Origin of the sequence: Vibrio sp. NH-UV-68 (genome assembly GCF_042940635.1) — a bacterium.
GTDB lineage: Bacteria > Pseudomonadota > Gammaproteobacteria > Enterobacterales > Vibrionaceae > Vibrio > Vibrio pacinii.
The window spans coordinates 2,249,190-2,479,875 of the sequence record NZ_CP134975.1 but is presented as its reverse complement, the minus strand read 5'-3'; the positions used below and the strand labels follow the sequence as shown (position 1 = coordinate 2,479,875).

The following is a 230,686-nucleotide window of genomic DNA, read 5'->3' as shown; positions in this document are numbered from 1 at the left end:
TCGAATTTTTAAAACGAACATTGAATAATACTCAGGTTCAGTGATCGGTTAGTGCTCAGCATCGTATACAATGGATAGAGGGCTCCCATTAAGGATATCGAGATGGCCGAAATAGACACCCAAGCTTTTAAAAAAGCAGACTGGGCTTCGTGTATGGAAAAAGTGAAACACAAAGACAAACAGGCGTTTGCGTTGGTTTTTACTCACTTTTCTCCCCGATTAAAACAGTTCGCTTACCGTCACATGGGCAATGAACAAGTGGCGTTGGAGATAGTCCAAGACGCACTGGCGACAGTGTGGCAAAAGAGTACGTTATTTGACGGCAGTAAAAGTTCGTTATCGACTTGGATCTACACGATTGCGCGAAACCTCTGTTTTGACACTTTGAGAAAGCAGAAGGGCAGAGAAATGCACATCCACTCTGAAGATATTTGGCCAAACGATTATTGTCCGCCAGACATGGTTGAACATTATTCTCCTGAAACAGAGATGCTTAAACAGCAGATCGTTAGATATCTCGATTTGCTGCCTGATGCGCAAAGGAAAGTCGTTCAAGCTGTTTACCTAGAAGAGCTCCCTCATCAACAGGTAGCGGACATGTTCGATATTCCGCTCGGCACTGTCAAATCACGTTTGCGTTTGGCCGTGGAAAAGTTACGCAATACCATAGAGGTAGATAAATTATGAGTTTTCATCCACAAGCCGAACTTCTTCAAGCTTATGCGCAAGGTACCCTGGATGACGTGAGTGCCTTTGCGGTTGCAACGCATATTGAAGGTTGTCCACAATGCCAGCGAGAAGTAGCGCTGTTTGAAGCAGAGTGTGGCGAGGCCCTTTTTGCAGCTCCAGTGCCTTCTCAAGACAATTTTGATGATATGTTTAACCAAATTGTATCACTGGAACAAAACGATAAGCCGTTTCGTCCACAAAGACAGCCAACTTATATTGAAGTAAATGGTAAGTCGTTCCGTTTGCCGCTTTCTTTGTCGCGCTTTCGTGACCAAGTGGGAGAGTGGAAAAGTTACGGCGGTAAGGTGTTCAGTGCGTCAGTCGATATTTCAAATGATGCTCGTGTCAGTTTGATGTACATTACTGAAAATGTGTCGATCCCTCAGCACACCCATAAAGGTTTAGAATCAACTTTGGTGCTGCACGGCGGCTTTAGTGACGAAGATGGTCACTACGAAGTGGGTGACTTCCTATTAAAAGACGCATCGATCAAACATAGCCCAAGCACCAAAGTCGGCGAAGATTGTCTATGCTTAACCGTTCTCACCGAACCGATGATTTTCACCCAAGGCGTTGCCAGAGTGTTTAATCTGTTTGGCAAGGGATTGTACCCTTAATCGCTAGGTCTTATTTAAACCTGCAACGAAGATAGAATAAAGGCTTGGTAATTGACCAAGCCTTTGTTGTTTATCCTTCCGTCTGTGACTCTTTCTCGTCCCTTTTCCTGGCATTATTAAGAATGTCTGCAAAGTAATGGCGCAGTGAGTAGAGCATGATCAAGCTTGGAATAACCATCACCGCTGTGACAATAAAGAAGGTCGACCAATCATTGAGGTAGTCGACTAATTCTCCGGAAAAAGAGGCTAAGGTAGTCCGGCCGAAGTTTCCGAGTGAGGCGAGTAAAGCGTACTGGGTGGCAGAGAAAGCTTGCCCGGTGACGACCGTTAAGAACGAAACAAACGCCACGGTTGAAAACGCCGAGGTGAAGTTGTCCACGGCCAGAGTAGCCAAGAATAAGTATTCATTTGGCCCGACGTTGGCTATCCAAGCGAACATTAAGTTACTTGAAGCCATTGCGATACCGCCAATCATTAGGCCGCGAATGATTCCAAATTTCACATTGACCATACTGCCAACTAAGGTAAACAAAATAGTCAGGCCCCAGCCAATCAATTTAGAGTAGTAGCCGATTTGTTCGTTGGAGAAACCGATATCTTTATAGAAAGCGATAGACATTCGCCCTAAGAAGGCTTCGCCAATTTTAAACAAGAACACGAATAACAGCAGTGTTAAAGCAACGCGCACGCCATTTTGTTTAAAGAAGTCTAAAAAGGGTTCGACCACGGTAACCGTTAGCCAAGCAATTGCCTTATTACCCACCACTTGGGTATGACGTTGTTCTGCGGCAGCTTGGAGTGAGTCGCGCTTGGTGACGGGTTCTCCAACTAACAGAGTAAACAGCATCAGCAGAGCGACGATCGCGGCCATGCCGTAATAAACACCATTCCACCCAATCGCATCCGCATTAATAAACGCCAGATAACCTGGCACAGAGTAACCTGTCCACCAACCGATCACGGCCATTGCAGAAGCTTGCGGCAGCTTCGAAGATTCTGACTTAGGGAAAGTGTCGATACGATAAGCGTCAATGGCAATGTCTTGCGTCGCTGATGCGGTGGCGATGCCCAGTGCAAAAATCGAGGTCAGCATCAGATTCTCTGCCGGGTTGACCCCTGCAATAAAGAGTGTGCAGACCAGTACCAGTGACTGACAGAGGAAAATCCAGCTTCTACGTTGACCAAGTAAGCGGTGTAAAACAGGGAGCTTGACACGGTCAACTAATGGCGCCCAAAGAAAGTTAATCGCATAAACAGCAAATACACTGCCGAAATAGCCAATCGCCGCGCGAGTTAACCCCGCGTCTTTCAGCCAGCCTGACATATTGGATCCGATCAACACCCACGGAAAACCACTGGAGCAGCCGAGCATAAACACCCACATGAGGCGTCTATCCATGTAACTGCGAATAGTCTCTAGCCAAGACATCGATGTAGAGTCAGAGGACATACTCTATTCCTTGTTTGAAATTGGGGCAGCAAGAAAATTAAGGCTCTAACCAATGTGGGTAGAGCCTTAGCCGTTATTTTAGAAGTGTCGCTTTGGTTATAATGATGGGGGTGACAGGGACGTCACGATAGCGTCCAACGGACTGAGTGGGTTGTTGTCCCATATTTTGAATGACATCAAATCCTTGAGTGACCTTGCCAAAAACCGCATAACCAGGTGGACGTTGATCGTAGTCCAAGAAGCTGTTGTCAGCGAAGTTGATGAAGAACTGTCGAGTTGCTGAATCTGGGTTATTGGTTCTCGCCATGGCAACGGTTGCTGTAGCGTTTTTTAGTCCATTCGCTGCTTCGTTCTTGATTGGCGAATATGTCGGTAGTGACTGCATGTTTTTATCAAAACCACCACCTTGAGCCATAAAGCCAGGAATAACACGATGGAACTGAGAACCGACATAGCTGCCATCTTCAACATATTTAATGAAGTTGGCGACCGTTACAGGTGCTTTCTCTTGGTTAAGTTCAACCGTAAACGAACCAAGATTGGTTTCAAAAGCGACTTTCGGTCCTGCAAACGCAACGCTAGTGACGAGCGCAAGTGAGGCGATGGCCGTTTTCCACATTAGAAACGCTCCTGCATGTAGTTTTGTAGCTCGCGGTCATTGGCAATTTCTTGCATGACTAAGTTAATGACGTCATTGAGCACGGTCTCAATCTCTTCATTAGAGGCACTAAGTGCACCAGTACGCTTTGCTGTGCCAGTGTAAGTCTTGGTCAATTTCCCCTGCGGAGTTTCAGCGGTGATCTCGAGTACGACTTTACCGTCCATCTCGTTTTCCATGACCGTATGCTTAACAGAAACCAGTGCTTCTTGAACCTCAACTTGCAGTGAGTTTTCACTGTTAACTGTGCTGCGGAAACCTTGGGATTGGAATTGTTCCAACAGTGCGTTTTCAATCGAAATTCGAACATTTTGCTTGGAGTGAATCGGCTCGATATTAGAGCGACCACTGTCGACTAGAGCAACATATTGTGCGGAACGAACATCTTTACTTGTTAGGGTAAAGGCCGCATCTTGAACTAAATCGCTATTGCTCAGTACAGCCTTTGGCATAAAGCTAATTTGCTCATGTTGCGGCGCTGAACACGCTGCGAGTAATGCCATTGAAGCGGCTAGAACCAGTTTTCTCATTACAATTTCCTTTCTTTGGTATCTCTGAGAGCTTTCAAATGTTCAGACAGATAATAGTGGACTATTTAGTCGCTTGTAAAATAACAAATTTATTGTTCGACGCAGCAACCTTGATCTTCGACTTACCAAACAGTCTTGCTAACTTTCCATCGTAGCCGAGGTGGCGGTTACCGATAACTAATAATTGCCCACCAGAGGTAAGAATTTGCTTTGCATCACAGAACATCTGCCAAGCGATGTGATCAGTAATGGCTTGCTGCTGGTGGAAGGGTGGATTACAGACAATTAAGTCGATGTCTTGTGCCACCATACCGTCTAAGCAATTATTGGCGATGCAGGTGATATCGCGCTCATCACCAAGGTTTGACTTTAGGTTTTGGCGAGCCGACTCGACCGCCATAAAACTCTCATCAACACAGGTGATTTTGATCTGTGGGTTGAGTTTTCCTAGCTTAACCGACAATACGCCATTGCCACAGCCCAAATCTAACACATGTTGTAAATGAGGGCTTTGCGGCAGGTGCTGGAGCATAAAACGTGCGCCTAAATCTAAGCTCTCTCCCGAGTAGACATTGGGTAAGTTGTTGAGTTCGATATTTTCGTTATCGACTTGCCAACGGGTATCGGCACTGACAGGCGTCGGTTGCTCATGAGTGGCATAGCTAAAGACTAGGCGGTGTTTTTTCCACGCCAATGACGTTTTGGTTTCACCAAGGTGTTTTTCAAACAGTTTAAGGGTAGAACTATGAATTTCCTTGGCTTTATTGACCGCGATAATCGGGACTGACGCTTTCAATCCAGAGTGTAGCTGACTAAGTTGCCACACTAAATGACGATTGTTTTTGGGTAATTGCATCAATACTAAGTCAGCATCATGAGGGATAGGATCCATGGTCGTTGCCAATGTGATCTCTGGGCCATCATTCAGTGCTAAATTTGCTTTGGCTGCTTGATGAGCAATATAAGAGTCGCTCATCATGGTAATGCGGTGTTGGTGACTAAACCAGCAGCTCAGAGCACCGAAGTTGTCATTAAGAATAACAATGTGCTTTGGCGTGTCGAGGTTCATTGCCTCGACGTGATTGATAAGGTACTCATCGCCCGCGTCCCAAGCCTGAAGCGTTTCATTATTTCGCTTGGGGTATCGATGTAGCGAGAGGGTACGCTCGTGGAGCGCTAACTCAGTTTTCATAATACGAACTCAGTTTTCGTTATAATAGTGGGATTCAAGTGATCCGTAATGGCGCGATTGTCGCAAAAGCAACTGCATGTGAAAACTAAAACCTTTAGCTTTGTGCTTATCGAGATTATTATCGAGTTTACTCTATTGTTTATATCTGATGGTGAAGCAAGATGCTGCAAGAAGTAATAGAAAGCAAACTCCAACATAGCTTTGAACCTGCGCATTTGAATGTGGTTAATGAAAGCTACATGCACAATGTGCCCGCGGGGTCTGAAAGCCATTTTAAAGTTGTGGTGGTCAGTGACAATTTTGAAGGGATGCGTTTAATCGCACGTCACCGTCAAATTAATCAGACGCTTGCAGATGAATTGTCGAATCATATCCATGCACTTTCGATTCACGCTTATACGGTAAAAGAGTGGCAAGAGCAGCAGGGCATTGCGCCGGACAGTCCGATGTGTTTGGGTGGATCTAAGTGATCATCGCGTTATAAAGGGCAATATTGCCCTTTATCCTTACTATCAGTAAGTATTAACAAGCTAGAAACAAATTGGCACAGTAATTGTTTTTAAAACAAAATATTTCAGTGTGTGAATGAATGTTTTTTCTGCCCAATTTCGCCAATATCTCGGTTTGTGCGGTGGCTCAAAGTTATGACTATTCCTTAGCCTTTTAAACTCAATTACTTCCAAATATCACGCTTTACTCTGTCATTCATCATGGCATCCAAATCTAAAAAGATGATAGACTATCGCACCTGATAAATCTCGCTGACTTCCTGTAGCGAGGTTTTTAATAGGATGTTGCGATTTTGGTGTTTTAAACATCACCAAAACCGGACACTAGTGTCGTGTCTAAAAGTTACGCAATTAAAGAATCTTTTTCCCGATAAAAGTAGTGCAAGTGCGTATGATTACAATAAAGAAAGGGTTGGATCTGCCAGTGGCAGGAACTCCATCCCAGGTGATTAATGATGGTAAAACCATCAAAAAAGTCGCCTTGCTTGGCGAAGAGTACGTCGGCATGCGTCCAACCATGCATGTCCGCGTAGGCGATGAAGTGAAAAAAGCTCAGATTCTTTTTGAAGACAAGAAGAACCCTGGGGTGAAATTTACTTCACCGGCAGCTGGTAAAGTGATCGAAGTTAACCGTGGCGCTAAGCGTGTCCTTCAATCTGTTGTGATTGAAGTGTCAGGCGAAGAGCAGGTAACGTTTGATAAGTTCGAAGCTGGCCAACTAGCAAGTCTAGACCGTAACACGGTAACGACTCAGCTGGTTGATTCTGGCCTTTGGACCGCTTTACGTACTCGTCCGTTCAGCAAGGTTCCAGCAATCGAGTCTTCTACTAAGGCAATTTTTGTCACTGCGATGGATACCAATCCGTTAGCAGCACAGCCTGAGTTGATCATTAATGAGCAACAAGAAGCGTTTGTCGCTGGTTTGGATGTACTTTCAACTTTGACTGATGGCAAGGTTTACGTTTGTAAATCTGGTACAAGTCTTCCTCGTTCTTCTCAACCTAATGTTGAAGAGCACGTTTTTGATGGCCCTCACCCAGCAGGCCTTGCTGGTACCCACATGCATTTCCTGTATCCAGTGAATATAGAGAATGTGGCGTGGAGCATTAACTACCAAGACGTGATTGCGTTTGGTCAGTTATTCCTAACTGGTGAGCTATACACTGATCGTGTTATCTCTCTGGCAGGCCCTGTTGTGAATAACCCTCGTTTAGTTCGTACGACACTAGGTGCTAGCCTAGATGACATTACGGACAACGAGCTAATGCCAGGTGAAGTTCGTGTGATTTCCGGTTCGGTACTATCAGGTACTCATGCAACGGGTCCTCACGCATACCTAGGTCGTTACCACGTGCAGATCTCTGTATTACGTGAAGGCCGTGAGAAAGAGCTGTTTGGCTGGGCGATGCCTGGTAAGAACAAGTTCTCTGTCACTCGCTCATTCCTTGGTCATGTCTTCAAAGGTCAGCTGTTTAACATGACAACCACGACCAATGGTAGTGACCGTTCGATGGTTCCAATTGGCAACTACGAGCGCGTAATGCCTTTAGATATGGAGCCAACATTGCTGCTTCGCGATCTATGTGCAGGTGACACCGACAGTGCGCAAACACTGGGTGCCCTAGAGCTAGATGAAGACGACGTAGCGTTGTGCACCTTTGTTTGTCCAGGTAAATACGAGTACGGTGAACTCCTTCGTGAATGCCTAGATAAAATCGAGAAGGAAGGGTAATTTTCATGGCGCTTAAAAAGTTTCTTGAAGACATCGAGCATCACTTTGAACCTGGTGGCAAACACGAAAAGTGGTTTGCCCTGTACGAAGCAGCAGCAACGCTGTTCTACACGCCAGGTCTAGTGACAAAGAAAAGCTCACACGTTCGTGATAGTGTTGATTTAAAACGCATCATGATCATGGTTTGGTTCGCAGTATTCCCAGCAATGTTCTGGGGTATGTACAACGCGGGTGGCCAAGCTATCGCAGCACTCACCCACATGCATTCAGCTGACCAATTAGCAACGGTTGTTGCAGGTAATTGGCACTACTGGCTGACTGAAATGTTCGGCGGTACGATTGCTGCAGATGCGGGGGTCGGCAGTAAGCTATTACTTGGTGCGACTTACTTCCTGCCAATTTATGCAACGGTATTTATCGTTGGTGGCTTCTGGGAAGTACTGTTCTGTATGGTGCGTAAGCATGAAGTAAACGAAGGTTTCTTCGTTACTTCCATTCTGTTTGCACTGATTGTTCCACCGACTCTTCCTCTATGGCAAGCAGCACTAGGTATTACCTTTGGTGTGGTTGTTGCCAAAGAAATCTTTGGTGGTACTGGTCGTAACTTCCTTAACCCAGCTTTGGCTGGCCGTGCATTCCTATTCTTCGCATACCCAGCGCAAATCTCGGGTGATGTTGTTTGGACTGCAGCAGATGGCTTCTCTGGTGCAACTGCACTTAGTCAATGGGCTCAAGGTGGTAACGGCGCGCTAATGAACATGGTTTCTGGTGCTCCTATTACTTGGATGGACGCATTCATCGGTAATATCCCAGGTTCTATCGGTGAAGTATCAACGCTTGCTCTGATGATTGGCGCTGCGATGATCGTCTACATGAGAATCGCATCATGGCGCATCATTACTGGTGTAATGATCGGTATGATCGTGACAGCAACGCTGTTCAATGTGGTCGGTTCAGATACCAACCCAATGTTCAACATGCCATGGCATTGGCACCTTGTTCTTGGTGGCTTTGCATTCGGTATGTTCTTTATGGCGACAGACCCTGTATCGGCTTCATTTACCAATAAAGGTAAGTGGTGGTACGGCGCGCTAATCGGCGCAATGTGTGTCTTGATTCGTGTAGTTAACCCAGCCTACCCAGAAGGTATGATGCTGGCGATTCTATTTGCGAACCTGTTTGCACCTCTGTTCGACCACATCGTCATCGAGAAGAACATCAAGCGGAGACTAGCACGCTATGGCAAGTAATAACGACAGCATTAAAAAGACGCTGGGTGTTGTTATCGGATTGAGCCTAGTATGTTCAATCATCGTATCAACAGCAGCAGTCGGTCTACGCGATAAGCAAAAAGCTAACGCGGTACTAGATAAACAATCTAAGATCGTCGAAGTGGCAGGCATTGAAGTGAAAGGTCAAAAAGTACCTGAGCTATTTGCACAATACATCGAACCTCGACTGGTCGATCTCGAAACGGGTAGCTTTGTTGAAACAGCTGCCAATGGTTCGAGTGCGTCTGAGTTTGATCAGCGCGATGCGGCTAAAAAGGATAACCTTTCTATCGCTCTGCCTGCAGATGAAGACAAGGCTGACATTCGTCGCCGTGCAAACACTGCCGTTGTTTACCTAGTTAAAGATCAAGATGACGTTCAGAAAGTTATCTTACCTGTACATGGTAAAGGGCTTTGGTCAATGATGTACGCGTTTGTCGCGGTTGAAACCGACGGTAATACAGTGTCAGCGATCACTTACTACGAGCAAGGTGAAACACCAGGATTGGGTGGTGAAGTTGAAAACCCATCTTGGCGTGATCAGTTCGTGGGTAAAAAACTGTTTGATGACAACCATAAACCAGCAATCAAAGTGGTTAAAGGTGGTGCTCCAGCAGGCTCTGAACACGGTGTTGACGGCCTTTCAGGTGCGACACTAACTAGTAACGGTGTTCAAAACACATTTGACTTCTGGTTAGGTGACATGGGCTTTGGTCCATTCCTAGCAAAAGTTCGTGACGGAGGTCTGAACTAATGTCTAGTGCACAAAATGTTAAAAAGAGCATTCTAGCGCCAGTATTGGACAACAACCCAATCGCGCTACAAGTTCTTGGTGTATGTTCTGCGTTGGCAGTGACCACCAAACTAGAGACTGCGTTTGTTATGACGCTGGCAGTAACCTTTGTAACTGCTCTGTCTAACTTCTCGGTATCATTAATCCGTAACCACATTCCTAACAGCGTGCGTATCATCGTTCAAATGGCAATTATCGCATCACTAGTAATCGTGGTAGACCAAGTGCTAAAAGCCTACCTATACGATATCTCTAAGCAGCTATCGGTATTCGTCGGCCTAATCATCACTAACTGTATCGTTATGGGCCGCGCTGAAGCTTTCGCGATGAAGTCGGCACCAGTGCCTTCGTTAATTGATGGTATTGGTAACGGTCTTGGTTACGGTTTCGTTCTTATCACTGTTGGTTTCTTCCGTGAACTATTTGGTTCGGGCAAATTATTTGGCCTAGAAGTATTACCTCTAGTGAGCAATGGTGGTTGGTATCAGCCAAACGGCTTGATGCTACTTGCGCCATCTGCATTCTTCCTAATCGGCTTCTTAATCTGGGTAATCCGTATTCTGAAACCAGAACAAGTAGAAGCGAAGGAGTAAGGACGTCATGGAACATTACATTAGTCTGTTAGTTAAATCGATTTTCATCGAAAACATGGCTTTGTCTTTCTTCTTGGGTATGTGTACGTTTCTTGCCGTATCTAAGAAAGTAAAGACCTCTTTTGGTCTAGGTGTTGCAGTTGTGGTTGTTCTAACCATCGCCGTTCCAGTAAACAATTTAGTTTACAACCTAGTACTACGAGAAAATGCTTTAGTTGAAGGTGTCGATCTTAGCTTCCTAAACTTCATCACCTTCATCGGTGTAATCGCAGCACTTGTACAGATTCTAGAGATGGTTCTTGACCGTTTCTTCCCACCTCTGTACAACGCGCTAGGCATCTTCCTTCCGTTGATCACGGTAAACTGTGCAATCTTCGGTGGTGTATCTTTCATGGTACAGCGTGACTACAACTTTGCTGAATCGGTTGTTTACGGTTTCGGCTCAGGTGTGGGCTGGATGTTAGCAATCGTTGCTCTTGCAGGTATCCGTGAGAAGATGAAGTACTCTGACGTACCTCCGGGTCTACGTGGTCTAGGTATTACGTTTATCACGGTAGGTTTAATGGCGTTAGGCTTTATGTCTTTCTCTGGTGTTCAACTGTAAGTCGGGTAAACCGCAACAATAAAGGAATAGTCAATGGACATTATTCTTGGTGTCGTGATGTTTACTCTGATCGTACTGGCGCTAGTACTAGTGATTCTTTTCGCTAAGTCTAAGCTTGTACCAACAGGTGACATTACAATTTCTGTGAACGGTGACCCTGAACTGGCGATCGTTACACAACCAGGTGGTAAACTACTTAGCGCACTTGCTGGCGCGGGTGTATTTGTTTCTTCTGCCTGTGGTGGCGGTGGCTCTTGTGGTCAGTGTCGCGTAAAAATTAAATCAGGTGGTGGTGACATTCTACCGACCGAGCTTGACCATATTACTAAAGGTGAAGCGCGTGAAGGTGAGCGTCTAGCGTGTCAGGTTGCAATGAAAACTGACATGGATATCGAGCTTCCTGAAGAGATCTTTGGCGTTAAAAAGTGGGAATGTACCGTTATCTCTAACGATAACCAAGCGACATTCATCAAAGAGCTTAAGCTACAAATTCCTGATGGCGAAACCGTACCTTTCCGTGCCGGTGGTTACATCCAGATTGAAGCACCTGCTCACCATGTTAAATACGCTGACTTCGATGTACCTGAGGAGTACCGTGGAGATTGGGATAAATTCAATCTTTTCCGTTACGAGTCTAAGGTCAACGAAGAGACGATCCGTGCTTACTCTATGGCGAACTACCCAGAAGAAGAAGGCATTATTATGCTAAACGTGCGTATTGCTACGCCGCCGCCTAATAATCCTGACGTACCACCTGGTATCATGTCTTCATACATCTGGTCGCTGAAAGAAGGCGATAAGTGTACGATTTCTGGTCCATTTGGTGAGTTCTTCGCTAAAGATACAGACAACGAAATGGTCTTTGTTGGTGGTGGTGCTGGTATGGCGCCGATGCGTTCACACATCTTCGACCAACTAAAGCGTCTTAAGTCTCAACGTAAGATGTCTTTCTGGTACGGTGCACGTTCTAAGCGTGAAATGTTCTATGTAGAAGATTTCGACGGCCTACAAGCAGAAAACGACAACTTCGTTTGGCACTGTGCTCTGTCTGATCCAATGCCAGAAGATAACTGGGATGGTTACACCGGTTTCATCCACAACGTATTGTACGAAAACTACCTGAAGGACCATGAAGCGCCTGAAGATTGTGAATACTACATGTGTGGTCCACCGATGATGAATGCTGCCGTTATTGGTATGCTCAAAGATCTTGGTGTAGAAGACGAAAACATCCTACTGGATGACTTCGGCGGCTAAACTTCAGTGTATTTGAAGCTGTAGCGTCGTTGGCTTCATAAACCCAACCTAATTGCATAGAAGATCTATGCTCATAGGCTTGGGTTTATTTGTCGCCTTGCTACAACTCCAACTACTTGAAATTGCATATATAAGATGGCTGACTGCTTATTAGTCAGCCATTGTTTTTTCTAAGAATGGTAATAGTCGATGCGTTCGATACAGACGTATGCGCTATTCCCGTTCCTCAAATTACAGGAGTCTAACAAGTGAAAAAGTGGCTTGTTGCATTTGCTTCTTTATTGGTTCTAGCCGGTTGTGAAAAACCGATTGAACAAATCCACCTAAGCGGCCCAACGATGGGCACGACTTACAACATCAAATATATTACCGCACAGGGACAGCCCTCTGCGGAGCTGCTGCAAGAAGAGATCGATCGTCTTCTCGAACAAGTGAACGATCAGATGTCGACTTATCGTAAAGATTCAGAACTGAGCCTGTTTAATCAAAGTGATGCTTCGGCTGCGTTTGAAGTGTCGCCGCAAACCGCCACCGTCGTGAAAGAAGCGCTGCGTTTAAACGGTCTGACTTTAGGTGCTTTAGATGTGACGGTAGGCCCACTAGTTAACTTGTGGGGCTTTGGACCCGAAGGGCGTCCAGAGATCGTTCCAACTGACGCCGAACTAAGTGAGCGTCGAGCGATAACGGGTATTCATCACCTAACGGTTGAAGGCAACACGTTACGTAAAGACATTCCAAATCTTTACGTCGATCTTTCAACGATCGCCAAAGGCTGGGGTGTTGATGTAGTCGCTGATTACATTCAGTCGCAAGGTATCCTAAACTATATGGTAGAGGTTGGAGGCGAGATGCGCCTCAAAGGCGTCAATCGTGAGGGTGTTGCTTGGCGTATAGCGATTGAAAAGCCTTCGGTTGAAGAACGAGCGATTCAAGAAATTATTGAGCCTGGCGACATGGCCATTGCGACTTCTGGTGACTACCGTAACTATTTCGAGCATGATGGTGTGCGTTATTCTCACATCATTGACCCTAAAACAGGCAAGCCAATTAACAACAAAGTGGTGTCTGTGACCGTTTTGGATAAGTCTTCAATGACAGCGGATGGGCTTGCAACCGGTTTGATGGTGTTGGGTGACGTTCAAGGAATGAAGGTAGCCGAAGAGAACAATATCCCAGTGTTGATGATCGTCAAAACCGACGATGGATATCAAGAGCTTGCGTCGTCGGCGTATCAGCGATACATGAATTAATTAAATCTGAGTGAGCCTATTATGAGTACATTTCTGATTACGTTTGGTGTATTTATGGCAGTGATTGCAGCAATGTCAATCGGCTATATCATCCAGAAAAAAGTAGTAAAAGGCAGTTGTGGCGGCTTAGGTGCCGTTGGCATCGAAAAGGTCTGTAACTGCCCAGAACCTTGTGACGCGCGTAAAAAGCGTGAAGCACGCGAAGCTGCGCGAGCAGAAAAGCTCGCAGCTTGGGAAAAAGACAGAATTGCTTAATAGTCTGTTTTTGTTAAGTTGATTTTCTATAACCCGGCAGTGTCCGGGTTATTTTTTAACGGTAGTTTATAAAGGAATCCTGAAACAACACGATGGCTTTAATGATAATGAGTTGAGGTCAGCTATACTCATCATCATAAGTACATTCTTGGAGGTAGCATGGAGTTATATCAACACGATATGTCTCAGTTGTTTAAACAACTTGGACTGGGAAGTTCAGACAAAGAGATTAAGCAGTTTGTTGCGCAAAACCGACAGCGTCGAGATACTGAATTACTGCATGAGGCAAGCTTCTGGAGCGAGTCTCAAGCGGCATTTCTTAAGCAGGCGATAGAGGAAGATGCCGATTGGGCAGAAACTGTCGATCAGTTGGATGTGATGCTGCGAGACTAAAAAGCAAAGCGGCTCGATAGCCGCTTGGTAATTTTTTGATGGTTTATATCGGTTTCCAGAGGCCGATATATTATTTATACTGTATTTTTAACCAGTACCCTGGTAATTAAATGCATGTCAGAGCGTATAAATAAAATCATTCACGTTGATATGGACTGCTTTTACGCTGCGGTTGAAATGCGTGATAACCCAAACTACCGCGATCGACCACTGGCTGTCGGTGGGCACGAAAAGCAACGTGGGGTACTGAGTACCTGCAACTATCAAGCACGTCAGTATGGAATTCGTAGTGCGATGCCAACCGCTCGGGCGCTGCAACTTTGCCCCCAGTTACTTGTTGTCCCCGGACGTATGCAGGTTTATCAGCAGGTGTCTAAACAGATTCGTGAGATATTTTCACGTTACACTGAGCTGATTGAGCCGCTGTCGCTTGATGAAGCATATCTTGATGTCACCGATGCAACTCAATGCCAAGGGTCGGCAACCTTGATTGCTGAAGCCATTCGGCGTGACATATTTAATGAGTTGCAATTGACCGCCTCAGCGGGTGTTGCACCCGTCAAGTTTCTCGCCAAAGTGGCGTCAGATATGAACAAGCCCAATGGTCAGTATGTGATCCCACCAGAGCGTGTTCAGCAAGAGGTCGATAAGCTAGCGTTAGAAAAAATACCCGGTGTAGGTAAAGTCAGTTTAGAGAAGCTTCATCAAGCTGGGTTTTATGTCTGCGCCGATATCAAGCGGAGTGATTACCGTGACCTTTTACTCCAGTTTGGCCGTTTGGGCGCCTCGCTGTGGAACAAAAGTCATGGCATTGATCATCGACCAGTAGTGGTTGAAAGAGAGCGTAAGTCCGTCGGCGTTGAGCGTACATTCAGTCACAACATTTTCACGTACGATCAATGTTGGCAAGTGATCGAGAGTAAGCTTTACCCTGAACTGGAACGACGCTTGAGCAAATCTTCACCCGATAAAGCAATCATTAAGCAGGGAATTAAGGTCAAATTTGCTGACTTCCAACAGACCACGATTGAGCATATCCATCCTTGTCTTGAGTTGGAAGATTTCAAACAGCTACTGCGTGATGTATTAAAGCGTCAGCAAGGACGTGAGATTCGATTACTTGGCTTGAGTGTGATGCTCAAGCCAGAAGAACTCGCCAAACAGCTTAGTTTCTTTTAACTAGCTTGGTGTTGTTCAAGCCAATCTGTGACCTGAGCAAAAGGTGTTCTTTCAAGTTTGCCAAAGCCGCTCAAACTGCGCGCTTTGAGTTTGCCAAGTATCGGCGTCGCAATGCCACACAAAAATTTAGCTTGTAAAGCTCTAGAAAGCGGCTGCTGAGCCCGTTGTTGTAACTCATTAAGCCAAGTCTGTATTTGCGCGTCAGTCGCATCTGGTGCAGCGGATTGAGGCAGGGTGGCGACCTCACCACGACAGACACTGCAATGGCCGCATAGTTTTGGTGCTTGTGTATCACCAAAGTAACTCGCCAACTTAAAACTCAGACACTGGTCAGATTCAAACAGCGCTAATAGGTTGTCGATACGTTCAATATCGCTGCGTTCTTTCTCATCAAACAGAGCCCATAACTGTTGGGTTAACTGCTCGACAGACTGATCACTTGGATTAACTTGATACACTTCAGTCATGAGCTTACTTTCGAGCTCTATCCAACCCTTTTCATTGAAATAATCGAGTGCGGCGATGGCGCGTTGCCTTTCACCAGAAAAATGTTGCCAAAGCGCATCAAAATCGACCTGACACCAGACTTTAGCTTGAGTTGAGCAATCAAAAAGAGCGCGCACAAAATCACTACGTTGAGGATCAAACTGTTCGATAATGAATGATTTATTTTGAATAAACTTAAATCGATAGTCGGCAAAGTAGCTGTACTTGGCGGCAATCAAAGCGAACATTTCCATATAAACCAACAGAGTTTTCAGTGGCAGTTGGCGGATATTGGTTTCGCTTGAAAGACGAGATATCACCACTTCCCATTGGGGAGCATTAGACTGCGCTTGCTCGATGACCGCTGCAATTTCATTGGGTTCTGGTGTGTCGCCATAAACAAAGTTTTGCAACGTGCAGATGCCACTTTTGTTACCGAGCAAGATGCATTGCGAAGGTTGGCCATCACGACCAGCGCGACCAATCTCTTGAGCATAGTTTTCAATAGATTTGGGTAAGTCGTAATGAATGACACGACGAATATCGGCTTTATCCACCCCCATACCAAATGCAATGGTAGCGACGATAGTATCAATGTCGCCACGCATGAACTGCTCTTGGATGCGTTGGCGAATATCAGAATCAAGCCCCGCATGGTAAGCCTGAGCGTTAATTCCCGCTTCGCGTAGCATGTTTGCCAATGACTCGGCACTGTTTTGCAAAGTGACGTAGACGATAGAGGGCTGAGTTGCGCCGGGAGATAAGGCATTCAGTAAAGCCTCATTCTTCTCCTCGTCGCGACAGGGAATAACACTCAAATCTAAATTGGCACGATAAAAACCAGTTGTGACGACATCTTGATCGGCGATGGAGAATTTGTTGCGCATATCATCGATCACGGCATTGGTCGCGGTCGCCGTCAGCAACAAACATTGAGGGATTGCGAATTCTTGTTGATAGTGAGGAAGTTTAAGGTAGTCAGGGCGAAAGTTGTGTCCCCACTCTGAAATACAGTGCGCTTCATCGACCACTAACAATGAAATCGGAATTTGCTTAATAAATTGACGAAATCGCTCATTCTTAAGCCGTTCGACCGAGATCATTAAGATCTTCAATTCACCGTTACGGGCTTGATTCATCACCGATTGGGTTTGTTCTCGAGTTTGGCTCGAATCAATCGAGGCAGCGCATATATTATGGCGTTGAAGAAAAGCCAATTGATCTTTCATCAAGGCCAATAAGGGTGAAATCACTAACGTAAGATGGGGAAGCATCAGTGCAGGTAATTGATAGCAGAGTGATTTCCCAGAACCGGTAGGAAAAATTGCTGCACTTGATCGACCCGCTAAAATGGTTTCAATCGCTTGTTGCTGGCCAGGACGAAGGTGGTCAAAACCAAAGGTGTGCTTAAGCGTGTGTTCGATCTGTTGTGTGATAGATACGTCACCCATAGCTATTTATTCCTACTGTTTTTATTCACTATTGGCAGGTATTCTAAAGACAATTTCTGCGTTGGAATATGATTTTAGTATGAATAAGTTGGAACTGCGTCAGACAATCTTAACCTTGTTACAGCAGAAGTTGCATGTTGCTCAGCGTTCTGCCCAACGCGCTTTAGAATCGGCAACGGATGAAGAGACGGTCCCAGAGCATAAATACGATACGTTAGCGCTTGAGGCATCTTATCTCGCCCATGGACAAGCGATGCGAGTCCAAGAGTGCGAGCAGGAGATTGCACTTATCACTCAATTACCACTGTGTGACTCACCACAACAAGTAACATTAGGTTGTGCGGTATTGCTGTTAGATAGTCAAGACCATCGCCGCTGGTTTTTTACCTCGCCTTGTTCGGGTGGGATGAAAGTGTGGTTCGACAATCAAGATGTTAGGTTAGTTACCTTTGAGTCACCACTCGGAAAGGCATTAAAATCGAAACAGATTGGTGATGAAATTCACTATCACATTGCTGGCAGTGATTATTGCTATGAAATTGAAACCATTTTCTGACAATGGCTAATGTGCAGCTGATAAGCTATGGGTTGCAAAAAAAGGGTAGGATGATGAAAAAGAAATTAGTGACGTTACCACTACTATTGGTGTCCAGTCAGGTGTTTGCCGCTCAATGCAACATTGATTTGAAAAATGAAATTCACCTTAATGAACAACGGTTGGAAATCCAGCAGGCTGGAGGAGAAACGGCCGTTGTTGATAGTGATAACACTTTAACTATCCATGGTGAGCGCATTGAGCTTAATAGCGATCAGCAACAAGCGATCGCCCAGTATCGTGACAGTCTCAACGAGTATCTGCCTCGAGCGAAACAGATGGCACAAGAGGGCTTAGCGCTTGCGAATGATATCGTTGACGATGTAGCGCAAAGCTTTGATGCGCCAGAGGCCTTTGAAAGCGTCAAGCAATCTATGCAACAGTTTTATGCTGAGATTGAGTCGCGCTATTACAAAGAAGGCGATCTTATCCTTCCGGCCGATAGCTTTGATACATTAACCGATAGCTGGGCTCAAGATTTCGATAAAGCTAAAGCGTTATTTAACGAAGAGTTTATTAGTAGTGCGTTTGATGCAATGTCTGACAAGATGAAAGCAGAAGGCGGTTTGAACTTGACTGAAATGGCCAATGCGATGAGTGAGTTGAAGCAACGAATATCCGAGCGCTTGGCGGAGCACGTCCAGCAAGTAGAAGAGCAAAGCGCAGAGTTTTGTGATTCATTGGATCAATTAGCGGATCAAGAGCAGCAACTGCATCAAAAAGTGCCTCAGTTGAAGGATTATCAGATTTTTACAATCTAAGATTACCGCTGCTGAGACCCGCTTGATTGTTGAGATTTTCGAACTAAAGGGCGCATAACGCGCTCTTTATCTAGACAACTAATTCTTGATTGTGTTTAATTCGTGCTCAATTAGATGGCTACCTTGTTAAATGCATATATCTCACCTCTCCCTAAAACACCTTAGCATTCTAGCCTCACTATTCATGGCCAGTGTGTTTGTCTGTGGTTACCTGTTATTTCATTACTTTTGGTTACACGATGCCGAGGTCGATAAGGCGCTCGCGCACCAACAAGAAGAAGTGCAACGGGTTAAAACGGTGCTTGATCTAGAAAAGTCTGAACTGGCGAGTGTCTTGATGGATTATGCCGCCTGGGATGACGTCGGTGATTTTATTCGCGACCAAAACGAATCGTTTTTGCAAGATAGCCTTAATGCACACACCTTTGTTTCCAACCAACTCAGTGGGGTGTTTATTTTTGATCCCCAAGCATCATTAGTCTGGGGGCAGTTGTACGACTACACAACCCGTAAAACTCTCCCATATGATGATATACGTTATAAGTTTGGCCCACTGTTAGTTGACAGTTTACGTGCTCGGACTGATTTCATTACCCCTCATGTCAAGTTTATGGTGATCAACGGTCAACCTGCTTTAGTCGCGACCAGTCGAGTCTGTAATAGCGAAGGATACAACTGTACCCAAGGTTACATGATGTTCATCAAAACTATAGGCACTGATGTGATTGCTACTTTGCAACAGGCAACTGGCCTTAACGTCGACGTGATCGCGAAGCCGAGCAACCTCACCTCAAATCGCGCTTTGCAACCTAATGTCAGCGTATTGGAAAAACTCGATTTTCAGAATAAACCGACGGTTTGTATCATTATTCAACATGCGATAAAACTGCCCCCTTTTATCACCTGGAGTGAGTTTTCTGCGGTACTTGCTTTTGCAGTGTTCATGTTTGTGTTTAATTTGGCGGTGGCGCATTTAATGATTCAACCCTTAAAGCGGGCACGCAAAGCACTTGAGTCTACTCATCAGTATGGTGCCTCAGTCGGGGCTGAGCAGCATTTTATCTCGTTTGAGGTCCGTGACTTTGTTATGCGTATCAATGATGTTCTGCGCCAGCTAGAGAGCAATCAGCGTGAACTAGAGTGGCTAGCTGAGCATGATTCCCTGACTTCTGTTGGCAACCGTCGTAGTTTGCACAAGCATTGGCAAAAGCTACTTGAACAGGCGGATCACGGTTATGCTTGCGTGATATTGGTCGATATTGATTCCTTTAAACCCTATAACGATCACTATGGTCATATTGAAGGGGATGAGGTGTTGCGCAAGGTGGCGAAGCAACTAAAACAAGCCCCCAGTGAATGCGATAAGTTTGTCGCTCGCTTTGGCGGTGAGGAATTCTGTGTGGTGTTGCGTTCTAACAAGCCGATTGACGTATATCATGAAGGTGAGCAACTGCGCCACGCCATAGTGAAAATGCAGTTAGCCCACGAGCATTCGCCCATTAGCGACTACATTACTATCTCGGTTGGTGTTGCTGATATGGGGGACGAAACCCTTGTCGCGCAGCAAGATATTCTGCTAGTGGCCGATAGAGCACTGTATCGAGCGAAATCGCTTGGCCGCAACCGAGTTGAGGTTAGCGATGAGCAGTAGTGTCATAAAATATTTACAAGTCATTTAAGCTAAACTTTAGCCAACTAGGCTGCAGAATTCACTAGGTTTATTGTTATCGACAACATTTTACTTTAATGTACTAGTTAACTAGTTTGTAAGTGCGATTGAAGTAATATGACACAGAGTGACAATGCTCAAACACGTGAACATTTTGGCTCACGTCTTGGATTTATATTAGCGGCAGCGGGAGCTGCGGTTGGCTTAGGCAATATTTGGGGCTTTCCAACTCAGGCGGCGAGCAATGGTGGTGGGGCATTTTTGCTTGTCTACCTACTGATGATTCTCATTGTCGCCTTTCCAATGCTGGTGGTGGAAATGGCCATCGGTCGTCATGGGCAGGCAAACCCAGTTGATAGTATGCGCTCACTTACCAACAACCCTATTGGCAAAAAATTAGGTGCAGCGGTGGGTTGGGTTGGTCTCAGTGTGCCCAGTGCGGTTCTGGCATTTTATAGCATTGTCGGTGGCTGGCTAATATGCTTCTTGTTTGGCGCTGTGACTGATGTATTGGGAATGGAAGCGGCCACTGTTTGGTTTAAAGGCTTTAGCGTTGAGCGCAACTTATTTGGTACGGTAATCTTTTATGTGCTCACGATCTTAATTGTTCAAGGTGGGGTTAAACAAGGGATCGAGAAATGGTCGACACGTTTGATGCCAGCTCTGTTTGTATTGTTTGCGCTATTGTTTGTTTACATCATGACGCAGAATGGTGCGATGGAGGGGCTAAAGCATTATTTGATCCCCGACTTTACGAAAGTCATGGATCGTAAGCTAATCTTAGCAGCCATGGGCCAAGGCTTTTTCTCGTTGACGATCGGCGGTTGTTCGATGCTGATCTACGGCTCTTATCTCAGTAAAAAAGAGAATTTGCCAAAAATGGCGATGAATGTCACCTTGGTGGATACCGCGGTGGCCTTTATTGCCGGCTTAGTGGTGATGCCAGCGATGTTTGTGGCAATGCAAAGTGGCGTCGAGATCTATGCGCAAGACGGCTCACTTTTGAGCTCAGATACGTTAGTGTTTACCGTTCTACCTTTGATGTTTGATAGCTTAGGCTTATTAGGGCAGTTGTTTGCGATCGTGTTCTTCTTGTTGTTAACGATTGCTGCATTGACCTCTTCTATCTCGATGTTGGAGTGTCCAGTGGCATTAGTCAGTGAACGCTTTGAGACCAAACGTGGCATCACAAGCTGGGTGCTTGGCGCTATCATTGCCTTGTTTAGCATCGTCATTGTTTATAATTTTGCGGCGCTGTTTGGCTTAGTGGCGATGGTCGCTACTCAGTATTTACAACCGCTCGCGGCGCTACTGTTTTGTCTGTTTGGTGGTTGGGTGTGGAGCCGTCAAGCCAAAGTCAAAGAACTTGAGCAAGGCTGCCCGGAATTTTCTCAGGGCTGGTTTGGCAAGCTATGGCCTGTTTATGTCAAGTTTGTCTGCCCGATGTTGGTGGCAACCGTCATTTGGGCCTCATTTGGTTAATTAAGCGCCCCATTAACGATTAAGCCCGCGATAAGCGGGCTTAATATGATTTATGACGGGGTATTAATTTGGCCGGTTGTGAGTGGCTCAAGATCGGCATCAGAAACTTCACCGATAAAATCTTCTACTACTTGTTCTACCTCTTGGTCGTCTTGTTCAAAATACGCCAAGTGGAAAATGGCGTCTCCTTCGTTGACCAAGGGGAGTGTCTGTTGCCCGATGACAATCCCGCCCTTACGTGCTTTAAGCTCAATTTCACTGTGTCCTAATGGGGCGCTAATATAGGCCAACACCTGACCGCGTGTTACTTTTTCGCCAAGGGTAACGACGGTACGCAAAATGCCGTTACTTTCGGCACGTAACCAACTGGTTGATTTGGCTATCACCGAAGTGGGCAGACGCTTACGGCTTTTGCGTAACATGCCAATCGCCTGCATAACGCGTTTGACACCTAAATAGCCAGCATTGATACAGATGGGCTCAAAGCGTAATGCTTCGCCTGCTTCATACGTCAGCACCGGTATATTGAGACGTTCAGCTTCGCTACGTAGTGAGCCCTCTCTTAATGGCGAGTCAATCACCACGGGCGTTGCGAAAGCCTGAGCAATTCGCAGCGTTTCTGGATTACTTAAATCGGCACGGACTTGAGGCAAGTTGGTGCGATGAATCGCTCCCGTATGCAGGTCGATAATGTAATCACACCGTTTAGCAACCTGAGAGAAAAAAGTGTGCGCCATGCGTGAAGCAAGCGATCCTTTGTCACTGCCAGGGAAACAACGATTGAGATCTCGTCTGTCTGGGAGATAGCGAGATTTGTGAATAAAGCCAAATACGTTGACGATTGGCACGGCGATCAAGGTGCCTTTGAGCTTGCTGGGGTCAATGGTGTCGATCATTTGGCGTACGATTTCTACCCCGTTGAGTTCGTCACCATGGATGGCCGCGTTGATCATAAGGACCGGACCCGCTTGGTGACCATTAATGATTTCGACAGGGATAGAGAGCGGTGAGTGCGTATAGAGCCTAGCCGCCTCTAACTCAATGACCTTTCTTTCTCCCGGCGAGACAAACTCGCCGAGAAATTCAAATGCGCTATTTTTCTTAGCCTTTGCCACGAGTTTTGGTCCTTTTGCTTGCCGCATTCTTCTCGATGAACTCAATAATCATTCCCGCGATATTTTTACCAGTAGCAGCCTCGATACCTTCAAGACCAGGAGATGAGTTCACTTCCATGACTAATGGGCCGCGCGCAGAACGCAGTAGATCGACACCTGCGACGTTCAAGCCCATAATTTTGGCTGCCGCTGCCGCAGTGCGACGTTCTTCTGGGGTGATTTTTACCAAAGAGGCGCTACCACCACGGTGCAAGTTTGAGCGGAATTCACCTTCTGCCCCTTGACGTTTCATTGCCGCTATCACCTTGTCGCCAATGACAAAGCAACGAATATCCGCACCGCCAGCTTCCTTGATGTATTCCTGAACCATAATGTTAGCTTTAAGACCCATAAAGGCCTCGACAACACTTTCAGCGGCTTTGCGTGTTTCTGCAAGGACAACACCAATACCTTGAGTACCTTCAAGAAGTTTGATTACCACAGGCGCGCCACCAACCATATCGAGCAGGTCTTTGACGTCATCGGGCTTGCTGGCAAAACCGGTGATCGGCATACCGACCCCTTTTCGTGATAGCAACTGCATTGAACGTAACTTGTCACGTGAGCGTGTAATTGCCACCGACTCATTGACTGGGTAAACGCCCATCATTTCAAACTGGCGTAATACAGCCGTGCCGTAAAAGGTAACGGAAGCCCCGATACGAGGAATGACTGCATCAAAGCCAGATAGCTCTTCACCTTTAAAGTGAATCTCAGGTTTATCTGAGTTGATGTTCATGTAGCATCGTAGTGCGTCGATTACTTTCACTTCATGACCGCGTTCTTTCGCCGCTTCAATCAAGCGCTTGGTTGAGTAGAGCTTGGAGTTGCGTGACAGAATACCAATTTTCATGACTTGTTTTCCTCGAAAGGGATTAAAAATGATTCAACAGGATCGACCATGATGCGGTGATGCATCGAAGTGCGTCCTAACAGCATACGAAAGGCCATATTTTCGCGGTTTGTCAGCGTGATCTCAATTGGCCAACTTTGACCTCCGATCGAAAACATCGATGTGATCACATAACGTGATTCTTCGTGACCACCAGAGTCGCGAACAATACGCTCGTCAATCACTGCAGCCTCACATACCACTTCTACTTCGGTGTCGTGCTGATTTGGGTGGAGCCAAAAGCGTACCCACAAGGCATGGTCTTTATCAAATGTTTCTACCTTGAAAGCATGCAAACATGAAGTTCTGGCCCCAGTATCAATTTTTGCATTAATTTTATGAATGCCAAGTTCTGGCAAGCTAACGGTTTCACGCCAGCCAACGACGATTTTTTCTTTCATCACAGTAACAATTTCAGTTTGGGAAGTTGGAAGAAGTACTAAGAGACTATAGCACTCTTTACAGTAAGCAATTGGAATACACCGCACACTAGTCTTGAAGAGGAGAAGATGGTTTCCCCTGAGAAGCTCCAAGGTCGGCGAATGTATCAGCCTTATTTATCAGTGACTAACGAAAATAAATCACCGTTACGACAAATAAAATTTATCCTTAGAAGGGGCGATAACGATAAAGCCAGCGAGATTCGCTGGCTTTATTGATAAGATTTTCTAAGTCAAAGTTAACGGTGAATTAAGCTTTTTCAGGGATGGCTTCAAGCAGGGCAACCATCTGATCCCAGAAAAGAGACACAGTATCAATTTTTACTTTTTCATCCGGAGAATGAGGAAACTTGATGGTTGGGCCAAACGACACCATATCCATCATTGGGTAGGGCTCTTTAAATAGGCCACATTCAAGACCAGCATGGATGACCATGATGTTAGGTTTGTGTCCATAGATGCCTTGATACATATCACGGAAAATGGCCATGATTTCCGAGTCAGCATCAGGCTTCCAACCAGGGTATGCGCCCGAGAACTCAATTTGTGCGCCAGCAAGTTCAGCCACTGAAGTCAGCATTCCTTCGACTTGTTGGCGACCAGAGTCAATCAATGAGCGAACAAGGCAAAGTACGTTGATCGTATCCTTGTCTGTAGTGATCACACCAACATTCAAAGACGTTTCTACGACACCTTCGATTTCATCACTCATGCGAATGACGCCGTTAGGGCAGGCATTCATTGCGGCGATAAAGCGTTGCTGATCCGCAATAGAAATCACCTGATCATCGCTCTCAATCGCTTGGTTGAAAGAGACAATGTCCGTCTCTACCTTGCCAAGCTCCGATTTGAGTAGCGAAGTATAGAACTCAAAGAGTTCTGCCAGCTTAGTTTCGTTTTGTGCAGGGACGGCAACCGTCACAAAGGCTTCTCGTGGGATGGCGTTGCGTAGACTGCCACCTCGGAATTCGATCAAGCGCAGATCGAGCTCTTGAGCATGGCCTGCTAAAAATCGTGCGACTAATTTGTTGGCATTACCGCGACCAGTATGGATATCACAACCTGAGTGGCCGCCTTTCAAACCTTTAAGGATCAGCTGACGAGTCACAAAGCCCGCAGGTAATGGCTCACGTGTGATTGTAAAGGACATTTTCCCATCAATACCACCAGCACAGCCCATGTAGACTTCGCCTTCTTGCTCTGAGTCAGTGTTAAGCAGAATATCACCGTCTAGCCAACCGGCCTCAAGACCAAAAGCGCCAGTCATGCCAGCTTCTTCATCAATGGTCAACAACACTTCGATAGGGCCATGTTTGATCTCTTTCGATGCCAGAACTGCAAGACAAGATGCCATGCCAATGCCGTTATCTGCCCCAAGTGTGGTGCCTTTTGCCGTTACCCATTCACCATCAATATAGGGTTGGATTGGGTCTTTAACGAAGTCATGGTCGGTGTCTTCGTTCTTCTGTGGCACCATATCGATATGGGCTTGAAGTACGACAGCTTTCTTATTTTCCATTCCTGGCGTGGCTGGCTTTTTGATAAACACGTTGCCAGTGGGATCTCGACGAACGTCAAGATTTTGCTCAGTTGCCCAGTTGACGATGTATTGCGCTAACGCTTCTTCATGCTTTGAAGGGTGTGGAATAGAACAGATCTTATCGAAAAACTGCCATAATGAAGCGGGTGATAAGTTGCTAATTTCAGAATGGAATTCAGACACGGATGACTCCTTAAAAATAATAATGCCAGATCATGACGAGGTAATGTTGTCTATAAATAGAACAAAAACCCGCAGATGGCCTATTGATGAGAGAAGAGCAGAATAGCATTCACCGCGAGTTGGGTGTAGTAAAAGCACTGAGTAAATCTCGAGTCATTATCACAGAACCGATAATCACATCATGAGCCAATCCGGTTAATAGGCGTAAGTCGTGTCGAAACGGTCAATGGATAATTGATATTCTTGTAATTAAATTACATAAAAGGTCTATTTTGAGTCTGTTTATGAACTTTCTGTGACCTTTGTCACTTTAATGGTTGTAATAAAATTTCTATGAGGTATATTAGTAACCAACTTCGATAGCGAAGAAAAAATGCTCAAAGGATGAGTCCGATTTGTCGCCTCCAGGGAACCGAGAAATCAATGTATTTAATCTGTTTTAATTGATTTAGAAGGTGATAGTTATGAAAGGTTTACCAAGTGCAGCATTTTGGTTAAACAGCTCTGTTTATACCAGCAGCTTTACTTACCCAACAAGCTTCGGTTACTAACCCATAAGCTTGTCTCGAACAGTTTTGTTCAACCCCTATTATTGGAATTTATTTACAGCGTTTATTTGCTGACATGATTCAACCGCCACTCAAATTGAGTGGCGTTTTTTTATCTCGATATAACCCCCCTCAGTTTACTGCTAGTTTCTCCAAACTGGCTTTATTGTGCGAATAATATTCGTATAAGCACCTATCAGCCTTGATTGAACGAGCGTTAACAGCGCTGAAAGTTTAAAACATAGTGCAAAAAAACATCATTTGAATAGTTACTTCAATTACACCTTTACTTGCTGAAACATAAACAAAAATGAGATTTATATCACGCCGTTCTGTGTTTGAAAGGTTCATTTATAAATAGAAATATTGATTAGAGTCATAATTCTATCTGGAATTTACTATTTGATGACTTTATAATTCGTGCCAATCGATTACGCAACCGTTTACTTTTTACCCTTTAGGATTTGATCATGTTCGAAAAACTGTTCAAGCTCAGTGAACACGGCACCAACGTCAAAACTGAGATCATCGCAGGTATTACCACCTTCCTGACGATGGCTTATATCATCTTTGTTAACCCTGCGATGCTGGCAGACGCTGGAATGGACAAAGGTTCGGTATTTGTCGCCACCTGTCTTGCTGCAGCGATTGGCTGTTTCATCATGGGATTTGTTGCTAACTACCCAATTGCACTGGCACCAGGTATGGGGCTAAATGCCTTCTTCACCTACGGAGTGGTGCTAGGAATGGGACACACTTGGCAAGTCGCACTGGGTGCGGTGTTTGTCTCAGGCCTGATCTTTATGGCGTTGAGTGTCTTTAAGGTTCGCGAATGGATCATTAACTCAATCCCTATGTCATTACGTACGGGGATCTCGGCCGGTATTGGTCTTTTCCTTGCGTTTATCGGCTTGCAAAACTCAGGTATTGTGGTGGATAACCCAGCAACATTGGTTGGCCTTGGGCATATTACAGGTCTTCAACCAGCCTTGGCGGCATTGGGCTTTTTCCTTACCATTGGTCTAGTATACCGAGGCGTACGTGGTGGCGTGATGATTGCTATTTTGATCATCACAGCGCTAGGTTTGATGCTGGGTGATGTTCAATGGGGTGGTGTGATGTCGACGCCACCAAGTATTGCTCCAACCTTGATGCAAATGAACATCGCAGATGTGTTTGAAGTGGGTATGATTTCTGTCGTATTTGCTTTCCTATTTGTCGACCTGTTTGATACGGCTGGCACTTTAGTTGGTGTTGCAACAAAAGCAGATTTGATTAAAGAAGACGGCAAATTACCTCGTTTGAGTAAAGCGCTGCTGGCTGACTCTACCGCCACATCTGTCGGAGCTATGTTAGGTACTTCAAGTACGACTTCATATGTAGAATCTACTGCCGGTGTTGCTGCTGGAGGGCGCACAGGCCTGACTGCGGTTGTGGTGGGTGTGCTATTCCTATTGGCACTATTCTTCTCGCCATTGGCAGGAATGATTCCAGCTTATGCTACTGCTGGTGCACTGTTCTACGTCGCCATTTTGATGATGTCAGGCCTAGTGAGTATTGATTGGCGCGACTTAACAGAAGCGGCTCCTGTCGTGGTCACTTGTTTACTGATGCCACTGACTTACTCGATTGCGGAAGGTATTGCGCTTGGCTTTATCTCTTACGCAGCAATCAAACTGCTAAGCGGTAAAGGTCGTCAGGTGTCGATCAGTGTTTGGGTACTCTCGGCAGTATTCATCATTAAATACTTGGTGGCGTAACGCCGCTGTGTAGTGACGCCGAATCTTATTCGCGAGCACTATCGCCATAATCATGTGATGGTTATGGCGATATTTTTTATCCCAAATAAATTCGCCATTGGTATTGTAGAGCGGCTGCGTTAAAATAATCGTTTGCGTAGCTTTTCCCCTCACTTGCTTTAGGCAATCGTCAGTGTGTATTGGCGTTATTTTGGGGTTGCAGACTTTATCAATTATTAGGTTATTACAATGGCTAAGAAATTCATTATCACTTGGGATCAAATGCACGCATTTTGTCGTGAATTGGCAGAGAAACAGATGCCAGCAGAACAATGGAAAGGTATTTGGGCTGTGAGCCGTGGCGGTCTCGTTCCTGGTGCCATTCTTGCGCGTGAACTCGGCATTCGTCATGTCGATACGATTTGTATCTCAAGCTACGATCATGATCATCAGCGTGATATGACGGTAGTGAAAGCACCAGAGGGCGATGGTGAAGGTTTTCTTATCGTTGAAGACCTAGTCGACAGCGGTGACACAGCACGAAAATTGCGCGAAATGTACCCTAAAGCGAAACTGATTGCCGTTTGTGCTAAGCCTGCAGGTATGGAGTTACTCGATGATTATGTTGTCGATATCGCACAAGATACGTGGATTGAGCAGCCGTGGGATATGTCAATTCAGTACGTTGAGCCAATTAATCGCAAACAAAAGTAATTGATTGAGCAACAAAGCAACGATTTCTTGATAAATGACCCTTTATTGGGTCATTTTTTTTATTACTATTTATCAAACCCCATTATTTAGGTCGTATCCATGTCCGAGGAAGTAAGCAAAAATCTCTCTGAAACTCTGTTTGTTAAACATAAGCAGGCGAAAGAGACCTCTGCTTTGACTCAATATATGCCCACTAGTCAGACGTTTTTAGAGCAAAAACAGCAGCAAGATGGCTACCGATGGTATCGCAACTTGCGTCGTATGCAGTGGGCATGGCAGGGGCTTGATCCGATAGAGATTGAATCAGTATTGGCAAAGATTGCTGCCTCAAAACACTCTCGCACCAATGAGCAGTGGCTCGATACAGTGATGGGCTATCACAGTGGAAACTGGACCTATGAATGGACCAAGCTGGGTATGTTACATCAAAAGCGTTCGAATGAATTTAAAGGCGAACAGGCCGCTGATGAAATGTTCAACGCATCACTTTGTTTTAGTATCGCGGGCTATCCACATTTAAAAAATGATAACTTGGCTACTCAAGCGCAAGTATTGGCCAGTAGCGCTTATAGTGAAGCGGCAAAAAAAACCAAGTACACCATTAAACGTCTAGAGATCCCTTACCAGAAAAAGCACATTGTGGCGCACTTGCATCTGACCAAAACCGATAAACCTCAACCTGTGGTGATCGTAACGGCGGGGCTAGATAGTTTGCAAACTGATTTGTGGAGTCTGTTTCGCGACCATTTGGCGAAAAAAGATATCGCGATGCTGACCGTCGACATGCCATCAATCGGGCATAATGTTCATTGGAATCTAACGGAAGATACGTCGCGTTTGCACCAAGCTGTGCTAAATGAACTGTATAACATTCCTTGGGTTGACCACCATAAAGTCGGCCTGATTGGCTTTCGTTTTGGCGGCAATGCCATGGTGCGCCTCTCATTTATGGATCCGGACAAAATCAAAGCATGTGTGTCATTAGGTGCGCCTATCCATGATGTGTTGTCGTCGCCAGAAAAGCTCAAACAAATGCCCAAAATGTATCTTGATGTCTTAGCATCTCGGTTGGGAAAATCGGTGGTTGATATTCATAGCTTGGCTGGTCAATTGATGGCTTGGTCATTAAAAGTTCAGGGGATTTTATCCAATCGTAAAACTCGTGTGCCGATTCTGGCCATGAGTTTAGAGAATGATCCCATCTCGCCATTTAGTGATAACCAAATGGTCGCGTTGTTTAGTGATTATGGTAAAGCGAAGAAAATCAGTGCAAAAACAATTACACAAGGGTATGAGCAATCCCTCGATTTAGCGATAAAGTGGTTGGAAGATGAGCTAATGAGATGACATTTCTGCTAATTTAGATGACACTTATTTAAACATACTACCCAAACTATCAGGTCCTGGGTTACGTATAACAATAAGTCAATGAATACGGAGATTCATTATGTCTGAGCAGATCAAAAGTCCTACCCATTACCGTTTGTTATCAACATTAAGGGCCATTGGTCCTTATTTACGCGAATCACAAAGCCAAGAAGGCGACTACCTTTTCGATTGTTTATCGGTGTGCGTTAATGATAAAAAATCACCCGAACAACGTGAATTTTGGGGCTGGTGGTTAGAATTAACCGCTAACGAGCAAGGCTTTGAAGCTCGTTACCGTTCTGGTCTGTATGATGTGACGGGAGACTGGAAAGACAAAGCCTTACCCAAAAAAGCACTCGCCGATGTGACTCGTACTCAAGAAGTGTTCCACCAAAAGCTGATAGATACCTTGAAAAAAGAATTTGATATTGCGGTGGTCATGCATCAAGAATCGGTTGAATTCGTCTAGATTTTTCAGCTTATAGTTGTAATTCCCCAAAAAGGCGCTTTTTAGCGCCTTTTCTACTTGTGAATTTGTCAGTTGATTGCTAAAACATCAGGTCTAATCAATCTTTGGCGCCAATGTGTGGCAAATAAGATCGTGACGATTTTTAATTTTTCATAGTAGAAAGGCAATGAATCAAAAAAGCGGAAAAGCACCACAGTTACAGACCGTGGTCGTTAAACTCGGTACGAGTGTTTTAACTGGTGGCACTTTAGCATTAGACCGAGCTCACATGGTTGAGTTGGTTCGCCAGTGTGCAGAACTGAAAAAGCAAGGTCACTCTGTGGTGATGGTTTCGTCTGGCGCAATTGCGGCAGGCCGAGAGCACCTCGACTACCCCGCATTGCCCAACTCTATGGCAAGCAAACAGTTATTGGCGGCCGTTGGCCAAAGCCAGTTGATTCAAGCATGGGAATCCTTGTTTGCGATTTATGGACTCAAAATTGGCCAAATGTTGCTAACGCGTGCTGATCTTGAAGATCGTGAACGTTTCCTTAATGCGCGAGATACCATTAATGCTTTGGTTGGCAACGGCATCATCCCGATCGTCAATGAAAACGATGCGGTGGCAACCAGTGAAATCAAAGTGGGTGACAACGATAACTTATCCGCATTAGTCGGTATTTTGTGTGGTGCAGACAAACTGCTGCTGCTGACCGATCAAAAAGGCTTATTTACCGCCGACCCACGTAAAGACCCTAATGCTGAGCTGATCAAAGAAGTCAAAACCATTGACGACACTCTGCGTAAAATTGCTGGTGGCAGTGGTACTACGCTGGGTACGGGCGGAATGGCGACTAAGTTGCAAGCGGCAGACATCGCACGTCGTGCGGGGATCGAAGTGATTATTGCCGCAGGCAGCGCGCCGAATGTGGTGTTTGATTCTCTTAGCGACAGTCCACAAGGCACTCGTTTTCTACCGTGCGAAGAAGCGCTTGAAAATCGTAAGCGCTGGATTCTTGCGGGGCCAGCGGCATCGGGAGACATCATGATCGACGATGGTGCGGTCAATGCCGTTGTCGCTAAAGGCAGTAGCTTGCTAGCAAAAGGCGTTATTCACGTTGGTGGTCAATTCGCCCGCGGGGATGTGGTGCGAGTCACTAATCGCCACGGCAAGCTGATCGCTCGTGGTATTGCGAGCTATTCAAGTCATGACATGGCCAGAATCGTCGGTAAACACAGTAAAGATATTATTGGAATATTAGGTTATGACTACGGCAATCAAGTGCTGCATCGTGATGATATGGTCGTAATTCAGGAATAAAGGACAATATACATGCAATTGATTTCTATGGGTAAAGCAGCGAAAGAAGCGGCTTTCCAACTAGCAACGGCATCAACGGCGCAAAAGAACCAAGCACTGGCCATTATTGCCGATGAACTTGAAGCTAATGCCGAGACAATTTTGGCGGCTAACGCCAAAGACATTGAGAATGGTCGCAAAGCAGGTTTAACTGATGCCCTGTTAGATCGACTGCTGCTTAATAAATCGCGCTTAACGGGCATTGCCAATGATGTGCGTAATGTTATTAGCCTTAATGACCCGGTGGGCAGTGAGCTTGACAGCAAAGTGCTTGAAAATGGTATGTCGCTTTCACGTCGCCGAGTGCCGCTTGGCGTGGTTGGGGTGATTTATGAAGCGCGGCCAAATGTCACCATTGATATTGCTGCTTTGTGTCTAAAAACCGGTAACGCGAGTATTCTCCGTGGTGGTAAAGAGACCTTTTTCTCCAATATGGAATTGGTCAAAGTGATTCAATCCGCGTTGGCAAAAGCGGAGTTACCTGCCGCGTCGGTGCAATACATTGAAAAGCCAGATCGTGAACTGGTTTCTCAACTGCTTAAGTTGGACGATTATGTTGACATGATCATTCCACGAGGTGGCGCAGGCCTGCACAAAATGTGCAAAGAAAACAGTACTATTCCTGTGATTATTGGTGGGTTTGGTATCAGCCACATCTTTGTCGATGACAGCGCAAATCTAGAGAAATCACTCGATGTGGTAGAAAACGCCAAAGTGCAGCGTCCTTCGGCATGTAACTCGCTAGATACACTGCTAGTGCATGAGAAAGTGGCCGCCGAGTTTTTATCGCTTATCGTTGAGCGTATGAATGATAAAGTTAGCTTCGTGGCTGAACCAAAAGCGCAAGCGCTGATGTCAGCAGCAACACAACTTCGTCAAGCGGGAGACGGTGACTTTGATACCGAATGGCTCGCTTACACTTTAGGCGTCAAGGTGGTTGCGGATGTGAAAGAAGCCATTGACCACATGCGCGTACACAACGCCAGTCACTCAGATGCGATCATGACCGATAGCTTAGAAAATGCCGAGTTATTTATTAACTCAGCGGGTTCTGCCGCGGTGTATGTCAATGCATCAACCCGTTTTACCGACGGTGCTCAGTTTGGCCTCGGCGCTGAAGTTGCGGTATCAACCCAGAAACTGCATGCACGTGGACCAATGGGGCTTGAAGAGCTCACTAGCTACAAATGGGTCGGTAAAGCAAACTACTTGCCGCGTAGTTAACAGATCTGGTTAAACATTGATTGAAAAGGGGGCTATCTAGCCCCTTTTGCTTTTCTTAGCTTTAGTTAATCCGGTAAACTATCCGACATAGTTTTGGAGGTGATATGCATTGTCCTTTTTGTTCTGAAAACGACACCAAAGTGATCGACTCGCGTTTGGTTGCCGACGGCCATCAGGTCCGCCGTCGTCGGCAATGTTTAGCGTGCAGCGAGCGCTTTACGACATTTGAAACCGCTGAATTGGTAATGCCAAGAGTGATTAAATCCAATGGCAACCGAGAGCCTTTCAATGAAGATAAAATGGTTGGTGGTCTGCAGCGAGCGTTAGAGAAACGCCCGGTCAGCGCCGATGCGGTTGATGTGGCGATCAGCATGATCAAATCACAGCTTCGTGCGACGGGTGAACGTGAAGTGTCGAGCGAAATGATTGGTAACTTAGTTATGGATCAACTCAAAGAGCTCGATAAAGTGGCGTACATTCGTTTTGCTTCGGTTTACCGTAGTTTTGAAGATATTCGTGAATTTGGCGAAGAAATCGCAAGACTAGAAGATTAATTGGACAGCGTAATGGCAACCTTTACTGCTACAGATTATCAGATGATGTCGCGGGCTATTGAGCTGGCGAAAGGCGGCATCTACACCACGGCGCCAAACCCTAATGTAGGGTGTGTGATTGCCAAAAACAGTGACATTGTCGGTGAAGGCTGCCACTTTCGTGCGGGTGAACCTCATGCTGAAGTGCATGCATTGCGCATGGCGGCGGATCAATCGATCGGCGCAACGGCGTACGTAACATTAGAACCTTGTTCTCACTATGGACGAACCCCACCTTGTGCCGAAGGGTTGATCAAAGCCCGCGTGGCGAAAGTGGTATGTGCGATGCAAGATCCCAACCCCCAAGTTGCTGGGCGCGGCATTCAGATGTTGCGTGATGCCGGAATTGAGGTTGAAGTTGGGCTACTTGAAGATCAGGCTCGGGCACTGAATCCTGCGTTTATCAAACGTATGCAAACCGAGATGCCGTTTGTACAACTAAAAATGGCGGCAAGTCTTGATGGGCAGACCGCACTAGCCAACGGTCAAAGCCAATGGATAACGGGGGCTGAAGCGCGCAAAGATGTCCAAGCTTTTCGTGCGCGCAGCGGCGCCATTTTATCAACGAGCCAAACGGTCATTGACGATGACGCCTCGCTTAACGTGCGTTGGAGTGAACTGCCCAAATATGTGCAAGCACAATATAATCCTACCGATGTGCGTCAACCTAAGCGTGTGATCTTAGATCGTCAAAATAGACTGACATCCGCGCTAAAACTGTTTCACACTCCAGGTGAGCGCGTGATTGTTGCTCCACAAGGTGACATTTTTGCGCCATTGAATAACGATCAACGTATTGATCTTAACGCTCTGTTTTCCACGCTTGCTACTCAACACAACATCAATCACCTTTGGGTTGAGGCTGGTGCAACTCTGGCAAGTAGCTTAATTACTGCTGATTTAGTCGATGAACTGGTGCTTTACTTGGCACCCAAAATCATGGGCAGTGATGGCCGAGGCTTACTCGGTGCACTTGGTTTAGAGGCGATGGAGCAAGTGATTGATCTCGATATTAAAGATATTCGACAAGTGGGTAAAGATATCCGCATTATCGCCACTATTAGCCAAAAAGAATCGTAACTATGTTTACAGGTATTATTGAAGCTGTTGGTACGCTGACAGCCATTACGCCAAAAGGCGAAGATATAAGTGTCACGGTTGAGGTCGGTAAGCTGGATATGTCCGACGTAAAACTGGGAGACAGCATTGCCACTAATGGTGTCTGCTTGACCGTGGTTGACTATAGCGACAGCCATTACAGTGCAGATTTGTCGTTAGAAACGTTGCAAAAAACGGGCTTTGCTCACTATCAAGTGGGGGATAGCGTCAACTTAGAAAAAGCCATGTTGCCAACCACTCGATTTGGCGGACATATCGTGTCTGGTCATGTCGATGGTGTGGGTGAAATCGTTGAGCGCAATAGCGTTGGCCGAGCGATAGAATTTTGGGTCGCGATGCCCGCCGAAATCAGTAAATATGTCGCGGAAAAAGGATCAATAACGGTGGACGGTATTAGCCTGACGGTTAATGCACTGCGTAAAAACGCGTTAAAATTGACGATTGTTCCGCACACCGGAGACGAAACAACCATCGCTGATTTTCATGTTGGCCGTAAGGTCAATCTAGAGGTCGATGTGTTGGCGCGTTATATGGAACGCCTACTGACCAGCCAGTCAGAGCAGCCACAATCAAACATTACCATGGAATTCTTACAACAAAATGGATTTGCTTAGGTTAGCGATTATCTAACCGACTCGATTCGCCGCAGACGCCAAGAATAGGAAGACAATTATGCCAATTAGTACGCCACAAGAAATTATTGAAGATATTCGTTTGGGTAAAATGGTTATCTTAATGGATGACGAAGACCGAGAGAACGAAGGCGATTTGATCATGGCTGCCGAGCACGTTACACCGGAAGCGATCAACTTTATGGCGATGCATGGTCGTGGCTTGATCTGTCTGACAATGACTAAAGAGCGTTGTGAGCGCCTTGGTTTGCCGCCAATGGTGCAAGATAACAATGCGCAGTACACCACTAATTTTACCGTTTCAATTGAAGCGGCCGAAGGCGTTACTACCGGGATTTCAGCGGCCGATCGTGCACGCACTGTTCAGGCGGCCGTCGCCAAAGATGCCAAGGCTGCCGATCTTGTGCAGCCAGGTCACATCTTTCCTTTAGCGGCGCAAGAGGGTGGCGTATTAACCCGTGCTGGTCATACCGAAGCCGGCTGTGATTTGGCGCGTTTGGCTGGTTTTGAACCGGCCGGCGTTATTGTCGAAATACTTAACGATGATGGCACCATGGCGCGTCGTCCAGATCTCGAAATCTTTGCTGAAAAGCACAGTATTAAGCTCGGTACGATTGCTGATCTTATCGAGTACCGCAATAATACCGAAACCACGATTGAGCGCGTTGCTGAGTGTCATTTACCGACCGAGTTTGGTGACTTCAACTTAGTGACTTATCGCGACATCATCGATAACCAAATTCACTATGCACTGTGTAAAGGCGAGCTGAGTAAAGAAGCGCCATTGGTACGCGTTCACTTGCAAGATACGTTTACCGATCTACTCCATAGCGATCGCAACGCAGAGCGCAGTTGGACACTGGACAAAGCAATGCAACGTATTGGCAGTGAAGGGGGGGTCTTGGTGATTTTGGGCAATGAAGAGTCAAGCGAACTGTTGATTCACCGCGTGAAAATGTTTGAAGCGCAAGATAAAGGTCAAGCGCCGACGTTAGCCAAGAAGCAGGGAACATCACGCCGCGTTGGTGTTGGCTCGCAGATTCTGGCCGATCTTGGTGTCCACGATATGCGCTTACTCTCGTCAGCGAGCAAAAAATATCATGCGTTGGGCGGTTTTGGCCTCAATGTGGTGGAATATGTGAGCGACTGATCGTTTCGGCTTAATCGTATCTGAGGGCAAAGGTCACCATCATTTGCCCTTTCGGTTTTCGCTCTGTTGTTAACACGGTGAGTAATGCTAAATTTCCATTAGATATTGCTCACAGAATTGTGCTAGAATCCGGCGATTCTCACTTGATGAATATAGTTAAAGGAAGGCTTATGAAAGTGATCGAGGGTGGCTTCCCAGCGCCAAACGCAAAAATTGCTATCGTTATTTCTCGTTTCAACAGTTTTATTAACGAAAGTCTATTGTCTGGTGCAATCGATACTTTAAAACGCCATGGTCAAGTTAGCGAAGACAACATTACCGTAGTTCGCTGCCCAGGCGCAGTTGAGTTACCTCTTGTTGCTCAACGTGTCGCGAAAACCGCTAAATACGATGCGATTGTTTCGCTTGGTACGGTAATTCGTGGCGGAACACCACACTTTGACTATGTTTGTAGTGAATGTAATAAAGGTCTTGCACAAGTGTCTCTGGAATACAGCCTTCCAGTTGCGTTCGGTGTACTGACTGTTGATACTATTGATCAAGCTATTGAGCGCGCGGGAACCAAGGCTGGTAATAAAGGTGCAGAGGCTGCACTAAGCGCACTTGAGATGATTAACGTTCTTTCAGAAATCGATTCCTAATGGGGGCCAGTGTGAAACCAGCCGCACGTCGTAATGCACGTCGATTCGCTTTGCAAGCGATCTACTCTTGGCAAATTACTAAAGAAAATGTTGCTACGATTGAAGAGCAATTTTTGTCAGGTGGTAAGTATGATGAAGAAGAACATCATGCTCAAGAACCTGCACTTTCTGCTCCAGACACAGATGTTGCATACTTCCGTGACCTACTAACAGGTGTTGTGCTAAGTCACACAGAGCTAGATTGTAAAATTCGTCCATACACTGCGCGTCCAATGCAAGATTTGGACATGATGGAGCTTGCTCTGTTGCGTCTTGCTATGTATGAAATGACACGTCGCGAAGATGTCCCTTATAAAGTGGTCATCAACGAAGCGATTGAACTTGCTAAAGTCTTCGCTGCAGAAGATAGCCACAAGTTTATCAACGGTGTGCTAGATAAAGCCGCACCGCACGTACGTAAAAAATAATCGTCCAAGATTATAAAAGGTCAGCAATCGCTGACCTTTTTTATGTCTAGTGTATTTTAATACCAACCTCGACAGACAAGTTGGTACAAGTTGTAAATGGTCACGCTATGCCTGGTGAATTTAATCTGATAGAAAAATACTTTGTGGGTCGGCAAAAACAGCGCAAAGATGTCTTGCTTGCCGCCGGTGATGATTGCGCCTTAGTTAAGGTGCCTGACAATCTCTCTGTCGCCATTAGTACCGACACTTTGGTCGCTGGTACTCATTTTCTTAGTGAAGCGAATCCGGCTTGGGTCGCGCACAAAGCCCTATGCTCCAACATCAGTGATCTTGCTGCGATGGGCGCAACGCCAGCTTGGGTATCGCTTGCCTTAACAATGCCGACACCCGATGAAACTTGGCTAGCACCATTTTGCGAGGCGTTCTTTGAATTGGCGGACTATTACGGTATTCAGCTGATTGGGGGAGACACCACCAAAGGGCCGCTGAGCGTGACGCTAACCGTACAAGGTTTGGTTGATGCGGACAAAGCGCTGCGTCGAGATGGTGCTCGCGTTGGCGATTGGGTCTATGTCACGGGCAACCTCGGTGACAGTAAAGCGGGGTTAGATGTCATCTTGGACCCCCAACGCCGCAGTACACCGTTTGCCGCAGAGCTTGAACAACGTCATTATTTATCAACCCCAAGAGTATTGGCCGGACAAGCATTGCTTAATCTGGCTAGTTCAGCGATTGATATCTCGGACGGTTTGATTTCCGACATTAAGCATATCGCTAAGCGCTCTGAGGTTGGAGTAAGCCTTGACGTTAGCACACTTCCTGTTTCTAATGAGTTGGTTCAGTTTTTAGGTTGCATGACCAAAGCGCAACAATACGCATTAACCAGCGGGGAAGAGTATGAGCTTTGCTTTACACTCCCAGAGCAGAACAAAGGCTCCATCGAAAGTGCGTTGGCGCACTGTGGCGTCAAGGCGACTTGCATTGGACAAATTCGCCCATCAGGTACTTTTGAACTGCATAATAAAGGTCAAGCGATAGATTGGTCTTTAAGCGGTTATGATCACTTTACTCAGCAGTAGCTCATTATGACAAATCCATTATCACTCATCTCATTAAAAAATCCCTGGCATTTACTCGCGACTGGCTTTGGTAGTGGATTGTCACCGATTATTCCGGGCACGATGGGCACGTTAGCCGCAATCCCTTTCTATTTACTGTTAGTTCAACTGCCGCTCTCTTGGTATCTGGTGGCTGTGGTGGTGGCATCACTGTTCGGCATTAAGATATGTCAGGTTACCTCGGATGATATGGGCGTACACGATCACGGTAGCATCGTGTGGGACGAATTTGCTGGTTTTTGGATTACGATGCTAGTGGTGCCATTATTCAATTTGAATCCGATCGATTGGAAGTGGTTAGTGACGGGATTTGTCTTGTTCCGTTTTTTCGATATGGTGAAACCGTGGCCGATTGGTTGGCTTGATAAGCGCGTCCACGGTGGCCTAGGTATTATGATCGATGATATTGTTGCTGGCGTGATGGCGGGCATAGTGCTTTATTTCGTCGGACAATACGCAGGTTGGCTTTAACCTTTAATGACCAACGTAATTGACGCAAATAAAAAGGGTTGACGCTATTACGTCAACCCTTAATCGTTGTTTCGCTTCTATTTAAGTTTTGCTAAATCTGATTCAATTTCAGCAATTTTGCTCGAGACCACTTTTTCTAAATGACGTAAATCAGAGAGGATTTTCTGTTTGACGTCTGTTTCTGTTGGTTTTTCTGGTTTAGTGAGCTTGTTCAGTTCGTCGATCACTAGGGTAAGATTGCGGTTTATTTCCGTGATCTCTTTGTATTGATGACTACCGCTATCGACGAGAACATTCTTAATCTGGCGGGGATATTTGAATTTGACGCTTTTCGCAAACAACTCACCTTTTTGTTTGTGAAAATAAATCTTTAACACATCCTTGTGCGCTTCTTGACGAAGGGAATAGCGCTCAATTTGTTTAGGATCGTGAATACCTAAACCTGTGAGGTGTGGATACATAGGCTACCTCTATTGTGTTGTAGTAATATTCTCTGGCCAAACCGACCAGAGAATGACCAATCAATTATTAATGTAGCAGTCTATGATCGTGGTAGACAGTGCTTTTTCAAGCAAGTTAATAACTTGTGCTCTTGATCGCCTAAGGTGCTAGTTCCGCAACGTTTTTTATCAGTTTTTCGCACAGCTCGAGCTGTTCCTCTTCCGTTAGCTTGCCGCCATTTTGACTGGTGATAATGAACAAATCTTCGGCACGTTCACCAATGGTAGTAATCTTTGCTGCATGCAAGTGGATATTGAGCTGAGCAAAGGTGGCGCCAACCGTTGCCAGTAAACCGGGTGTATCAAGGGCGACGAACTCAAGTAAGGTACGTTTCTTACTCTTAGTCGGCAGGAAGTCGACTTTGGTCTTTACCTTGAAATGTTGCAAATTTCGCGGAATACGGCGCGTTTTAATTTTGGTTGGTCGGCCATCTTCTAATACATGAGTGAGATGTTTGATCACGGCTTTGTGGCGACTTTCATCAATGACTTCACCATGTTGATCGAGCACCATAAAGGTATCGAGTACATAACCGTCTTTGCTAGTCATGACCTGTGCATCGTGAACGTTTAAGTTACGGCGGTCGAGCTCGGCAACCACAGACGCAAACAGCGCGGGTTGATCTTTGCTGTAGACAAACACTTCCGTGCCGCCACGGGTCGCTTTCTTGGAAATGAGTACCAATGGTTGCGCGTGATCTTGATGGCGCAGTAAATTGCTACAGTGCCAGGCGATCTGTTTGTGGGTATGTCGCAAGAAGTAGTCGGCTTTAAAACGTTGCCACAACACCTCAATCTCGCGGGCATTAAAGCCTTCTTTACGCAGTTGGGCTGAAGCCAGTTGCTGGTTATGACGAATGCGATCGCGCACATCGACCGGGTTCTCTAATCCTCGACGCAGTGCCCGCTGGGTTGAATAAAACAACTCGGCGAGCAGGGTGCGCTTCCAACTGTTCCATAGCTCTGGGTTGGTGGCACAAATATCCGCCACGGTTAGGCAGACCAAGTATTCAAGATACTCTTCATCGCGAACTTGTTTGGCAAATTCGGTGATCACTTCAGGATCATAGATATCGCGTCGCTGGGCGGTCACGGACATCAAAAGGTGATGGCGCACTAGCCAAGAGACCAATTTCGCCTCAGGTTTTGATAATCCGTGCTCAAGACAAAAGTCATACGCTTCACTTTCGCCAATGACGGAGTGATCGCCGCCGCGCCCTTTGCCGATATCGTGGAAGATTGCCGCGATGATCAATAACTCTTTTTTCTGTAAGCGCGGGTAGATTTCGCAGCAAATTGGGTGTTTATCGTGATTGCTGGCGTAGCCGAATGTATTGATGTGTTTCAGTAAACGGACACTGTGTTCGTCAACGGTATAAACATGAAATAAGTCGAACTGCATTTGGCCAACAATTTGGCTCCATTGAGGCAAGTAAGCAGCTAATACGCCGAGTTTGTGCATCAAACCAAACGCTTTATGCAGCGCATTTGGGTGACGACAAAGGTCGAGAAACTTCTCCCGCGCTGCTGGAATGGTGTGTAAGAACTTGTTTAAACGTCGTCGAGCGGTGCGCAGTTGGCGCATGGTCGGTGGCGCAACCCCTTCAATACTTGAGTCATTGGCAATGTGCAAAAACATATCCAAGATGGTTTCTGGACGAGCCTGAAACAGTGCTGGCTTACGCGCTTCAATCAGATGACCGCGACGAAGGAAATCATCACTGAGAATTTCAGGCTTCGCTTCCACGCCATTATCTAATATTGCTTGGTCAAACAACTTGAGCAGCATTTTATTGAGCTCAGCCACGCGGCGCAGCGTGCGGTAGAACTCCTTCATCATCATCTCAACGGCGCGGTTGCCTTCGCCGACATAGCCTAGGCTCTCTGCCACTTGCGCTTGATGGGCAAACGTCAGGCGGTTGTCGTAGCGTTTAAGTTCGATATGCAGTGCGAAACGCACCCGCCATAAGAAGTCTTGGCATTCGACCAATTCACGGTATTCGGCATCGGTTAAAAAACCATAATGGCTCATTTCGAATAGAGAGGTCGCACCAAAGTGGCGTCGAGCCACCCAACTTAAGGTATGGATGTCACGCAGACCTCCTGGCGTCGATTTGATGTCGGGCTCAAGGTTATAAGTGGTGTCGTGATAGCGCGCATGACGGTTGCGTTGCTCTTGGACTTTGGCTTTGTAGAACACTTCACTTGGCCAAAAGGATTCGGAATGAATCACCATTTGGAGCTGATGAAAGGTCTCTTCACAACCGCAGAGTAAGCGCGATTCTTGCAAGTTGGTTGCGACGGTTAAATCGTCTCTGCCAATCGCAGCACACTCTTCAACGCTGCGCACTGCATGACCGACTTCAAGTCGCAGATCCCACAGTAGGGTGATGAATTCACTGACTTTACTGGCTAATGACTCTGGCAGACCTTGGCGTGAGACGATTAAAATGTCGATATCCGAAAGAGGGTGCAACTCTCCTCGGCCATAACCACCCACGGCGACCAAACTGAGGTTAGGCTGTGAGGAAAAACCAAAATGTTGCCATAGGCGATTGAGGAGTAAATCGATATATTCAGCGCGTCCGAGTACCAAATCGGTGACGGGATGGTGAGCGAGAAACTCTTGCTTTTGAACGTCAGCAAACTTTTCCAATTGTTGTTTCAGTTCACTAATAACGATTTGTTGATCTGAGAGTGTCAGTGGTGATTGTAAAGGCATACAGCGAATCCATGCAAAATAGTCCTGTTGCGAACTAATCTATCAAAGTGCGTTACCAAGCTAAATAGCTAAACCCATTTTGTGGTTGTTTTACTGTCGTGCACTTGGTCGACCGATAAAAAATATCCCCGCCAGAGCGAGGATATGGAATGTTTAGATGATTAGGCGTTATTCATTAGGCGTGGAATGGTGTCATCGCTGCGTAGCGTCAGCACCTCACAGCCATCACGAGTCACAACGATAGTGTGCTCGTATTGCGCAGATTTTTTACCGTCACCGGTGTAGACCGTCCAGTCATCTTCTGCATCGACCGTAACCCCAAACTTACCCGCGTTGATCATTGGCTCAATGGTGAAACACATGCCTTCTTTCAATACACGGCGATCGCTGTTTTTGTAGTGAACGATTTGCGGTTCTTCATGGAATTCATTGCCAATACCATGGCCACAGAAATCTTTTACAATCGAGAACTTGTTACGTGGGTTCTTTTTGTTGTTCTCTTTGATGTATTTTTCAATCGCACTGCCAATGTCGCCAACGGTTGCCCCAGGTTTGACTTTACGCATTCCTACGTAAAGCGCCTCTTGAGTCACCATGCACAGACGTTTATCTGCAGCTGAAACATCACCGACCAAGAACATCTTAGACGTGTCGCCGTGGTAGCCTTCTGGACGTACGCTTAGGTCGACCCCTTCTTCATTGGGGATAATAACCGTAATGTCGACATTGATGATGTCGCCACTTTTCAATACGGCAGGTTTGAGTTGACCATTACTTCCCACTTCGTCTTGCTGGGCTGGAATGCCGTGACAGACAATATGGTTAATCGACGTACAGATAGATTTAGGAAATCCATGATAATCAAGCGGAGCCGAATAGGCGCCTTTTTCGATCCCGTAATCGTGACAGATTTGGTTTAGCTCATCTGTCGTCACACCCTCTTTGATGTGTGGTTCGATCATTTCTAGGATTTCAGCGGCCAACGCGCCCGCGGTTCGCATACGTTCGATTTCTTCAGCTGTTTTAATCTTGATTGACATTGGCTTTCTCTACTTAGCTCTTTATACCTCTTGGTACGAATGGCCGCATTCTAACAGGAAGAGGACATAATGAGAATTATTCTTCATCGACACCTAGTACGTAAAAGGGGCAAAAGCGTTCAGTTGCGGTTTTTTTTCTAGCCATAGTGGGTCAAAATATGGTATAAAGCGCGCCGGAAATGTGGTCTGTTGTCTCTAGTGAAATTCTATTTTATTGGCGAAGCCGATTACTTCCAACTAACTTATATCTTTAAATCACACACATTCCGTCACATATTCCGGGGTGCTAGGCAGAAGCCTAGTCGGAGTTATGGGGGATGTGGAGGCCTAACCCCAATAGAGGATTTTAAAATGGCAACTGTATCAATGCGCGATATGCTTAAAGCTGGTGTTCACTTCGGTCACCAGACTCGTTACTGGAACCCAAAAATGAAGCCATTCATCTTTGGCGCTCGTAACAAAGTTCATATCATCAACCTAGAAAAAACTGTACCAATGTTCAACGACTCTCTAGCTGAACTAGCTAAAGTAGGCGAGAAGAAAGGTAAGGTTCTATTCGTAGGTACTAAACGCGCTGCATCTGAAGCTGTTAAAGAAGCTGCTATCGCAAGCAACCAGTACTATGTTAACAACCGCTGGTTGGGCGGCATGCTAACAAACTACAAAACAGTTCGTCAGTCAATCAAGCGTCTAAAAGAACTTGAAGCTCAAGCTCAAGACGGTACTTTTGATAAACTAACTAAGAAAGAAGCTCTAATGCGTACTCGCGAAATGGAGAAGCTAGAGAAATCTCTTGGTGGTATCAAAGATATGAGCGGCCTACCAGACGCTCTATTCGTAATCGATGCTGATCACGAACATATTGCGATTAAAGAAGCGAACAACCTAGGTATCCCAGTATACGCTGTGGTAGATACTAACTCTAACCCAGACGGCGTTGACTACATCATCCCAGGTAACGACGACGCGATCCGTGCGGTACAGCTATACCTTAACGCTGCTGCTCAAGCGGTAACTGAAGGTCGTAATAAAGACGTTGCTGTAGCGGCTGAAAAAGACGGTTTCGTAGAAGCTGAATAATAGCTGGCTCCAAGTCACACTTAGTTTATGTGCCATCTAGTTGTCGCATTAACTAAGTTATAGTTATCAACAGGGGCCGACATTATTGGCCCCTGTTTTTTACCAAATTCTGAATCAACTGAGGAATAGAGAATGGCTGTTACTGCTGCTCTAGTTAAAGAACTGCGCGACCGCACTGGCGCAGGCATGATGGAATGTAAGAAAGCGCTAGTTGAAACTAACGGCGACGTTGAACTAGCAATCGAAAACATGCGTAAATCAGGCGCTGCTAAAGCTGCTAAGAAAGCAGGTAACGTTGCTGCTGAAGGCGCAATCATCATCAAAGAAGAGAACGGCGTTGCTGTACTTCTTGAAGTGAACTGTCAAACAGACTTCGTTGCTAAAGACGCAAACTTCACTGCATTCGCAGACAAAGTTGCTGCTGAAGCACTAGCAACTAAAGCGACTTCTGAAGAGCTACAAGCTAAATTCGAAGACGAGCGTGTTGCTCTTGTGACTAAGATTGGTGAAAACATCAACATCCGTCGCGTACAGTACGTTGAAGGCGCAGCGATTGCATCTTACCGTCACGGTGAGAAAATCGGTGTTGTTGTTGCTGGTGAAGGTGATGCTGAAACGCTTAAGCACGTTGCTATGCACGTTGCTGCTTCTCGTCCAGATTACGTAAACCCAGAAGATGTACCAGCTGACGTTGTCGAAAAAGAGAAAGCGGTTCAAGTTGAAATCGCAATGAACGAAGGCAAGCCTGCAGAAATCGCTGAGAAGATGGTTGTTGGCCGCATGAAGAAGTTCACTGGCGAAGTTTCTCTAACAGGTCAAGCGTTCGTTATGGAACCTAAGAAGACTGTTGGTGAAATTCTAAAAGAACGCGGTGCTTCAGTTGCTACATTCGTTCGCCTAGAAGTAGGTGAAGGCATTGAAAAAGCGGAAGGCATGAGTTTCGCTGAAGAAGTAGCAGCAGCTCAAAAAGGTTAATCCTGAGCAAACGCACAAAGTTTAGACCGTAGCCAAGGCTGCGGTCTTTTTATGACTAACGATGAAGTGTCTAGCGGTGATGGATGCAGACTGTAAGAGTCTTTATCCATGACTGTTAATCAACAACTCTCTTTTGGAAGGTAAACTCCATGACTACGAACCCTAAACCAGCATATCAACGTATTCTGTTAAAACTGAGTGGTGAAGCTCTCCAAGGTGAGGAAGGTTTTGGTATCGATCCAGCGGTCCTTGACCGAATGGGCCAAGAAATAAAAGAACTGGTTGAACTGGGTGTTCAGGTCGGTGTTGTTATCGGCGGCGGTAACTTGTTCCGTGGTGCAGGTCTGGCAGAAGCGGGCATGAACCGCGTTGTTGGTGACCACATGGGGATGCTGGCGACAGTAATGAATGGCCTAGCAATGCGCGATACACTGCACCGTGCTTATGTCAATGCGCGAGTAATGTCTGCCATCCCATTAAAAGGTGTGTGTGACGATTACAATTGGGCCGATGCGATTCGTGAACTTCGTCAAGGCCGCGTGGTGATCTTCTCTGCAGGTACTGGTAACCCATTTTTCACGACCGATTCTGCTGCTTGTTTGCGCGGTATCGAAATTGAAGCTGACGTAGTTCTAAAAGCGACAAAAGTAGATGGCGTATTTAGCGCAGACCCTGTAGCAAACCCAGACGCAGAACTGTATGATAAGCTTTCATACGAAACAGTGCTTGAAAAAGAACTGAAAGTAATGGATTTGGCTGCATTTACATTGGCTCGTGACCACAAAATGCCAATTCGTGTATTCAATATGAATAAACCAGGCGCACTACGTCGCGTGGTAATGGGTGAAGCAGAAGGCACGCTAATCAGCGACGCAGAGTAATTCCAATCGCCGCAGCATGGGATAGATTTTTGCTGCGGTATTGCCTTTTGAAGACTCCAAGTTAGGCTTTCTTCAAGAAAGATTTACACATTAAGGTGATATTGTGATTAACGAAATCAAAAAAGACGCTCAAGAGCGCATGGATAAAAGCGTTGAAGCGCTAAAAAACAACCTTTCTAAAATTCGTACTGGCCGTGCGCATCCAAGCCTACTTGCTGGTATCAACGTAGAGTACTACGGCGCAGCGACACCGCTAAACCAAATTGCGAACGTTGTTGCTGAAGATGCACGTACTCTTGCTATCACCGTATTCGATAAAGAGCTGACGCAAAAAGTTGAAAAAGCGATCATGATGTCAGATCTTGGTCTAAACCCAATGTCAGCAGGCACGGTTATTCGCGTACCACTGCCACCACTAACGGAAGAGCGTCGTAAAGACCTAGTTAAAATTGTCCGTGGTGAAGCAGAGGGTGGTCGTGTTGCGATTCGTAACATCCGTCGTGATGCGAACGGTGAACTTAAAGCACTACTAAAAGACAAAGAAATCTCTGAAGATGAGGATCGTAAAGGTCAAGAAGAGATTCAAAAACTAACGGACGCTGCGGTTAAACATGTCGATGACGTTCTCGCTGCGAAAGAAAAAGAGTTGATGGAAGTCTGATTTATCCACAAACTTTTCGCTTTAAAAGCGCTGTGCTCGCAGTACAGCGCTTTTTTATGCTACTCTCTGTCCCCTGCTGATTACCAATCAACGTCTTATGCAAAATTCACAACTCTCCCCTGAATTACTTCCACAACATATTGCAATCATTATGGATGGCAACGGCCGTTGGGCAAAAGCACAAGGTAAACCCCGTGTTTTTGGTCATAAAAATGGTGTTGCTGCGGTGCGCAAAACCATTTCAACTTCAGCGAAGCTGGGTGTTAAAGCGGTGACTCTGTTTGCTTTTAGCAGCGAGAATTGGCGCCGACCAGAAGAAGAAGTTGGGGTGTTGATGGAGCTGTTTATCAGCGTACTATCAACCGAAGTCAAGAAACTGCATAAGAATAACTTACGTCTGCGAGTTATTGGTGAAACGTCACGATTTAGTCAACGCCTACAAAAGAAAATTGCTCAAGCGGAGGCTTTGACCGAAACCAACAGTGGTATGGTCATTAATATTGCGGCGAATTACGGTGGTAAGTGGGATATCATGCAAGCAACAAAAGCTATTTCAGCTAAGGTTGCCGCCGGTGAATTGCAGCCTGATGAGATCACTGAAGATCTGATTAGCCAACACCTGACGATGGCAGATTTACCTGAAGTTGATTTAATGATTCGAACCAGCGGCGAATGTCGCATTAGCAATTTTATGCTTTGGCAAATGGCGTACGCAGAAATGTACTTTACGCCTATCTATTGGCCTGAGTTCGATGAAAACAGCTTAATCGAAGCAGTGACTTGGTTTGTTAATCGAGAGCGACGTTTTGGTTGCACCGGTGAACAAGTTAAGGCATTGATGGAAAGCGAATAAAGGATCAAAGTTTGAAACAACGAATTATAACGGCGCTTATCCTTGCTCCTCTGGTGATTTTAGGAATTTTCAAGCTCTCTTTACCCCTCTTTATCCTTGCCGTTGCGGCGGTAACGTTAATTGGCTTTTGGGAGTGGACACAGTTTGTCAATGCCTCTTCACGTACGATAGCGCTTATACCAGCGGTGGTCGTAGGAGCCGCGAGTCTGTGGTTTGTTCCTTTTGATGCCATCAGTTTAAACCTACTCAGTGGCAGTCATTATGCCATCTTAACGCTTGGCTGCGTCTGGTGGTTAGTCGCCAGTGGGCTTGCTATCACTTATCCTAAATCCTCATCGCTTTGGCAACACTCGAATTTACTGCGCCACATTTTTGGTCTTCTGACCTTATTGCCTTTTTTCTGGAGTGTTCTTTTGTTGCGCGCTGAAGGCATTGATCTTGAACCTTATCATGGCGCTAAGCTGGTGCTGTATGTGTGCCTGATTGTTTGGGCTGCAGATAGTGGTGCTTATTTTGCTGGAAAGAGCTTGGGTAAACACAAAATGGCGCCTCACGTCAGCCCAAATAAGACCATTGAAGGGTTAATCGGCGGAATTATCACCGCGATTATTGTCGGCTGGGCGACGGCAGAATGGTTTGAAATTCAATTTTCAAGCGTATGGGCTATGGTGCTGATCACCTTAGTCACCGTGGTGATCTCAGTGTTGGGTGATTTGGTTGAAAGCATGTTTAAACGCGTATCAGGCATCAAAGATAGTAGCAATATTATCCCAGGGCATGGTGGTGTGTTGGATCGCATCGACAGTTTAACCGCTGCCTTCCCGGTTTTTGCGTTCTTGTACTTTATCTCTTAAGGTGAGTTTAGGCTTGTCCTGCTCATACATTGGTTCTTGCTATGCGTAAGTTAACGATTCTTGGTGCAACGGGTTCTATCGGAGCTAGCACGCTTAAAGTCATCGAACAGAATCCTGCTACATTCTCTATTTTTGCGCTCGTTGCAGGGCAAAATGTCGACAAAATGCGTGAACTTTGCCAAAAGTGGCAGCCTGAATATGCGGTCATGGCCAGTGATATCGCGGCGCAGCGTCTTAAAGCACAGTTGATTGAGCTTAAAATCAACACCCAGGTGATGTCGGGTGTTGAGGCGATGTGTCAGGTATCATCAATGGATGAGGTAGACACTGTGATGGCGGCGATTGTCGGCGCCGCAGGGCTGTTACCGACTATGGCGGCGGTAACATCTGGTAAACGGGTGCTATTAGCGAATAAAGAAGCATTAGTCATGTCTGGCCAGCTGTTTATCGATGCAGTGGAACACTATGGCGCTGAGCTATTGCCAGTTGACAGTGAACACAACGCGATTTTTCAGTGTCTACCGAATGAGATTCAAACCAATTTGGGTCGCTGCTCTTTAACTGAGCATGGTATCTCGCATATTCTCCTCACCGGTTCAGGTGGCCCATTTCGTTATAGCGATATTGAGTCGCTCAGCAGTGTGACACCAGAGCAAGCGATTGCACATCCCAATTGGTCGATGGGGCCTAAAATCTCGGTTGATTCCGCGACCATGATGAACAAAGGTCTTGAGTATATTGAGGCTAAGTGGCTTTTTAATACCGAACGAGAGCAGCTCAAGGTCTTGATTCATCCCCAATCTGTGATTCATTCGATGGTTCAGTATCGAGATGGCTCTGTGCTGGCGCAAATGGGTGAGCCTGATATGGCGACGCCGATCGCGTTAACACTTTCCTATCCGCAACGAGTTGACGCAGGCGTTGCACCTCTCGACTTTACCAAAGTCGGTGAACTGAGCTTTTTAGAGCCCGATTTTCAGCGTTATCCTTGTCTGAAGCTGGCGATAGATGCCTGTTACGAAGGTCAGCATGCCACTACGGCACTCAATGCAGCTAACGAGATAGCGGTCGACGCGTTCTTAAATCGAAGACTGCGTTTTACCGATATCGCATTGGTGAATCAACAAGTGGCGGATAAAGTCTGCGCGACTTACACCCCATCATCATGTCGTGACTTGGAAAGCATACTCGAGCTCGATAGAATGGCGAGAGAACTAGCCAGCAACTTCGTAAGTGAGCGTCAGTTATGAGCGGTATTATTTGGAACTTTGCTTCATTCGTTGTCGCCTTGGGTATTTTGGTCGCGGTGCATGAATTTGGTCATTTTTGGGTCGCCCGTCGTTGTGGTGTCAAAGTTGAGAAATTTTCGATTGGCTTTGGTAAGTCGATTTGGAGCCGAGTCGCAAAAGACGGCACCGAATACAGCTTGTCTGTCATCCCTTTAGGTGGCTATGTCAAAATGCTCGATAGTCGAGTTGATGACGTGGCGGAGCAAGATAAACACACCACCTTCGATGCTAAACCGTTATGGAAGCGTACGTCGATCGTCGCAGCTGGTCCGTTGTTCAACTTCCTATTTGCAATTTTTGCTTATTGGTTAGTTTTTTTGATAGGCGTGCCTGCGGTAAAACCGGTGGTAGGACAGATCACACCGGCTTCGATAGCGGCTGAATCTGGCCTGCAATCTGGAATGGAACTAAAAGCGGTTTCCGGCGTCCAAACTGCGGATTGGGAATCGGTGAATATGGGGCTTATCTCCCACATCGGCGATAGGGAACTGACATTAACAGTGGTTCCGGTTGATGGCATCGGTATTGAAGAAACCATGCGTTTGGACTTAACCAACTGGAACTTTGATCCCGAAAAAGAGTCTGCAATGTCAGCGCTCGGCTTCATGCCTTATACGCCAGAGATCACGGCGAAGCTTACCAACGTGTCACAAGATAGTGCTGGCGCTAAAGCCGGCCTGCAGGTTGGTGACTTACTGGTTAAGCTAGATGGGGTAGACGTAACGTCTTGGCAGCAGGTGGTTGAAAAAATTCAACAAAGCCCGAATACGCCGGTTGACATAACGGTTGAACGAGCAAGCCAAACGCTGTCATTAACGCTGATTCCCGATAGTCGAGATTTATCGGATGGTCGTGTGATCGGTTTTGCAGGAATCGCTCCTGATATCGCAGAATGGCCAGAAAATTATCGCTTCGAATTGCAATATGGTGTAATTGAATCAGTCGGAAAAGCGGTTGAGAAAACGGGTCAGGTGATCAACCTTACCGTCAGTATGTTGAAGAAACTCATTGTTGGGGATGTAGGGCTAAATAACCTGAGTGGTCCTATTTCCATCGCGAAAGGAGCGGGTACAACTGCCGATTATGGCTTAGTTTACTTCTTAGGCTTCTTAGCTCTGATAAGTGTTAACTTAGGGATTATTAACCTTGTACCGTTGCCAATGTTGGACGGTGGGCATCTATTGTTTTTTGCCATTGAGGCTGTAATAAAGCGTCCTGTACCCGAAAAGTTTCAGGAAATGGGCTACCGCGTGGGCGGGGCAATTATCTTCTCACTCATGATTGTGGCAATTTTCAATGACTTTGCTCGCTTGTAACAGAGCAATAGGTTGAAGTAAGGAATAACTAAAACAAATATGGCGATGAAAAATATTCTGTTTGCATCCTTGTTAGCAACAAGTGTCAGCGCAAACGGTGCCGAGAACTTTGTAGTTCAAGATATCCAAGTTGAAGGTTTACAGCGTGTTGCACTGGGTGCAGCGTTGCTGAAAATGCCAGTACGAATTGGTGACTCTGTCGATGGCCAAGATGTTTCAGAGATGATCCGTGCGCTTTACGCAACGGGCAACTTTGAAGATATCAAGGTACTGCGTGACAACGACGTGCTTGTCGTTCAGGTTAAAGAGCGTCCAACCATCGCCAGTATCTCTTTCTCTGGTAACAAAGCTATCAAGGAAGAGCAACTGCAGCAGAACCTAGATGCATCTGGTGTTCGCGTCGGTGAAGCGTTAGATCGTACGACCTTGTCAACCATTGAAAAAGGTCTGGAAGATTTTTACTACAGTGTTGGTAAATACAACGCTGGAGTGAAAGCGGTGGTGACGCCATTGCCGCGTAACCGTTCTGACCTGAAATTCGTGTTCACTGAAGGTGTATCGGCCAAGATTAAACAGATTAACTTTATTGGTAATCAACAGTTTTCCGACAAAGAACTACTCGGCCGATTTAACTTGAACGTTGATGTCGCGTGGTGGAACTTCTTAGCCGATGATAAATATCAGAAGCAAGTGTTGGCGGGTGATATTGAAGCGCTCAAGTCTTACTACTTGGATCGCGGCTATCTTAAATTCCGTATCGACTCTACTCACGTTGCGATCTCTCCGGATAAAAAAGGGGTGTACATCACTCTGGGATTAGACGAAGGGCTGCCATACACAGTGAAAGAGGTCAAATTCCGCGGTGAGCTGTTAGGTAAAGAAGACGAGTTTGAAGCGCTTGTTCCGTTCGAGGACGGTGAAACTTATAACGGCTCAGCGGTGACCAGTTTAGAAGAGCGTGTTAAGCGTTTGTTGGGCGAAGCAGGCTATGCGTACCCTCAAGTACGCACAATTCCTGAATTTGATGATGAAAACCAATCTGTTTCTTTAATTGTCAATGTCGAAGCGGGTAATCGAATTTATGTGCGTGATATTCGTTTTATCGGCAATAATGCGACTAAAGATGAAGTTTTACGCCGTGAAATGCGTCAAATGGAAGGCAGTTGGCTGAACTCAAAATCGATTCAAACCGGTAAAGATCGTCTTAACCGTTTAGGTTTCTTTGAAACTGTCGATGTGCAGACAGTGCGCGTGCCGGGCAGTGAAGATCAAGTTGATTTGGTTTACAACGTTAAAGAAGCCAACTCTGGTAGCGTCAACTTCGGTGTTGGTTACGGTACCGAATCTGGTATTAGCTTCCAAATCGGCTTGCAGCAAGATAACTTTGTGGGTAGTGGTAATCGCGTCGGTATCAATGCGATGATGAACGACTATCAGAAGAATATCAGCCTAGATTACCGTGATCCGTACTGGAACCTAGATGGTGTCAGTATGGGAGGCAAAATTTTCTACAATGAGTTTGAAGCGTCTGAAGCTGGTATTGTTGACTATACCAACGAAAGCTATGGTGCGAGTTTAACGTGGGGCTTCCCGTTTGATGAGCTTAACCGTTTTGAATTCGGCGTGGGTTATACTCACAACAACATTGGTAATGTTCCGACTTACGATCAAGCACAGCGCTTTGCGCAGAGCATCGGTCAAGAAAACAGTGACATTTTGACCAATGACTTCGATATTAATGTCTCGTGGACGCGTAATAATCTTAACCGAGGTTACTTCCCGACCGCCGGTAACTATCAGCGCGCCTTTGCCAAAGCAACGGTACCAAGTTCTGATGCTCAGTACTTCAAATTGCAGTACGATGTCCGTCAATACATCCCGCTAACAAAGAAACACGAGTTTACCTTGTTGATGCGTGGTCGTTTGGGCTACGGTAACGGTTATGGTCAAACGGATGGCAACGATAACTTGTTCCCATTCTACGAAAACTATTACGCAGGTGGCTTTACGACGTTGCGTGGTTTTGGTTCAAATACAGCGGGCCCGAAAGCGGTGTACAGCACTAATGGTAATCCCGATACTTGTAATAGCGCCAGTTGTGTTTCTGCCACTGATGACTCAGTGGGTGGTAACGCTGTCGCGCTAGCAAGTCTTGAGGTTATCGTGCCAACGCCGTTTGCATCGGAGGAAACTCGAAGCCAGATCCGTACCAGTGTGTTTGTTGATGCCGCTAGCGTATGGGATACAGAATTTGTCTTCGATCCACGGTATGAGAGCGATCCTTATTACTACGATTATTCGGATCCAATGAACTTCCGTGCATCTTACGGTGTCGCACTGCAATGGATGTCGCCAATGGGACCATTGGTATTCTCAGTAGCGAAACCAATAGAAATTTACGAAGGTGATGATGAAGAATTCTTCACTTTCACCATCGGAAGAACCTTCTAATTTAGAGGAAATAACAGTGAATAAAACAATCAAAGCGGCTGGTTTAGGCCTAGTAGTCATGACGTCTTCATTTTTTGCAAACGCAGCAGAAGCGGCGCAAAAAATCGGCTATGTAAATACCGCACAAGTGTTCCAAATGCTTCCTCAACGTGAAGTGGTTTTGCAGAAAATGCAAGAGCAGTTCAAAGACAAAGCGGATGAGCTAAAAGCGATTCAAGCTGAAGCTAAGACTAAAATTGAGAAACTTCAACGTGACGGCGAGCTGCTTGGTCAAGACGAAGTTGAAAAATTACGAATCGAAATTGGTCAACTTGATAGCAAGTACAAGATCAAAGCTCAAGCGTTAGAAAAAGCCTCGGCACGTCGTGAAGCGGAAGAGAAGCAAAAACTATTTAAAGTGATTCAGGATGCAGTGCAAAAAGTGGCTGAAAAAGAAGGCTACGACATCATTGTTGATATTCAAACCATGCAGTACGGTAAACCTGAATTCAATATCTCTGAACAAGTTATTAAACAACTAAAATAGTACATTATGGTTACTCTCTCTTTAGCCGATTTGGCAACAATTACCGGGGGGACGCTTTATGGTGACGGCAATGCAACTGTCACCATGGTAGCGCCGATGGATAAAGCACAACAAGGGCATGTTACCTTCTTGTCTAATCCAAAATATGCGAAACATTTAGCTGAGTGTCAGGCGACACTTGTTATGGTTAAAGAAGCTCAACGTGAGCATGCTAAGGGTAATGTCTTAGTGGTTGAAGACCCGTATGTCGCGTTTGCTAGGGTCGCTCAAGCGCTTGACACCACACCGTCACCTGCCAGTGAAATAGCGGCTTCAGCCGTTGTTGCGGCGGATGTAACATTGGGCAGTAATGTCTCGATTGGTGCAAACGCTGTTATAGAATCGGGTGTTGAGCTGGGTGACAATGCTGTGATTGGTGCTGGCTGCTTTATTGGCAAAAATGCCAAAATTGGTGCCAATACAAAACTGTGGTCAAATGTCAGTATCTATCACGATGTCGAGCTTGGCAGTGATTGCTTACTGCAAGCAAACTCAGTCATTGGCTCCGACGGCTTTGGTTATGCCAATGAAAAAGGGGAGTGGATTAAAATTCCACAGCTCGGTTCGGTTCGAATTGGTAATCGGGTTGAAATCGGTTCTTGTACCACCGTTGACCGCGGCGCCTTAGACGATACGATTATTGAAGATAATGTTATTCTCGATAATCAATTGCAAATCGCGCACAACGTACACATCGGATATGGTACTGCCATCGCTGGTGGTACGATTATTGCCGGCAGTACTAAGATTGGTAAGTACTGTATCATTGGCGGTGGTACGGTCATCAATGGTCACATCGAGATCGCTGATGGCGTGACGATTACCGGAATGGGTATGGTCATGCGTGGTATTGAAGAGAAAGGTATGTACTCTTCGGGCATCCCACTTCAGCCCAATAAAGAGTGGCGCAAAACTGCCGCTCGTGTGCATCGAATTGATGAGATGAATAAGCGTTTGAAAGCGGTTGAAAAACAGCTTGAGAATTCATCCGACGCTTAATGCCTTATCCTCGACTCAAAAGGCTCGCGTATCGCGAGTCTTTTTCATCTATAATGCCCTGACAGATAAAAATTGCATCAACATAGGAATATGACTTTGACTACTGAAAATAAAACGATGAACATCACTGAAATTCAGGAATTGTTGCCTCATCGCTACCCGTTTTTGCTTATTGATCGTGTTATCGACTTTCAAGAAGAGAAATACCTAACGGCGATTAAGAATGTTTCAGTGAATGAACCTCAGTTCACCGGTCATTTCCCTCAACTGCCTGTATTTCCTGGTGTGTTGATCCTTGAAGCCATGGCTCAAGCAACCGGCTTATTGGCATTTAGATCTTTTGGTGCGCCGTCTGGCAACGAACTTTACTACTTTGCAAGTGTTGATAAAGCCAAGTTTCGTAAGCCAGTCGTTCCTGGTGACCAATTGATTATCGAAGTCGAATTTATTAAAGAGCGTCGTGGTATTGCTGCGTTTAATGGCGTAGCAAAAGTCGACGGCGATGTTGTGTGTTCAGCCGAGCTTAAGTGTGCTCGTCGAGAGTTTTAATATGATTGATGAAAAGGCTCAAATTCATCCTTCAGCGGTGATTGAAGGTAACGTAACCCTTGCGGCTAACGTGACGGTTGGACCTTTTACTTATATCTCAGGAAACATTGAGATTGGTGAAGGGACAGAAATTATGTCGCATGTTGTGATAAAAGGTCACACAACGATTGGTAAAGACAACCGTATTTTCCCGCATGCTGTAATTGGTGAAGAGAACCAAGATAAGAAATATGGCGGTGAAGAGACAACGGTAGTGATTGGCGATCGTAACGTGATTCGTGAAGCGGTTCAGATTCACCGCGGTACGACTCAAGATAAAGCAACCACAGTCATCGGTAATGACAATCTACTGTGTGTTAATGCGCATATTGCTCATGACGTGATCGTTGGTAACCACACTCACGTTGGTAACAACGCTATTCTAGGCGGTCATGTGACGGTAGAAGATCATGCCGGTGTTATGGCGCTCTCTGCTATTCATCCGTTTTGTAAAGTGGGTGCCTACAGCTACATTGGTGGCTGTTCTGCCGTGGTGAAAGACGTGCCTCCTTATGTGTTAGCACAGGGAAACCATGCCACACCATTTGGTCTCAACCTCGTTGGCTTGCAACGCAATGGCTTCGAGAAAGCTGAGCTTCGAGCGCTACGCAATGCGTACAAGGAGTTCTACCGTGCAGGTAAGACTCAAGCTGAAGCCAAGCAAGTGCTGGTCGAAATGGCGCAAGAGTGGCCGTCAATTAAGCACTTTATTGATTTTGTGGAAACTTCTGAGCGTGGCGTTATTCGCTAACACTGATGGCAAAGCAATAACAGAAGATCGCGACTGACAAGGTTGCGGTCTTTTTTGCGTTTTATAGCAATCCATGAATAGGTGATTGGACAATGGATAAACCATTACGAATTGGTATCGTTGCGGGTGAATTATCGGGCGATACCTTAGGCGAAGGATTTATTAAAGCGCTGAAGGCGCAATATCCTAATGCTGAGTTTGTCGGCATTGGCGGACCAAAAATGATCGCTCAAGGCTGCGAGTCTCTTTTTGATATGGAAGAGCTGGCCGTAATGGGGCTGGTTGAAGTGCTAGGCCGTTTACCGCGATTGCTAAAAGTCAAAGCGCAGTTGGTCAAGTATTTTACTGATAATCCGCCTGATGTATTTGTCGGTATTGATGCGCCCGATTTTAACTTGCGACTTGAGCTGAGTCTTAAGCAAGCGGGCATTAAAACCGTCCACTACGTGAGTCCTTCGGTTTGGGCTTGGCGACCTAAACGTATCTTTAAAATCGATGCAGCGACCGATCTCGTGTTGGCCTTTTTGCCATTCGAAAAAGCATTTTACGATAAGTATAACGTCGCTTGTGAATTTATTGGTCACAGTTTAGCGGATGCTATTCCTCTCCATCCAGATCAGCAACAGGCGAGAGAACTGCTCGAACTCGATCCAAACCGACAGTGGTTAGCTGTACTGCCGGGCAGTCGTGGTGGTGAAATGGGGTTAATCGCTGAACCTTTTATTCAAACTTGTCGTCAAATTAAGATTAAGTATCCTGAGATGGGTTTCGTTGTTGCGGCCGTCAATGATAAACGCCGTCAACAGTTTGAACAAATTTGGCAAGCGGTGGCCCCAGAACTCGATTTTGTTATCGTTCAAGACACTGCGCGTAACGTCATTACAGCCTCTGATGCGGTACTTCTTGCCTCTGGGACAGTCGCATTGGAATGTATGTTACTTAAACGCCCAATGGTCGTCGGTTACAAAGTGAATCGACTCACTGGCTGGTTAGTGAAGAAGTTGGCGATTACCGAATATGTGTCATTGCCTAATATTCTCGCCGGTGAAGAGTTGGTGAAAGAATTGATTCTCGAACAGTGTGCCCCTGAATACTTAGTCCCAGCAGTAGAGACAATGTTAAGCAGCAATAATGATGCTTTAATTGAGCGCTTTACTCAAATGCATCAGATGATACGTAAAAATGCTGACGTCCAAGCTGCTAGAGCAGTACTTAAACTGATCGGTAAAGAGTGCAACAATGACTAAACAAACCAAAGAGCTGCCAGCTTTTGAGTACCCGCAAGGATACCTATATATCGCCGGAGTCGATGAAGTCGGCCGCGGCCCACTGGTTGGGGATGTGGTAACGGCGGCAGTTATTCTTGATCCGAATAACCCGATTGTCGGCCTGAATGATTCGAAAAAGCTATCGGAGAAAAAGCGTTTGGCGCTGTTTCCTGAAATTAAGCATAAGGCGCTGGCTTGGTCAGTTGGTCGTTGCTCGCCGGAAGAGATTGATCAGCTTAATATTCTTCAGGCGACTATGGTTGCGATGCAACGAGCGATTGCGGGGCTCAAGATTCAGCCTGATCTGGCGTTGATTGATGGTAATCGTTGTCCTCAATTGCCGATGGACTCGCTAGCGGTGGTGAAAGGCGATTTACGGGTTGCACAAATCAGCGCGGCCTCGATAATCGCGAAAGTGGTGCGCGATCAAGAGATGGAAGCGCTCGATGCCCTTTATCCGCAATTTGGTTTTGCCAAGCATAAAGGTTACCCGACGAAAGCGCACTTTGAAGCGATCGAGCAACATGGTGTGATTGCTCAGCACCGCAAGAGTTTTAAGCCAGTTAAGCGCGCTCTTGGTCTTGAATAAGCTCAGCGGAGAAATAGCCTACCGAATTAGGGTATATCTCCGATCTTATATCACGTAAAATACCCAGACTATCTTTCCGATTAAGCCCTATTTGCGAAACCATAATGTCAGATCCTAAGTTTATCCACCTTCGAGTACATAGTGACTATTCCATGGTTGACGGCTTATCCAAAGTGCCACCACTGGTTAAGAAAGTGGCCGAGTTGGGTATGCCGGCGGTCGCCTTGACCGACTTTACTAACTTGTGTGGTTTGGTCAAATTCTATGGCACGGCGCATGGTTGTGGTGTTAAACCGATCATTGGCGCCGATTTCATGATGCAGTCACCTGAATTTGGCGATGAGCTGACCAAGTTAACTGTACTTGCGGCAGACAATATCGGTTACAAAAATCTTACCCTATTGATTTCCAAAGCTTATTTGCGAGGTCATGTTCAACACAAGCCTGTGATTGATAAAGAGTGGCTGGTGGAGCTATCAGAGGGGGTCATTATTCTTTCTGGTGGCAAAGGTGGTGAGATAGGTCGCGCTCTGCTCAAAGGCAATCAGAAGATTGTTGATGATAACGTCGCGTTCTATAAAACCCATTTTGCCGATCGCTTTTATCTTGAGTTGACTCGTACCGGCCGCGCCGATGAGGAAAACTATCTTCATTTCGCTTTAGAGCTTGCCGAGCAAGCTGAACTGCCTGTGGTTGCCACCAATGACGTGGTGATTTTGGATGAGACACTGTTTGATGCCCATGAGATTCGTGTTGCGATTCATGATGGTTACACCTTAGTCGATCCTCGCCGACCAAAAAATTACAGTCCTCAGCAATATCTGCGCACGGAAGAAGAGATGTGTGAGCTGTTTGCCGACATCCCTGAAGCATTAGAAAATAGTGTCGAAATTGCTAAGCGCTGTAACGTAACAGTTCGCTTAGGTGAGTACTTCTTGCCAGCTTTCCCAACAGAAGGCATGGAAGAGACCGAATACCTAGTCATGAAATCCAAACAGGGGCTGGAAGAGCGTTTAGAGTTTCTGTTCCCTGATCCACAAGTGCGTGCTGAGCGTCGCCCCGAGTATGACGAACGTCTAGACATCGAACTCGAAGTAATCAATAACATGGGTTTCCCTGGTTATTTCTTGATCGTTATGGAGTTTATCCAGTGGTCGAAAGATAACGATATTCCTGTTGGTCCGGGGCGTGGTTCTGGTGCTGGTTCACTGGTGGCCTATGCGTTAAAGATCACCGATCTTGACCCACTTGAATACGATCTGCTTTTCGAACGTTTCTTGAACCCAGAACGGGTTTCGATGCCTGACTTTGACGTCGATTTCTGCATGGATAAGCGCGATAAAGTTATTGACCACGTGGCGGAAATGTACGGTCGTGACGCCGTATCTCAGATCATTACTTTCGGCACCATGGCGGCTAAAGCGGTCATTCGAGATGTCGGTCGTGTGCTGGGGCACGGTTTTGGTTTTGTCGACCGCATTTCGAAATTAGTGCCGCCGGATCCAGGTATGACGCTCGAGAAAGCGTTCAACGTCGAGCCAGCGCTGCCTGAGTTGTATAAAAACGACGAAGATGTCAAAGCGCTGATCGACATGTGTCGCATCCTTGAAGGCTGTACCCGAAATGCGGGTAAGCACGCCGGTGGTGTGGTTATCTCTCCGACGACGATTACCGATTTTGCGCCAATTTATGCCGACGCAGAAGGGCATTTTCCGGTCACGCAGTTTGATAAAAATGACGTCGAAACCGCAGGTCTGGTCAAGTTCGACTTCTTAGGTCTTCGAACTCTGACGATCATCGACTGGGCGTTAGGTTTGATCAACCCGCGCCTAGAGAAAGAGGGCAAAGAGCCGATTCGGATAGAGTCGATCCCTTTGGTCGATGAAGCGTCTTTCCGTTTACTACAAAATTCAGAAACGACCGCGGTTTTCCAGCTCGAATCTCGTGGTATGAAAGAGCTGATTAAGCGTCTTCAACCAGACTGCTTTGAAGACATCATCGCATTGGTGGCGCTGTTCCGACCTGGTCCATTGCAATCTGGCATGGTTGATAACTTTATCGATCGTAAGCATGGTCGAGAAGCGGTTTCTTACCCAGATGAACAGTGGCAACACGACTCGCTAAAAGAGATTCTTGAACCAACCTACGGCATTATCCTCTATCAAGAGCAGGTAATGCAGATTGCTCAGGTGCTTTCCGGCTACACCCTTGGTGGCGCAGATATGCTACGTCGTGCTATGGGTAAGAAAAAGCCAGAAGAGATGGCCAAACAGCGAGCGACCTTTGAAGAAGGTGCGATAGCAAACGGCGTTGATGGCGAGTTGGCGATGAAGATCTTCGACTTGGTAGAGAAGTTTGCCGGTTACGGATTTAACAAATCGCACTCGGCCGCTTATGCATTGGTTTCTTATCAAACCTTGTGGCTTAAAACCCATTATCCTGCGGAGTTTATGGCGGCGGTGATGACCGCTGATATGGACAATACAGAGAAGGTGGTTGGCTTAGTCGACGAGTGCTTACGCATGAAGCTCAAAGTGTTGCCGCCAGACATTAACGCTGGCCTATACCGCTTCAATGTCAACGAAGAAGGGGCCATCGTCTACGGTATCGGTGCGATTAAAGGGGTCGGAGAAGGCCCGATTGAAGCGATTTTAGAAGCGCGCAATAAAGGTGGCTATTTTAAAGATCTGTTCGACTTCTGTGCGCGTCTTGACTTGAAAAAGGTTAACAAGCGCGTGATAGAAAAATTGATCTATGCCGGAGCACTTGATAGGTTGGGGCCACACCGCGCGGCAATGATGGCCTCGTTAAATGATGCGGTAAAGGCGGCCAGTCAACATCACCAAGCAGAAGCGTTCGGCCAGACCGACCTATTTGGTGTATTAACCGAAGCACCCGAAGAAGTTGAGCATAAATACACGAAAGTGGATCCTTGGCCAGAAAAAGTCTGGTTAGAGGGAGAACGTGATACGCTCGGCCTTTATTTAACCGGGCACCCAATAAATGCCTATTTAAAGGAACTGAGTAAGTACACCAGTTGTCGATTAAAAGATGCCACGCCGACTCGTCGCGATCAAAGTGTCACGATAGCAGGCTTGGTGATTGCGGCGCGAGTCATGACTACTAAGCGTGGAACACGTATTGGTTTAATGACGATCGATGACCGAAGTGGCCGCATGGAGGTGATGTTATTCTCCGATGCGCTGGATCGGTACGCAGAATTGTTAGAAAAAGATAAAATTTTGGTTATTTCCGGACAGGTCAGCTTTGATGATTTCAATGGTGGTCTTAAAATGTCGGCGCGCGAGGTTATGGATCTTGGCACCGCTCGTGAAAAATACGCTCGCGGCCTGTCGATATCCATTGAACAATCTCAAATCAATGACCGATTTTTTGAGCGCTTTAGCCAAATCCTAGAGCCTCATCGGGCGGGGAGCGTCCCTGTCCATGTATACTACCAACGCTCAGATGCACGGGCGCGTTTAACGTTAGGTACAGAATGGCGAGTAACGCCAAGCGACGCATTATTAGATGATTTAAAACAACTGCTTGGGAAAGGCCAGGTAGAACTCGAATTTAACTAAGTTTGGCGCGTGGCTGCCAAATAAGAAAGGATCTATAGATGAGCCTGAATTTTTTAGAATTTGAAAAACCAATCGCAGAGCTTGAAGCAAAAATTGAAGCACTTCGTGACGTGTCGCGTCATGGTGGTGACTCTGGTGTCGATCTTGACAAAGAGATTGAACAGTTAGAGAAGAAAAGCCTAGAGCTTAAGAAGAAAACCTTCAGCGATCTTGGTGCTTGGGAAACGGCCCAGCTTGCTCGTCATCCACTGCGTCCTTACACTTTGGACTATCTAGAGCATGCTTTTACTGAATTCGACGAGTTAGCGGGTGACCGCCACTATGCGGATGACAAAGCGATCGTCGGTGGTATGGCGCGTTTAGATGGCCGACCAGTGATGGTTATCGGTCATCAAAAAGGTCGTGAAACCAAAGAGAAAGTCAAACGTAACTTTGGTATGCCAAAGCCTGAAGGCTATCGTAAGGCGCTGCGTCTGATGCAAATGGCTGAGCGTTTCAACATGCCTATCATTACTTTCATCGATACTGCAGGTGCTTACCCAGGTGTTGGCGCAGAAGAGCGTGGACAGTCAGAAGCAATTGCAACCAACCTTAAAGCCATGGCCGGTCTGACTGTGCCTGTTATTTGTAACGTTGTTGGTGAAGGCGGTTCGGGTGGCGCTCTGGCAATCGGCGTTGGTGATTATGTCAACATGCTGCAATACTCGACTTACTCCGTTATTTCACCAGAAGGGTGTGCGTCAATCTTGTGGCGTGACTCAGATAAAGCGCCGCAAGCCGCTGAAGCGATGGGCTTGATTGCTCCTCGACTAAAAGAGCTTGAGCTTATCGATGAAATTATCGAAGAGCCACTAGGCGGTGCGCACCGCAACCATCAGCAGATGGCGAAAAACATGAAGGCAACCTTGGTTCGCCAGTTAGAAGAGCTTGAGCAATTTGACACTGAAGCATTGCTTGAACGTCGTTACCAACGTTTGATGAACTACGGTTACTGCTGATAACGCGATTTTTGTCTTTAAAGGCTGAACTTAGGTTCAGCCTTTTTTATTGCCAGTGATAAACTAATGCTATTCCGTTATACAACCAAAGCCACTATGACACTACAAACCACCTTTAATGCCGCGATTGAACCTCATCTTCAAGCCCATGGCCGTTTGGTCCTTGGACTCAGTGGCGGAATGGACTCACGCGTATTGCTAGAATTGATGGCAAGCTACGCACACAGTCAGTCGATCGACTGTTTGGCAGTCCATGTCGATCATGGTTTAAGCGTGAATGCGAAAACGTGGGCTGAGTGTTGTCGGCAGTGGTGTAAGTCGCTCGGTGTGCCTTTCTTGTTAGAGTCTGTCAGCGTTGAGCGCCAGGGAAAAAGTCTTGAAGAGAGTGCTCGAGAGGCGCGCTACGCGGCATTAGCCAAACACATTCATCACAATGATCTGTTGCTAACAGGGCAGCATGCTGATGATCAATTAGAAACGCTCTTATTGGCTCTCAAGCGTGGTAGTGGACCAAAAGGCTTGGCGGCGATGGCACCTATGATGACATTTGCTGCTGGTAAGATCGTTCGACCACTGTTGTCGGTTACCCGTGCCGATATTGCCCGTTATGCCAAGCACCAGCAATTAGAGTGGGTAGACGACGAGAGCAATCAAGATACACGCTTTGACCGCAACTTTATTCGCCATCGTATTACACCTGAGCTAACTCAGCGCTGGCCGCATATCCAGCAAACGGCACTAAGAACGGCCGAACTTTGCTCCGAACAAGAGCAGTTGTTAGACGAACTGTTAGCTGAGCCCTTGCGTAAGGCGCTGCACAGTGATGGCAGTCTGAACGTCGACGCTGTGATGAATGTCAGTGACAAAGTACGTACGCGTTTACTCAGAATGTGGTTAGCGTCGAGCGGGCTAAAAATGCCTTCGCGTGATCAACTGACGCTGATTTGGCAACAAGTCGCTCTTGCCCAACAAGACGCCAATCCTCAGTTGCAGCTTGAACAAGCTCAGGTTCGTCGTTTCCAGCAGCGTTTGTACGTGGTGCGCGAATGGCAATCACTTGAGCAGTGGCAGCAATCCATCAGGGTCAATCGGCCGATTCAACTTCCCGATCGCTTAGGGGTATTGAATATGCGTCAAGCTCAAGCGGGCAATTTGTCATTGGCAGCGCTGAATCAGGCCGAACTGCGCGTGGTGTTTAATCCACAAGGACTGAGTGCCCATCCAAGCGAGCGTGGTCATAGCCGCAAGTTAAAAAAATTATTTCAAGAGTATGATGTCCCTAGCTGGTTGAGACGTAGAATCCCTATAATCCTCTGCGGTGAGCGCGTGGTTGCCGTTGGTGATTTGTTCATTGATCGTCACTTTATAGGTCAAGATTGTGAACTAGTCTGGGACAAGTCCGCAGGGTTTGTGTAAAACTATATAGATAAAAACATCCAACTATCATGGAATTATAAGGAAGAGCAATGAAGAACATCGCTATTGGAATGATAATCGGTTTAGGTTTACTCAGTGGTCAAGCTCTGGCTGCTGGCGATATTGAAGCAGGGAAAGCCAAAGCTGCGGTATGTGCAGCGTGTCATGGCGCGGATGGTATGGCGGTTATTCCTGGTTACCCACACCTTAAAGGTCAAAACGAGCAATACCTCGTTTCTTCACTCAATGCTTATAAAGCAAAGCAGCGTAACGGCGGTTTAGCCGCGGTAATGCAAGCGCAAGCATCGATGCTGAGTGATGCCGATATTGCTAACTTAGCGGCATACTACGCCAGCTTAAAATGAGTCTACTTAGATAATTAGGCCCGAGCCGCAGTGCTCGGGCTTTTTATTAGCAGATGATCATGGGATAATAGCAACATTGACTACAGTTTAAGGGAATAACATGAAAAAAATCGAAGCCATTATTAAACCGTTTAAATTAGACGATGTCCGTGAAGCCTTAGCTGAAGTTGGGATTACTGGTATGACGGTATCCGAAGTTAAAGGGTTTGGTCGTCAAAAAGGTCATACCGAACTTTACCGTGGTGCAGAGTACATGGTCGACTTTCTGCCTAAAGTAAAACTAGAAATAGTCGTCACAGACGAAGTGGCCGATCAGTGTGTTGATACCATTATTGAAACCGCGCAAACGGGCAAGATTGGCGATGGTAAGATTTTTATCACTGATGTCGAGCGCATCGTTCGCATCCGTACTGGCGAAGAAGACGAAGACGCCATCTAAACATGTTGATTAAGAAGGGCCGCTAGGCTCTTTTTTACTTTTTGTAGACTGTAATGAAAAAAACTCGATTACTCGTTGTTCCAGTGGTGATTGCTCTGGTCGCCTTTTCTGCTTATCAGGGCATTTTTACCTTGCCTAAGCAGTCCCACATATCTTCTATCTCTGCGCAGGGTGTCCAGCTTTCGTTGCAATGTTACCACAACGAAAACACCAGCGTGCTAGACAGCCAGGGCCAGCTTAATTTATTGGTCTGGAATATCTACAAGCAGAGCAACGCCAATTGGCAACAAAGCCTCACTCGGTTATCGCAGGATAAACAATTAGTGCTGTTGCAAGAGGCGAGTATGACGCCTGAGTTTGTTAGTTGGATCGAGCGTAATCAGTGGTTTGGTAGCCAAGTCGATGCATTCAAAGCCTTCAAAACCACCGCGGGGGTGTTAAACCTCTCTTATGCGCCACCAAGTCTTGCCTGCGCGTATACTGAATTAGAACCTTGGTTAAGGCTGCCCAAGTCTGCCTTGTATGCAACTTACCCATTATCGAATGGTGAAGAGCTCGCGGTTGTCAATATTCATGCGGTTAACTTTACTTACGGCACGATTGAATATCGACGTCAAATAGAGGAATTAGCCAAAGAACTTGAACAGCACCAAGGGCCGATCATTGTCGCGGGGGATTTTAACAGTTGGAGCCGTGAGCGATTAAGTGTGATGGCGCAAGCGCTGGCAGGGTTAGCGTTGCAAGAGGTGAACTATAACCCAGATCATCGAACTCAGTTTGTCACCGGGTTGCCTCTGGATCATGTTTTCTTTCGTGGTTTAACCCTAGAGACAGCAGAGGCGCCGATTTCCGACGCCTCTGATCATAATCCGATAGTGGTTCACTTTCGGTTAAAAAAGCCGATTAAGCAATGATGATGTACAGCGCCCAACTCAGATAGTAACCGAGCCATGGTAGAGCAGAAATAACCAATGCTTGACCACGTTCAAACTCCGTCCAAGTGCCAACAGCGGCATAGCCAAGAGCGATATACCAAGGGAGCAGTAGCGGGAACGAGCTTGCAAACTGCGACCACGGATTGGTCAGCGGAAGTTTGAGTAAGCCGTTGAGACTATTTAAGTCTGCCGCGTAGACCATCACTTGTCCATGCTTGAGCAGTACGCTGACGTAGCTTGCCAGATCGCCAATGATTGCTGGAAAGGTGATAACCGCGCCAGCGGCAAACCATTTCCAAAAACCGTGCTGATGTTGGCTTGGCTTAGTCGCTAAGTTGAACCAGAAGGCCAACATTAAAATGGTCAGAGTTCGGCCTGCAATATCGCTAATGATTTCACTCGCCATCAGCGTGTTAGCATCAAGTAATTGCAACTGTTGTGGATTGGTAACGGCCAACTGAGCACTCAAGGCTTGTTTGAGCCACTCAAAGTTGACCATGTCAAAGTAGGCGCCCCAAAATAGAAACGGCGACAGAATCAAAAAGATATAAGGCTGCCAACCCCAAGCCCCTCGTTGATACAAGGCTAAGAAACAGGCGCTAGGCGAGCGAAAAATATCCACTAGCATGATTAAAGGGTTACTTGACGGGTTCATACACTTACCTTAGTGACATCAACATACAGCTTGAGCTTTTGACCGGGTTTAAGGTACTTCTGGGCACTCAGATCATTCCACTTCACGATGTCTCTCGATTTAACTTTAAATTTATTAGCGATACCGCTGATGGTGTCACCGCTACGCACGTTATAGAACACAGTGCGAATAATGGCGCCATCAGAGCTGTTTTTCCAAATGACCAGTTTCTGGCCGATGCGCAGTGTATCGCGTGGGCCCATACCGTTCCATTTGGCTAAAGATTGATGTGAAACCTTATTGGCTTTGGCAATCGACCATAAGCTGTCGCCAGAGCGGACCGTATGGGTAAGTTTGTACTTACCGCGTGCCGTTGCTTGGGTTTTTGCTAGGCGGTTGGTTGCGCTCAGCGCATAAGCATTATCACCCTTGGTTGAGGTGGGGATCATCAGGTGTTGGCCAACACGAATAGTGTTGCCACTAAGATTATTGGCGGTGCGAATAACGCCAGTGGTGGTGTTATATTTATTGGCTAACACGCCAAGACTGTCGCCTGATTTAACTTTGTAGCGTACAACCTTCATCCCTTTACCACGATTAGCCGCCGCCGCTTGGTTAAATTTCGCCACGCTCTCGCTTGGTAATAGCAGCTTTTGAGCACCTTCCGGCGCAGTGGCCCATTGGTTGTAGGCAGGGTTTAAACTTTGCAACTGCTTGACCGAAATTCCGGCGTACTCTGCTGCGATGGCTAAGTCGAGCTGCTCTTTCGGGTCAACCAACTCAACCACAGGATGATTGGCGATCGCTGGTATTTCAATACCATACTTGTCTTGATTAGCGACAATGTCTGCTAAAGCAAGCAGCTTAGGCACATAGCCACTGGTCTCTTTAGGTAGGTCAAGTGAGAAGAAGTCAGTCGGTTTACCTAATCGTGTATTTTTTCGAATCGCACTCGACACTCGGCCGCCGCCACTGTTATAGGCGGCAATCGCGTGTGTCCAATCACCATCAAAACGCTTATTTAAATAGGTCAGGTAATCTAGGGCGGCATCGGTTGCGGCCGCGACGTCACGACGGCCGTCATACCAGAAATTTTGTTCTAAACCGTACATCTTTCCGGTGCCAGGCACAAATTGCCATAATCCGGCCGCGCTGCCATGCGAGTATGCAAAAGCGTCAAAAGAGCTCTCGACAACAGGCAACAAGGCTAATTCAAGCGGCAAACCACGTTGTTCAATTTTTTCTGTGATCAGGTAGAGGAAAGGTTGGGCACGTTTAGAGACGGTTTTAAGATGATTAGGATGCTTTAGATACCAAGTTCGATAGTAATCAACACTTTTGTGCTCGGGAACAGGCAGTCGCATCTGCATGGCGATACGTTGCCACACATCTTGCTGTGTTTGCGGGGTCACCTTTGGCATAGGTTTAACCGCAGGTTTGGCCGTTTGAGTACTCGACTCAGACGGCTTGATGGTCGTTGGTTGGTTGGTGTCTGGAGTAACGGCTTCTCCAGTGTCGGTCGGCTGGGTAAGCTGACAACCGGTCAACAGAAGCGCTAATACCCAACTGTGTTTTACTCGCATTTCACAGCCCTTTTTCTTTTTGGCTGCTGATAATACTTGTCACAATCCCACAGTGACAAGCAGCAAATCGTTAAAATTCGTTCTTCCACTCACGTAATGCAGTAAAAATGGCGAGTGAGTCGGTTTGAGAGGTACGGTTTGCTACTGAACGCATAATACTTGGTTGGTCAGTACGCAAAAATGGATTAATGCTTTTTTCACGACCAATGGTGGTAGGCAGTGTGGGTTGATTTTGTGCGCGCAAGCGGTTTACTTGATCGCGATACTGTTGCAGTTGCTGATTATCGGGCTCGACAGCGAGTGCGAAAGCGAGGTTACTGGCGGTGTATTCATGGGCACAAAACACTTGAGTCTCTTGAGGAAGCGCCACTAATTTGCTCAATGAGGTATGCATCTGTTCCATGGTGCCTTCAAACACTCGGCCACAGCCGGCTGAAAAGAGCACATCGCCACAAAACAGTTTACCGTCTCCAACGTAACCAATATGACCTAATGTATGCCCTTCAAGGCCGAGGACGAGGAAAATTTCATCAAACAGCTCGATTTGATCTCCTGCGTCAACCGCATGAGTTAACGTTGGGATCGGCTCGTTGGTAGGGCCAACCACATTGACCTGAGGAAATTGGCGCACTAGCTCAGCCACACCGCCGATATGGTCGTTATGATGGTGGGTGATCAAAATCGCTTCTAGGCTGAGTTGATGTTGCTCTAAATAGGCTAAAACTGGCGCCGCATCACCTGGGTCGACTACAGCACAACGCTGATCGCTATTTTCAATCAGCCAGATGTAATTATCATTAAATGCAGGTATGCTTTTGATATTCAACATGGTGGTGCCTCCAGTTACCAAGAGTGAGCAGGTTATATATGAAACCAGCCCGTAGCAAGAAAAAGCTTGAGCAGCCACATTCATGGTCTCAGCTTAAAAATGGTCAATGGGTGAGTGACTCAATTCAGACCCGCATCGACGAGTGGTGCCCAAAGCTATTTGGTTACCATCTGCTTAAGCTTGGCGGCCTAAGTTGTGAGTTAACCAGCTTCAATTGTAACATTCAACATCAAGTTAATTTAGATATTCACAATCCATTGCACAATGTGATTGCTGATAGCTTTGAACTGCCTTTCTTAGAGAAAAGCTTTGATGCCGTGTTGATGGCGCATCAACTGGATTATTGCCGTGATCCGCATCGGCTATTGCGAGAAGTCGACCGGGTAATGATGGATGATGGCTACTTGGTCATCACCGGGTTTAATCCGTTAAGTTTAACTGGCCTTGCCAGTTTGATGCCGTGGCGAAAAAACAACTTACCTTGGAGTGGGCGGATGTATACGCCTGGCCGGATCAAGGATTGGCTCGGGCTACTCAATTATCAAGTGATTGAATGTGACAGCTATGCTTTATTCCCGATGCAACGCTATCGAACCATGTGGACGTGGTTGGAAAACAGTCTCGGAGAGTGGTCGTCACCGATGGGTAGTTTGTACTTTATTGTTGCACGGAAGCGTACTTACCCACTTAAATTACTTAAGCCACATTGGAAGCTGAAACGAAAATTGACGCCGCTTGGCGTCAATTATAATGTAAAAAATCGTCACCAAAACAGCGATTAGTTGGGGATGTAGCCGGTGTCTTCTTCGGTTGGATTTTCAGCGGCGGTACGTGCAAGCTCATCACACATTTCGTTTTCGCGATGACCAGCATGGCCTTTGACCCAACGCCAGTCGATGTTATGACGTTCTGCCTCGGCATCGAGGGCTTTCCATAAATCGGCATTTTTGACTGGTTTTTTGTCGGCGGTTTTCCAACCGCGTTTTTTCCAGTTATGGATCCACTGAGTGATACCTTGACGAACGTATTGACTATCGGTAGTTAAAATAACGTCACACGGTTCTTTAAGGGTTTTCAGCGCAACGATGGTCGCCAACATTTCCATACGGTTATTGGTCGTCAGGGTATAACCCTTGGCTAAGGTTTTTTCCTTCTGCTTGTAACGTAATACAATCCCGTAACCGCCAGGGCCTGGATTACCTAAGCAAGAACCATCAGTGAAAATTTCCACCTGTTTCGTCATGATTTGATACTATTGGGTTAAGCACATTATTGGCATAGTCTGACACACATATTGTTATGAATACTAGCAGCAATTCAAACCAGCACCGCATCATCGTTCTCGATACTGAAACCACAGGTATGAACCTGGATGGCGGGCCTCATTATCAAGGTCACCGAATTATTGAAATCGGTGCGGTTGAGATCATTAACCGTAAACTGACTGGGCGTCATTTTCACGTTTATATCAAACCTGATCGTCAAATTCAGTCTGAAGCGGTGGAAGTTCACGGTATTACCGATGAGTTCTTGGTCGATAAGCCAGAGTATCGAGAGGTTCACGCTGAGTTCTTAGACTTTATTAAAGGCGCCGAACTGGTCGCACACAATGCGTCCTTTGACGTCGGCTTTATGGATTCTGAGTTTGCGATGCTCGATCCTAGCATCGGGAAAACGGTGGATTACTGCAAGGTAACCGATACCCTTGCGATGGCGAAAAAGATTTTCCCTGGTAAGCGAAATAACCTTGATGTGCTTTGTGATCGTTACGGAATTGATAACTCGCATCGTACTTTGCACGGCGCTTTGCTCGATGCTGAAATTCTAGCGGATGTCTACCTGCTAATGACAGGTGGGCAAACATCGCTGCAGTTTAACGCAGGTAATGCTAATGACAGCGGTGGTGAAGAGATAAAACGTGTCGCGAGCGGACGAAAAGCGCTAAAGGTTTTACGTGCATCCGCCGATGAATTAGAAGCCCATAAGAATAGATTAGATATCGTCGAGAAGAGCGGAAGCTGCCTCTGGCGTCAGTAGGAGAAAGGATGTTGAGGTTCTGGATTACCATAATTGGTCTGTTATTGAGTGCGCTCTGTTACAGCGCCCAAAGCTCCTCAATGTCTCTGCTCGACAATCGCTTTCGAGTCGATCCGTCGATCAAACAGATTACCTTTGTTATCTATCGAGCGCAAAGCTCACAGCCAGTTGTGTTGGTTAGGCCGGATGGCAAGAAGTACTACGCTTGGCGCAGTCCTGATAATGTCCGTTGGTATCAAGAGTCTTCAATGGACATCATCTCGATAGACAATCCAATGCCAGGGCCTTGGCAAGCGATTGGTAAGGTCACGCCTAAAAATAAAATCAAGCTAATATCCCATCTCGAATTATCAAGCGATGTACTGCCTAAGCGGTTGTTCCAAGGTGAGTCACTTAAATTTGAAGCGCGTCTGACGTCAGATGATAAACCTTTAGTATTGAGAGACTTCCTCGACCGGGTCAAACTTAAAGTCACGTTTACTAAGTTTCTTGAGAACGAGGAGACCTTAGTCAAAGAAGCTCGACCTATTCCAGAAGTGATCGGTGAGTTTGCCGATGATGGTCAAGATCTTGATGAAGTCGCTGGCGATGGTATTTTTACCGTGGCTTTGCCAATTGTTAGTGAGCCGGGTAAATATCGTGTGCGTATCACCTCTGGCAATGGCGTATTCTTGCGTGCTCAAGAGCAAGAAGTGCTGGTTTATCCAACGCCAATTATCTCGACTTTTGTTCAGTCACGAGAAGAGGGGGTTACCAATAAGTTGGTTTTCTCCGGTGAGCAGGGAATGATTAAACCTGGCTCTATTGTTGGTCATGTTGAACATATCGCTCCTGATGACAACGCCATTACTGTTCAAGGCTCAGCGCAACAAGAAAGCAGTAAGCTCGAACTTGAAATTCCATATAGCGATAATATTGGTTTGTATTCGTGGACGGGGAAAGTGTTTGCCAGTGAAATGGGCTCAGATAGACCGCTTATTTTCCCGCTGACGGAACACACCTATAGTGTGGTTGAAGAGGTCGATATCGCCGCCACTCGTCGTCTGCAGGAACAAGAGCGTCTCAAGCAGCAGAAATTGATGGAGGAGATGCAACTGATCAAAATGCGCGAAGAAAAACGTACTCGCAGCTATATTATCATCGCAGTGGGCAACTTAATTGCTCTGATCCTTGGCATCCTTATCTGGTTTGTGCGCAGCAAGCTACGGGCAAGCAAACAGGCGATTCCAGAGATGCAGCTAGAGATGCCGAAAAAGTAGACACTCAGAGGTGACTAAGATAAAAAAGGGCTGCAATCGCAGCCCTAATTGTTTTATTCCAGCTTACGCAACTTCAACCATGTTGGGTGCATGCACCGGCATTGGCTTTGCGGCGAGGTCCTCAGGACTAAAGTCATCAACATTAATCACATACAGACGCTGCTGTTCTGCTTGCTTAAGTAATTCGGCTTGCGCTTTATCTAAGATATCTTTCTCTAGCCCCAGATCAGCGACTTCATCTAAGCGCAAGAATGGACGTCGTTGGCCAGTTTCTTTACATACCTTATCGAACAGTGGTTCCGCTTGCAAAATAACCCCAAGCGCGTGCTCGATTTTACCCGCAGGATTGAATTCACTGGCTTCAAGGTATTGATTGCGGCCGATGCGTGAACGTGTCTCACTTGGTGTTTGCAGGATTTGAGCAACCTTGCTATCGAGTTTGTCACTCGGTGCCGTGCGTATGCGGCCAAACGGCATGATCACCAGACGCAGAGCTTTGCCCAGCAGTTTGTTGGGGAAGTTAGCTAAGAACTCATCAATGGCATGCTCAGCTTGTTGCAAGCTGTCTTGAAGGCCCCAGTGTACCAATGGTAAATCTTCTTGCTGACGACCTTCTGACTCAAAGCGTTTAAGCGTTGCTGAGCTGAGGTAAAGCTGACTTAGGATATCGCCTAAGCGCGCAGACAAGCGCTCTTTGCGTTTCAGTGACCCACCTAAGACTGCCATTGCAATATCCGACAAAAACGCAATATTAGCACTGTAGCGGTTTAGCTGTTGATAGTAGCGCTTAGTGGCATCATTGGTTGGCGCGGCAGATAAGCGGCCATCGGTAATACCTAACCAGAAACTGCGTACTAGGTTACTTAGCGTAAAGCTCACGTGACCGGCGAGCGCCGCATCAAATTTATCTAAAGCGTCAGAACTTTGCGAGTAAGCGGCGTTCATTTCGTCAAGCACATAAGGATGACAACGAATAGCACCTTGGCCAAAGATGATCATCGAGCGGGTGAGGATGTTTGCCCCTTCAACAGTGACAGCAATAGGCGCGCCTTGATAACCTCGGGCGAGGAAGTTTGACGGGCCCAAACAGATCCCTTTACCGCCGACGATATCCATCGCATCGATGATGCTTTGTTGACCGCGGTGAGTACAGTGGTACTTAACGATGGCCGAGATCACCGATGGCTTTTCACCTAAATCGATACCTGCAACCGTGAGTGCACTGGCGGCATCCATCACATAGGCGTTACCACCTAAGCGTGCTAACGGCTCTTCAACGCCTTCCATGTGGCCAATCGGTTGTTTAAATTGACGACGGATTCGGGCATAAGCGCCAGTCGCCAACGCCGCCGTTTTAATGCCGCCGGTTGAGTTGGATGGCAAGGTAATGCCACGACCTACCGACAGACACTCAACCAACATACGCCAGCCTTGACCAGCCATCTTAGGTCCGCCGATGATGAAATCAAGTGGTACAAAAAGGTCTTCGGCACGCGTTGGGCCATTTTGGAACGGCACGTTAAGCGGGAAGTGACGGTTGCCAATCTCGACTCCTTCAAGGTCCGTTGGAATCAGTGCACAAGTAATCCCAAGGTCAGTATTGTCACCCAGTAGGCCATCTGGGTCACGCAGCTTGAACGCCAGACCAAGTACTGTCGCGACAGGTGCCAGAGTAATGTAGCGTTTATTCCAGGTTAGGCGCATACCAAGCACCTCTTTGCCTTGCCATTCGCCCTTACACACCACACCGAAATCAGGGATTGATCCTGCATCTGAACCTGCTTCTGGGCTAGTGAGAGCAAAACATGGAATTTCTTTGCCTTGAGCTAGGCGAGGTAAGTAGTAATCTTTTTGATCAGTGGTTCCGTAGTGCTGCAATAGCTCACCAGGACCGAGAGAATTCGGTACGCCAACGGTGGATGACAGGACACCCGATACACCGGTCAGTTTTTGCAAGACTAACGATTGTGCGTAAGCAGAAAATTCCAAGCCGCCATATTTCTTCTTGATGATCATGGCAAAGAACTTGTTATCTTTTAGGTATTGCCAAACATGGGGTGGCAGATCGGCCAATTCATGAGTCACTTGATAGTCATTCACCATGGCACACACTTGGTTGACCGGACCATCGAGAAACGCTTGTTCTTCAGCGCTTAACTTAGGGTCTTGAATCTGATGGAGTTTTTTCCAGTCAGGTTTGCCTTTGAATAGTTCTGCTTCCCACCAAACCGTGCCGGCATCGAGTGCTTCTTTCTCGGTTTTCGACATCGCTGGCAGCACTTTTTTGAACAACAATAGCGCTTTTTTACTGATCAGCGATTGTCTTATTGATGGCACGGCTAAAACTGCGATGGCGGCGATATAGAGTAACCAGCTTAGTGAACCGACACGGCCAAACACTGAAAGCACCACCATAGTGATGGTCAGTGCAGCAATCGAAGTCAATAGTGAGCTACGGTGGTAGAGGCAGGTGGCGAGCACCACGATAAAGCCAAGTATAGAGAGCAAGATGTCCATATATGTTTTCCTTTTACGACGATTATTGGTTTGTTTTACGTCGATGAGTAGTAAGAGGTCTAACCAGTCAAGTGTAATCAAAATATTAATGAAATGTAAAATGGATAATTGCTTAAAAAGTGATCTAAGTAGAGTGGTTAGTCTAAAAATGCCAACTGGTGCCAGTTTTATGAGCGAAGAGTGACGACAAAAGTGGAATTGTTCTCAACTCACTATCGACAGTGACAAATGTTTGGGTAAACTCTGTTAGTAACGCTTTCTGTATTTATTGCAGAATCATCTATGACAACGATTAGAGATAAACCTATGTACCAGGATTTAATTAAAAGTGAATTGACGGAAGCGGCGGATGTACTGAATAAGTTTTTGAGTGATGACCACAATATCGCTCAGATCGAAGCGGCGGCAAAAATGCTTGCCGATTCGTTTAAGCAAGGCGGCAAAGTGCTTTCTTGTGGTAACGGTGGTTCTCACTGTGATTCGATGCATTTTGCTGAAGAGTTAACTGGACGTTATCGTGAAAATCGACCTGGCTTGCCTGGTATTGCTATCTCTGATCCAAGCCATCTGTCTTGTGTGAGTAACGACTTTGGTTACGAGCACGTATTTTCGCGTTATGTTGAAGCGGTTGGATCGAAAGGCGATGTGTTATTTGGGCTGTCGACGTCAGGTAACTCGGGCAATATTCTAAAAGCGATTGAAGCGGCGCAAGCAAAAGGCATGAAGACCATTGCTTTAACAGGTAAAGATGGTGGCAAAATGGCAGGTCTTGCGGATATCGAAATCCGTGTACCGCACTTTGGTTATGCCGACCGTATTCAAGAGATCCACATTAAGATCATCCATATCATCATTCAGTTAATTGAAAAAGAGATGGAAAAATAAGCACGACAATATTGGTTTAAACAGTATCGGCAACGATGTCGATACTGTGGTTTGCATAGGAGAGTCGTAAACCATGTGTGAATTGCTCGGAATGAGTGCCAATGTACCAACGGATATCTGTTTTAGTTTTACTGGGTTGATGCAGCGAGGGGGTAATACCGGACCGCACCGAGACGGTTGGGGGATTACTTTTTATGAAGGCAAAGGCTTTCGTAATTTTAAAGACCCAAAGCCGGGTTGCGACTCTAAAATTGCTGAGTTGGTGCAAAACTATCCGATCAAAAGCCGCGCAGTGCTCAGCCACATTCGGCAAGCCAATCGTGGGGCGGTCAATCTAGAAAATACTCATCCATTTACCCGTGAGTTATGGGGACGTTATTGGACTTTCGCTCATAATGGCCAGCTTAGCGATTATGCTGATTTAGTGACGGGACGTCATCGTCCGGTTGGCCAAACTGACAGTGAATTGGCATTTTGCTGGTTATTGAAACAGATGGAAGATCGTTACCCAGAGCCGCCGCAAGACATGCTCGGCGTGTTTCGTTTTATTGCTCAATGTTGTGACATTCTCAAGCAGAAAGGGGTGTTTAATATGCTTCTTTCCGATGGTGAATATGTGATGACCTTTTGCACCAATCACCTGTATTGGATCACGCGTCGTGCGCCGTTTGGTAAAGCGTCGTTGATTGACGAAGACGTAGAGATTAATTTTCAGGAAGAGACCACACCTAATGACATCGTGTCGGTAATTGCCACGCAACCACTGACCGACAATGAAGCGTGGCACCGAATGAAGCCCGGTGAGTTCGGGATATTCCACTTTGGTGAGATTGTTGATGGCAATGCTGATGAACTGACCGATGTTGCTTTTGCGCCGAAGAAGGTGACCAGTCAGGCTCCGACTCAGCCGCTCGAGTAGAACCGCTTCAGTATCGATCGTTTCTACCTGACCGTTACCCACAAAAAAGGCCGATGTTTATACATCAGCCTTTTTTTGTTTATTGGCGTGCCTAATTAATTAAGCAAGCTGAGCTTTAATATGCTCAACAATATCCGTCATTGGGACGGCAGATTTCTCGCCATTGCGACGGTTCTTGTACTCGAAGTTGCCTTCTTTCATGCTACGGTCGCCGATAATGACAGTGTGTGGTACACCCAGCAGCTCCATATCAGAGAACATCACACCAGGGCGTTCTTTACGATCATCAAATAGGACCTCAATCCCCATGGCCGTCAGTTCGTCGTACAGCTTGCTTGCGGCTTGCTGCACTTCTTCTGATTTGTGCATGTTCATCGGTACAATCGCAACTTGGAATGGTGCTAGTGCGTCAGGCCAGATGATGCCGTATTTGTCGTGGTTCTGCTCGATAGCTGCGGCAACTACACGGGTAATACCAATACCGTAACAACCCATCTCAAGAATGGCGTTCTTACCGTCAGGGCCAAGCACGCCACAGTTCATTTTTTCAGAGTAAGTGTTACCTAGCTGGAAAATGTGACCGACTTCGATACCACGCTTAAGTTGAATCGTACCTTGACCACATGGGCTAAGATCACCTTCGACTACGTTACGTAAGTCTTCAATTTGGCTCAGTTCAACATCACGGCCCCAGTTAATACCGAAGTAGTGTTTGTCGTCGATATTGGCACCCGCGCCGAAGTCACTCATTGCTGCCACGGTGCGATCAACGATAAAGGGCAGTTTAAGACCCACTGGGCCAAGAGAGCCAGGACCTGCACCGATAAGCGCACGAATTTCTTGCTCTGAAGCCATTTCAAGTGGCGCTGCAACTTGTTTTAAGTTTTCAGCTTTGACTTCGTTGAGTTCATGATCGCCACGAATAATAAGCGCGATAATTGGTGCTTCAATCTCGTCAGAGGCTTTAACAAACAGTGTCTTAACGGTTTTCTCGATAGGTAGATCGAACTGTTCGACAAGTTCTGCGATGGTTTTCGCATTTGGCGTATCAACCAGCGTCATTGCTTGAGTTGGCTGTGCACGTTCGCCAGCAGGTGCTAGCGCTTCTGCTTTTTCAATGTTCGCGGCATAATCCGACTCTGTTGAGAAGGCAATCAAGTCTTCACCGCTTTCTGCAAGCACGTGAAACTCTTGCGAGCCACTACCACCAATTGCACCACTGTCGGCCAGTACAGGACGGTAATCTAGGCCCATGCGATCAAATGCTCGGCAGTAGGCATCGTGCATTGCGTCGTAAGATTTTTGCAGACCTGCTTTATCAATGTCGAAGCTGTAGGCATCCATCATCGAGAATTCACGCGAACGCATTACGCCAAAACGTGGGCGGCGTTCATCACGGAACTTAGTCTGAATTTGGTACAGGTTTAGTGGCAACTGTTTGTATGAACTGACTTCATTACGCACTAGGCTAGTGATCACTTCTTCAGCTGTCGGGCTAAGAACAAACGGACGCATATGGCGGTCAGTAAAGCGAAGTAGCTCAGGGCCCATCTTTTCACTGCGGCCTGTCTCTTCCCATAGTTCAAACGGTTGTACAACGGGCATCAAGGTTTCAACAGCATCGGCATTATTGATTTCTTGACGAACGATGTTTTCGACTTTACGCAGCACACGTAGACCGGTAGGCAGCCAAGTATAGAGACCTGAAGCCAGCTTACGGATCATACCTGCACGTAGCATGAGCTGGTGGCTCACTACTTCTGCGTCGTTTGGAGTCTCCTTCAAAGTAGAAAGAAGATATTTACTGGTACGCATTCTATGGTATCCGTTTATTAATGTTTGACAGACATTCCCTTATTGAAAGGGGAATAAAGTTAAGCCGTTTATAATATCAGCCTATTGGCTTTGTCAAAAGCGTTCAATTGCAGTAACCATTACTAAGTTATCGCTTACGCTGAATCTTATGTTCAAATCGAACAAATTTACCGCGTATTGCTTATCATCTGGCTTACCTTTCTTATAGGCAGGACGTGGGTCTTGCGCCAGTACTTGGGCGATGACTTGAGTTTCCATTGCTTGATCGCGCCGTTTTGCCAGTGTCATTTTGGCTTGAGTTGAAAACTCAACCGTTAGCGTCTCGGGCTCTTGTTCGGCATAACCGCCACAGGCATTGCTGATGTTATCGCTGTAGGGAATATAAGGTTTGATATCAATAATCGGCGTACCATCGACAAGATCAACGTTGCCTAAATCGAGATAGATTTGCTCTGCTTGCTGAGTCACTCCGTGCAATGGAATGGCAGACATACCGATGCCATTGGGCCTAAATGTCGCACGGGAAGCAAACACACCAACGCGTTCGTTACCCCCAAGACGCGGAGGGCGCACCGTTGGTTTCCATCCTGCTTGCAAATTTTGGTCAAACATAAACAGTAGCCAGATATGGCTAAATTGCTCGATTCCTCGAACTGACTCAAGACAGTTTGCTGCTCCTAGCAAGCGTACCCTTGAGGTCGCCGCAGTGACCAATTTTGGTTGGCGAGGAACTGCGAATTTCTCTTTATATGGGCTTTCAATAATGCCGATAGGTTCGACCGAGTACATGGTGGCTACTTTATGCAAAAAATGGTGGTGGAGAAAATATCATAAAATCACTTTCGTTTCTCTTTGATAATGATTGCTAAATGAAATGTTATAACATAACATTTATTCCTGCAGTGGCATCAATATTGAACTGAGTCATTGCATAGAGAAAGTCATTGGGCTTCAAGCACAATGACGGTGAATCGGTTGGATAAAAGAATCAAGAGGAAAGGTTATGAAAGTCGTTAAGTCGCTAAAAAGTGCTAAGCGTCGCCATCCAGATTGTCAAATAGTCAAAAGAAAAGGCCGTTTATACGTGATATGCAAAGCGAACCCAAGATTTAAGGCGGTTCAAAAATAACCGACTTGGGCTGTAATATAATTGTTAATTATCTTTTCTATAGGACCAAAACTTGATGCTGTTTTGTTCGATAAGCGAGGCGGGGTAAATCAATCCTTTGCCAAGTAAATGGCTGTTGTCGCGATATTATGGATCAACGGCTTAGTGCGTTCGATATAAGCAGCATTGATGGTTTGTCGTGAATCATAATGCTGGTAATTGAGTTTAAGTTAGTATTATTTGCTAATAAAATGTACAAATGACGTTAAAAAGCATGATTTGTTACACAGTTTGTAACATTTTAGATTTCTAGTTGAGCGTTTTGTCGAGTAACCTTCCGCCCGCATTTGGAACATTTGTGTCACATTTGCTCAGGGAAAACTACAAGGAGGGAACAGATGAGTTCATCTGCTTCAATTAAACAAAACACTCCCCAAAAGCCATGGTTCACGCGCTTTTTGGACACTGTCGAATATTTGGGGAATCTTTTACCCCACCCAATTACTCTTTTTGCCATCTTCTGCCTTGCTATTCTGGTGTTTTCCGGGATTGCCGGTTACTTTGAAGTCTCGGTTATGGATCCTCGCCCAGAGGGTGCCAAGGGTCGCGCTGCCGATGGTATGATTCATGTCGTTAGCTTACTGAATGCAGACGGCTTAGCGTTGATCGTGACTAACTTGGTGAAAAACTTTGTTGGTTTTGCACCACTAGGTACTGTACTGGTCGCGATGCTTGGTGTGGCGATTGCAGAACACTCAGGTCTATTGTCGGCAGCCATGCGTGGCATGGTGATGGGCGCATCTAAGCGCATGGTTACAGTGACCGTCGTTTTTGCAGGTATCATTTCTAATACAGCATCAGAGCTTGGCTACGTGGTTCTTATCCCACTGGCAGCGATGCTATTCCACTCTTTAGGCCGTCACCCACTTGCTGGTCTCGCTGCCGCGTTTGCTGGCGTATCTGGCGGTTACTCTGCAAATCTACTGATCGGTACTGTTGATCCGCTTCTGTCAGGTATTACTGAAACGGCAGCGCAGATGATTGATCCGTCTTACACGGTCGGTCCTGAAGTTAACTGGTACTTCATGTTCGTCTCAACCTTCTTTATTGCAGGGATGGGCGCGTTCGTCACAGAGAAAATTGTTGAGCCAAAACTTGGCAAGTACAACGATGAAGATGCGGCGGAAGATCTGTCTCAAGATAAGATGGGCAAACTGTCTGGAGTTGAGAAAAAAGGTCTAAAACTGGCGGGCATTGCGATCGTGGTTGTTTCTGCGCTACTGGCGTGGACGATTGTTCCTGCTGACGGAATTTTACGTTCTGACGCAGGTACGGTTGCAGGCTCTCCATTCCTTAAGAGTATCGTGGCGTTCATTTTCGTCTTCTTTGCGATTCCTGGTTTTGTCTACGGCAAAGTGGTTGGCACGATGAAGACAGACCGCGATGTTATTGATGCTATGGCTAAGTCTATGTCGTCAATGGGTATGTACATCGTATTGGTGTTCTTTGCGGCGCAATTCGTTGCTTTCTTTAAGTGGACCAACTTTGGTCAAGTGTTTGCCGTTGCTGGCGCTGACTTCCTGCAAAGTATTGGCTTAACCGGACCTATGTTGTTCTTCGCCTTCATCCTGATGTGTGGCTTCATCAACTTGATGATCGGCTCTGCGTCGGCTCAGTGGGCAGTAACTGCGCCTATTTTCGTGCCGATGTTGATGCTGGTGGGTTACGCGCCAGAAACGATTCAGGCGGCTTACCGTATCGGTGATTCAACGACCAACATTATCACTCCGATGATGAGCTACTTTGGTCTGATTCTAGCCGTTGCCACGCGCTACATGAAGAACCTAGGGATCGGTACACTAATCGCGACCATGCTACCTTACTCGCTGTGCTTCCTCGTCGGTTGGAGTGTGCTGTTCTATCTATGGGTATTTGTGTTTGGTCTGCCAGTTGGTCCTGGTGCGGCTACCTACTACACACCTTAGTCAGTCTGTTACTTTTGTTAATCGAACCGGAGCCTTTGCTCCGGTTTTTTTATTGCGCTCGAATGGCGGCTATCTGTTTGACAATCCTTATTGGTGAACTTTACTTATTGGTAGAGTCCTAAGATTGTGAGGTTAATAACAATGCCAATAATGCCTGTACAGACTCACTCAGTCCTTACTTTAAGATAACGCGGTTATGCGACGATACCATTTGGTCATTTTCTGCTGTTTACTCTTGTCTGCGCCACTTTTCGCGAAGGTTTCGGTGCAGCTCGTAACCCTTGATTACCCACCTTACATTGAACACCGCGAAGACCAATTGCGTGGCGTGGCTGTCGAATTGGTTGAGGCGATATTTGCCGAGCTTGAGCAGCCTATTACTATTGAGGTGATGCCATGGGCGAGAGCGCTTAACTCGATTGAGTATGGACGAGCGGATGCCATTTTCACGGTGTTCAAAAACCCCACTCGAGAGCGTTTCGCTGATTATAGCCAGCAGGTTCTGTTTACCCAGAATATCAGTTTGGTTGCTCGGGCTGACGCTGAAATATATAGCGATGACTTTATTACCAGCGATGTCTCAATGTTGGCCATTTGTGTGGTCAATCAAGTCAGCTATGGCGTGCGTTTTGACAAGCTATTAATGGATGAGTCGTTTAGGCAGGTGTTTAAGCGTAATGGGGCCGAAGAGTGCGCGCACTTAGTACGAGCTGGTCGGGCTGATTTATGGGTCAATAATGATTTTGGCGCGCGTAGTATTATGGTAACTGAACATTTAGAGAAAGTGCTTAAAGTGTTGTCTCCTCCGATTGAAGCAACGTCAAGCTATATTGCGTTTTCTAAACGCCGCCAGCAACAAAAGCTCAGAGACCAATTTGATCAGGTTCTGCGTCAGATGAAGCAAGATGGTCGATATGAAGCCTTAATCGACAACTACTTTGAATCATTGCGTCAGCAGCCGGCGAGCAATAAAAAAGGCTGACGAAAACGTCAGCCTTGAAAGAAAAAGTTAGAGGTAGGAATTACCAGCCTTTAACAACCCCACCTTGGAAGATGTCTGATGCCGCAGCATACACTTCGTCAGTTTGGTAAGCTTTAACGAAGTTCTGTACGTTTTCAGCTTGGACATTGTCTTCACGCGCAACAATCAGGTTTACGTATGGCGACTCTTTATCTTCAACGAAAATGCCGTCTTTTTGTGGTGTTAGGTTGATAGAGCTTGCGTAAGTGGTGTTGATCACAGACAGCGCTACGTCGTCGAGTGAACGTGGAAGCTGAGCAGCGTCAAGTTCAACAATGGTGATGTTCTTAGGGTTTTCTGCAATATCACGTACCGTCGCAAGTAGGCCAATGTCTTCACGTAGTTTCAACAGACCTTGCTGCTCAAGTAATAGTAGTGAACGACCTAGGTTAGTTGGATCGTTAGGAACCGCAATACGCGCGCCATCTTGGATCTCATCAACCGACGTTACTTGCTTTGAATAACCGGCAATAGGGTAAACAAAAGTGTTGCCTGCGATAGTCAGTTTGTAATCACGGTCAGTCACTTGCTGATCTAGGTATGGCTTGTGTTGGAATGCGTTGATGTCGATTGAGCCATCATCAAGCGCGGCGTTTGGTGTAACGTAGTCAGTAAAAGTGACCAGCTCGACATCCAAGCCATACTTTTCCTTAGCCACTTTTGCTGCGACTTCCGCAACCTGAGCTTCCGCACCAGCCATTACGCCAACTTTGATTTTGCTGGTATCAGCTTGCTTTTCGCCACAACCAGTTAGAATCAGTGCAGACGCTGCTGCTGCGATAGCCAAAAGACCTTTAAGACTGAATTTCATCACTATCTCCTTATGAATAAATCTGTGAAGTATTGTAGAACTTATTATTGATTAACGGTGGTCGACACGACGGACAATCGCATCACCAATAGATTGAATAATTTGTACCAGCACGATGAGCATTACTACCGTCACGGCCATGATCACCACATCGTAGCGATGGAAACCATAACGAATTGCAACGTCACCTAGGCCACCACCACCGACAGTACCGGCCATGGCAGAGTAGCTGACTAGCGTTACTAGCGTGATGGTTACCGAGTTTACGATAGTTGGCATTGCCTCTGGCAGCAGCACCTTAGAGATGATCTGCATTGGCGTGGCTCCCATTGATTGCGCGGCTTCAACCAAACCAGTTGGTACTTCTAATAGTGCGCCTTCAATCAGACGGGCAACAAATGGAATCGCGCCAATCGTCAGTGGCACAATTGCAGCGGTCGTACCAATAAAAGTGCCGACCAATAGTTTGGTCACAGGAATAATCGCCACCATCAACACTAAAAAAGGAACCGAACGACCGATATTGACGATAGCGCCCAGGATGCGATTGAGTTTGGTGTTCTCAAGCAATCCGCCTTTTTTACTGGTATGCAAGATCACGCCAAGAGGGATACCGACAGCAAAGCCAACAATACCGGCCACGGCGACCATGTAGAGTGTTTCCCAAGTTGCGCCTAGGAGAAGTTTGCTGTTTAAGCTCAGCCACTGTGAAATTTCGTTAAAGGACATAACCCAGCACCTCTACTTTTACGTTATGGTCACGCAGGAAAGCTATCGCTGCGTTGTCATCTTGTTCATTACCAAATAGCTCTGCGACCATCATGCCGAATTTAACGCCGCCAGCGTAGTCAAGGTCTGAACTCAAAATCGAAACATCGATGTTGAATTTACGGGCAATTTGGCTCATCAATGGTGCATCAACGGTTGCTCCGGTAAACTCTAAACGCACTAATGGGTAGCTATTCTCGACACGTGTTGGTTGCAAACGTGCTTGATAATCTTCTGGAATCGACAAGTCTAAAGTTGAGCGGATAAACTGATGCGCCAGTTCCGTTTTTGGGTGGGCAAAAATTTCGCCGACCGTGCCTTTCTCAACCAACTCACCATCGCCAATGATCGCAACTTGATGACAGATGCTTTTGACCACGTCCATTTCATGGGTGATCAATAGTATGGTGATGTTGAGTTTACGGTTGATCTCTTTAAGCAGCTCCAATATTGATTGGGTGGTTGCAGGATCAAGCGCGCTGGTGGCTTCATCACATAGCAGAACTTTCGGGTCGGATGCCAAAGCACGGGCAATCGCGACACGCTGCTTTTGGCCGCCACTCAAATTGGCCGGGTAGCTTTCATGCTTATCGGCCAGACCGACTAACTTTAACAGGCCCGTGACCTTGTTTTTGATGTGCGCCTGATCTTTTCCTGCTAATTCTAGTGGTAGCGCAGTGTTTTCGAACACGGTACGTGAAGAGAGCAAATTAAAATGCTGAAAGATCATACCGATGTTACGACGTGCTTCGCACAGCTGTGGTTTGCTTAGCTTGGTTAGGTCAACCCCATCAACAACGATTGAGCCTGAGCTTGGAGCTTCCAGCATGTTAACACATCGAATTAAAGTACTTTTCCCTGCTCCAGATGAGCCAATAACACCAAAGATTGTTCCCTGAGGGACATTTAGGTTGATCGCTTTCAAGGCATGTATTTCCTTACTGCCTTGATAGAAAACCTTATTTACTTGATTAATTTCAATCATTGAGAAACCCGTTATCAGTTTGGATGAGCAGTAGACGATTATTTTGAGCTACATCTCATTTACCAGAGAATGCTATGGGTTTGAGTGTTTAGTGTCAATAGATATTTTTACGTCTAGACGTCTAAACGTATCTTTCGCTAAAACCAATCGGAATGAGTTAGTGGTGAATGACATAAGAGGTAATTGCACAATCCATCGAGATGGCATAAAAAGGTGACTCAGGTATAATCTGGATACTAAAGCAAGCAAAATGAGAAACATATTTTGGCGAAACCAGCAGTCTTTCTAGACCGCGATGGCGTAATCAACGTCGATCACGGCTACGTGCATGACGAGCACGAGTTTGAATTCATCGAAGGGGTATTTGAAGCGGCTAAACAGCTGAAACAGATGGGCTATCAACTTGTTCTAGTGACCAACCAATCTGGTATTGCACGTGGTAAATTCAGTGAAGACCGTTTTCTCTCGCTGACTCAATGGATGGATTGGAACTTTGTCGACAACGGCGTTGAATTTGATGGTATCTACTATTGCCCGCACCATCCAGAACAAGGTTTAGGTAAATATAAGCAAGAGTGTGATTGTCGTAAACCTAAGCCGGGTATGTTTATTTCTGCGCGTGACTTTTTGCATATCGACATGGCTAACTCGGTCATGGTTGGTGATAAAGCCGAAGACTTGATGGCTGCGGAAGCGGCGGGTGTCGGCTGCAAAATTTTAGTGCGAACGGGTAAGCCGATCACCGAAAAAGGCCAGGCCATAGCCTCGGTGGTGCTAGACAGCATTAAAGATGTCCCTGCTTATCTAACAAAATAATCAATCAAAAGTCGCTCTGGGCGGCTTTTATTTTGTCTGGAGGTCATCATGACTATACGTTTATTAATAAGCACTGTGCTAGCTGCATTGATCGTTGGCTGCGTGAGCGATCGCGTTGTCAGAGAAAGCACATTTCAGGGTGACTTTACCCGTTATCACTGTGAGTCACAGTACGCCTTTCAAGTTGCCTATATGCCCAATACGCCAGCTGCGTTGCTAAGGCTAGTTGATGGTGATTATCGCTTAATTCAAGTTCCTTCAGGATCTGGGGTTAAGTACACGCTTGATGACATGACCAATCAAGCGCCGAATCCGATCACGCTACATGCTAAAGGCAATCAAGCCCGTTTGGAGATTGGCCGAATGGTTTACAGTGATTGCCTTACGCAATAATTACTTTACTATTGCGGCGGTGGGGCCGCGTTAGCCGTGAGTGTTCGATAACAGAATCAGAGAGTTATGAGTAAAAAACTAACCATTCTTGATATTGCCAAGTTATCTGGGGTCGGTAAGTCAACCGTTTCCCGAGTGTTGACCAATGATCCTAAAGTCAAACCTGAAACACGGGCGAAAGTGGAGCATGTGATCCGAGAGTCTGGTTATGTACCCTCGAAATCAGCTCAAGCGATGCGCGGCGGCAGTCAAAAAGTGGTGGGGGTGATTATCTCTCGTCTTGATTCCCCTTCAGAAAACAAAGCGGTCAGCAGCATGCTGGCGACCTTATACGCCGCCAGTTACGATGTGGTGATTATGGAGAGTCAGTTTGATCGCGTGAAAACCAATGAGCACCTTGACGTATTGAAAAAACGTAACGTTGATGGTGTGATCATTTTCGGTTTTAACGATCTCGATGTCACGACACTCGCAAGCTGGCAAGGGCGGTCAGTGGTCATTGCAATGGATACCGATGTCGTGTCATCAATTAACTACGATAATCGTGGTGTCATCGTGTGTGCATTGGAACACCTCAAGGCGCAGAGCATCGACAACATCGCCTTTATCGGTGTTGACCCGAGCGATAAAACCACCGGCTTGCTGCGTCTTAACGCGTATTTAGACTGGTGTCAGCAACAGCAAATAACACCTTGTTATCAAACCGGGCACTTAAACCGCGAGAGTGGCTACCAGTTGGTGGATCAAGTCTTAACCGACCAAACACAGGCGATAGTTTGTGCCAGTGATACGTTAGCGCTTGGTGTGATTAAACGCTTGCAAGAACTCGAGCGTGAAGATGTTGCTGTCACGGGCGTTGGTGGTAATGAGTTGCTCTCTTTTCTCTTTCCCAATATTTACAGCATTGACCCTGGCTACTCTCAAGCCGGTGAACGTTCTGCTAACCTTCTTATTTCACATATCAATGGTGAACCAGGCGCCACGCACATTACTCAGCAGCCAATTGAGTTCTAAGTCATTATTTTCAGACTGATTTAAAATTATACTGTGATCGCATTCAATTAATGGGATTGTTCCCATTTTTATCTTTAGATAGATCTGACACTATAATGCCCACAAATGGGAATGTTCCCATAAATGATAAAAATAATAACAACAGCCAAAGTCAGTGTGAAAAACACGAGAATGAGAATCCAATTAGTAGGGGACATGGATATGAGTAAGATTGCGAAACAAGAGGTGGAGCGTCTGATTGAATTTGTCGGCGGTCGCGACAATATAGCCAGCGTAAGTCACTGTTTAACAAGGCTTCGGTTTGTCTTGAATGATACTGATAAAGCGGACGTTGCAGCGCTAGAAGCCTTGTCGTTGGTGAAAGGTTGTTTCACCAACGCGGGGCAATTTCAGGTTGTAATAGGGACTGAAGTTGATGACGTATACAAGGTATTAATTGAGCTGTCAGGAAAAAGTGAAGCGTCTAAAGACGAATCAAAACAAGCGGCGCGTCAAAACATGAACCTGCTTGAGCGTGGGATTTCCCATCTTGCTGAAATCTTTGTCCCTCTGCTACCTGCCATCATCACTGGTGGTTTAATTCTAGGTTTTCGTAATGTGATTGGCGACATCAAGATGTTTGATGGGCAGTCGTTAACGGAAATCAGCCAGTTTTGGGCGACAGTGCATAGCTTCTTGTGGCTGATTGGTGAAGCCATCTTCTTCTTCCTTCCGGTCGGTGTGTGTTGGTCGACCGTGAAAAAGCTTGGCGGAACCCCAATTCTGGGTATTACGCTTGGTGTGACTTTAGTTTCCCCTCAACTGATGAACGCTTATTTAATCGGTAAGCAAGTACCTGAAGTCTGGGATTTTGGCCTCTTTGTGATTGAAAAAGTCGGCTATCAAGCTCAAGTGATTCCAGCCATGTTAGCGGGTATTGCCTTGGCGTTTATCGAAACGAACCTTAAACGTCTTGTTCCTTCTTACCTTTATTTAGTTGTGGTGCCGTTTGTTTCTATCATTGTGTCCGTGGTTCTTGCGCACTCAATAATTGGTCCGTTTGGTCGCGTTCTAGGTGACGGTGTTGCCTTCGCAGCAAAAGCGGCCATGACTGGTGACTTCGCAGTAATCGGTTCAATGGTCTTTGGTTTCCTTTATGCGCCACTAGTCATTACGGGTATCCACCACACGACGAATGCGGTTGACCTACAACTAATGCAAGATTTGGGTGGCACGCCAATCTGGCCTTTGATTGCACTATCAAATATTGCTCAAGCGTCAGCGGTTGTCGGCATCATCATCATTAGTAAGAAACACGGTGAACGTGATATCTCTGTTCCAGCAGCGATTTCAGCCTACTTAGGTGTCACAGAACCGGCGATGTACGGTATTAACTTGAAGTACAAGTTCCCGATGCTGAGCGCGATGATCGGTAGTGCGATAGCGGCTGCGATTTGTGGCAGTGCGGGTGTGATGGCTAATGGTATCGGTGTCGGTGGCTTGCCGGGTATCTTATCTATCCAGCCGCAATACTGGGGCATCTTTGCGATTGCAATGCTTGTCGCTATTGCTGTGCCAGCAACATTGACCCTGTTCTTCTACAAGCGCGCGCAAATCAAAGGTGAGCTTGATCCCGTTAGCAATTAATCGTTCCATCAAAGACATTTTCAGGAGCGACGTCTGTCGCTCCTTTTTAATCACTATTTTTCGGTAAGTGGGTTTAGCAATGACAACAATCACTCAGGATCCTAATTGGTGGAAAACCGCCTCGATTTATCAAATCTACCCCAAGAGTTTTTGTGACAGTGGCGACAAAGGCACGGGAGACATTCAAGGCATTATTTCTAAGTTGGATTACTTACAACGTCTTGGCATTGATGCCATCTGGCTTACCCCAGTTTATCAATCACCCATGATCGACAATGGTTATGACATTTCAGACTATTATGCGATTAATCCAGATTTTGGCACCATGGCCGACTTCGACCAATTGCTCGAGGAAGCGCATCAGCGTGGTATCCGCTTGATCATGGATATTGTGGTTAATCACACCTCGACTGAACATCAGTGGTTCCAATCTGCGTTGGGTGATAAGAACAGCCCGTATCGTGATTACTATATTTGGCGTGATCCGGTTGAAGGGCAAGCGCCAAATAACTGGTTATCTAAGTTTGGTGGCAGTGCGTGGGAGCGAGATGAAGCAACGGATCAGTACTATTTACACTTGTTCGCCAAACAGCAGGCGGATCTTAATTGGGAAAACCCAAAAGTAAGAGCCGAAGTCAAAGAAGTGATCAGCTACTGGGCAGAAAAAGGTGTCGATGGTTTTCGTCTCGATGTGATTAACCTAATTTCAAAACAGCAAGATTTTCCCAATGATGAACGAGGTGATGGTCGCCGTTTCTATACCGATGGACCGCGCGTTCATCAGTACTTGCAAGAGATCAGCCAAGCGGTATTTCAAAAATATCGCAGTGTGACCGTTGGAGAGATGTCTTCCACCACATTGGAGCATTGCCAGCAATACTCGTCACTGGATGGTAAAGAATTGTCCATGGTGTTTAACTTTCATCATTTGAAAGTGGATTATGCAAACGGCGATAAGTGGACCAAAGCTCCGTTTGATTTTCTTCAACTAAAACAGATCTTTAATCATTGGCAAACGGGATTAAATGGCAAAGGCTGGGGGGCACTGTTTTGGTGTAATCACGATCAGCCGCGCATCGTTAGTCGTTTGGGTAATGACAAACAGTATCGCGTTGAGTCAGCGAAAATGCTCGCAGCTTCAATACACATGATGCAAGGTACGCCATATATTTATCAGGGTGAAGAGTTTGCTATGACCAACCCTGGCTATACATCCATTGATCAGTACCGTGATGTCGAAAGTACCAATATGTACGACATCATGGTCCACCAGCAAGGTGTCAAACATGATGAGATGATGGCCATCTTGGCGCAGAAGTCACGAGATAACTCTCGCACACCGATGCAGTGGAACTGCGAGCGTTATGCGGGCTTTTCTAAGGCGCAACCTTGGCTAGATATTGCTGATAACTATCAAGAGATCAATGCAGAACAAGCTGAACAAAATTACGATTCGGTGTTTTATTTCTATCAACAACTGATTCAATTGCGAAAGCAAATAGAGGTAATTACAACCGGGGATTACCTCGACCTCTACCCAGATCACGACGCGGTGTTTGGCTATCAACGCCGTTCACAACAGCAAACCTTGATCTGTTTGAATAACTATTATGCTCAAGAAACAGAATGCGTTCTGCCGAGTGATTTTGAGTCTAGTCAGGCGAGTTACGTATTGGGCAACTACCAGGATTTACCTCAACAAGTAAGTCGGCATCAGGTATTACGTCCTTACGAAACGCGGATTATTGTTTTGCAAAACTAACCCCCAATGTTGTTTGCTTACTGCCCCGTTCTGCGGGGCTTTTTTATGGCGATGATAAAATTCATACGCAAAAAAGCCAGCTCATTGAGCTGGCTTTTTTAAAGGTGGTGGAGGGGGACGGATTCGAACCATCGAAGGCAGTGCCAGCAGATTTACAGTCTGATCCCTTTGGCCACTCGGGAACCCCTCCAGGGTATTTTCCTATTCCTAACAGAATAAGCTTAATTAATGTTTTCCCAACACGTTAATCAAGGGTTTCTCACAATTTATCCTAATGGTTATGCACCGTAAAGATAATCACAAGAGAAAATGGTGGAGGGGGACGGATTCGAACCATCGAAGGCAGTGCCAGCAGATTTACAGTCTGATCCCTTTGGCCACTCGGGAACCCCTCCAGGGTATTTTCCTATTCCTAACAGGAATAAGCTTAATTAATGTTTTCCCAACACGTTAATCAAGGGTTTCTCACAATTTATCCTAATGGTTATGCACCATAAAGATAATCACAAGAGAAAATGGTGGAGGGGGACGGATTCGAACCATCGAAGGCAGTGCCAGCAGATTTACAGTCTGATCCCTTTGGCCACTCGGGAACCCCTCCAGGGTATTTTCCTATTCCTAACAAGGAATAAGCTTAATTAGTGTTTTCCCAACACGCTAATCAAGGGTTTCTCACAATTTATCCAGAGGTTTATGCACCACAAGAATAATCACAAGAAAAAATATGGTGGAGGGGGACGGATTCGAACCATCGAAGGCAGTGCCAGCAGATTTACAGTCTGATCCCTTTGGCCACTCGGGAACCCCTCCAGGGTGTTTTCTTACTCCTAAAAGGAATAAGCTTAAGAAATGTTTTCCCAACACATTGCTCAAGTGCGGAGCGCATAATAGCAAACTCGTAAAAGCTGTAAAGCGTTTTTCCTATAATTTTACGCTGAATGATGTCTTTTTGGGCAAAGATGGTGAAAATCAACCACAAAGGCTAAACAATCAACGACTTTGCTTACATATTATTTCTCGTTCTTTACATTCCTTGACGTTTTTAATCCGTATAACTCGCTACAATATATCGAGTTTATTTATGCAGAATCTAAATCATGAAAAATAAAATCATTCTGAGTTTACTCTCCGTGTCTATGCTTGTTGCAGCGCCGAGTTCTTTTGCTAACCGAGCAAAATCGTCAGCAGTGACGGTGGTGACTGAACCGGTGCAAATCCATCAAGTATCTCAGTCGTTGGCTTTAGTGGGAAAAATGGATGCCGAGCAAGCGGTGATGATCTCATCGGAAGTGACAGGCAAGATTGACGTTATAGCGGTCAATGCCAACCAAAAGGTCAATAAAGGACAGTTATTGATAAAGCTTGATGACGATAAATCACGGGCGGCATTGGCTGAAGCCAAAGCGTATTTGAAAGATCAGCAGCGTATTTTGCAAGAGTATGAACGACTGGTAAAAAGTAGCGCAATTACACAGACCGCGATCAATGCGCAGAAAACCAACGTGGACATTGCTCAAGCTCGTCTTGATGCCGCCAACGCTAATTTAAAAGATTTGCATATTACCGCTCCCTTTGCAGGCACGGTCGGCTTGATTGACTTTAGCCGCGGCAAAATGGTGACAGCGGGCAGTGAACTCATCACGCTCGACAACCTTTCGGTGATGCAACTTGATTTGCAAGTACCGGAGCGTTACCTCTCTCAACTGGCTAAAGGAATGAAAGTCAGTGCCACTACCGCAGCTTGGCCTGGTCAAGTGTTTGTCGGTGAATTGGTCGCGATTGACTCTCGTATTAATCAACAGACGTTAAACTTGCGAGTTCGTGTCCATTTTCCTAACCCAGACTTAGAGCTTAAACCGGGGATGCTAGTGTCGGCAGATATGGACTTCCCTGCGATTGAAGCGCCGATTATCCCCGTACAAGCGCTAGAGTACTCAGGCACTAAACGTTACGTCTATGTGGTAGGTGAAGACAATAAAGCGACGCGAACCGAAGTGACCTTAGGCGCTCGGGTTGAAAACCAAGTGGTGATTGAACAGGGCATCGCGATTGGCGATAAAATCGTCGTTCAAGGTATCGTCAATATGCGCGATGGCGTTGAAGTCAAAGAGCTTGGCCAAAGCGCTAAAATCAGTCAGCAAGGAGCGAACTAATGCTGCTGTCTGATATTTCTGTCAAACGCCCGGTTGCCGCTGTGGTGTTGAGTTTGCTGCTGTGTGTCTTTGGTATTGTTTCTTTTAGTAAGCTCGCGGTGCGTGAGATGCCAGATATCGAAAATCCGGTGGTGTCGATCAGTACGCGTTATGAAGGTGCATCAGCGACCATAATTGAGAGTCAGATTACGTCGGTTCTGGAAGATCAGTTGTCTGGCATTAGTGGCATTGATGAGATTGAATCGACGACGCGCAATAGCATGTCGCGCATCACCATCACCTTTGAGTTGGGTTATGACCTTAATACTGGCGTAAGTGATGTTCGTGATGCGGTTGCGCGCGCGCAGCGTTCACTTCCTGATGAAGCTGACGATCCTGTGGTGTATAAGAACAATGGTTCAGGACAAGCCTCACTGTATATCAATTTGAGCTCGTCTGAGATGGATCGAACGCAATTGACTGATTATGTAGAGCGGGTCTTGCTCGATCGTTTCAGTTTGATCTCGGGGGTGAGTTCCGTCGACGTTTCTGGCGGTTTGTACAAAGTTATGTACGTCAAACTTAAGCCTGATCAAATGGCTGGGCGGGGCGTGACCACTTCAGACATTACCTCTGCACTGCGCAATGAAAACCTTGAGAGCCCTGGTGGAGAAGTGCGTAACGATCAGATTGTAATGTCGGTCAGAACGGCGCGCAGCTATAAGCAAGCGCAAGATTTTGAGTACCTAGTGGTCAAGCGCGCCAGCGACAATACCCCCATTTACCTGCGTGATGTTGCCGATGTTTACATTGGCGCAGAAAACGAAAACTCAACCTTTAAAAGCGATGGTGTGGTCAATGTCAGCATGGGGATAGTGCCTCAGTCGGATGCCAACCCGCTCGATGTGGCTGAGTTAGTCCACAAACAAGTTGATGATATTCAGCAGTTTTTACCTGAAGGCACCCGTTTGGCGATTGATTATGACTCGACGGTGTTTATCGAGCGTTCAATCTCGGAGGTGTACAACACGCTATTTATTACTGGGGGATTGGTGATTCTGGTGTTGTATATCTTTATCGGCCAAGTCAGAGCAACTCTGATTCCTGCGGTAACGGTGCCAGTGTCGTTGATTTCCTCTTTTATTGCCGCTTACTACTTCGGTTTTTCGATTAACCTGATCACCTTAATGGCGCTGATTTTGTCGATAGGTTTGGTGGTCGATGATGCCATTGTGGTGGTCGAAAACATTTTCCATCATATCGAAAGAGGTGAGAAACCACTGCTGGCGGCTTATAAAGGCACGCGTGAGGTCGGCTTTGCTGTTGTTGCCACGACACTGGTGCTCGTCATGGTCTTTCTGCCGATCTCTTTCATGGATGGTATGGTTGGTCTGCTGTTTACCGAATTTTCGGTGCTGTTGGCGATGTCAGTGATTTTTTCTTCGTTAATCGCGTTAACGTTAACGCCTGTTCTGGGCAGTAAATTACTCAAAGCCAATGTCAAACCGAGTCGTTTTAATCTGTTTATTGATCGTCTGTTCGGTCATTTAGAATCAGCTTATCGCCGTTCATTAACACTCGCCCTGCGTTGGAAGTGGGTGGCACCGATTGTGATTGCGGCCTGTATGGGCGGAAGTTGGGGACTAATGCAGCAAGTACCTTCTCAGCTGACTCCTTCTGAAGACCGTGGCGTGATCTTTGCGTTTGTACGCGGCGCGGACGCGACCAGTTATAACCGCATGGCAGAGAATATGGACGTGATTGAGCAGCGCTTGTTACCCTTATTAGGTCAAGGATTCCTCAAGTCATTCAGTATTCAGTCACCAGCCTTTGGTGGTAATGCCGGCGATCAGACGGGCTTTGTGATTATGATCCTAGACGATTGGAACGAGCGAGAGCTGAACGCGCAACAAGCCTTGGGCGAAGTGCGTAAAGCGCTGTCTGGGATTGCCGATGTGCGGGTGTTCCCATTTACGCCGGGCTTTAGAGGTGGTTCTAGTGAGCCTGTACAGTTTGTATTGGGCGGCTCTGACTTTCCAGAACTTCGTATGTGGGCTGAAAAACTTGAGCAGTTAGCGGAAGCATCGCCTTATATGGAAGGGGCCGATATTAACTACTCAGAGAAAACCCCGGAATTGGTCGTCACCATCGACAAGCAACGCGCTGCAGAACTTGGCATCAGCGTTAAGGATATTTCAGATACCTTAGAGATTATGTTAGGCGGTAAAAGTGAAACCACTTTTGTCGAGCGCGGCGAAGAGTACGATGTTTATCTGCGTGGTGATGAAAACAGCTTTAACAATGCTGACGATTTGAGCCAAATCTATATGCGTACCTCTTCAGGTGAGTTGGTGACATTAGATGCCGTAACCAAGATTGAAGAGGTTGCGTCGTCGATTCGCTTATCGCACTACAATAAGCAAAAGTCGATAACCATTACGGCTAACTTATCAGAAGGTTACACCTTGGGTGAAGCGTTGGATTATCTTGATCAGCAAGCGATTGAGATGCTGCCAGGCGATCTTTCGGTAAGCTATTCAGGCGAATCAAAAGATTATAAAGAGAATCAATCGAGTGTGCTGGTGGTGTTTGGTCTCGCTTTATTGGTGGCTTATCTGGTATTGGCTGCCCAGTTTGAAAGCTTTATCAATCCTTTGGTGGTGATGTTGACGGTACCTATGGGCGTTTTTGGTGGTTTCTTGGGTCTGTTTGTGATGGGAGAAGGGCTAAACATCTATAGTCAAATCGGCATGATTATGTTGATTGGTATGGTGACTAAAAACGGTATTCTGATCGTTGAGTTTGCCAATCAGTTGCGTGATCGTGGCATTGAATTTGAAAAAGCGATCATTGATGCGTCAGCGCGTCGTTTACGTCCGATCATGATGACTGCCTTTACGACGCTTGCAGGAGCGATTCCATTGATACTCTCTTCGGGGGCTGGTTATGAGAGCCGTGTGTCGGTCGGTACGGTGATTTTCTTTGGTATGGCTTTTGCCACTTTGGTTACCTTGTTCGTCATTCCGGCGATGTATCGTCTAGTGTCTGCTCGAACTCAGTCACCTGGTCATGTTGAGGCCGAACTGAATAAAGAACTGGATCTTGATGTAAAAGCGCGAGCATCACATGGTGAGCTCAGTTAACCCAGAAGACAAGATAGATAGAACCAAGCCCGCGATAAATGCGGGCTTTTTTATAACTTGGATTTGAGGGGGTAAGTTATTAGCCGTAATTGACTGAATAGCGAGTCGGTTTATGATTCATCGCGAGTACGAGGTTGAGCGCGACAGCACCGATAATCGATAACAAGATAGTTTGAGGTGAGACAAATAGCAGTGAGCCGAGCAAGATCGAAAAATCAATCGCGAGTTGAGTTTTTCCTACCGAGATACCGAATTTATCTTGAATATACAGACACAACACATTGAAACCACCCAAACTCGAGCGATGACGAAACAGAATTAGCATGCCCAAACCCATCAGCAAACCACCCGCCACAGAGCAGTAAACCGGATTGATGGCTTCGAGACTGATCACAAGGTAGAGATGATCAGTAAAAACAGAGACCAGTGCACCTGAAATCGCGCTATTGACTGCAAAACGGGCACCAAAGCGTCGCCAAGCCAGTAGATAGAAAGGGCTGTTGGCTACAAAATAGAGCGTTCCCAACGATAAAGTGGTGATTTGGCTTGCAAGAAGCGCCAGCCCTGCGGTCCCTCCGGTAAGGAGTGAGGCGGACTGGAGGAAGAAGAAGCCTTGGGCGACGAGAAAAGTGCCAGTTAGAATTGCGATCCAATCTTCTTTACGTGAGTGTTTTTCCATCAATTTTAAATTTATCGAGCAAATAATGGCGTGCATACTATGTAAAAAATAAGGATTTCGGTAGCTTGGGGGTGAAATTTAAGGTAAACCTATGTAATCATGGTTTTACGGAGTGTAAAGGACAAAATTGACACTTCTCTTGATTTAAGGCGAGAGAAATGCTCAACATGATATTCTTCGTAAAGCATTATGAAAAAACTGCATGAGAAAAAGTGAATTTTTCTCTTTATGACCCAGATCAAATTATGTAGAATGCGCGTCATTAGCTTGATGCAAACGTTTGCGCGGCAATAAATGCGCAAATTATAAGGATCAAATGTCAGTTTTTTTGCCACATTAAGTCTTAATCTGAGTCAGGAGATACAGATGCTAAAGCGTGATATGAACATCGCGGATTACGATGCGGAACTGTTCGCAGCTATCCAAGAAGAAACTCTTCGCCAGGAAGAACACATTGAACTTATCGCTTCTGAAAACTACACCAGCCCACGTGTAATGGAAGCGCAAGGCTCCCAGCTCACCAACAAGTACGCTGAAGGTTACCCAGGCAAGCGTTACTACGGCGGCTGTGAGTATGTTGATAAGGCGGAAACATTAGCGATTGATCGTGCCTGTCAGCTGTTTGGCTGTGAATATGCCAACGTTCAGCCACACTCTGGCTCTCAAGCTAACAGTGCAGTGTACATGGCGCTGCTTAATCCTGGCGATACGGTTCTTGGTATGAGCTTGGCACACGGCGGTCACCTGACTCATGGTTCACCGGTTAACTTTTCGGGTAAACACTACAACGTTATCCCTTACGGTATCGACGAAGCGGGTCAAATCAACTACGACGAAATGGAAGCACTGGCACTAGAGCATAAGCCGAAGATGATCATCGGTGGTTTCTCTGCGTATTCTCAAATCGTTGATTGGAAGCGCATGCGTGAAATCGCTGACAAGGCAGACGCTTACTTGTTTGTCGATATGGCGCACGTTGCGGGTCTTATTGCTGCTGGTGAATACCCAACACCAGTTCCTCATGCCCATGTTGTTACGACAACAACACATAAAACGTTAGCAGGCCCTCGTGGCGGTTTGATTTTGTCAAATGCTGGCGAAGAGATGTACAAGAAGCTCAACTCAGCCGTCTTCCCTGGTGGTCAAGGTGGCCCTCTAATGCATGTTATTGCTGGTAAAGCGGTGGCATTCAAAGAAGCGATGGAGCCTGAGTTTAAAGCCTATCAAGCACGTGTTGTTAAAAATGCGAAAGCAATGGTCGGCCAGTTCCAAGAGCGTGGTTACAAGATTGTTTCTAACAGTACTGAAAATCACCTGTTCCTCGTTGACCTAATCGACAAAGACATCACAGGTAAAGATGCTGACGCGGCACTTGGCTCTGCGAACATCACTGTTAACAAGAACTCAGTACCAAATGATCCACGTAGCCCATTCGTGACCTCAGGTATCCGTGTTGGTACACCGGCGATCACTCGTCGTGGTTTCACTGAGGAAGACGCGAAAGAGCTTGCGAATTGGATGTGTGATGTTCTAGATAACATCGGTCAACAAGATGTAGTTGAAGCGACCAAACAAAAAGTTCTGGCGATCTGTAAGCGCCTACCTGTTTACGCTTAATTACTCTGCACAAGATCATAATAGCCTCCACGATGGAGGCTATTTTTTTGTCGCTGACTTTGGGTTGCCCGTTACTTTGGCAGGCTCAGCAAAGTGCCTGACTTACATCTAAACGAGTAGTACTTGCTACTTTCATTAAACTTACCTAACCCTTCACCATCACAATAGTCGATATTGATATCTCGCATTGTGCTGAGCGTTTCTTCACTGGTCAGGGCAAATTTAGAACCATCCGAACAGACGATACGTACCCGGCCATCATCACTGACTGAGTAAATATCCACTTCGGTGTTGCACAATTCGAATGACGCTTCACGGAAGTTATCTTGATCGGTGTTTGAAGCACACCCCGCTGTCACTGCCACTAATGCCGTTAACGCAATCAGTCCAAATGTTTTCATAGGAGATCCTTGGATGGTCTGTTTAATTATTGTACGAATAGATATCGGTTAGTGGTTAGACTATATAAGAGTGCAGTTTCATTCAATAAGCGATATAAAAAAAGCCGACTTATTAGTCAGCTTATTTATTAGAGTTGAATATCGTTTAGCTAATTTCAACGCCTTGTGCTTGAAGGTCGGCGTGGTACGAAGAACGTACAAAGGGGCCACAAGCTGCGTGGGTAAAGCCTAGTTCAAGCGCGATTTCTTTGAGTTCATCAAACTCTGATGGTGGCACATAACGCTCGACTGGTAAGTGGTGACGGCTCGGAGCAAGGTACTGACCGAGAGTCAGCATTGTTACGCCATGTGCACGTAAATCTTTCAGAACTTCTACGATCTCTTGTTTGGTTTCACCCAAGCCCATCATCAAGCCTGATTTAGTCGGAATATTAGGGTGTTGCTGTTTGAATTTTTGTAACAGCTCTAACGACCACTTGTAGTTAGCTCCCGGACGAGCTTTGCGGTACAGGCGAGGAGCCGTTTCTAAATTGTGGTTAAACACATCTGGCGGATTGTCTTTCATCAGCTCAAGCGCTACGTCCATGCGGCCGCGGAAGTCGGGAACCAAAGTTTCAATCTTAATGTTTGGGTTCAACATACGGATCTCGCGATTACAATCAGCGAAATGTTGCGCACCACCATCACGGAGATCATCGCGGTCAACAGAGGTGATGACTACGTACTTGAGCTTCATGTCTTGAATGGTTTTCGCCAGTTTTTTAGGCTCATCGTTTTCAGGAGCCAGTGGACGACCATGGGCAACATCACAGAATGGACAGCGACGAGTACAAATGGCGCCAAGAATCATGAAGGTCGCCGTGCCGTGATTGAAACATTCAGCAAGGTTTGGGCATGATGCTTCTTCACAAACAGAGTGCAGGTTATTTTTACGCATCGCTGACTTAATGTCTTGGATACGTTGGCTATCTGCTGGCAGTTTGATCTTCATCCAGTCAGGTTTACGAAGAACTTGTTTCTGCTCGGTTGGCATGTTCTTTACAGGGATCAATGCCATCTTATCAGCGTCACGATATTTAACGCCTTTTTCCATTTGGATTGGTTTACTCATGCTTCTCTTACTTCTCGTTGCTGATGGTCTATTGATTGGTTAGTGAGACAGTGTTCACTTGCTCATAACCAAGCAGTGCGACTAGCTCTTCGACTAGCTTGTTTTCAACCTGAGCGATATTATCAGGTCCACCCAATTGGCTGACCTGAGCCATCTCCATACCGGCATACCCACAGGGATTAATGCGCTGAAAAGGAGCAAGGTCCATGTTGACATTCAGAGCTAAGCCGTGAAATGAACAACCTTTGCGAATTCTTAGTCCTAAAGAGCAGATCTTTTTACCGTCGACATAAACGCCGGGAGCATCTGGGCGTGCTGCGGCGTCGATATTGTATGCTTTTAGGGTATTAATTACGAGGTTCTCTATATGCGTGACGAGATCTCGTACACCGAGTTTTTTGCGACGAAGGTTAATTAGGAAGTAGGCGACCAGTTGTCCTGGGCCGTGATAAGTCACTTGACCGCCACGATCACTTTGAACGACAGGAATGTCACCGGTATTCAGTAGGTGTTCCGCTTTACCGGCTTGTCCTTGAGTAAATACAGGGTTATGTTCGACCAGCCATACTTCATCGGGCGTGTTGTCCGTTCGATTGTCGGTAAAGTTATGCATTGCTTGCCAAATTGGCTCGTAATCCTGTCTTCCTAGATGTTTTATTACAAGCTGGTTGTGCATTGCGTACTTCCATCGTCGATTAATAAAGTGAAAGGATTATAAACTGCTTCTGGATAAGGCTCTATATCTCAGCAACACATTTTTAACCTTAGAGTCTTTGTCGTCTTTTTATCTATTTGATCTATAAAAAGAAAGCAGCTCGCGCTGCTTTCAAAAAATTTTGATTAAATCAAATTAAATTATAGAACCATGCGCACAATGTCGATTTCACCCAGTTCTTTATACAGAATTTCTACCTGTTCAATCGATATCGCTGTGATGTTGATTGAGACTGAGTGATAGTTACCTTTCGCACTTGGTTTGACTGAAGGACTGTAATCACCTGGAGCATGGCGTTGAATCACTGCTAGAACCTTTTCTGGCAGTTCTGGCTTCGCGTGGCCCATGACCTTGTATGTGAAAGAACAAGGGAACTCAAGCAGGTCTTTCAGTTTTGCATCTGAGTTAATGTTCAGCATTTTGGAACTCCAAGTTTAGAAAATCGTCGTTATCAGCGCGAAATAGTACTGCCAATTGACAAGGATCTCAAGCTACCACGATAGGGGGTTAAATGAAAAAAGCCGCACTAGGCGGCTCTTTATAAACTAACTGTATGAATTACAAGAAGCTCTTAACTAGCATTACAATGTAATCCCACAGGCGGCTAAATAGGCTACCTTGCTCGACATCTTCAAGAGCAAGAAGAGGGTACTCAGCAATGTCATCACCTTCTAGTTGGTAGTATAGCTTACCAACTACGTCACCTTTCATTATTGGGGCTTCAAGCTCTTTTTCAAGGATAAAGCTCGCTTGCAAGCTTTTCGCCTGGCCGCGTGGAAGGGTTACGTATGTGTCTTGATCTAAACCAAGCGCGACGGTGTCTTTATTGCCCATCCAGATTTTTTCTTCAACAAAGGTTTCGCCTGCTTTGTGTGGCGCAACAGTTTCGAAGAAGCGAAAGCCATAGCTAAGCAGCTTTTTACTTTCCGATTTACGCGCGTTGGCATCGCGTGTACCCATCACAACCGCAACTAAGCGCATTTTACCTTCGGTCGCTGAGCTGACTAAACTATAGCCGGCGTTGCTGGTATGGCCCGTTTTGATGCCGTCAACGTTCATGCTCTTATCCCAAAGCAAGCCGTTACGGTTATATTGGGTGATGCCGTTGTAAGTGTATTTCTTTTCAGAGTAGATGCGATACTCATCGGGTACATCACGAATCAACGCGCTACCAAGCAGTGCCATATCATAAGGGGTCGAGTACAGGTTTGGATTGTCTAAACCGTGGACGTTGGCAAAATTAGTATCTTTCATGCCGATGGTGTCGGCCCAAGCATTCATCAGATCGACAAAGGCATCTTCTGAACCGGCAATGTGCTCTGCCATCGCAACACAAGCATCGTTACCTGATTGAATGATAATGCCGCGGTTGAGCTCGTCCACTTTTACGGTGGTACCCACTTCGATGAACATTTTCGACGAGTCAGGGAAGTTTTTCGCCCAGGCATTTTTACTGATGGTCACATCGTCTTGCAGTGAAATATTACCGCGCTCAAGTTCTTGGCCAATGACGTAGCTAGTCATCATCTTGGTCAAACTCGCTGGTGAGAGCTTAGTATTCATCTCTTTTTCTGCGAGCACTTTGCCTGAATGGAAGTCCATCAGTACATAGCCTTTTGCCGCGATTTGAGGAGCATCAGGAACCACAATAGGTGATGCGAAAGCACTCGATGCGAACGTTGCAGAAAGTGCAATAGAAGATGCAAAGGCGGTTTTAATTAGCGTTGTTTTTTTCATAGTCACTACAGAATTATCTTTAACTGTCCATATCTTAACAGAATCAATCACTCAAATCAGTGTTGCTCAAGGGAAACACTGGATTGAAGACTAACGAGATTTAACAAAAGCACTGGTATAACCGAGCGCTTTCACTTGTTCAAGCGCTTTTTGAGTCAACATATAGTCGCTGAAAGGGCCTAAAAAAACGCGATGTAAGTTGTCTGAAGAACCAACATAGCTTTTGACTGCAAGCTTTTGACTCAGATCTTGCGCTAAAGTTTCAACGCGGTCTTTATGCTGTGATGAAGCAACTTGTACCACGTATTGATGGTGTGATTTATTGCTGCGAGGTTGAGAGGGTTTATCAACGCTAATCACTTCAATACTCACATTGGCGGTACCAGTGCGGATGACATCTAGCTTAATGGCCGCCGCATAACTCAGATCAATGATGCGCCCTTGGTGGAACGGACCACGGTCATTGACCCTTACGATGGCGGTTTTTCCATTATCTTGGTTCGTCACTTTTACATAGCTTGGAATCGGCAGTTCTTTATGCGCGGCTGTCATCGAATACATATCATAAATTTCACCATTGGAGGTCAGGTGGCCGTGAAACTTTTTACCGTACCAAGAGGCCGTGCCCTGTTGTTTAAACCCTTTGGGCTGCTTGATGATCTTATAGCGCTGACCACGTAGGGTATAATCACTATTGCCCCCTAAACTGTACGACTCATATTGTGGTGTGGCATCTTCGATATGGTCGACATTGATCGGCGCATCGGGAGCGACATCGTTATCAATGCTGTAGCGACTCGATGATGAACAACCCGCGAGCGCGGTCAATAGAACAATCGCCGCGGCGATAAGGGGCTTATGAGTCATTTAAATTGCCTTTGAGAACGCTTTTCTATGAGTGTGGATGGACATTAAGATGCCAAAACCAGCCATCAAGGTCACCATCGAGGTGCCACCATAACTGATCAGCGGTAGCGGTACACCTACCACGGGCAAGATGCCACTGACCATGCCAATATTGACGAATACGTAAACGAAGAAGCTCAGTACGATGCTGCCTGCCATCATGCGCCCAAATGCGGTTTGTGCTTTACTGGCCAGCATCAAACCACGACCAATAATAAAGAGGTAAAGACTGAGCAGCAGTAAGATACCTATCATGCCCCATTCCTCGGCAATCACAGCAAAAATGAAATCGGTATGGCGCTCAGGAAGAAATTCGAGCTGAGACTGAGTCCCTTGTAACCAACCTTTGCCTGATACGCCTCCGGAACCAATCGCAATCTTACTTTGAATGATGTGATAACCTGCGCCGAGTGGATCGGATTCGGGGTTGAACAGCGTTCGTACCCTTACTTTCTGGTACTCACGCATTAAGAAAAACCACAACACAGGCAAGAAAGCCCCGACACCGCACACCGCAGCGAAGATGATCTTCCAACTTATCCCTGCTAAGAAGATAACAAAGATACCTGAAGCTGCAATTAAGATAGAGGTGCCCAAATCGGGTTGTTTGGCAATTAAAATCGTTGGTACAAACACCATCACTAATGACATCACTAGCGTTTGTAGTGAGGGGGGGAGTGGACGCTTACCGATATATCGAGCAACCATTAAGGGCACCGCCAGTTTAAGCAGTTCTGATGGTTGAAAGCGGACAAAACCCAAGTTGAGCCAGCGCTGCGCACCTTTTGACGCTTCACCAAAGAACAGCACCCCGAGCAGTAATACCACGCCACCGACAAACATTAAGGGGGCGAGGGCTTCGTAAGTACGGGGTGGAATTTGTGCAAGCAGCAGCATAATGCCGAGAGAGAGAGCCATGCGCATTGCTTGTCTGTCCATCATGACTAAGCTTTGGCCGCTGGCGCTGTACATCACCACAAGGCCGAACCCCATCAAAACCAAAATACCGAGTAGCAATGGCAGATCAATATGAAAACGCTCAAACATGGCGCGGTTTTGACCAGTTGCTGGGTTTAAATCCATGGTTAGTTTGCCTCGTCTTGTTCGACTAACACGTGATCAAAAATTTGTCGTGCCACAGGAGCACCGTTGACTGAGCCGCCACCAGCATTTTCAAGTACGATGGTGACGATAAGTTTAGGATCGTCAAATGGCGCAAAACCAGTAAAGAGGGCATGATCGCGTAAGTGTTCGGCGATTTCGTCAGCATTATATTCTTCGTCTTCAGCGAGGCCGAAAACTTGCGCCGTTCCTGATTTACCACCACTCATGTACGGTGTTTTATAAAACGCTCGTCGCGCGGTGCCTTTCTTACCGTGGTTAACCAAACGCATGCCTTCGAGTGCCATATCCCAATAGCGCTCTTTAACGCCAGTAATTGGCGGGTAGCTTACCACCTCAGACAGTTGTTGATTGTCAAATTGGTCGCCATTATTGATGGTTGCGCGCAATAAATGCGGAGCGACCACTTCACCACGTTTGACCAGTACTGATGTTGCTTTGGCTATTTGCATCGGGGTTGCGGTCCAATAACCTTGGCCAATACCGACAGGAATCGTGTCGCCTTGGTACCACGGAGTCCGGTGACGTGACATTTTCCAGTCACGAGTTGGCATATTCGCTTTACTCTCTTCGTAGATGTCGATGCCAGTGTAGTCGCCAAATCCGAACAGCATCATCCAACTTGAAATTCGATCGATGCCCATATCATAAGCGATTTGATAGAAGAAGGTGTCGACTGACTCTTCAATCGACTGCACGATGTTGACTCTACCGTGTCCCCAACGTCGCCAATCTCGGAAAGGTTTGGTTTTTGAATTCGGGATCTTCCAGTAGCCAGGGTCGTTGCGAGTGGTATACGGTGTCACCACACCTTCTTGCAGTGCGGAGACGGCGATAAAAGGTTTAATGGTCGAAGCGGGTGGGTAGATCCCCAGAGTCGCGCGGTTAACCAAAGGGCGGTTTTTATCATTCAGTAGCGCGTTGTAAGCTTTACTTGAGATACCATGAACAAAAGAGTTCGGATCGTAGCTTGGACTAGAGACCATGGCTAAGACACCGTTATCATGAGGATCGAGCACAACCGCGCCACCGCGGCGTCCGTCTAGCATTTTATGCACGTAAAGTTGTAAATCAATATCGAGATTTAGCACGATATCTTTACCCGGCACGGGAGGAACATACTTTAGCGTGCGGATAATACGGCCACGACTGTTCACCTCGACTTCTTGATAGCCTGCAGTGCCATGCAACATATCTTCGTAATAGCGCTCAATGCCGAGTTTGCCGATATCGCGCGTGGCTTGATAGTTCGCGTCTTTCTCTTCACGGACCAGTCGCTCAATATCACGGTCATTAATGCGTGATACGTAGCCAATAACATGGGTAAGGACTTCATTGTATGGGTAATGGCGTTTTAAGGCCGCGTTAATCGCAACGCCCGGAAAATTGTGTTGCTGAACAGAAAACTTAGCCGCTTGCTCTTGAGTTAACTGAGTGAGGATCGGCACCGATTTAAAACGACGTGTCTGGTGACGTTCTTTATTGAAACGCTCAACTTGTTCTGGAGTAATGGTGAGAAATTGTTGCAAACGCTGGATGGTGTCATCCATGTCTTTAACTTTTTCTGGAATAATATCTAGGCTAAAAACCGGTCGGTTCTCGGCGAGTAGTTTGCCATTTCGGTCATAGATCAGGCCGCGGTTTGGCGCAATGGGCACCACTTTAATTCGATTGTCGTTCGAGCGGGTTTTATAGTCTTGGTATTGATTGATCTGAATGTTGTAGAGGTTAGTGATCAGTACACCAACCATGGCGACAATACCGATGAAAGCAAAAACAGCCCGATTTTTAAATAATCGCGCTTCTTCATGGTAATCCCTAAATTGGGTACGCTTCCTTAACATCTACGTTTATTCTCGATGGTATGGGTGGTTGGCAGTAATGCTCCACGCTCGATAAAGACTCTCTGCCATGACAATACGCACCAAAGGATGAGGCAGTGTTAGCGCAGATAAAGACCAGCTTTGATCAGCCGCGGCTTTACAAGCTGGTGACAATCCTTCTGGCCCGCCAATCAAAATAGAGACATCTCTGGCGTCGAGTTTCCAGCTTTCTAATTGCTCTGCCAGTTGTGGGGTATCCCACTTTTTCCCCGGGATGTCGAGAGTAACAATTCGGTTGCCTTTTGGCACGGCAGCCAGCATCGCTTCGCCTTCTTTTTGCAGAATTCTTGCAATGTCGGCATTTTTGCCACGTTTCCCAGCGCTTATTTCCACCAGCTCAAGTGGCATATCATGTGGAAAACGGCGACGATACTCTTGGAATCCTTCTTCAACCCATTTCGGCATCTTGGTTCCGACTGCGATAAGCTGGATCTTCATGATTAGCCCCAAAGCTTCTCAAGTTGATAGAGCTCGCGTTGCTCTTCTTGCATTACGTGGACAATGGTTGATGCCATGTCGAGTACAACCCATTCGCCTTGCTCTTGACCATCAATAGCAAGAGGTTCGATGCCGATCAATTTTGACTCTTTGGCCACATGCTCGGCGATTGACGCGACATGACGTTTAGAGGTTCCGGTACAGACAATCATGAAGTCAGTAATGCTTGATTTACCTCGCACATCGATGGTTTTGATATCTTGCGCTTTCATATCATCCATTTTGTCGATTAAGAATTCGTTTAACTGTTCAAGTTGCAAGGTGTTGTCCTCGTTATTTTGAGTGATTGACTGTTTTTTACGGCGGCGAAGTATAGCACGCTTTTCATATCCGCACTGACGGCAAGCATAGCTCGCAGCTTAACTGGTGCAATAATGGCCAGCATGAGCGCTCATATTGCGTTTTTACCGTCACTTCAGCTTGCGCTAACAACTGCAGTTGCTTTGTGAGGTTGGATAAATTCAGTCTTTGCAAAGCGGCAGAGTAAAGTGGGCGTTTAGATTGCCAAATTCGATAGTGTTCGAAAATCTGCCCCATTGGCTGACTTTGCATTAAGCTCGCCATACTCATCAGCTGGGTGAGCTCTTTTTGTAAGGTTCGAATGAGAATTACCGCTTCGACGCCTTCTACTTCAAGCTGTCTTAATATCCGCTGTGAGCGTTTGGCTTTTCCGGCCAATAGCGCATCGACCCAATGAAATGCGGTGAAATGGTTATGGCGACTTAGTGCGTGCTCCAAGCGAACTAAGTTCAACTCACCGTCAGGGTAGAGCAGAACCAGTTTTTCTAAGCTTTGAGTCAGAGCAAACAGGTTACCTTCATGCCACTGCGCCAACATTTGTATCGCTTCAGGGTCGGGCTTTAGGCCCAGCTTACGGCAGCGCGCTTGGACGAATTGTGGTAATCGCTGAATGTCGGGTGTTAGGCAACTGACCCAGCAACCATGTTGGTTTAACGTTTTGAACCACTTTGCGTTTTCTTGCGCTTTGGTCAGCTTAGTACCAATTACCAACAAGAGAATGTCTGGGTGCAACACAGAGGCGATGGCGAGCAACTCTTTACCAATCGCGGCATTAACGCCGCTTTCTGGCAATTCAAGCTCAATCACTTGGCGCGCGGAAAATAGACTCATCGCCTGGCAACAGTCATAGACTTGATTCCAGTCGAGAGAGCTATCGACGGCGAAGCGATGGCGCTCTTCAAACCCTTGCGCCAATGCCGCTTGTTGTATCGCTTGACGAGACTCTTGCACCAACAAGGGCTCGTTACCAAAGATCAGGTAAATAGGGTCGAGTCGCTTATTGAGCTGCTCTGTCAATCGATCAGCGAAAATTCGCATAACAGTTATTGATTCATATTGGTGTGAGTAGACGTTGAGTTCTGACCCTCATCAGAGTAGAGCGTCTTGATCTGGTATTGCTCTTCTTCTGCGCCAAGTTGAACTTCTTGTTCTGACTCTAGGATTTCGTTGGCTTCAATGTCGGCTTTTAAACGCGCCATTTGGCGAATAATTTGCGCTGAGGCCAATTTACGCATTTCATCTTCGATCATGTCACGTTCGACGGATTTCGCCAGTGCGGTGAGCGGGTTATCGAGATAGCTGCGCGTCACGCTGGTTGAGAATGTTCTTGCGCCGAGCTCAGGCAGCGTCACGCGGTAAGAGGCTCTAAAGGTCAACTCTTTCTCAGCGGCACGGGTATTTTGATATAAAGACAGGGTGCGCTCGCCAACGCCTTCGCTAATCAAGTGCAAGTTAGGCACATTGGCCGCGGGTGGCACAACCTCAATCTCACTCATACGTAATTGGCCTTTCATCATGCGGGTAAAGCTACTGTATTGGTCATAGCTGGTCAGTGACATCGTCTCAAGTTCATCAGGAACCGAGTAATCACCACGCAGATGAAAGCCACAAGCCGACAACAAAGAGGCTGCGAGAACGAGGGTGGTCATTTTGATTAAATGTGTAGTAAATAGTGCTCTTACTCGTAGAGGGAACATAGTTTGATGGCTCTCGATGATTATTGGAATACTTATCTTAAAACTCTACCTCAAGCAGAGCAGGACAGCTAAAGTGTTAAGATAAGTAAAGCAGGGCAGTGCGCCCTGCTTTAACGTTAGTGAGCGATGATTAGTTCGCCACGATGTTCAGAAGCTTGCCAGGTACGAAGATAACTTTACGGATAGTTAAGCCATCTAGGAACTTCTTAGCATTCTCGTCGTTCAGGCCAAGCTCACGAACTTGCTCTTCTGTCGCGTCAGCAGCAACGGTTAGTTTCGCACGTAGCTTACCGTTGATCATGACAACAATAGTCTTTTCGTCTTCAATTAGGGCTTTCTCGTCAAACGTTGGCCATGTTGCTGAGTCAACGTTTGATTCACCAAGAGCAATCCACATTTCGTAACAGATGTGCGGAGTCATTGGGTAAAGCATGCGAACTACAGCTTTTATCGCTTCATCAAGGATTGCACGATCTTGTACAGATTCTTGAGGTGCTTTCGCCAGTTTGTTCATCAGTTCCATGATTGCAGCGATGGCGGTGTTGAACGTTTGGCGACGGCCGATATCATCCGTTACTTTGGCGATAGTCTTGTGGATATCACGACGAAGTGCTTTTTGATCGCCAGATAGAGAAGAAGCATCAACCGATTCAGCAGCTCCTTTAGACGAGTGAGCGTGAACCAGTTTCCAAACACGCTTAAGGAAGCGGTTTGCACCTTCAACACCAGACTCTTGCCACTCAAGTGTCATGTCTGCAGGTGAGGCAAACATCATAAATAGACGAACGGTATCTGCACCGTACTTGTCTACCATCTCTTGTGGGTCGATACCGTTGTTCTTAGACTTAGACATTTTGATCATGCCTGAGTGCTCAACTTCGCGACCTTGGTTGTCGACAGCTTTTTCGATACGACCTTTACCATCACGTTCAATCGTCACATCAGTTGGAGCAACCCACTCTTTGGTGCCCTTCTCATTGGTGTGATAAAACGCATCAGCTAGAACCATGCCTTGACATAGTAGCTGCTTGAATGGTTCGTCAGAGGTGACATAACCTGCATCACGTAGAAGCTTGTGGAAGAAACGCGAGTAAAGCAGGTGCATACAAGCGTGCTCGATACCACCAACGTATTGGTCAACCGGTAGCCAGTAGTTGGCTTTTTCTGGGTCTAGAATGTCGTCAGCTTGTGGTGAACAGTAACGAGCGTAGTACCAAGATGATTCCATAAAGGTATCGAACGTATCCGTTTCACGCAGAGCTGGCTCACCGTTAAAGGTGGTCTTTGCCCACTCTTTGTCCGCTTTGATCGGGCTGGTTACGCCGTCCATGACCACGTCTTCAGGAAGAATTACGGGGAGTTGGTCTGCTGGTACTGGGTGAACTTCACCGTCTTCAGTCGTGACCATTGGGATTGGGGCACCCCAGTAACGTTGACGAGAAACACCCCAGTCACGAAGACGGAAGTTTACTGTCTTCTTACCTTTGCCTTCAGCTTCAAGCTTTGCTGCAATTGCGTTGAACGCTTCTTGGAACGCAAGGCCATCGAATTCACCAGAATCGAACAATACGCCTTTCTCAGTGTATGCCGCTTCAGAAACATCTAGCTCAGAACCGTCTTCAGGTTTGATGACTGGGATGATATCGATGCCGTACTTAGTCGCAAACTCGTAATCACGTTGATCGTGAGCTGGGACCGCCATGACTGCGCCTGTGCCATAATCCATCAGAACAAAGTTGGCTACGTAAATAGGAACCTCACGGCCGTTCAATGGGTGAATAGCAGTAAGGCCAGTCGCCATACCTTTCTTCTCCATTGTTGCCAGTTCAGCTTCAGCGACTTTGCTGTTCTTACACTCATCGATGAATGTGGCAAGCTCAGGGTTATTTTCAGCAGCAATGGCAGCAAGTGGGTGACCTGCGGCGATACCTACGTAAGTCACTCCCATAAGAGTGTCTGGACGCGTGGTGTACACTTCTAGATCTGCTTCACCGTCCTTCAAGGCAAATCGCAGCTCGACCCCTTCAGAGCGGCCAATCCAGTTGCGCTGCATGGTTTTAACCATTTCTGGCCAACCATCAAGATTATCAAGATCATCAAGCAATTCTTGTGCGTATTCAGTGATCTTAATAAACCACTGTGGGATCTCTTTCTGTTCGACTTTAGTGTCACAACGCCAGCAACAACCATCTTCTACTTGTTCATTGGCCAATACCGTTTGGTCATTTGGACACCAGTTTACCGATGAGGTCTTTTTATACACTAGGCCTTTGTTGTAAAGCTTAGTGAAAAATTCTTGTTCCCAACGGTAGTACTCAGGCGTACAGGTCGCAAACTCACGATTCCAGTCGTAGCCAAAACCGAGCAGTTTAAGCTGGTTTTTCATGTACTCAATATTTTCGTAAGTCCATGGCGCAGGAGCGGTATTATTTTTTACTGCTGCATTTTCTGCTGGTAGACCAAATGCGTCCCAACCGATAGGCTGCATGACATTTTTACCTTGCAGACGCTGAAAACGAGATACCACATCACCGATAGTATAGTTACGCACGTGACCCATGTGCAGTCGGCCACTTGGGTATGGGAACATAGACAGACAGTAGAATTTTTCTTTGTTTGGGTCTTCACTGACAACAAACGTTTTGTTGTTATCCCAGTGCTGTTGAACTTTCTGTTCAATATCTTGCGGGTTATATTGTTCTTGCATCGATGATATCCGGTTATCTTGGAATTTGTGAGTTCGGTTAGAACAGACATTAATAGATCGTCATAGAATACCTAAAGGAAAGGTGCACAACAATAGTCAATCCATAGTCACATCGTCTTAACTCTGCCTTGAGTGAGCACCTGAGGTGTGATTATGAACAGGTTGGTGTCATTCATCATGGAGGTCCGCTATGCCAAAACGAAAAGCAGGTTATGAAGAGATGCTTGAGGATGTGGTTGAAACATTGAAACACAGTCCCGAAGAAATCAATCATGTGCTCGAGAAATCGGGGCAAGTGGCAAAGGCGGCCAATGATTTATCTAAAGATGAGCTTTCACTGGTGTCGGCGTACGTTAAATCCGATTTAAAAGAGTTTGCCGACAACTATCAACAATCTAAAAGCGGGCCATTTTATCTGATGATCGCTGACTCTATCTGGCAAGGGCTACTTGAAATTACCGATAGAACGAAAGTCGAGTGGGTCGAGTTATTTGAAGATTTAGAGCATCAAGGGCTCTACCAAGTTGGTGAAGTGATTGGTCTTGGTGTGTTAGTTTGTGACGATTGTGGTCATAAAACCCAGTATAACCATCCGACAGTGATCATTCCCTGCATTAAATGCGGTTGTAAGGGCTTTAGCCGCCAGCCACTCAAGCCGTAACAGCACGCTCTAGCTGTAAGATAAAAACCAAGGGTTGATGTTATCCATCAACCCTTAATCTTTTACTGGTTAGTCTTTCAAGCGCCATCCGGCGATCAAGCTCAATACGACCCACAGATAAATAGGCCAGGTGCCCAAATGTCGATAAGGTGTGTCGCCTTGCATTGACGGTATTTCTGCGCGCAGTACCGCAGTCTCAAATTGAGGCACCTTGGCAATGATATGACCTTTGTAGTCTGTGACAGCGGTAATACCATTATTGGTTGCGCGTATTACCGGTTTACCCAATTCTAGCGCTCGCATTCGCGCGATTTCCATATGTTGCAACGGCCCGATAGAGCGGCCAAACCACGCGTCATTCGATAGGGTAAGGATAAAGTCAGTCTCATCAGTAATATTTTGTCTTACCTGTTCATTAAAAATGATTTCGTAACATAAAGCCGGTGCAAGCTGTTTGCCGTTGGCATCTATATTAGGCTGAATGAAGTCACCTGGCGTAAAAGAGGACATGGGTAAGTTGAAAAAGGGCGCGATAGGGCGCAGTACACTTTCAAATGGGACAAACTCACCAAATGGCAATAGGTGGTGCTTGTGGTAGCGCTGTTCCATATCATACTGGTAACCTAACTGCGGCTTTTTCCCTAAGGTCAAGATGCTGTTATAGAACTTTTTATTGTCACCTTGATTGACGATACCAGTGATAATCGTGCTGTGATTCATTGCTGCCGCGGAATCTAGGTTGTTGAGATACGACGATATCTCAAACTCAAACGCTGGAATGGCCGCTTCAGGCCAGATGATAATATCCGCGTCCCAGTTGTCTCGGGTCAGATCGGTATATTTCATTATGGTTGGCCAGCGTTGGCTAGGCTGCCACTTGAGCTCTTGCGCGATATTGCCTTGGATAAGGGCGACTTTGGTTGGTTCGCTGTCTCGTGGGCTTACCCATTGGGCCGATTGGAGTGCAAAGCCAGACAATAAGATGACCGCAGGAACAACCAGTGTTGACCACTTTCGGTGCAGTACGGCGTAGCTGATAGCGCCACTGCAGATGATCAATAACAGCGTGATTAACTCAACACCGGCAAGCGGTGCAAAGTGAGCGAGTGGGCTATCAATCTGGCTGTAGCCGAGCCATAGCCAAGGGAACCCAGTCATTACCCAGCCGCGTAGCCAATCAAAAATAAGCCACAATGCAGGTGCAGCAAGCAGTAAACGTGAACGTCTAGATTGCGGGAAAAAACGGTTTAAACTCCAGCTAAACAATGCGCTGTAGATGGCTAAATAACCGACCAGTAGCGCCATAAGTAGCGCACTGGCAATCTTGGGCATGCCGCCAAAGCTATCTATGCTAACGTGGACCCAGCTAATGCCAGTCGCGAACTGACCTATCCCCCAAGCGTAACCAATCGCCAGTGACTGCTTTGGGCTTTGCTTGTGGATCAGTAGCAGCAAAAGTGTCGGAGAGACTATTGCCAGCGGCCAAATTTGATAGGGCGCGAAGGCAAGGGTGGTTAAAGCGCCAACAAAAACGGCCGCGAGCGGCCGTTTTAGGCGATGAAATAGTGTACTTATCATCGGACTTATCTTGATTCTCCACAAGGAGCGTTGCGTTACTCGCCAACTGCGTTTAAAGCTGACTCTTCGTCTGGTATGGTAACTTGCAATTGAACCACGCGGCGGTTATCGGCGGCAGTTACTTTGAAGTTGTAGCCGTCAATGCCGACCACTTCACCACGCGATGGCAAGTGACCCAGAGCGGTCATGACCATGCCGCCGATGGTATCGACTTCTTCATCACTAAAAGAGGTACCAAAGGTATCGTTAAACTCTTCGATCGTGGTTAGCGCTTTCACCGCAAAGGTGTGTTTGCTTAACTTACGGATGTCGAGTTCTTCCTCGTCATCGAACTCATCTTCAATTTCCCCAACAATTTCTTCGAGGATATCTTCAATGGTCACCAGCCCTGATACGCCACCAAACTCATCGACCACAATAGCCATGTGGTAACGCTCTTGGCGGAATTCTTTAAGCAGACGATCGACGCGTTTGCTCTCAGGAACAACGACGGCAGGACGTATGACCTGCTCAATATTGAAAGGTTCACTGTCTGAGCCTAAGTATTTAAGTAAGTCCTTCGCAAGCAGAATGCCTTCTACATGGTCTTTGTCTTCGCTGATCACTGGGTAGCGTGAGTGCTGAGCCCCTGTGATAAGGTTAATCAAAGTGTCTAAATCGTCACTTCGATCGACGGTAACCATTTGCGAACGCGGCAACATAATGTCGCGCACACGCATTTCAGAAATCTCCATCACACCTTCAAGCATATCTCGAGTGTCATGGTCGATTAGGTCATTTTCTTCCGAGTCGCGAATGGCATCGACGAGCTCTTGGCGATCTTTAGGTTCACCTTGGAATAATTGACCCAGGCGTCCGAAGAAGGACTTTCTACTCGGACCTTCAGATTTTTCTTTCTTACCTTCTAGAGAAGAGGGCGAATTGTCTTCGTTCATTGTTTCTCAAACTAGTAACGCTATCAGAAGTGTGATAGCACACATTAGTGACGTTAATGGTGAGGGCAAACTGCGAAAACGCGTTTTACCCTGGCGATCAACGTTACTCTTTTTCTGCAATGTATGGGTCATTGAACCCCATGCTTTGCATAATTTCTGTTTCGAGTGACTCCATCTCTTCGGCTTCGTCATCGTCGATATGATCATAACCTAGCAGATGCAAGCTACCATGTACAACCATATGCGCCCAGTGCGCCATAAGAGGTTTATTTTGTTCGATAGCTTCACGTTCAACCACTTGACGACAAACAATCAAGTCACCCAACAAATCAAGCTCGATACCCGGAGGGGCTTCGAAGGGAAAAGACAGCACGTTAGTTGACTTATCTTTACCACGATAGTCATGATTTAGCTGATGGCTCTCTTGCTCATCGACAATACGAATGGTCAGTTCCGCTTGCTGCTGGAACGGAATGATCGTTTTATCGAGCCAAGTTTGAAAATCGTGCTCAGTCGGAAGCCCGTTTTCATTTTCAACCGCAAACTGTAGATCGAGTTGAATGCTCATTATTTACCTTCAGTCACTTCTGCTTGAACTTGTTTGGTCAGTTCCGCTTTAGCTGTTTCAATCAGTTGAACTTCGCGCTCTTCGCGACGTTTCTTCTCAAACTCTTTACGCTCTTTTTGATCTTGCGCTTCCCATTTTTCATAAGCGTTGACGATGCGCGCGACCACTGGGTGACGAACAACGTCGTCGGCTTGGAAGAAGTTAAAGCTAATATCATCGACTTCGCTTAGTACTTCAATAGCATGGCGAAGGCCCGATTTTGCGCCGCGTGGTAAGTCAATCTGAGTAATGTCACCGGTGATTACTGCGCGCGAGTTAAAACCAATACGGGTCAGGAACATCTTCATTTGTTCCACCGTGGTATTTTGGCTCTCATCGAGAATAATGAACGCATCATTGAGCGTCCGGCCGCGCATGTAGGCCAAAGGTGCAACTTCAATCACGTTGCGCTCAATCAACTTCTCGACCTTTTCGAAGCCGAGCATTTCAAACAGAGCGTCGTAAAGTGGGCGCAGATATGGGTCCACTTTTTGGCTCAAATCGCCGGGTAAAAAACCGAGTTTTTCGCCAGCTTCAACCGCAGGTCGGGTTAGCAAAATACGACGAATTTCTTGGCGCTCCAGTGCATCTACCGCCGCTGCAACGGCTAAGTAAGTCTTACCTGTCCCTGCTGGGCCAATACCAAACGAAATGTCATGAGTTACCATGTTGACCAAGTATTGAGCTTGATTTGGTGTGCGGGGTTTGATCACGCCCTTTTTGGTCTTAATGAAGACTTCTTTACCATGCTCGATATTGGACTCAAGGTTTTGCTCAAGTACACCGGTCTGTTTAATCGCTAGGTGGATCTCATCGGGTTCAATATCTGGGATATTGCCACGAACAGGCGAGGTATTAACGTAAAGCGTTTGGATAATTTCCAATGCAGCAGCACTGGTATGAGGCTTTCCTACAATAGTAAAAAAGTTGCCTCGGTAGCTGATTTCAACACCGAGCCTGCGCTCAAGGTGTTTAATATTGTCGTCGAAAGGACCGCACAAGCTGGCAAGACGGCGGTTATCTGAAGGTTCTAGATTAATCTCTAGCGTAATAATTTTAGTGCTCAAAGTTGCCTCTCATTTGTGGCAGTCCGATTGAGACCGGACTGCCAATGGCTTATCTACCTCTCTAAGATGGTTACTTACAGAGATAATTTCAAGCTTACGGCGTAAAAGTCGCCACACCGAGCTCATCTTGACGTTTCGTTTTCGCGATCATTTGCGTTGGGGAAATGATGCTGCGTAGATCCATATCTTTTTCAGTACGAATCAGTTCACCACGCAACGAGTTAGCAAAAACATCGGTGACCTTAACATCGACAAACTGGCCGATGAGATCAGCACTGCCTTCAAAGTTCACCACGCGGTTATTCTCTGTACGTGCGCGAAGCTCCATTAGATTCTTTTTCGATGGACCTTCGACCAGTACACGCTGCTCGGTACCCAACATCAGGCGTGAGTAACGCATCGCTTGGCTGTTGACGGTTTGTTGCAGTTCGTACAAGCGCTGTTTCTTCACTTCTTCGGACAGATCACACGGGTAATCAGCAGCCGGCGTACCTGGGCGTGGTGAGAAGATAAAGCTAAAGCTCATATCGAAATCAACGTCTTTAATCAGCTTCATTGTGTCTTGGAAGTCTTTATCTGTTTCACCAGGGAAGGCAACGATAAAGTCTGAGCTGATTTGAATGTCAGGACGCGCTTTACGTAGCTTACGAATAATCGACTTGTACTCAATCGCGGTATGTGGACGCTTCATCATGGTTAAAATACGGTCACTGCCACTTTGTACGGGTAAGTGGAGGAAGCTAACCAGTTCAGGCGTGTCTTCGTAAACGGCAATGATGTCGTCAGTAAATTCGAGCGGGTGGCTGGTGGTGAAACGAATACGGTCGATACCATCGATAGACGCCACCAAACGAAGTAGCTCAGCAAAAGAGCAGATCTCGCCATCGTGAGTTGGACCACGGAAAGCGTTAACGTTTTGACCCAACAGGTTAACTTCACGCACACCTTGTTCAGCCAGTTGGGCGATTTCAAACAGGACATCATCCATTGGACGGCTGACTTCTTCACCACGTGTATATGGAACCACACAGTAAGTACAGTACTTAGAGCAGCCTTCCATAATCGACACAAATGCGGTTGCGCCTTCGGCGCGTGGTTCGGGCAAACTGTCGAATTTTTCGATCTCAGGGAAAGAAATATCCATTACAGGCGCATGATTGCTTTGCGACTGCTTAATCATTTCTGGTAGACGGTGCAGGGTTTGTGGACCAAAAATAACATCAACAAAGGGCGCGCGTTCACGTATATGGTCGCCTTCTTGAGTGGCAACACAACCGCCAACACCGATAACAACGCCTTCTTTTTTGTCTTTGAGTGTTTTCCAACGACCAAGTTGGTGAAACACCTTTTCTTGCGCTTTTTCACGAATAGAACAGGTGTTGAGCAGGAGTACATCTGCCTCTTCTGGTTTTTCTGTCAGCTCATAGCCGTTAGCCGCGTTCAGTAGATCCGCCATTTTTGATGAATCGTATTCGTTCATCTGGCAGCCCCAGGTTTTAATTAGCAGTTTCTTACTCATGTTTTCGCTCGATCGTTAGTTTAAATTAAGGGAGCAAATTGCCCAGTGTGACAATTATCCATCTATCAATGTTTTTCTGATGGTTTTTTCTTCTCGCATATTAGCGAGCCGCGTATTGTACTGCTTTAAAAACCGACTGACTAGTGCCGTGGTTGAATCAATTGCAAGCGTTATTGTACAAGGGATTAGACCACCTCTAACATGAGGTTTTAGGTTACATTTTTAGCAATGAAATCGTACAATAAAAAACAGTTAAAGAATCAACATGATGAAATACAAAATATGAGCAGATTTGATGTTGCCGTAATTGGTGGGGGTATGGTCGGAGCCGCTGTTGCGATCGGTTTTGCCAAGCAGGGAAGACGAGTAGCGGTTGTAGAAGGCTTGGCGCCTCGTCCTTTTTCCGCTGAGCAAGCGATGGACATTCGTGTTTCCGCCATTTCCGAACATTCAGTTTCTGTTTTAGAAAGCCTAGGAGCGTGGCAGAACATTGCCCAAATGCGTGTGTGCCCTTATCGCCGCCTAGAAACTTGGGAGCACCCAGAGTGCCGTACCCGTTTTCATTCTGATGCGCTTAATTTGGAGCGTTTAGGCTACATTGTCGAAAATCAAGTGATTCAGTTGGGACTATGGCAACAATTTGAATCCTGGCCTGAGATTGAACGGTTCTGCCCTGATACGTTGGATGATATTGAGTTTGGTGTAATAAACCAATTGACTCTCTCTTCTGGCGCAACGTTAGAGGCTGATTTAGTCGTTGGTGCGGATGGCGCCAACTCTAAAGTGAGAACACTCGCGGGAATTGGCGTAACGGCCTGGGACTATCGTCAACATTGCATGTTGATCAATGTGGAAACAGAGCTCGCTCAGCAAGATATTACTTGGCAACAGTTTACCCCATCAGGACCACGCTCTTTTCTGCCATTAAGCTCTTTAGAGAGAAATGGTCAAACGGTAGGTCAAGGCTCTTTGGTTTGGTATGACTCGCCGAAACGAATTAAGCAGTTGTCGGCCATGACCCCTGAACAATTACGCCAAGAAGTGTTAACGCATTTTCCTCGCGAGCTTGGCGACATTCATGTACTGCAACACGGCTCGTTTCCTCTTACTCGCCGACATGCACAAACATACGCCAAGCAGCGCTGTGTTTTAGTTGGCGATGCTGCGCACACAATTAATCCGCTAGCAGGTCAAGGTGTGAACCTAGGCTTTAAAGATGTGGAGGCTCTATTGGCCGTGTGTGAGGGTAAGGGTGTGATTAGCCAACCAATGTTAGCCAAATACCAACGCCAAAGGCGACCAGATAACTTGCTGATGCAGACGGGGATGGACGTGTTCTATAAAGGTTTCAGTAACGATATTGCGCCGTTAAAACTTGCACGTAACGCGGCGTTAAAGTTGGCAGAGCATAGCCCATTAAAAACGCAGGTTCTTAAATATGCTTTGGGGTTGTGATATCAATCTGACCAGATAGAAGTTGATATTATTGAACAAAAAAACGCAGCCAAATGGCTGCGTTTTTTTGTGTTTGGCTAAGTAGTGATTACTTAGTGACACGTAGTACTGGTGTTTCACCAACAGTCACAGAACCAGAAAGCTTGTTCAGCTCTTTGATTTCGTCCATGTTAGAGATAACAACAGGAGTCAGTGTAGACTTCGCTTTCTCTTCAAGTAGAGCGAGATCGAATTCGATGACAGTGTCACCTGCTTTCACAGATTGGCCTTCTTCAGCGATGCGCGTGAAGCCTTCACCTTTAAGCTCAACAGTGTCAATACCGAAGTGAACAAATAGCTCAACGCCATCGTCAGATTCAATAGAGAACGCATGGTTAGTTTCGAAGATCTTACCGATAGTGCCGTTTACAGGAGCTACCATCTTGTTGCCTGCTGGCTTGATAGCAATACCATCACCAACAATTTTCTCAGCGAAAACAACATCTGGCACATCTTCAATGTTGACGATTTCACCAGATAGAGGTGCGATGATTTCGATTGCACCAGCGTCAGCGCTGTCGTCAGATACTAGCTTCTTAAGTTTGTCAAACAGACCCATTGTGTCATGCTCCTAACGTTTTTATTTAATTCTGTCGAATAATAGTATACCAATCTCACAAGATAGACGACAAATTTCGCCGCCTATCTTATTGGTATTACCTGATTATTGCGTTTTCTCTGCGATAAATTTTTCTACTACGGCTTCAATTTCTGCCGCCGTTGGAAGAGACAGGGCTTGTTCCGCCATCGCTTTCACTTCAGCGAAGTTAGAGTTACGGATAACTTTCTTCACTTTAGGGATAGAGATACCACTCATCGAGAATTCATCAAGGCCCATACCAAGTAGGAGCAGAGTTGCACGTTCATCACCTGCAAGCTCGCCACACATACCTGTCCATTTACCTTCAGCGTGAGAAGCGTCAATGACTTGCTTAATCACGGTCAGTACTGCTGGTGACATTGGGTTGTAAAGATGAGAAATCATCTCGTTACCACGGTCAACCGCTAGGGTGTACTGTGTTAGGTCGTTGGTACCAATAGAGAAGAAGGCAACTTCTTTCGCTAAGTGGTGGGCGATCGCAGCAGCTGCTGGTGTCTCAACCATTACACCAACTTCGATGCTTTCATCGAAGGCATGGCCTTCTTCACGCAGTTCAGCTTTGTACTCTTCGATGGCTTTTTTCAGCTCACGAATTTCCTCAACAGAAATAATCATTGGGAACATGATACGCAGTTTACCATGTGCAGACGCACGTAGGATGCCACGTAACTGGTCACGAAGGATTTCACGACGGTCTAAGCTGATACGCACGGCGCGCCAGCCAAGGAACGGGTTCATCTCTTGTGGCAGATCCATATATGGAAGATCTTTGTCACCGCCGATGTCCATGGTACGGATGATTACCGACTCACCATGCATGGCTTCAGCCACTTCTTTGTAAGCTTGGTATTGCTCTTCCTCAGTTGGAAGTGCATCACGATCCATAAATAGGAATTCAGTACGGTACAGACCAACGCCTTCACCACCGTTACGAATGATGCCATCACAGTCTTTTACAGTACCGATATTACCGCACACTTCTACGCGATGACCGTCAGTGGTCTCAGCGTGTAGATCTTTCAGTTTGGCAAGTTCTTCTTTTTCAGCAATGAAAGCCGCTTTCACTGCTTTTGCTTCTGCAAGTTCAGCGTCTGATGGGTTGATAACGATCTTGTTGTTCATCGCATCAAGAATCAGCATGTCGCCGTTCTTCACTTTCTTAGTGATGTCGTTAGTACCGACAATCGCAGGAAGTTCAAGAGAACGAGCCATGATTGAAGTATGTGAAGTACGACCACCGATGTCACACGCAAAACCAAGTACGTAGTCTAGGTTGATTTGTGCTGTTTCAGATGGTGTTAAGTCGTAAGCAACTAGGATTACTTCTTGATCGATATCGCTTAGCGATACGATGTTGATGCCAAGGGCATTTTTTACGAAACGTGTCCCGATATCACGGATGTCAGTGGCACGTTCCTTTAGGTATTCGTCGTCTAGAGATTCTAGAGCTGATGCTTGCTCTTCAATAACGGTGTAGATAGCGTTATCAGCGTGCATCTTGTCATTTTTGATCAGTGCTAGGATTTCTTCCTCTAGCTCTTCGTCTTCAAGAAGCATGATATGACCTTCAAAGATCGCTTCTTTCTCTTCACCAAAGGTTTCAAGTGCTTTTTGTTTTACCATTTCTAACTGGGCTGAAGACTTGTTACGAGCGTCAAAAAAACGCTGAACTTCAGCTTCAACTTGATCATCAGAGATAGTGTGTGTGTTTAGGACAATTTCATCTTCTTGAAGTAGTAGTGCTTTACCGATAGCAATACCAGGAGATGCTAGGATGCCTGAAATCATAGCCTTACCTTAAATTGGTCAACTTTAAAACGGGAGAATAATGGATGCGCTAACGAATAGTTTTAGCTTATATTTTAGTTTATTTCCAACAAAGCCATTTTGTTATGCAAAATGGCTTTGAGAAACTAAAAACTGAATTAGTGCAGTTGGTCCATTAGAGCAACTAGGTGGTCAACAGCTTGTTGAGCCTGTGGGCCCTCAGCTGAGATAGAAACTACTGTACCTTTAACTAGGCCAAGAGTTTGTAATTTGAAAAGGCTTTTAGCGCTAGCGCTTTTACCGTTAGAAGTCACTGTGATGTCCGCATCGAATGATTTAGCTTCTTTAACGAACTGTGCTGCAGGACGAGTGTGAAGGCCATTTTCTGCAGTGATTTCTACTTGCTTCTCGTACATGTTATATACCCCAATTAATTTATATTTTGATAGTTTCTTAACCAGTTTTAGCTTAACCATAAAAAAGCATTTCTGCTAGTAGGCTAACCTAGATTGCGTGTTAGAACCGCGACTGGTGATTAATTTCTCAATCACGATTTCAGTCTGTGCTGTCTTTCGTCATTGATAGTAATTCTTACCTGCTTTTATTTTGTAGCTAGAAATAAAACAATCCTGATATTACCAAAGGTAGGGCAGGGATCAACAAAAAAGCCCCTGTACGGGGCTTTTTTAAACGAAAAATTGATTTGACACAGTTTACTGTTGGTTCTCTTTCTCGGTAAATATACCAGCAAATAGCGCGGTACTTAGGTAACGTTCACCCGAGCTAGGAAGTACGGTGACAATGGTTTTTCCTGCAAATTCAGGTAGTTCTGCGATACGGTTCGCTGCGACAACAGCCGCGCCTGAAGAGATACCCGCCAAGATACCTTCCTCTTCCATTAAGCGTCGTGCCATTGCGATAGCTTCGTCAGAGGTTACGGCCTCAACGCGGTCAATCAGCTCCAAATCGAGGTTGCCAGGAATAAAACCAGCACCAATACCTTGGATTTTGTGCGGCGCAGGTTGAATTTCTTCTCCCGCTAGCGCTTGTGCAATGACTGGCGACTCAGCAGGTTCAACTGCAACAGAGACAATATTTTTGCCTTTTTCGCCTTTCAAGTAACGACTTGTACCAGTAATGGTACCGCCAGTTCCGACACCTGCCACGAACACATCGACTTCGCCATCTGTTGCATCCCAGATTTCAGGACCAGTGGTTTTTTCGTGAATTTGTGGGTTTGCTGGGTTGTTGAATTGTTGAAGAAGTAGAAATTTTTCTGGGTTGCTCGCTACGATCTCTTCTGCTTTAGCAATCGCCCCTTTCATGCCTTTTGCCGCTTCTGTTAACTCAAGGTTTGCACCCAGTGCTTTAAGCAATTTACGACGCTCAAGGCTCATCGACTCTGGCATGGTGAGGGTAAGCTTGTAACCACGAGCGGCAGCAACGAAGGCAAGAGCCACGCCAGTATTACCACTGGTAGGTTCAACAAGCTCAACGCCAGGCTTAAGTGTACCGGCTTGCTCTGCTTCCCAAATCATGTTGGCACCAATACGACATTTTACGCTGAAGCTTGGGTTGCGGGCTTCAATCTTAGCCAGAACTTTACCATTACTGACTTTGTTTAGGCGCACAAGAGGGGTGTTACCAATGGTTTGGGAATTGTCTTCGTAAATCTTGCTCATGGTGTGATCCTTCATCTTTATTTCACTTCGGTTTGATTGAACTACCAGACCGAGTGGTATTAAGAAATAGTTGTTGATGTAGAGAGTAGGGCAGGTTCAAAAGCGAGAAAAGGATTAAATAGTTATATGATATGAAAGAGCAGCAAGCATACATCGATTTGTGAGCTTGCTGCTCTTAATCCGTTATCGCTATCTATTTATGATGATGTTTAAATTCGGCCACCCACATCGAGGTGGCGCCGCAGACGGCGACAGGCATAACAATAAGGTTCAGGATCGGAATGGTGGTAAATACCGATACCAACGCGCCAAAGCTGTACGCTTTGCCCTGTTTTTGTTTCAAATTGTAACGCATATCATTGAACGGGATTTTATGGTTATCGAACGGATAATCACAATACTGAACGGCCAAGATCCACGCGGTAAAGATAAACCACAAGAAGGGACCTAAGGTCTGGCCAAGTGCCGGGATAAGCAGCAGTAAAAATAGACCAATAGCTTTGGGTAATACATAAACCAGCTTGCGCCATTCGCGAGCCAAAATACGAGGTGTATCTTTGATAATGGCCAACATCCCATCATCATTCACCTTTTGCTTGGTTAAATGCTCCTCGACCTTTTCCGCTAATAACCCATTCAGTGGCGCCGCTATAAAATTGGCTAGCGTACTGAAAAAATAGGAAAAAGTAGCAAGGATGGTCAATGCTAGTAGTGGCCAGAGTAGGTAACTGAGCCACGATAAAAAGTCAGGCAGTTGACCTATCAGTTGCTCAATCCAAGTATCTAAATGAGAAAACAGGTAAAATAGTGCACCACCGACTAACAGTACATTAGCGAGTAGTGGCAAAATAACGAAACGGCGTATCCCTGGAGTGAGCGCAAGCGCTAATCCATGAAAGAAATAACCAAATCCAGAACGTTGTTGTATATAAGTATTCATAATGAGTCGATTGCTGTAAAAACGAACGCTTTGTATCTTAGCAAGAAAAAAGCGTGTTCAAAATCACAACATTAGTGGAACTTCTCACATTAAGTTGTTCTAAAACAGGGTCGAGTTTTGGTAGAGTAACTCACAGTTAAGGTTTAATCGTTTCTTTACGGCCAACTTTACATCGTGCTGTAACGAACAAATGAGAGCTAAAAATGCAGGAACTGCGATTTGTACTCATAATTGTCGGAGCCATAGCGATTGCCGCTTTGCTGTTCCACGGTTTATGGACGAGTAAGAAAGAAGGCAAAGCGAAGTTTAGTAGTAAGCCGCTTGGTAAGCTAGACGTTGATAGTAAATCGTCTGACTTGACCTCTGAACGCGCGTTTGCCCCAGAAGATGATTTTGAAATTATCAAGAAACAGCGTAAAGAGCCGGGTTTTGTCGCGCAAGATGAGATCATCGCTGACCCGCTTATCGATAGTTATCAACAACCCACAGACTCAGATCTTTTGGATAGTAAAGAGGAAGAGCTAGACGTTCCTTCATTTTCTACTCGGTCTATCGACGATGTTGTGGTCCCTGAGCCTGATGTTGAGAGCCAAATTGACGAGGTGCCGATTGCTGAGATTGAAGATGAGCAAGAGCCTGCGTTAGAAGTGATTGTGCTTAATGTGCATTGTGCAGGTAATGAACCTTTTATCGGCACTAAGCTGTTTGACAGCATGCAGCAAAACGGTTTGATCTATGGTGAAATGGATATTTTTCATCGCCATGCAGATTTATCTGGAACAGGGAAAGTGCTGTTCAGCGTGGCGAATATGATGAATCCTGGAACGTTAAAACATGACGATCCTGCGGCGTTTACCACCAAAGGCATCTCATTCTTCATGACCGTCCCCTGTTTTGGCGATCCAGAGCAGAACTTTAAATTGATGCTAAAAACGGCGCAGCAAATTGCAGATGACTTAGGTGCCAATGTTCTTGATGATGCAAGAAACCTGATTTCGCCTAATCGTATTGATGCGTATAAAGCGCAAATACAACAGTTTAAAGCGGCGCAGAAAGCCTAAGTTATTGATAAATAGTAGAGAGGCTCCGTATGGAGCCTTTTTTGATTAAGGCGGTGTTGCGCAAAGTGGAGTGGGTGTTTATAAACCATCGATTGCCACAAAGCTCTTCAAGACACCGTTTTTTAAAGTAGCAGAGTTCCCCTATGTCAACAGAGATCCAACAACAGCTAAACCAACTGCGAGAGACACTCCATCGCCACGGAGTGAAATATTACGTTGAAGACAGCCCGGAAATTCCAGACGCGGAATATGACCGTCTGATGCGCGAGCTTCTTGAACTCGAGTCTCAATACCCTGAACTGGCAACTTCAGACTCGCCAAGTCAACGTGTTGGCGGTATGCCGTTGAGTGGTTTCGAACCTGTTACTCATGAAATTCCAATGTTGTCGCTGGATAACGCCTTTGATGATGGTGAGTTAGATAGCTTCTATAAACGTATGTGTGACCGACTGTCCACTCAAACCATCGCCAGTTTTTGCTGCGAACCGAAGCTAGATGGTTTAGCGGTAAGCTTACTTTACGAACAGGGTGTATTGGTGCAAGCCGCAACACGAGGAGATGGCGCGGTTGGTGAGAACATTACCGAAAATGTACGCACCATCAAATCGATTCCTTTAAAACTGTACGGCTCGGGCTGGCCTGAACGGCTTGAAGTACGTGGCGAAGTTTTTATGCCGAAGGCTGGCTTTGAACAGCTTAACCAACAAGCCCTTAAAAAAGGCGACAAAGTGTTTGTTAACCCGCGCAATGCCGCAGCAGGAAGCTTACGTCAGTTAGATTCACGGATTACTGCGACAAGGCCCTTGAGTTTTTATGCTTACAGCGTTGGCGTTGTTGAAGGTGCCACTCTCTCGCAAAGCCACTATGAACGTTTCTTACAACTCAAAGGTTGGGGCTTGCCTATGTGCCCAGAGACAAAGCGAGTTTCGGATATGCAGCAAGTAAAAGCTTATTATCAAGACATATTGTCTCGCCGTGACGAACTGGCTTACGAAATCGATGGTGTGGTGATTAAAGTCGATGCGATTGCACAGCAAGAGCAACTTGGTTTTGTTGCCAGAGCGCCACGCTGGGCGATTGCCTATAAATTCCCGGCTCAAGAAGAGATGACCACTCTTAATGATGTTGAGTTTCAGGTCGGACGTACTGGGGCAATCACCCCCGTGGCTAAGCTTGAACCTATTTTCGTTGGCGGGGTAACTGTCAGTAATGCCACCTTACACAATGCGGATGAAATTGAACGTTTGGGTGTGATGATTGGCGACTGTGTCGTGATTCGTCGCGCAGGTGATGTTATTCCCCAGGTCGTTTCTGTGGTTAAACAGCGTCGCCCTGACAATGCCCGAGCCATAGAATTTCCGGCAAGCTGCCCTGTTTGTCACTCAGATGTTGAGCGTGTTGAAGGGGAAGCGGTTGCACGCTGTACTGGCGGATTGGTATGTCAAGCCCAACGCAAACAGGCGTTGAAGCATTTTGTGTCACGAAAGGCTCTCGACGTTGACGGTCTTGGCGATAAAGTGATTGAGCAATTGGTCGATCGTGAAATGGTTGAAACACCGGCGGACTTATTTAAGCTGTCGGCCGGAGTATTGACTGTTCTGGATCGTATGGGGCCTAAGTCTGCGCAAAATGTGGTCGATGCTCTGAATAAGTCAAAACAGACAACATTAGCGCGGTTCTTGTATTCACTTGGTATTCGTGAAGTTGGTGAGGCTACTGCAGCAAACTTGGCCCATCATTTTAAAACCCTTGATAAGGTGATGGCTGCCAGTCATGAACAGCTTGTCGAAGTACAGGATATTGGTGCGATTGTCGCAAGTCACATTACCGCCTTTTTTGCTGAGGATAAGAATCGCAGCGTTATCGAAGCGTTATTAGTTCAAGGTGTGCACTGGCCGAATATTGAAGAGATAACCGTTGATGTTCCCCAGCCTTTAGCAGGGAAAACAGTCGTGCTAACAGGGTCGTTATCGCAATTGACTCGAAGTGATGCCAAAGCTGCCCTTGAAAGTTTAGGCGCTAAGGTAACCGGCAGTGTATCGAAAAAAACCGATATATTGTTCGCGGGTGAAAATGCCGGTTCTAAGTTAACTAAAGCTCAAGAACTAGGTATTGAGATAAAAACAGAAGCCGACATCGTGGAACTTATCAAGAAATAACCTAATATCCTTATAATACAAGCTACCTAAAACCTCAAAATTACTAATCTTGAGGTTTTATTTTTTCTGTAAATTAAGTTGTCGTAATAATCGTTAACCGATCCAATTAGTTTCCGTGACAACGATCTCCAATCTAAGAATTGTCGCAGATTAATCAGAACCTATGCGACACACTTCAATAATTCAAAATTTCATATCGATATAAGTCATTGAAATATAACAAGTAGTGTTGTTTTTATTTAATTCCTGACAAAAAGTAGATCTTGGTCACTCACTTGACAAAAATTTGTAGTGGCTCATATTTTTTTACTTAGAAATTAAGTTCTCATTGATGTTTTTTGATGCGAAGTTAGTCTTACACACATGGATACACAAGGTGTATGCAGGAAATAGAAAATCAACGGTTAATGATTAATTGACGGTTTTCAACATAGGAAATGATTTCTCCCTTCGGCGGCCAACTTAAGGTGAGAAAAACAAAAAACAGCTATATCCATTTTTAGGAGTTTTCCATGGACAAAATGTTTAAACGTACGCTTCTAGGTGCGGCAGTTGCTCTCGCATCAACTAGTGCTTTTGCAAATACTGAATCATCTCAAGTCGGTATTATTTCAGACTTCAACGTACAAGCTTACGGTGTGGCAGCAATCAGTGCGTTCACTGAAAAAGATCAGAAAGGCTACCAGTGGGACAACGAGTCGCGCATCGGTTTCCGTGCAGATAAAGATTTCTCAGACAATGTGAATATCTTTATGCAAATCGAATCTGGTTGGGTTGGTACTGATGGTACTGGTGCAACACTAGGTAACCGTGACACCTACTTGGGCCTACGTGGTGATTGGGGTACACTTCGAGCGGGTCGTATGTTAACACCTATGTACGAACTGGTTGACTGGCCATACTCTAACCCGGGTCTAGGACGTGTTTGGGATTCAGCATGGGCTGCGGATGTTGCTTACCACCGTGACCGTCATGGTAACCAACTACGTTACGACTCTGCCCAACTTGGTAACTTTAACTACAGCCTCTCTACTGGTGTGGGTGACACGGGTGTTGACAACAACTATTTCTATGGCGCAAAAGCATCTGTGAAAGCTGGTGATATGATCACTTTCCACGCGGCTTTCGAAACTGAGCAAAACCGCCAGAAGAAAGAGGCAGTAGCTGCAGCATGGGAAATTTGTACTGATGCCTCTGGTTGTGGCACTGGCATCTTGCAGGGTGATAATTATGAAAAAGCCGGCACTGCAGCTGAAATGGTTGACACACTAGGTTACTTGATTGGTTTTGAAGCATCTCTTCCGGGTGGTTTCGGACTTTCCGCAGCGTATAAAGCAGGTTCAAGTGATGTTCAAGGTGGAGCGAAATCTGAGCAAGGTTCATACTCTGTAATCGGCCAATACTGGAATGGACCTTGGGGCTTCAAACTCGGCTATGCAGCTAACCTCGATTATGAATTGGATGGCGCCGAGCAAGAAAATACAGCAGATAACGTAGTATCTGGTCAGTTAATGTATGTTAAGAATGGTTTTGTTCCTTACTTCCGAGTAGGTTCTTACACTAAGAATGATGGTGACTCAACGCCGTTTGTTCGTTTAGGCCTAGAATACGGGTTCTAAAATAAATTTATATCTTACTCTAAAGTTACGCCGGTCTTTTTGGCCGGCGTTTGCTATATAATCGTTACATCCCTCTATGTTGAGTGATTCGAATTAATAATGGTTTTTACCCAGGTAGTTTGTATGAAAAAAATAATGTTAATGAGTATTTCCCTCGTTATTACGGGCTGCTCTACGTTGGATGTGGATGATGACTTTTCTGATTCTGTCAGTAAGATCGAAAGTAAGCAAAACTACCAAATCGTGATGGGAAAAACACTGTCACCTGAGGTAATCAATATTAAAGGAGGTCAACTTGTTAAATCTACATTGGAGTTTAATTATGTGGCGTCCAATTTAGAACAAGTCGTACCTGATTCTTTCATTACAATGGAGCTACAGTACTTCAAGAACTACAACCAATTTCATTCAGTAGTTTTTAGTCAGGATGGCTCAACTGAGAAGATAAATGCCTACGCAGCAGCAACAGAAACCTGTGGTGATATCTGCACTACCACTCAATATATTAAGTTTCCAGTTGATGAGGCGTTGTTTTTAGATTCGCTGGATCAAGACCTTTACTTTGATGTTGCTGCATCGAAAAACTCGTTATTTAGCTTCTCTGTACCAGCGGGATATATTAAGGCGCTTGTTGAAAGCGGTAATAACAGTGTTACTGGGCAAAAGCAGTCAGCTTATATAGCGCCAGCAGTAATAGTGAAAGAAACGCCTATAAACCAGCAATCAAAAGTATTGGAAATGTCACAATACTGGTATGAACAATTAGCAAAGTCTGAGCAAGACAACGCAATTAATTGGGCTATTACGAATCGTAATCAATGGTTAGACAAGCCACTTAGTGCGTCAAAAGAAGCGGAAATGTTTAGTTATTGGTATGAAAAAGCCAATGTCGATGAGAGAAAAGAGATCATTAAACAACTATTAGAGTTATAGAATAACAAAGGAGCCAAGGGCTCCTTTGTTATTAATGGATAAAGAGAAACTGAGGTTTCTAGCAAGCTTTAGCTCTGATGGTTAAGATGATTCCATCTACGTCGATGATTTCCACCATAGTGTTTGCTGCAATAGCCTTATCTGAGCGCGCTGTCCAAGTCGAATCAGCAAACTTTATTCGTCCTTTACCTGCGGGGAAGTCTTCATCTAAACGAATGGTCTGTCCGATTAGCTGTTGCTGCTTTTGATTGAGCGTTCTTGCTGCATCATCTTGTGTGTCTGACTTCAGTTGTCTGCGCCACCACAACCAAGTGGTGGCAAGAGAGAACACCCCAAAAGCGACCCACTGAAGCTGCCAGCTGATGGGTAAAATGCTTAGCAAAGCACCCACCACGAGCGCGGATAGCCCTAGCCAAAGAAAATAGCCTGCGGTGCCGAGTAGCTCACAAGCCAGTAAAGCTAAGCCGAAAGCAAGCCAATGCCAGTAATTAATACTTTCCATCAACTCAATCATGAACGCCTCTACTTATTTTGTTGTGAATGTTTAAACATTTCAGCCACGCCTGCGATCGATCCCATTAGGCCTGTCGCTTCCAGTGGTAACATAATGATCTTGCTATTTTCTGCCTGACCAATACTTTTTAGTGCATCAGTATAGCCTTGAGCGATAAAGTAATTGACCGCCTGCATATCTCCTTTAGCGATCGCTTCAGATACCATCGTCGTTGCTCGTGCCTCTGCTTCTGCGGCGCGCTCACGTGCTTCTGCTTGAAGTATAGCGGCTTGTTTATCCCCCTCCGCTTTTAAAATCTCCGATTGCTTATGCCCTTCAGCACGTAAGATTTCAGCTTGTCTAACTCCTTCGGCTTCAAGAACTTCTGCACGTTTATTTCGCTCTGCCTTCATTTGAGCGTTCATCGCTGCGGTAAGATCCGCTGGTGGCTGAACATCTTTAATCTCAATACGGGTGACTTTAACGCCCCAAGGGTTCGTCGCTTCATCAACGATAGACAGCAGTTTGACGTTGATCATATCGCGCTGACTGAGCATCTCATCGAGTTCCATTGAGCCGAGGACAGTACGAATGTTGGTCAGAGTAAGATTGCGAATCGCGTGCTCTAGATCGTTTACTTCATAGGCGGCTTTGGCAGCATTAACCACTTGAACAAAACACACCGCATCAATGGTTACATTAGCATTGTCTTTGCTGATCACTTCTTGGGCAGGGATATCCAGAACACGTTCCATCATGCTGATTTTATGACCAATACGATCAATGAACGGAATAATTAGGTTAAGTCCCGGCTGAAGGGTATGAGTATAACGGCCAAAACGCTCGACAGTCCAAGTACTGCCTTGTGGGACGGTTTTTACCGCAGCAATAATCACTGCCACAATAGCAACAATAAAAACGCCAATAGTAATCAATGAATCAATAGCCATCTGTGAGTTCCTTATAATGATAATGATTCGATTGTTGCTTAATTTATCCTCACAAACAATGGCAGAAATGAGACTCCGGCTCTGTTTTAGATATAAATAAAGCCGGCACTGCCGGCTTTAAGTAATTGATTTAGAATGGTCTAATATAAAATTGAGTAAAGTTGACGGCGATACTTACCCGCAGTTGGGTTGCCTTGTCCTAGCGCAGCTAAGATATCCATAAACAACTTTTTGATCTCACCATCTAGAGCATTTAAGTCACTGCGTAGTGAACGCCATAGTAGCTCAAGAGCATCTTCATCACGATTGACTTGGTGATAGCTCAGCGCCAATTCATGCACTAGTTTTAAGTTGGTTGGCTGTTGCTGTAATGCCTGTTCTAGCGATTGAATTTCAGGGCTGTTAGCTGCTTGATCGTGGAGTTCGAGTTTAGCAACTAACCCTTTGTAATAATTGTCCTGATACTCCAAAGGAATATGAGTGAGCAATGCTCTTGCTTGGTCAAAGTCTTGTGTCTCGAGATAACAATCGGCCAGTGCAAGCTTTACTTCCGCTTTCTGGTGCCATTCAGGATCCAAGCTTTCGAGTAACGTCAGTGCTTGGGTATGCTGCCCTGTTTGAATCAATTCAAGCGCTTGCTTAACGTGTTGTTCATCTTGACTTGGTAGATGCTTATTTAACATCTCTTGGATTGCGCCGAGAGTTTGTGGGCCACCTAAACCATCAACTGGTTGACCATTAACAAATAATGCAATCGTCGGTAAAGCTTGCACACCAAACTGGCTAGCAATCACTTGTTCTTGCTCGCAATTTAACAAGGCCAGAGTGAAGGTGCCGTTGTATTGCTGGGCTAGCATTTGCAGTTCAGGAATCACCTGAGCACTCTCTTCACTCATTGGTGCCCAAAAGTGAATCAGTACCGGGGTTTGCATCGAGCCTTCAAGGACTTGACGGAAGTTTTGTTCGTTTAGTTCAACGATGTATGGTGATTGCATGTAGCCTTTCCTCGTGACGCGGTATTTGGTATTTGCTTTAGAGATATGGGCGAAAGGGGGCAAGTTCAAGTTAGTGGTTTGAATTAACAGACATGAAACGCCCTTATCGATGCTTCAACGATAAGGGCGTTTCATGTTGCAATAAGCGAAGGTGTTTATAGAACGATAAACAAGGTTAGCGCAACACCCACACTCAGCCAGTTTAACTGGTTTAGGGTCATATTATTATTCCGAATGTAGCGCATTAATTGTTAGAGCTTGGCTCTCATTGTTAATTTAGCGTCTCATTGTTACGAAATAATGACATGCCTATCTGTTTTTATGCGGCTCTGCTCAATATTTTATCGAGTACGGAGGTTGGTAAAAGACGCTTGAGTAATGCGAAAACCTTAGTTGGTGTCGTCACTCGATAGCGGGCTTTGGGTTTGCTTGACTCAAGGGCATCAATTAAAGGGGCGATACAGGATTCAGGCGGTAAAACAAATGCGTTATTGGAAGTGTCGCTCTTTAAGCGAGCCATTTGTTGTCGATAGAGCGTTTCATGAACGCTGCCTTCAATTGGTATCCAACGCTCAAAGGCTTGTAAAGCATTGGCGCGGAATTGAGTCTCTATTGGCCCCGGCTCAATCAAACTAATGTGGATATTACTGCCAATAAGTTCGAGGCGCAGTGTGTCACTCCAGCCTTCTAAGGCAAATTTAGAGGCGTTGTAGGCGCCACGGTATTTCATTGCAGCGAAACCCAACACCGAGCTGTTTTGTATGATTCGACCAAATCCTTGTTTACGCATAGTCGGTAACAGTGCTTGAGTCAGTTGGTGCCAACCAAAAAAATTGCTTTCAAATTGGGCTCTTAACGCATCGGTTGGCAGATCTTCAAGGGCTCCAGGTTGACCGTAGGCGCCATTATTAAAAATGGCATACAGCTGGCCATTAGTTAGTCGCAGTGTTTCTTGTACCGCTTGAATAATGCTCTCGCTATCACTTAAGTCGAGTTTAATGGCGGTTAAACCTTCCGCGATGAGACGCTCGACATCGTGTTGTTGTCGGCAAGATGCAATAACGTGGTAGCCGCGCTGTTGGAGTGCATGGGCGCAGGTGTAGCCGATGCCTGTCGAACAGCCAGTGATCAGTATCTGTTTTTTCATATCTATTTAATCAGTCGGCGCGTGGCCTACCTTAGGTTATTAGTCGTGATGTTGTAATAAATTTTTCAACGCAGGTTCAATACGTGAATAGCTAAAGCGAAAACCTAACTCTGTCAATTTCTTCGGTTTGGCTCGTATGCTGTCAAATAACAAAACTGAGCTTTCACCCATCAATAATTGCATTACCCACTTGGGCGTGAAAAGTAAATGTGGCCGTTTAAGCGCTTTAGCTAACGTCTGACTAAATTCTTTATTGGTGACTGGGTGTGGGGCGCACAAATTAAACTCACCAAGGGCATGCTGAGTCTCAAGCAAATAGACAATCGCTCTGACCATATCCAGCATATGAATCCAAGGCATATATTGGCGTCCACTGCCTAATGGGCCACCAACCCCTAATTTATAAGGGGGGAGCATTTTTTTCAGAGCGCCGCCTTCAGGATCCAGTACAACACCAGTGCGCAATAGGCACACGCGAGTCATATCGGAGCGAGCACGGCTAGCGATGTGTTCCCATGTTGCACAAACTTGATGGGGGAATCCGTTGTTCTCAGTGACACGTAGTGTCTCATCAAAAGGGTGTTGTTGTTGATCGCCGTAAAAACCAACAGCGGAGCCACTGATAAAGACATTAGGTGGGTTGGTGCTAGCGTGAATGAGTTCGACTAATTTTTCAGTTAATAACCACCGACTGTCACAGATGATCTTTTTCTGTTTTTTTGTCCAACGCTTATCGGCGATCGGCTCGCCAGCTAAGTTAATCACACCATCAAAGTCATTGAGGTGCTGCAGGCTATCTAAATCATTAATATAGGTAACATTACCCATATCGGTATGATTGAGTGCCTGTTGTGCTGCTTTTGTGTTACGTGTGAGCAGAACGATCTCGTGTGTTGTTAAATGCTTTAACAGTTCGCGCCCAATAAATCCCGAACCACCAGTCAGCAATAGCTTCATTTTACATCCTTAATCTTGGCCACGTTTTTGTAAGCGAGAGTCTAACCATAGTCAACTATTGTTACTAATTATAGCGACTTAGAATAAAAAGTGATCATATGTGGCAATATCACAAAATTAACATTTTGTTACGTTTATCTTCATCTACGCTGCTGAAATCACATCGGAAAACGAGTTTGTTTGTCATGCTTGCATAAAGCGTAAATCGCGTACAGCACACAAGGAGGTTGAGTGGGAGCCGTTATCGCGTTACTCAGAGCGCTTTTAGGCAGTTTGAGGGATTTAACTCCCATTATTGTCGTTATCGCATTCTTTCAATTGGTTGTGCTGCAAGAGCCACTGCCTCACTTGCTATCGATTTTGTTCGGCTTGGTACTGGTTATTTTCGGTCTGACATTCTTTATTTTTGGTCTGGAAATGGGGCTGTTCCCGATTGGAGAGAGCATGGCTCAGGCTTTTGCTCGCAAAGGGAGCGTGTTTTGGTTGCTTATCTTTGCTTTCTGTCTTGGCTTTGGTACGACGATTGCTGAGCCTGCCTTGACGGCCGTTGCCAATGAAGCCGCTGAGGTTGCCGCCGAAGGAGGCATGATTCTTCATCATCCACAAGCAATGGAAGAGTATGCCAATGGGCTCAGGTATACCGTTGCTTTATCTGTCGGGATCGCGATTTTACTTGGCGTATTGCGCATTCTTAAGGGCTGGCCGATTCAGTATATGATTATTGGCGGCTATATTGGTGTGGTGATCCTGACCATGTTTGCTCCACAAAGTATTATCGGCGTGGCCTATGACTCTGGTGGTGTAACAACGTCGACAATTACTGTCCCGCTCGTTACCGCTTTAGGGGTTGGGCTCGCTTCAGCAATTAAAGGGCGAAATCCTATGATCGATGGCTTTGGCTTGATCGCGTTTGCTTCCCTGTTACCTATGATGTTTGTCATGGTTTACGGCATGGTGGTGGCATGATCGATTGGTCGCACTTTGGCGCTATTGTGATTGGCACTATTACCGACGTATTACCGATCGCGACGATTATTTTTGGTTTTCAGTTCGCGGTACTCCGGCGACCAGTGACGAATTTACCTAAAGTGATATTGGGCTTTTTCTATGTCATTTTAGGATTGTCGTTATTTCTTATCGGCCTAGATCTGGCCTTGTTTCCTCTTGGTGAAACGATGGCTGCTCAGTTAACCGCGCCAGATTTTATTACTCAGTTTCGTTTGTCATCAGTGGGAGAGTTCACGTGGATTGATTACTACTGGGTCTACTTGTTTGCCTTTTTTATCGGCTTTAGCACGACGATTGCTGAGCCATCTTTGATCGCTGTGGCGATCAAAGCTAATCAGGTTTCTGGTGGGAGTATCAGTGTCAATGGGTTACGTATTGCGGTGGCCTTAGGGGTGGCAATTGGTATCTCTCTTGGCAGTTATCGAATTGTGGTTGGTGACCCGATCCACTACTACATTATTGTTGGCTACGTCATTGTAGTGGTTCAAACCTTTTATGCACCTAAATTGATTATCCCATTAGCTTATGATTCGGGCGGGGTAACGACGTCAACTGTGACGGTGCCTTTGGTGGCTGCCTTGGGCCTTGGACTGGCATCAACAGTACCAGGAAGAAATCCGATGATTGATGGATTTGGGTTGATCGCGTTTGCAAGTTTGTTCCCCATAATTTCCGTTATGGGTTATGCACAAATCACTCAGTGGTTAAATAGTAAAGCAACTGAGCGGGAGGATAAAAACAATGCGCTTTAAATTGTTATTAGCTTTTGTCGAAGACAGTAAAACCGATGTGGTTTTAGATGCGGCAAGGAAAGCCGGGGCAACAGGAGCCACGGTTATCAATAACGCACGAGGAGAAGGGTTGAATCAAAAGCGTACCTTTTTTGGCTTGACCTTAGATGTACAAAAAGATGTGCTGCTGTTTGTGGTTGAAGAACACTTATCAAGGCATATTCTCGAAACAATCAATGATGTTGGCGAGTTTGACCAAGAGTCCGGCCAAGGTATCGCAATACAGATCGATATAGAAGATGCCGTCGGTGTTGCTCATCAAGTTGAGAAGCTAACCAAAGTCGTAGAGGATGAGTTATGAATGACCACCCCAAAGTTCGTGTTTGTGATGTTATGACCAATAACTATGTTGTGATTGATGGGCTTACTACCGTCAAAGAGGGCATTCAGTTAGCAAAGAACCACCAAGTGAAAGCCTTGGTCGTGAACAAACGCAATGATGATGATGAATATGGCTTAGTGCTAATGAACGATATCGCGAAAAAAGTGTTGGCCAAGAACCGTTCACCAGAGCGAACCAATATCTACGAGATCATGACGAAGCCTGCGCTATCGGTCTCATCGGATATGAACGTTAAATATTGTGCGCGATTATTCGAGCGTTTTGGGATCAGCCGAGCCCCTGTGATTGATAACGGTAAAATCGTCGGTATGGTCAGCTACAATAACATCGTTATTAACGGCATGATTCAAGGTGACTAATCGGAGGGCGCTGGGTAAAATCATCCTGCTATTGATTAAGGGGATGATGTCGTGAAACTGTTTTTTGCCTCAGATTTGCATGGCAGTTTGCCTGCCACGGAAAAAGTACTGGATAAATATCAACAATCGGGTGCCGAGCATTTTATTTTACTCGGAGATACGTTAAATCATGGGCCGCGGAATCCGGTTCCTGAAGGGTACAATCCGCCTGCAGTGAGCGAGTTACTCAACCGCTATGCGGAGGATATTATTGCGGTTAGAGGCAACTGCGATAGTGAGGTTGATCAAATGTTGCTGTCGTTTCCTATGATGATGGATTATGCGTGGGTGCTATTGGCAAGCGGTCAACGTTTGTTTCTCACTCATGGACACCTTTATAACGGCACAAAAAGGCCACCACTTCGCCTAGGAGACATTATTGCTCATGGCCACACTCATATTCCTGTGGCGCACAAAGACGGAGAGCAGGTTATTTTTAACCCCGGTTCGGTGACGTTTCCACGTGATGGTTACGCGCCTAGTTATGGCGTGTTTGAAGATAGTCAGCTAAAGGTTTTGAGCTTTGACGATGAGGTGATCGTTCAAATCGCACTCGAATAAACAGTGAATAAGCAGAGCCAATGATCCTCTGCTTATCTCTAGATCTGATTATCGTTACTTGCGGTCGGAATGACCAAGATCTCGCTCAGGATCAATCTGATCGCGGACGCGCTGTTTGAGTACTTTAGCCTCTGGAAATCCACCATCTTGTTTGCGTTCCCATATCTGTTGCCCATTACAGACAATTTCAAAGCGGCCGCCAGTATCGGGGTGGAGCGATAATGTTTCAATCTCTTCACTAAAGGTGTGCAGTAGTTCTTGCGCAAGCCAAGCTGAACGTAACATCCAATTGCATTGGCGACAGTAGTAGATATCAATGATTGCCTTATTCATACGAGTCCTATTAAAAATAAGCATTAATCCGAACGCCAGTGTGAGTCGTTCGAAACAGGGTTTAATTGATTGCGAACGCAGGTCGTTAGGTCAGTACTTAGACAGCTATCGGATATTGTGAGGCTAGGGGATTTGTAAATGTGAGTCTAGTAGGCTAAGAGCGTTTATCCAATCCATTTGACGTGCAATAAAAAGGGGCGTCATGCCCCTTTGAGTGAGATTAGTTGCTAAAAAGTACCGTAGAGCCGTGACTTAAGCTAGTTAACAGCAAGGTTTTTTCATTTATAATATCAATGCGGCGACTCTGCTGGGCATCCATCTTGAAAATTTGCGTGATGAGAGCTAACTGTGCAGGAGTAAAGTCCTTGCTCTGCGCCGAGGAGACATCTTTAAACTCTGTTGGTGATATCAACAAGTAATTGTCACTGATATCCCATTCACCTGTTTCTGAAATATTGATGACGCTTTCGGTTGCGCCATTTTCTGGGTAAAGACGTACGTTCGATACACGAATATAAGTGTTGTTGGGCAAATATTTAACATTCGACATGACGTTGACTTTACGCAATGGACCCACAGACTTTTCTTGTAAAGGTTCGGCAATGACGGTGACCATTTTCGATTGCCATTCGTTAGAGGTCAGTGTTTGCTCAATTTTTAAGTCGCTGCCCCAGTATAGCCAACTACTAAAAAGTGCAGAGACAATCAGTAAGATGATAGCGAATTTCTGATTCATAGTGGTTTCCTAGTTGCAGACTTTACCCAGATCTTGTTGCTCGGTAACGATGCGTAACGTAATGTTTTCTCCAGAGTTCGTTGGAGAGTGAATATAGTTAAGAATGAGTTGGTTATTTTGCCCACCCGTTGCAATCACTTCTATTGGGGCAAGCGCACCTTGATGCGTTGTATTGTATTGCTTAACGCATTGCTCGATCGATGGGTACCATTGAGTGAGATCAGGATGATTGAGTGGTGTTTTAACGGGAGTACTATCATAAATACCGATTTCACGGAATTTTGACTCGGCCGGATTGGTTAACAGAACCACAAAAATAGGCAGAAAAATAGCAACAATCAGCATCAGTTTGGTTAATAACGTCATGGCAGGTTTCGCCGGCGAAGGAACTAACGCGGGTCTCTGCTCTGCTGCTGGTGGTACTTCAACCGTGCTCTCTTCACTCACTACTATCATGTCATGAGTGTCATCGTCACCCGGTGTAATGTCTTCCGCTTCATTGTCCCCACTCATTAGTGGCGTAACACGATCGACACTACAAATGAGTTGGTAACCGCGTTTGGGGACGGTTTTGACGTACATTGGTGACTTAGTTGAATCGTTAAGTAGTTTACGCAGCGTAGAGATTGCTTGAGTCAGGCTTGAGTCGTCAACTTCAAACCCCTGTCGGCGCCAAACAAAGTCGTGCAGGTCGTTGCGTGAAACTATTTCACTCGGTTTTTCACACATTAGTAGAAGAATACGGCTTTCGTTACTTCCTAGACGGATAAGCTCGTTATCGCCCTCTTTATCCATAAGAGAGTTGGTGTTGGGATCAAAGGTAAATCTGTTTGCAAGATTAAATTTAGTACCTATGTTACTCATCAATCTATAGCCATTTTATTAAAAGTTTCAGGGGATCAAGCTACTCGAAAGCTCAGTTTTATTGCCGTTGAACAACTAGTTTATATTTTTTGATTTTTAAGGTGTCAAGAATAGTCAAAATAAAAACAAAAAAACACTGTTTTTATCTTTGTTGACCTTGAATTTACATTTGTCACCCTCATGTTAATGGACAGATTAGAGTCAATAGCAAATTAGAGTAATTAACTTATTGGCTTGATATGTAAAGTACTTATGGAGTTATCATGAGCGAAACAGTTACCCACAATAAAGAAACTCGTGGCTTTCAGTCTGAAGTTAAGCAATTACTTCATTTAATGATTCACTCTCTTTACTCAAATAAAGAGATCTTCCTGCGCGAGCTGATTTCTAATGCGTCTGACGCTTCTGACAAACTGCGCTTCCAAGCGTTGTCTAATCCTGACCTCTATCAAGGTGATGCTGAACTTGGCGTCAAACTCTCCTTCGACGAAACGGCAAACACACTGACCATTTCTGATAATGGTATTGGTATGAGTCGTGATGATGTGATTGAACATTTAGGTACAATCGCCAAATCAGGCACAGCTGAGTTTTTCTCGAAATTGTCGGATGAGCAATCAAAAGACTCGCAACTGATTGGTCAATTTGGTGTTGGTTTCTACTCAGCATTCATTGTTGCTGATGCGGTAACGGTGCGTACTCGCGCAGCAGGCTTGCCAGCGGATCAAGCGGTACAATGGCATTCCGCCGGAGAAGGTGAGTACACGATTGAAGACATCAATAAAGAGTCGCGTGGCACGGACATTATTCTTCACATGCGCGAAGACGGCAAAGAGTTCCTCAACGAGTGGCGTCTCCGTGAAGTGATCAGCAAGTACTCAGATCATATCGGAATTCCTGTTGCTATTCAGACCGCAGAGCGCGATGAAGAAGGCAACGAAACGGGTGAGAAAAAGTGGGAGCAAATTAATAAGGCTCAAGCGCTTTGGACTCGTAATAAAGCAGATATCTCAGACGAAGAGTACCAAGAGTTCTATAAACACGTATCACACGATTTTGCAGATCCACTGGTGTGGAGTCATAACCGCGTTGAAGGTAAGAACGATTACACTAGTCTGCTTTACATCCCAGCGAAAGCACCATGGGATATGATGAACCGCGATCATAAATCAGGTTTGAAGCTTTATGTACAGCGTGTGTTTATCATGGATGACGCCGAGCAGTTTATGCCATCATACCTACGTTTTGTTCGTGGTTTGATTGACTCTAACGATCTGCCGCTTAACGTATCGCGTGAAATCCTGCAAGATAACAAAGTGACTCAGTCGCTACGTAATGCATGTACGAAACGCGTGCTGACCATGCTGGAACGAATCGCCAAGAATGATGAAGAGAAATACCAATCATTCTGGAAAGAGTTTGGCTTGGTGTTGAAAGAAGGCCCAGCTGAAGACATGAGCAATAAAGAGAAAATTGCTAGTCTACTGCGCTTTGCATCAACAGAAGTTGACTCAGCAGATCAAACGGTGAGCCTTGCTTCGTATGTTGAACGTATGAAAGAAGGTCAAGATAAGATCTACTACCTCACGGCTGACAGCTATGCAGCGGCAAAAAATAGCCCTCACTTAGAGCAATTTAAAGCCAAAGGCATCGAAGTTATTTTGATGTTTGATCGCATTGATGAGTGGCTGATGAACTACCTCACAGAGTTCGATGGTAAGTCGTTCCAATCGATTACCAAAGCGGGTCTTGATCTGAGCAAGTTTGAAGATGAAGCTGAGCAAGAAAAACGCAAAGAGACAGAAGAAGAGTTCAAGTCAGTTGTTGAGCGCACTAAAGCCTATCTAGGTGACCGTGTTAAAGAGGTGCGCACAACCTTCAAGCTTGCGACAACCCCTGCGGTAGTGGTAACCGACGATTTCGAGATGGGTACACAAATGGCTAAGCTACTTGAAGCGGCAGGTCAAGCTGCACCAGAAGTGAAGTACATTTTCGAAATTAACCCGGAGCACCAATTGGTTAAGCGTATGGCGGACGAAGCTGACGAGGAAGCTTTTGGTCGTTGGGTTGAAGTGTTACTCGGCCAAGCAATGTTAGCTGAACGTGGTTCGATGGAAGATCCGTCTCAGTTCCTTGGCGCCATCAATACCCTTTTGACTAAGGGCTAATAACCTAAAAGACTCAAAAAGCTCGCATCTTGCGGGCTTTTTGGTTTAATTGCATTAATTGTGAATGAAACCCCGCGATGTTGCAGATGATAGTGAGTGTTTAAGCATTCTTTAGTCGTAATTCGCTCTCGGTCTTCAATTTGTATGGTAGAATGCAATCTTGAAACGAAACGATCAGGCGTGTAATGTGCACGCCTGTTTTATTGTTAACCGCAAATAATTATACCGAAACTTACCGTGAGCCGCGTCAAAGCCACGGCCTGACATAGTGAGCTTCGGTATAAAACATCATTATCTTAAGAGGATTCAACATGCGCATCATTCTTCTAGGTGCTCCAGGTGCAGGTAAAGGCACACAAGCTCAATTCATCATGGAGAAGTACGGTATTCCACAAATCTCTACCGGTGACATGCTACGTGCGGCTATCAAGGCAGGTACAGAACTTGGCAAGCAAGCTAAATCTGTTATCGACGCTGGTCAGCTAGTTTCTGATGAAATTATCCTTGGTCTGATCAAAGAGCGTATTGCTCAAGATGACTGTGAAAAAGGCTTCTTACTTGATGGTTTCCCTCGTACTATCCCTCAGGCTGATGGCCTGAAAGAGATGGGTATCGAAGTAGACTACGTGATCGAATTTGACGTTGCTGATGACGTTATTGTAGAGCGTATGGCTGGTCGTCGTGCTCACCTAGCTTCAGGTCGTACTTACCATGTTGTGTTCAATCCGCCAAAAGTTGAAGGCAAAGACGACGTAACGGGTGAAGACTTAGTTGTTCGTGATGACGACAAAGAAGAGACAGTACGTGCACGTCTTGGTGTTTACCACGAACAAACCGCACCGCTAATTGATTACTACGGTAAAGAAGCACAAGCGGGTAACACTAAGTACCTTAAGTTTGATGGTACTAAGCAAGTTACTGAAGTTAGTGCAGATATCGAGAAAGCACTGGCATAATTCACTAAGCGTGAATTTGGAAAATTTGTTATAGTAAAAGCGACCTACATAGGTCGCTTTTTTTATTGCTGTACGTTGATCGATAAGACTCTTCGTTACGTAACCACCCATTTCAGTGTCGATAGGAAGCTATGCAAAATCATAAAAAACAAGGTGTGTTATTAGTGAATTTGGGCACACCGGATGAAGCGACAGCCCCTGCAGTCAAGCGTTTCTTAAGCCAGTTTCTCCATGATAAGCGTGTTGTGGATATGACTCGCTGGTTATGGTGTCCCATTTTACATGGTGTGATTTTGCCAATTCGTGCGCCAAAAGTGGCGAAGCTTTATCAAAGTGTATGGATGGAACAAGGCTCGCCTCTAATGGTCTACTCGAAGAGACAGGCGAATAAGCTTGCTCGCAAGATCGAGCTTCCTGTGGAAGTGGGGATGACTTACGGCAATCCAAGTTTGCAATCTGGTCTTGAAGCCTTGTTAGCACAAGGGGTAGAAGATGTCATCGTGCTACCCATGTACCCGCAATATTCAGGAACGACGACCGCAGCAGTCTCTGATGGCCTGACTAAAGCGTTTAAAAACATGCCTGTCATGCCAGGGTATCGGTTTATCCGAGATTACTACCAACACCCCATGTACATCAAAGCACTTGCTCAAAGTGTCAGACGTTCTTGGGAAAAGAACGGTAAAGGCGATTACCTACTGTGTTCTTATCATGGTATTCCTAAACGCTATGCTGATAATGGTGATGTGTATCCGCAGCATTGTGATCGTACCACGACATTATTGGCGCGAGAGCTTGAATTGGCTCCCAACCAAATTGGGATGACTTACCAGTCGCGTTTTGGACGTGAAGAGTGGCTACAACCTTATACCGACAAAACGCTAGAGACATTACCAGGCAAAGGTATTAAGAATCTCGACATTATTGCTCCTGCTTTTTCCGTTGATTGTTTGGAAACACTAGAAGAAATTTCCGATCAATGCAGTGAGATCTTTATGGAAAAAGGGGGAGAGAAATTTACCTATATTCCATGTCTAAATGATGATGAGTTGCATATTCAAATGATGGTGGATTTGATTTCAAACTGTTAAATCAGCCAATCATTATTCCAATCAAAGGTCGCGTGTGCGGCCTTTTTTACGTTCTAAGCCATCCGCTGTATGGGTCTTTGTGGGGAAATGTGCTTGTGCATAAGCAACGCAACACTACATTAAGTGATCAAGATCTGATTATTAGCAGTGGAAACTTAAAGGAACCTAAATTGAGTGTGAGTTAACGAGGGCTATGCTGTTAGAAATAAAAAATAAACGCGAACTTGATCACCGTTTGGTTTTTTATTTTATTTTTTATTTTATTAAATGTCTGAAAATTAAGAATTAAATTACTTTTTTGTTTTTTACGTTGATGTGCGTCGCACTAAGTTAGGATTAATTTTTTATCATGAATTAAATCAGACATTATGTTCGCCAAGCCAGGGAGGCAAATCATTTGAGCGGTTATAGGTGAAGAACTACCTCGTGAACGACCGCTACACATTTTAGTAAAAAGGCAGATCATAATGAAAAAACTATTTGCACTGACAGCTCTTGCTTCTGTTATCGCTGCTCCAGCTATGGCCAATGAGTTTGACGAGAATGTCCAACTAACAGAAAAAAGCACCGCGAAGAATACTTATGTAACAGGTAACATTCAGTTCCACGATGATGGTCGAATTCATGGCACGGATGCTTCATCTACTCTAGAGGTCGGCCATACCTTTACTAATGGTCTCGGCGGCGCAACAATTTACGCTGAGTTTGATGGCCTACAAATGGGTAACATCGTCAATGAGCCAGGTAGTGCAGGTCAGTTTAGCCCGTTCCTTACCATTGGTGGTGAGCAGCGCTTCACTATCACTGATAACTTCTGGGTTGGCGCTGGTTACCAACACCTGTTGCAAAACGGTGATACGGTTCAGTACCGTCCATTGGTGAAAATTGGTTACGATATGGACAACGGCTTTAGTTGGGCCAACCGCTTCCGTGCGCATCTACCGGAAGACAGCAAGGCAGACAACGATTACCGTTTAGACACTACCTTCGCATATCAACTGCAAGATACTCCACTCCGCGTATCGTACAACAACGTATATATGACTGAATCCGATCTTATGGATCATGAGCTCCGTCTAACGTGGACTCGTAACGGTAACTTCCAGCCGTACGTTGAGTACCGTTCACAAGCGAATGGCCTAGACCTAACAGATGCGTCTTACCCAGACCAAACATTTGATGGCCAAAACAATGCACTTGTTATTGGTGGCACCTTCGTGTTCTAAGCTTATTGCTTAAGCGAAATTAACTAAAAAAGGCCAGCGATAGTACGCTGGCCTTTTTGTTGAGTGTCTAATCTACTCTTTACGCTTTTGAAGTTAAGCCTATCTTGTTCATTAGAATTAAGTTCTTAGTGCTGTGCAAACTCGATAACGTCACCATCTTTATCAAATGCATATACTGTATATGAGTCTTTTTTGTCACCATACTCCATACCAGGTGAACCCATGGGCATTCCTGGTACAGCCAAACCTTTCGCATTACGTGGTGGATTGTCTAAAAAGGCTTTGATGTCCTGTGCTGGAATGTGGCCTTCAAATACGTAACCATCGATTTCTGCCGTGTGGCATGAGGCAATCTCTGGTGTGATGCCAAGCTTTTGTTTAATCGGATTCATGTTTTCATGCAGCTTTTCTTCAACGTTGAAGCCAGCCTCTTGCATATGCTTGGTCCACTCACTACAACAACCACAGTATGGTGATTTATGGTTGAGTACATCCGTTGCCATCGCTTGGCCAGACAGCACAGCGAGTGCTGCCAAAGCAAAAAGTTTTTTATTCATATAGTCACTCCTAAAAAGTTTTAAATAATCGTAAACGGTTAGCGTTGCTCACTACCGTGATGGAAGAGAGCGCCATCGCCGCTCCGGCAATCACAGGGCTCAGTAAGAAGCCAAAACTTGGGTAAAGCACACCTGCAGCTATCGGAATACCCAATGAGTTGTAGACAAAGGCACCAAATAAGTTCTGTTTCATATTTTTTACCGTTGCCTTAGACAATTCGATCGCTTTCACTACCGCTAACGGAGAAGAGTTGAGGAGAGTCATCTGTGCACTCTCAATGGCAACGTCACTGCCGCTGCCCATGGCAATACCGATATCAGCAAGGGCAAGGGCAGGAGCATCATTAACGCCATCACCAATCATCGCCACGCGATGTCCCTCTTTTTGCAGTTGCTCGATATGGTGCGCTTTTTCGTCGGGTAGCACTTGCGCGATCACACGTTCGATACCGAGTTGGGTTGCGATGACCTCTGCGACAGCTTGGTTATCGCCAGTCAACATAACAGGGATGATCTTGCTGGCTTTTAAGCGATCAACAGCCCGCTTTGCATCTGCTTTGAGTGGGTCGGCTATCGCGATAATCCCGATAACGTCCTGATCCACTGCAACAATCACTGGGGTCCATGCATTGGCAAGATAGCGTTTAAGCGGTTGTTCAATTTGGCTAAGATCCCATTTTTGTTGCTTGGCAAAACTCACCGAGCCAATTGTGACTTGTTGGCGGCCAACTTGTGCCACTACACCTTGACCTCGGCGGTTATCAAAGTTGTTTGATTCAACTAAACTAAGTTTTTGCTGCTGAGCTTTTTGGACGATCGCTTTTGCCAGAGGATGTTCAGAATACTGTTCGACAGAGGCGGCAATCGAGAGTAAGCGATCACTATCGTCATTAACAGAGAACAGGTCTTCCACCGCCGGTTTGCCTTGAGTCAAGGTTCCGGTTTTATCAAACACCACCATATCTATTTTGCTGGCTGATTGCAGAACATCTGCATCTTTAATCAAAATACCCATCTCAGCCGCTTTGCCGACGCCAACGGTTACTGATAGTGGTGTCGCTAAGCCAAGCGCACAAGGGCAAGCAATAATCAATACGGTTGTTACCACCACTAACATATAGCTGGCTTTGGGTTCAGGTCCGACTGCAAACCAAATCGATGCTGCAACCAGCGCAATCATGACGACCACAGGCACGAACACGGCTGAAATTTGATCGGCAAGTTTCGCGATAGCAGGTTTACTGCTTTGTGCTTCGCGAACCATACTGATAATTCTCGATAGCATGGTGTCACTGCCAACCCCTGTGGCTCTGAACAGCAGTGAGCCATCTTGGTTGATGGTCCCGGCTGAAATCGTATCACCTTGAGATTTGGCCACAGGGAGCGGCTCACCTGTGAGCATTGATTCGTCGAGGTAAGAGTCTCCAGATAATACTTCGCCATCAACAGCGACTTTTTCGCCCGGTTTGACTCTTAGAGTCATGCCAACAGTAATAGCATCAATGGCGATCTCTTGATCTCCTTGTTCAGAAACGAGGGTGGCCGTCTGTGGCTGTAAATTAATGAGTGATTGCAAAGAGCGAGTCGTTTTCGCTTTTGCTTTTGCTTCGATGTAATGGCCTAAAGAAATCAAGCCGACAATCATCGCACTGGCTTCAAAGTAGACATGGCGTGAAGCGAGCGGAAACCATTGAGGAAAAGCGACCACCAACATAGAGAATAGCCATGCGGCACCTGTCCCGAGTGCAACTAAGGTGTCCATTGTGGCGCGTTTGTGAGTGAGCGCTTGCCATGCATTAGTGAAAAATGAACGTCCGGCGGTTGCCAATAACCACAAGCAAAGCATGCCCACAGCACCCCAAGCGAGTTGGTCACTGCTGTTGCGGATCATCATGTTGCCGCCGAAAATACCCCAAAGCATTAATGGCGCACCAATCAGAATCCCACGGATAGCACTCTGTTTGTGTCCACTTTGAACGATTTGCTGCTGTTCAAGTTGCTGCTGTTGTTGGGTAGCAGGGTCATCGACCACTTGGGCTTGATAACCTGCTTGTTGAATGGCATCGGTTAACTGCGAGATCAACTCATCACGTTCAGGTGAGGCAAACACCAATGCGCTCTGCTCGGCTAGGTTAACTTGAGCTCGCTCTACGCCTGTGACCGAAACCAGCGCTTTTTCTACTGAAGAAACGCAACTTGCGCATGTCATTCCTGAGATAAGTAAATGTAGCGGTTGTGTTGCGAGCGGTGAATTCACTTTGTCGTCTGGTGGAGTCACTGTATCTGCTGGTTCAATGCTAGGTTTAATGTTGGGTTCAACAACGGGTTGTTCATCGGCTTGATAACCAAGCGAGTGAATCAGCTGTTTAATTGAGTCTGCATCATTGAGCGTTCTAATCTCAAGCTCAGTTTTCGTCGCACTAAATTGTATATTGGCACTATCGTTGGCGAGGGCATTTTCTATTTTTGCCACACACTTGCCACAGTTGAGTCCCTGAAGATAGAAGTGATAATGGTGACCTGCTTGATATCCCAACGCCTCAATCGACTCAACCAATGCTTTCAGTGTGCTATTGCTTTCCAGACAGATAAAAGTCGGGGATAGCTCAAGCACTTTTGCATGGTGATCATCGACCATTATCCGTTCTACTTTTCTTGCACATCCCATGCAGTTGAGCCCTGATAGGGGAATATCAAACTTAGTCATCACATCACCTCGAAAACGTTACTGTTGCTAAGCGTAAACCTTACTGCAAGGGTAAGGTCAAGTAATAGCAAGCAAAACGTTAAAACTCATCTTAATGAGATTATCTAAGTCATTGAGCTTGCGAGTCATTTCAAATTTTTTATGACCAATTTATAAAGTTGCGTAAATCGTTAAAAAATCACAGAGATCCCGATCACGTCTTGATTGTGTTTAACGATGGTTTACTACCCACATAGTAGAAATTGACGTTTTTTATTCTTGATGTTTAATTTTAATTATATGATTTTATTAAGTTTATATAAATTTTTGTTTTGTTGATTTGAACAGCGTCAGAGTTTTTTATCCTCTAGTTTTTTGATGCGAAAAAAGTTTGCCACTATGCCCCTGTCCATAAATACCGCCCCTCGAAGCAGCAAGTTAGAACTGTGAGAGGGGCAAGGAAAATTCAAAAACAATAGGGGTTATTTCTTATGTCTCATTTTAAAAAGACACTTCTTGGCGCAGCAGTATCAAGCTTAGTGCTGAGTGGCGCAGCTATCGCTGACGGTGCTAACAGTGATGCTGCAAAAAACTACTTAACCAAAGACTCTTTTGCTTATGAAGTCTACGGTATCATCGCGATGCAGGCCGCGTTTCGTGATTACGATACAGGCTCTCAAGCAAAAGATGATGAGCTTGGTGGTATGCAGTTAAACAATGAATCACGTATTGGTTTCCGTGGTAAGAAAGATTTTGCTAATTTTGGTCCTGCGTTTATTTGGCAGATTGAAGGTGGTTATGTTGATCCAAGTTTCGGTGGCGAAGGCGCAGGTCTGGGTGAACGAGATACCTTCGTCGGTTTTGAAGGTGATTCACTTGGGCAGGTACGTCTTGGTCGCGTACTCACGCCAATGTATGAGCTAGTTGACTGGCCAGCGTCGAATCCAGGTCTTGGTGATGTGTATGACTGGGGCGGAACAATCGGTGGCGCCAAATATCAAGATCGTCAATCTAATACCATCCGCTGGGATACACCAACCTATTTTGATGCACTCTCGTTAGATATCGCCGCGGGCTCAGGAGATAAAGCAGGGCTAGGCGCGGGGGATGATTATTGGCTCGGTGGTGCAGCGCACTACAAAGTAGGCCCTATCCAATTTGACGCCGCTTATGAAGGTAACCGCAACATTCAAGGTGAAGGGACGCAGTGGAGCAACGACTCTTACTTGATTGGTCTACAAGGTTGGTTTGACAACGGGATCTCTTTCTATGCCCAGTACAAAATGATGGATGCGAAATCTCGAGAAGGGGTGGAAGAGAAACTCAATGCGATGTCGGCAGCACTGATGTACACCACAGGTGACTGGCAATATAAGATTGGTTATGCCGCCAACTTTGAGTTAGAGCGTGACGGTAAAACCATCGAAAACTCAGACGACAACGTTCTATCGGGCCAAATCATGTACTTTGTTGACCCATCAGCGGTGCTCTATGCTCGTGCTCGTACACTCGATTTCGGTGAAGAAGTCTCTTACACAAACGGCCACGTTGACGCCGATAAAGGGACGATTCGCGGCAAATCAGGTGATTATGTCGAGTATTCAGTGGGTGTTGAGTACTACTTCTAAAGCGTGGATTAGACACACAATCTTTATTTAACGATGACAGGGCATTGATTGAAGTGCCCTTTTCCCGTTGCTTCAATCGAGACCATTATGAAAAAATTAATATTCGCTATCGTGACTTTACTGATGTCATTTTCGCTTTTTGCTCAAACGACGTTGACGCTACAAAAAGAGATCACTGCGCAGTTATTAAATAGTCAGCATGTTTCAGTCTCCGAAGGTAATCAGATCTCAGTGGTCACTGGACATAACCAACTTGCTGTAACCATCGGCCAGATCGTTTTTGAAGATGGCAAACGAAGAAAGTTTGACTCTGATTTGTTGGTGCTGACTTTTGATGTAGCTAACTCTCAGCAGTTACAGCTTAGCTATTCAACATTTCGTACGATTGAAGAGGCCAAGGCTTTTTCATCTCAACCACAACTCTTGTTGCAAGACTCACAAGGCAATCCACTCGAATTTGAGTTAGTTCAGCTGAGAAAAAATGGCTTACAAGGCTTTCGTGATTACCAACACGAAGTGGCAGAGTACAACAGCGCGTTTGTCAATTCTCAGCAACCTGCACCAAAGCAAGATCGTTCAACACTCGATAAAGATTTACAGCAATCGTTTTTGCACATGAGCCGTGAGCAGCAACAAGGCTTTATGCAGTGGGCAATGAAAAACTTAAAATGATGTCAAGGATTGTAGATTTGCATATCGGTGCTAAAATAACGCGCAATTTTGGCATCACTTATCTTTTATGTTGAGGGTGCAGTCATTTAGACAATCAAGGTATTTTACATGACGGTTAAAACTCGTTTTGCTCCTAGCCCGACAGGCTACCTTCACGTTGGTGGTGCACGTACTGCACTTTACTCTTGGCTATACGCGAAAAACCAAGGTGGGGAATTTGTTCTACGTATCGAGGATACTGACCTTGAGCGTAACTCTAAAGAAGCGGTCGATGCGATCCTAGAAGGCATGGAATGGCTAGGTCTTGAGTGGAACGAAGGTCCTTACTTCCAAACTCAGCGCTTTGATCGTTACAACGAGATGGTTGATAAGCTTTTAGCAGAAGATAAAGCCTACAAATGTTACGCATCTAAAGAGCTGCTAGACGAAGTTCGCGCCGAGCAAGAAGCCAACAAAGAGATGCCTCGTTACGATGCAAATCATCCAAAAATTAAAGCGGCAAACGAAGCGGCGAAAGATGGCGATCCATGTGTTATCCGTTTCCGTAACCCGAAAGAAGGCAGTGTGATTTTTGATGACCAAATCCGTGGTCGTATCGAAATCAACAACAGTCAAATGGATGATTTAATCATCCGTCGTACCGATGGTTCGCCAACGTACAACTTCTGTGTTGTGGTTGACGACTGGGATATGGGCATCACTCACGTTGTACGTGGTGAAGACCATATCAACAATACCCCTCGCCAAATCAATATCTATGAGGCGCTCGGTGCACCAGTTCCTACATTCGCACACTGTGCAATGATTCTTGGTGACGACGGTGCCAAACTGTCTAAACGTCATGGTGCGGTATCAGTGATGCAGTACCGTGATATGGGCTACCTACCTGCGGCACTGAACAACTACTTAGTGCGTCTAGGCTGGTCTCATGGAGACCAAGAGATTTTCACTCAAGAAGAGATGATTAACCTATTTAGCCTTAACGCTGTCTCTAAGTCGGCATCAGCGTTTAACACTGAAAAGCTACAGTGGTTGAACAACCACTACATCAAAAACTCAGAACCTGCCTACGTTGCAGAGCACCTGCAATGGCACTTAGAACAGCAGAAACTCGATGTAACTAACGGGCCGGCGATTACGGATGTGATTTCGTTAGTTGGTGAGCGTTGCAACACGCTAGTAGAGCTAGCTGAGCAAATCCGTTACTTCTACGAAGATTTCGCTGAGTTTGAAGCGGGCGCAGCGAAGAAGCATCTACGTGGTGTTGCAAAAGAGCCTCTTGAACTAGCACTTGCAAAAGTAGAAGCACTCTCTGATTGGACAACCGATAACATCAAGCAAGATGTGATTGCTGCGGTTTGTGAAGAGCTAGAAATTGGCATGGGTAAAATCGGTATGCCGCTACGTGTAGCAGTAACGGGTGGCGGTCAATCTCCTTCTGTAGACGCAGTAATGGAATTGATTGGCAAACAGCGTTGTATTGCTCGTATTAAGATGGCGCTTGATTTCATTGCTGAACGTGAAGCCAACGCCTAACCGAGCCCGTAATGTTTGTTTTCAAACCGCAGCCTTTGCTGCGGTTTTTGTTTTTTAGCCGAGAGCATAAACGCTTAACCTGTGCGTATTACCTTTAGTACCAATATGCTAACTATCAGGGTTATTGCTATATTTTGGTGAAGGTATTTTGCTGAGTGTATGCAATAATGCACATTAACTTCATCGGTGAGTCAGTAAAGTCGCTTTTCCGCTGAGGTTATACAACCTATACATAATGATAAATGGGGAAGACTCATGAATAAGTTAGCAGTGATAATTTCAAGTACGCTTGTATTGGCATCCATGAGTGCAAATGCAAACTTTTATGTCGGCGGTAAAGTCGGGAAGTCTTGGTTAGATGACGCTTGTACGTCGCTTACCGCTGATTGTGATGATGACTCATTGACTCTTGGCCTTCTGGGTGGGTATGAATTTTATGATTGGTTTGCACTTGAAGCCGGTTATGACTATTTAGGTGAATTTACTGTTGATGGGGTGGATAACGACACTGTGAGTGCGTGGACATTAGCGCCCAAGTTTACTTGGCATTTTAGTGAAAGTGCTGGTTTGTATGCAAAGGTCGGTGCGGCGCGAGTGGACTATGCCAGCGCGAATGACACGACGTTCTTGGGGGCGATAGGTTTTGAGTTTTTTGCCAGTAACCCTCTATCGGTTCGATTAGAATATCAACAATTGACAGACGTGGGTGGCAATTGGACCGATGCGAGTGCACACTCTGCAACGTTGGGATTTGTTTACTCGTTTGGTGCTAACCAACAAGCAACCACTGAACCTTATATCGCTGAAGAGCCGATGGTTGAAGAAGTCGTCGAAGAGGTGGTTGAAGAGGCGGTTGTTGCGCCCGTAGTCAAAATTTTTGAAGCGAAAGTTATCGATTCAGGGGCCTTTGAGATAAATAGCTCTGAACTCAAGCCTGAAAGCCTTCCTGTATTTGATGAGCTAGTTAACTTTATGAAGCAGTTCCCACAATCGATGGTCGAAGTGACGGGTTATACGGATTCATCGGGTGCGGCGGCCTACAACCAAAAATTGTCAGAGAAACGCGCCCAATCGGCAGCAGATGTATTGGTTGAGCAAGGCATCGATCGTTCGCGTATTACGGTGAGTGGGGAAGGGGAAAACAACCCTATTGCCAGCAATGACACTCCACAAGGGCGAGTGAAAAACCGCCGCGTTGAAATTATCGTCCCTGCTTTTGAATACCAAGAGTAGTCACTCTTTTATTGTTGCTTAAACCAAAGCCTTGGAATATCACCAAGGCTTTTTATGTGATTAGGCAGTTACTTAAGATCAATGCTATTTAACCGCCCCATAAATTCCAAAATTTCTAAGTTCTCTTTGTTGGCCTCGAGCAGTGCTTTTTTGGTCTTAGTATAAGCGGCAAGTCGTCCATGTTTTTTAATCGAACAGACCACGCTTCTATAAATCAATTTGCCATTTTCATCATAGTTGCGCCATGCCGCGATGTAGCACTCATCTTTAGCGCTAGGATTTTCTTTGGTTGGTCTGGGCTTAAAAATTATCTTGGGTTCAATGGAGTGGGGAAGACGAGTCATTAAGTAAGGATCTTTCAGTAACCTGCGCCAAAATTTCCCCCACATTTCGCTACCAAGCTCATTGCGTAACTTTATCGCCTTCTTCAGACCTTTCTTTTCCCCAATGCGGATGTAGCCCACAGAGCGATGCAAAACGGTATCATCAGGCGTATGAATATGAATTTTAAACGCAGTCTTTGCTTTTGAGATAAAGCGGTGACCTGTGTTGGTTTCTAAATTACTTTTCTTCATATCTCAGGTTATCGATAACTTTGTTATTAACCATTTTAGATGAATCTTGCGAGATGGTGAAGATAAGAAAAAACAAAGGGTCAGAAATGTTTCTCATTTCTGACCCTTTTCATCTTTGGCGCTGTCGGCAGGATTCGAACCTGTGACTGGCTTTGTTGCTTAAATCGACGGGCTCTAAATAATCGCGTCTTTAACTATAAACTATATTTTCGACAGAACCATCTCTCTTCCATACACTAAAAACAAGCACAGTTCAATACTCTTTTTACACGCTGAATGCTGCGCGCAAGGGTACAGCAGGCTCATGATACCCAACCTGTCCGTGAATTAGCCGCCAGTCTGACAGATAAATTGTACGGTGATAAAGGGTATTTGAGTAAAGCATTGGAAGTAGATCTCGTGTGTGAGGAGTTACCAAATTTGGTTGGGTAGGATATATGAATCTCTTTGTTTCAAATATTACATTTTAACTATTACATTTTAATAACATATATTGATATTACTATCATCAAAAGGTGTGCAAATTAGAACTAATAGATAAACGATAATTTTTGTCACGTAAGGAAACATAGTATGAAATTGAAAATAACCGCTCTAGCTATTTTATTTGCATGTGGTTTTTCTGCAAATTCTCTAGCACAAAAAATTGGTGATGTACCAAAAGACTTTACCTACACAAACGAAGAAACGAACCAAGAGAGTTTTGTTTTAAGTACAGATGAGTGGGTAGCCATTCAAATTTTTGCTGCAGCAGCAAGGACTTTGCCTATCACCGAAGAGGATATGCACAATGCATTTCAATTAGGTTCTTTGGACTTTGGTAGTAACTATAAAGAGCTTTTGAGCAGTTATCAAAGTGTACATGATACTTCAGGGCAATGGCTTAATGCGGGAGGGTATAGAGATCAAATGGTCGGCTTAGCCACAGATATTGTCATTTACTCGGATGATGTTCTGACAGGGAGTAAGAATATTTCATCTGTTGTTGAAAAAATATGGTTAGCTATTTTGAAAAATGATCTTGCACTGGGTGACAGTTATTTAACCGTTACTCGAATACTACTGGAAAAAATGCTCACCAATACTCAAGAGTATTATGATAAGGCTGATGATCTCAGTATAAAACTGACCGGATTTATTAATATTTTAAATAAAGAATATCAGGATCTTAAAGTGGTCCAATCAAAAAATTCCGACATTCTACAAAATGACGGTTCAGCAACAAAAGACGAGATAGACAAATTACAAGATAGAGTCGAAGAAGTAAATAGAAAATATAGCAAATGGGTAAAAGTGGCGACAACGTCCCCAGTCTACTCTACAGTTGCTGTTCCTTTTGGGTTAATTGCATCGATCAGTACTGCATCTGTGGGGACTGCAAAAGCCATTGCATTAAAAAACGAAATTAAATTCATCAAAGAGGATATTGATAATCTGACTAAGCGGCTCAAGACAGAGGAGCTCACTTACGCGTCATGGCAGCTTGCCAATAGCAGTATTACAAACACACGAGATCAATTATCAGAAGCACTTAATGCACTTGAGAAACTCAAAGGTGCTTGGGTGCTCGTTGTTGCTCAACTAGAAGCGGCACTTGAAGGTATACAAGAAGCAAACAGTGAAGATGTTATCAGTAACCCGAATTTACTGACTGCTTTAACGCTAACCGCTCAAGAACTTGGATATTTGGAGAACCGCTGGGAAGAAATCAAAGACTCTACCGAAGACTGGGTACGAAACGCTTACGTGACTCAAAGCAACGAATAGCAAACTTAAGGCAGCAATAAATTGGGCTGCCTTTATTTTTCCCCACTAAGTTGATGGAGTACTGCTTATGTTTTTTAAGAAGAGCAAGGTTTTTACAGGGTTGCTGCTAGCAAGTTTTGGAGTATCAGCAAATCCATGGTCTGACTATTACGATGTTTCTATCCCAAGTTATATGCCGGGTCAAACGGAGGAAGTTAGCGATATTAGTACCCGTAAAGTTGTTAGGCAAGCAATGTTGCTTGACGCAGAGGATTTAAATAAAACCTTCAAGCAGTATCCGGAAAGAGGGCGGTATATTTTTATTGCTGATACGTTATTGCTTGATAAAGTCATTTCAGAAAATATTCAAGGTAAACACATTGTTATCCTGGCGAGAATTATTGAGGGTGATGGGCTTATTGGCTTTAGTCAACGGGAGGATACTAACACATCTGTAACTATCATTGCCGACAAGATTGAATCAGGAATACTCATCACTTCTGCATCAGGAAGCATTACTCGTGTTGAAGACAAAGAGGAAAACTTCAAATTTACATACAGAAACTTACGTGGTAGGGAAATCGTTACTTATGATAGCGAAAGTATAGAGGGAATGATTGTACAACTAAACGAAGATAAAGATTATATTTTCAAGCGTGCCTATGATTACGGTGCGTCGATTTACGATAGTAAACCGCAGCTTAGCATTGATATACTCAATTGGTATGCCGATATTTTGTCAAGCAGTGATTTTCTAATTAATGAGGAGAATGAGTGGGATTTTGACGATATTTTCCGTTCCCTTAAGAGTCTATCTTTATTTTATGCCTCTTCTAAAAAATCCCAGAATTTTGTTCCAGTACTTGATTTAAGCTTATATTTCGATAATTACAGTCAAATTCTGGATGCCATGGCAGCATTTCAAAGCGAGTATGACCAGTTCGAAAACCACCAAAACGATATTCAAGTACGGAAAAACAGTGCTCGTCTGATGTTGGATAAGCTAGATCATGCTCTTAGTGCTCAGCAAGGTATTATTGAAAACCAAGAACGACAGATTGCCTCTTTCCAAAATAGTATCGAGAGCAGAATTGAAAGCTTTAAGGAACAAGAGGGTGTAGTAAAAACAGCCAAACAAAATTTCAGGCAGGGTATTATTGACTATCAGCAAAAGTTTATTGCTGGGCTAACGATCGAAGTGTTTAGCTCTTTGGCTGAACTGGGCTCATCAGTGATTTCTGCATTTGTTATAGGACCTGCAGCATTAGGAGGCACGGCACAAGCAGTAGGTGATGCCGCACAGGGCGCTCAGCAAGCAGTGACGATTGCGAAACGGTTAGAGCAACTTAGTAAAGATATCAAGAAGATCAAAGATCTCAGTGCTAATTTAGATAGCATATTGAAACTAATAAAAAATAATCAACTAACAGCAGAGCTAAATGAACTCATGAGAGACTTAGGAGTCGATATGCCTGATCTCGGCTCTTCTAGTACAAGCTGGAAACTGGCCAAAATTGATATTGATACTGTGCTTGGTGCTGCTCAAGATCTCGGTGTTCTAGGCACAAGAGAATACAAAAGTGAGCTATATAAGCTTATGACTTGGGGTTCGAGTTTGTCTGAGTTGCAAGTGAAATTTATTATAGCCACATATAGGTTAACTGAGCTTCAGTTGGCGAAAGAGGCTATTGAAAAAGATTATGCCAGTGTAGTTCAATATATAGATGATTTAGATACTGACGAACAAGCGTTGAAAGAAGTAGAACAATATCTTTTCCGAGTATATAACCTATTTAAGCGCCCACTTTATAGCGCTTTACTTAATTACAACGCAGCTTAAAAATATCATACTTTTAAAGATAGTACAGTAACACCTCGAGTTAATACCAGTTACTTGGAGTACAATAAAAATCTAGTTTCTATGGATCAGCAGCTTACCAATGCGATGGAGGTTTTTTATGAAAATCCTCCTCAGAGTTTTGTAATAGATACGAACCTTGGTGATAAAACTTCTCTAAATAGGCTTCTGGAAACCGGTGAATTTAGTTTTGTTATTGATGAGAAAAACCATGAAAATTTTGGTGGTGGAATATTTAACAATAAAGAAAGAGTACGTTTAGATAGTATTGGTGTAGAACTGTATGGTTCAGAGCTGAAAGATGGAAAATATGAATTTCAAATAACACATACAGGCGAATTTAGAGATTTTTATCAAAGTGAGCCATATATGTTTAACACTAAGGAGTCTCATCGAATATATTCATACTTTAAACAAGGAGATGAATATAAAATTATCACGCCAGGTGACACATCTGAAGACTTTGGAAAGTTTATCTTTAAACCAACACCATTTTCTACTTGGACTGTTAAATTATTTGAATATGAAAAATTCGATTTGAGTAAAGTCGATAGTATTAAGATCTTCTTTTCTGGGGAATGGATAACGCCCAAGTTTTAGACTTAAATTATTATCCTCGCGCTATACAATTATATGCTGTGGCGCAATTCAAACCTCGGTATTAGTGATACATTTAGATTATGAGAGGCAATTATGAACTGGTGTAAAACAGCATTGGCAGCGTCATGTATATTGGCAGTACATAACATATCGCTGGCAGAAGGTGTTAATGGCTTTGGGAATCCGGACGTATTTTCATCTGAAAGTGATGATTTTCTTTTGAGCGAAGAAGAATGGATTAAATTGAATATGCTGGCTCGAAGCGCGAGTATATTACCTGTTACTCAAGAGAGTATGCGTAAGCGTTTTAATATGAGCAACAACGTGGCTTTTGATGATGTATATCAGGGGGTGCTCACCAACTATCAAAACATTAATCAAATATCAAGTCAGTGGTTAGGCGAATCTGGTTATCGAGATAGAATAATTTCTTTGTTCGAGAATTTGATTGTCTACTCTAACGAGGTGGATGACATATCGAGTGAGATGTTACATCAAGCTCAACTCATTGTGAAAGCTGCTGAGAACTTAGATGATATGGCATTTGAACGGGCAAAATCTGATTTGATAATAATACTTGAAGCTATGCTTGAGGATGCGAACAAATATTATCAAGATGCTGACTCGCTCGGGAATGGCCTCACAGACTTTATCAACTCTCTTGATGTTCAGGTGCAGGCTCTTGATCGGTTGCAGAGCGCAAATCAGGGCATACTAGAAAACGATGGAAGCGAAGCAAGTAGAGAAATTGATGAATTAAAACGAAGAATCGATGAGTTGAACCTAGAATATCGTAAATGGGTAAAAGTCGCAGCAACGACGCCAACGTATGCATGGATTTTTCCTTTTGGAACCATTGCTGCGATAAGTACAGCAGGTAGTGGTTCTGCCAAAGCTGCGACTTTGAAAAATCAAATTCAGTCTATTCGTGAAGATGTCGTTGTGTTAAGAAAAGAGATGGCTCACGATCAAGCCGTTTATTTATCCTGGAGTATTGCCACTGATAGCATAGATAAAATATTAGAGAGTAGCCGTTTAGCGCTGGCCGAGCAGCAAAGATTGAGGGGAGGTTGGGCTCTGATTTCCAGCCAATTGAAAAGGGTTATTAAAGGTATTGATGATATAAACAGTGATGATGTGCTTCACGATCCAGATAATATTATTGCAGCCTATGTGACTGAACTAGAGGTCGAGAAGCTAAGATCTCGATGGAAAAATATTGGCAGTGAAAGTGAGGCATGGTTAGCTAATTCTGATGTGACTGGCATATCCTCTACACAGTTTAGTGTACCAATTCAGAGTAATCTAGCTGATGATCTTGGCATTTCATACTCGACAGTAAGCGTAGAATATAGCACGGGTTTATCTTGGCCCACATATGATTACCAACAAGCGACAGGCTTATGTCAAGAGCAAGGTATGCGTCTGCCAACTAAATTTGAATTAGAAGAGATGCAAGCTTGGTTTAAACAGTATGAAGATATTGACCCTAACGTATGGCCAATTGCTAAGAATTATTGGTCATCTACCCTAGACCCTGAGGGGCGTTACTACACAGTTGGCGTTGATGGCGGAGGTTCAACTCTTTATCCGCATGGACATCAATACGTGGTCTGTACCGGTGGTGAAGTGTTGAATACTCCTTTACCGCCACCGTCGCAAACTTCAAATGAATTTTCTTTGCCACTAACTAAAGATGAGGCTGATGCTGGAGGTTATTCTTACACGGGGCATAAGTCTGAAATAGACTTTGGGCCGAAGTGGGCTACTTTTACTTACGAACAAGCTAAAAGTATGTGTGAGCAGAGAGGTATGAAGCTGCCAAGTGCAGACGAGCTAAGTACTTTTGTGAAGGAGAGAGCCATAGGTTGGCCGACCCTCAGGGAGTATTGGACGGAGAATAACCCCCAAGAATATAGCTGGGATTATGTGATAAAGATTAGTGGTTCTAATTCAATTGTGTTCATGAAGTATTGGACTGGCTACGCTTCCTGCAGCCTACAATAACTCAGTTTATCGGAGCTGAAGGCGACACATAACAAAGGCTCTATACGCCATTGGTGCCGATGAAAGATGAGCTTAGTTTAAGGAAAGTGTAACTCTGATTGGCTTAGCCTAATTTTTGGATAAGTTAGCAGCATGATTACAAGGGCCAGTGCAGGCTTGTATAACTTGACTCGTTAATTGGCTCAGAAGCAGTAGAGACAAAAAAGAGTTAGCAAATCAATCTGCTAACTCTTTGAAAAATATGGCGCTCCCGACAGGATTCGAACCTGTGACCTGCCCCTTAGGAGGGGGCCGCGCTATCCAGCTGTGCCACGGGAGCGTACAGTTATGATACTGAATTCAAAGAATAAGTTAAGCACTGTCCATGTTTTTTACATTTGTTTGTGCATAACATCGCCAATTTGAATGCTTCCTGCAAGCTCAGCTTGGTCAACGGTCAGTTCCGCTTCATTTTCGTAGACGCGTGAAACGGTTAATGTAACATCCGTTGCGGTTACTTTATTGCGCGGTAAGCCACGTTGATCGATAAATGAACCAGTATGCCAAAGCTGCAAGGTGTCGCCTTCCTCGACGCCATGAACGCGTCCTAAATCGATAGTGATAGTGTTGCCCCATTTGGCGACCACTTCAGGTAGCGTAATTTTGCAGGATATTTCCGCCTCTAGATCAAGCATGATATTGCGGCTGACTCGCAGCATCATATTGCCGTAAGTCGAGGCCCAAAAGCGCGCGCTTCGTGTATCAACTTGGCTGGTTTTTGCAAATGGCCAACTTGCGACCTCGCGGTAATTACGGTTGTAAACTTCGTTACCGGTTTTGCCATCGAAGACAGTCATTTCAAGAGCAAACTGACGGTTGATAACATCACTGCTAAGCAATTTACTGTCAATGGTTGCGGTTAGATCGGTGATAACACCACCAATAATGTATTGGGCGCCAGTATCTTGAGCGATCATTTTCAGACGCTCCGGGTTACGTTTATCTATCTCAAAGTCAGTGGTTCCGACTGAGACGAAGTTAACTGACTCTTGGTCGAGTTGGCGGTTGATGACGCTAGCAAAATCATCCCCAACATCATAAATCTGGCCCATAACCGCCTGTTGAGGTGAGGCAATATCAACATTGCCGACCAAAAATGTCTTTTTATACTGACTGACGTGGCAACCCGTTGCCGATGGGTAAATGTCGATGCGTGCTTTTACAAACATAGTGTCGCGACGTTTTCTCTGTTCATCGACCACAATGTAGCGTATTTCGCTATTGGTAAATTGGTATTCGTTACGGTTACTCTCCAGTATTGGACGTATGTTGGCAATACTGCCGATATCGGCACCTGAAAAACTGACGGCCTTATACAGCGCATCTTCCAGTGCATGGATGCGAGCGACCTCTTCAGAAGAGACTATCGTGGCTGAGCCTGTGACTTCATACCAACCCGCAGATGCAACTTGACTCCACAAACTGACATAAAAAGTTGATAACAAGATAAGTAGAGATTTTTTCATGTTTATTTACCAAGTTGGTTCATTTTTTGCTTATTAAAACTTAGCGGATTTAGGTGTTGCCTTTCAAAACGATTACACAGTTTGAAAAGCAAGGAATGTTCCACTTTTAGAAGAGAGCTAAAAGATTCGACATTTTAAGCCTTAATGTATCGGAGATTAGAGAATGAAAAAATGGCTATTGCTAGTGCCCGTGGTGTTTCTCACCGCCTGTGCCTATGCTCCAATTTATAATGGTAAAGAACCTTATTCAGGCTCACAATTTATGTTGATGGAGAGTCCGCGTCATACTCTTGACTTCTTTGTTGAGAGCTTGACGGAAGATTTAATGATCTCCAATACGAGTGTTTCGGCACGGACACCGATTGCCGTGACCTCTTTTGTCGATCTGCAGAATATGGATGCAAGTAACTGGTTGGGTAATTCAGTCTCGGAAGGGTTTATCCATCAATTTCAACGTCGCGGATTTAAAGTGATTGATTTCAAAACCACTGGGTCGATTCAAGTAACGCAGCAGGGTGACTTTGCATTTAGCCGCGATTGGAAGGATCTCGCTCAAGAACAAGACATCCAATATGTGTTGACTGGCACTATGCTACGTCAAGAAGGTGGGGTATTAGTCAATGCCCGTGTGGTGGGGATGCAATCGCGTGTGGTTGTTGCAACGGCGCAAGGCTTCTTACCGGCGGATCGTATTGGTCGAGATTTAGACACACTCAATAGTATTCGTACTCAAGATGGTGTACTTATACGTTCAGACCCAACTATTACTCAACCTTACACGGTTATATTGCGTCCATAGGTGGTGACATGAAAAAACTATTTCTCCTCGCGGTGGTATTGATAATGGTGGGGTGTCAGCCATTAAATAACATGCGTCCGGATGACTTTCTGACGGCGGTGGGTTATGCCAGTATTGGTGAACAGATCGGCCGCAATGAAGAAGAAAAGCAAGTGCGTGCGATGCGTGCTTCTAAGATTGATGCATACCGAGAATTGGCAGAACAAGTTTATGGTATGCGCGTCAGTGGCCGGGCTGATTTAAAAGATCAACGTTTAGGAACGGAATTAACCTCTGGCGCTGTGGATGGGGTGATTCGTGGTGCCGAAGTGGTGCGCAGCTATAAAGTGGGTGACAGTTATGTCACAGAGTTACGCCTTGATATCCAGAAGATGAATAAGTTGCGCGATTACGGCGAAGTGCAACAAGTTCCAGAAAAACGACAACAAACCCTGTTCTAAATTTCTTCTCTCTCCGATAACAAAAAAGCGGCAATTATGATTGCCGCTTTTTTGTTATCGGTATCAATCGGCTTTAGGCTTTGATGTTAGTGCCCAAGGTTGTCACGTTCTTAGTTTGGCCTTCAGCGGTATAAGTCATACCGAGCTTTCCTTGTGACTGTTGCATCATATTATTGAGTTTATTGAAACTGAGTTGTGCTCGCTGCAATGCTTGGCCATTGATGTCATTTTCTTGTTGGCATACGCTGATAAGTTCACGGATTTTATCAACCAGAGGGCTCAACTCTGGATCCGTGGTTAGGCTATCTACATCAGGGTGGCGACGAACACGTTCATCGGTGGTTTGAAGTTGCTCAATCAAGGTGACTTTTTGCTTGGCAATGAGCTCAATATCTTTCGACACTCGGTTGGCAATCGCTTGTTTTTCTTGCGCAAGAACATCACTCAATTCTAGAGCGCTTTTATATTGAAACTCGATTAATCCTAGTAGTGCCGCCATAAGTTATGATCTCGAGGTTACAGCCCGCCGAACTCTTTTTCAAACTTCATCATGTTGTCCGCGAGTTTTTCTGGGTTTACAGTATAAGAACCGTTCGCAATCGCTTCTTTTATCGCCGCGACTTTTGCCTTATCAAAGCTAGGTTGGGCTGCCATTTGAGTATGCATTTCACCCATTGCCTTACCTTGTGAGCTAAGAGAAACGGCGTCTTGTGCGACGCTAGACTTCTTCGCCGAGTCAGAGCCACTAGTTGGACTGCTTTCACTGTTGTTACGCACGGACCCTCTCGTTGATGAAGTAGAGAGAGGCTGTCCCGAACGTACGTTATCGATACCTGCCATAGTTGAGCCTTTTTTGAAGATAGATGCTTGTACTGTCAATATCGACTATTACAGCCTGAACTTTAGCTTTTTTTTCATTCAGCTAAAAGATCACTGTTACTTCAGAAATTCCAGTTACACGTCCTTCGATTATACGATTGGATTTGCTATTTTTCACTCTTATCTGTTCACCGAGTGAACCATCTGTGAGTGCGACCCCTTTTGTGGTGATGGTCATGCCTGATCTGGTTGCTCTAATGGTTACGGTTTCACTACGGCACACCACGCAAATATCGCGCTCTTCAAGAATTTCACCTGAATGAAGGTTTTTCTTTGTTTTTGCGCCAATGACGGCGTCAATTGAGGAAAAGCCTTGCCGCCTAAAGCGTTGCAGGTCTACCATACTAATAGTGACATCTTGTGGTGAAATAAGCTGCCCTCGTGATAGTGCAGTGGTCAACACGACTTGAGGGCCAGTACGGGTCAAACGCACAGGGACGTAAATTCTCCAGTCTTCATCGAGACATTCGACGAGCACAGTAATGTTACTTGCACTAGGATTACTAGAAGAAGACGAAGTTTTGAGGCCTGCCGGGCAATCGGTTGCAAAGATCCGAGAGTCGATATCGGCAGCAGAAACTTCGAGTGTGCCACCAGTAGGCCACTCAACAGTGGAAAGTATGTACTCTTGCGCAGCCAGTTGAATATTTTCAATTTGGCTCTCTGTTGCAGATGTAGCTGAAAAACTAAAGAAAAAGAACAAAAAGCCGATAGACTTATAAAACTTTTTATAGAAAGCTCTACAATTAGTTATGGATAATGAGCAGAAGGTCGATTTAGGATGTTTCATTCTTTTTCTCATCTGTTTTCATGGCGTAAAGTAGACTACCATTTTTTTGCATGAAGTTTGAGATGGAGATGAGCTTATGACGGGTATTCTTGATTCAGTGAATCAGCGTACGCAACTCGTCGGTCAAAACCGATTAGAACTCCTAACGTTTCGCTTAATGGGGCGCCAGCGTTATGGAATCAATGTATTTAAAGTAAAAGAGGTTCTGCAGTGCCCTAAGCTCACTTCAATGCCAAACTTACATCGTCTTGTTAAAGGGGTGGCTCATATACGAGGCCATACAGTTTCAGTTATCGATTTAAGTTTGGCGGTTGGCGGCAGGCCGACCACTGATGTTGAAAAAGCGTTTGTAGTGATTGCCGAGTTTAACCGCACGATTCAAGCCTTTTTGGTTACCTCGGTTGAGCGTATTATCAACATGCATTGGGAGGCGATTCTTCCTCCTCCAGATGGTGCAGGTAAGTCTAACTATTTAACCGCGGTTACTAATATCGATAACGAGCTAGTCGAAATTCTTGATGTTGAGAAGATCCTTGCAGAAATCGCACCAGTTGATGAAACTATGGATGCATCAATTGGTGAAGAAATTGCGCAGGTCGAAACAGAGAAAGAGATTGTTCGCCGTATTTTAATTGCGGATGACTCAACTGTTGCTCGTAAACAGGTCGAACGTGCGATTGTATCACTGGGTTTTGAAGCTGTTTCCGTCATTGACGGCAAACAAGCTTACGAAAAGTTGCTGGAAATGGCGGCCGAAGGCAGTATCTACGAACAGATTTCGTTGGTTATTTCCGATATAGAAATGCCAGAAATGGATGGTTACACATTAACAGCAGAAATAAGACGTAACCCTGATCTTAAAGACCTTTATGTTATTCTGCATTCATCACTAAGTGGTGTGTTTAACCAAGCGATGGTGGAGCGAGTTGGTGCGAATTCATTTATAGCCAAATTTAATCCAGATGAGCTTGGTAATGCAGTAAAAGCTGCACTTACAAAATAAAAAGAGACATTAATGACAGCGATAACTATAAGCGATCAAGAATATCGTGATTTCAGCCGCTTTTTAGAGTCACAGTGCGGTATTGTTCTTGGCGATAGCAAACAATACTTAGTGAGAAGTCGTTTGAGTCCTCTGGTAACTAAGTTCAAGTTGACCTCATTGTCAGATTTGCTCAGAGATGTTGTTACTGGGCGTAATCGTGAACTGCGTGTTGCCGCCGTGGATGCCATGACAACCAACGAGACGCTATGGTTTCGTGATACCTATCCGTTTGAAGTGTTAGCGAATAAGCTGTTGCCGGAAGTGGCGGCAAACAAGCGCCCGATCAAAATTTGGTCGGCGGCAAGCTCTTCAGGCCAAGAGCCTTATTCAATGGCAATGACGATACTGGAAACTCAGCAGCGTAAGCCGGGTATGTTGCCAAGCGTGTCGATTACTGCGACGGATATTTCTGCCAGTATGTTGGATATGTGCCGAGCTGGGGTGTATGACAATCTTGCTCTCGGTCGAGGCCTCTCTCCTGAACGTCGACGCCAATTCTTTGAAGATGCGGGTGATGGACGTATGAAAGTAAAAGATAACGTCAAGCGCTTGGTTAACTTCCGGCCACAAAACTTGATGGACAGCTACGCATTACTTGGTAAATTTGACATTATCTTCTGCCGTAACGTACTGATTTACTTCTCACCAGATATGAAATCTCAAGTATTAAATCAAATGGCCAATAGTCTTAACCCTGGAGGCTATCTGTTACTCGGAGCTTCTGAGTCACTCACTGGGCTGACTGATCGTTTTGAAATGGTACGCTGTAATCCAGGTATCATTTACAAGCTGAAGTAAACTATCGTTGTCTTATTATAACGCCCAGTAAGTCTGCTGGGCGTTCTTGTTTGTGCTTTCGTCTACCATCTATACTACCTAGTAACTCATCTCTTACACTGTGAGCTAAATTACTACGCTATAAAGTTGGCGCAGTTATTGCTCAATCAATCACAGAAAGCAAATTGAACAGAAGTTTAAAGTTGGTACGCAAATTGCTTTTATTTTTACAGTAACGGTCAGTTCTTTGAGTAGAGGTCAACATGGCTATTTCTTTTGACAATGCATTAGGTATCCACCAATACACGGTGGGCGTACGCGAGCGCAATGCTGAGGTGGTTTCCACCAATATTGCTCAAGCGAATACACCTGGATATAAGTCTAAAGGGATGGACTTTCAAAAGGCACTACAGGCGGCAACATCAGAGGCAAGTATTGGACTTAGCCGTACTGATAGTCGGCACATACCTGCCTCTACTCGGGTGACAGGCGAAGTGATGTATCGTCTTCCGACACAGCCTGACACCGGTGATGGCAATACGGTGGATGTGGATCTAGAACGTAACTTGTTTATGCAAAACCAAATCCGCCACCAAGCGTCGCTTGACTTCTTAGGAAGTAAATTCAAGAACTTAACGAAAGCTATAAAAGGGAGTAACTAGATGAGCTTATTTAATGTATTCAATGTAACTGGTTCTGCCATGAGCGCTGAATCTGTTCGTCTAAATACGACCTCGAGCAATTTGGCCAATGCTGACAGTATTTCGAGCTCTGCAAAAGATACTTATAAAGCGCGTCATGCGGTATTCGGTGCTGAGTTAAGTAAGGCAAAGTATGGCCGCGACCATACCGTGCCAGTGAAAGTGATGGGTATTGTCGAAAGTGATAAACCGCTGAGTGCGGAGTACAACCCAGAGCACCCTCTTGCAAATGACGAGGGCTACATATACAAGCCCAACGTCAATGTAATGGAAGAGATGGCGAATATGATCTCTGCTTCTCGTTCTTACCAAACGAATGTTCAAGTAGCAGATTCAAGTAAACAAATGCTGCTGCGTACGCTGCAGATGGGTCAATAGGAGATAGAGTATGGCCGGAGACATTAATAATGTTGGTCCAAGTAGCTTGTCTTATATTGATCAGCTTAAACAGCTTCAGGACAAGAATAAGCCAGATGAGACAACGGGTAAGCAAAATCTTAAACAAGAAGATTTCTTATCGCTACTCACTAAGCAACTTGCCCAGCAAGACCCATTTAAGCCGGTTAGTAATGACCAAATGATTGCGCAAATGGCGTCGTTCGCGACCGTTGATGGTATTGGCAAAATGAACAATCAGTTCGAAACGCTCAATGCATCAATGACCTCAAACCAAGCGCTGCAAGCGTCTTCATTAGTCGGACGTGATGTATTGGTTCCAGGCGCGGCAGGCGTGAAAAAAGATGACGGCAGTATGGCTGCCATGGTCAAGCTTCCACAGTCGGTTGATAACCTGATGGTGAGAATCGAAGACCAAATGGGTCAGTTAGTTCGTACTTTTGACGTTGGTTCTAAGCCACCAGGTGATAGCCGCGTTGAATGGGATGGAAAAGATCAAAACGGTAATCCATTGCCGGCTGGCAAATACAAGGTGAAAGCCGCGGGTTTGCTAGATGGAGCAGCGAAAGAGTTTGAGGTTTCGACCTATGCAAACGTCAATAGCGTCCTGTTAGGTAAAGGCGATGGTAACGTACTACTCAATCTGGCTGGCTTCGAGTCGCCAGTTCGACTTGCTGAAGTACTAGAAGTTGGCAAAGCGTAGCTCGTCATAAACTAGATATGCTAGCTAGATAGGAGATTTTGGAATGTCATATGTTGCATTAAGCGGTCTGTCCGCTGCTCAGTTAGATCTGAACACAACCAGTAACAACATTGCGAACGCGAACACATTCGGCTTTAAAGAGTCTCGTGCGGAGTTTGGCGATGTTTACTCGAACTCACTTTTTACTCATGCGAAGACAACTCCGGGGCAAGGTGTACAAGCGGCCCAAGTTGCTCAGCAATTCCATGAGGGGTCGAGTATTTATACCAACAACCCGATGGACTTACGTATCTCTGGTACAGGCTTTTTTGCCGTCGCCAAAGACAAACTCACCCCTACGTCCAATGAGTTAACTCGAAACGGTGCATTTCACCTCAATAAAGATAACTACATGGTAACGGCAAATGATGAGTTTTTGCTTGGCTATCAGGTAAACCCAGATACAGGGGACGTGCTTTCGTATGAACCGTCACCAATCAACATTCCAAAAGAGTTCGGTAAACCAAAACAGACCTCGAACATCGAGGTTGGGGTTAACCTGCCAGCAGGTGGGGACCTAAAAGATCCCACATTGTTTGATTATTCCGACCCTGAAACGTACAACCGTTCTACGTCATCAACAATTTATGACTCTATGGGACAGTCGTACAAGATGACGACCTACTATCTCAAAGATCAGACTCAAGCAAACACTTGGCAGACGTACTATACCGTAACGGATAGTGCTGGTGAGAAACCTTTGAATATCGTTGGTGGTGATGCGACGGCGCCAACGGGGCATGTGGGCCACACAATGAGGTTCAATAACGACGGTACGCTAGCAAGCTTGAATAATGGGCAGAATATTGTCTCTGAGCAGTTAGGTGCGGGTGCAAACCCAATTGATCTGAACGGTGCAGATATCACACAGACCCTGTCGTTTGGCCTTGATAGCGCGACTCAGTTTGCTGCGCCATTTGAGTTGACCAAGTTTGATGAAGACGGTGCGACAACGGGCTTCTTAACTAAAGTTGACTTTGATGAAAATGGTAGCGTCCTTGGTACTTACTCTAATGGTGAAGCGATCACTTTAGGTCGTGTTGGCATGGTACGAGTGGCTAACGAGCAAGGTCTAGACAAAAAAGGTGGAACCCAATGGGATTCAACTCAAATGTCTGGAGCCAAAATTTGGGGTGAATCGAACAAGGGATCATTCGGTACCATTAACAGTGGTACGCTTGAGCAGTCTAACATCGATATGACTCAAGAGTTGGTAGACTTGATCTCTGCTCAACGTAACTTCCAAGCAAACTCTCGTTCGTTAGAAGTGCACAACCAAACACAACAAAACATCCTGCAGATTCGCTAATTATTATCGCGAGTAATACGTCGCAGTAAATAGAAAGCTGGTGGCAAACATCAGCTTTCTATTGTTGCCGCCAATGGCAACATACCTTCCTTTCATCTTCATGAATACTTGCCGCATTGTCACTAAGTCTCTGATATATAAAGTTAACAAAAGCTGGCACATCTATTGCTTGTATCACTATGAATAGTGATTTTTGGAGCAAATTATGGATCGTGCACTGTTTCTAGCAATGAGCGGCGCCAAGCAAAACATGCAAGCGTTGCAGCTTAGAGCCAACAACTTAGCGAACGTCAGTACCACGGGTTTCCGTGCTGATTTGGCGCAAGCTCGCTCTATGCAGGCGTATGGCGAAGGTCTTCCGAGCCGTGTATTTAGCATGACAGAGCGTCCAGGCCATAATTTTCAACAAGGCAGTGTCATCACCACCGGTCGTGATCTCGATGTCACAATTCAAGGTGAGGGATGGATTGCCGTGATGGATAAGACGGGGAAAGAGGGTCTTACACGTAATGGTAACTTCACTATTGATGCTAACGGCCTATTGACTAACGGTAACGGTAACTTAGTGCTGGGCGAAACGGGGGCTCCGATTACCTTACCGATTCCAATCAGCAAAGTGGAGATCGGCAACGACGGTACTATTTCTGTTGTGCCACAAGGTGCTCCGGCCGATGCGATTGAAGTTGTCGACCGCATCAAGTTAACCCGCAACAATAATCAATCACTATTCAAAGATATCAATGGCTTATTCCGCGCCAAAGATCCTAATGCGGCATACGAAGCAGATGCCGGTGTCAAACTGCTCACAGGGGCAATTGAAGGCAGTAATGTCAACGCCATTGGCGAAATGACGAGCCTGATTGACTTGCAACGTCAGTTTGAAATGCAAGTGAAAATGATGAGCACAGCAGAAGAGATGGACAAAGCGTCGAACTCTTTGCTTCGTATGAGCTAATAGATTTTTAGGAGAAGGTTATGCATCCGGCATTGTGGGTTAGTAAAACGGGCTTAGACGCCCAGCAAACCAATATTTCAACGATTTCAAACAACTTAGCGAACGCCTCGACGATCGGTTTCAAAAAAAGCCGCGCTGTGTTTGAAGATCTGTTTTATCAAAATATCAATCAGCCAGGTGGTCAATCATCGCAAAATACCGAGCTACCAACGGGCTTAATGTTAGGTGCGGGATCTAAAGTAGTTGCGACACAAAAAGTCCACACACAAGGCAACACTCAAACGACCAATAACAGCCTCGATATGATGATTGAAGGTGACGGTTTTTTCCAAATTTTGATGCCCGATGGCAATATCGGTTACACACGTAATGGTCAGTTTACCGTCAACGATGAAGGTGTCGTGGTCACGTCAGGGGCGGGGTATTCCCTTGAACCAGAGATTGCCATTCCAGACGATGCCATCAGCATCACCGTTGGTAATGATGGTGAAGTCTCAGTACGAGTTCGTGGACAGCAAGATAACCAAGTTGTCGGTCAGATTGCCACTGTAGATTTCATTAACCCGGGCGGTTTAGAGCCTATCGGGCAGAACTTGTACCTACCAACAGGCGCTAGTGGCGACCCACAAGAAGGTGTACCTGGCTTTGACGGTTTTGGTGAGGTCAGACAATCCATGCTAGAGACGTCAAATGTAAATGTCACTGAAGAGTTAGTGAATATGATCGAAGCGCAACGTGTCTACGAAATGAACTCTAAAGTCATCTCAGCCGTCGACAAAATGATGAGCTTTGTCAACCAACAGCTATAACGCAAATACGGGGATAATGTTATGAACAGATTACTTGCGTTAGTACTAGTTGCGGTGATGTCGGGTTGTTCCATGCTTGAGCCGCCGATTGAGACTCCGGATATCGTTCAAGGTACAACGAATGTTGATGCGGTTGAAGGCGATAAGTCAGACCAAGATGATACGGGGATGATTGACGCCTTACGCGGCCGGACCGATCCCGTTCCCGGTGACCCTGCCTGGGCGCCGATTCACCCCAAACACCAACCTGAACATTATGCGGCAGAAACAGGTTCACTGTTTAATACTGCCAGTACCAGTAGTTTGTATGATGATTATAAGCCGCGTGGTATTGGCGATATTATTACCGTGACTTTGGACGAACAGACCAAAGCGGCCAAAAGTTCGGACGCGGATCTGTCAAAAAACAACGATGCTTCTATGGACCCACTGGAAGTCGGCGGACAGCAACTTAACTTGGGCGACTACAATTTCTCGTACAACTTGAGTAACGACAATCAATTTAGTGGTAGTGCTGCGGCAAATCAAAGTAACAGTATTTCAGGCTCCATCACGGTCGAAGTGATTGAAGTTTTGGGTAACGGTAACCTAGTGATTCGCGGGGAGAAATGGCTAACCTTAAACACCGGGGATGAATACATTCGCCTTAGTGGCACAATTCGTCCTGATGATATTGATTATGAAAACACCATTGCGTCTACCCGTATTTCTAACGCAAGAATTCAGTATTCTGGCTCTGGTACACAACAAGATATGCAAGAGCCGGGCTTCTTGGCACGATTCTTTAATGTCTCTCTATAACGCCCTGTGATGCCGCTTTTTTGGCGCGCAGTGAAACACGGCCAAGGTTAGAGAATAGGTAAGATTATGAAAAAGTGTTTGCTCCTTATTACAAGTTGGTTGCTTATCGCCACTTCCGTGCAGGCTGCGAGAATTAAAGATGTTGCGCAGATCGCCGGAGTACGTAGTAACCAATTGGTCGGCTACGGCTTAGTTACTGGTCTGCCGGGAACCGGCGAGAGTACACCTTTTACTGATCAAAGCTTTAATGCCATGTTGCAAAAATTCGGCATTCAATTGCCACCAGGTACTAAGCCTAAAACAAAGAACGTGGCGGCCGTGATTGTAACAGCAGAATTACCGGCATTTTCTAAGCAAGGCCAGACTATCGATGTCACCGTTTCGTCTGTCGGTGCTGCCAAAAGCTTACGTGGCGGCACCTTAATGCAAACAATGCTTAAAGGTCTCGATGGGCAAATCTATGCCGTCGCGCAAGGCAACCTTGTGGTGAGTGGCTTTAGTGCGACTGGCGCTGATGGTTCCAAGATTGTGGGTAATAACCCAACGGCAGGGATGATTTCTAATGGTGCGATTGTCGAACGAGAAATCCCAACCCCATTTGGCCGTGGTGATTACATTACGTTCAATTTACTCGACTCTGATTTTACCACCGCTCAACGCATGGCGGATGCAGTGAACAACTTCCTTGGTCCACAGATGGCCTCAGCGGTCGATGCGACGTCAGTGAAAGTGCGCGCACCGCGTGACGTGACCCAGCGCGTGGCTTTTCTCTCAGCGATAGAGAATCTAGAGTTTAATCCTGCCGATGGCGCAGCAAAAATTATTGTTAACTCACGTACAGGCACCATCGTGGTGGGTAAACATGTTCGACTTAAACCTGCAGCGGTCACTCATGGCGGTATGACGGTCGCCATTAAAGAGAACTTAAATGTCAGCCAACCGAATGCGTTTGGCGGCGGTGAGACGGTTGTGGTTCCAGATACCGAGATCGAAGTGACAGAAGAGCAAGGGAAAATGTTCAAGTTTGAGCCCGGTTTGACTTTGGACGACCTAGTGCGTGCTGTCAATGAGGTGGGTGCTGCACCTTCAGACTTAATGGCGATTTTGCAAGCATTAAAGCAAGCGGGCGCGATTGAAGGACAATTGATTGTTATCTAAGGAACAATAAGATGATAAACAATGGTAACGATATTGGATTTATCCATGACATTTCAAGCTTAGATAAGTTGCGTAAGCAAGCCGTTAATGATGAAGACGGCGGTGAACAGGCGGCACTAAACGCCGCGGCTAAGCAGTTTGAAGCGATTTTTACTTCGATGTTGTTTAAATCGATGCGCGACGCTAACTCGACATTTGAGTCAGGGTTGATGGACAGTCAGAATCAGCAGTTTTATCGTCAGATGATGGATGAGCAGATGTCGTCTGAACTTAGTGCATCGGGATCACTTGGCCTGGCTGATATGATCGTTGCTCAACTGACTTCGGGTAATATTGAAAATGAGAACGCTAACAGCCGCAATACTAACTTTGAAGCTTTAATGGGGAAAGTTGATGCGGTTCGTGATGAAAGAGTGCGCACGACCACAGTAAGCCAGTCAGAGCCGGTTCAGTCGTCTCGCTTTGACTCACCGGAGTCTTTCGTTGCCTCAATGAAGCCTTACGCCGAAAAAGCGGCGCGTGCACTTGGCGTTGATTCTTCTTTGCTGTTGGCACAGGCGGCATTAGAAACGGGTTGGGGGCAGAAAGTGCTCAATAATTCACGTGGTAGCAGCAATAATCTATTCAACATTAAGGCGGATAGAAGCTGGAATGGCGATAAGGTAGCAACACAAACACTAGAATACCATCAAGGGGTTCCGGTTAAAGAGAGTGCCGCGTTTCGTTCATACGCTAACTACGAAGAGAGCTTTAATGATTATGTGCGTTTCCTCAACAAAAATCCACGTTACACCACGGCGCTGCGCCACGGTGGAAATGATGAACAATTTATTCGCGGTATTCATCAGGCGGGGTACGCCACTGATCCCGCTTATGCGGATAAAGTATTAAGTGTCAAAGCGCGTATCGATCAAATGTAATCAAACTCACCTGCAGGTGAGTTTGTTTTTATCCCCCATTATTACCTCCACCTCGCGGTTATCCTGCTCACCTCTTTAACCGACTAATCGGTATTCTTTTACTCTCTGGCATACATTTTGCTTTTATCTATTTAGATACTCAGCTAACGCTGATTTTTAAAGGGTTATTGGGGGCAATATGGCGTCTGATCTACTGAATCTTGGTGCGCAAAGCGTATTAACGGCTCAGAGACAACTAAACACCACCGGTCATAACATCTCTAATGTAAATACAGAGGGTTATAGCCGCCAGTCGGTGATACAAGGCACAAATATGCCGCGCCAATACGGTGGGGAAACCTATGGTATGGGTGTCCATGTGGAAAAAGTTCGCCGCTCATGGGATCAATTTGCCGTTAACGAGTTAAATGTCTCGACCACCAGTTACGCCAATAAAGTCGATAATGAAGAGAATCTAGAAATGTTGTCTAACATGCTCTCTTCGGTTGCATCGAAAAAAATTCCTGAAAACCTCAACGAATGGTTCGATGGCGTGAAGTCGTTGGCCGATAGTCCTAACGATGTTGGTGCGCGTAAAGTAGTACTAGAGAAAGCCGATCTCATTACCCAAAACCTTAATGACTTTCACGAAACGATTCGTCGTCAGTCGGATGTGGCTAACAAAAAACTCGATTTAGGTATCGAGCGAGTGAATCAACTTGCGGTCGAAATTCGTGATTTACACCGTTTGATGATGCGTACGCCAGGGCCGCACAACGACCTGATGGATACACATGAAAAACTGATCGCCGAACTGTCTGAGTACACTAAAGTCACGGTCACGCCGCGTAAAAACGCCGAAGGGTTTAATGTCCATATTGGTAACGGTCACACCTTAGTATCGGGGACAGAAGCCAGTGAACTGAAAATGATTGACGGTTACCCTGATGTTCATCAACGCCGACTGGCAATGATCGAAGGCAAGGGCATTAAATCCATTACCACCAAAGACATTGACGGAAAAATTGGTGCGATGCTCGCCATGCGCGATGAAAAAATTCCACAATTAATGGATGAGCTTGGCAAGTTGGCAACCTCATTCTCGTACGAAGTGAATAAACTGCAATCGCAAGGTCTGGATTTGCGCGGCAACCTTGGTAGCTTGATATTTACCGACGTTAACTCAGATATTGTTGCTAAGTCGCGAGTGGTGACCCCATCCAATTCTAATGCCGATTTAGCGGTTTATATTGAAGATACCAGTCAGTTAGTCGGTGGTGAGTACTCATTGCAATACAACGATGGTGACTATTACATCACTCGCCCTTCCGGTGAACAGTTTGTCGCGTCGGTTGTCAATGATGCCATCACTTTGGATGGGATTCGAATCGAGATCAACAAAGATTTACAAGCCGGTGAACGGGTGCTATTACGCCCGACTCGAAGTGGCGCCGCACAAATGAAGATGGCAACCGATGATCCGACCAAGATTGCGGCTCAAAGCTTCGAGGCTTCTACGACGTTTGCTCAAGGTAGTGCAAAGTTCACGATGATGGCCGCTGGCGATGTGCGTGAATTCGAAGTCGTGATCTCACCGAAAGGAACTGAGTTTGCTGTAACCGATACCCGTGGCAATCTTTTACTTGGCCCTCAGGCTTACCCTCCTAAAGGTCTGGTAGATGTCCAAGGGACAGTGTTTGAATTAACTGATGGCGCGTTGCCGAACGATAAGTTTACGGCAAACCTTGTCCCATCAGAAGGTGACAACGGCAACTTAAGAAAAATGCTTAACATCCAGACAGATAAAAAGCTAAACGATGGTGAATCAACCATTTTAGATGTTTACCACAATTTAAATACCGACGTTGGTCTACAAATGTCAACGGCTTCACGCCTGACCGATGTCTCCAGGCTAGAGAAAGAGGCGGCACAAGAGCGAGTCGCCTCTATTGCCGGGGTTAACCTTGATGAAGAAGCGGCCAACATGATGAAGTTTCAGCAAGCGTATATGGCCTCTTCACGGATCATGCAGGCGGCCAACGACACCTTTAACACCATCTTGGCGTTGAGATAGGAGGCATAAGTGATGAATCGTATTTCGAGCTTCCATAATTATCAATCGGTGCAGAATGACTTCCGTCGCCAAGAGGCAAAAGTGCACCACAACCAAGCTCAACTTGCGTCAGGAAAAAAACTGATGAAGGCGAGTGACGATCCGCTGGCCACCCATTACATTCAAAATATTGGTCAGCAAAAAGAGCAACTACGCCAATTTACTGATGCGATTGTGTTGACTCGTAACCGCTTAGAGCACCATGAAGTGATTATTTCCAATGCGGAACAGTACACCGATGAAGCCAAGCGTACGGTCATGGAGATGATCAATGGGTCACTATCTCCAGAAGACCGCTTAGCCAAACGACGTGAAATTCAAGAATTGGCGGCTAACTTTCTTAACTTGGTCAATGTTCAAGATGAGTCAGGTAACTATATCTTTGCCGGAACCAAGCCGAAGAATCAGCCCTTCTTTAAAGATAAAGATGGCGGTGTGGTTTATGCCGGTGATGACTACCAGCGCAAAATGAAGATTTCCAATAGCCTTGAGATGCCAATTAACGACCCTGGTAGCAAGCTATTTATGGAGATCGATAATCCGTTTGGTGATTTTGAACCCAATTACAATTTGAACGAAGCTTCAGAGTTACTGCTTGAGCGGGCGATTAATCTTAACCCTGATGATAACTCAACGTATAAGGTCACTTTTGTTGACATGCCTGATGGCAAATATGGCTACCAACTTGAAAGAGATGGTTCAGTGGTTAAAGCTGACACGTTTGATCCCGGTAAAGGAATCAAATATGAAGATGTCACCATTCAGGTGAAAGGGCAGATCAGTAAAGGGGATGAAATATCCCTCGAGCCACGCCGCAGTTACAGTATCTTTGAAACCTTTAATGAAGCAATGAAGCTCTCGCAAGGGTCGGTATCGGATGCCTCGAATACCGCCAAGTTACACCAGATAACACAAGAGCTTCATTCCGCATTTATCCACCTTAACAAAGCGCGTACTGATGTTGGTGCACGATTGAATACTTTAGATATTCAAGAAGAGCAGCACGATGATTTCAAAATGACGTTAACCAAGTCGAAAAGCAATTTTGAAGATCTCGATTATGCCGAAGCCATCATTGAGTTTAATGAAAATTCACGAGCTTTGCAGGCATCGCAACAGGCGTTTGGCAAAACCAAAGACCTAACACTATTTAACTATATCTAAGCTCATTGCCTTACGTGCTATGCCGTAAGTGCGAGGTTAGAGAACTGTCTGAGTCAGCAGTGGCAAGGCAGTGGCAACAAAGCGGCAATCGGGTTGCCGCTCAGCATGAACACAAAGCGTTCAATCTGAATAGAACCTGAGCGATATATTTAAGTAACTAATATTTATGGAAATAATATTTTTATTGTTGGTTTCTTAAAACTGGCACACAACTTGAATTGGTTAGTGCAGAGTTAAACAAACAGGTTTTAAGTAGGAGTATTCCTACTTAGCAAGGCATTTACGGTCAGTGCTTCCAAATGAGACTAAGCTGGCCGCTTCGCAAGCACTTGCGAACTCAATAGGAGAGCAAACTATGACCATTAATGTAAACACGAACGTGTCAGCGATGACCGCTCAACGTTACCTGAATAAAGCGACCGGTGATCTTAATACTTCAATGGAGCGTTTGTCTTCGGGTCAAAAGATTAACAGTGCAAAAGATGATGCTGCAGGTCTGCAAATTTCTAACCGTTTGACCGCTCAGTCTCGTGGCTTAGATGTCGCGATGCGCAATGCCAACGATGGTATCTCCATCGCGCAAACGGCGGAAGGGGCGATGAATGAGTCAACATCGATTCTACAACGTATCCGCGACCTATCATTACAGTCTGCTAACGGCACCAACTCGGCGTCAGAGCGTCAAGCTTTACACGAAGAAGTGGCCGCGTTACAAGACGAATTGAACCGTATCGCTGAAACAACGTCATTCGGTGGCCGTAAGCTACTTAACGGCTCATTTGGTGAAGCGTCATTCCAGATTGGTGCCAGTTCAGGTGAGGCAATCATCATGGGCTTGACCAGTGTACGTGCCGATGAGCCACGTATGGGGGGCCAAAGCTTCATTTCTGACCCTGAGAAAGGAAAAGATAAAGACTGGGGAGTCCCTGCGGCGGCGAAAGACCTTAAGTTTGAATTCACGACCAAAGCTGGCGAAGCGATTACCTTAGATATTCTTGCCAAAGAAGGGGATGATATTGAAGAGGTGGCAACCTACATCAATGGTCAAAGTGATAAGCTCACCGCATCAGTTGACGAAAATGGCAGACTGCAGATTTTTGCCGCAGAACCTGATCTAGAAGGCGATCTTAATATCTCGGGTGGTCTGGCTTCAGAGCTTGGTCTTGTCGGTGGCCCAGGAGTGAAAAGCACGGTACAAAGTATTGATGTTCGCTCTGCGGGTGGCGCGCAAAATGCAGTAGGTATTGTTGATGCAGCGCTGCAGTATGTTGATTCACAACGTGCGGATCTAGGTGCGAAGCAAAACCGTTTGAGTCACAGTATCAATAACTTGGCTAACATCCAAGAAAACGTCGAGGCATCGAACAGTCGAATTCGCGATACCGATTTCGCCAAAGAAACGACAGCGATGACCAAAGCACAAATTCTGCAACAAGCAGGTACGTCAATACTTGCTCAAGCAAAACAGTTGCCAAACTCTGCAATGTCATTATTGCAGTAGTGGTCAAGTACTTCACTAGTAGTAGCCTAGACGTAGGGTTAGTGGAGGTTTGACGGCAAACATAAGTGATAAGGTTTTGGGGTTCTCTCTCACACCTACTCCATCACTGGAAACACTTATGTAGCAGGCGGCCAGGCTTTGATCATTTCTCTCGATCTCCAAAGGCTTGGCTACCAAAATAGCCCCGGTTCTCTCAAAGGAAAAGGGGCTTTTTCTTTTTGGTTTCACAATACCCACATCAAGTTATATCCTCCCCGCAGTGCTGTTGAATAATGGCAACCTCTCGACCTATTGGGTCAAAACTTTAGCAATTAATTTCATATCTGCAGATGCCATCAAGCTAAGCTTTATTCGCCGTGAATTTCACACTATTTGACCAATTAGCTCTAAAGTTAATCAATTTTGAGTCGTTAATAAGGTTACTTTGAGAGAACTAATTGGTTTACCGAGACGTCGGAAACCTTCAACTCCGGTCTACGGTAATCAATAGGAGAAACCACTATGGCGGTTAATGTAAACACAAACGTTTCAGCAATGACGGCACAACGCTATCTCAATAGCGCGTCATCTGCTCAGCAAGCGTCGATGGAAAGACTTTCTTCCGGTTTTAAGATCAACAGTGCTAAAGATGATGCGGCAGGTCTACAAATTTCGAACCGTTTGAATGTTCAAAGCCGTGGCTTAGACGTCGCAGTACGTAACGCAAATGATGGTATTTCTATGGCGCAAACGGCTGAAGGTGCCATGAACGAAACCACCAACATTTTGCAACGTATGCGTGACTTATCACTACAATCTGCAAACGGATCTAACTCAAAATCAGAGCGGACCGCGATTCAAGAAGAAATCACGGCACTTAATGATGAGTTAAACCGTATCGCTGAAACGACCTCGTTTGGTGGCAATAAGCTACTTAACGGTACTTTCGCAACCAAGGCTTTCCAAGTTGGTGCGGATAGTGGTGAAGCGGTGATGTTAACGATGAACAATATGCGCAGTGACAATGCCATGATGGGAGGTAACAGCTATGTTGCCGCCAATGGGCAAGGCAAAGACTGGGCAGTTCAAGACGGCGCGAATGACCTTACCATTGCCCTAACGGATAAATTTGGTCAAGAGCAAAACGTAACGATCAACGCTAAATCAGGCGATGATATTGAAGAGTTGGCCACTTACATTAACGGTCAGACAGACCTGGTAAAAGCTTCGGTTGACCAAGATGGAAGATTGCAACTATTTACCGACAATAACAATGTAGATGGCGCTGCGACCTTCAGTGGCAGTCTAGCAGGCGAGCTAAGCATAGGAGAAGCGAAAGCAGTCACGGTTGATAGCATTGATGTCACCAATGTTGGTGGCGCTCAAGAGTCCGTGGCGATTGTGGATGCTGCACTGAAATTTGTTGATAGCCACCGTGCTGAACTTGGTGCATTCCAAAACCGATTCAATCACGCAATCAATAACTTAGAAAACATTAATGAGAACGTTAATGCGTCTAAGAGCCGAATCAAGGATACCGACTTTGCCAAAGAAACAACGGCATTGACAAAATCTCAGATTCTTACGCAAGCATCTAGTTCGGTTCTTGCACAAGCAAAGCAAGCGCCCAACTCAGCGTTGGGGCTTTTAGGCTAAAAAGTTAGTTTTTAGCACACTATAAAGTCATGACTTAATAGAAAATCCAGCGTTGGCTGGATTTTTTTTGCGCGTTTATAATGCCGTAACGGATAGATCAGACAGAAAATAGCCAAGGGGAGGAGAACGAGGTAAGTGAGAGTGAAATGGCCATTTGGCTATTACTAATTAACAATGCTAAGAAAAGCGTGATGCGCAGAAAAAACAAAACCCAGCATAAAGCTGGGTTCGTTAAAGAATGGTGCGGACGGAGAGACTTGAACTCTCACACCTTGCGGCGCCAGAACCTAAATCTGGTGCGTCTACCAATTCCGCCACGTCCGCAGCATGTACTGTAGTCATCTAGAAAAATTGGCGAATTCTAGCGACGTTGTATTAATGGTGGCTACGACGGGATTCGAACCTGTGACCCCATCATTATGAGTGATGTGCTCTAACCAGCTGAGCTACGTAGCCATACATAAATATTGTTAAATTAAGATGGTGCGGACGGAGAGACTTGAACTCTCACACCTTGCGGCGCCAGAACCTAAATCTGGTGCGTCTACCAATTCCGCCACGTCCGCGTCTTAATCTGTAACTAAACGAGTAATTGGTATAACTCAGCTTAGTATTGTCTGCCTGACCAACGAGTTGATCAACCATTGTAAATAATGGCAGGGCTACCTGGATTCGAACCAGGGAATGGCGGCATCAAAAGCCGCTGCCTTACCGCTTGGCGATAGCCCTGCAGAAAACAACGATAAACGTTATTGTCTAGGTTTCTTTCATAGAAAGAATGGTGCGGACGGAGAGACTTGAACTCTCACACCTTGCGGCGCCAGAACCTAAATCTGGTGCGTCTACCAATTCCGCCACGTCCGCGTTTTAATCTGTAACTAAACGAGCAATTGGTATAACTCAGCTTAGTATTGTCTGCCTGACCAACGAGTTGATCAACCATTGTAAATAATGGCAGGGCTACCTGGATTCGAACCAGGGAATGGCGGCATCAAAAGCCGCTGCCTTACCGCTTGGCGATAGCCCTGCAGAAAACAACGATAAACGTTATTGTCTTGGTTTCTTTCAAAGAAAAAATGGTGCGGACGGAGAGACTTGAACTCTCACACCTTGCGGCGCCAGAACCTAAATCTGGTGCGTCTACCAATTCCGCCACGTCCGCGTCTTAATCTGTAACTAAACGAGTAATTGGTATAACTCAGCTTAGTATTGTCTGCCTGACCAACGAGTTGATCAACCATTGTAAATAATGGCAGGGCTACCTGGATTCGAACCAGGGAATGGCGGCATCAAAAGCCGCTGCCTTACCGCTTGGCGATAGCCCTGCAGAAAACAACGATAAACGTTATTGTCTAGGTTTCTTTCATAGAAAGAATGGTGCGGACGGAGAGACTTGAACTCTCACACCTTGCGGCGCCAGAACCTAAATCTGGTGCGTCTACCAATTCCGCCACGTCCGCGTTTTAATCTGTAACTAAACGAGCAATTGGTATAACTCAGCTTAGTATTGTCTGCCTGACCAACGAATTGATCAACCATTGTAAATAATGGCAGGGCTACCTGGATTCGAACCAGGGAATGGCGGCATCAAAAGCCGCTGCCTTACCGCTTGGCGATAGCCCTGCAGAAAACAACGATAAACGTTATTGTCTAGGTTTCTTTCATAGAAAGAATGGTGCGGACGGAGAGACTTGAACTCTCACACCTTGCGGCGCCAGAACCTAAATCTGGTGCGTCTACCAATTCCGCCACGTCCGCGTTTTAATCTGTAACTAAACGAGCAATTGGTATAACTCAGCTTAGTATTGTCTGCCTGACCAACGAATTGATCAACCATTGTAAATAATGGCAGGGCTACCTGGATTCGAACCAGGGAATGGCGGCATCAAAAGCCGCTGCCTTACCGCTTGGCGATAGCCCTGCAGAAAACAACGATAAACGTTATTGTCTTGGTTTCTTTCATAGAAAGAATGGTGCGGACGGAGAGACTTGAACTCTCACACCTTGCGGCGCCAGAACCTAAATCTGGTGCGTCTACCAATTCCGCCACGTCCGCAGCATGTTCTGTAGTCATCTAGAAAAATTGGCAAATTCTAGCGACGTTGTATTAATGGTGGCTACGACGGGATTCGAACCTGTGACCCCATCATTATGAGTGATGTGCTCTAACCAGCTGAGCTACGTAGCCACTCGTGAGCGAGACAATATAAACCTTCGCGCTCTTAGTGACAAGCCCTTTTTGTGAAAGGCTTAACACTTTAAATATGGCAGGGCTACCTGGATTCGAACCAGGGAATGGCGGCATCAAAAGCCGCTGCCTTACCGCTTGGCGATAGCCCTACAGCTATAGCTTAACGCTATAAATAATGGTGCGGACGGAGAGACTTGAACTCTCACACCTTGCGGCGCCAGAACCTAAATCTGGTGCGTCTACCAATTCCGCCACGTCCGCATCTATTCCTAAACACTTTCGTAAAAGCAGTTAGGAATGGTGGCTACGACGGGATTCGAACCTGTGACCCCATCATTATGAGTGATGTGCTCTAACCAGCTGAGCTACGTAGCCATACCTTATTTTGTTCTTTCCGATTCGTTGCCTTATCGTCGGGAACGGCGCGCATTATGCGAAGTTGAGACAAAGGCGTCAATAGTTTTTTTGAATAAATCCTCAGAAATCAACTGTTCGGTTTCTTTTTAAACAAAGAGGCGTGTTAATGATCGAAAAGTGATAACAAACCAACGCTCGAAGCGTGGTTTAATTTGCAACTTTGTTGGGATAAAACAAAAAAGCCAGCGAAATGGCTGGCTTTTAAAGTCAAAGACTTGGAGTGATATTACACGTTGAAGCGGAAGTGGATAACATCGCCATCTTTAACGATGTATTCTTTGCCTTCCAAACGCCATTTACCGGCATCTTTCGCGCCATTTTCGCCGTTGTAGGTAATGAAATCATCATAGCCTACGACCTCTGCGCGGATAAAACCTTTTTCGAAGTCTGTGTGGATTTTACCTGCTGCTTGAGGTGCGGTTGCCCCCACAGGAATAGTCCAAGCGCGAACTTCTTTAACACCTGCAGTAAAGTAGGTGTGTAGCGTTAGCAGCTCATAGCCTGAACGGATCACACGGTTTAGGCCCGGCTCTTCGATGCCCATGTCAGCAAGAAACTCTTCGCGATCTTCATCGTCTAGTTCAGAAAGCTCAGACTCGATAGCTGCACAGACAGGCACAACCACGTTGTTTTCTTTGTCTGCGAACTCGCGAACCGCGTCTAGGTAAGGGTTATTTTCGAAACCATCTTCATTGACGTTGGCAATGTACATCGTTGGCTTCAGAGTCAGGAAGTTTAGGTAGCCGATTGCTGCCAACTCTTCTTTAGATAGCTCAACTGTACGTGCCATTCCACCTTCAGTTAGGATAGGTAGCAGTTTCTCAAGAACAGTCAGTTCAAACTTCGCGTCTTTATCGCCGCCTTTGGCTTTTTTCGCATTACGTTGAATTGCGCGTTCACATGCGTCGAGATCCGCCATTGCAAGCTCAAGGTTGATAACCTCGATGTCTTCAATCGGTGAAACTTTACCTGCCACGTGAACGATGTTTTCGTTCTCAAAGCAACGTACTACGTGACCAATTGCGTCAGTTTCACGGATGTTGGCTAGGAACTTGTTGCCCAAGCCTTCACCACGAGAAGCGCCCGCGACCAAACCTGCGATATCAACGAATTCCATCGTTGTCGGCAGAATCTTTTGTGGGTTTACGATTTTTGCTAGTGCATCTAAACGTAGATCCGGTACAGGAACAACGCCTGTGTTTGGCTCGATAGTACAGAACGGAAAGTTAGCCGCTTCGATGCCAGCTTTGGTGAGTGCGTTAAACAGAGTTGATTTACCAACGTTTGGTAGTCCAACGATGCCACATTTAAAACCCATGATAGTAACCTTATTCAGCTTTGAACGTGTGTAAACGGTTTTGTGCTTTTGAAAGGCCATCCTTTAGCAGGATGTCTAAACAGCGCACAGATTCGTCTGCGGCTGCTTCAATAAGCTCTTGTTCTTTTGCCGGTGCTTTGCCTAATACAAAGCCGGCGACTTTATCTTTGTGCCCAGGATGGCCAATGCCAATCCGTAAGCGATAGAAATCTTTGCAATTGCCAAGCTTGCTGATGGTATCACGTAGGCCATTGTGCCCCCCATGACCCCCACCTTTTTTAAACTTAGCGACACCCGGAGGTAAGTCCAACTCATCGTGTGCGATCATGATCTCTTCTGGTGTGATCTGGTAAAACTTTGCCATCGCAGCAATGGATTTACCTGAGAGGTTCATAAAGGTCGTCGGGATGAGTAAGCGAAGATCCTGACCATTAACCATGATACGTCCGGTTAAACCGAAAAATTTAGCTTCGTCTTTAAGCGTGACGTTATGAATACGTGCAAGCTCTTCGACCACCCAAGCGCCCGCATTATGGCGAGTTTTGGCATATTCAGGTCCTGGGTTGGCTAGGCCGACAAGAAGTTTAATTGGCTGACTCAAGGTTCGGATCTCTCTTGGAATCTCAAAAAGCGCGGTATGATAGCACACAATTCTCATCTCGGGCGAGGTGAGAAAACTTAAGGCGAGTGAAAATAAAACAACACCCCGAGAATGGGGTGTTGTTGTCAATGCTTAATCGAGCTATCGATTAGTTAAACATGGCTGAGATTGACTCTTCGTTGCTAATACGACGAATAGCTTCAGCTAACATGCGAGAGAGGCTTAGGCAGGTAACTTTACCTGTTGCTTCCATCTCTTTAGGCAGTGTGATTGAGTCAGTAACGATGACTTGATCAAGAACTGAGTTGCCAATGTTCTGCGCTGCATTACCTGAGAAAACAGCGTGAGTTGCGTAAGCAAATACTCGCTTCGCACCGCGTTCTTTCAGCGCTTCCGCAGCTTTACATAGTGTGCCACCTGTATCGATCATATCGTCAACGATGACACAGTCGCGACCTTCAACATCACCGATGAGGTTCATCACTTCAGAAACGTTAGCACGTGGGCGACGTTTATCAACGATAGCAATATCGATATCACCTAACGCTTTTGCCGTTGCACGAGCACGTACCACACCACCAAGGTCAGGAGAAACCACCACTGGGTTTTCTAGGCCACGAGCGTGCATATCTTCAAGCAGTACAGGCGTACCGAAGATGTTGTCTACTGGTACATCGAAGAAGCCTTGGATTTGCTCTGCGTGAAGATCGATAGTCAGAACGCGGTCAACACCAACGTTAGAAAGGAAATCCGCAACAACTTTTGCAGTGATAGGCACACGAGCAGAACGTACACGACGGTCTTGGCGTGCATAACCGAAGTAAGGGATAACTGCAGTAATACGGCCCGCTGAAGCGCGGCGCATTGCGTCAATCATCACTACAAGTTCCATTAGGTTGTCGTTAGTTGGTGCACAAGTTGATTGGATAATGAAAACATCACTACCACGAACGTTCTCGTTGATTTGAACAGCGACTTCGCCATCAGAAAAACGTGAAACACTTGCATCACCAAGAGAGATGTAGAGACGATCAGCAATACGTTGGGCTAGTTCAGGTGTAGCGTTACCAGCAAATAGCTTCATATCAGGCACGGTGGAAACCTCAGGGTTGCGTCCAGTTTTTAAATTGATTGTGTGTGGGCTAAGCATACTTAGCCAATGTCTCATGTAAAGGTGAGACATTCTTGCCTTTTGCCACGAAGGCAGAGACAGTGTCTGGCAGTTTCCCAAGAGCAGATACAGCTTCGTTCTTGCTCGAAAATTCAGCAAAAACGCATGATCCTGTCCCGGTCAACCGCGACGGCGCGTATTGTAGCAGCCATGAAAGTTGCTTATCAACCTCTGGGTACAGCATTCGGACAATTTTTTCGCAATCGTTTTCGTAATTATTGTCAAGAAGTGTTGCCAGCGCACGTTTTGGTGTGTTCCTAGTCAGCTTTGGGTGGTTAAAGATATCTGCAGTTGCAATTGACACGTTAGGACGAACGACTAGATACCAGTTCTCAGCAGGCTCTGCTTTGGTTAATTCCTCACCGACACCCTCTGCAAATGCGGCAAACCCGCGTGTAAATACCGGCACATCGGCGCCGAGCTTTAAGCCAATTTGGGCCAGTTCATCATCAGACAACTTGGTTTGCCATAGATGGTTGAGGGCAACCAAGGTGGTGGCCGCATTTGATGAGCCTCCTCCAATACCACCGCCCATAGGCAGCACTTTATTCAGTTCGATATGCGCCCCAAGGCAACAATCGGCGGCGTTTTGCAAAGCGGTTGCTGCTTGCCAAATGAGATTGTCGTGCAGTGTCACGCCAGGAATGTCGGGCGAGAGCGTGATCTGACCGGATTGATTGGCGGTAATCGTGAGCTCATCACCGTGATCAAGAAACTGAAACAGGGTTTGTAATTCATGATAGCCGTTATCTCTACGTCCAGTGATGTAAAGGAAAAGATTAAGTTTTGCTGGCGAAGGCCAGTGAGTGGTTTCAGTGATCATTGGTTAACCGTCCACTTAGTTATCACAATATTGATCGAAATATCGCCTTGAGTAAGCTTAAGTTTTCTCGGCAACGGCAATAGTATCGCTTGGTGTTGAACGTCTTGATAGGCGAGGTAGTTCAATTGCCACGTTTGGCCCGCGACGCGTTTAGTCAGGGACGCGAGTGTATCCGTTTGATTAAGTTGATAAGCATCCGCGGCGGTCGGGCGACCCAGTAACCATTCATTCAATAACTCGACAGGCAGAGTGAGCCCCGTTAATTGGTGAATAAGCGCCTGCGCGGATTGTGCGCTAAATTGTTGGTCATCATAGGTTTCTACCAATGCTCCATCGGGCGTCACTTTAAGCGCCAACGCCGTCTGGCCAAGAAAAGTCGTCATGCGCAGTTGCGTTAGTTGCGCTGAATAAGACCATTGAAAATTAAGCGACTGTCTCTGTTGTGGTGAGAGGTAGCCCAACTTACCTACGGCTTGGTATTGTTGAATACTGGCTAATCTTTGTTGATGGGTTTGCCACTCAACATTGGTGGTACTATCGAGCGTTGTACAACCGGTGAGATACAGTAGCCCTGCAGTGAGCATGACCAGTGAGCGAAAAAATTGAGTCATTGCTGATTATTTATCCAGTTTTGCCCAAGGTTGGTCCTTACTATATCACCGAAATCACGAACTCTAGAAAACATATCCGCTTTCCCCTTTCAATAAACGGGGCCATCAAGTAAAATTCCGACCTCATTTATCCGTCGCGTGATTCAGAGAAACTAAAATTCATGTCTTTGCTTGCTATAGGTATCAACCATAATACGGCCACTGTCGAACTGCGTGAAAAGGTCGCGTTTGGTCCGGATAAGCTACCTCAAGCACTAGAGCAGCTCAGTCAAAACTTGATGGTAAACGGTAGTGTTATCATTTCGACTTGTAACCGTACTGAAATTTACTGTGATGTAAAAAGTGGCGGCAAAAGTAAAATCATCGATTGGTTGTCTCAATTCCATCAAGCGAGCGCCGAAGAGCTTAAACCCAGTTTATACGTTTATGAAGAACAGGCAGCGATTCGTCATTTGATGCGCGTCTCGTGTGGTCTTGACTCTTTGGTATTGGGTGAGCCGCAGATTCTAGGACAGGTCAAGCAGGCCTATGCCGATTCCCGTCAATATCAGGCCGTCGATTCGGCGATGGATAAGTTGTTTCAAAAAGCGTTTTCGGTCGCCAAACGCGTGCGGACCGAAACCGATATCGGTGGTAATGCCGTTTCCGTTGCCTACGCAGCTTGCACCTTAGCGAAACACATATTTGAATCGATAGAGAAATCGACAGTACTGCTGGTTGGTGCTGGCGAGACGATAGAGTTGGTCGCAAAGCACCTTGCTGGTAATGGCTGTAAAAAGATGATCGTCGCGAACCGAACCAAAGAACGTGCTTTACCGTTGGCAGAGCAGTTTGGCGCAGAAGTGATTGGTTTGCCCGAGATCCCCGAACACCTGCCAAAAGCAGACATTGTGATCAGTTCAACCGCAAGTCCACTGCCTATTATCGGTAAAGGCATGGTGGAAAGCGCACTTAAAGCACGACGTCATCAACCTATGTTGTTAGTAGATATTGCTGTACCGCGCGACATTGAATCGCAAGTGGGTGAGCTAAATGATGTTTACCTTTACACGGTTGATGATCTTCAATCGATCGTCGACAGCAATATTGAACAGCGTAAGATAGAAGCGATTCAGGCAGAGGCGATCGTCAGTGAAGAGAGCGCCGCGTTTATGTCTTGGGCTCGCTCCTTACAAGCGGTCGACAGCATTCGTGAATACCGCCAATCGGCCAACGAAATACGCGAAGAACTGCTAACGAAAAGTTTACAATCTCTAGCTGCGGGCGCTGATGCCGAGAAAGTCCTGCTAGAGTTGAGCAACAAGCTCACCAACAAGCTTATTCACGCTCCGACTCGAGCACTGCAAAGTGCGGCCGAGAAGGGCGAACCAGCAAAGCTTGCCATTATTCGACAAAGTCTAGGTCTGGAAAACTCTTAGCATTAAGAGCGACCGACTTTAATAACCCCTTGAGTTAAAGAAAACTATGAAAGCCTCTATTTTAACTAAGCTAGAAACATTGGTTGAGCGTTATGAAGAAGTTCAACACCTCCTTGGCGACCCTGATGTTATCGGTGACCAAAATAAATTCCGTGCGTTGTCAAAAGAGTACTCTCAGCTCGAGGAAGTTACCAAGTGTTTTCAAGCATACCAGCAAGCACAAGAAGACTTAGCCGCGGCGGAAGAAATGGCTAACGAAGATGACGCTGAAATGCGTGAGATGGCTCAAGAAGAGATCAAAGAAGCGAAATCGACAATCGAGCAACTCAGCGCTGATCTACAAATTCTATTATTGCCAAAAGACCCTAACGATGACCGCAACTGTTTCTTAGAAATTCGCGCAGGTGCGGGTGGCGATGAAGCGGGGATTTTTGCCGGTGATCTGTTCCGTATGTACAGCCGATTTGCCGAGAAAAAAGGATGGCGCATTGAGGTCATGTCTTCAAACGAGTCAGAGCACGGTGGCTACAAAGAGATGATTGCTAAAGTCTCTGGTGATGGTGCGTATGGCGTACTTAAGTTTGAGTCCGGTGGTCATCGTGTCCAACGTGTTCCAGCGACTGAATCTCAAGGTCGAGTGCATACTTCGGCGTGTACTGTCGCTGTTATGGCAGAAGTTCCAGAAGCAGAAATCCCAGAAATTAAAGCGGCTGACCTTAAAATTGATACCTTCCGTGCTTCAGGCGCAGGTGGTCAGCACGTTAACACCACTGACTCTGCCATTCGTATTACTCACTTACCGACGGGTACGGTAGTTGAGTGTCAGGATGAACGTTCTCAGCATAAAAACAAAGCCAAAGCGATGGCGGTTCTTGCGGCTCGTATTATCCAAGCTGAAGAAGCAAAACGTGCGGCTGAAGTTTCAGATACACGTCGTAACTTGCTAGGCTCTGGTGACCGTAGTGACCGTATTCGCACTTATAACTACCCGCAAGGGCGTGTTTCTGACCATCGCATCAACTTGACTATCTACCGTCTTAATGAAGTGATGGAAGGGGATTTAGTGAGCCTGATTGACCCTGTGATTCAGGAGTATCAAGCGGATCAGCTTGCTGCCCTAGCCGACAATAATTAAATCGATGTCGTCTCAACGCAGTGTTGAACAAACACTTAAGTACGCCGCTCAGCAACTGATCGAGAGCGGCAGTGATTCGCCCTCTCTTGATGCCGCGGTGCTACTTTGCCACGCGCTAGATAAGCCGCGTTCGTTTTTGCTCACTTGGCCAGAGAAAATTTTGTCGGCTGAGCAATTGGCTGATTTCAATGCGCTGCTAATTCGTCGATGTCAGGGAGAGCCTGTCGCCTATATTATTGGTGAACGTGAGTTTTGGTCATTGCCACTTAAAGTGTCACCGAGTACCTTAATTCCACGCCCTGATACAGAACGCTTAGTCGAGATTGCATTAGAAAAAGCATCAGATAATCAAGGAGATATTCTTGATTTAGGGACGGGGACGGGGGCAATCGCTTTAGCGTTGGCCTCTGAATTACCAGAGCGACAAGTTTGGGGGATTGATCTTAAACCAGACGCTCAGCAATTAGCCCAATCAAATGCGGCAAGGCTCGCAATACCCAACACCCGCTTTCTGTCGGGCAGTTGGTTCGAGCCCATTCCTGATGGTACAAAGTTTGCTTTGATTGTTTCAAATCCTCCTTATATCGAAAAAGAAGATCCTCATCTGACTCAAGGTGATGTGCGCTTCGAACCATTGAGTGCGCTTGTCGCGGATGACAATGGTCTTGCCGATATTAGACACATTGCGACGCAAGCTCGTCAGTTCCTTATGTTACAAGGTTGGCTGTTGTTTGAGCATGGCTTTGAGCAAGGGGCGAGCGTCAGGGAATTACTGGTTTCACTGGGCTACGGTAACGTGGCTACCTACAAGGATTATGGTGACAATGACCGAGTAACGATTGGTCAATACTCGCCACAAACGTAAGAGAGAAAAATAATGTACGAAGGTTTAAAGCACTTCCACCTCCTGACGATTGCTATTAGTGCAACGTTATTATCGGTTCGTTTTGCACTCATGATGGCTAACTCGCCAATACTGGAAAAGAAGTTTTTTAAGGTATTCCCTCATATTAATGACACCTTCCTTTTGCTGTCAGGCATCATGTTGATTGTGGTCACAGGTTTTATACCTTTCACGGCTTCAGCGCCTTGGTTGACGGAAAAAATCACTTGTGTATTGGCTTATATTGCCCTTGGCTTCTTTGCCCTGAAACTCGGTAAGAACAAACTGCTCAAAACCTTTTCCTTCTTCGGTGCCTTGGGGTGGTTAGCGATGGCAGGGAAAGTCGCGGTGACTAAAACACCAATGTTCTTTGGCTAGTAGTGATGGTTTAAGAGGGTATAACAAGCGGTATGTTTGAGTTATTTGATGAAGACTTTGATGCAATGGAACTGGCTGAAGGTGCGCTCGTTTTAAATAAAGCGATCAATCCTCATACCCAAGATGCTTGGGCTCAATCGGAGCTAAACCGTTTACTGCAAGAAGCAGAGTTGCTGTTGGTTAACGAAACCAATGAGCAGCAACGATTTGCTGCGCTGCTAAGAGTGTTCTACCACGAGTGGGGCTTTTGTGGCGATCGCGAAAGCTACTTTCACTCAGATAATGGTTTCATTGATAAAGTGCTCGAAAGTCGCAAAGGCATTCCTGTGAGCCTAGGGGCTATTTTGTTGTTTGTGGCGCGAAAACTTGGTTTCCCACTGGTTGGGGTGACTTTTCCCACTCAGTTTTTGCTCAAATTAGAATGGCACAACCAGAAGCCGCTCTATATCAACCCGTTTAATGGTGAGTATGTTTCACAGCATACTTTAACCGCTTGGCTGATTGGCCATAAAGGGCCGCTAGCAAAACTCAAGTCTCAACACTTGGTGCAAACTGACAACCCAACCGTCATTGGTCGCTGGTTAGCGCTACTCAAAAGTGCCCTACTGCGTGAAGAGCGCTATACTTTGGCACTAAAGTGTACCGATCTTGCTCTAACGTTCGTTCCCGATGATCCGTATGAGATTCGTGACCGCGGGTTTATCTATCAACAACTAGATTGCCACCAAGTGGCACTGTCTGATTTCCAGTATTTTATTGATCAGTGCCCAGATGACCCAGCAGCCGAACTATTAAAGAATCAAGTCACTGCCATGAGTAGTACTCAGGTGACGTTACATTAAGTCCAACACTCAACGGTTGGCATCACATCGAAATAGAGAGAATAAAATGGAACAGAAAATTGTTCACGTTGGTGACATTCCGGTAGCGAACGACAAGCCATTCACGTTATTTGCGGGTATGAATGTGCTTGAGTCACGCGATCTTGCGATGCAAATTTGTGAGTACTACGTCAAAGTGACGGAAAAACTGGGTATCCCATACGTATTCAAAGCGTCGTTTGATAAAGCGAACCGCAGCTCTGTGCACTCTTATCGTGGCCCAGGCTTGGAAGAAGGTATGAAGATCTTTCAAGAGCTTAAAGATACCTTCGGCGTTAAAATTATTACCGATGTACATAATGAAGCTCAGGCACAACCTGTTGCTGAAGTGGTTGATGTGATTCAATTGCCGGCTTTTCTTGCACGTCAAACCGATTTAGTTGAAGCGATGGCGAAAACCGGCGCTGTGATCAATGTTAAGAAGCCTCAGTTCATGAGCCCTGGCCAAGTGGGTAACATCGTTGAGAAGTTTGCCGAATGTGGCAACGAAAACATCATTTTATGTGAGCGTGGCTCTTGCCATGGTTACGACAATCTAGTGGTCGACATGCTAGGTTTTGGTGTGATGAAGAAAGCAACGAATGGTAGCCCGGTTATTTTTGATGTGACGCACTCTCTGCAAATGCGCGATCCTTCAGGCGCCGCTTCAGGTGGCCGTCGTGAGCAAACTGTAGAGCTGGCTAAATCGGGTTTAGCAACCGGGATTGCTGGTCTATTTATTGAGGCGCACCCAAATCCAGATCAGGCACGCTGTGATGGACCATCGGCATTACCTTTGGACAAGCTTGAGCCGTTCTTAGCGCAAATGAAAGCACTTGATGACCTGATTAAAGGTTTTGACCATATCGATATCAAGTAATCAACACGCTTTGATTAGGGCTGGTAATGACCAGTCCTTTTTTATGTCTGTTAGTGTCAGTTAATTGACCATGTTATCGAACCATGTTGAGTAAACGCTAACCCTCACACTCCCGCCCTATATCCGCTCAGCTCACAGTGAAACGATTGCCTGTGATCGTTTATTGACTCAATTGCAACTTTGACGCTTTGTTACACATTTGGGGTAATTTTATGGTGATCAATCCGACATAAATATGAAATCAGTCTGTCATGTCACTAATGTTAATTTAAACTAGCTCAAGTTTTACTGCTCGCATCGCACTTTTTTTCGCAAGTACGTCTATTCAATTGAGAGCAGTATAAAAAAGCAGTGGCAATCCTATAAGCTCAAAAGGTATGACAATGAAGCAAGGCCTGATCGTAAAAAGCGCAATTAGCGCAGCAATTTTGGCAACTCTCGCTGGTTGTGCGACAGCACCTCAGCATGAGTGGGAAGCAGACAAAACTTATAAGTTGACCGTTCTACACACCAATGACCATCACGGTCGTTTCTGGCAGAACAAATACGGCGAGTACGGAATGGCGGCACGTAAGACTCTTATTGATGAGTTGCGTGCTGACATCGAAGCTGAAGGTGGCGTTTCGCTACTACTATCAGGCGGTGATATCAACACAGGTGTACCTGAGTCTGATCTGCAAGATGCAGAACCTGACTTTAAAGGTATGACCAAAATTGGTTACGACGCGATGGCGTTGGGCAACCATGAGTTCGATAATCCTCTCGACGTATTGTTTAAGCAGAAAGAGTGGGCTGATTTCCCAATGTTGTCTGCCAACATTTACGACAAGGCAACTGGCGAACGTATGTTCCAGGCCTACCAAATGTTCGATAAACAAGGCATCAAGATCGCGGTTATTGGTCTAACGACAGAAGACACGGCGAAAATTGGTAACCCTGAATTCATTGGTGGCATCGATTTTCGTGATCCGAAACAAGAAGCGAAAAAACTGATCGCTGAACTGGAAGAGACCGAAAAGCCAGATCTGATCTTCGCGGTGACGCACATGGGGCACTACGAAGATGGCAAACGTGGCATTAATGCGCCAGGCGATGTCGCTCTTGCTCGCTACCTAAACGAAGGCTCTCTCGATATGATCGTCGGTGGTCACTCTCAAGAGCCAGTGTGTATGGAAGCGCCAAATGTTGTTAAACAGAACTTCAAGCCTTCTGATGAGTGTAAGCCAGATATGCAAAACGGCACTTACATCGTTCAGGCGCATGAATGGGGCAAGTACGTAGGTCGTGCCGATTATGAATTCCGTAACGGTGAACTAGAAATGGTCAGCTACGACCTTATTCCGGTTAACTTGAAGAAGAAAATTAAAGTCGACGGTAAGAGCCAACGTGTTCTGATTGAAGATGAAATTGCACAAGATCAAGAGTTGCTAGAGTTCTTGCGTCCATACCAAGAGCAAGGTCAAGCGCAGTTGAACGTTAAGATTGCTGAGACCAATGGCAAGCTTGAGGGTGACCGTAACGTGGTTCGTTTCGAGCAAACTAACCTAGGCCGTCTCATCGCAACTTCTCATATGGAACGTGCAAAAGCAGACTTTGCCGTCATGAACTCGGGTGGTGTACGTGATTCAATTGAAGCGGGCGATGTTACTTACAAAGACGTGCTGACCGTTCAACCTTTCGCTAATATCCTGACTTACACTGATATGACAGGTAAAGAAGTGTTGGACTACCTAAACGTAGTCGCGACTAAACCGGTTGATTCTGGTGCTTACGCTCAGTTTGCTGGCATCTCGATGACGGTTGCTGACGGTAAAGTGTCGAACGTATTTATTGGTGGCAAGCAGCTGCGTCTTGATGAGACTTACCGTTTCACGGTACCAAGCTATAACGCTGCAGGTGGCGATGGTTACCCTAAACTAAGCGATCATCCAGGCTACGTGAATACTGGCTTTGTTGATGCCGAAGTACTGAAAGAGTATCTAGAAGCAAACAGCCCTGTTGATGTGAACAAGTATGCTCCTTCTGGCGAGATGATGTACAAGTAAGTTGACTCTAACTTGTAAAAGTCTTTAATCTAAAGCGCCACTCATTCGAGTGGCGTTTTTTGTATGCCTTGTTTGAAGGAGGGAGTATGACTCCAGCAATTAATCTCGCCAAAAAGAAAAAAGTCCCTCATGAGATTCATCAGTACCAGCATGATTCGCGTGCCGAAAGCTATGGATTAGAAGCGGCAGAGGTGCTGGGCCAAGATCCAGCGAAGGTGTTTAAGACGTTGCTTTTTAGTCTCAATGGGGAAGCTAAGAATTTGGCTGTCGCGATCATCCCTGTCGATCAAAAGCTAAACCTCAAACTGGCAGCCAAAGCGGCGCAGGCTAAAAAGGCTGAGATGGCGGATGCGGATATCGCACAAAAAATAACGGGATACGTTGTTGGCGGTATTAGTCCGCTTGGACAGAAGAAAGCTCTGCCAACCTTCATCCATCAAAGTGCATTAACACAAGGTACTATTTGTGTCAGTGCGGGTAAGCGAGGGCTAGAGATTGAATTAGCACCGCAAGATCTTGCAGCATTAACCAGAGCACAGTTTGTTGAGTTGTGTATATGACTTTAAGGGCGTGAATCGCAGCTAAGTGTTTGAAGAGACCAAAAAGAAGGGTTGACGCATAGACGTCAACCCGAAAAATTTAACTCGAAACTCGAAACTCGAAACTCGAAACTCGAAACTCGAAACTCGATTATCTCACTTCTTCTTCCATTTGCGCATTGTCGACAACGTGATTTTCACCAAGCTCTTGCGGTAGTACAAGGTTAAGCACAATCGCAACGATACCACATAGGCTGACACCTTGTAGGCTAAACTCGCCAATGCCAAAGGCCATGCCACCGATACCAAATACAAGTGTAATGGCAACAATAACTAAGTTGCGAGATTTGTGCAGATCCACGTTGTTCTTGATCAGTGTATTCAGGCCAACGGTGGCGATAGAACCAAACAGCAGAATCATAATTCCACCCATGACTGGCATTGGAATGGTTTGCAGTGCTGCGCCCAGTTTACCGACTAGTGCAAGAACAATCGCCGTCACGGCTGCCCATGTCATGATGACAGGGTTGAATGCCTTGGTTAACATCACCGCCCCAGTAACTTCTGAATAGGTGGTGTTTGGCGGAGCGCCAACCATAGACGCCGCAATCGTTGCTACCCCGTCACCGGTGATAGTGCGATGCAATCCCGGCTTCTTGAGATAGTTCTTGCCAGTAACATTTGAAATCGCCAACATATCACCAACGTGTTCGACCGCTGGTGCAATCGCAACAGGGATCATAAACAGAACGGCGTTGATGTTGAATTCAGGCAGAGTAAAGTTAGGCATCGCCAACCAAGCGGCTTGATGAACCGGCGTAAAGTCTACAATACCGTAAGCCAAGCTCAGGGCGTAACCGACCACGATACCACCCAAGATAGGGGTCAGCTTAAGGAAGCCTTTGGCAAAAACACTTAGCCCTATAGTGGTTAGAAGAGACGCGCCAGCAATAATCAGTGAGGCGTCAGCATTGATCAATTGTGTACCATCGCCACCTTTACCTAGTGCCATGTTGACTGCGACAGGGGCCAAACCAAGACCAATCACCATAATCACTGGGCCAACAACAACGGGTGGCAGTAATTTATGAATGATTTCAACGCCACGCACTTTAATCAATGTCCCCATCGCCACATAAACAAAACCCGCGGTCATAAGGCCACCCATGGTCGCCGGGACACCCCAAGTTTGCACGCCGTATAAAATAGGAGCAATGAAAGCAAAAGAAGAAGCGAGGAAAATAGGCACACTGCGACGAGTGATGATTTGGAAAATAAGGGTACCGACACCAGCACCAAAAAGTGCCACACTAGGATCAAGCCCGGTTAATAGCGGCACCAACACCAATGCACCAAACGCAACGAAGAGCATTTGTGCACCTTGAATGGCATTTCTCATGTTGTTATTCCTTTATCCTTTAGATGGCGAGTCTCAGAGCAACTATCTGCTCAACGAAAATAAAATTCGCGCGATTCTATCACCTTGGCAATCGATTGCAATCTGAACTAGATCAAATGTTCTAGGAATAGATGATGACAATGATAAAAGATGGTATTGGATTACGCAGAGTTTCGATGGATAAGTGAGGGGTTTTGTTGCTCCGGTAGCGATAGTTGCTTATCATCGTACCTTAACGTTGAAAAAGCGGATTTTAGGAATTCTATGCGTCATATAGCACTGTTTGTTTTAGGGCTGATTGCTCTACCTGCCATGGCCTTAACCAATGTCGACTTGTATCGCAGTGAAGTTGTGATTGACCCGTCGGCTCACAACGCGGATGTCCAAGCGCGCGTGGAAGGTATGAAAGAGGTACTGATCAGAGCCTCTGGTGACGTCAATGCGCCAGAAAATGAAGTGGTCAAGAAAGCACTTGGCCAAAGTGCTCAGTACTTAGCGCAATTGAGTTACGGGCAGTCTGCTGATCAGCAAACATTAAAAATGGTGTTTAGCGCACCACATATTCGCTCTTTGCTTAGTCAAGCACAGTTGCCAATGTGGTCTGCTGCGCGGGCCAATGTGTTGGTTTGGCTTGTTGAAGAACAAACAGAGCGTAACATCATTTGGGAGCATTCACCGTCGGCGATATTCGATCAGATAAAATCCCGAGCTCAGCAGCGTGGTTTACCTTTGACGGTGCCGGTTGGTGATTTCGATGATATCACTGGTGTGGCGGTTTCCGATCTTTGGGGTGGGTTTATCCAACCTGTTGGTGAGGCGAGCAAGCGTTATCCAGTTGATGCTGTGTTAGTGGTCAAAGCGCAAGGCAATAATCTGCGTTGGACACTTTACGACCAAAAGCCAGCGACGATTGGTATTACTCGTCAAGCACCTTTGTCGGGCACAAATAGCGGCAGCGACGCGGCGAGTAAAATGATTGATCAGCTTAGTGATTACTTTGCTAGCAAGAGCGCCGTTATTGTGGCCAGTGAATCATCACAAGCCATTAAGGTTCGTTTTACCGAGCTTAATGATGCAGTAAGCTTCTTTACCTTGGAAAATCAGCTTAAATCGCTCAGTTCAGTGGCGTCTTTGGATATTCTTAAGATTCAAGGCAATCAAGTGACGTTTAATGTCCATCTGTTATCTTCAGAGCAAGAATTTAAGCAGGAAGTGAGTCGTCTTAGTGATGTGATGCCGCTAGAAAGTATCACCGAAACACCACCAGTGGTTGCGCCGGAGCCAAGCATTGAAGTGCCAAGCGACAATCTTAGCGAGCCACAAGCAACGACTGACAGTGAGGCGCTCATGCCCCAGGCTTTGCCAACAACGCCCGTGCTTGAAGTGATACCTGCAGAAATGATCATGCAATTTGAGTGGCAGGGGCAGCCTTATGTCATGCCTACCCCAGCAGTAGAGACTGAGCCTACAGAGCCCGAGTCGGAATCCAGCGTTTTAACCCGCTAGTTCAGCAACACAAACATCAATAAAAAGGTCTGGCACTGCCAGACCTTTTTTGAATTTTGCGTGTTTGACTCTCGAAACAAATATTAATGCTCCTTGGACTCAAAGCGCGCTTGCTCTTCTTTTTCGACTTTCGATAGACGTTTGAGCTTTAGGCCCAACTCTTTTCCTCGAGCTCGGGCATAAAGAATATTGCCAGCAAATGCTGCTGTAGTGAGTAGCAGCTCGACAACGGCTAACCAACGCTCGCCATTATCGACGTAAAGAAGAGTAAAAGCGTGCAAAAAATAGAGCATCAAGACAAAATTGGCCCAAGCGTGGGTATAGGGCTTACCGACTAAAATGCCAGGCAGCGGCAGCAACAGTGGGATGGCCCAGGCTATCGCCAATGTGGTACTGCTGATATGCGGATGCGGTGAAAGAGACATTTGCCACAGCACTATCCACGCCAAGAGCGCTAAATTGCCAAACAGTGCTAACAAGCGGTAAAGCTTGGTGGTGGGTTGCATCGCTTGCATTTAATCTTCCTTCATTTTTAATGCGGTTCGAGCCAGTCTTTTTCCGAGTTGCTGGGCTAATTCTATTTCATCTGCGGTTAAGCTCGAACCATGTTGTGCAACCGAGGTCGCGCCATACGGTGTGCCACCCGATTGAGTCGAATGTAATTTTGGCTCAGAATAAGGGATTCCTAAGATCATCATGCCATGGTGAAGTAGCGGCAGCATCATACTTTGCAACGTAGTTTCTTGTCCGCCATGTAAGCTTGACGATGAACTGAACACACAAGCTGGCTTATCGATCAGATCGCCTGCAATCCACAGCGGGGTTGTTTTGTCCCAGAAGTGTTTAAGCGGTGCCGCCATATTGCCGAACCACACAGGGCTGCCCATGGCGAGAGCGTCACACTGTTTCAATTCTGCTAGCGATAGAACAGGATCAGCCGCCGGGGTTTCGTTATCAATTTCAGCAACGGTGCGCAGCAGAGCCTCGCAGTTTGGAATCGACTCAACTCCGCGTGCGATCTGCCTTGCGAGTGATTGCGTTGCGCCATGACGGCTATAGTAAAGAATGACAACTTGGCCGATCATAAGATCTCTAATACTTGCTCTGGTGGACGGCCATGTCTGGCTTTGCCATTAGCGACCACAATCGGGCGCTCAATCAATTTAGGGTGTTCTGCCATGGCTTTAAACAGTGTCTCATCGTCGGCCGATTTGAGTTCGAGCTGTTTATAAATCTCTTCTTTGGTACGCATCATGTCACGAACATCAGTGATTTCGAGCTGCGTCATTAAGGTTTTAAGCTCATCGACACTAGGTGGCGTCTCCAAGTATGTGATCACCTGTGGATGTACATTATTGACTTCAAGTAGTGTCAATGTCTGACGACTTTTTGAGCAGCGAGGGTTGTGGTATATCACGACTGACATAGTGAATCTCCGAGTATTATTTATTGTAGTGCCAAGAATCGGTCACGTTGCACCATGAGTTGGTCAATCCGCGCATCATATCTGGCTTGTTTTAAGCTTCCAAGTTCAGCGAGTTGACTAGCTTGAGTGTAATATTGGATCGCTTTGTTCCAGTTGGCCTTAAGGGCAAGAATCTCTGCTCGAGCAGCTAAGTCTTCATCACTAATCCCTAAGTTGATATTAGCATCCGAGAGTAAGCTCCAACCATTAATGTCATTAGGATAATCATGGGTGTAGCGTTGCAGTACTTTAATCGCCTGCTCGTTTTTATCTTGCTGAATCAGAGCATTCGCATAATTAATGCTTAGTACTGGGTTATTGGGCGCCGACTTGAGTGCGCTAGCCAACAGGGATTGGGCTTGTTCTTCTTGATTTAGTCCGATATACACATCGGACATAGCATCAAGATAGAAACGATTGTCTGGGTCTTGTTTTAACAAGCGCTGTAAAATCACACTCGCCTTCTCATATTCTTTATTGTCGAGCAGGACCAAGGCTTTGCCATACTGAAACGCCACTTTAACACTCGGTTGGGCGCTCTTTTCGGTACGGACGAACCAATCGTTGGCCGCTTTGCCATCAATGCCAGCGTAACGAGCCACAATACGCGCTCGCGCTAAATGATAGTTTAATGACGGATCGACCCGACGCGCTGGATAGTTTTGTGCTCGAGCGCGACTATCGGTAACGCGGTCTTCTGGTAATGGGTGAGTGAGCAGCATGGGTGGTGGTTTGCTTGCATAGCGGTATTCATCAGCAAGGCGACCAAAGAAGCGTGGCATGGCATTGACATCAAACCCTGCACTGGCCAAGGTACTAATACCAAAGCGATCTGCTTCTTTTTCGTTGCTGCGTGTGTAGTTGATTTGGCCTTGAATATTGCCTGCAGTTGCAGCCGTCATGGCCGCCATTCCCGCTTCCGGTGCGGCAATCGCAAGCAATAGCGCGCCCACAAGAGCTGCCATGTTCGCGGGTGAGCGACGAGCTTGATCTTCCATGCTTCTGGCTAAGTGGCGCTGAGTGACGTGGGCAATTTCATGTGCCACAACAGAAGCTAACTCACTTTCGCTTTGTGCATGAAGAAACAGCCCTGAGTGGAGGGCCACATAGCCACCAAAAAAGGCAAACGCATTAATATTGCGATCGCGGATCATAAAAAAAGTAAACGGGGTTTTGACATCTGACGCGTTGGCAACCAGTCGATGGCCTAGGCTCTCTATATACTCATTAAGGACCGGATCGCTAACGATCGGTTGGCTGCTGCGCAGCATTCGCATGTAGGCATCGCCGTACTGAATTTCTTGGGCAATGGTTAATGTGCTGCTGGCCGTGGTACCAATATCTGGAAGATCTAAGCTGTTAGCTTGTACTGGTATCGGAGTGCTTAACGCGGCTGCTATAGATAAGCAGACCAATGAACGCGTACGTTTAAACATAGATGAACGATGATGCTCCCTTGAGTTCTTTTCCATCACACACTGGTTTATACAGCGATGATTATAGGCTTGGACACCATACCACAGCAAAGGTTTCCTCGCGCCACAACAGTGAATTTGACTTGGTTGTCAAAATTGGTCAGAACAGTGTACTACGATGACTATTTGCACTGACGCTTAGAAAAAAACACTATACAATATCCAACGGTAATAATAAGCATCGAGCCACAGAATGGAACCGAATATTTTGGATTTACGCCATCAACGTTGCCCATTGGCACTGTTACTTGCTAAACGTCACACAAATGGCCTGCAGCAGGGGACCAATATCGACATTCTTATCTCTGATCCGAGCTCGATGCGTGATATTACGCGTTATCTTCAACAGCACGCATTCACGCTTAGTTGTGAAGAAACAGAAGGTTACTATCGTATGCAAGTCACTAAGGAATCTTGTTGAATGTTTGAAATGGTGAGTCGTTGGTATAAGCGACGTTTTTCTGATCCACACGCAGTAAGTCTTGTTGCGATTCTTCTGTTTGGCTTTATTACCATCTACTTCTTTGGCAACTTGATTGCGCCATTGCTAGTGGCCATTGTCTTGGCGTACTTGTTAGAGTGGCCCGTTGTTCAGCTCTGCCGGATAGGAATACCACGCACGCTGTCAGTGCTGGTGGTGATCCTTGGTTTCATTAGTTTAATGTTGGTCGCCATCTTTGGTTTAGTGCCAACGATTTGGCATCAGGTTGGCAATCTGATTAACGATATTCCGAGTATGTATGGCGGCCTGCAAGAGTTTATCGCGCAGGTGCCACATCGTTACCCAGAACTGGAAAACCTCAAGATTGTCGAGTCCTTGGTGACCAATGCGAAAAACCAAGTAATTAATATGGGTGAAACGGTAGTTAAAGGTTCGCTAGCCTCTTTAGTCAGTATTGCGACTTTGGCTGTCTACTTAATTTTAGTGCCGCTGCTAGTGTTTTTCTTACTTAAAGATAAGCGCGAAATGATTGAGATGGCGAGTGGCATGCTACCGCGTAATCGTCGCTTGGCATACAAAGTGTGGTATGAGATGAATGATCAAATCTCAAATTACATTCGCGGCAAGGTGATGGAGATTTTAATCGTTGGTGGCGTTAGCTACATCACGTTTGCCATTCTTGATTTGCGTTACTCGGTATTATTAGCAGTGGCGGTCGGTTTATCTGTATTGATTCCTTATATTGGTGCTGCTGCGGTGACGGTACCTGTTGCGATTGTGGGCTTATTCCAATGGGGATTAACACCACAATTCTACTGGCTGCTGATTGCGTACGGCATCATTCAGGCGCTTGACGGTAATGTCTTGGTCCCCGTGCTGTTTTCCGAAGCGGTAAACTTACACCCGGTGGCGATCATTGTTGCGGTGCTGGTTTTCGGTGGACTTTGGGGCTTTTGGGGCGTCTTTTTTGCGATTCCACTGGCCACTTTAGTTAAAGCTGTATGGAATGCGCTGCCAAGTCACGAAGAAGAAGTCGCTGGATAATTACTTTCTAATTAGCCAATTAGCTGCATATGAAGCCTCAAAGCACTGCTTTTGAGGCTTTTTTTTGTGCCAGAGTTGGCATTTTTGACTAATATGGAATTTACTTAAGTAAGGAAATGTAAAAAAATTCTTAAGGAAAGGTTAGGCTGGGCGATAACTATATTAACTATTATAACAATAAGCTTGCTGACTAATTGAGGGAAGATATGAAATTTAGCCAAAAAATCGTTGCGGCTTCATCTGCACTACTCTTAGTCACAGTGACTCTGTTGTCGATTCAGCAACTAAGTACTGTGAAAAAAGAAGTAGAGGCACTTGTCGATACTAGCCTCACCGAAATGGTGAAAGGGGTTAAAAATACCGTAACATCAGAAATGGACAGTAAAAAGTCTTTAGCTCAGTCAACGACGGAAGTGATTGAACTTGATCCACAAAATCGCCAACGAGTTAAAGATATTCTAGAAAAGCCAGAGCTTAAAGGTAGCTTCCTGGCGGTTGGTTTTGGCTATGAAGCCGATGGCTTTGTGGTTGAGAATGATGATGGCTGGGAAGCCGGGCCAGATTACGACCCACGTATCCGCCCATGGTACAAAGACGCTAAGGCGCAAGGCACCTTGGTTGTCACGGCCCCTTATATTGATGTGTCATCGAAGAAAGTCATTATTTCTGTCGGCACACCGGTTAAAGAAAATGGCAAATTTATAGCTGGTATGTTCTATGATTTAGAACTCGGTGGTTTGGCCGATTTAGTTAACAGCGTCAACTTGTTAGATGCAGGTTACCTCTTTATTGTCACGGCTGACGGTACAACAATTGCTCACCCAGACTCGGCGAATAATGGTGAAAACCTCACCAAGTATCTCCCGCAAGCGAGAGTTCAGGCGGGTAATCAGCGTTTTGAACAAGAGGGTAAAAAACTGCTGGTACACTTTACAGAAGTCCCGTCTGAAAACTGGTATATCGGCGCGGTCGTTGATGAAGATATTGCTTTTGCCGCCGTCACGGATATGCGCAACAGTTCCATTTTGTATGTCGTGATTGGGGTTATCCTCAGCGTCGTCGTACTGAGCTTCTTAATCAAAGCTCTGATGCGTCCGCTTGCTGTGCTTAACGATGCAATTAAGGATGTTGCGTCTGGACAAGGGGATCTAACTAAACGTTTAGATACCAACACAGACAAAGAGTTTGCCGAGTTAGCTGAGGGGTTCAATACCTTTACCGAAACTTTGCAGAAACAGTTACAACAATCAAAAGCGATTGGCGCTGAAATTCTGCGTGGCACGGAAATGACGGTCAGTGGTGTGCAAGAGTCGGCAACGGCAATGCGTAGTCAGCTTGAAGAGCTAGAACAGCTCGCAACTGCGATGAACGAAATGGCGGTCACGGCGACAGAGGTTGCCAATAATGCTCAGGGCGCCGCTGCCGCTGCAAAAGAAGCCGATGATGCCACCATTGATGGCTCATCTGTAGTAAGTCAAACCACTGTCTCGATAGACAACTTGTCTGCTCGTATTGATCAAGCGGTTGAAGAAGTTCACGGTTTAGAGTCGGCAACGGCCAACATCGAAACCATTTTGAAAGTCATCAACGACATTGCCGATCAAACCAACTTATTGGCACTGAATGCGGCAATTGAAGCGGCGCGTGCCGGTGAGTCTGGTCGCGGTTTTGCGGTAGTGGCTGATGAAGTCCGTACCCTTGCCCAACGAACACAAGAGTCAACAACCGAAATTCGTAATATGATCGAGCAGTTGCAAGCTGGTGCAAGCTCCGTTTCGGCAGCGATGACAGAGAGTAAAAACACCGCGATTGATGCCGTGGATAAAGCGCAAGCCGCTGATGGTGCATTGCAGCGTATTCGAGAAGCAATTCAGCGCATTAGTGATATGAATATGCAGATTGCTTCGGCGGCTGAAGAACAAAGTTTGGTTGCAGAAGAGATCAACAGTAACACTGTTAAAATAAAAGACCTGTCGACACAAGTAGCAGAGTCGGCTGAAAACTCAAATATCGCCATGCAAGTACAGACGGAAAATGTACGCGAGCAAGATGCGATTTTGAATAAATTTATCGTCTAAGCACTGAAGAGAAAAAGAACGCCAGCACGTATTGCTGGCGTTTTATTGGTTGGACAAATGAAAGAAACAGCGATTAGTTGATTGACAACGGCTGTGCTGCAAAACTACTCCCTACTTTAGGAACAAATGACCACAAAAAACCCACATCGACATCGTCATTTAATTCAGGACATTTTGTAATGAAGGGATAGTAGATAGAGCCAAGCCACTTAGCAAGTAAACACAATTCGGTATTTTTGAATTGTAATAAAAAAGATCCCTGTATCGATGGTATTCTCCTAAACGTATAGCTATCCAAGCTATCCAAGTTATTCGCATTACCCAAATTCTTAAGATAACAAGTGGATGCATATGGAGCGGTGAGATCTCCATATTTAAATTGAATACATAAATGTTTTTTCTTGTTATATAGAATAACACCGCCATTAGCGAATATAGGATTCCAAGTTGAATGGTCTAAATAAGATGGATCTAAATAATATGGTTCCTGAAGCTTAATCTGATAATCTTCGTAGTAAGCAACGATTAATGCCCCATATTTATGAGACATTATACCTATGTCACTTTCCACCCTAAAAGTATCTACTGCATAAGCATTATTATAAATAAAAAAAATTAGTATAAAAATAAATTTCATAAATCACCTAAATAAATAGTTGATGACTTTTAATTACTGCTTCTTACTGTACATCACAGCTATATGGTCTGATCTAAATTCTGGTATTATGTTTGGCTGCAGTGCATTCAACAATATACTGTTCCCAGACAAGCAACCTGCTACTGAGTAGTTTAGCGTTCTTGGTGTCGTTCGTGATAAATGAGTGGCTTCATTGGGGGAGAAAATAGTCAATTCCGATAAAAGATCAGGGTCTCGAACTTCTAATCGTTGGCGTAGAGTGTCTGGCTCTACGTTATAATCACCTAAAATAATGAATTGTGATGTTTGCAGATTGTTATCAATAAAATATTGCCTTATTCTTCTTATGATCCCTACTGCATCAGCCCCTCTACTAGCAGAGGCATGAATCGAAAAAAAATAAACACCATCTACCTGAATTCCTAATATAGGTCTTACTGCCGGATATGAGGCATATGGGGGAAGAATGATAACTCGACTTGCTCTACTTGCAGAGACGATTGCCACATTGACACGGCCAGCACCAGTATCATGATCAATATGGTAAACGAACCTTTGAATTGGATCGTCTCTTGCTCGAGTTCTTATATTCCAAGCGTGCTCTGTAAGAATTCCATTTATAAATCTTCCACCATCAAGGCGGATCCCAGTATGACTTCCAGGCTCGGCCAAACGTGTCATCTCACGAATGTTGGGTATATGGCCAGATTCTTGTAAGCTCAACACATCAATTTGACCATTTGTAACCATACGCCTTACTTCATTCGTCCATCTACTGCCTATATCTCCAGCAGCGCCTTGCATATTCCAATTTCCGGTTCTAAAGTCTCTAATATCCTTAGAGGCTTGAACACTTCCCAAATAAAGGAAACATAGAATAATTGTGGCCGTTATATTTTTACTTGCTAGGAACATAAGCATCTCCAAATATAGGAATAAAGGACCATAAAAATTTCGAATCGACCTTACTATTAAGAGGTGGGCAAGTCTCCATATATGGATAGTAATGTGCTCCTCCCCAGATAGTTATTATACAGTAATGCGTATTTTTGAAGCGTAATAAAAATGATCCATCATCTGTTGGTATTCTTTCTAGATATTGTTTGTTGTAGTCAGATTTACAAGGATTCTGTATTATAGGTTCATCTGGATATTGCGCACGTTCGATACACATATTCGTATCTTTACTCTTTAGTTGTACATGTGACCCTTTTGTATACCACACCTCCCAATGACTGGTAAGTTTATATGTTGGAGAATCAAGGTAATAAGGCTCATCTGCATCAAGAGCAGAACCAGCTGATCTATAGTAAGTGTAAATTAGCGTTCCATACTTGTTGGACATTATAGATACATTGTTTCCTTCTACATACCAATTAGAGTATGAAAAAAATGAAGTTAACATGCATAACAAGGAAATAATGAAAATCATAAATTAAATTCTCGGTAATTTAATTTTGCTTCTATAAATATAAATTATAGAGCCGATGACTTGCTTTGTATTAATGTCTTTATGGTGAGGTTATTTCAATTCCTGTTATATAGTCAGTACCAGTACAAACGTTAACAAATAAATTTCTATCAAACGCAAATTGTGCTAGTTTGAACATTTCAGCGCGAGGAATTACATTGCTATATCCTTCTTTTAAATTTAAGTAATACCAGTCGTTGTCAATGAGAATATTCATTGCATATGCATTGTTTTCGGTAGAAACATTAATGGCTTTAATGCGTCTTGACTCATGGTAAGTTCTTGTGTCGCATAATCCTTGTAAGCTTCTTCCGGGATAAGCGTATACATTGTTTATTGTTAAAAAAAAGAGAATTGTAAAAAGTATGGTTATATTTTTCATGATATTGGTCTCCATTTTTAGATATAAAGTAAAGTTTAAATATAAAGTTAAGGCATCTCCTTTTCTCGGCAGTAAGTGTCAATATAAAATGATCAACCTCATCCTGAATTTATTTAACTTCGAGGAGTTAAAGTTGTTAAGTATGCATAATTAACTGGAGGATGATATTTTTATATGAAATCCTTTATTTTTTATAGGCCAGTACATATTGAATCATGTGCTCATGCTTCGCCAGAATTTTAGGTGAAACAGTGTTTTTAGAAACAGCTGCAATCACTCATTTATTGATTAAGCGGTTATTTTCTTTGTTTTTTCTTTAATTCGACTTCAGGTGCAAAATCGCCCAACTAATATGGATAATTATTAGGCGATTTTGCACCTGAACTCGAATAAGGAAACAGAGCCCCTTTGAGCTATTTTTTTGTGAAGATGAGGTTTCTGCTGAGTTAGCTGTGAACCTGAATAAGCTTTCTGAAACGGATAAGCACAAGGCTCTTGAAATGACAGCTAGATTGATTGATGAATCTAGTGAAGATAGCAGTTCGAAAGCTCGTTAAGCGGTTCCAAAGCAGAGTCAGTACTAGTAGCACCGACTCCGTTTGCAAATTAGGAGTTACTTGCTGCTTAGGTAGTCTAAAACAACTTCATGATGGTCTTTGGTCTTAAATTTATTGAATACGTGTTCAATCATGCCTTGCTCGTCGATAAGGAAGCTAATGCGATGTAAACCATCGTAAATTTTTCCCATAAACTTCTTCTCGCCCCACACACCAAACTGTTCGGCAACGGCATGATCTTCATCTGAGAGTAGGGTGAAGTTGAGTTGATCGCGTTCAATAAATTTACCCAAGCGTTTTACCGGATCAATGCTCACACCAAGAACCACTACATTGTGTTGCTCTAATTGAGCCTTAACGTCACGTAATCCTTGCGCTTGAACAGTACAGCCTGGCGTCATGGCTTTAGGGTAAAAATAGAACAGGACTTTTTTGCCCTTAAAGTCGCTTAATGTGACGGTTTCGCCATTTTGGTCAAGAAGAGAGAACTCAGGAGCGGGAGTGCCTGCTGTCAGCGTGTTCATGAAGATTCCTTTTTATTGACTGTTTTTTATGAAATTGAGTGACCCCTGAACTTCGAGCGAGTGACACAGTGTGTCGAACTCTTCTTGAAGTTGCATCAGATTACATTCTGATTCGACCGTCGCGGTGATGGCGATGTGAAACTGATTATTTTCGGAGCCGATTTTATTTTTATCAATGGTTTGAGCACTAAGTGATGAAAGACCTATTTCTTTCGCAGCAAAAAAGTTGGTGAACTTTTCTGTTAGCCCAGGCTTGTCTTCAGACTCTACGAACACTTCGAGTGTGTACGTATGATCGAGATGAGCGTGTGGAGAGGTACGTTTCATAATCGTGATCAGATCATGCTGTTGTCCAAGTAATGGAAGCGTCGTTTCGACTCGAGTGGTCGCCGAGTTAGAACCAGAAAGTAGCATAATCAGGGTAAATTCGTTGCCAAATAAAGCGATACGACTGTCAACAATGTTGCATCCAGACTGAGTGACCAGGTGCACAACTTGGTTGCATACGCCTGGGCGGTCGGTTCCTACCGCTGTAATCACGAGATGTTGAGTCATAGTTTCACTCTTATCAAAGTTATGTTTATTAGTCGTTTAGCTTAGCACAGAAGCGCGTGATAAAAATGACCGTCGAACGTTTTCTCGGTTGAGTTGGCGGGATTTTGAGTCAGGCCAATATAGGCAAGAAATTATCACTTGCGACTGACACAGCGTGAAATAAGAGGCGTAATTTGCCAAATATCTAACATCTGATAAATATTCATTCATTTAGGTGATTTAAGCGGCGTTAAGCGCTTGTCTTTTTCAATCGCCTTACAGTACCATGCGATTAGTAACTATTTTAGGGAGAAGGACATGTTTTCAGGAAGTATTGTAGCGTTAATTACACCATTTAATCTCGATGGCGAAGTCGACTACGTGAGCCTGAAGAAGCTGGTAGACTACCATGTCGCCGCGGGCAGTAATGGCATTGTCGCTGTCGGAACGACCGGTGAATCTTCTACGCTGACGATTGAAGAGCATGTCAAGGTGGTAATGAAGACCGTCGAATTTGCCGATGGCCGAATTCCTGTGATTGCTGGTACGGGGGCAAACGCTACTCATGAATCGGTGACATTCAGTCGTTTGCTTAACAACTCAGGTATCGCGGGTTGTTTAAGTGTTACCCCATACTACAACAAACCAACACAAGAAGGTTTGTATCAGCATTACAAGGCCATTGCTGAAGAGAGTGATGTTCCCCAGATTCTATATAACGTCCCGGGTCGCACTGCAGTGGACTTGCTTCCTGAAACCGTCGCGAGATTGTCACAGATTGACAGCATCGTTGCGCTAAAAGATGCCACTGGCGATTTAAGCCGAATTTCAATTCACCGTGAACTTTGTGGCGAAGATTTTATCTTACTAAGTGGTGACGATTCGACAGGCCTTGATTTTGTCAAGCAAGGTGGTAACGGTGTGATTTCAGTCACGAATAATATTGCTGCACAAGACATGGCGACGATGTTCCGTCTAGCCAGTGAAGGTAAGTTCGATGAAGCGGAAATCATTAACCAACGCCTGATGCCTCTGCACAAAAATCTGTTTGTTGAGTCGAGCCCGATTCCAGTTAAGTGGGCAGCACACCAAATGGGTCTGATTGAGCACGGCGGTTTACGCTTACCTTTGACCGAGCTCTCCGTGCAGGCTCGACCAATTGTGACGCAAGCAATGACGGATGCGCGCATTGTCTAAATATGAAGAGACCTTGCCGGAAGTGATTCCGGCAAAATACGATCAGGAGTTTCAATGAAATTTTCTCACCAGCTAGTTCTCAGTTCACTAGCTGTTTTTGTTTTGAGCGCATGTTCAGGTGGTGCAAATCAGCGTCGTCAGGCGAAAGATGATTTTGAATATCTCGATACGCCAGCGTCGAAAGAGTGGAACTTACCACAAGATGCCGAACCACAGTTTTACCCTAACTATCGAATCCCTCAAGGTGAGTTCGCTGGTGGTATTGGCCGTGAAGTGGATATTCGTCCGCCGCAACAAATCCTAGAACTTATTCCAGGTGCTAGAGCCGAGCATAAGCAGGGAGAAACCACCTTATGGTTATTACGCGAAGATGAAGTCGATAAAGTGTGGCAAACCGCGCTTGAGATGATCGAAGAGCAAAATATTACCATTCGCCAGCAGACATTGACGCTTATCGAGACCGACTGGGTTAGTTGGGTTGCTGAAGATGAAGATGTTGAACTTGGTGCGCGTTACCAAATTGACCGTGTTTCTGCGGGTGGTCGCCATGGATTTAGAATATCACTGGTTGATTGGCGTGAAGGGGGCGAAGTAAGACCAGTCACGGCAACCAATAAGGAGCGCTATAATGCTCTGATGACCAACTTAGTGACAGCACGCTACGATTTAGACATCCGAGAGGAAGCGGCACGTAAAGCCGAGCAATTAGTTAAGAACATACAAGTGACCATGGGCTCTGACCGCAGCGGTTTCCCCGTGATCATTGCGCGTTCACCTTACAACGTGTTGTGGAATCGCCTGCCGAACATCCTGCCTGCGATGGGCTTTACGCTTGAAGAGCGTAATCAATCTCAGGGCACGGTTAAAGCTAAGTACGCGGCGCCTGATGATGAGTTTTGGGATGAAATTGGTGTGAAACCGATTAACCTTGCTCCAGGAACCTACACCTTCCTGTTTGGTGATCTTGGGAACCGTACATCGATTAACGTGACAGATTCGACGGGTAAACCGGTTGAGGAGCAGTTGCTTGAAGATATGGTGCCAGTATTCGCCGTGATTGCCGAGAAGCAAGTGCAATAAGCCATCGATCATTTATCTTGCACCACATAATAAAAAAGCTGACATCAAGTCAGCTTTTTTTGTGGCTTATCGATCGTTGCAGGTACCGTTTACAGCGTCATTGCTGCTAGCCAACCAAAGACAATTAACGGAATGTTGTAATGGATAAAGGTTGGTACAACGGTCTCCCAAATGTGCTCGTGCTGTCCATCAGCGTTCAGGCCAGAGGTTGGGCCTAAGGTTGAGTCTGAAGCTGGTGAGCCCGCATCGCCAAGCGCTGCTGCAGTGCCGACTAATGCAATGGTTGCCATCGGTGAAAAACCGAATGCCGCCGCCAGTGGCACGTAGATAGTCGCGAGAATCGGAATGGTTGAGAACGATGAACCAATCCCCATTGTCACCAATAGACCAACAACCAACATCAATAATGCCGCTAGAGGTTTATTGTCGCCAATGCTGGTTGATAAGGCTTCAACCAAAGACTCAACCCCTCCGGTTTGCTTCATCACTGCCGCAAAACCCGCTGCTGCAATCATGATAAAGCCAATCATTGCCATCATGTGAACCCCTTTTGTGAACACATCATGGGTCTCTTTCCAAGCGATTACGCCACCAAAAGTGAACACCATAAAACCAGCTAAACCACCGACAATCATTGAGCCAGTTGAGAGCTGCGCGCCAAGGGCTACGATAATGCCCACAGCAGCCACAACAATGTTTTTCTTGTTGATAGCTTTGGTGTCTTGATTAACATGAGTTAACTCAGTTTCCGGGTATTGGCGAGGTTTACGGTAAGTAAAGAAAATCGCTGTTAACAAACCAAAGATCATTCCCGCTGCTGGTAGCAGCATTGCGACAGGCACTTGGCTTGCCACGACATTCTCAAGGCCGTTGTCATGAAGGTTTTTAAGCAAAATATTGTTGAGGAAAATACCGCCAAAACCGATCGGTAACACCATGTAAGGGGTAACGAGACCAAAAGTCAGCACACAAGCAATCATGCGGCGGTCAAGGTTAAGCTTGGCAAAGACGCCTAAAAGAGGTGGAATCAAAATCGGGATAAAGGCGATGTGAACTGGAATGACATTTTGTGAAGACATAGTGACTAAGACCAGTGCGATCAGCACGGCGTACTTAAGACCAGTTGAGGCAGAGGCATTCTCTTGACCATGGATGCGTTTAATCACGCTATTGGCCAACAGGTCGGTAATACCTGAGCGAGAGATCGCAACCGCGAAAGTACCAAGCATAGCGTAACTTAAAGCGATGGTTGCACCACCACCAAGCCCACTTTCAAATGCAGCGATTGACTGGTTGAGATCCATACCAGCGACTAAACCGCCGACGATGGCACTGAAGGTCAGTGCGACGACGACATTGACTCGCATCAGGGCTAAAGCCAGCATAATGCAGACAGAAATGACAACAGGGTTCATAATATACTCGTGAGTTGTGTTTACTTTTTATTGTGTTTATTCGGCATCTGACTCAATCAATGGCCACCCGCCAAGGGCTTTCCACTTATTAACGATGCCGCAAAAGAGCTCGGCCGTTTTTTGAGTATCATAAAGGGCTGAGTGGGCTTCTTTATTGTCAAAGTCCATCCCGGCGACTTTACATGCTTTGGCTAATACGGTTTGGCCATAAGCGAGACCACTGAGTGTTGCGGTATCGAAGGTCGCGAAGGGATGAAATGGGACACGTTTTAACTTGCAGCGTTCGCTTGCTTCCATCACGAAGCTGTGATCAAAGTTGGCGTTGTGAGCAACAATAATTGCACGGCTACAATCCGCTGCTTTTTGTTCTTTACGTACAAGTTTATAAATTTCTTTTAGCGCTTCCTCTTCTGTCACCGCTCCACGAAGTGGGCTAAATGGGTCGCGAATGCCATTAAATTCAAGCGCCTCTTTTTCTAAGTTGGCACCTTCAAAAGGAGAAACATGAAAATGAATAGTTGATGCAGGACAAAGTGTGCCGTTCTCATCCATTTTTAAGGTGACGGCACAGATTTCGAGTAGGGCATCTGTTTTAGCGTTAAATCCTGCGGTTTCAACATCAATAACAACCGGAAAGTAGCCACGAAATCGTTTTTTTAGCGTCAATGCTTCGTTTTCTATAGTCATGTGTGCTTATTTTAATGTGACAGGGCTGGCATTATTACAGATTCTTGGCGTGAGAAAAACCGTTAATCCTGTTTGAAAAAGAAACGTTGGCGATTTGTCCTATACAAATGTGTTGGCGTGCTTTTTGCTTTCTAATTTTGGTAGAGAATCGAGCGGCAACGTTGAGCTGCTCAAGCAAATAAAGAGATTAATTGCAGTATGAATAAGTTGTTTGCTACCACAGTCGCGACCGTATTAGTGTCAATCAGTACCAGTGCCGTTGCGCTGGATAAACACTATGTCGCTAAACCACAGCAATCAACGTGGCAAATGGTTGCCAATACCCCTTTGGAGTGTCGCTTAGTCCACCCGATCCCTAATTATGGTGATGCGGTATTTTCCTCGTATGCGAGTAAAAAAATCAGCCTTGATTTCGAGTTGAAAATGAAGCGTCCAATGGGAAAAACGCGTGATGTGAGTTTGGTTTCTATGCCGCCTGCATGGCGACCAGGCGAGGGGGCTACGCGTCTAAATACGATCCGATTTTTTCAACAATTTGATGGTTATGTTGGTGGGCAAACGGCATGGAATATTTTAGGCGAACTTGAAAAAGGGCGCTATCCCACTTTCAGTTATCAAGAGTGGCGCAGCCGCGATGAGCGGATAGAAGTGGGGCTTTCTTCGGTGTTGTTTCAGCCGTCATACAACGTATTTAGCGACTGTATTGCTAATTTACTGCCATACAGTTTCGAGGATATCGCGTTTACCATCTTGCATTACGACAGAACCAGTGTCGAACTCAATAAACAGTCACAAAAACGATTAGCGCAGATTGCAGAGTATATTAAACACAATCAAGATATCGATCTGGTGTTAGTGTCAACGTACACGGATGCGGTTGATAGCAAAAGTGTCAGTCAAAGCTTGTCAGAGAAACGAGCTGAAGTCCTGCAAAACTATTTTAAATCGTTAGGATTGCCTGAAGACCGGATTCAGGTTCAGGGGTATGGCAAACGTCGCCCTGTTGATGACAATGCCTCTCCACTTGGCAGAGATAAAAACCGCCGCGTGGTGATCTCGCTAGGTCGAACACAGGTTTAAGACTCGTACAGAGAAAAAGCCAGCAATGCTGGCTTTTTGTTTTTTTGAAGCGGTTAAAGCTGTGATTAACCCGCTAAACCTGCGCTCGCTTGTTTGTTTTGGATTAGCTCAATCATATAGCCATCTGGGTCTTTGACAAAAGCGATATGGGTGGTTCCCCCTTTCACTGGGCCCGGCTCGCGCGTTACGTTGCCGCCAACGGCTTTGATCGCATCACACGTTGAGTAAATATCATCAACGCCAATAGCGATGTGACCGAATGCACTGCCTAGATCATACTCAGTCGTTCCCCAGTTGTAGGTCAGCTCAATCACTGCACCTTGCGCTTCATCTCCGTAACCGACAAACGCTAAGGTGTATTCGTACTCTTTGTTTTCATTGGTACGCAGTAGCTGCATTCCCATGACCTCGGTGTAAAACTTGATTGACTTATCCAAGTCACCAACGCGAAGCATAGTGTGTAGAATTCTGCCATTTGACATTGTCTTGCTCTCCTAATTTTCTGGGTATACTTTGTCTTTGAATTCGCAAAGATCTTCAATAATACAGCTGCCGCAACGGGGCTTTCGTGCTACACAAGTATAGCGGCCATGTAAAATCAGCCAGTGGTGGACATCGAGTTTAAACTCTTTGGGCACCACTTTAAGCAGCTTTTCTTCTACCTGATCGACGTTTTTGCCCATGGCAAACTTTGTCCGATTGGAGACGCGATAAATGTGCGTATCGACCGCGATGGTTGGCCAACCAAAGGCGGTGTTGAGCACGACGTTAGCGGTTTTTCGACCGACTCCGGGGAGCGCCTCTAAGGCATCACGATCTTGTGGAACTTCACCGCCATGTTGGTCAATCAGGATTTTACAGGTCTTAATGACGTTCTCTGCTTTAGAGTTAAACAGGCCAATTGTTTTGATGTACTTTTTTACGCCTTCAACGCCGAGAGCAAATATAGCCTGTGGCGTATTCGCAACCGGATAGAGCTTATCTGTCGCTTTGTTAACGCTGACATCCGTTGCTTGTGCGGATAACAGCACTGCAATTAACAGCTCGAATGGTGTACTCCAGTTGAGCTCAGTTTGAGGGTTAGGGTTATTCTCCCTTAAACGTTCTAGTATTAATCTTCGTTTGTCTTTATTCATTTAAAGCTGCTTTCCAGTGCGAATGCCAATTTAAGGATTGGTCTGTTATGCGTTGGTAACTCGGGCGCGTTCTATGGTCTGCTTTTTCTGCTTTGGTTGACGCGCTTCAATTTGTTTATCGATGATGTTTTTCAGTGCGATGAGCAAACCAACACCAATGAATGCACCCGGTGGTAAAAGTGCGAGTAAGAAACTGTTGTCGAATTGAAACACTTCAATACGCAGTGATGTTGCCCACTGACCGAGCAGTAAATCAGCGCCGTCAAATAATGTTCCATTGCCGATCAACTCACGCATAGCACCAAGGAGGACCAGTACACTGGTCATACCCAGTCCCATCCAGAATCCATCTTGGGCGGCAGGAAGCACATCATTTTTTGAGGCAAAGGCTTCGGCGCGGCCGATAATAATACAGTTAGTCACAATCAACGGAATGAAGATGCCGAGTGATAGATAAAGACCGTAAGCGTAGGCACTCATTAACAACTGAACGCAGGTGACCAGTGCAGCAATGATCATCACAAAGATTGGAATCCGAACCTCTTTGGGCACATAGTCACGGACTAATGAGACAGTGACATTCGATCCGACTAAAACCAATAACGTGGCGATACCCAACCCCAAAGCGTTGGTGACCGTTGAAGAAACGGCCAACAACGGGCAGAGTCCGAGTAGTTGCACTAAGGCGGGGTTGTTATCCCACAAGCCATTTTTAATTAGGGTTTTATGTTCACTCATCATTGCCTCCACAGTTTAGTGGTTGAGCGAGAATTTGCTCGCGGTTGGCGTTCACAAACAGCGCGGTGTTTTTGACCGCTTTGACCACCGCTCGAGGTGTGATGGTTGCGCCTGTAAATTGATCAAACTGGCCGCCATCTTTACGTACGTTCCAATCAGCCAGATTGTCTTGTGAGACTGATTTTCCTGAGAAACCAAGAATCCAATCCGTAATACGTAGGTCGATTTTATCACCAAGTCCCGGCGTTTCTTGGTGGCTTAGGATACGCGTTCCACTAATGGTTCCGTCTTGCTTAATGCCGACAATAATCTTGATAGCACCGTTGTAGCCATCGGGAGCGATGGCTTCGATCGCGAGGGCAGAGGGTTGACCGTTCAAGCTTGCCATATAAACGGGCATCGCTGTTTGCGTACCCAATGCAGGATCGCTGACCAAGGTACAGGCCTGATAAAGATCATTGTCGTGCAGTGGATGTGGAATGACTTGATTGAGAACCGACAATAACTGCTGCTGCTCTTGGCGTTGGATCTTATCTTCAGTCAGGTAATGAGTCAGTGCGACAACACCGGATGATGCACAGGCAAAAACGGCAAGAATGACACCATTTTTTCGAATCGCATTTAGCATGATGAATCCTTAGTGTCCGTAGGTTCTTGGTTTGGTGTAGTAATCAATCAAAGGGACACACATATTGCCAAGCAGTACTGCAAATGCCACGCCGTCGGGGAAACCTCCCCAACTACGAATAATGAAGACTATAGCACCAATAAAGGCACCAAAGATCAAACGGCCTTTGACGGTGGTTGACGCTGACACAGGGTCGGTTGCGATAAAAAATGCCCCCAGCATGGTTGCGCCTGATAACAAATGGATCAATGGTGAGGCGGTTGTCCCCGGTGCCAATAGAGCAAATAGACCACTCATAATGCTTAAGCTAACTAAGAAGCCTAGCGGAATGTGCCAGTTGATAACGCGCAGTTTAATCAGCATTAAGCCGCCGGCCAGATAAGCGAGGTTAACCCACTCCCAGCCGATACCCGCAAGACCAGAAAATTGAGGTGCAGACATGGCTTCACTGAGCGTATTGCCTGCGCGCAACGATGTTTTGAGTGAATCAAGCGGAGTCGCCATTGTCACGCCATCAATAGCCGTTCGCAGTTGTTGCAGTGATAAGCCTTCTAAATTAAAACCTGTAAAAATCAGTGAAAACGCATCACCACTTGAGATAGTTGTCGCTTGCAATTCGGTTGGAGAAATCCAACTGGTCATTTGGACAGGAAACGAGATCAATAGCACAACATAGGCCACCATCGCCGGGTTAAACAGGTTCTGGCCGATTCCACCGTAGAGATGTTTAGCGATCACGATGGCGAAAACCAAACCAATTGCGATGATCCACCAAGGGGAAAGTGGTGGAATAGCAATGGCAAGTAGCCAGGCGGTGACTAACGCACTGTTGTCCCTTAATGCTGATGTTGGTGGACGTTTTCTCGCCACCATCACTAAGGCCTCAAGGCTCAGTGCGATCGCAATCGCCAGAGCGAGTTGAATAATTGTCCCCCAGCCAAAGAAGTAGCATTGCGCAATAAGTCCTGGTAGGGCGCACAAAGCCACCCACTTCATGAGATCAGGAGTGCTTCTGCGGTTATGCGCATGGGGTGAGCTGGCAATAAAAAAGGCCACTACTCTTTCTCCTCAGTGTGGTTTTGTTGTTCTTTGTTTGCTTTACGCGCTTTGGCGCGGGCAATAGCAGCCGCAACGGCGGCTTTCTTTGGGTCGTCGGTTGATTCGCTAGTTTCAGCCGATGGCTCTTCGGCTTGTTGCGTTTGCTCGGCTTTGCGCGCCTTGGCTCTGGCAATCGCGGCCGCAACGGCGGCTTTCTTGGCATCGCCAGCGGTTGATTCGCTAGTTTCAGTCGATGACTCTTCGGCTTGTTGCGTTTGCTCGGCTTTGCGCGCTTTGGCTCTGGCAACCGCGGCCGCAACGGCGGCTTTCTTGGTATCGCCAGCGGTTGATTCGCTAGTTTCAGCCGATGGCTCTTTGGCTTGTTGCGTTTGCTCGGCTTTGCGCGCTTTGGCTCTGGCAATCGCGGCCGCAACCGCGGCTTTCTTGGCATCGCCGGCGGTTGATTCGCTGGTTTCAGCCGATGGTTCTTCGGCTTGTTGCGTTTGCTCGGCTTTGCGCGCCTTGGCTCTGGCAATCGCGGCCGCAACGGCGGCTTTCTTGGCATCGCCGTCGGTTGATTCGCTAGTTTCAGTCGATGGCTCTTCGGCTTGTTGCGTTTGCTCGGATTTGCGCGCCTTGGCTCTGGCAATCGCGGCCGCAACAGCGGCTTTCTTCGCATCGCCAGCGGTTGATTCGCTGGTTTCAGCCGATGGTTCTTCGGCTTGTTGTTCTTTCTGCGCTTTGCGCTCACGAGCCTGACGTTTGCGCTCTTCACGCAACTTCGCCATTTCTGTGTTATCAGGCTCTGAATTGCCTTGTTCTAAAGCCGCTGCTTGTTTGGCTTTTGCTTTAGCAATGGCAGCCGCTACGGCCGGTTTGACTTTAGGCTCAGCGTCACTTTGCTGTGATTTTTGCGCTTTAACGCGAGCGATAGCGGCGGCAACGGCATCATCACCGCCCGATTTTTTCATCTCTTTGCGGCGATCTTGGGCCGCTTTCTTAAAGCGATTCTCGCGTTGCGCTTTATCGCGCTCCATACGTGCTTTCTTTTCTTCAAAACGAATCTTCGCTCGTTCTGCTGCTTCGGCTTCTTCTTTGCGGGTGTTTATTTCCGCTTTGGCTTGGCGATAGTACTGGACCAAGGGAATTTCGCTTGGGCAGACAAAAGCGCAAGCACCACACTCGATACAATCTTTAAGATTGAGCTCTTCGCATTTTTCATACTCTTCGGCCTTGGCATGCCATTGCAATTGTTGCGGCAAAAGTGAAGCGGGACACACATCTGCACATTCTCCACACCGGATGCAGGCCATCTCGTGGTGATCCGGTGAGATCTCGTTGCGAGTAGGTGCCAAGATACAGTTAGATGTTTTGGTGATCGGTACCTGCGCATGGGGAAGTGTAAAGCCCATCATTGGTCCGCCCATAATCAAACGCGGCAACCTCTTATCTGCTTGATAGCCAAACTCGTTAAGTAGTGCTTCAACGGGCGTTCCGAGCAGCGTCCAGACATTACGTGGTTGCTTGAAAGTGTTACCAGTCAGGGTTACGACGCGTTCAATCAAGGGTTCGCCGTCGCATACTGCGCGTTTTATCGCGTACAAAGAGCCAACGTTGTGGACCAACAAACCAATATCGGCAGGAATACCACCATTGGGGACCTCTTTGTTGGTGAGGATTTTGATCAGTTGCTTTTCGCCACCGGATGGGTACTTGGTTGGAATGACACGGATGACAATGTCTTTGTGCTGAGCCGCTTGTTGAAGAGCTTTGACGGCTTGTGGTTTGTTGTCCTCAATACCAATCACGGTTAATTTGGGTTTGAGAATGTGTTCGACAATCTCAATGCCCTTAACGATCTCTTCGGCGTGCTCGCGCATTAAGCTGTCGTCTGCAGTGATGTAAGGCTCACACTCTGCTGCATTGACAATAAATACCTCGGTACGAGCATGACCAGCCTGAATTTTTTTTGCGGTAGGAAAACCTGCGCCACCCATACCAGAAACACCCGCTTGGCGGATTTTCTCGATGAGTTCTTCACCGGTATGGTCGCTAAAATTGGCCCAAGGTTGGCGTTCAATCCAGCGTTCTTCAAAGTCAGGTGTAATAACAATACACAACTCACTCAAACCTGAAGGATGCGCTGTGGTTCTTAATTCAATGGCGCTAACCGTTCCCGATGTGGGGGCATGGACAGGTAGCATAAAGCTGGTGTCATATTTAGTCAGAGCTTGGCCTTTGAGTACATGATCACCGACGTTAACGATGATCATGCCGGGTTTACCAATGTGCTGCTTTATAGGTAGCACAAGCTCATTAGCAATCTCTGCGCGCGCAATACTGGTCTTTAGTGACTGTGTTTTATTTTCACTAGGGTGAACACCGCCGGGGAAGTTCCACAGCGATCCCGATTTAATTTGTTCGATTAATGACGACATACCAGCCCTTAATTCACGTCATTCTGCTTTGGCGCAGAATTGGTAATATCAACAACAGGAATGGCGTCCATTTGCCACTTCCAATTCGCTGTAGTGGTTTCTACAGGGATCATTTCAATACAGTCTGTTGGGCAGGGAGCAACACATAAATCACAGCCAGTACATTCATCCTTAATGACCGTGTGCAGGGCTTTTGTTCCACCAACGATAGCGTCGACCGGACAGGCTTGAATACATTTGGTGCAGCCAATACACATATCTTCGTGTATGAAGGCGACCGTTTTCACTGCGTTTTCCAGGTCGTGTGCTGAGTCTGGGACATCGACGCCCATTAAGTCGGCTAGTTTTTCAATCGTTGCTTGCCCGCCCGGTGGACATTTGTTTATTTCGTCACCGTTGGCGATGGCTTCCGCATAAGGGCGGCAGCCAGGATAGCCACATTGGCCACATTGGGTTTGAGGCAAGATAGTATCGATTTGGTCAACAATAGGATCGGCTTCGACCTTAAATCGAATCGAGGCAAAACCCAGAGCGGCACCGAAAATAGCCGCTAAAGCAGCAATTGCAATAATTGCGATTAGAATTGAGCTCATTATAACTTCACCAAACCAGTAAAGCCCATAAAGGCCAACGACATCAGTCCAGCAGTGATCATCGCGATAGACGCGCCTTTAAACGGCATAGGAACATCGGCGGCGGCAATTCTTTCTCGCATCGAAGCGAATAGGATCAAAACCAACGAAAAGCCAACCGCCGCGCCAAAGCCATAAATGATTGACTCGATAAAATTGTGATTTTCATTGATGTTAAGTAAAGCGACACCAAGTACCGCGCAGTTGGTTGTGATCAGTGGTAAGAAAATACCCAATAGACGATAGAGCGTCGGGCTGGTTTTGTGCACTACCATTTCGGTAAATTGAACCACGACAGCAATCACTAAGATGAAGCTCATCGTGCGTAAATACTCGAGGTTGAGTGGGCCCAAAATGTAACTTTCAACCAGATACGCGCACACGGAGGCGAGGGTTAAGACGAACGTTGTCGCCAACCCCATTCCAATGGCCGTCTCAAGTTTTTTTGAAACACCCATAAATGGACACAAGCCAAGAAACTTCACCAGTACAAAGTTGTTGACCAGCACGGTGCCGACTAACAACAAAAAATATTCGGTCATAATTTTATATAGTAGAAATTCCGATCCTCATATTATCCTGCTTTGACTGCCTAATAACAACCAAGGAAAGATAAGGTTTTATGTTATCGAGTAAAAATTATACGAAACTGGGCTGAAAAAGTTGAGTTACCATGATTATTTCGGCGAATCACTGATGTTACTTAAATGAGGGGCTTCTAGCCGTTTGGCCAGTAAGCGCTGATAGTGGCTTAGTCTTTGAAGCTCTTAACAAATCCATCTTAAAGCAGAATATTTTGACGTGTTATCGGATTACTCAAAGATCGAAACTGTGTAGTTACCGGTGGCGACAGATACGAAAAAGCCGCGTCATTCGACACGGCTTTTTGTTGAATTTGGCTCCCCCTGCAAGACTTGAACTTGCGACATACGGATTAACAGTCCGCCGTTCTACCGACTGAACTAAGGGGGAATTGTTTTAGCGAGCGAATATTAGCTATCGAGTCGAATAGTGTCAATATTTTACCCAGCGATTTAATAAAAAAAAGCTTAAAAATTTGCTTTACTTTTCTGTAGCCCTTATCGCTAAAGGGCTACATTTACTTATCCACCAAATTTGTGGATAAGTGTGTGCATTAAACTTGAGTATGTCGATCTTTCATTACTAAAAAGATTATACACAAGTAAATAATATGTATCTTAACCTTTGTTCTATAAAGCTTTTTCGTTTTTATTTAATGTTTTTCTTTCAAGGGGAGTATTGGATAGAAATTGTCGATATTCGCTAAAAATAAAGATAAATGTGAATATCTTGTGGGTGGTATTTTTGAATATTTTGCTGGTAGGCTCTTGCGAGGTCGAGCATGATATCAGGATTAAAGGGATTGATCTAGTTGTTCTACGTGCGTTGATGTAAAACAGAGATTAATTTTTTAGTGAATGCTTGAGTCTGTATATTTATACAGTCACAATGGGCAATGAAGTGCAACATCAACAAGAGAAAAGAGATGGGTAAAGTTTTCGATTTGGTCTCAGACTATCAGCCTTCTGGCGATCAGCCGACGGCGATTAATCAATTGTCCGAAGGGCTTGATGCTGGTTTAGCACATCAAACATTACTTGGTGTGACTGGGTCAGGAAAAACCTTCACACTCGCGAATGTCATCGCGAATGCTCAGCGTCCTGCAATCTTGTTGGCACCGAATAAAACGCTTGCAGCGCAGCTTTATGGAGAGATGAGGTCTTTCTTTCCGAATAATGCGGTTGAGTATTTTGTCTCTTACTACGATTACTATCAGCCAGAAGCGTACGTACCGACTACGGATACTTTTATTGAAAAAGATTCGTCAGTTAACGCCCACATTGAACAGATGCGCTTATCTGCCACTAAAGCTTTATTAGAACGTAAAGATGCCATTATTGTTGCCTCAGTTTCAGCGATTTATGGTTTGGGTGATCCTGAATCGTACCTCAAAATGATGTTGCATATTCGTCGTGGCGACATTATGAACCAACGCGATATTCTAAGGCGTTTGGCTGATCTGCAATATAGCCGTAATGATGTGGCGTTTGAGCGTGGTCAATTTCGCGTGCGCGGCGAAGTAATCGATATATTTCCTGCCGAGTCGGATCAAGATGCGGTTCGTATTGAAATGTTTGATGATGAAATCGATCGTATCAGTGTGTTTGATCCATTGACGGGCGTGGTTAACCAGCGCGATTTAGCTCGCTACACTATTTATCCTAAGACTCACTATGTGACACCTCGTGACAGAATGCTTGAAGCAATTGAGCATATTAAGATCGAACTTGAAGCGCGTAAAAAGCACCTGTTGGATAATAACAAACTATTAGAAGAACAACGTATTTCCCAGCGAACCCAGTTTGATATTGAAATGATGAATGAGCTCGGTTTCTGTTCTGGTATCGAAAACTACTCGCGTTATTTAAGTGGTCGTAATGAGGGCGAGCCGCCCCCGACGCTGTTTGATTATCTGCCACATGATGGCTTATTGATTATCGATGAGTCTCATGTGACAGTGCCGCAAATTGGCGCTATGTATAAAGGTGACCGCTCTCGCAAAGAGACCCTAGTTGAATTTGGTTTCCGTTTACCTTCAGCACTTGATAACCGACCACTGAAATTTGAGGAATTTGAGTCACTTGCTCCGCAGACGATTTTTGTCTCGGCTACACCGGGTAACTATGAGTTAGAAAAATCAGCGAATGATATCGCTGACCAAGTAGTGAGACCCACAGGGCTACTTGACCCTGAAATAGAAGTTCGTCCGGTCGCGACTCAGGTTGATGACTTGTTATCTGAAATTCGCATTAGAGCGGTAAAAGATGAGCGAGTGCTGGTGACGACATTAACCAAGCGTATGGCTGAGGATTTAACGGAATATCTCACCGAGCATGATGTAAAAGTGCGTTATCTACACTCAGACATTGATACCGTCGAACGTGTTGAGATTATTCGTGACTTACGTTTAGGTGAATTTGATGTTTTGGTTGGGATCAACTTATTGCGCGAAGGACTCGATATGCCTGAAGTGTCGTTGGTTGCGATTCTTGATGCGGATAAAGAAGGTTTCTTGCGTTCAGAGCGCTCATTAATTCAGACCATTGGTCGCGCGGCGCGAAATGTGGCAGGTAAGGCGATTTTATATGGTGACCGGATCACTAAGTCGATGGGGAAAGCCATCGATGAAACCAATCGACGCCGTCAAAAGCAGCAAGATCATAATGCCAAAATTGGCATTGAACCTCAGGCGCTGAAACGAAACATAAAAGATATTATGGAGCTTGGCGACATCACTAAGGGTAAAAAACAGCGCACGAGCAAAGCGGTTCCTCTGTCTAAAGTGGCTGAACCTTCACAAAGCTATGATGTTATGACGCCACAAGAGTTAGATAAAGAAATCCGTAGACTTGAAGCACAAATGTATCAGCATGCTCAAGATCTGGAGTTTGAATTGGCGGCAGGAAAACGCGATCAAATTGACAAGCTACGCCAACAGTTTATCGCCAACAGTTAAGTGTCAGCCAGACAAAAAAAATAGCCAATAGCAAGGATGCTATTGGCTGTTATTTGTGAATACTATGTTCACTAACAACGTCAGTTGGCTAGGTGACCCAGAAGGGTCATTGTTAGAGGCTGCATAGACTGTGCCAGTCGCTAAGCGATAAAAAAGGCGGTTTTCTCAAGCTAAAAGCGACTTTTTGAGCGAAATATTTGCAAATTGCAAAGCCTAATGCAATGATTTGTACATAATGCAAATTAAAATATGGCTAGGTTATGCAACAAGTAGTATCTGATCAGAAAGCAAGATATTTGCTGATGGTAGAAGATACAGCGTCGGTCGCGGCACTGTATCGCTCTTATCTCACTCCACTGCAAATTGATATCAATATTGTCGGTACGGGTCGTGATGCGATTGAAAGTCTCAATTTTCGAACCCCTGATCTCATCTTACTCGATTTACGTCTACCTGATATGACTGGTATGGATGTTCTTCACGCGGTGAAAGAGAAGAATCCTGATGTGCCAGTGATCTTTATGACGGCGCACGGTTCGATTGACACGGCGGTTGAAGCGATGCGTCATGGCGCACAAGACTTTCTTATCAAACCATGTGAAGCGGACCGTCTTCGCGTTACCGTTAACAACGCCCTGCGCAAAGCCAACAAACTCAAGAATGATGCGAACAGTTCCGGCAGTCAAGGTTATCAAGGTTTTATCGGTAGCAGTCAAACGATGCAAGCGGTTTACCGCACGATTGACTCTGCCGCGAGTAGTAAAGCAAGTATCTTCATTACTGGTGAGAGTGGTACGGGTAAAGAGGTGTGTGCAGAAGCCATTCATGCCACGAGCAAACGCAGAGACAAGCCATTTATTGCCATTAACTGTGCGGCGATCCCGAAAGATTTGATTGAGAGTGAGCTGTTTGGTCACGTCAAAGGCGCATTCACTGGCGCAGCAACCGATCGACAAGGGGCTGCTGAACTTGCGGATGGCGGAACACTGTTCCTCGATGAATTGTGTGAAATGGACCTTGAACTGCAAACTAAACTACTGCGTTTTATTCAGACGGGGACCTTCCAAAAAGTCGGCTCATCTAAGATGAAGAGTGTCGATGTTCGTTTCGTTTGTGCTACAAATCGCGATCCTTGGAAAGAAGTTGAAGAGGGGCGTTTCCGTGAAGATTTATACTATCGCCTCTACGTGATTCCTTTGCATTTACCTCCTTTGAGAGAAAGAGGAGAAGACATCATTGAGATTGCTTATTCTCTGCTTGGTTATATGTCCAAAGAAGAAGGTAAAGACTTTGTGCGCCTCGCTCCTGAGGTTGTAGAGAGATTTGCTCGCTACGAATGGCCGGGCAATGTGCGCCAATTGCAAAACGTGCTGCGTAACGTCGTGGTGCTCAATAATGGTCGAGAAATTACCTTAGACATGTTGCCACCACCACTCAATCAACCCGCAAAAAGTGAGATTAGAGTACCGCTTAGCGTCAATAATGATGTTGTCTCGGTTCAAGATATTTTCCCGTTATGGTTAACCGAGAAAAACGCGATTGAGCAAGCGATAAAAGCGTGTGATGGCAATATTCCCAAGGCTGCTGGATACCTTGATGTTAGTCCTTCGACACTGTACCGTAAACTGCAATCATGGAATGTGAAGGAAGCATAAGCGTGGATTTATTAGATCAGGCCAAAATAGACCGGTTAGCCAATGAGATCGGTGAAGAAAACGTGCCAGTATTATTGGAAATTTTCCTAGGTGAGCTGAGTAACTACATCGCCACTTTGTCACAACTCGTTTCTGAGCAGCAAGACAGCTATCTTCAAGAGATCAGCCATGCTCTGAAAAGCAGCGCTGCCAGCTTTGGTGCTGAGGCACTGCGTACCTTTTCGGTTGAACTCGATGCAAGAGCGAAAGCGGGGGATGCATTGAGCTCTGAAGACGATAAACAGCAAATGTTATCTCTGCTCAAACAAACTGAACAGAGATACAAACAGTTACTCGACTAAGAGCATCTCTATTGCTTGTTGCAACTTAATTCGGTCATGACGCCAATCTCTATTTGGTGAAGCTAAGGGTGTCGTGACGCAATTCCAACGCTGCAATTCAGGGTGGGCTTTATCACCAAGCACGACATCAATCTGTCGACCTTGGCAGGAACGCTCGCACCAGTCGAGCTTTTCCTCTAATGTCATTTCTCCTGCGGGGCCAAATTCTGGCGACAAATTTTCGACAAAAATAACCTTAGCCTTGAGGTTATTGGCAATCGCGCGGCCAATCTCTGGTAACAGTAATGGCGGCATGATACTGGTCAGGAAGCTGCCCGGACCGAGGATGATGGCATCGGCTTGCTCTAGCGCTAATACCCCCTCTTTAGTGGCCGGCACTTCTGGCTCTAAATCAAGCCGAATCAATTTATCTGGCATCTCATCAACACTGGTTTCGCCAGTAACCCAGTGACCATTGGGGGCTAATGCCCTTAAGTCGGAAGGGTGCTCAGACATCGGGATAATATTGACATCGACTTTGAGCATGTTGCGGATCAAATTGGTTGCATCAAGTGGCCGCACCGAGAGGTTATCGAGCGCAGTCAACATCAAGTTGCCTAGGTTGTGACCGTCAAGTTCTCCGGTGCCTTTGAAGCGGTATTCGAACATCATAGAGCTAATCGAAGGTTCAGTAATGAGCTGATTAATGCAGTTACGAGTATCTCCCCAGGCGATACCTCCTTGACAGTTACGAATACGACCTGTTGAACCGCCATTATCCGTCGTCGCGACGATGCCAGTGGCGTTTGAGCCGAAATCTTTTAATGCCGCAAGCATCCTGCCGAGACCATGGCCTCCACCGACTGCGACCACTTTCTTGCTAGCGTAAAGTGTCATGCTGAGCTTCTATTTTTGTCATAACCAACTACAATTTAGAATATTGTATTCATATTAAATACTCAATAGGGAGTAATTTGCGCCCTAAGCACGATTTTTTGGTGTGCAGGGTGGAATCACACATAATTATTAAGTATTTTAATAGTCAAGCTACTACCCAATATAGGTAGTTGCCATAGCTCCGAGCTTCACAGGCTAAGTTCATACTGAATACGCTTGTTAAGCCAGTGACATTTTGTCACAAGGGCATAATTGGAAATGATTATGCCTCCCGTGTTTGGAAAGGTGTTCCGTGGCGCAACAATTCGAAGATAGATTCAATCGTAAGTTTTATTACTTACGACTCTCCGTTACAGATGTCTGTAACTTTAAATGCACATATTGTCTGCCTGATGGCTACCAGCCTTCGGGGCAGAAAAACTCGTCTTTTTTATCCCTGCCCGAGATTAAACGTGTGGTTTCGGCGTTTGCCGATTGCGGTACGTCTAAAGTCCGTATTACGGGTGGCGAGCCAAGTCTGCGCAAAGACTTCAACGATATTATCCATGCAGTGGCTTCAACACCTGGTATTGATAAGGTCGCGACGACCACCAACGGTTATCGTATGGCCAAGCAAGTAGCAGATTGGAAGCAGGCAGGGCTAACGCACATTAATGTCAGTGTTGATAGCCTCGACCCGCGAATGTTCCATCAAATTACCGGTGAAAATAAGTTTACCCAAGTGATGGATGGTATTGAGCGTGCCTTTGACGTCGGGTATCAGCAGGTCAAAGTTAATGTCGTGTTGATGAAAGATCTCAATGCCCATGAATTACCCGCTTTTCTGGCTTGGATCAAAGATCGACCGATTCAATTACGTTTTATTGAGCTCATGCAAACTGGTGAAATGGATACGCTTTTCCAGCGCCACCATGTGTCCGGTGTGGCGATTCGGAATCAATTGATTGCCAATGGTTGGCTACTTAAAGCGCGAGCAAACAACGATGGCCCGGCGCAAGTGTTTATTCATCCTGACTATCAGGGTGAAATAGGTCTGATCATGCCATATGAGAAGGATTTTTGCGCAAGTTGTAATCGACTGCGGGTCTCGGCAATAGGCAAGTTGCATTTGTGTTTGTTTGGCGATCACGGCGTAGAATTGCGTGACTTGCTTGAGGATGATTCACAGCAGCATTCACTGATAGATCGTATCCAAGCACAATTGCAGACCAAATCGGTCAGCCACTTCTTACATGATGGCAACTCAGGTATGACGCCACATTTAGCGTCAATCGGCGGTTAAATAAACTCAAACCATAGATAATGGCATTAAGCTTGGCGCTTAGTGCGAGTATTACTGATTAAAATAGGTGAACAAATGGGTCACGCAGATAGCAAATTCCAACCAGCAAATATCGCAGTGCTAACGGTTTCTGATACGCGCACAGAAGAAAATGATACCTCTGGCGGTTACTTGGTTGAGCAAGCAAAAGAGTCTGGACACAATGTGGTTGATAAGCAAATTGTGATTGATGACATGTATAAGATTCGTGCGATCGTCTCACAGTGGATTGCCGATGATAACGTGCAGGCCGTCATGATCACTGGCGGTACGGGCTTTACTTCGCGTGACAGCACTCCGGAAGCACTGAAGCCTTTGTTTGATAAAGAAGTCGAAGGGTTTGGTGAACTTTTCCGTATGGTCTCTTATGAGGAAATTGGCACGTCAACGATTCAATCGCGCGCCATTGCGGGTTTTGCCAATCATACGGTTATTTTCGCCATGCCGGGCTCTACCGGTGCTTGTCGCACTGGCTGGAGCAAAATCATCAAGCAACAAATGGATGCGAGTCATCGTCCTTGTAACTTTATGCCGCATTTAGCGGTTTAATCGGAGGGCGAGCAATGAGCGAATTTACTCACATTAATGCCTCTGGTGAAGCCAATATGGTTGATGTGTCAGCCAAGGCAGAAACGGTGCGTGAAGCACGTGCCGAAGCCTTTGTTCATATGGCGCCAGAAACGCTTGAGCTGATTGTTTCTGGTCAGCATCATAAAGGTGACGTTTTTGCTACAGCGCGTATCGCCGGTATTCAAGCGGCAAAGAAAACGTGGGATTTAATTCCACTTTGTCACCCGTTATTACTGTCAAAGGTTGAAGTACAGTTGCAAGCGATGCCAGCTGAAAATAAGGTTCGTATCGAGTCTATTTGCAAACTCGCAGGAAAAACAGGCGTAGAAATGGAAGCGCTGACTGCTGCTTCTGTGGCGGCGTTAACCATTTACGATATGTGTAAAGCGGTACAAAAAGATATGGTGATAGAGCAGGTACGCTTGCTTGAAAAAACAGGTGGTAAGTCTGGTCACTTTAAGGTGGATGCATGATTAAAGTGCTCTTTTTTGCTCAAACGCGCGAGCTAGTTGGTATTGATGATCTGCAACTTGACGGCGAGTTTAGCAGTGTTGAACAAGTGCGTGCGCATTTAGCTAAGCAGCA

Annotated in this window: 218 protein-coding genes, 23 tRNA genes, 2 pseudogenes and 1 riboswitch (2 of these 244 only partly in view); of the genes and pseudogenes, 132 read left to right on the top strand and 111 right to left on the bottom strand. The window is 45.6% G+C overall.

Annotated elements, in window-relative coordinates; all coding sequences use genetic code 11:
• The 3 genes in view from ViNHUV68_RS11350 to ViNHUV68_RS11340 are tightly spaced (at most 58 nt apart) and all read left to right on the top strand, a layout consistent with a single transcriptional unit that may run on beyond the window.
• Positions 1-44, top strand: the final stretch of a protein-coding gene (locus ViNHUV68_RS11350; protein WP_038174075.1) for an LON peptidase substrate-binding domain-containing protein. It extends 538 nt beyond the left edge of the window; 44 of the gene's 582 nt are visible here — the last part of the coding sequence; the start codon falls outside the window, past its left edge; its stop codon occupies positions 42-44.
• Between the two features lie 58 nt (positions 45-102).
• Entirely contained in the window at positions 103-687 is a 585-nt protein-coding gene (locus ViNHUV68_RS11345; RefSeq protein ID WP_391088186.1) for a sigma-70 family RNA polymerase sigma factor, read from the top strand.
• Positions 684-1,346 carry a ChrR family anti-sigma-E factor gene (locus tag ViNHUV68_RS11340; RefSeq protein ID WP_391088185.1) on the top strand — a complete coding sequence of 221 codons (663 nt, stop codon included), beginning with the start codon at positions 684-686 and terminating at the stop codon, positions 1,344-1,346. Before ViNHUV68_RS11345 ends, ViNHUV68_RS11340 begins: the two co-directional genes overlap by 4 nt.
• Positions 1,347-1,416: 70 nt before the next feature.
• Here the strand turns inward: ViNHUV68_RS11340 and ViNHUV68_RS11335 are convergent, their stop codons facing one another.
• The 4 genes from ViNHUV68_RS11335 to ViNHUV68_RS11320 form a co-directional block, all read right to left on the bottom strand.
• Positions 1,417-2,796: an AmpG family muropeptide MFS transporter gene (locus ViNHUV68_RS11335; protein ID WP_391088183.1), complete on the bottom strand. Its 1,380-nt coding sequence runs from the start codon at positions 2,794-2,796 to the stop codon at positions 1,417-1,419.
• A 73-nt stretch (positions 2,797-2,869) separates the two neighbouring features.
• Positions 2,870-3,415, bottom strand: a complete 546-nt coding sequence (locus ViNHUV68_RS11330) for a peptidylprolyl isomerase (protein WP_038174068.1) — start codon at positions 3,413-3,415, stop codon at positions 2,870-2,872.
• Positions 3,415-3,984, bottom strand: coding sequence for a YajG family lipoprotein (locus ViNHUV68_RS11325; protein ID WP_038174067.1), 570 nt, complete (start codon positions 3,982-3,984; stop codon positions 3,415-3,417). The genes ViNHUV68_RS11330 and ViNHUV68_RS11325 overlap by 1 nt, the downstream gene beginning before the upstream one ends.
• Before the next feature lie 61 nt (positions 3,985-4,045).
• Positions 4,046-5,176, bottom strand: coding sequence for a methyltransferase (locus tag ViNHUV68_RS11320; protein WP_391088180.1), 1,131 nt, complete (start codon positions 5,174-5,176; stop codon positions 4,046-4,048).
• Between the two features lie 161 nt (positions 5,177-5,337).
• Here ViNHUV68_RS11320 and bolA point away from each other — a divergent pair, with 161 nt between their 5' ends.
• The 11 genes from bolA to dinB all read left to right on the top strand — a co-directional run bounded on the left by bolA (position 5,338) and on the right by dinB (position 15,012).
• Complete coding sequence (gene bolA / locus ViNHUV68_RS11315; protein ID WP_038174064.1) at positions 5,338-5,646, top strand: transcriptional regulator BolA; 309 nt, start codon at positions 5,338-5,340, stop codon at positions 5,644-5,646.
• 430 nt (positions 5,647-6,076) lie between these two features.
• Positions 6,077-7,417 carry a Na(+)-translocating NADH-quinone reductase subunit A gene (locus ViNHUV68_RS11310; RefSeq protein ID WP_391090316.1) on the top strand — a complete coding sequence of 447 codons (1,341 nt, stop codon included), beginning with the start codon at positions 6,077-6,079 and terminating at the stop codon, positions 7,415-7,417.
• Positions 7,418-7,422: 5 nt separating this feature from the next.
• The gene (locus ViNHUV68_RS11305) at positions 7,423-8,667 is read left to right on the top strand and encodes an NADH:ubiquinone reductase (Na(+)-transporting) subunit B (protein WP_391088178.1); all 1,245 of its coding nucleotides are present in this window, start codon (positions 7,423-7,425) and stop codon (positions 8,665-8,667) included.
• Positions 8,657-9,442 carry a Na(+)-translocating NADH-quinone reductase subunit C gene (locus ViNHUV68_RS11300; RefSeq protein WP_038174060.1) on the top strand — a complete coding sequence of 262 codons (786 nt, stop codon included), beginning with the start codon at positions 8,657-8,659 and terminating at the stop codon, positions 9,440-9,442. The genes ViNHUV68_RS11305 and ViNHUV68_RS11300 overlap by 11 nt, the downstream gene beginning before the upstream one ends.
• Positions 9,442-10,074, top strand: coding sequence for an NADH:ubiquinone reductase (Na(+)-transporting) subunit D (locus ViNHUV68_RS11295; protein WP_005380269.1), 633 nt, complete (start codon positions 9,442-9,444; stop codon positions 10,072-10,074). The genes ViNHUV68_RS11300 and ViNHUV68_RS11295 overlap by 1 nt, the downstream gene beginning before the upstream one ends.
• Before the next feature lie 7 nt (positions 10,075-10,081).
• On the top strand, positions 10,082-10,678 hold the full coding sequence (gene nqrE, locus ViNHUV68_RS11290; protein ID WP_014232790.1) for an NADH:ubiquinone reductase (Na(+)-transporting) subunit E: 597 nt from the start codon (positions 10,082-10,084) through the stop codon (positions 10,676-10,678).
• A gap of 33 nt (positions 10,679-10,711) precedes the next feature.
• Positions 10,712-11,935, top strand: a complete 1,224-nt coding sequence (gene nqrF, locus ViNHUV68_RS11285) for an NADH:ubiquinone reductase (Na(+)-transporting) subunit F (RefSeq protein ID WP_038174058.1) — start codon at positions 10,712-10,714, stop codon at positions 11,933-11,935.
• A 248-nt stretch (positions 11,936-12,183) separates the two neighbouring features.
• Positions 12,184-13,185, top strand: a complete 1,002-nt coding sequence (locus ViNHUV68_RS11280; protein ID WP_391088175.1) for an FAD:protein FMN transferase — start codon at positions 12,184-12,186, stop codon at positions 13,183-13,185.
• Positions 13,186-13,206: 21 nt separating this feature from the next.
• Positions 13,207-13,440, top strand: coding sequence for a (Na+)-NQR maturation NqrM (nqrM, locus tag ViNHUV68_RS11275; RefSeq protein ID WP_038174054.1), 234 nt, complete (start codon positions 13,207-13,209; stop codon positions 13,438-13,440).
• 159 nt (positions 13,441-13,599) lie between these two features.
• A complete protein-coding gene (locus ViNHUV68_RS11270; protein ID WP_274682406.1) occupies positions 13,600-13,833 on the top strand; it encodes a DUF2789 domain-containing protein in 234 nt (77 codons plus the stop codon).
• 114 nt (positions 13,834-13,947) lie between these two features.
• Positions 13,948-15,012: a DNA polymerase IV gene (gene dinB, locus ViNHUV68_RS11265; RefSeq protein ID WP_391088172.1), complete on the top strand. Its 1,065-nt coding sequence runs from the start codon at positions 13,948-13,950 to the stop codon at positions 15,010-15,012.
• On the opposite strand, the gene ViNHUV68_RS11260 is transcribed toward dinB, so the two are convergent.
• Positions 15,009-16,949, bottom strand: coding sequence for a RecQ family ATP-dependent DNA helicase (locus tag ViNHUV68_RS11260; protein ID WP_391088170.1), 1,941 nt, complete (start codon positions 16,947-16,949; stop codon positions 15,009-15,011). The two genes, dinB and ViNHUV68_RS11260, sit on opposite strands and share 4 nt — an antisense overlap.
• Before the next feature lie 79 nt (positions 16,950-17,028).
• Here ViNHUV68_RS11260 and ViNHUV68_RS11255 point away from each other — a divergent pair, with 79 nt between their 5' ends.
• From ViNHUV68_RS11255 to ViNHUV68_RS11240, 4 genes are all read left to right on the top strand, one after another.
• Entirely contained in the window at positions 17,029-17,505 is a 477-nt protein-coding gene (locus ViNHUV68_RS11255) for a GreA/GreB family elongation factor (protein WP_391088168.1), read from the top strand.
• A gap of 53 nt (positions 17,506-17,558) precedes the next feature.
• On the top strand, positions 17,559-18,305 hold the full coding sequence (locus ViNHUV68_RS11250; protein WP_391090314.1) for a DUF2884 family protein: 747 nt from the start codon (positions 17,559-17,561) through the stop codon (positions 18,303-18,305).
• A 130-nt stretch (positions 18,306-18,435) separates the two neighbouring features.
• Complete coding sequence (locus ViNHUV68_RS11245; protein WP_391088166.1) at positions 18,436-19,956, top strand: diguanylate cyclase; 1,521 nt, start codon at positions 18,436-18,438, stop codon at positions 19,954-19,956.
• A gap of 135 nt (positions 19,957-20,091) precedes the next feature.
• Positions 20,092-21,456 carry a sodium-dependent transporter gene (locus ViNHUV68_RS11240; protein WP_391088164.1) on the top strand — a complete coding sequence of 455 codons (1,365 nt, stop codon included), beginning with the start codon at positions 20,092-20,094 and terminating at the stop codon, positions 21,454-21,456.
• 50 nt (positions 21,457-21,506) lie between these two features.
• On the opposite strand, the gene ViNHUV68_RS11235 is transcribed toward ViNHUV68_RS11240, so the two are convergent.
• The 4 genes from ViNHUV68_RS11235 to ViNHUV68_RS11220 all read right to left on the bottom strand — a co-directional run bounded on the left by ViNHUV68_RS11235 (position 21,507) and on the right by ViNHUV68_RS11220 (position 25,665).
• Complete coding sequence (locus ViNHUV68_RS11235; protein ID WP_038174046.1) at positions 21,507-22,598, bottom strand: succinylglutamate desuccinylase/aspartoacylase family protein; 1,092 nt, start codon at positions 22,596-22,598, stop codon at positions 21,507-21,509.
• Entirely contained in the window at positions 22,558-23,463 is a 906-nt protein-coding gene (rimK, locus tag ViNHUV68_RS11230) for a 30S ribosomal protein S6--L-glutamate ligase (protein WP_038174045.1), read from the bottom strand. The genes ViNHUV68_RS11235 and rimK overlap by 41 nt, the downstream gene beginning before the upstream one ends.
• Positions 23,460-23,903 carry an ATP-dependent zinc protease gene (locus tag ViNHUV68_RS11225; RefSeq protein WP_038174044.1) on the bottom strand — a complete coding sequence of 148 codons (444 nt, stop codon included), beginning with the start codon at positions 23,901-23,903 and terminating at the stop codon, positions 23,460-23,462. The genes rimK and ViNHUV68_RS11225 overlap by 4 nt, the downstream gene beginning before the upstream one ends.
• A gap of 289 nt (positions 23,904-24,192) precedes the next feature.
• Positions 24,193-25,665 carry a beta-Ala-His dipeptidase gene (locus tag ViNHUV68_RS11220; protein WP_391088162.1) on the bottom strand — a complete coding sequence of 491 codons (1,473 nt, stop codon included), beginning with the start codon at positions 25,663-25,665 and terminating at the stop codon, positions 24,193-24,195.
• A 1,018-nt stretch (positions 25,666-26,683) separates the two neighbouring features.
• On the opposite strand from ViNHUV68_RS11220, the gene ViNHUV68_RS11215 reads away from it, so the two are divergent.
• The 14 genes from ViNHUV68_RS11215 (at position 26,684) to pgpA (ending at position 39,257) form a co-directional block, all read left to right on the top strand.
• Complete coding sequence (locus tag ViNHUV68_RS11215) at positions 26,684-27,973, top strand: solute carrier family 23 protein (RefSeq protein ID WP_391088160.1); 1,290 nt, start codon at positions 26,684-26,686, stop codon at positions 27,971-27,973.
• A 228-nt stretch (positions 27,974-28,201) separates the two neighbouring features.
• Positions 28,202-28,666, top strand: coding sequence for an oxytetracycline resistance phosphoribosyltransferase domain-containing protein Tet(34) (gene tet(34), locus ViNHUV68_RS11210; protein ID WP_038174041.1), 465 nt, complete (start codon positions 28,202-28,204; stop codon positions 28,664-28,666).
• Positions 28,667-28,765: 99 nt separating this feature from the next.
• Positions 28,766-30,013, top strand: a complete 1,248-nt coding sequence (gene frsA / locus ViNHUV68_RS11205) for an esterase FrsA (protein WP_038174040.1) — start codon at positions 28,766-28,768, stop codon at positions 30,011-30,013.
• 100 nt (positions 30,014-30,113) lie between these two features.
• Complete coding sequence (crl, locus tag ViNHUV68_RS11200; protein WP_391088158.1) at positions 30,114-30,503, top strand: sigma factor-binding protein Crl; 390 nt, start codon at positions 30,114-30,116, stop codon at positions 30,501-30,503.
• Positions 30,504-30,669: 166 nt separating this feature from the next.
• Positions 30,670-31,803 carry a glutamate 5-kinase gene (gene proB / locus ViNHUV68_RS11195; RefSeq protein WP_038174038.1) on the top strand — a complete coding sequence of 378 codons (1,134 nt, stop codon included), beginning with the start codon at positions 30,670-30,672 and terminating at the stop codon, positions 31,801-31,803.
• Positions 31,804-31,815: 12 nt separating this feature from the next.
• Positions 31,816-33,066: a glutamate-5-semialdehyde dehydrogenase gene (locus tag ViNHUV68_RS11190; protein ID WP_038174037.1), complete on the top strand. Its 1,251-nt coding sequence runs from the start codon at positions 31,816-31,818 to the stop codon at positions 33,064-33,066.
• A 104-nt stretch (positions 33,067-33,170) separates the two neighbouring features.
• Positions 33,171-33,620 (top strand): transcriptional regulator NrdR, encoded by a 450-nt coding sequence (gene nrdR / locus ViNHUV68_RS11185; RefSeq protein WP_038174036.1) that lies wholly within the window; start codon positions 33,171-33,173, stop codon positions 33,618-33,620.
• Positions 33,621-33,632: 12 nt separating this feature from the next.
• On the top strand, positions 33,633-34,739 hold the full coding sequence (gene ribD, locus ViNHUV68_RS11180) for a bifunctional diaminohydroxyphosphoribosylaminopyrimidine deaminase/5-amino-6-(5-phosphoribosylamino)uracil reductase RibD (protein ID WP_038174034.1): 1,107 nt from the start codon (positions 33,633-33,635) through the stop codon (positions 34,737-34,739).
• 2 nt (positions 34,740-34,741) lie between these two features.
• Positions 34,742-35,392, top strand: a complete 651-nt coding sequence (locus ViNHUV68_RS11175; RefSeq protein WP_391088155.1) for a riboflavin synthase — start codon at positions 34,742-34,744, stop codon at positions 35,390-35,392.
• A gap of 58 nt (positions 35,393-35,450) precedes the next feature.
• The gene (ribBA, locus tag ViNHUV68_RS11170; RefSeq protein WP_038174032.1) at positions 35,451-36,560 is read left to right on the top strand and encodes a bifunctional 3,4-dihydroxy-2-butanone-4-phosphate synthase/GTP cyclohydrolase II; all 1,110 of its coding nucleotides are present in this window, start codon (positions 35,451-35,453) and stop codon (positions 36,558-36,560) included.
• A gap of 170 nt (positions 36,561-36,730) precedes the next feature.
• Positions 36,731-37,201: a 6,7-dimethyl-8-ribityllumazine synthase gene (ribE, locus tag ViNHUV68_RS11165; RefSeq protein ID WP_038174031.1), complete on the top strand. Its 471-nt coding sequence runs from the start codon at positions 36,731-36,733 to the stop codon at positions 37,199-37,201.
• A complete protein-coding gene (nusB, locus tag ViNHUV68_RS11160) occupies positions 37,201-37,668 on the top strand; it encodes a transcription antitermination factor NusB (RefSeq protein WP_038174030.1) in 468 nt (155 codons plus the stop codon). Before ribE ends, nusB begins: the two co-directional genes overlap by 1 nt.
• Positions 37,669-37,775: 107 nt before the next feature.
• Positions 37,776-38,747, top strand: a complete 972-nt coding sequence (thiL, locus tag ViNHUV68_RS11155; protein ID WP_038174029.1) for a thiamine-phosphate kinase — start codon at positions 37,776-37,778, stop codon at positions 38,745-38,747.
• 6 nt (positions 38,748-38,753) lie between these two features.
• Positions 38,754-39,257 carry a phosphatidylglycerophosphatase A gene (gene pgpA / locus ViNHUV68_RS11150; RefSeq protein WP_038174028.1) on the top strand — a complete coding sequence of 168 codons (504 nt, stop codon included), beginning with the start codon at positions 38,754-38,756 and terminating at the stop codon, positions 39,255-39,257.
• Positions 39,258-39,334: 77 nt separating this feature from the next.
• Here pgpA and ViNHUV68_RS11145 read toward each other — a convergent pair whose 3' ends face one another.
• The 3 genes from ViNHUV68_RS11145 to map form a co-directional block, all read right to left on the bottom strand.
• Positions 39,335-39,718: a DUF3461 family protein gene (locus ViNHUV68_RS11145; protein WP_038174026.1), complete on the bottom strand. Its 384-nt coding sequence runs from the start codon at positions 39,716-39,718 to the stop codon at positions 39,335-39,337.
• Positions 39,719-39,857: 139 nt separating this feature from the next.
• Positions 39,858-42,479, bottom strand: coding sequence for a bifunctional uridylyltransferase/uridylyl-removing protein GlnD (gene glnD / locus ViNHUV68_RS11140; protein ID WP_038174025.1), 2,622 nt, complete (start codon positions 42,477-42,479; stop codon positions 39,858-39,860).
• Between the two features lie 161 nt (positions 42,480-42,640).
• A complete protein-coding gene (gene map, locus ViNHUV68_RS11135; RefSeq protein ID WP_038174024.1) occupies positions 42,641-43,519 on the bottom strand; it encodes a type I methionyl aminopeptidase in 879 nt (292 codons plus the stop codon).
• 351 nt (positions 43,520-43,870) lie between these two features.
• On the opposite strand from map, the gene rpsB reads away from it, so the two are divergent.
• The 21 genes from rpsB (at position 43,871) to ViNHUV68_RS11030 (ending at position 66,355) form a co-directional block, all read left to right on the top strand.
• Complete coding sequence (gene rpsB / locus ViNHUV68_RS11130) at positions 43,871-44,599, top strand: 30S ribosomal protein S2 (protein ID WP_038174022.1); 729 nt, start codon at positions 43,871-43,873, stop codon at positions 44,597-44,599.
• Positions 44,600-44,731: 132 nt separating this feature from the next.
• On the top strand, positions 44,732-45,574 hold the full coding sequence (gene tsf, locus ViNHUV68_RS11125) for a translation elongation factor Ts (RefSeq protein ID WP_100752188.1): 843 nt from the start codon (positions 44,732-44,734) through the stop codon (positions 45,572-45,574).
• Positions 45,575-45,723: 149 nt separating this feature from the next.
• On the top strand, positions 45,724-46,455 hold the full coding sequence (gene pyrH / locus ViNHUV68_RS11120; protein WP_038174020.1) for a UMP kinase: 732 nt from the start codon (positions 45,724-45,726) through the stop codon (positions 46,453-46,455).
• Between the two features lie 103 nt (positions 46,456-46,558).
• Positions 46,559-47,116 (top strand): ribosome recycling factor, encoded by a 558-nt coding sequence (gene frr, locus ViNHUV68_RS11115; protein WP_038174019.1) that lies wholly within the window; start codon positions 46,559-46,561, stop codon positions 47,114-47,116.
• Between the two features lie 97 nt (positions 47,117-47,213).
• Positions 47,214-47,969, top strand: a complete 756-nt coding sequence (locus tag ViNHUV68_RS11110) for an isoprenyl transferase (RefSeq protein ID WP_038174018.1) — start codon at positions 47,214-47,216, stop codon at positions 47,967-47,969.
• Positions 47,970-47,980: 11 nt separating this feature from the next.
• Positions 47,981-48,823 carry a phosphatidate cytidylyltransferase gene (locus ViNHUV68_RS11105; RefSeq protein ID WP_391088147.1) on the top strand — a complete coding sequence of 281 codons (843 nt, stop codon included), beginning with the start codon at positions 47,981-47,983 and terminating at the stop codon, positions 48,821-48,823.
• 41 nt (positions 48,824-48,864) lie between these two features.
• The gene (gene ispC, locus ViNHUV68_RS11100; RefSeq protein WP_391088144.1) at positions 48,865-50,073 is read left to right on the top strand and encodes a 1-deoxy-D-xylulose-5-phosphate reductoisomerase; all 1,209 of its coding nucleotides are present in this window, start codon (positions 48,865-48,867) and stop codon (positions 50,071-50,073) included.
• Positions 50,070-51,428 (top strand): sigma E protease regulator RseP, encoded by a 1,359-nt coding sequence (rseP, locus tag ViNHUV68_RS11095; protein ID WP_038174015.1) that lies wholly within the window; start codon positions 50,070-50,072, stop codon positions 51,426-51,428. Before ispC ends, rseP begins: the two co-directional genes overlap by 4 nt.
• 39 nt (positions 51,429-51,467) lie before the next feature.
• Positions 51,468-53,879 (top strand): outer membrane protein assembly factor BamA, encoded by a 2,412-nt coding sequence (gene bamA, locus ViNHUV68_RS11090; protein ID WP_038174014.1) that lies wholly within the window; start codon positions 51,468-51,470, stop codon positions 53,877-53,879.
• 16 nt (positions 53,880-53,895) lie between these two features.
• Positions 53,896-54,405 (top strand): OmpH family outer membrane protein, encoded by a 510-nt coding sequence (locus ViNHUV68_RS11085; protein WP_038174013.1) that lies wholly within the window; start codon positions 53,896-53,898, stop codon positions 54,403-54,405.
• Between the two features lie 6 nt (positions 54,406-54,411).
• Entirely contained in the window at positions 54,412-55,443 is a 1,032-nt protein-coding gene (gene lpxD / locus ViNHUV68_RS11080) for a UDP-3-O-(3-hydroxymyristoyl)glucosamine N-acyltransferase (protein ID WP_038174012.1), read from the top strand.
• A 96-nt stretch (positions 55,444-55,539) separates the two neighbouring features.
• Complete coding sequence (fabZ, locus tag ViNHUV68_RS11075) at positions 55,540-55,992, top strand: 3-hydroxyacyl-ACP dehydratase FabZ (RefSeq protein ID WP_100752225.1); 453 nt, start codon at positions 55,540-55,542, stop codon at positions 55,990-55,992.
• A gap of 1 nt (position 55,993) precedes the next feature.
• Entirely contained in the window at positions 55,994-56,782 is a 789-nt protein-coding gene (gene lpxA, locus ViNHUV68_RS11070; protein ID WP_391088141.1) for an acyl-ACP--UDP-N-acetylglucosamine O-acyltransferase, read from the top strand.
• A gap of 92 nt (positions 56,783-56,874) precedes the next feature.
• Complete coding sequence (gene lpxB / locus ViNHUV68_RS11065; RefSeq protein ID WP_391088139.1) at positions 56,875-58,029, top strand: lipid-A-disaccharide synthase; 1,155 nt, start codon at positions 56,875-56,877, stop codon at positions 58,027-58,029.
• The gene (gene rnhB, locus ViNHUV68_RS11060) at positions 58,022-58,639 is read left to right on the top strand and encodes a ribonuclease HII (protein WP_038174008.1); all 618 of its coding nucleotides are present in this window, start codon (positions 58,022-58,024) and stop codon (positions 58,637-58,639) included. Before lpxB ends, rnhB begins: the two co-directional genes overlap by 8 nt.
• A gap of 104 nt (positions 58,640-58,743) precedes the next feature.
• Positions 58,744-62,223 (top strand): DNA polymerase III subunit alpha, encoded by a 3,480-nt coding sequence (gene dnaE, locus ViNHUV68_RS11055; protein WP_391088137.1) that lies wholly within the window; start codon positions 58,744-58,746, stop codon positions 62,221-62,223.
• 38 nt (positions 62,224-62,261) lie between these two features.
• A complete protein-coding gene (gene accA / locus ViNHUV68_RS11050) occupies positions 62,262-63,221 on the top strand; it encodes an acetyl-CoA carboxylase carboxyl transferase subunit alpha (protein ID WP_391088135.1) in 960 nt (319 codons plus the stop codon).
• Between the two features lie 96 nt (positions 63,222-63,317).
• Positions 63,318-64,637, top strand: coding sequence for a tRNA lysidine(34) synthetase TilS (gene tilS, locus ViNHUV68_RS11045; RefSeq protein WP_391088132.1), 1,320 nt, complete (start codon positions 63,318-63,320; stop codon positions 64,635-64,637).
• Between the two features lie 50 nt (positions 64,638-64,687).
• Positions 64,688-65,002 carry a cytochrome c gene (locus ViNHUV68_RS11040; RefSeq protein ID WP_038174005.1) on the top strand — a complete coding sequence of 105 codons (315 nt, stop codon included), beginning with the start codon at positions 64,688-64,690 and terminating at the stop codon, positions 65,000-65,002.
• Positions 65,003-65,102: 100 nt separating this feature from the next.
• A complete protein-coding gene (gene glnB / locus ViNHUV68_RS11035; RefSeq protein WP_004415234.1) occupies positions 65,103-65,441 on the top strand; it encodes a nitrogen regulatory protein P-II in 339 nt (112 codons plus the stop codon).
• 53 nt (positions 65,442-65,494) lie between these two features.
• Complete coding sequence (locus ViNHUV68_RS11030) at positions 65,495-66,355, top strand: endonuclease/exonuclease/phosphatase family protein (RefSeq protein WP_391088128.1); 861 nt, start codon at positions 65,495-65,497, stop codon at positions 66,353-66,355.
• On the opposite strand, the gene ViNHUV68_RS11025 is transcribed toward ViNHUV68_RS11030, so the two are convergent.
• The 3 genes from ViNHUV68_RS11025 to gloB all read right to left on the bottom strand — a co-directional run bounded on the left by ViNHUV68_RS11025 (position 66,345) and on the right by gloB (position 69,422).
• Positions 66,345-67,031: a YIP1 family protein gene (locus tag ViNHUV68_RS11025; RefSeq protein ID WP_391088125.1), complete on the bottom strand. Its 687-nt coding sequence runs from the start codon at positions 67,029-67,031 to the stop codon at positions 66,345-66,347. The genes ViNHUV68_RS11030 and ViNHUV68_RS11025 overlap by 11 nt on opposite strands.
• Complete coding sequence (locus tag ViNHUV68_RS11020; protein WP_038174000.1) at positions 67,028-68,593, bottom strand: LysM peptidoglycan-binding domain-containing protein; 1,566 nt, start codon at positions 68,591-68,593, stop codon at positions 67,028-67,030. The genes ViNHUV68_RS11025 and ViNHUV68_RS11020 overlap by 4 nt, the downstream gene beginning before the upstream one ends.
• 70 nt (positions 68,594-68,663) lie before the next feature.
• Positions 68,664-69,422 (bottom strand): hydroxyacylglutathione hydrolase, encoded by a 759-nt coding sequence (gloB, locus tag ViNHUV68_RS11015; RefSeq protein ID WP_038173999.1) that lies wholly within the window; start codon positions 69,420-69,422, stop codon positions 68,664-68,666.
• A gap of 38 nt (positions 69,423-69,460) precedes the next feature.
• Here gloB and ViNHUV68_RS11010 point away from each other — a divergent pair, with 38 nt between their 5' ends.
• Entirely contained in the window at positions 69,461-70,204 is a 744-nt protein-coding gene (locus ViNHUV68_RS11010; RefSeq protein WP_038173998.1) for a class I SAM-dependent methyltransferase, read from the top strand.
• Here ViNHUV68_RS11010 and rnhA read toward each other — a convergent pair.
• The gene (gene rnhA / locus ViNHUV68_RS11005) at positions 70,201-70,665 is read right to left on the bottom strand and encodes a ribonuclease HI (protein ID WP_038173997.1); all 465 of its coding nucleotides are present in this window, start codon (positions 70,663-70,665) and stop codon (positions 70,201-70,203) included. The genes ViNHUV68_RS11010 and rnhA overlap by 4 nt on opposite strands.
• A gap of 56 nt (positions 70,666-70,721) precedes the next feature.
• On the opposite strand from rnhA, the gene dnaQ reads away from it, so the two are divergent.
• A complete protein-coding gene (gene dnaQ, locus ViNHUV68_RS11000; protein ID WP_038173996.1) occupies positions 70,722-71,459 on the top strand; it encodes a DNA polymerase III subunit epsilon in 738 nt (245 codons plus the stop codon).
• 8 nt (positions 71,460-71,467) lie between these two features.
• Positions 71,468-72,718: a TIGR03503 family protein gene (locus tag ViNHUV68_RS10995; RefSeq protein WP_038173995.1), complete on the top strand. Its 1,251-nt coding sequence runs from the start codon at positions 71,468-71,470 to the stop codon at positions 72,716-72,718.
• Between the two features lie 63 nt (positions 72,719-72,781).
• On the opposite strand, the gene fadE is transcribed toward ViNHUV68_RS10995, so the two are convergent.
• Positions 72,782-75,235 (bottom strand): acyl-CoA dehydrogenase FadE, encoded by a 2,454-nt coding sequence (gene fadE, locus ViNHUV68_RS10990; protein WP_391088120.1) that lies wholly within the window; start codon positions 75,233-75,235, stop codon positions 72,782-72,784.
• Between the two features lie 306 nt (positions 75,236-75,541).
• On the opposite strand from fadE, the gene lpcA reads away from it, so the two are divergent.
• Positions 75,542-76,120, top strand: coding sequence for a D-sedoheptulose 7-phosphate isomerase (gene lpcA / locus ViNHUV68_RS10985; RefSeq protein ID WP_038173992.1), 579 nt, complete (start codon positions 75,542-75,544; stop codon positions 76,118-76,120).
• A gap of 73 nt (positions 76,121-76,193) precedes the next feature.
• A complete protein-coding gene (locus ViNHUV68_RS10980) occupies positions 76,194-77,039 on the top strand; it encodes a class II glutamine amidotransferase (protein WP_391088117.1) in 846 nt (281 codons plus the stop codon).
• Positions 77,040-77,138: 99 nt separating this feature from the next.
• On the opposite strand, the gene ViNHUV68_RS10975 is transcribed toward ViNHUV68_RS10980, so the two are convergent.
• Together ViNHUV68_RS10975 and tsaA are read right to left on the bottom strand one after the other, a co-directional pair.
• The gene (locus tag ViNHUV68_RS10975) at positions 77,139-78,854 is read right to left on the bottom strand and encodes a proline--tRNA ligase (protein ID WP_038173990.1); all 1,716 of its coding nucleotides are present in this window, start codon (positions 78,852-78,854) and stop codon (positions 77,139-77,141) included.
• Positions 78,855-78,947: 93 nt separating this feature from the next.
• On the bottom strand, positions 78,948-79,643 hold the full coding sequence (gene tsaA / locus ViNHUV68_RS10970; protein ID WP_391088113.1) for a tRNA (N6-threonylcarbamoyladenosine(37)-N6)-methyltransferase TrmO: 696 nt from the start codon (positions 79,641-79,643) through the stop codon (positions 78,948-78,950).
• 214 nt (positions 79,644-79,857) lie between these two features.
• Between tsaA and ykgO the strand changes: the two genes are divergently transcribed.
• From ykgO to ViNHUV68_RS10955, 3 genes are all read left to right on the top strand, one after another.
• Positions 79,858-79,983, top strand: a complete 126-nt coding sequence (ykgO, locus tag ViNHUV68_RS10965) for a type B 50S ribosomal protein L36 (protein WP_391088110.1) — start codon at positions 79,858-79,860, stop codon at positions 79,981-79,983.
• Between the two features lie 377 nt (positions 79,984-80,360).
• Positions 80,361-81,947: an AbgT family transporter gene (locus ViNHUV68_RS10960; RefSeq protein ID WP_391088107.1), complete on the top strand. Its 1,587-nt coding sequence runs from the start codon at positions 80,361-80,363 to the stop codon at positions 81,945-81,947.
• Positions 81,948-82,212: 265 nt separating this feature from the next.
• Positions 82,213-82,929, top strand: coding sequence for a transporter substrate-binding domain-containing protein (locus ViNHUV68_RS10955; RefSeq protein WP_391088105.1), 717 nt, complete (start codon positions 82,213-82,215; stop codon positions 82,927-82,929).
• Positions 82,930-82,969: 40 nt separating this feature from the next.
• On the opposite strand, the gene metQ is transcribed toward ViNHUV68_RS10955, so the two are convergent.
• Genes metQ through metN form a run of 3 tightly spaced genes read right to left on the bottom strand, consistent with a single transcriptional unit; the run spans position 82,970 to position 85,532 of the window.
• Positions 82,970-83,779 carry a methionine ABC transporter substrate-binding lipoprotein MetQ gene (metQ, locus tag ViNHUV68_RS10950; RefSeq protein ID WP_038176196.1) on the bottom strand — a complete coding sequence of 270 codons (810 nt, stop codon included), beginning with the start codon at positions 83,777-83,779 and terminating at the stop codon, positions 82,970-82,972.
• A 51-nt stretch (positions 83,780-83,830) separates the two neighbouring features.
• The gene (locus tag ViNHUV68_RS10945) at positions 83,831-84,508 is read right to left on the bottom strand and encodes a methionine ABC transporter permease (protein ID WP_038176198.1); all 678 of its coding nucleotides are present in this window, start codon (positions 84,506-84,508) and stop codon (positions 83,831-83,833) included.
• The gene (gene metN / locus ViNHUV68_RS10940; protein ID WP_038176200.1) at positions 84,498-85,532 is read right to left on the bottom strand and encodes a methionine ABC transporter ATP-binding protein MetN; all 1,035 of its coding nucleotides are present in this window, start codon (positions 85,530-85,532) and stop codon (positions 84,498-84,500) included. The genes ViNHUV68_RS10945 and metN overlap by 11 nt, the downstream gene beginning before the upstream one ends.
• Before the next feature lie 264 nt (positions 85,533-85,796).
• Between metN and gmhB the strand changes: the two genes are divergently transcribed.
• The 5 genes from gmhB to treC all read left to right on the top strand — a co-directional run bounded on the left by gmhB (position 85,797) and on the right by treC (position 91,143).
• Positions 85,797-86,348, top strand: coding sequence for a D-glycero-beta-D-manno-heptose 1,7-bisphosphate 7-phosphatase (gene gmhB, locus ViNHUV68_RS10935; RefSeq protein ID WP_038176202.1), 552 nt, complete (start codon positions 85,797-85,799; stop codon positions 86,346-86,348).
• A gap of 48 nt (positions 86,349-86,396) precedes the next feature.
• Positions 86,397-86,741 carry an MliC family protein gene (locus ViNHUV68_RS10930; protein WP_038176203.1) on the top strand — a complete coding sequence of 115 codons (345 nt, stop codon included), beginning with the start codon at positions 86,397-86,399 and terminating at the stop codon, positions 86,739-86,741.
• A gap of 66 nt (positions 86,742-86,807) precedes the next feature.
• The gene (gene treR, locus ViNHUV68_RS10925) at positions 86,808-87,755 is read left to right on the top strand and encodes a trehalose operon repressor TreR (protein ID WP_038176204.1); all 948 of its coding nucleotides are present in this window, start codon (positions 86,808-86,810) and stop codon (positions 87,753-87,755) included.
• A 201-nt stretch (positions 87,756-87,956) separates the two neighbouring features.
• Positions 87,957-89,381 (top strand): PTS trehalose transporter subunit IIBC, encoded by a 1,425-nt coding sequence (gene treB / locus ViNHUV68_RS10920; RefSeq protein WP_038176208.1) that lies wholly within the window; start codon positions 87,957-87,959, stop codon positions 89,379-89,381.
• A 79-nt stretch (positions 89,382-89,460) separates the two neighbouring features.
• A complete protein-coding gene (treC, locus tag ViNHUV68_RS10915) occupies positions 89,461-91,143 on the top strand; it encodes an alpha,alpha-phosphotrehalase (protein WP_038176205.1) in 1,683 nt (560 codons plus the stop codon).
• Between the two features lie 105 nt (positions 91,144-91,248).
• Here treC and ViNHUV68_RS10910 read toward each other — a convergent pair.
• The 4 genes from ViNHUV68_RS10910 to ViNHUV68_RS10895 form a co-directional block, all read right to left on the bottom strand.
• A tRNA-Tyr gene (locus ViNHUV68_RS10910) sits at positions 91,249-91,333 on the bottom strand.
• A gap of 120 nt (positions 91,334-91,453) precedes the next feature.
• A tRNA-Tyr gene (locus ViNHUV68_RS10905) sits at positions 91,454-91,538 on the bottom strand.
• Positions 91,539-91,659: 121 nt separating this feature from the next.
• Positions 91,660-91,744, bottom strand: a tRNA-Tyr gene (locus ViNHUV68_RS10900).
• Between the two features lie 124 nt (positions 91,745-91,868).
• Positions 91,869-91,953: transfer RNA gene (locus ViNHUV68_RS10895), tRNA-Tyr, on the bottom strand.
• A gap of 287 nt (positions 91,954-92,240) precedes the next feature.
• On the opposite strand from ViNHUV68_RS10895, the gene ViNHUV68_RS10890 reads away from it, so the two are divergent.
• Positions 92,241-93,296: an efflux RND transporter periplasmic adaptor subunit gene (locus ViNHUV68_RS10890; protein ID WP_038175472.1), complete on the top strand. Its 1,056-nt coding sequence runs from the start codon at positions 92,241-92,243 to the stop codon at positions 93,294-93,296.
• Positions 93,296-96,418, top strand: a complete 3,123-nt coding sequence (gene vexH, locus ViNHUV68_RS10885; protein WP_391088096.1) for a vibriobactin export RND transporter permease subunit VexH — start codon at positions 93,296-93,298, stop codon at positions 96,416-96,418. Before ViNHUV68_RS10890 ends, vexH begins: the two co-directional genes overlap by 1 nt.
• A 79-nt stretch (positions 96,419-96,497) precedes the next feature.
• Here vexH and ViNHUV68_RS10880 read toward each other — a convergent pair whose 3' ends face one another.
• A complete protein-coding gene (locus ViNHUV68_RS10880; protein ID WP_038175474.1) occupies positions 96,498-97,097 on the bottom strand; it encodes a YitT family protein in 600 nt (199 codons plus the stop codon).
• Between the two features lie 366 nt (positions 97,098-97,463).
• Between ViNHUV68_RS10880 and glyA the strand changes: the two genes are divergently transcribed.
• Positions 97,464-98,714: a serine hydroxymethyltransferase gene (gene glyA, locus ViNHUV68_RS10875; RefSeq protein ID WP_038175475.1), complete on the top strand. Its 1,251-nt coding sequence runs from the start codon at positions 97,464-97,466 to the stop codon at positions 98,712-98,714.
• 71 nt (positions 98,715-98,785) lie between these two features.
• On the opposite strand, the gene ViNHUV68_RS10870 is transcribed toward glyA, so the two are convergent.
• The 13 genes from ViNHUV68_RS10870 to leuS form a co-directional block, all read right to left on the bottom strand.
• Positions 98,786-99,115: a hypothetical protein gene (locus tag ViNHUV68_RS10870; RefSeq protein WP_038175476.1), complete on the bottom strand. Its 330-nt coding sequence runs from the start codon at positions 99,113-99,115 to the stop codon at positions 98,786-98,788.
• A gap of 145 nt (positions 99,116-99,260) precedes the next feature.
• The gene (lipA, locus tag ViNHUV68_RS10865) at positions 99,261-100,226 is read right to left on the bottom strand and encodes a lipoyl synthase (RefSeq protein WP_391088092.1); all 966 of its coding nucleotides are present in this window, start codon (positions 100,224-100,226) and stop codon (positions 99,261-99,263) included.
• 28 nt (positions 100,227-100,254) lie between these two features.
• Positions 100,255-100,902 carry a lipoyl(octanoyl) transferase LipB gene (gene lipB / locus ViNHUV68_RS10860; RefSeq protein ID WP_391088089.1) on the bottom strand — a complete coding sequence of 216 codons (648 nt, stop codon included), beginning with the start codon at positions 100,900-100,902 and terminating at the stop codon, positions 100,255-100,257.
• A 179-nt stretch (positions 100,903-101,081) separates the two neighbouring features.
• Positions 101,082-101,360 carry a DUF493 family protein YbeD gene (gene ybeD / locus ViNHUV68_RS10855; protein WP_038175479.1) on the bottom strand — a complete coding sequence of 93 codons (279 nt, stop codon included), beginning with the start codon at positions 101,358-101,360 and terminating at the stop codon, positions 101,082-101,084.
• Positions 101,361-101,499: 139 nt separating this feature from the next.
• Positions 101,500-102,678, bottom strand: coding sequence for a serine hydrolase (locus ViNHUV68_RS10850; protein WP_038175480.1), 1,179 nt, complete (start codon positions 102,676-102,678; stop codon positions 101,500-101,502).
• Between the two features lie 90 nt (positions 102,679-102,768).
• Positions 102,769-103,545 (bottom strand): septal ring lytic transglycosylase RlpA family protein, encoded by a 777-nt coding sequence (locus ViNHUV68_RS10845; RefSeq protein ID WP_391088085.1) that lies wholly within the window; start codon positions 103,543-103,545, stop codon positions 102,769-102,771.
• Positions 103,546-104,667: a rod shape-determining protein RodA gene (gene rodA / locus ViNHUV68_RS10840; protein ID WP_038175482.1), complete on the bottom strand. Its 1,122-nt coding sequence runs from the start codon at positions 104,665-104,667 to the stop codon at positions 103,546-103,548. It abuts the gene before it with no gap.
• 2 nt (positions 104,668-104,669) lie between these two features.
• Positions 104,670-106,550, bottom strand: coding sequence for a penicillin-binding protein 2 (gene mrdA, locus ViNHUV68_RS10835; protein ID WP_391088082.1), 1,881 nt, complete (start codon positions 106,548-106,550; stop codon positions 104,670-104,672).
• Between the two features lie 6 nt (positions 106,551-106,556).
• A complete protein-coding gene (gene rlmH / locus ViNHUV68_RS10830; protein ID WP_038175484.1) occupies positions 106,557-107,027 on the bottom strand; it encodes a 23S rRNA (pseudouridine(1915)-N(3))-methyltransferase RlmH in 471 nt (156 codons plus the stop codon).
• 2 nt (positions 107,028-107,029) lie between these two features.
• On the bottom strand, positions 107,030-107,308 hold the full coding sequence (rsfS, locus tag ViNHUV68_RS10825) for a ribosome silencing factor (RefSeq protein WP_391090313.1): 279 nt from the start codon (positions 107,306-107,308) through the stop codon (positions 107,030-107,032).
• Between the two features lie 103 nt (positions 107,309-107,411).
• The gene (gene holA, locus ViNHUV68_RS10820; RefSeq protein ID WP_391088079.1) at positions 107,412-108,425 is read right to left on the bottom strand and encodes a DNA polymerase III subunit delta; all 1,014 of its coding nucleotides are present in this window, start codon (positions 108,423-108,425) and stop codon (positions 107,412-107,414) included.
• A gap of 5 nt (positions 108,426-108,430) precedes the next feature.
• Positions 108,431-109,084 carry an LPS assembly lipoprotein LptE gene (lptE, locus tag ViNHUV68_RS10815; protein WP_391088076.1) on the bottom strand — a complete coding sequence of 218 codons (654 nt, stop codon included), beginning with the start codon at positions 109,082-109,084 and terminating at the stop codon, positions 108,431-108,433.
• 130 nt (positions 109,085-109,214) lie between these two features.
• On the bottom strand, positions 109,215-111,791 hold the full coding sequence (gene leuS, locus ViNHUV68_RS10810) for a leucine--tRNA ligase (RefSeq protein ID WP_391088073.1): 2,577 nt from the start codon (positions 111,789-111,791) through the stop codon (positions 109,215-109,217).
• 190 nt (positions 111,792-111,981) lie between these two features.
• Between leuS and ViNHUV68_RS10805 the strand changes: the two genes are divergently transcribed.
• A complete protein-coding gene (locus tag ViNHUV68_RS10805) occupies positions 111,982-112,452 on the top strand; it encodes a zinc ribbon-containing protein (RefSeq protein WP_038175489.1) in 471 nt (156 codons plus the stop codon).
• Positions 112,453-112,521: 69 nt separating this feature from the next.
• Here ViNHUV68_RS10805 and lnt read toward each other — a convergent pair whose 3' ends face one another.
• The 5 genes from lnt to miaB form a co-directional block, all read right to left on the bottom strand.
• On the bottom strand, positions 112,522-114,030 hold the full coding sequence (lnt, locus tag ViNHUV68_RS10800; protein WP_391088070.1) for an apolipoprotein N-acyltransferase: 1,509 nt from the start codon (positions 114,028-114,030) through the stop codon (positions 112,522-112,524).
• A 35-nt stretch (positions 114,031-114,065) separates the two neighbouring features.
• On the bottom strand, positions 114,066-114,965 hold the full coding sequence (gene corC, locus ViNHUV68_RS10795; protein WP_038175491.1) for a CNNM family magnesium/cobalt transport protein CorC: 900 nt from the start codon (positions 114,963-114,965) through the stop codon (positions 114,066-114,068).
• Positions 114,966-115,068: 103 nt separating this feature from the next.
• A complete protein-coding gene (gene ybeY / locus ViNHUV68_RS10790; protein ID WP_038175492.1) occupies positions 115,069-115,533 on the bottom strand; it encodes an rRNA maturation RNase YbeY in 465 nt (154 codons plus the stop codon).
• Positions 115,533-116,639 (bottom strand): PhoH family protein, encoded by a 1,107-nt coding sequence (locus tag ViNHUV68_RS10785; RefSeq protein WP_038175493.1) that lies wholly within the window; start codon positions 116,637-116,639, stop codon positions 115,533-115,535. Before ViNHUV68_RS10785 ends, ybeY begins: the two co-directional genes overlap by 1 nt.
• 94 nt (positions 116,640-116,733) lie before the next feature.
• Positions 116,734-118,158: a tRNA (N6-isopentenyl adenosine(37)-C2)-methylthiotransferase MiaB gene (gene miaB, locus ViNHUV68_RS10780; protein WP_038175494.1), complete on the bottom strand. Its 1,425-nt coding sequence runs from the start codon at positions 118,156-118,158 to the stop codon at positions 116,734-116,736.
• 282 nt (positions 118,159-118,440) lie between these two features.
• Between miaB and ViNHUV68_RS10775 the strand changes: the two genes are divergently transcribed.
• Entirely contained in the window at positions 118,441-119,613 is a 1,173-nt protein-coding gene (locus ViNHUV68_RS10775; RefSeq protein WP_391088065.1) for a 2-octaprenyl-3-methyl-6-methoxy-1,4-benzoquinol hydroxylase, read from the top strand.
• Between the two features lie 88 nt (positions 119,614-119,701).
• On the opposite strand, the gene crr is transcribed toward ViNHUV68_RS10775, so the two are convergent.
• The 5 genes from crr to cysZ form a co-directional block, all read right to left on the bottom strand.
• Positions 119,702-120,211 carry a PTS glucose transporter subunit IIA gene (gene crr / locus ViNHUV68_RS10770; protein ID WP_038175495.1) on the bottom strand — a complete coding sequence of 170 codons (510 nt, stop codon included), beginning with the start codon at positions 120,209-120,211 and terminating at the stop codon, positions 119,702-119,704.
• Between the two features lie 105 nt (positions 120,212-120,316).
• Entirely contained in the window at positions 120,317-122,041 is a 1,725-nt protein-coding gene (gene ptsI / locus ViNHUV68_RS10765; RefSeq protein WP_391088062.1) for a phosphoenolpyruvate-protein phosphotransferase PtsI, read from the bottom strand.
• Between the two features lie 137 nt (positions 122,042-122,178).
• Positions 122,179-122,436: an HPr family phosphocarrier protein gene (locus ViNHUV68_RS10760; protein WP_032552209.1), complete on the bottom strand. Its 258-nt coding sequence runs from the start codon at positions 122,434-122,436 to the stop codon at positions 122,179-122,181.
• Positions 122,437-122,733: 297 nt separating this feature from the next.
• Complete coding sequence (cysK, locus tag ViNHUV68_RS10755) at positions 122,734-123,702, bottom strand: cysteine synthase A (RefSeq protein ID WP_038175497.1); 969 nt, start codon at positions 123,700-123,702, stop codon at positions 122,734-122,736.
• A gap of 193 nt (positions 123,703-123,895) precedes the next feature.
• On the bottom strand, positions 123,896-124,642 hold the full coding sequence (gene cysZ / locus ViNHUV68_RS10750; RefSeq protein ID WP_391088058.1) for a sulfate transporter CysZ: 747 nt from the start codon (positions 124,640-124,642) through the stop codon (positions 123,896-123,898).
• A 203-nt stretch (positions 124,643-124,845) separates the two neighbouring features.
• Here cysZ and zipA point away from each other — a divergent pair, with 203 nt between their 5' ends.
• The 4 genes from zipA (at position 124,846) to ViNHUV68_RS10730 (ending at position 130,414) form a co-directional block, all read left to right on the top strand.
• Complete coding sequence (zipA, locus tag ViNHUV68_RS10745) at positions 124,846-125,703, top strand: cell division protein ZipA (protein ID WP_391088056.1); 858 nt, start codon at positions 124,846-124,848, stop codon at positions 125,701-125,703.
• Between the two features lie 143 nt (positions 125,704-125,846).
• Complete coding sequence (gene ligA / locus ViNHUV68_RS10740; RefSeq protein ID WP_391088053.1) at positions 125,847-127,862, top strand: NAD-dependent DNA ligase LigA; 2,016 nt, start codon at positions 125,847-125,849, stop codon at positions 127,860-127,862.
• Between the two features lie 512 nt (positions 127,863-128,374).
• Positions 128,375-129,481, top strand: a complete 1,107-nt coding sequence (locus ViNHUV68_RS10735) for a porin (RefSeq protein ID WP_391088051.1) — start codon at positions 128,375-128,377, stop codon at positions 129,479-129,481.
• 123 nt (positions 129,482-129,604) lie between these two features.
• Entirely contained in the window at positions 129,605-130,414 is an 810-nt protein-coding gene (locus ViNHUV68_RS10730; protein ID WP_391088049.1) for a DUF2057 domain-containing protein, read from the top strand.
• A 58-nt stretch (positions 130,415-130,472) separates the two neighbouring features.
• On the opposite strand, the gene ViNHUV68_RS10725 is transcribed toward ViNHUV68_RS10730, so the two are convergent.
• From ViNHUV68_RS10725 to ViNHUV68_RS10705, 5 genes are all read right to left on the bottom strand, one after another.
• The gene (locus ViNHUV68_RS10725) at positions 130,473-130,928 is read right to left on the bottom strand and encodes an NfeD family protein (RefSeq protein WP_391088046.1); all 456 of its coding nucleotides are present in this window, start codon (positions 130,926-130,928) and stop codon (positions 130,473-130,475) included.
• Positions 130,929-130,936: 8 nt separating this feature from the next.
• Positions 130,937-131,857, bottom strand: coding sequence for an SPFH domain-containing protein (locus tag ViNHUV68_RS10720; RefSeq protein WP_038175504.1), 921 nt, complete (start codon positions 131,855-131,857; stop codon positions 130,937-130,939).
• A 140-nt stretch (positions 131,858-131,997) separates the two neighbouring features.
• The gene (locus ViNHUV68_RS10715) at positions 131,998-132,852 is read right to left on the bottom strand and encodes a co-chaperone YbbN (RefSeq protein WP_038175505.1); all 855 of its coding nucleotides are present in this window, start codon (positions 132,850-132,852) and stop codon (positions 131,998-132,000) included.
• A 319-nt stretch (positions 132,853-133,171) separates the two neighbouring features.
• Positions 133,172-133,999 carry an SDR family oxidoreductase gene (locus ViNHUV68_RS10710; protein ID WP_391088042.1) on the bottom strand — a complete coding sequence of 276 codons (828 nt, stop codon included), beginning with the start codon at positions 133,997-133,999 and terminating at the stop codon, positions 133,172-133,174.
• A 39-nt stretch (positions 134,000-134,038) separates the two neighbouring features.
• Positions 134,039-134,956, bottom strand: coding sequence for a TIGR01777 family oxidoreductase (locus ViNHUV68_RS10705; RefSeq protein WP_038175507.1), 918 nt, complete (start codon positions 134,954-134,956; stop codon positions 134,039-134,041).
• Positions 134,957-135,187: 231 nt separating this feature from the next.
• Here ViNHUV68_RS10705 and ViNHUV68_RS10700 point away from each other — a divergent pair, with 231 nt between their 5' ends.
• Genes ViNHUV68_RS10700 through yfcE form a run of 5 tightly spaced genes read left to right on the top strand, consistent with a single transcriptional unit; the run spans position 135,188 to position 138,057 of the window.
• A complete protein-coding gene (locus tag ViNHUV68_RS10700) occupies positions 135,188-135,922 on the top strand; it encodes a DUF1538 domain-containing protein (RefSeq protein ID WP_038175508.1) in 735 nt (244 codons plus the stop codon).
• Complete coding sequence (locus ViNHUV68_RS10695; protein WP_391088039.1) at positions 135,919-136,716, top strand: DUF1538 family protein; 798 nt, start codon at positions 135,919-135,921, stop codon at positions 136,714-136,716. Before ViNHUV68_RS10700 ends, ViNHUV68_RS10695 begins: the two co-directional genes overlap by 4 nt.
• Positions 136,706-137,056 (top strand): P-II family nitrogen regulator, encoded by a 351-nt coding sequence (locus ViNHUV68_RS10690; RefSeq protein WP_038175510.1) that lies wholly within the window; start codon positions 136,706-136,708, stop codon positions 137,054-137,056. Before ViNHUV68_RS10695 ends, ViNHUV68_RS10690 begins: the two co-directional genes overlap by 11 nt.
• On the top strand, positions 137,053-137,457 hold the full coding sequence (locus ViNHUV68_RS10685; RefSeq protein WP_038175511.1) for a CBS domain-containing protein: 405 nt from the start codon (positions 137,053-137,055) through the stop codon (positions 137,455-137,457). Before ViNHUV68_RS10690 ends, ViNHUV68_RS10685 begins: the two co-directional genes overlap by 4 nt.
• A 51-nt stretch (positions 137,458-137,508) precedes the next feature.
• Positions 137,509-138,057, top strand: a complete 549-nt coding sequence (yfcE, locus tag ViNHUV68_RS10680) for a phosphodiesterase (protein WP_391088036.1) — start codon at positions 137,509-137,511, stop codon at positions 138,055-138,057.
• Positions 138,058-138,111: 54 nt separating this feature from the next.
• On the opposite strand, the gene ViNHUV68_RS10675 is transcribed toward yfcE, so the two are convergent.
• The 3 genes from ViNHUV68_RS10675 to ViNHUV68_RS10665 form a co-directional block, all read right to left on the bottom strand.
• Positions 138,112-138,390: a SelT/SelW/SelH family protein gene (locus ViNHUV68_RS10675; RefSeq protein ID WP_391088033.1), complete on the bottom strand. Its 279-nt coding sequence runs from the start codon at positions 138,388-138,390 to the stop codon at positions 138,112-138,114.
• A 220-nt stretch (positions 138,391-138,610) separates the two neighbouring features.
• Positions 138,611-139,126 carry a regulatory protein ToxS gene (locus ViNHUV68_RS10670; protein WP_391088031.1) on the bottom strand — a complete coding sequence of 172 codons (516 nt, stop codon included), beginning with the start codon at positions 139,124-139,126 and terminating at the stop codon, positions 138,611-138,613.
• A 9-nt stretch (positions 139,127-139,135) separates the two neighbouring features.
• Positions 139,136-139,990, bottom strand: coding sequence for a transcriptional regulator (locus tag ViNHUV68_RS10665; protein ID WP_038175515.1), 855 nt, complete (start codon positions 139,988-139,990; stop codon positions 139,136-139,138).
• Between the two features lie 263 nt (positions 139,991-140,253).
• Between ViNHUV68_RS10665 and htpG the strand changes: the two genes are divergently transcribed.
• The 4 genes from htpG to ViNHUV68_RS10645 all read left to right on the top strand — a co-directional run bounded on the left by htpG (position 140,254) and on the right by ViNHUV68_RS10645 (position 145,431).
• A complete protein-coding gene (gene htpG / locus ViNHUV68_RS10660) occupies positions 140,254-142,158 on the top strand; it encodes a molecular chaperone HtpG (RefSeq protein WP_038175516.1) in 1,905 nt (634 codons plus the stop codon).
• Positions 142,159-142,469: 311 nt separating this feature from the next.
• Complete coding sequence (adk, locus tag ViNHUV68_RS10655) at positions 142,470-143,114, top strand: adenylate kinase (RefSeq protein WP_038175517.1); 645 nt, start codon at positions 142,470-142,472, stop codon at positions 143,112-143,114.
• A 131-nt stretch (positions 143,115-143,245) separates the two neighbouring features.
• Entirely contained in the window at positions 143,246-144,205 is a 960-nt protein-coding gene (gene hemH, locus ViNHUV68_RS10650; protein WP_391088027.1) for a ferrochelatase, read from the top strand.
• Positions 144,206-144,672: 467 nt separating this feature from the next.
• Positions 144,673-145,431: an oligogalacturonate-specific porin KdgM family protein gene (locus ViNHUV68_RS10645; RefSeq protein ID WP_038175519.1), complete on the top strand. Its 759-nt coding sequence runs from the start codon at positions 144,673-144,675 to the stop codon at positions 145,429-145,431.
• 125 nt (positions 145,432-145,556) lie between these two features.
• On the opposite strand, the gene ViNHUV68_RS10640 is transcribed toward ViNHUV68_RS10645, so the two are convergent.
• Together ViNHUV68_RS10640 and ViNHUV68_RS10635 are read right to left on the bottom strand one after the other, a co-directional pair.
• Entirely contained in the window at positions 145,557-145,988 is a 432-nt protein-coding gene (locus ViNHUV68_RS10640; protein WP_038175520.1) for a DUF411 domain-containing protein, read from the bottom strand.
• A 10-nt stretch (positions 145,989-145,998) separates the two neighbouring features.
• Positions 145,999-148,695 carry a copper-translocating P-type ATPase gene (locus ViNHUV68_RS10635; protein WP_391088024.1) on the bottom strand — a complete coding sequence of 899 codons (2,697 nt, stop codon included), beginning with the start codon at positions 148,693-148,695 and terminating at the stop codon, positions 145,999-146,001.
• 470 nt (positions 148,696-149,165) lie between these two features.
• On the opposite strand from ViNHUV68_RS10635, the gene ViNHUV68_RS10630 reads away from it, so the two are divergent.
• The 4 genes from ViNHUV68_RS10630 (at position 149,166) to ViNHUV68_RS10615 (ending at position 153,743) form a co-directional block, all read left to right on the top strand.
• Positions 149,166-150,302, top strand: a complete 1,137-nt coding sequence (locus ViNHUV68_RS10630) for a porin (protein ID WP_391088021.1) — start codon at positions 149,166-149,168, stop codon at positions 150,300-150,302.
• Positions 150,303-150,386: 84 nt separating this feature from the next.
• Positions 150,387-150,974 carry a DUF2057 family protein gene (locus ViNHUV68_RS10625; protein WP_391090311.1) on the top strand — a complete coding sequence of 196 codons (588 nt, stop codon included), beginning with the start codon at positions 150,387-150,389 and terminating at the stop codon, positions 150,972-150,974.
• A gap of 108 nt (positions 150,975-151,082) precedes the next feature.
• Positions 151,083-152,510 carry a glutamate--tRNA ligase gene (gltX, locus tag ViNHUV68_RS10620; RefSeq protein ID WP_391088018.1) on the top strand — a complete coding sequence of 476 codons (1,428 nt, stop codon included), beginning with the start codon at positions 151,083-151,085 and terminating at the stop codon, positions 152,508-152,510.
• Between the two features lie 255 nt (positions 152,511-152,765).
• Positions 152,766-153,743 carry an OmpA family protein gene (locus ViNHUV68_RS10615; RefSeq protein WP_391088015.1) on the top strand — a complete coding sequence of 326 codons (978 nt, stop codon included), beginning with the start codon at positions 152,766-152,768 and terminating at the stop codon, positions 153,741-153,743.
• 68 nt (positions 153,744-153,811) lie between these two features.
• Here ViNHUV68_RS10615 and ViNHUV68_RS10610 read toward each other — a convergent pair whose 3' ends face one another.
• Entirely contained in the window at positions 153,812-154,318 is a 507-nt protein-coding gene (locus tag ViNHUV68_RS10610; protein ID WP_038175526.1) for a hypothetical protein, read from the bottom strand.
• Between the two features lie 306 nt (positions 154,319-154,624).
• Here ViNHUV68_RS10610 and ViNHUV68_RS10605 point away from each other — a divergent pair.
• The 5 genes and pseudogenes from ViNHUV68_RS10605 to ViNHUV68_RS10585 all read left to right on the top strand — a co-directional run.
• A pseudogene (locus ViNHUV68_RS10605) lies at positions 154,625-154,717 on the top strand (transposase); the annotation flags it as partial.
• A gap of 174 nt (positions 154,718-154,891) precedes the next feature.
• Positions 154,892-156,085: an alpha-xenorhabdolysin family binary toxin subunit A gene (locus tag ViNHUV68_RS10600; protein ID WP_391088012.1), complete on the top strand. Its 1,194-nt coding sequence runs from the start codon at positions 154,892-154,894 to the stop codon at positions 156,083-156,085.
• Positions 156,086-156,152: 67 nt separating this feature from the next.
• Positions 156,153-157,904 carry a hypothetical protein gene (locus ViNHUV68_RS10595; RefSeq protein WP_391088009.1) on the top strand — a complete coding sequence of 584 codons (1,752 nt, stop codon included), beginning with the start codon at positions 156,153-156,155 and terminating at the stop codon, positions 157,902-157,904.
• A gap of 81 nt (positions 157,905-157,985) precedes the next feature.
• On the top strand, positions 157,986-158,522 hold the full coding sequence (locus ViNHUV68_RS10590) for a hypothetical protein (protein WP_391088007.1): 537 nt from the start codon (positions 157,986-157,988) through the stop codon (positions 158,520-158,522).
• Between the two features lie 93 nt (positions 158,523-158,615).
• Positions 158,616-160,529 carry an alpha-xenorhabdolysin family binary toxin subunit A gene (locus tag ViNHUV68_RS10585; RefSeq protein ID WP_391088005.1) on the top strand — a complete coding sequence of 638 codons (1,914 nt, stop codon included), beginning with the start codon at positions 158,616-158,618 and terminating at the stop codon, positions 160,527-160,529.
• A 242-nt stretch (positions 160,530-160,771) separates the two neighbouring features.
• Here the strand turns inward: ViNHUV68_RS10585 and ViNHUV68_RS10580 are convergent.
• Both ViNHUV68_RS10580 and ViNHUV68_RS10575 read right to left on the bottom strand, forming a co-directional pair.
• Positions 160,772-160,848: transfer RNA gene (locus ViNHUV68_RS10580), tRNA-Arg, on the bottom strand.
• A 52-nt stretch (positions 160,849-160,900) separates the two neighbouring features.
• Entirely contained in the window at positions 160,901-162,034 is a 1,134-nt protein-coding gene (locus tag ViNHUV68_RS10575) for a flagellar assembly protein FlgT (protein WP_038175530.1), read from the bottom strand.
• A gap of 163 nt (positions 162,035-162,197) precedes the next feature.
• Between ViNHUV68_RS10575 and ViNHUV68_RS10570 the strand changes: the two genes are divergently transcribed.
• On the top strand, positions 162,198-162,833 hold the full coding sequence (locus ViNHUV68_RS10570) for a FlgO family outer membrane protein (protein WP_038175531.1): 636 nt from the start codon (positions 162,198-162,200) through the stop codon (positions 162,831-162,833).
• Positions 162,834-162,841: 8 nt separating this feature from the next.
• Entirely contained in the window at positions 162,842-163,273 is a 432-nt protein-coding gene (gene flgP / locus ViNHUV68_RS10565; RefSeq protein ID WP_038175532.1) for a flagellar assembly lipoprotein FlgP, read from the top strand.
• A 73-nt stretch (positions 163,274-163,346) separates the two neighbouring features.
• Here the strand turns inward: flgP and ViNHUV68_RS10560 are convergent, their stop codons facing one another.
• The 3 genes from ViNHUV68_RS10560 to flgA all read right to left on the bottom strand — a co-directional run bounded on the left by ViNHUV68_RS10560 (position 163,347) and on the right by flgA (position 164,942).
• Complete coding sequence (locus ViNHUV68_RS10560; protein WP_038175533.1) at positions 163,347-163,772, bottom strand: flagella synthesis protein FlgN; 426 nt, start codon at positions 163,770-163,772, stop codon at positions 163,347-163,349.
• 17 nt (positions 163,773-163,789) lie between these two features.
• Entirely contained in the window at positions 163,790-164,113 is a 324-nt protein-coding gene (flgM, locus tag ViNHUV68_RS10555) for a flagellar biosynthesis anti-sigma factor FlgM (protein ID WP_038175534.1), read from the bottom strand.
• An 82-nt stretch (positions 164,114-164,195) separates the two neighbouring features.
• Positions 164,196-164,942 carry a flagellar basal body P-ring formation chaperone FlgA gene (gene flgA / locus ViNHUV68_RS10550; RefSeq protein WP_391087998.1) on the bottom strand — a complete coding sequence of 249 codons (747 nt, stop codon included), beginning with the start codon at positions 164,940-164,942 and terminating at the stop codon, positions 164,196-164,198.
• 76 nt (positions 164,943-165,018) lie between these two features.
• Here flgA and ViNHUV68_RS10545 point away from each other — a divergent pair, with 76 nt between their 5' ends.
• The 15 genes from ViNHUV68_RS10545 (at position 165,019) to ViNHUV68_RS10475 (ending at position 180,947) form a co-directional block, all read left to right on the top strand.
• Complete coding sequence (locus tag ViNHUV68_RS10545; protein ID WP_038175536.1) at positions 165,019-165,945, top strand: chemotaxis protein CheV; 927 nt, start codon at positions 165,019-165,021, stop codon at positions 165,943-165,945.
• A gap of 12 nt (positions 165,946-165,957) precedes the next feature.
• The gene (locus ViNHUV68_RS10540) at positions 165,958-166,785 is read left to right on the top strand and encodes a protein-glutamate O-methyltransferase (protein ID WP_038175537.1); all 828 of its coding nucleotides are present in this window, start codon (positions 165,958-165,960) and stop codon (positions 166,783-166,785) included.
• A 242-nt stretch (positions 166,786-167,027) separates the two neighbouring features.
• A complete protein-coding gene (gene flgB, locus ViNHUV68_RS10535; RefSeq protein WP_038175538.1) occupies positions 167,028-167,426 on the top strand; it encodes a flagellar basal body rod protein FlgB in 399 nt (132 codons plus the stop codon).
• A complete protein-coding gene (flgC, locus tag ViNHUV68_RS10530) occupies positions 167,427-167,843 on the top strand; it encodes a flagellar basal body rod protein FlgC (RefSeq protein WP_038175539.1) in 417 nt (138 codons plus the stop codon). It abuts the gene before it with no gap.
• Between the two features lie 10 nt (positions 167,844-167,853).
• Positions 167,854-168,564, top strand: coding sequence for a flagellar hook assembly protein FlgD (gene flgD, locus ViNHUV68_RS10525; protein ID WP_038175540.1), 711 nt, complete (start codon positions 167,854-167,856; stop codon positions 168,562-168,564).
• A 43-nt stretch (positions 168,565-168,607) separates the two neighbouring features.
• Positions 168,608-169,912: a flagellar hook protein FlgE gene (gene flgE, locus ViNHUV68_RS10520; RefSeq protein WP_038175541.1), complete on the top strand. Its 1,305-nt coding sequence runs from the start codon at positions 168,608-168,610 to the stop codon at positions 169,910-169,912.
• Positions 169,913-170,117: 205 nt separating this feature from the next.
• Positions 170,118-170,867, top strand: coding sequence for a flagellar basal-body rod protein FlgF (gene flgF, locus ViNHUV68_RS10515; RefSeq protein WP_038175542.1), 750 nt, complete (start codon positions 170,118-170,120; stop codon positions 170,865-170,867).
• A 20-nt stretch (positions 170,868-170,887) separates the two neighbouring features.
• A complete protein-coding gene (flgG, locus tag ViNHUV68_RS10510; protein WP_038175543.1) occupies positions 170,888-171,676 on the top strand; it encodes a flagellar basal-body rod protein FlgG in 789 nt (262 codons plus the stop codon).
• Positions 171,677-171,697: 21 nt separating this feature from the next.
• Complete coding sequence (flgH, locus tag ViNHUV68_RS10505; RefSeq protein WP_038175544.1) at positions 171,698-172,477, top strand: flagellar basal body L-ring protein FlgH; 780 nt, start codon at positions 171,698-171,700, stop codon at positions 172,475-172,477.
• Between the two features lie 66 nt (positions 172,478-172,543).
• Positions 172,544-173,635, top strand: a complete 1,092-nt coding sequence (locus ViNHUV68_RS10500) for a flagellar basal body P-ring protein FlgI (protein WP_038175545.1) — start codon at positions 172,544-172,546, stop codon at positions 173,633-173,635.
• A gap of 11 nt (positions 173,636-173,646) precedes the next feature.
• Positions 173,647-174,555 (top strand): flagellar assembly peptidoglycan hydrolase FlgJ, encoded by a 909-nt coding sequence (gene flgJ / locus ViNHUV68_RS10495; protein WP_391087990.1) that lies wholly within the window; start codon positions 173,647-173,649, stop codon positions 174,553-174,555.
• 178 nt (positions 174,556-174,733) lie between these two features.
• Positions 174,734-176,608: a flagellar hook-associated protein FlgK gene (gene flgK / locus ViNHUV68_RS10490; protein WP_391087988.1), complete on the top strand. Its 1,875-nt coding sequence runs from the start codon at positions 174,734-174,736 to the stop codon at positions 176,606-176,608.
• Between the two features lie 9 nt (positions 176,609-176,617).
• Positions 176,618-177,811: a flagellar hook-associated protein FlgL gene (gene flgL, locus ViNHUV68_RS10485; RefSeq protein ID WP_391087985.1), complete on the top strand. Its 1,194-nt coding sequence runs from the start codon at positions 176,618-176,620 to the stop codon at positions 177,809-177,811.
• A gap of 355 nt (positions 177,812-178,166) precedes the next feature.
• Complete coding sequence (locus ViNHUV68_RS10480) at positions 178,167-179,312, top strand: flagellin (protein WP_038175551.1); 1,146 nt, start codon at positions 178,167-178,169, stop codon at positions 179,310-179,312.
• A 501-nt stretch (positions 179,313-179,813) separates the two neighbouring features.
• Positions 179,814-180,947, top strand: a complete 1,134-nt coding sequence (locus ViNHUV68_RS10475; protein WP_038175549.1) for a flagellin — start codon at positions 179,814-179,816, stop codon at positions 180,945-180,947.
• A 239-nt stretch (positions 180,948-181,186) separates the two neighbouring features.
• Here ViNHUV68_RS10475 and ViNHUV68_RS10470 read toward each other — a convergent pair.
• From ViNHUV68_RS10470 to lolB, 22 genes are all read right to left on the bottom strand, one after another.
• Positions 181,187-181,271 (bottom strand) — tRNA-Leu (locus ViNHUV68_RS10470).
• Positions 181,272-181,326: 55 nt separating this feature from the next.
• Positions 181,327-181,403, bottom strand: a tRNA-Met gene (locus ViNHUV68_RS10465).
• Positions 181,404-181,428: 25 nt separating this feature from the next.
• Positions 181,429-181,513, bottom strand: a tRNA-Leu gene (locus tag ViNHUV68_RS10460).
• Between the two features lie 88 nt (positions 181,514-181,601).
• Positions 181,602-181,676 (bottom strand) — tRNA-Gln (locus ViNHUV68_RS10455).
• 50 nt (positions 181,677-181,726) lie between these two features.
• A tRNA-Leu gene (locus ViNHUV68_RS10450) sits at positions 181,727-181,811 on the bottom strand.
• An 88-nt stretch (positions 181,812-181,899) separates the two neighbouring features.
• Positions 181,900-181,974 (bottom strand) — tRNA-Gln (locus ViNHUV68_RS10445).
• Between the two features lie 50 nt (positions 181,975-182,024).
• Positions 182,025-182,109, bottom strand: a tRNA-Leu gene (locus ViNHUV68_RS10440).
• Between the two features lie 88 nt (positions 182,110-182,197).
• A tRNA-Gln gene (locus ViNHUV68_RS10435) sits at positions 182,198-182,272 on the bottom strand.
• A 50-nt stretch (positions 182,273-182,322) separates the two neighbouring features.
• Positions 182,323-182,407: transfer RNA gene (locus ViNHUV68_RS10430), tRNA-Leu, on the bottom strand.
• Positions 182,408-182,495: 88 nt separating this feature from the next.
• Positions 182,496-182,570 (bottom strand) — tRNA-Gln (locus ViNHUV68_RS10425).
• Positions 182,571-182,620: 50 nt separating this feature from the next.
• Positions 182,621-182,705, bottom strand: a tRNA-Leu gene (locus ViNHUV68_RS10420).
• 88 nt (positions 182,706-182,793) lie between these two features.
• A tRNA-Gln gene (locus ViNHUV68_RS10415) sits at positions 182,794-182,868 on the bottom strand.
• Positions 182,869-182,918: 50 nt separating this feature from the next.
• A tRNA-Leu gene (locus ViNHUV68_RS10410) sits at positions 182,919-183,003 on the bottom strand.
• Positions 183,004-183,058: 55 nt separating this feature from the next.
• A tRNA-Met gene (locus tag ViNHUV68_RS10405) sits at positions 183,059-183,135 on the bottom strand.
• Between the two features lie 77 nt (positions 183,136-183,212).
• Positions 183,213-183,287: transfer RNA gene (locus ViNHUV68_RS10400), tRNA-Gln, on the bottom strand.
• A 27-nt stretch (positions 183,288-183,314) separates the two neighbouring features.
• Positions 183,315-183,399 (bottom strand) — tRNA-Leu (locus ViNHUV68_RS10395).
• Between the two features lie 37 nt (positions 183,400-183,436).
• Positions 183,437-183,513 (bottom strand) — tRNA-Met (locus ViNHUV68_RS10390).
• Between the two features lie 268 nt (positions 183,514-183,781).
• Positions 183,782-184,873 (bottom strand): redox-regulated ATPase YchF, encoded by a 1,092-nt coding sequence (gene ychF / locus ViNHUV68_RS10385; protein ID WP_100754237.1) that lies wholly within the window; start codon positions 184,871-184,873, stop codon positions 183,782-183,784.
• Positions 184,874-184,883: 10 nt separating this feature from the next.
• Complete coding sequence (gene pth / locus ViNHUV68_RS10380; RefSeq protein WP_391087981.1) at positions 184,884-185,474, bottom strand: aminoacyl-tRNA hydrolase; 591 nt, start codon at positions 185,472-185,474, stop codon at positions 184,884-184,886.
• A gap of 148 nt (positions 185,475-185,622) precedes the next feature.
• Positions 185,623-186,567, bottom strand: coding sequence for a ribose-phosphate pyrophosphokinase (locus tag ViNHUV68_RS10375; RefSeq protein ID WP_038173074.1), 945 nt, complete (start codon positions 186,565-186,567; stop codon positions 185,623-185,625).
• Positions 186,568-186,616: 49 nt separating this feature from the next.
• Entirely contained in the window at positions 186,617-187,468 is an 852-nt protein-coding gene (gene ispE, locus ViNHUV68_RS10370; protein WP_391087978.1) for a 4-(cytidine 5'-diphospho)-2-C-methyl-D-erythritol kinase, read from the bottom strand.
• Positions 187,465-188,079, bottom strand: a complete 615-nt coding sequence (gene lolB / locus ViNHUV68_RS10365; protein ID WP_391087975.1) for a lipoprotein insertase outer membrane protein LolB — start codon at positions 188,077-188,079, stop codon at positions 187,465-187,467. The genes ispE and lolB overlap by 4 nt, the downstream gene beginning before the upstream one ends.
• Before the next feature lie 161 nt (positions 188,080-188,240).
• Here lolB and hemA point away from each other — a divergent pair, with 161 nt between their 5' ends.
• The 8 genes from hemA to ybaK all read left to right on the top strand — a co-directional run bounded on the left by hemA (position 188,241) and on the right by ybaK (position 196,238).
• Positions 188,241-189,497, top strand: coding sequence for a glutamyl-tRNA reductase (gene hemA, locus ViNHUV68_RS10360; protein ID WP_391087972.1), 1,257 nt, complete (start codon positions 188,241-188,243; stop codon positions 189,495-189,497).
• Positions 189,498-189,543: 46 nt separating this feature from the next.
• Positions 189,544-190,632, top strand: a complete 1,089-nt coding sequence (gene prfA, locus ViNHUV68_RS10355) for a peptide chain release factor 1 (protein ID WP_391087969.1) — start codon at positions 189,544-189,546, stop codon at positions 190,630-190,632.
• 4 nt (positions 190,633-190,636) lie between these two features.
• Positions 190,637-191,497, top strand: coding sequence for a peptide chain release factor N(5)-glutamine methyltransferase (gene prmC / locus ViNHUV68_RS10350; protein WP_038173044.1), 861 nt, complete (start codon positions 190,637-190,639; stop codon positions 191,495-191,497).
• 12 nt (positions 191,498-191,509) lie between these two features.
• Positions 191,510-191,893, top strand: a complete 384-nt coding sequence (locus ViNHUV68_RS10345) for a SirB2 family protein (protein ID WP_038173043.1) — start codon at positions 191,510-191,512, stop codon at positions 191,891-191,893.
• Between the two features lie 32 nt (positions 191,894-191,925).
• A complete protein-coding gene (locus tag ViNHUV68_RS10340) occupies positions 191,926-192,735 on the top strand; it encodes a SirB1 family protein (protein WP_038173042.1) in 810 nt (269 codons plus the stop codon).
• 46 nt (positions 192,736-192,781) lie between these two features.
• The gene (gene kdsA / locus ViNHUV68_RS10335) at positions 192,782-193,633 is read left to right on the top strand and encodes a 3-deoxy-8-phosphooctulonate synthase (protein WP_038173041.1); all 852 of its coding nucleotides are present in this window, start codon (positions 192,782-192,784) and stop codon (positions 193,631-193,633) included.
• A gap of 383 nt (positions 193,634-194,016) precedes the next feature.
• A complete protein-coding gene (gene ushA / locus ViNHUV68_RS10330; protein ID WP_391087964.1) occupies positions 194,017-195,678 on the top strand; it encodes a bifunctional UDP-sugar hydrolase/5'-nucleotidase UshA in 1,662 nt (553 codons plus the stop codon).
• A gap of 86 nt (positions 195,679-195,764) precedes the next feature.
• Positions 195,765-196,238 (top strand): Cys-tRNA(Pro) deacylase, encoded by a 474-nt coding sequence (ybaK, locus tag ViNHUV68_RS10325; protein WP_391087962.1) that lies wholly within the window; start codon positions 195,765-195,767, stop codon positions 196,236-196,238.
• A gap of 130 nt (positions 196,239-196,368) precedes the next feature.
• Here the strand turns inward: ybaK and ViNHUV68_RS10320 are convergent, their stop codons facing one another.
• Positions 196,369-197,616, bottom strand: coding sequence for a solute carrier family 23 protein (locus ViNHUV68_RS10320; RefSeq protein WP_391087959.1), 1,248 nt, complete (start codon positions 197,614-197,616; stop codon positions 196,369-196,371).
• Between the two features lie 264 nt (positions 197,617-197,880).
• On the opposite strand from ViNHUV68_RS10320, the gene ViNHUV68_RS10315 reads away from it, so the two are divergent.
• A complete protein-coding gene (locus ViNHUV68_RS10315; RefSeq protein ID WP_391087956.1) occupies positions 197,881-199,122 on the top strand; it encodes a DUF2066 domain-containing protein in 1,242 nt (413 codons plus the stop codon).
• An 83-nt stretch (positions 199,123-199,205) separates the two neighbouring features.
• Here the strand turns inward: ViNHUV68_RS10315 and ViNHUV68_RS10310 are convergent, their stop codons facing one another.
• From ViNHUV68_RS10310 to ViNHUV68_RS10295, 4 genes are read right to left on the bottom strand one after another with little or no spacing between them, the layout of a single operon-like run.
• A complete protein-coding gene (locus ViNHUV68_RS10310; protein ID WP_038173036.1) occupies positions 199,206-199,637 on the bottom strand; it encodes a DUF2069 domain-containing protein in 432 nt (143 codons plus the stop codon).
• Positions 199,638-200,207, bottom strand: a complete 570-nt coding sequence (gene wrbA, locus ViNHUV68_RS10305; protein ID WP_391087953.1) for an NAD(P)H:quinone oxidoreductase — start codon at positions 200,205-200,207, stop codon at positions 199,638-199,640. It lies immediately after the preceding gene.
• Positions 200,204-200,548 carry an arsenate reductase (glutaredoxin) gene (gene arsC / locus ViNHUV68_RS10300; protein WP_038173034.1) on the bottom strand — a complete coding sequence of 115 codons (345 nt, stop codon included), beginning with the start codon at positions 200,546-200,548 and terminating at the stop codon, positions 200,204-200,206. The genes wrbA and arsC overlap by 4 nt, the downstream gene beginning before the upstream one ends.
• Positions 200,549-200,568: 20 nt before the next feature.
• Positions 200,569-202,023, bottom strand: a complete 1,455-nt coding sequence (locus ViNHUV68_RS10295; protein ID WP_391087950.1) for a M48 family metalloprotease — start codon at positions 202,021-202,023, stop codon at positions 200,569-200,571.
• 232 nt (positions 202,024-202,255) lie between these two features.
• Here ViNHUV68_RS10295 and ViNHUV68_RS10290 point away from each other — a divergent pair, with 232 nt between their 5' ends.
• From ViNHUV68_RS10290 to ViNHUV68_RS10280, 3 genes are all read left to right on the top strand, one after another.
• Positions 202,256-202,483 carry a sulfurtransferase TusA family protein gene (locus ViNHUV68_RS10290; protein WP_038173032.1) on the top strand — a complete coding sequence of 76 codons (228 nt, stop codon included), beginning with the start codon at positions 202,256-202,258 and terminating at the stop codon, positions 202,481-202,483.
• Positions 202,484-203,548, top strand: coding sequence for an AI-2E family transporter (locus ViNHUV68_RS10285; RefSeq protein WP_391087947.1), 1,065 nt, complete (start codon positions 202,484-202,486; stop codon positions 203,546-203,548).
• A gap of 206 nt (positions 203,549-203,754) precedes the next feature.
• Entirely contained in the window at positions 203,755-205,626 is a 1,872-nt protein-coding gene (locus ViNHUV68_RS10280; RefSeq protein ID WP_038173029.1) for a methyl-accepting chemotaxis protein, read from the top strand.
• Between the two features lie 73 nt (positions 205,627-205,699).
• On the opposite strand, the gene ViNHUV68_RS10275 is transcribed toward ViNHUV68_RS10280, so the two are convergent.
• The 6 genes from ViNHUV68_RS10275 to ViNHUV68_RS10250 all read right to left on the bottom strand — a co-directional run bounded on the left by ViNHUV68_RS10275 (position 205,700) and on the right by ViNHUV68_RS10250 (position 209,752).
• Entirely contained in the window at positions 205,700-206,263 is a 564-nt protein-coding gene (locus tag ViNHUV68_RS10275) for a hypothetical protein (protein ID WP_391087945.1), read from the bottom strand.
• Positions 206,264-206,296: 33 nt separating this feature from the next.
• On the bottom strand, positions 206,297-207,178 hold the full coding sequence (locus ViNHUV68_RS10270) for a cytolethal distending toxin subunit B family protein (RefSeq protein WP_391087942.1): 882 nt from the start codon (positions 207,176-207,178) through the stop codon (positions 206,297-206,299).
• Positions 207,162-207,608 (bottom strand): hypothetical protein, encoded by a 447-nt coding sequence (locus tag ViNHUV68_RS10265; RefSeq protein ID WP_391087939.1) that lies wholly within the window; start codon positions 207,606-207,608, stop codon positions 207,162-207,164. Before ViNHUV68_RS10265 ends, ViNHUV68_RS10270 begins: the two co-directional genes overlap by 17 nt.
• Before the next feature lie 166 nt (positions 207,609-207,774).
• Positions 207,775-208,116, bottom strand: a complete 342-nt coding sequence (locus tag ViNHUV68_RS10260; RefSeq protein ID WP_391087936.1) for a hypothetical protein — start codon at positions 208,114-208,116, stop codon at positions 207,775-207,777.
• A 613-nt stretch (positions 208,117-208,729) separates the two neighbouring features.
• Entirely contained in the window at positions 208,730-209,197 is a 468-nt protein-coding gene (gene bcp, locus ViNHUV68_RS10255) for a thioredoxin-dependent thiol peroxidase (RefSeq protein ID WP_391087934.1), read from the bottom strand.
• A 12-nt stretch (positions 209,198-209,209) separates the two neighbouring features.
• On the bottom strand, positions 209,210-209,752 hold the full coding sequence (locus ViNHUV68_RS10250; protein WP_038173023.1) for a glycine cleavage system protein R: 543 nt from the start codon (positions 209,750-209,752) through the stop codon (positions 209,210-209,212).
• Between the two features lie 297 nt (positions 209,753-210,049).
• Between ViNHUV68_RS10250 and dapA the strand changes: the two genes are divergently transcribed.
• Both dapA and bamC read left to right on the top strand, forming a co-directional pair.
• Positions 210,050-210,928, top strand: a complete 879-nt coding sequence (dapA, locus tag ViNHUV68_RS10245) for a 4-hydroxy-tetrahydrodipicolinate synthase (protein WP_038173022.1) — start codon at positions 210,050-210,052, stop codon at positions 210,926-210,928.
• A 54-nt stretch (positions 210,929-210,982) separates the two neighbouring features.
• Complete coding sequence (bamC, locus tag ViNHUV68_RS10240) at positions 210,983-212,008, top strand: outer membrane protein assembly factor BamC (RefSeq protein WP_038173021.1); 1,026 nt, start codon at positions 210,983-210,985, stop codon at positions 212,006-212,008.
• Positions 212,009-212,097: 89 nt separating this feature from the next.
• On the opposite strand, the gene ViNHUV68_RS10235 is transcribed toward bamC, so the two are convergent.
• A complete protein-coding gene (locus tag ViNHUV68_RS10235; RefSeq protein ID WP_038173019.1) occupies positions 212,098-213,423 on the bottom strand; it encodes a Na+/H+ antiporter family protein in 1,326 nt (441 codons plus the stop codon).
• Between the two features lie 36 nt (positions 213,424-213,459).
• Positions 213,460-214,110 carry a ribonuclease T gene (gene rnt / locus ViNHUV68_RS10230; RefSeq protein WP_391087929.1) on the bottom strand — a complete coding sequence of 217 codons (651 nt, stop codon included), beginning with the start codon at positions 214,108-214,110 and terminating at the stop codon, positions 213,460-213,462.
• A gap of 198 nt (positions 214,111-214,308) precedes the next feature.
• Between rnt and motY the strand changes: the two genes are divergently transcribed.
• A complete protein-coding gene (gene motY / locus ViNHUV68_RS10225; RefSeq protein ID WP_038173017.1) occupies positions 214,309-215,190 on the top strand; it encodes a flagellar protein MotY in 882 nt (293 codons plus the stop codon).
• A gap of 65 nt (positions 215,191-215,255) precedes the next feature.
• Here motY and gloA read toward each other — a convergent pair whose 3' ends face one another.
• From gloA to ViNHUV68_RS10180, 9 genes are all read right to left on the bottom strand, one after another.
• On the bottom strand, positions 215,256-215,672 hold the full coding sequence (gloA, locus tag ViNHUV68_RS10220) for a lactoylglutathione lyase (protein WP_038173016.1): 417 nt from the start codon (positions 215,670-215,672) through the stop codon (positions 215,256-215,258).
• 12 nt (positions 215,673-215,684) lie between these two features.
• Positions 215,685-216,326, bottom strand: a complete 642-nt coding sequence (gene nth / locus ViNHUV68_RS10215; RefSeq protein WP_391087926.1) for an endonuclease III — start codon at positions 216,324-216,326, stop codon at positions 215,685-215,687.
• A 45-nt stretch (positions 216,327-216,371) separates the two neighbouring features.
• The gene (locus tag ViNHUV68_RS10210) at positions 216,372-217,064 is read right to left on the bottom strand and encodes an electron transport complex subunit E (RefSeq protein WP_038173014.1); all 693 of its coding nucleotides are present in this window, start codon (positions 217,062-217,064) and stop codon (positions 216,372-216,374) included.
• Entirely contained in the window at positions 217,057-217,692 is a 636-nt protein-coding gene (rsxG, locus tag ViNHUV68_RS10205) for an electron transport complex subunit RsxG (protein WP_391087923.1), read from the bottom strand. The genes ViNHUV68_RS10210 and rsxG overlap by 8 nt, the downstream gene beginning before the upstream one ends.
• A 9-nt stretch (positions 217,693-217,701) precedes the next feature.
• Positions 217,702-218,748 (bottom strand): electron transport complex subunit RsxD, encoded by a 1,047-nt coding sequence (gene rsxD / locus ViNHUV68_RS10200; RefSeq protein WP_038173012.1) that lies wholly within the window; start codon positions 218,746-218,748, stop codon positions 217,702-217,704.
• On the bottom strand, positions 218,748-221,168 hold the full coding sequence (rsxC, locus tag ViNHUV68_RS10195; protein ID WP_391087920.1) for an electron transport complex subunit RsxC: 2,421 nt from the start codon (positions 221,166-221,168) through the stop codon (positions 218,748-218,750). Before rsxC ends, rsxD begins: the two co-directional genes overlap by 1 nt.
• 8 nt (positions 221,169-221,176) lie before the next feature.
• Positions 221,177-221,761 carry an electron transport complex subunit RsxB gene (gene rsxB / locus ViNHUV68_RS10190; protein WP_038173009.1) on the bottom strand — a complete coding sequence of 195 codons (585 nt, stop codon included), beginning with the start codon at positions 221,759-221,761 and terminating at the stop codon, positions 221,177-221,179.
• Complete coding sequence (gene rsxA / locus ViNHUV68_RS10185) at positions 221,761-222,342, bottom strand: electron transport complex subunit RsxA (RefSeq protein WP_038173008.1); 582 nt, start codon at positions 222,340-222,342, stop codon at positions 221,761-221,763. Before rsxA ends, rsxB begins: the two co-directional genes overlap by 1 nt.
• 354 nt (positions 222,343-222,696) lie before the next feature.
• Positions 222,697-222,772 (bottom strand) — tRNA-Asn (locus tag ViNHUV68_RS10180).
• 535 nt (positions 222,773-223,307) lie between these two features.
• Between ViNHUV68_RS10180 and uvrB the strand changes: the two genes are divergently transcribed.
• The 3 genes and pseudogenes from uvrB to luxU all read left to right on the top strand — a co-directional run bounded on the left by uvrB (position 223,308) and on the right by luxU (position 227,334).
• Positions 223,308-225,338 (top strand): excinuclease ABC subunit UvrB, encoded by a 2,031-nt coding sequence (gene uvrB / locus ViNHUV68_RS10175; protein ID WP_391087916.1) that lies wholly within the window; start codon positions 223,308-223,310, stop codon positions 225,336-225,338.
• 260 nt (positions 225,339-225,598) lie between these two features.
• Positions 225,599-226,918: pseudogene (luxO, locus tag ViNHUV68_RS10170) on the top strand (quorum-sensing sigma-54 dependent transcriptional regulator LuxO); the annotation flags it as partial.
• 77 nt (positions 226,919-226,995) lie between these two features.
• The gene (gene luxU / locus ViNHUV68_RS10165; RefSeq protein ID WP_038173005.1) at positions 226,996-227,334 is read left to right on the top strand and encodes a quorum-sensing phosphorelay protein LuxU; all 339 of its coding nucleotides are present in this window, start codon (positions 226,996-226,998) and stop codon (positions 227,332-227,334) included.
• On the opposite strand, the gene ViNHUV68_RS10160 is transcribed toward luxU, so the two are convergent.
• A complete protein-coding gene (locus ViNHUV68_RS10160; RefSeq protein ID WP_038173004.1) occupies positions 227,323-228,210 on the bottom strand; it encodes a YvcK family protein in 888 nt (295 codons plus the stop codon). The genes luxU and ViNHUV68_RS10160 overlap by 12 nt on opposite strands.
• Positions 228,211-228,377: 167 nt before the next feature.
• Positions 228,378-228,514: riboswitch (molybdenum cofactor riboswitch) on the top strand.
• Between ViNHUV68_RS10160 and moaA the strand changes: the two genes are divergently transcribed.
• The 4 genes from moaA to moaD form a co-directional block, all read left to right on the top strand.
• Positions 228,503-229,492: a GTP 3',8-cyclase MoaA gene (gene moaA, locus ViNHUV68_RS10155; RefSeq protein WP_391087913.1), complete on the top strand. Its 990-nt coding sequence runs from the start codon at positions 228,503-228,505 to the stop codon at positions 229,490-229,492. Its footprint overlaps the riboswitch before it by 12 nt.
• Positions 229,493-229,567: 75 nt before the next feature.
• Entirely contained in the window at positions 229,568-230,080 is a 513-nt protein-coding gene (gene moaB, locus ViNHUV68_RS10150) for a molybdenum cofactor biosynthesis protein B (RefSeq protein WP_038172998.1), read from the top strand.
• Between the two features lie 14 nt (positions 230,081-230,094).
• Positions 230,095-230,574 (top strand): cyclic pyranopterin monophosphate synthase MoaC, encoded by a 480-nt coding sequence (gene moaC, locus ViNHUV68_RS10145; protein WP_391087910.1) that lies wholly within the window; start codon positions 230,095-230,097, stop codon positions 230,572-230,574.
• Positions 230,571-230,686: the start of a molybdopterin synthase sulfur carrier subunit gene (gene moaD, locus ViNHUV68_RS10140; protein WP_391087907.1), read on the top strand. It continues 130 nt past the right edge of the window; the window shows 116 of its 246 coding nt (coding positions 1-116); the start codon lies at positions 230,571-230,573; its stop codon lies beyond the right edge, outside the window. The genes moaC and moaD overlap by 4 nt, the downstream gene beginning before the upstream one ends.

What these genes read in the sequence shown, in the direction of transcription:
- lpcA (WP_038173992.1), top strand. Translation starts at nt 75,542, where the DNA reads ATGTACCAGGATTTAATTAAAAGTGAATTGACGGAAGCGGCGGATGTA.
- crl (WP_391088158.1), top strand. Translation starts at nt 30,114, where the DNA reads ATGTCTGAGCAGATCAAAAGTCCTACCCATTACCGTTTGTTATCAACA.
- rlmH (WP_038175484.1), bottom strand. Translation starts at nt 107,027, where the DNA reads ATGAAGATCCAGCTTATCGCAGTCGGAACCAAGATGCCGAAATGGGTT.
- prmC (WP_038173044.1), top strand. Translation starts at nt 190,637, where the DNA reads ATGTCGTCTCAACGCAGTGTTGAACAAACACTTAAGTACGCCGCTCAG.
- ViNHUV68_RS10960 (WP_391088107.1), top strand. Translation starts at nt 80,361, where the DNA reads ATGAGTTCATCTGCTTCAATTAAACAAAACACTCCCCAAAAGCCATGG.
- ViNHUV68_RS11305 (WP_391088178.1), top strand. Translation starts at nt 7,423, where the DNA reads ATGGCGCTTAAAAAGTTTCTTGAAGACATCGAGCATCACTTTGAACCT.
- ViNHUV68_RS10250 (WP_038173023.1), bottom strand. Translation starts at nt 209,752, where the DNA reads ATGACTCAACATCTCGTGATTACAGCGGTAGGAACCGACCGCCCAGGC.
- ViNHUV68_RS10845 (WP_391088085.1), bottom strand. Translation starts at nt 103,545, where the DNA reads ATGACTCATAAGCCCCTTATCGCCGCGGCGATTGTTCTATTGACCGCG.
- rsxB (WP_038173009.1), bottom strand. Translation starts at nt 221,761, where the DNA reads ATGAGCTCAATTCTAATCGCAATTATTGCAATTGCTGCTTTAGCGGCT.
- nth (WP_391087926.1), bottom strand. Translation starts at nt 216,326, where the DNA reads ATGAATAAAGACAAACGAAGATTAATACTAGAACGTTTAAGGGAGAAT.
- ViNHUV68_RS10760 (WP_032552209.1), bottom strand. Translation starts at nt 122,436, where the DNA reads ATGTACGAGAAGCAAGTAGAAATCACTGCAGAAAATGGCCTTCACACT.
- ViNHUV68_RS11020 (WP_038174000.1), bottom strand. Translation starts at nt 68,593, where the DNA reads ATGCGAGTAAAACACAGTTGGGTATTAGCGCTTCTGTTGACCGGTTGT.
- flgC (WP_038175539.1), top strand. Translation starts at nt 167,427, where the DNA reads ATGAGCTTATTTAATGTATTCAATGTAACTGGTTCTGCCATGAGCGCT.
- fadE (WP_391088120.1), bottom strand. Translation starts at nt 75,235, where the DNA reads ATGGACATCTTGCTCTCTATACTTGGCTTTATCGTGGTGCTCGCCACC.
- accA (WP_391088135.1), top strand. Translation starts at nt 62,262, where the DNA reads ATGAGCCTGAATTTTTTAGAATTTGAAAAACCAATCGCAGAGCTTGAA.
- ViNHUV68_RS10735 (WP_391088051.1), top strand. Translation starts at nt 128,375, where the DNA reads ATGGACAAAATGTTTAAACGTACGCTTCTAGGTGCGGCAGTTGCTCTC.
- ViNHUV68_RS10640 (WP_038175520.1), bottom strand. Translation starts at nt 145,988, where the DNA reads ATGAATAAAAAACTTTTTGCTTTGGCAGCACTCGCTGTGCTGTCTGGC.
- dnaQ (WP_038173996.1), top strand. Translation starts at nt 70,722, where the DNA reads ATGAATACTAGCAGCAATTCAAACCAGCACCGCATCATCGTTCTCGAT.
- ViNHUV68_RS11030 (WP_391088128.1), top strand. Translation starts at nt 65,495, where the DNA reads ATGAAAAAAACTCGATTACTCGTTGTTCCAGTGGTGATTGCTCTGGTC.
- glyA (WP_038175475.1), top strand. Translation starts at nt 97,464, where the DNA reads ATGCTAAAGCGTGATATGAACATCGCGGATTACGATGCGGAACTGTTC.
- nqrE (WP_014232790.1), top strand. Translation starts at nt 10,082, where the DNA reads ATGGAACATTACATTAGTCTGTTAGTTAAATCGATTTTCATCGAAAAC.
- ViNHUV68_RS10980 (WP_391088117.1), top strand. Translation starts at nt 76,194, where the DNA reads ATGTGTGAATTGCTCGGAATGAGTGCCAATGTACCAACGGATATCTGT.
- ViNHUV68_RS10575 (WP_038175530.1), bottom strand. Translation starts at nt 162,034, where the DNA reads ATGAAAAAATCTCTACTTATCTTGTTATCAACTTTTTATGTCAGTTTG.
- ViNHUV68_RS10340 (WP_038173042.1), top strand. Translation starts at nt 191,926, where the DNA reads ATGTTTGAGTTATTTGATGAAGACTTTGATGCAATGGAACTGGCTGAA.
- ViNHUV68_RS11040 (WP_038174005.1), top strand. Translation starts at nt 64,688, where the DNA reads ATGAAGAACATCGCTATTGGAATGATAATCGGTTTAGGTTTACTCAGT.
- rsxG (WP_391087923.1), bottom strand. Translation starts at nt 217,692, where the DNA reads ATGCTAAATGCGATTCGAAAAAATGGTGTCATTCTTGCCGTTTTTGCC.
- ViNHUV68_RS10260 (WP_391087936.1), bottom strand. Translation starts at nt 208,116, where the DNA reads ATGAAAAATATAACCATACTTTTTACAATTCTCTTTTTTTTAACAATA.
- ribE (WP_038174031.1), top strand. Translation starts at nt 36,731, where the DNA reads ATGAAAGTGATCGAGGGTGGCTTCCCAGCGCCAAACGCAAAAATTGCT.
- flgA (WP_391087998.1), bottom strand. Translation starts at nt 164,942, where the DNA reads ATGAAACATCCTAAATCGACCTTCTGCTCATTATCCATAACTAATTGT.
- treB (WP_038176208.1), top strand. Translation starts at nt 87,957, where the DNA reads ATGAGTAAGATTGCGAAACAAGAGGTGGAGCGTCTGATTGAATTTGTC.
- ViNHUV68_RS10275 (WP_391087945.1), bottom strand. Translation starts at nt 206,263, where the DNA reads ATGAAATTTATTTTTATACTAATTTTTTTTATTTATAATAATGCTTAT.
- rsxA (WP_038173008.1), bottom strand. Translation starts at nt 222,342, where the DNA reads ATGACCGAATATTTTTTGTTGTTAGTCGGCACCGTGCTGGTCAACAAC.
- ViNHUV68_RS10645 (WP_038175519.1), top strand. Translation starts at nt 144,673, where the DNA reads ATGAAAAAACTATTTGCACTGACAGCTCTTGCTTCTGTTATCGCTGCT.
- ViNHUV68_RS10345 (WP_038173043.1), top strand. Translation starts at nt 191,510, where the DNA reads ATGTACGAAGGTTTAAAGCACTTCCACCTCCTGACGATTGCTATTAGT.
- ViNHUV68_RS10265 (WP_391087939.1), bottom strand. Translation starts at nt 207,608, where the DNA reads ATGTCCAACAAGTATGGAACGCTAATTTACACTTACTATAGATCAGCT.
- ViNHUV68_RS11295 (WP_005380269.1), top strand. Translation starts at nt 9,442, where the DNA reads ATGTCTAGTGCACAAAATGTTAAAAAGAGCATTCTAGCGCCAGTATTG.
- ViNHUV68_RS10690 (WP_038175510.1), top strand. Translation starts at nt 136,706, where the DNA reads ATGCGCTTTAAATTGTTATTAGCTTTTGTCGAAGACAGTAAAACCGAT.
- ptsI (WP_391088062.1), bottom strand. Translation starts at nt 122,041, where the DNA reads ATGATTTCAGGCATCCTAGCATCTCCTGGTATTGCTATCGGTAAAGCA.
- ViNHUV68_RS10585 (WP_391088005.1), top strand. Translation starts at nt 158,616, where the DNA reads ATGAACTGGTGTAAAACAGCATTGGCAGCGTCATGTATATTGGCAGTA.
- ykgO (WP_391088110.1), top strand. Translation starts at nt 79,858, where the DNA reads ATGAAAGTCGTTAAGTCGCTAAAAAGTGCTAAGCGTCGCCATCCAGAT.
- rnhA (WP_038173997.1), bottom strand. Translation starts at nt 70,665, where the DNA reads ATGACGAAACAGGTGGAAATTTTCACTGATGGTTCTTGCTTAGGTAAT.
- moaB (WP_038172998.1), top strand. Translation starts at nt 229,568, where the DNA reads ATGGGTCACGCAGATAGCAAATTCCAACCAGCAAATATCGCAGTGCTA.
- ViNHUV68_RS11310 (WP_391090316.1), top strand. Translation starts at nt 6,077, where the DNA reads ATGATTACAATAAAGAAAGGGTTGGATCTGCCAGTGGCAGGAACTCCA.
- ViNHUV68_RS10720 (WP_038175504.1), bottom strand. Translation starts at nt 131,857, where the DNA reads ATGGCTATTGATTCATTGATTACTATTGGCGTTTTTATTGTTGCTATT.
- ligA (WP_391088053.1), top strand. Translation starts at nt 125,847, where the DNA reads ATGTCAACAGAGATCCAACAACAGCTAAACCAACTGCGAGAGACACTC.
- flgB (WP_038175538.1), top strand. Translation starts at nt 167,028, where the DNA reads ATGGCTATTTCTTTTGACAATGCATTAGGTATCCACCAATACACGGTG.
- ViNHUV68_RS11340 (WP_391088185.1), top strand. Translation starts at nt 684, where the DNA reads ATGAGTTTTCATCCACAAGCCGAACTTCTTCAAGCTTATGCGCAAGGT.
- rodA (WP_038175482.1), bottom strand. Translation starts at nt 104,667, where the DNA reads ATGGATTTAAACCCAGCAACTGGTCAAAACCGCGCCATGTTTGAGCGT.
- metN (WP_038176200.1), bottom strand. Translation starts at nt 85,532, where the DNA reads ATGATTGAAATTAATCAAGTAAATAAGGTTTTCTATCAAGGCAGTAAG.
- ViNHUV68_RS10475 (WP_038175549.1), top strand. Translation starts at nt 179,814, where the DNA reads ATGGCGGTTAATGTAAACACAAACGTTTCAGCAATGACGGCACAACGC.
- cysZ (WP_391088058.1), bottom strand. Translation starts at nt 124,642, where the DNA reads ATGAATACTTATATACAACAACGTTCTGGATTTGGTTATTTCTTTCAT.
- lolB (WP_391087975.1), bottom strand. Translation starts at nt 188,079, where the DNA reads ATGACTCAATTTTTTCGCTCACTGGTCATGCTCACTGCAGGGCTACTG.
- flgM (WP_038175534.1), bottom strand. Translation starts at nt 164,113, where the DNA reads ATGGCAGGTATCGATAACGTACGTTCGGGACAGCCTCTCTCTACTTCA.
- ViNHUV68_RS11110 (WP_038174018.1), top strand. Translation starts at nt 47,214, where the DNA reads ATGCAAAATTCACAACTCTCCCCTGAATTACTTCCACAACATATTGCA.
- rnt (WP_391087929.1), bottom strand. Translation starts at nt 214,110, where the DNA reads ATGACTATAGAAAACGAAGCATTGACGCTAAAAAAACGATTTCGTGGC.
- ViNHUV68_RS11325 (WP_038174067.1), bottom strand. Translation starts at nt 3,984, where the DNA reads ATGAGAAAACTGGTTCTAGCCGCTTCAATGGCATTACTCGCAGCGTGT.
- arsC (WP_038173034.1), bottom strand. Translation starts at nt 200,548, where the DNA reads ATGTCAGTCGTGATATACCACAACCCTCGCTGCTCAAAAAGTCGTCAG.
- ViNHUV68_RS11335 (WP_391088183.1), bottom strand. Translation starts at nt 2,796, where the DNA reads ATGTCCTCTGACTCTACATCGATGTCTTGGCTAGAGACTATTCGCAGT.
- ViNHUV68_RS10545 (WP_038175536.1), top strand. Translation starts at nt 165,019, where the DNA reads ATGACGGGTATTCTTGATTCAGTGAATCAGCGTACGCAACTCGTCGGT.
- moaC (WP_391087910.1), top strand. Translation starts at nt 230,095, where the DNA reads ATGAGCGAATTTACTCACATTAATGCCTCTGGTGAAGCCAATATGGTT.
- wrbA (WP_391087953.1), bottom strand. Translation starts at nt 200,207, where the DNA reads ATGATCGGCCAAGTTGTCATTCTTTACTATAGCCGTCATGGCGCAACG.
- map (WP_038174024.1), bottom strand. Translation starts at nt 43,519, where the DNA reads ATGTCAATCAAGATTAAAACAGCTGAAGAAATCGAACGTATGCGAACC.
- ViNHUV68_RS10870 (WP_038175476.1), bottom strand. Translation starts at nt 99,115, where the DNA reads ATGAAAACATTTGGACTGATTGCGTTAACGGCATTAGTGGCAGTGACA.
- ViNHUV68_RS10600 (WP_391088012.1), top strand. Translation starts at nt 154,892, where the DNA reads ATGAAATTGAAAATAACCGCTCTAGCTATTTTATTTGCATGTGGTTTT.
- nqrM (WP_038174054.1), top strand. Translation starts at nt 13,207, where the DNA reads ATGAGTACATTTCTGATTACGTTTGGTGTATTTATGGCAGTGATTGCA.
- ViNHUV68_RS10595 (WP_391088009.1), top strand. Translation starts at nt 156,153, where the DNA reads ATGTTTTTTAAGAAGAGCAAGGTTTTTACAGGGTTGCTGCTAGCAAGT.
- flgK (WP_391087988.1), top strand. Translation starts at nt 174,734, where the DNA reads ATGGCGTCTGATCTACTGAATCTTGGTGCGCAAAGCGTATTAACGGCT.
- ybeY (WP_038175492.1), bottom strand. Translation starts at nt 115,533, where the DNA reads ATGAGCATTCAACTCGATCTACAGTTTGCGGTTGAAAATGAAAACGGG.
- ViNHUV68_RS10480 (WP_038175551.1), top strand. Translation starts at nt 178,167, where the DNA reads ATGACCATTAATGTAAACACGAACGTGTCAGCGATGACCGCTCAACGT.
- lnt (WP_391088070.1), bottom strand. Translation starts at nt 114,030, where the DNA reads ATGATAAGTACACTATTTCATCGCCTAAAACGGCCGCTCGCGGCCGTT.
- ViNHUV68_RS10685 (WP_038175511.1), top strand. Translation starts at nt 137,053, where the DNA reads ATGAATGACCACCCCAAAGTTCGTGTTTGTGATGTTATGACCAATAAC.
- htpG (WP_038175516.1), top strand. Translation starts at nt 140,254, where the DNA reads ATGAGCGAAACAGTTACCCACAATAAAGAAACTCGTGGCTTTCAGTCT.
- ViNHUV68_RS10670 (WP_391088031.1), bottom strand. Translation starts at nt 139,126, where the DNA reads ATGAATCAGAAATTCGCTATCATCTTACTGATTGTCTCTGCACTTTTT.
- prfA (WP_391087969.1), top strand. Translation starts at nt 189,544, where the DNA reads ATGAAAGCCTCTATTTTAACTAAGCTAGAAACATTGGTTGAGCGTTAT.
- lpxB (WP_391088139.1), top strand. Translation starts at nt 56,875, where the DNA reads ATGGATAAACCATTACGAATTGGTATCGTTGCGGGTGAATTATCGGGC.
- bamA (WP_038174014.1), top strand. Translation starts at nt 51,468, where the DNA reads ATGGCGATGAAAAATATTCTGTTTGCATCCTTGTTAGCAACAAGTGTC.
- lpxA (WP_391088141.1), top strand. Translation starts at nt 55,994, where the DNA reads ATGATTGATGAAAAGGCTCAAATTCATCCTTCAGCGGTGATTGAAGGT.
- ViNHUV68_RS10705 (WP_038175507.1), bottom strand. Translation starts at nt 134,956, where the DNA reads ATGAAGCTATTGCTGACTGGTGGTTCGGGATTTATTGGGCGCGAACTG.
- corC (WP_038175491.1), bottom strand. Translation starts at nt 114,965, where the DNA reads ATGAACGAAGACAATTCGCCCTCTTCTCTAGAAGGTAAGAAAGAAAAA.
- treC (WP_038176205.1), top strand. Translation starts at nt 89,461, where the DNA reads ATGACAACAATCACTCAGGATCCTAATTGGTGGAAAACCGCCTCGATT.
- ViNHUV68_RS11345 (WP_391088186.1), top strand. Translation starts at nt 103, where the DNA reads ATGGCCGAAATAGACACCCAAGCTTTTAAAAAAGCAGACTGGGCTTCG.
- ViNHUV68_RS10995 (WP_038173995.1), top strand. Translation starts at nt 71,468, where the DNA reads ATGTTGAGGTTCTGGATTACCATAATTGGTCTGTTATTGAGTGCGCTC.
- ViNHUV68_RS11175 (WP_391088155.1), top strand. Translation starts at nt 34,742, where the DNA reads ATGTTTACAGGTATTATTGAAGCTGTTGGTACGCTGACAGCCATTACG.
- bolA (WP_038174064.1), top strand. Translation starts at nt 5,338, where the DNA reads ATGCTGCAAGAAGTAATAGAAAGCAAACTCCAACATAGCTTTGAACCT.
- lipB (WP_391088089.1), bottom strand. Translation starts at nt 100,902, where the DNA reads ATGCACAACCAGCTTGTAATAAAACATCTAGGAAGACAGGATTACGAG.
- crr (WP_038175495.1), bottom strand. Translation starts at nt 120,211, where the DNA reads ATGGGTCTGTTTGACAAACTTAAGAAGCTAGTATCTGACGACAGCGCT.
- bamC (WP_038173021.1), top strand. Translation starts at nt 210,983, where the DNA reads ATGAAATTTTCTCACCAGCTAGTTCTCAGTTCACTAGCTGTTTTTGTT.
- ViNHUV68_RS10280 (WP_038173029.1), top strand. Translation starts at nt 203,755, where the DNA reads ATGAAATTTAGCCAAAAAATCGTTGCGGCTTCATCTGCACTACTCTTA.
- ViNHUV68_RS11300 (WP_038174060.1), top strand. Translation starts at nt 8,657, where the DNA reads ATGGCAAGTAATAACGACAGCATTAAAAAGACGCTGGGTGTTGTTATC.
- ViNHUV68_RS11260 (WP_391088170.1), bottom strand. Translation starts at nt 16,949, where the DNA reads ATGGGTGACGTATCTATCACACAACAGATCGAACACACGCTTAAGCAC.
- ViNHUV68_RS10715 (WP_038175505.1), bottom strand. Translation starts at nt 132,852, where the DNA reads ATGCAATCACCATACATCGTTGAACTAAACGAACAAAACTTCCGTCAA.
- rnhB (WP_038174008.1), top strand. Translation starts at nt 58,022, where the DNA reads ATGACTAAACAAACCAAAGAGCTGCCAGCTTTTGAGTACCCGCAAGGA.
- ViNHUV68_RS10320 (WP_391087959.1), bottom strand. Translation starts at nt 197,616, where the DNA reads ATGAGAAATGCCATTCAAGGTGCACAAATGCTCTTCGTTGCGTTTGGT.
- lptE (WP_391088076.1), bottom strand. Translation starts at nt 109,084, where the DNA reads ATGTTCCCTCTACGAGTAAGAGCACTATTTACTACACATTTAATCAAA.
- metQ (WP_038176196.1), bottom strand. Translation starts at nt 83,779, where the DNA reads ATGAAATTCAGTCTTAAAGGTCTTTTGGCTATCGCAGCAGCAGCGTCT.
- miaB (WP_038175494.1), bottom strand. Translation starts at nt 118,158, where the DNA reads ATGAGTAAGAAACTGCTAATTAAAACCTGGGGCTGCCAGATGAACGAA.
- ViNHUV68_RS10315 (WP_391087956.1), top strand. Translation starts at nt 197,881, where the DNA reads ATGCGTCATATAGCACTGTTTGTTTTAGGGCTGATTGCTCTACCTGCC.
- rpsB (WP_038174022.1), top strand. Translation starts at nt 43,871, where the DNA reads ATGGCAACTGTATCAATGCGCGATATGCTTAAAGCTGGTGTTCACTTC.
- vexH (WP_391088096.1), top strand. Translation starts at nt 93,296, where the DNA reads ATGCTGCTGTCTGATATTTCTGTCAAACGCCCGGTTGCCGCTGTGGTG.
- gloA (WP_038173016.1), bottom strand. Translation starts at nt 215,672, where the DNA reads ATGTCAAATGGCAGAATTCTACACACTATGCTTCGCGTTGGTGACTTG.
- ViNHUV68_RS10310 (WP_038173036.1), bottom strand. Translation starts at nt 199,637, where the DNA reads ATGCAAGCGATGCAACCCACCACCAAGCTTTACCGCTTGTTAGCACTG.
- flgP (WP_038175532.1), top strand. Translation starts at nt 162,842, where the DNA reads ATGAAAAAACTATTTCTCCTCGCGGTGGTATTGATAATGGTGGGGTGT.
- ViNHUV68_RS11240 (WP_391088164.1), top strand. Translation starts at nt 20,092, where the DNA reads ATGACACAGAGTGACAATGCTCAAACACGTGAACATTTTGGCTCACGT.
- flgG (WP_038175543.1), top strand. Translation starts at nt 170,888, where the DNA reads ATGCATCCGGCATTGTGGGTTAGTAAAACGGGCTTAGACGCCCAGCAA.
- ViNHUV68_RS11270 (WP_274682406.1), top strand. Translation starts at nt 13,600, where the DNA reads ATGGAGTTATATCAACACGATATGTCTCAGTTGTTTAAACAACTTGGA.
- ViNHUV68_RS11225 (WP_038174044.1), bottom strand. Translation starts at nt 23,903, where the DNA reads ATGAAAGAAAAAATCGTCGTTGGCTGGCGTGAAACCGTTAGCTTGCCA.
- ViNHUV68_RS10270 (WP_391087942.1), bottom strand. Translation starts at nt 207,178, where the DNA reads ATGTTCCTAGCAAGTAAAAATATAACGGCCACAATTATTCTATGTTTC.
- holA (WP_391088079.1), bottom strand. Translation starts at nt 108,425, where the DNA reads ATGCGAATTTTCGCTGATCGATTGACAGAGCAGCTCAATAAGCGACTC.
- rsfS (WP_391090313.1), bottom strand. Translation starts at nt 107,308, where the DNA reads ATGGATGATATGAAAGCGCAAGATATCAAAACCATCGATGTGCGAGGT.
- ybaK (WP_391087962.1), top strand. Translation starts at nt 195,765, where the DNA reads ATGACTCCAGCAATTAATCTCGCCAAAAAGAAAAAAGTCCCTCATGAG.
- ybeD (WP_038175479.1), bottom strand. Translation starts at nt 101,360, where the DNA reads ATGCTGAACATTAACTCAGATGCAAAACTGAAAGACCTGCTTGAGTTC.
- ViNHUV68_RS11255 (WP_391088168.1), top strand. Translation starts at nt 17,029, where the DNA reads ATGAATAAGTTGGAACTGCGTCAGACAATCTTAACCTTGTTACAGCAG.
- bcp (WP_391087934.1), bottom strand. Translation starts at nt 209,197, where the DNA reads ATGAACACGCTGACAGCAGGCACTCCCGCTCCTGAGTTCTCTCTTCTT.
- ViNHUV68_RS11010 (WP_038173998.1), top strand. Translation starts at nt 69,461, where the DNA reads ATGAAACCAGCCCGTAGCAAGAAAAAGCTTGAGCAGCCACATTCATGG.
- ispC (WP_391088144.1), top strand. Translation starts at nt 48,865, where the DNA reads ATGCGTAAGTTAACGATTCTTGGTGCAACGGGTTCTATCGGAGCTAGC.
- pgpA (WP_038174028.1), top strand. Translation starts at nt 38,754, where the DNA reads ATGACAAATCCATTATCACTCATCTCATTAAAAAATCCCTGGCATTTA.
- rseP (WP_038174015.1), top strand. Translation starts at nt 50,070, where the DNA reads ATGAGCGGTATTATTTGGAACTTTGCTTCATTCGTTGTCGCCTTGGGT.
- lpxD (WP_038174012.1), top strand. Translation starts at nt 54,412, where the DNA reads ATGGTTACTCTCTCTTTAGCCGATTTGGCAACAATTACCGGGGGGACG.
- uvrB (WP_391087916.1), top strand. Translation starts at nt 223,308, where the DNA reads ATGGGTAAAGTTTTCGATTTGGTCTCAGACTATCAGCCTTCTGGCGAT.
- zipA (WP_391088056.1), top strand. Translation starts at nt 124,846, where the DNA reads ATGCAGGAACTGCGATTTGTACTCATAATTGTCGGAGCCATAGCGATT.
- ViNHUV68_RS10630 (WP_391088021.1), top strand. Translation starts at nt 149,166, where the DNA reads ATGTCTCATTTTAAAAAGACACTTCTTGGCGCAGCAGTATCAAGCTTA.
- ViNHUV68_RS10540 (WP_038175537.1), top strand. Translation starts at nt 165,958, where the DNA reads ATGACAGCGATAACTATAAGCGATCAAGAATATCGTGATTTCAGCCGC.
- glnB (WP_004415234.1), top strand. Translation starts at nt 65,103, where the DNA reads ATGAAAAAAATCGAAGCCATTATTAAACCGTTTAAATTAGACGATGTC.
- rsxC (WP_391087920.1), bottom strand. Translation starts at nt 221,168, where the DNA reads ATGTCGTCATTAATCGAACAAATTAAATCGGGATCGCTGTGGAACTTC.
- ViNHUV68_RS11330 (WP_038174068.1), bottom strand. Translation starts at nt 3,415, where the DNA reads ATGTGGAAAACGGCCATCGCCTCACTTGCGCTCGTCACTAGCGTTGCG.
- tsaA (WP_391088113.1), bottom strand. Translation starts at nt 79,643, where the DNA reads ATGTACTCGGTCGAACCTATCGGCATTATTGAAAGCCCATATAAAGAG.
- thiL (WP_038174029.1), top strand. Translation starts at nt 37,776, where the DNA reads ATGCCTGGTGAATTTAATCTGATAGAAAAATACTTTGTGGGTCGGCAA.
- ViNHUV68_RS11145 (WP_038174026.1), bottom strand. Translation starts at nt 39,718, where the DNA reads ATGTATCCACACCTCACAGGTTTAGGTATTCACGATCCTAAACAAATT.
- nqrF (WP_038174058.1), top strand. Translation starts at nt 10,712, where the DNA reads ATGGACATTATTCTTGGTGTCGTGATGTTTACTCTGATCGTACTGGCG.
- ViNHUV68_RS10290 (WP_038173032.1), top strand. Translation starts at nt 202,256, where the DNA reads ATGGAACCGAATATTTTGGATTTACGCCATCAACGTTGCCCATTGGCA.
- pyrH (WP_038174020.1), top strand. Translation starts at nt 45,724, where the DNA reads ATGACTACGAACCCTAAACCAGCATATCAACGTATTCTGTTAAAACTG.
- gloB (WP_038173999.1), bottom strand. Translation starts at nt 69,422, where the DNA reads ATGTTGAATATCAAAAGCATACCTGCATTTAATGATAATTACATCTGG.
- ViNHUV68_RS11235 (WP_038174046.1), bottom strand. Translation starts at nt 22,598, where the DNA reads ATGCGGCAAGCAAAAGGACCAAAACTCGTGGCAAAGGCTAAGAAAAAT.
- ViNHUV68_RS10730 (WP_391088049.1), top strand. Translation starts at nt 129,605, where the DNA reads ATGAAAAAAATAATGTTAATGAGTATTTCCCTCGTTATTACGGGCTGC.
- ychF (WP_100754237.1), bottom strand. Translation starts at nt 184,873, where the DNA reads ATGGGTTTTAAATGTGGCATCGTTGGACTACCAAACGTTGGTAAATCA.
- flgE (WP_038175541.1), top strand. Translation starts at nt 168,608, where the DNA reads ATGTCATATGTTGCATTAAGCGGTCTGTCCGCTGCTCAGTTAGATCTG.
- ViNHUV68_RS10880 (WP_038175474.1), bottom strand. Translation starts at nt 97,097, where the DNA reads ATGGAAAAACACTCACGTAAAGAAGATTGGATCGCAATTCTAACTGGC.
- flgF (WP_038175542.1), top strand. Translation starts at nt 170,118, where the DNA reads ATGGATCGTGCACTGTTTCTAGCAATGAGCGGCGCCAAGCAAAACATG.
- dapA (WP_038173022.1), top strand. Translation starts at nt 210,050, where the DNA reads ATGTTTTCAGGAAGTATTGTAGCGTTAATTACACCATTTAATCTCGAT.
- ViNHUV68_RS10710 (WP_391088042.1), bottom strand. Translation starts at nt 133,999, where the DNA reads ATGAAAAAACAGATACTGATCACTGGCTGTTCGACAGGCATCGGCTAC.
- kdsA (WP_038173041.1), top strand. Translation starts at nt 192,782, where the DNA reads ATGGAACAGAAAATTGTTCACGTTGGTGACATTCCGGTAGCGAACGAC.
- ViNHUV68_RS10665 (WP_038175515.1), bottom strand. Translation starts at nt 139,990, where the DNA reads ATGAGTAACATAGGTACTAAATTTAATCTTGCAAACAGATTTACCTTT.
- ViNHUV68_RS10850 (WP_038175480.1), bottom strand. Translation starts at nt 102,678, where the DNA reads ATGAAAAAAACAACGCTAATTAAAACCGCCTTTGCATCTTCTATTGCA.
- ViNHUV68_RS10295 (WP_391087950.1), bottom strand. Translation starts at nt 202,023, where the DNA reads ATGTTTAAACGTACGCGTTCATTGGTCTGCTTATCTATAGCAGCCGCG.
- ViNHUV68_RS10635 (WP_391088024.1), bottom strand. Translation starts at nt 148,695, where the DNA reads ATGACTAAGTTTGATATTCCCCTATCAGGGCTCAACTGCATGGGATGT.
- proB (WP_038174038.1), top strand. Translation starts at nt 30,670, where the DNA reads ATGAATCAAAAAAGCGGAAAAGCACCACAGTTACAGACCGTGGTCGTT.
- ViNHUV68_RS10210 (WP_038173014.1), bottom strand. Translation starts at nt 217,064, where the DNA reads ATGAGTGAACATAAAACCCTAATTAAAAATGGCTTGTGGGATAACAAC.
- ViNHUV68_RS10975 (WP_038173990.1), bottom strand. Translation starts at nt 78,854, where the DNA reads ATGCGTACCAGTAAATATCTTCTTTCTACTTTGAAGGAGACTCCAAAC.
- hemA (WP_391087972.1), top strand. Translation starts at nt 188,241, where the DNA reads ATGTCTTTGCTTGCTATAGGTATCAACCATAATACGGCCACTGTCGAA.
- ViNHUV68_RS10285 (WP_391087947.1), top strand. Translation starts at nt 202,484, where the DNA reads ATGTTTGAAATGGTGAGTCGTTGGTATAAGCGACGTTTTTCTGATCCA.
- ViNHUV68_RS10695 (WP_391088039.1), top strand. Translation starts at nt 135,919, where the DNA reads ATGATCGATTGGTCGCACTTTGGCGCTATTGTGATTGGCACTATTACC.
- ViNHUV68_RS10615 (WP_391088015.1), top strand. Translation starts at nt 152,766, where the DNA reads ATGAATAAGTTAGCAGTGATAATTTCAAGTACGCTTGTATTGGCATCC.
- cysK (WP_038175497.1), bottom strand. Translation starts at nt 123,702, where the DNA reads ATGAGCAAGATTTACGAAGACAATTCCCAAACCATTGGTAACACCCCT.
- ViNHUV68_RS10725 (WP_391088046.1), bottom strand. Translation starts at nt 130,928, where the DNA reads ATGATTGAGTTGATGGAAAGTATTAATTACTGGCATTGGCTTGCTTTC.
- rimK (WP_038174045.1), bottom strand. Translation starts at nt 23,463, where the DNA reads ATGAAAATTGGTATTCTGTCACGCAACTCCAAGCTCTACTCAACCAAG.
- ViNHUV68_RS10675 (WP_391088033.1), bottom strand. Translation starts at nt 138,390, where the DNA reads ATGAATAAGGCAATCATTGATATCTACTACTGTCGCCAATGCAATTGG.
- flgJ (WP_391087990.1), top strand. Translation starts at nt 173,647, where the DNA reads ATGATAAACAATGGTAACGATATTGGATTTATCCATGACATTTCAAGC.
- nrdR (WP_038174036.1), top strand. Translation starts at nt 33,171, where the DNA reads ATGCATTGTCCTTTTTGTTCTGAAAACGACACCAAAGTGATCGACTCG.
- flgD (WP_038175540.1), top strand. Translation starts at nt 167,854, where the DNA reads ATGGCCGGAGACATTAATAATGTTGGTCCAAGTAGCTTGTCTTATATT.
- gltX (WP_391088018.1), top strand. Translation starts at nt 151,083, where the DNA reads ATGACGGTTAAAACTCGTTTTGCTCCTAGCCCGACAGGCTACCTTCAC.
- ViNHUV68_RS10160 (WP_038173004.1), bottom strand. Translation starts at nt 228,210, where the DNA reads ATGACACTTTACGCTAGCAAGAAAGTGGTCGCAGTCGGTGGAGGCCAT.
- tilS (WP_391088132.1), top strand. Translation starts at nt 63,318, where the DNA reads ATGACACTACAAACCACCTTTAATGCCGCGATTGAACCTCATCTTCAA.
- ispE (WP_391087978.1), bottom strand. Translation starts at nt 187,468, where the DNA reads ATGATCACTGAAACCACTCACTGGCCTTCGCCAGCAAAACTTAATCTT.
- mrdA (WP_391088082.1), bottom strand. Translation starts at nt 106,550, where the DNA reads ATGTTAAGGAAGCGTACCCAATTTAGGGATTACCATGAAGAAGCGCGA.
- ushA (WP_391087964.1), top strand. Translation starts at nt 194,017, where the DNA reads ATGAAGCAAGGCCTGATCGTAAAAAGCGCAATTAGCGCAGCAATTTTG.
- ViNHUV68_RS10890 (WP_038175472.1), top strand. Translation starts at nt 92,241, where the DNA reads ATGAAAAATAAAATCATTCTGAGTTTACTCTCCGTGTCTATGCTTGTT.
- motY (WP_038173017.1), top strand. Translation starts at nt 214,309, where the DNA reads ATGAATAAGTTGTTTGCTACCACAGTCGCGACCGTATTAGTGTCAATC.
- ribD (WP_038174034.1), top strand. Translation starts at nt 33,633, where the DNA reads ATGGCAACCTTTACTGCTACAGATTATCAGATGATGTCGCGGGCTATT.
- ViNHUV68_RS11245 (WP_391088166.1), top strand. Translation starts at nt 18,436, where the DNA reads ATGCATATATCTCACCTCTCCCTAAAACACCTTAGCATTCTAGCCTCA.
- ViNHUV68_RS10610 (WP_038175526.1), bottom strand. Translation starts at nt 154,318, where the DNA reads ATGAAGAAAAGTAATTTAGAAACCAACACAGGTCACCGCTTTATCTCA.
- leuS (WP_391088073.1), bottom strand. Translation starts at nt 111,791, where the DNA reads ATGCAAGAACAATATAACCCGCAAGATATTGAACAGAAAGTTCAACAG.
- ViNHUV68_RS10945 (WP_038176198.1), bottom strand. Translation starts at nt 84,508, where the DNA reads ATGTCCTTTAACGAAATTTCACAGTGGCTGAGCTTAAACAGCAAACTT.
- ViNHUV68_RS11190 (WP_038174037.1), top strand. Translation starts at nt 31,816, where the DNA reads ATGCAATTGATTTCTATGGGTAAAGCAGCGAAAGAAGCGGCTTTCCAA.
- ViNHUV68_RS11215 (WP_391088160.1), top strand. Translation starts at nt 26,684, where the DNA reads ATGTTCGAAAAACTGTTCAAGCTCAGTGAACACGGCACCAACGTCAAA.
- ViNHUV68_RS11250 (WP_391090314.1), top strand. Translation starts at nt 17,559, where the DNA reads ATGAAAAAGAAATTAGTGACGTTACCACTACTATTGGTGTCCAGTCAG.
- dinB (WP_391088172.1), top strand. Translation starts at nt 13,948, where the DNA reads ATGTCAGAGCGTATAAATAAAATCATTCACGTTGATATGGACTGCTTT.
- lipA (WP_391088092.1), bottom strand. Translation starts at nt 100,226, where the DNA reads ATGAGTAAACCAATCCAAATGGAAAAAGGCGTTAAATATCGTGACGCT.
- flgH (WP_038175544.1), top strand. Translation starts at nt 171,698, where the DNA reads ATGAACAGATTACTTGCGTTAGTACTAGTTGCGGTGATGTCGGGTTGT.
- ViNHUV68_RS10500 (WP_038175545.1), top strand. Translation starts at nt 172,544, where the DNA reads ATGAAAAAGTGTTTGCTCCTTATTACAAGTTGGTTGCTTATCGCCACT.
- treR (WP_038176204.1), top strand. Translation starts at nt 86,808, where the DNA reads ATGAGTAAAAAACTAACCATTCTTGATATTGCCAAGTTATCTGGGGTC.
- ViNHUV68_RS10805 (WP_038175489.1), top strand. Translation starts at nt 111,982, where the DNA reads ATGCCAAAACGAAAAGCAGGTTATGAAGAGATGCTTGAGGATGTGGTT.
- ViNHUV68_RS11025 (WP_391088125.1), bottom strand. Translation starts at nt 67,031, where the DNA reads ATGAACCCGTCAAGTAACCCTTTAATCATGCTAGTGGATATTTTTCGC.
- ViNHUV68_RS10590 (WP_391088007.1), top strand. Translation starts at nt 157,986, where the DNA reads ATGGATCAGCAGCTTACCAATGCGATGGAGGTTTTTTATGAAAATCCT.
- ViNHUV68_RS10560 (WP_038175533.1), bottom strand. Translation starts at nt 163,772, where the DNA reads ATGGCGGCACTACTAGGATTAATCGAGTTTCAATATAAAAGCGCTCTA.
- ViNHUV68_RS10930 (WP_038176203.1), top strand. Translation starts at nt 86,397, where the DNA reads ATGACTATACGTTTATTAATAAGCACTGTGCTAGCTGCATTGATCGTT.
- ViNHUV68_RS10570 (WP_038175531.1), top strand. Translation starts at nt 162,198, where the DNA reads ATGAAAAAATGGCTATTGCTAGTGCCCGTGGTGTTTCTCACCGCCTGT.
- ViNHUV68_RS10235 (WP_038173019.1), bottom strand. Translation starts at nt 213,423, where the DNA reads ATGAACCCTGTTGTCATTTCTGTCTGCATTATGCTGGCTTTAGCCCTG.
- glnD (WP_038174025.1), bottom strand. Translation starts at nt 42,479, where the DNA reads ATGCCTTTACAATCACCACTGACACTCTCAGATCAACAAATCGTTATT.
- frsA (WP_038174040.1), top strand. Translation starts at nt 28,766, where the DNA reads ATGTCCGAGGAAGTAAGCAAAAATCTCTCTGAAACTCTGTTTGTTAAA.
- dnaE (WP_391088137.1), top strand. Translation starts at nt 58,744, where the DNA reads ATGTCAGATCCTAAGTTTATCCACCTTCGAGTACATAGTGACTATTCC.
- ribBA (WP_038174032.1), top strand. Translation starts at nt 35,451, where the DNA reads ATGCCAATTAGTACGCCACAAGAAATTATTGAAGATATTCGTTTGGGT.
- tsf (WP_100752188.1), top strand. Translation starts at nt 44,732, where the DNA reads ATGGCTGTTACTGCTGCTCTAGTTAAAGAACTGCGCGACCGCACTGGC.
- nusB (WP_038174030.1), top strand. Translation starts at nt 37,201, where the DNA reads ATGGGGGCCAGTGTGAAACCAGCCGCACGTCGTAATGCACGTCGATTC.
- ViNHUV68_RS11320 (WP_391088180.1), bottom strand. Translation starts at nt 5,176, where the DNA reads ATGAAAACTGAGTTAGCGCTCCACGAGCGTACCCTCTCGCTACATCGA.
- hemH (WP_391088027.1), top strand. Translation starts at nt 143,246, where the DNA reads ATGCAAAATCATAAAAAACAAGGTGTGTTATTAGTGAATTTGGGCACA.
- ViNHUV68_RS10775 (WP_391088065.1), top strand. Translation starts at nt 118,441, where the DNA reads ATGAGCAGATTTGATGTTGCCGTAATTGGTGGGGGTATGGTCGGAGCC.
- adk (WP_038175517.1), top strand. Translation starts at nt 142,470, where the DNA reads ATGCGCATCATTCTTCTAGGTGCTCCAGGTGCAGGTAAAGGCACACAA.